The 226,107-nt window shown below is 63.4% G+C and carries 195 protein-coding genes, 7 tRNA genes, 3 rRNA genes, 1 other RNA gene and 1 pseudogene (1 of these 207 cut by a window edge); 122 read left to right on the plus strand and 85 right to left on the minus strand.

From position 1 onward, the window contains the following. Nucleotides 1-606: 606 nt before the first annotated feature. Complete coding sequence (locus tag AC5WNJ_RS00255; protein ID WP_495930310.1) at nucleotides 607-1,902, plus strand: DUF4172 domain-containing protein; 1,296 nt, start codon at nucleotides 607-609, stop codon at nucleotides 1,900-1,902. 194 nt (nucleotides 1,903-2,096) lie between these two features. On the opposite strand, the gene trhA is transcribed toward AC5WNJ_RS00255, so the two are convergent. Together trhA and ribA are read right to left on the minus strand one after the other, a co-directional pair. Continuing rightward, nucleotides 2,097-2,906 carry a PAQR family membrane homeostasis protein TrhA gene (trhA, locus tag AC5WNJ_RS00260; protein ID WP_176675865.1) on the minus strand — a complete coding sequence of 270 codons (810 nt, stop codon included), beginning with the start codon at nucleotides 2,904-2,906 and terminating at the stop codon, nucleotides 2,097-2,099. Between the two features lie 134 nt (nucleotides 2,907-3,040). Then, entirely contained in the window at nucleotides 3,041-3,676 is a 636-nt protein-coding gene (ribA, locus tag AC5WNJ_RS00265) for a GTP cyclohydrolase II (RefSeq protein ID WP_043331593.1), read from the minus strand. Nucleotides 3,677-4,000: 324 nt separating this feature from the next. Between ribA and hemE the strand changes: the two genes are divergently transcribed. The 7 genes from hemE to AC5WNJ_RS00300 all read left to right on the plus strand — a co-directional run bounded on the left by hemE (nucleotide 4,001) and on the right by AC5WNJ_RS00300 (nucleotide 11,573). Further along, a complete protein-coding gene (gene hemE, locus AC5WNJ_RS00270) occupies nucleotides 4,001-5,098 on the plus strand; it encodes a uroporphyrinogen decarboxylase (protein ID WP_043331592.1) in 1,098 nt (365 codons plus the stop codon). Nucleotides 5,099-5,177: 79 nt separating this feature from the next. Beyond that, complete coding sequence (locus tag AC5WNJ_RS00275; protein ID WP_495930311.1) at nucleotides 5,178-5,564, plus strand: VanZ family protein; 387 nt, start codon at nucleotides 5,178-5,180, stop codon at nucleotides 5,562-5,564. 287 nt (nucleotides 5,565-5,851) lie between these two features. Beyond that, a complete protein-coding gene (gene speE / locus AC5WNJ_RS00280; protein WP_495930312.1) occupies nucleotides 5,852-6,715 on the plus strand; it encodes a polyamine aminopropyltransferase in 864 nt (287 codons plus the stop codon). Between the two features lie 430 nt (nucleotides 6,716-7,145). Further along, nucleotides 7,146-8,171 (plus strand): amino acid ABC transporter substrate-binding protein, encoded by a 1,026-nt coding sequence (locus tag AC5WNJ_RS00285; RefSeq protein ID WP_176675869.1) that lies wholly within the window; start codon nucleotides 7,146-7,148, stop codon nucleotides 8,169-8,171. A gap of 254 nt (nucleotides 8,172-8,425) precedes the next feature. Then, a complete protein-coding gene (locus AC5WNJ_RS00290; protein ID WP_253063398.1) occupies nucleotides 8,426-9,616 on the plus strand; it encodes an amino acid ABC transporter permease in 1,191 nt (396 codons plus the stop codon). Nucleotides 9,617-9,626: 10 nt separating this feature from the next. Then, entirely contained in the window at nucleotides 9,627-10,766 is a 1,140-nt protein-coding gene (locus tag AC5WNJ_RS00295; protein ID WP_253063396.1) for an amino acid ABC transporter permease, read from the plus strand. Between the two features lie 78 nt (nucleotides 10,767-10,844). Next, a complete protein-coding gene (locus tag AC5WNJ_RS00300) occupies nucleotides 10,845-11,573 on the plus strand; it encodes an amino acid ABC transporter ATP-binding protein (RefSeq protein WP_176678200.1) in 729 nt (242 codons plus the stop codon). 144 nt (nucleotides 11,574-11,717) lie between these two features. Here AC5WNJ_RS00300 and AC5WNJ_RS00305 read toward each other — a convergent pair whose 3' ends face one another. Further along, on the minus strand, nucleotides 11,718-12,266 hold the full coding sequence (locus AC5WNJ_RS00305) for a hypothetical protein (RefSeq protein ID WP_253063394.1): 549 nt from the start codon (nucleotides 12,264-12,266) through the stop codon (nucleotides 11,718-11,720). Nucleotides 12,267-12,606: 340 nt separating this feature from the next. On the opposite strand from AC5WNJ_RS00305, the gene AC5WNJ_RS00310 reads away from it, so the two are divergent. Then, on the plus strand, nucleotides 12,607-13,035 hold the full coding sequence (locus AC5WNJ_RS00310; protein ID WP_043331587.1) for a host attachment protein: 429 nt from the start codon (nucleotides 12,607-12,609) through the stop codon (nucleotides 13,033-13,035). A 176-nt stretch (nucleotides 13,036-13,211) separates the two neighbouring features. On the opposite strand, the gene AC5WNJ_RS00315 is transcribed toward AC5WNJ_RS00310, so the two are convergent. Continuing rightward, the gene (locus AC5WNJ_RS00315) at nucleotides 13,212-14,159 is read right to left on the minus strand and encodes a LysR family transcriptional regulator (RefSeq protein ID WP_253063393.1); all 948 of its coding nucleotides are present in this window, start codon (nucleotides 14,157-14,159) and stop codon (nucleotides 13,212-13,214) included. 286 nt (nucleotides 14,160-14,445) lie between these two features. Between AC5WNJ_RS00315 and AC5WNJ_RS00320 the strand changes: the two genes are divergently transcribed. Then, entirely contained in the window at nucleotides 14,446-15,222 is a 777-nt protein-coding gene (locus tag AC5WNJ_RS00320; RefSeq protein ID WP_166019073.1) for a ferredoxin--NADP reductase, read from the plus strand. Between the two features lie 129 nt (nucleotides 15,223-15,351). Here AC5WNJ_RS00320 and glnK read toward each other — a convergent pair whose 3' ends face one another. The 3 genes from glnK to AC5WNJ_RS00335 form a co-directional block, all read right to left on the minus strand. Beyond that, complete coding sequence (glnK, locus tag AC5WNJ_RS00325) at nucleotides 15,352-15,690, minus strand: P-II family nitrogen regulator (RefSeq protein WP_024951507.1); 339 nt, start codon at nucleotides 15,688-15,690, stop codon at nucleotides 15,352-15,354. A 149-nt stretch (nucleotides 15,691-15,839) separates the two neighbouring features. Then, the gene (locus tag AC5WNJ_RS00330; protein WP_253063391.1) at nucleotides 15,840-17,087 is read right to left on the minus strand and encodes an ammonium transporter; all 1,248 of its coding nucleotides are present in this window, start codon (nucleotides 17,085-17,087) and stop codon (nucleotides 15,840-15,842) included. 31 nt (nucleotides 17,088-17,118) lie between these two features. Then, complete coding sequence (locus tag AC5WNJ_RS00335) at nucleotides 17,119-17,457, minus strand: P-II family nitrogen regulator (RefSeq protein ID WP_043331582.1); 339 nt, start codon at nucleotides 17,455-17,457, stop codon at nucleotides 17,119-17,121. 435 nt (nucleotides 17,458-17,892) lie between these two features. Between AC5WNJ_RS00335 and AC5WNJ_RS00340 the strand changes: the two genes are divergently transcribed. Continuing rightward, complete coding sequence (locus AC5WNJ_RS00340; RefSeq protein WP_176675875.1) at nucleotides 17,893-18,267, plus strand: accessory factor UbiK family protein; 375 nt, start codon at nucleotides 17,893-17,895, stop codon at nucleotides 18,265-18,267. Nucleotides 18,268-18,362: 95 nt separating this feature from the next. On the opposite strand, the gene AC5WNJ_RS00345 is transcribed toward AC5WNJ_RS00340, so the two are convergent. After that, nucleotides 18,363-18,641, minus strand: coding sequence for a CBU_0592 family membrane protein (locus AC5WNJ_RS00345; RefSeq protein ID WP_253063389.1), 279 nt, complete (start codon nucleotides 18,639-18,641; stop codon nucleotides 18,363-18,365). A gap of 1,165 nt (nucleotides 18,642-19,806) precedes the next feature. Between AC5WNJ_RS00345 and AC5WNJ_RS00350 the strand changes: the two genes are divergently transcribed. Continuing rightward, nucleotides 19,807-21,351: a YifB family Mg chelatase-like AAA ATPase gene (locus AC5WNJ_RS00350; protein ID WP_253063387.1), complete on the plus strand. Its 1,545-nt coding sequence runs from the start codon at nucleotides 19,807-19,809 to the stop codon at nucleotides 21,349-21,351. A gap of 34 nt (nucleotides 21,352-21,385) precedes the next feature. Here the strand turns inward: AC5WNJ_RS00350 and AC5WNJ_RS00355 are convergent, their stop codons facing one another. The 4 genes from AC5WNJ_RS00355 to AC5WNJ_RS00370 all read right to left on the minus strand — a co-directional run bounded on the left by AC5WNJ_RS00355 (nucleotide 21,386) and on the right by AC5WNJ_RS00370 (nucleotide 25,241). After that, the gene (locus AC5WNJ_RS00355) at nucleotides 21,386-22,444 is read right to left on the minus strand and encodes a lipoprotein N-acyltransferase Lnb domain-containing protein (RefSeq protein ID WP_253063385.1); all 1,059 of its coding nucleotides are present in this window, start codon (nucleotides 22,442-22,444) and stop codon (nucleotides 21,386-21,388) included. Between the two features lie 24 nt (nucleotides 22,445-22,468). After that, the gene (locus tag AC5WNJ_RS00360) at nucleotides 22,469-23,620 is read right to left on the minus strand and encodes a pyridoxal phosphate-dependent aminotransferase (protein WP_253063383.1); all 1,152 of its coding nucleotides are present in this window, start codon (nucleotides 23,618-23,620) and stop codon (nucleotides 22,469-22,471) included. 77 nt (nucleotides 23,621-23,697) lie between these two features. Beyond that, on the minus strand, nucleotides 23,698-24,252 hold the full coding sequence (locus AC5WNJ_RS00365) for a hypothetical protein (protein ID WP_253063381.1): 555 nt from the start codon (nucleotides 24,250-24,252) through the stop codon (nucleotides 23,698-23,700). Continuing rightward, complete coding sequence (locus AC5WNJ_RS00370; RefSeq protein WP_373456572.1) at nucleotides 24,249-25,241, minus strand: alpha/beta hydrolase; 993 nt, start codon at nucleotides 25,239-25,241, stop codon at nucleotides 24,249-24,251. Before AC5WNJ_RS00370 ends, AC5WNJ_RS00365 begins: the two co-directional genes overlap by 4 nt. A gap of 384 nt (nucleotides 25,242-25,625) precedes the next feature. Between AC5WNJ_RS00370 and AC5WNJ_RS00375 the strand changes: the two genes are divergently transcribed. Together AC5WNJ_RS00375 and AC5WNJ_RS00380 are read left to right on the plus strand one after the other, a co-directional pair. Continuing rightward, the gene (locus AC5WNJ_RS00375) at nucleotides 25,626-27,806 is read left to right on the plus strand and encodes a malate synthase G (RefSeq protein ID WP_253063379.1); all 2,181 of its coding nucleotides are present in this window, start codon (nucleotides 25,626-25,628) and stop codon (nucleotides 27,804-27,806) included. 197 nt (nucleotides 27,807-28,003) lie between these two features. Continuing rightward, the gene (locus tag AC5WNJ_RS00380; RefSeq protein ID WP_043336979.1) at nucleotides 28,004-28,420 is read left to right on the plus strand and encodes a PaaI family thioesterase; all 417 of its coding nucleotides are present in this window, start codon (nucleotides 28,004-28,006) and stop codon (nucleotides 28,418-28,420) included. 26 nt (nucleotides 28,421-28,446) lie between these two features. On the opposite strand, the gene AC5WNJ_RS00385 is transcribed toward AC5WNJ_RS00380, so the two are convergent. Further along, nucleotides 28,447-28,866, minus strand: coding sequence for a DUF423 domain-containing protein (locus AC5WNJ_RS00385; protein ID WP_043336980.1), 420 nt, complete (start codon nucleotides 28,864-28,866; stop codon nucleotides 28,447-28,449). 99 nt (nucleotides 28,867-28,965) lie between these two features. Here AC5WNJ_RS00385 and thiS point away from each other — a divergent pair, with 99 nt between their 5' ends. From thiS to AC5WNJ_RS00405, 4 genes are all read left to right on the plus strand, one after another. Next, on the plus strand, nucleotides 28,966-29,166 hold the full coding sequence (gene thiS, locus AC5WNJ_RS00390; RefSeq protein ID WP_176675884.1) for a sulfur carrier protein ThiS: 201 nt from the start codon (nucleotides 28,966-28,968) through the stop codon (nucleotides 29,164-29,166). Between the two features lie 79 nt (nucleotides 29,167-29,245). Beyond that, nucleotides 29,246-30,079, plus strand: coding sequence for a thiazole synthase (locus AC5WNJ_RS00395; protein ID WP_175088997.1), 834 nt, complete (start codon nucleotides 29,246-29,248; stop codon nucleotides 30,077-30,079). 60 nt (nucleotides 30,080-30,139) lie between these two features. Beyond that, the gene (gene trmB, locus AC5WNJ_RS00400; protein ID WP_253063377.1) at nucleotides 30,140-30,979 is read left to right on the plus strand and encodes a tRNA (guanosine(46)-N7)-methyltransferase TrmB; all 840 of its coding nucleotides are present in this window, start codon (nucleotides 30,140-30,142) and stop codon (nucleotides 30,977-30,979) included. Between the two features lie 128 nt (nucleotides 30,980-31,107). After that, entirely contained in the window at nucleotides 31,108-32,016 is a 909-nt protein-coding gene (locus tag AC5WNJ_RS00405; protein ID WP_253063375.1) for a putative RNA methyltransferase, read from the plus strand. Nucleotides 32,017-32,279: 263 nt separating this feature from the next. Here the strand turns inward: AC5WNJ_RS00405 and AC5WNJ_RS00410 are convergent, their stop codons facing one another. Beyond that, complete coding sequence (locus AC5WNJ_RS00410; RefSeq protein ID WP_495930316.1) at nucleotides 32,280-33,209, minus strand: AEC family transporter; 930 nt, start codon at nucleotides 33,207-33,209, stop codon at nucleotides 32,280-32,282. A 282-nt stretch (nucleotides 33,210-33,491) separates the two neighbouring features. On the opposite strand from AC5WNJ_RS00410, the gene AC5WNJ_RS00415 reads away from it, so the two are divergent. Together AC5WNJ_RS00415 and AC5WNJ_RS00420 are read left to right on the plus strand one after the other, a co-directional pair. Continuing rightward, complete coding sequence (locus AC5WNJ_RS00415) at nucleotides 33,492-34,085, plus strand: hypothetical protein (RefSeq protein ID WP_253063371.1); 594 nt, start codon at nucleotides 33,492-33,494, stop codon at nucleotides 34,083-34,085. Between the two features lie 64 nt (nucleotides 34,086-34,149). Further along, nucleotides 34,150-34,866: an SCO family protein gene (locus tag AC5WNJ_RS00420; RefSeq protein ID WP_054556420.1), complete on the plus strand. Its 717-nt coding sequence runs from the start codon at nucleotides 34,150-34,152 to the stop codon at nucleotides 34,864-34,866. 460 nt (nucleotides 34,867-35,326) lie between these two features. Here the strand turns inward: AC5WNJ_RS00420 and bamJ are convergent, their stop codons facing one another. After that, the gene (gene bamJ / locus AC5WNJ_RS00425; protein WP_043333314.1) at nucleotides 35,327-36,034 is read right to left on the minus strand and encodes a BamJ family beta-barrel-assembly machinery protein; all 708 of its coding nucleotides are present in this window, start codon (nucleotides 36,032-36,034) and stop codon (nucleotides 35,327-35,329) included. Nucleotides 36,035-36,173: 139 nt separating this feature from the next. Next, complete coding sequence (locus AC5WNJ_RS00430) at nucleotides 36,174-36,779, minus strand: TIGR02444 family protein (protein WP_253063369.1); 606 nt, start codon at nucleotides 36,777-36,779, stop codon at nucleotides 36,174-36,176. Nucleotides 36,780-37,034: 255 nt separating this feature from the next. Between AC5WNJ_RS00430 and AC5WNJ_RS00435 the strand changes: the two genes are divergently transcribed. Together AC5WNJ_RS00435 and AC5WNJ_RS00440 are read left to right on the plus strand one after the other, a co-directional pair. Continuing rightward, entirely contained in the window at nucleotides 37,035-38,969 is a 1,935-nt protein-coding gene (locus AC5WNJ_RS00435; protein WP_253063367.1) for an ABC-F family ATP-binding cassette domain-containing protein, read from the plus strand. A 3-nt stretch (nucleotides 38,970-38,972) separates the two neighbouring features. Then, nucleotides 38,973-39,737 (plus strand): pseudouridine synthase, encoded by a 765-nt coding sequence (locus tag AC5WNJ_RS00440; RefSeq protein ID WP_253063365.1) that lies wholly within the window; start codon nucleotides 38,973-38,975, stop codon nucleotides 39,735-39,737. A 121-nt stretch (nucleotides 39,738-39,858) separates the two neighbouring features. Here the strand turns inward: AC5WNJ_RS00440 and AC5WNJ_RS00445 are convergent, their stop codons facing one another. Continuing rightward, nucleotides 39,859-41,091 carry a patatin-like phospholipase family protein gene (locus AC5WNJ_RS00445; RefSeq protein ID WP_253063363.1) on the minus strand — a complete coding sequence of 411 codons (1,233 nt, stop codon included), beginning with the start codon at nucleotides 41,089-41,091 and terminating at the stop codon, nucleotides 39,859-39,861. A 344-nt stretch (nucleotides 41,092-41,435) separates the two neighbouring features. Then, the gene (locus AC5WNJ_RS00450; protein WP_495930317.1) at nucleotides 41,436-41,897 is read right to left on the minus strand and encodes a YqaA family protein; all 462 of its coding nucleotides are present in this window, start codon (nucleotides 41,895-41,897) and stop codon (nucleotides 41,436-41,438) included. Between the two features lie 110 nt (nucleotides 41,898-42,007). Here AC5WNJ_RS00450 and thiD point away from each other — a divergent pair, with 110 nt between their 5' ends. Then, the gene (thiD, locus tag AC5WNJ_RS00455) at nucleotides 42,008-42,808 is read left to right on the plus strand and encodes a bifunctional hydroxymethylpyrimidine kinase/phosphomethylpyrimidine kinase (RefSeq protein ID WP_175089007.1); all 801 of its coding nucleotides are present in this window, start codon (nucleotides 42,008-42,010) and stop codon (nucleotides 42,806-42,808) included. Between the two features lie 138 nt (nucleotides 42,809-42,946). Next, nucleotides 42,947-43,621, plus strand: a complete 675-nt coding sequence (locus tag AC5WNJ_RS00460) for a chalcone isomerase family protein (RefSeq protein WP_253063361.1) — start codon at nucleotides 42,947-42,949, stop codon at nucleotides 43,619-43,621. A gap of 118 nt (nucleotides 43,622-43,739) precedes the next feature. Here AC5WNJ_RS00460 and AC5WNJ_RS00465 read toward each other — a convergent pair whose 3' ends face one another. Continuing rightward, entirely contained in the window at nucleotides 43,740-44,831 is a 1,092-nt protein-coding gene (locus tag AC5WNJ_RS00465) for a TRAP transporter substrate-binding protein (protein ID WP_253063359.1), read from the minus strand. 442 nt (nucleotides 44,832-45,273) lie between these two features. Between AC5WNJ_RS00465 and AC5WNJ_RS00470 the strand changes: the two genes are divergently transcribed. The 3 genes from AC5WNJ_RS00470 (at nucleotide 45,274) to dtd (ending at nucleotide 47,869) form a co-directional block, all read left to right on the plus strand. Further along, nucleotides 45,274-45,936, plus strand: coding sequence for a TRAP transporter small permease (locus AC5WNJ_RS00470; RefSeq protein ID WP_495930318.1), 663 nt, complete (start codon nucleotides 45,274-45,276; stop codon nucleotides 45,934-45,936). Nucleotides 45,937-46,014: 78 nt separating this feature from the next. Next, complete coding sequence (locus AC5WNJ_RS00475; RefSeq protein ID WP_253063355.1) at nucleotides 46,015-47,289, plus strand: TRAP transporter large permease; 1,275 nt, start codon at nucleotides 46,015-46,017, stop codon at nucleotides 47,287-47,289. Between the two features lie 130 nt (nucleotides 47,290-47,419). Further along, the gene (gene dtd / locus AC5WNJ_RS00480; protein WP_107335714.1) at nucleotides 47,420-47,869 is read left to right on the plus strand and encodes a D-aminoacyl-tRNA deacylase; all 450 of its coding nucleotides are present in this window, start codon (nucleotides 47,420-47,422) and stop codon (nucleotides 47,867-47,869) included. Nucleotides 47,870-47,968: 99 nt separating this feature from the next. Here the strand turns inward: dtd and AC5WNJ_RS00485 are convergent, their stop codons facing one another. The 6 genes from AC5WNJ_RS00485 to AC5WNJ_RS00510 all read right to left on the minus strand — a co-directional run bounded on the left by AC5WNJ_RS00485 (nucleotide 47,969) and on the right by AC5WNJ_RS00510 (nucleotide 54,197). After that, nucleotides 47,969-49,015 carry a TRAP transporter substrate-binding protein gene (locus AC5WNJ_RS00485; RefSeq protein WP_253063601.1) on the minus strand — a complete coding sequence of 349 codons (1,047 nt, stop codon included), beginning with the start codon at nucleotides 49,013-49,015 and terminating at the stop codon, nucleotides 47,969-47,971. 229 nt (nucleotides 49,016-49,244) lie between these two features. After that, nucleotides 49,245-50,651, minus strand: coding sequence for a TRAP transporter large permease (locus AC5WNJ_RS00490; protein ID WP_176675897.1), 1,407 nt, complete (start codon nucleotides 50,649-50,651; stop codon nucleotides 49,245-49,247). Then, nucleotides 50,651-51,220: a TRAP transporter small permease subunit gene (locus AC5WNJ_RS00495; protein WP_253063353.1), complete on the minus strand. Its 570-nt coding sequence runs from the start codon at nucleotides 51,218-51,220 to the stop codon at nucleotides 50,651-50,653. The genes AC5WNJ_RS00490 and AC5WNJ_RS00495 overlap by 1 nt, the downstream gene beginning before the upstream one ends. Before the next feature lie 577 nt (nucleotides 51,221-51,797). Further along, entirely contained in the window at nucleotides 51,798-52,535 is a 738-nt protein-coding gene (locus AC5WNJ_RS00500; protein WP_225996620.1) for an endonuclease/exonuclease/phosphatase family protein, read from the minus strand. Between the two features lie 92 nt (nucleotides 52,536-52,627). Then, nucleotides 52,628-53,272 carry a thiol:disulfide interchange protein DsbA/DsbL gene (locus AC5WNJ_RS00505; protein WP_176675900.1) on the minus strand — a complete coding sequence of 215 codons (645 nt, stop codon included), beginning with the start codon at nucleotides 53,270-53,272 and terminating at the stop codon, nucleotides 52,628-52,630. A gap of 277 nt (nucleotides 53,273-53,549) precedes the next feature. Then, nucleotides 53,550-54,197, minus strand: coding sequence for a c-type cytochrome (locus tag AC5WNJ_RS00510; RefSeq protein ID WP_306424402.1), 648 nt, complete (start codon nucleotides 54,195-54,197; stop codon nucleotides 53,550-53,552). A 409-nt stretch (nucleotides 54,198-54,606) separates the two neighbouring features. Here AC5WNJ_RS00510 and yihA point away from each other — a divergent pair, with 409 nt between their 5' ends. Further along, nucleotides 54,607-55,296 carry a ribosome biogenesis GTP-binding protein YihA/YsxC gene (gene yihA / locus AC5WNJ_RS00515; protein WP_253063351.1) on the plus strand — a complete coding sequence of 230 codons (690 nt, stop codon included), beginning with the start codon at nucleotides 54,607-54,609 and terminating at the stop codon, nucleotides 55,294-55,296. Nucleotides 55,297-55,435: 139 nt separating this feature from the next. Here the strand turns inward: yihA and AC5WNJ_RS00520 are convergent, their stop codons facing one another. From AC5WNJ_RS00520 to argH, 8 genes and pseudogenes are all read right to left on the minus strand, one after another. Next, nucleotides 55,436-55,783, minus strand: a complete 348-nt coding sequence (locus AC5WNJ_RS00520) for a hypothetical protein (protein WP_253063348.1) — start codon at nucleotides 55,781-55,783, stop codon at nucleotides 55,436-55,438. A 205-nt stretch (nucleotides 55,784-55,988) separates the two neighbouring features. Then, a complete protein-coding gene (locus tag AC5WNJ_RS00525; RefSeq protein ID WP_176675903.1) occupies nucleotides 55,989-56,708 on the minus strand; it encodes an HAD family hydrolase in 720 nt (239 codons plus the stop codon). Beyond that, entirely contained in the window at nucleotides 56,705-57,700 is a 996-nt protein-coding gene (locus AC5WNJ_RS00530; protein WP_373456573.1) for a tyrosine recombinase XerC, read from the minus strand. Before AC5WNJ_RS00530 ends, AC5WNJ_RS00525 begins: the two co-directional genes overlap by 4 nt. Before the next feature lie 95 nt (nucleotides 57,701-57,795). Further along, entirely contained in the window at nucleotides 57,796-58,587 is a 792-nt protein-coding gene (locus AC5WNJ_RS00535) for a DUF484 family protein (protein ID WP_253063344.1), read from the minus strand. An 80-nt stretch (nucleotides 58,588-58,667) separates the two neighbouring features. Next, nucleotides 58,668-59,498 (minus strand): diaminopimelate epimerase, encoded by an 831-nt coding sequence (dapF, locus tag AC5WNJ_RS00540; RefSeq protein WP_253063342.1) that lies wholly within the window; start codon nucleotides 59,496-59,498, stop codon nucleotides 58,668-58,670. After that, nucleotides 59,498-60,769, minus strand: a complete 1,272-nt coding sequence (gene lysA / locus AC5WNJ_RS00545; protein WP_253063330.1) for a diaminopimelate decarboxylase — start codon at nucleotides 60,767-60,769, stop codon at nucleotides 59,498-59,500. The genes dapF and lysA overlap by 1 nt, the downstream gene beginning before the upstream one ends. Before the next feature lie 134 nt (nucleotides 60,770-60,903). Next, nucleotides 60,904-61,038: pseudogene (gene lptM, locus AC5WNJ_RS00550) on the minus strand (LPS translocon maturation chaperone LptM); the annotation flags it as partial. 92 nt (nucleotides 61,039-61,130) lie between these two features. Then, nucleotides 61,131-62,525, minus strand: coding sequence for an argininosuccinate lyase (gene argH / locus AC5WNJ_RS00555; RefSeq protein ID WP_253063327.1), 1,395 nt, complete (start codon nucleotides 62,523-62,525; stop codon nucleotides 61,131-61,133). A gap of 275 nt (nucleotides 62,526-62,800) precedes the next feature. Between argH and hemC the strand changes: the two genes are divergently transcribed. The 5 genes from hemC (at nucleotide 62,801) to AC5WNJ_RS00580 (ending at nucleotide 68,504) form a co-directional block, all read left to right on the plus strand. After that, nucleotides 62,801-63,748: a hydroxymethylbilane synthase gene (hemC, locus tag AC5WNJ_RS00560; protein WP_253063325.1), complete on the plus strand. Its 948-nt coding sequence runs from the start codon at nucleotides 62,801-62,803 to the stop codon at nucleotides 63,746-63,748. A gap of 10 nt (nucleotides 63,749-63,758) precedes the next feature. After that, nucleotides 63,759-64,643, plus strand: a complete 885-nt coding sequence (locus tag AC5WNJ_RS00565) for a uroporphyrinogen-III synthase (RefSeq protein ID WP_253063323.1) — start codon at nucleotides 63,759-63,761, stop codon at nucleotides 64,641-64,643. Further along, nucleotides 64,644-66,212, plus strand: a complete 1,569-nt coding sequence (locus AC5WNJ_RS00570; RefSeq protein ID WP_253063312.1) for a uroporphyrinogen-III C-methyltransferase — start codon at nucleotides 64,644-64,646, stop codon at nucleotides 66,210-66,212. After that, nucleotides 66,209-67,432 (plus strand): heme biosynthesis HemY N-terminal domain-containing protein, encoded by a 1,224-nt coding sequence (locus AC5WNJ_RS00575; RefSeq protein ID WP_175089024.1) that lies wholly within the window; start codon nucleotides 66,209-66,211, stop codon nucleotides 67,430-67,432. The genes AC5WNJ_RS00570 and AC5WNJ_RS00575 overlap by 4 nt, the downstream gene beginning before the upstream one ends. A 487-nt stretch (nucleotides 67,433-67,919) precedes the next feature. Continuing rightward, nucleotides 67,920-68,504, plus strand: a complete 585-nt coding sequence (locus AC5WNJ_RS00580) for a DUF2780 domain-containing protein (RefSeq protein WP_253063310.1) — start codon at nucleotides 67,920-67,922, stop codon at nucleotides 68,502-68,504. Between the two features lie 152 nt (nucleotides 68,505-68,656). On the opposite strand, the gene AC5WNJ_RS00585 is transcribed toward AC5WNJ_RS00580, so the two are convergent. Next, on the minus strand, nucleotides 68,657-71,122 hold the full coding sequence (locus AC5WNJ_RS00585) for a mechanosensitive ion channel domain-containing protein (RefSeq protein ID WP_253063308.1): 2,466 nt from the start codon (nucleotides 71,120-71,122) through the stop codon (nucleotides 68,657-68,659). Between the two features lie 511 nt (nucleotides 71,123-71,633). Between AC5WNJ_RS00585 and AC5WNJ_RS00590 the strand changes: the two genes are divergently transcribed. From AC5WNJ_RS00590 to AC5WNJ_RS00605, 4 genes are all read left to right on the plus strand, one after another. Beyond that, on the plus strand, nucleotides 71,634-72,599 hold the full coding sequence (locus tag AC5WNJ_RS00590) for an ABC transporter substrate-binding protein (protein WP_253063306.1): 966 nt from the start codon (nucleotides 71,634-71,636) through the stop codon (nucleotides 72,597-72,599). A 176-nt stretch (nucleotides 72,600-72,775) separates the two neighbouring features. Then, entirely contained in the window at nucleotides 72,776-73,744 is a 969-nt protein-coding gene (locus AC5WNJ_RS00595; RefSeq protein ID WP_253063597.1) for a FecCD family ABC transporter permease, read from the plus strand. Nucleotides 73,745-73,882: 138 nt separating this feature from the next. Next, nucleotides 73,883-74,941, plus strand: coding sequence for a FecCD family ABC transporter permease (locus AC5WNJ_RS00600; protein ID WP_253063304.1), 1,059 nt, complete (start codon nucleotides 73,883-73,885; stop codon nucleotides 74,939-74,941). Nucleotides 74,942-75,094: 153 nt separating this feature from the next. Continuing rightward, on the plus strand, nucleotides 75,095-75,952 hold the full coding sequence (locus AC5WNJ_RS00605) for an ABC transporter ATP-binding protein (RefSeq protein WP_253063595.1): 858 nt from the start codon (nucleotides 75,095-75,097) through the stop codon (nucleotides 75,950-75,952). A gap of 226 nt (nucleotides 75,953-76,178) precedes the next feature. Here the strand turns inward: AC5WNJ_RS00605 and ssrA are convergent. Together ssrA and smpB are read right to left on the minus strand one after the other, a co-directional pair. Continuing rightward, nucleotides 76,179-76,533: a transfer-messenger RNA gene (ssrA, locus tag AC5WNJ_RS00610) on the minus strand. A gap of 135 nt (nucleotides 76,534-76,668) precedes the next feature. Continuing rightward, nucleotides 76,669-77,145, minus strand: coding sequence for an SsrA-binding protein SmpB (gene smpB, locus AC5WNJ_RS00615; protein ID WP_176675915.1), 477 nt, complete (start codon nucleotides 77,143-77,145; stop codon nucleotides 76,669-76,671). A gap of 162 nt (nucleotides 77,146-77,307) precedes the next feature. Between smpB and AC5WNJ_RS00620 the strand changes: the two genes are divergently transcribed. Continuing rightward, the gene (locus AC5WNJ_RS00620) at nucleotides 77,308-77,745 is read left to right on the plus strand and encodes a type II toxin-antitoxin system RatA family toxin (protein WP_043333347.1); all 438 of its coding nucleotides are present in this window, start codon (nucleotides 77,308-77,310) and stop codon (nucleotides 77,743-77,745) included. 88 nt (nucleotides 77,746-77,833) lie between these two features. Then, nucleotides 77,834-78,145: an RnfH family protein gene (locus tag AC5WNJ_RS00625; RefSeq protein WP_166019033.1), complete on the plus strand. Its 312-nt coding sequence runs from the start codon at nucleotides 77,834-77,836 to the stop codon at nucleotides 78,143-78,145. 92 nt (nucleotides 78,146-78,237) lie between these two features. Here AC5WNJ_RS00625 and AC5WNJ_RS00630 read toward each other — a convergent pair whose 3' ends face one another. After that, a complete protein-coding gene (locus AC5WNJ_RS00630; protein WP_166019032.1) occupies nucleotides 78,238-78,666 on the minus strand; it encodes an outer membrane protein assembly factor BamE in 429 nt (142 codons plus the stop codon). A 78-nt stretch (nucleotides 78,667-78,744) separates the two neighbouring features. Here AC5WNJ_RS00630 and fur point away from each other — a divergent pair, with 78 nt between their 5' ends. Continuing rightward, on the plus strand, nucleotides 78,745-79,167 hold the full coding sequence (gene fur, locus AC5WNJ_RS00635; RefSeq protein ID WP_043333352.1) for a ferric iron uptake transcriptional regulator: 423 nt from the start codon (nucleotides 78,745-78,747) through the stop codon (nucleotides 79,165-79,167). Between the two features lie 200 nt (nucleotides 79,168-79,367). On the opposite strand, the gene recN is transcribed toward fur, so the two are convergent. Further along, nucleotides 79,368-81,038 (minus strand): DNA repair protein RecN, encoded by a 1,671-nt coding sequence (gene recN / locus AC5WNJ_RS00640; protein WP_253063302.1) that lies wholly within the window; start codon nucleotides 81,036-81,038, stop codon nucleotides 79,368-79,370. A 376-nt stretch (nucleotides 81,039-81,414) separates the two neighbouring features. Between recN and grpE the strand changes: the two genes are divergently transcribed. The 3 genes from grpE (at nucleotide 81,415) to dnaJ (ending at nucleotide 85,485) form a co-directional block, all read left to right on the plus strand. Beyond that, a complete protein-coding gene (grpE, locus tag AC5WNJ_RS00645) occupies nucleotides 81,415-82,038 on the plus strand; it encodes a nucleotide exchange factor GrpE (RefSeq protein WP_253063291.1) in 624 nt (207 codons plus the stop codon). A 203-nt stretch (nucleotides 82,039-82,241) separates the two neighbouring features. Beyond that, nucleotides 82,242-84,164, plus strand: a complete 1,923-nt coding sequence (dnaK, locus tag AC5WNJ_RS00650) for a molecular chaperone DnaK (RefSeq protein WP_176675919.1) — start codon at nucleotides 82,242-82,244, stop codon at nucleotides 84,162-84,164. Nucleotides 84,165-84,333: 169 nt separating this feature from the next. Then, nucleotides 84,334-85,485: a molecular chaperone DnaJ gene (dnaJ, locus tag AC5WNJ_RS00655; RefSeq protein WP_175089033.1), complete on the plus strand. Its 1,152-nt coding sequence runs from the start codon at nucleotides 84,334-84,336 to the stop codon at nucleotides 85,483-85,485. A 149-nt stretch (nucleotides 85,486-85,634) separates the two neighbouring features. Here dnaJ and AC5WNJ_RS00660 read toward each other — a convergent pair whose 3' ends face one another. Continuing rightward, nucleotides 85,635-86,663 (minus strand): esterase-like activity of phytase family protein, encoded by a 1,029-nt coding sequence (locus AC5WNJ_RS00660; protein ID WP_253063284.1) that lies wholly within the window; start codon nucleotides 86,661-86,663, stop codon nucleotides 85,635-85,637. A 210-nt stretch (nucleotides 86,664-86,873) separates the two neighbouring features. Here AC5WNJ_RS00660 and dapB point away from each other — a divergent pair, with 210 nt between their 5' ends. The 4 genes from dapB to greA all read left to right on the plus strand — a co-directional run bounded on the left by dapB (nucleotide 86,874) and on the right by greA (nucleotide 93,198). Then, entirely contained in the window at nucleotides 86,874-87,680 is an 807-nt protein-coding gene (dapB, locus tag AC5WNJ_RS00665) for a 4-hydroxy-tetrahydrodipicolinate reductase (RefSeq protein WP_253063281.1), read from the plus strand. Nucleotides 87,681-88,281: 601 nt separating this feature from the next. Further along, the gene (gene carA / locus AC5WNJ_RS00670; RefSeq protein ID WP_253063279.1) at nucleotides 88,282-89,427 is read left to right on the plus strand and encodes a glutamine-hydrolyzing carbamoyl-phosphate synthase small subunit; all 1,146 of its coding nucleotides are present in this window, start codon (nucleotides 88,282-88,284) and stop codon (nucleotides 89,425-89,427) included. 67 nt (nucleotides 89,428-89,494) lie between these two features. Further along, complete coding sequence (gene carB, locus AC5WNJ_RS00675; protein ID WP_253063269.1) at nucleotides 89,495-92,725, plus strand: carbamoyl-phosphate synthase large subunit; 3,231 nt, start codon at nucleotides 89,495-89,497, stop codon at nucleotides 92,723-92,725. Continuing rightward, entirely contained in the window at nucleotides 92,722-93,198 is a 477-nt protein-coding gene (greA, locus tag AC5WNJ_RS00680) for a transcription elongation factor GreA (RefSeq protein ID WP_043333374.1), read from the plus strand. The genes carB and greA overlap by 4 nt, the downstream gene beginning before the upstream one ends. A gap of 203 nt (nucleotides 93,199-93,401) precedes the next feature. Here greA and yhbY read toward each other — a convergent pair whose 3' ends face one another. After that, the gene (gene yhbY / locus AC5WNJ_RS00685) at nucleotides 93,402-93,716 is read right to left on the minus strand and encodes a ribosome assembly RNA-binding protein YhbY (RefSeq protein ID WP_176675924.1); all 315 of its coding nucleotides are present in this window, start codon (nucleotides 93,714-93,716) and stop codon (nucleotides 93,402-93,404) included. Nucleotides 93,717-93,995: 279 nt separating this feature from the next. On the opposite strand from yhbY, the gene rlmE reads away from it, so the two are divergent. The 15 genes from rlmE to pnp all read left to right on the plus strand — a co-directional run bounded on the left by rlmE (nucleotide 93,996) and on the right by pnp (nucleotide 110,176). After that, the gene (gene rlmE, locus AC5WNJ_RS00690) at nucleotides 93,996-94,619 is read left to right on the plus strand and encodes a 23S rRNA (uridine(2552)-2'-O)-methyltransferase RlmE (protein WP_225347478.1); all 624 of its coding nucleotides are present in this window, start codon (nucleotides 93,996-93,998) and stop codon (nucleotides 94,617-94,619) included. Nucleotides 94,620-95,102: 483 nt separating this feature from the next. Next, nucleotides 95,103-97,103 (plus strand): ATP-dependent zinc metalloprotease FtsH, encoded by a 2,001-nt coding sequence (gene ftsH / locus AC5WNJ_RS00695; protein WP_176675926.1) that lies wholly within the window; start codon nucleotides 95,103-95,105, stop codon nucleotides 97,101-97,103. A gap of 392 nt (nucleotides 97,104-97,495) precedes the next feature. Next, nucleotides 97,496-98,389: a dihydropteroate synthase gene (gene folP, locus AC5WNJ_RS00700; RefSeq protein ID WP_495930320.1), complete on the plus strand. Its 894-nt coding sequence runs from the start codon at nucleotides 97,496-97,498 to the stop codon at nucleotides 98,387-98,389. Then, complete coding sequence (glmM, locus tag AC5WNJ_RS00705) at nucleotides 98,386-99,735, plus strand: phosphoglucosamine mutase (protein WP_176675927.1); 1,350 nt, start codon at nucleotides 98,386-98,388, stop codon at nucleotides 99,733-99,735. The genes folP and glmM overlap by 4 nt, the downstream gene beginning before the upstream one ends. A 215-nt stretch (nucleotides 99,736-99,950) precedes the next feature. Then, nucleotides 99,951-100,697 carry a triose-phosphate isomerase gene (gene tpiA, locus AC5WNJ_RS00710; protein ID WP_253063267.1) on the plus strand — a complete coding sequence of 249 codons (747 nt, stop codon included), beginning with the start codon at nucleotides 99,951-99,953 and terminating at the stop codon, nucleotides 100,695-100,697. Between the two features lie 5 nt (nucleotides 100,698-100,702). Next, the gene (gene secG, locus AC5WNJ_RS00715; protein ID WP_253063265.1) at nucleotides 100,703-101,089 is read left to right on the plus strand and encodes a preprotein translocase subunit SecG; all 387 of its coding nucleotides are present in this window, start codon (nucleotides 100,703-100,705) and stop codon (nucleotides 101,087-101,089) included. 61 nt (nucleotides 101,090-101,150) lie between these two features. Next, nucleotides 101,151-101,237, plus strand: a tRNA-Leu gene (locus AC5WNJ_RS00720). Nucleotides 101,238-101,340: 103 nt separating this feature from the next. Beyond that, nucleotides 101,341-101,417: transfer RNA gene (locus tag AC5WNJ_RS00725), tRNA-Met, on the plus strand. A 123-nt stretch (nucleotides 101,418-101,540) separates the two neighbouring features. Continuing rightward, complete coding sequence (gene rimP, locus AC5WNJ_RS00730) at nucleotides 101,541-101,999, plus strand: ribosome maturation factor RimP (RefSeq protein WP_175089040.1); 459 nt, start codon at nucleotides 101,541-101,543, stop codon at nucleotides 101,997-101,999. A gap of 76 nt (nucleotides 102,000-102,075) precedes the next feature. Beyond that, nucleotides 102,076-103,569 (plus strand): transcription termination factor NusA, encoded by a 1,494-nt coding sequence (nusA, locus tag AC5WNJ_RS00735; protein ID WP_253063263.1) that lies wholly within the window; start codon nucleotides 102,076-102,078, stop codon nucleotides 103,567-103,569. A gap of 28 nt (nucleotides 103,570-103,597) precedes the next feature. Continuing rightward, complete coding sequence (infB, locus tag AC5WNJ_RS00740; RefSeq protein ID WP_253063261.1) at nucleotides 103,598-106,036, plus strand: translation initiation factor IF-2; 2,439 nt, start codon at nucleotides 103,598-103,600, stop codon at nucleotides 106,034-106,036. Nucleotides 106,037-106,063: 27 nt separating this feature from the next. Beyond that, nucleotides 106,064-106,489 carry a 30S ribosome-binding factor RbfA gene (gene rbfA / locus AC5WNJ_RS00745; RefSeq protein WP_043333400.1) on the plus strand — a complete coding sequence of 142 codons (426 nt, stop codon included), beginning with the start codon at nucleotides 106,064-106,066 and terminating at the stop codon, nucleotides 106,487-106,489. Beyond that, nucleotides 106,489-107,418 (plus strand): tRNA pseudouridine(55) synthase TruB, encoded by a 930-nt coding sequence (truB, locus tag AC5WNJ_RS00750; protein WP_253063259.1) that lies wholly within the window; start codon nucleotides 106,489-106,491, stop codon nucleotides 107,416-107,418. The genes rbfA and truB overlap by 1 nt, the downstream gene beginning before the upstream one ends. A gap of 98 nt (nucleotides 107,419-107,516) precedes the next feature. After that, nucleotides 107,517-107,786, plus strand: a complete 270-nt coding sequence (rpsO, locus tag AC5WNJ_RS00755; RefSeq protein WP_065392421.1) for a 30S ribosomal protein S15 — start codon at nucleotides 107,517-107,519, stop codon at nucleotides 107,784-107,786. Between the two features lie 248 nt (nucleotides 107,787-108,034). Then, complete coding sequence (pnp, locus tag AC5WNJ_RS00760; protein ID WP_253063257.1) at nucleotides 108,035-110,176, plus strand: polyribonucleotide nucleotidyltransferase; 2,142 nt, start codon at nucleotides 108,035-108,037, stop codon at nucleotides 110,174-110,176. Nucleotides 110,177-110,349: 173 nt separating this feature from the next. On the opposite strand, the gene AC5WNJ_RS00765 is transcribed toward pnp, so the two are convergent. From AC5WNJ_RS00765 to dksA, 10 genes are all read right to left on the minus strand, one after another. Further along, on the minus strand, nucleotides 110,350-111,531 hold the full coding sequence (locus tag AC5WNJ_RS00765) for an acetyl-CoA C-acetyltransferase (protein WP_253063255.1): 1,182 nt from the start codon (nucleotides 111,529-111,531) through the stop codon (nucleotides 110,350-110,352). 304 nt (nucleotides 111,532-111,835) lie between these two features. Continuing rightward, nucleotides 111,836-112,216, minus strand: coding sequence for an aspartate 1-decarboxylase (panD, locus tag AC5WNJ_RS00770; protein ID WP_176675934.1), 381 nt, complete (start codon nucleotides 112,214-112,216; stop codon nucleotides 111,836-111,838). Nucleotides 112,217-112,338: 122 nt separating this feature from the next. Further along, on the minus strand, nucleotides 112,339-113,193 hold the full coding sequence (gene panC, locus AC5WNJ_RS00775) for a pantoate--beta-alanine ligase (RefSeq protein WP_253063253.1): 855 nt from the start codon (nucleotides 113,191-113,193) through the stop codon (nucleotides 112,339-112,341). Further along, nucleotides 113,193-113,984, minus strand: coding sequence for a 3-methyl-2-oxobutanoate hydroxymethyltransferase (panB, locus tag AC5WNJ_RS00780; protein ID WP_253063251.1), 792 nt, complete (start codon nucleotides 113,982-113,984; stop codon nucleotides 113,193-113,195). The genes panC and panB overlap by 1 nt, the downstream gene beginning before the upstream one ends. A gap of 169 nt (nucleotides 113,985-114,153) precedes the next feature. Further along, nucleotides 114,154-114,651, minus strand: a complete 498-nt coding sequence (folK, locus tag AC5WNJ_RS00785) for a 2-amino-4-hydroxy-6-hydroxymethyldihydropteridine diphosphokinase (protein WP_253063249.1) — start codon at nucleotides 114,649-114,651, stop codon at nucleotides 114,154-114,156. Nucleotides 114,652-114,697: 46 nt separating this feature from the next. Beyond that, nucleotides 114,698-116,098: a polynucleotide adenylyltransferase PcnB gene (pcnB, locus tag AC5WNJ_RS00790; RefSeq protein WP_175089049.1), complete on the minus strand. Its 1,401-nt coding sequence runs from the start codon at nucleotides 116,096-116,098 to the stop codon at nucleotides 114,698-114,700. Between the two features lie 454 nt (nucleotides 116,099-116,552). Then, complete coding sequence (locus tag AC5WNJ_RS00795; protein WP_253063247.1) at nucleotides 116,553-116,846, minus strand: hypothetical protein; 294 nt, start codon at nucleotides 116,844-116,846, stop codon at nucleotides 116,553-116,555. A 323-nt stretch (nucleotides 116,847-117,169) separates the two neighbouring features. Then, nucleotides 117,170-118,756 (minus strand): sigma-54-dependent transcriptional regulator, encoded by a 1,587-nt coding sequence (locus AC5WNJ_RS00800; RefSeq protein WP_253063245.1) that lies wholly within the window; start codon nucleotides 118,754-118,756, stop codon nucleotides 117,170-117,172. 142 nt (nucleotides 118,757-118,898) lie between these two features. Further along, a complete protein-coding gene (gene gluQRS / locus AC5WNJ_RS00805) occupies nucleotides 118,899-119,834 on the minus strand; it encodes a tRNA glutamyl-Q(34) synthetase GluQRS (protein ID WP_253063243.1) in 936 nt (311 codons plus the stop codon). Between the two features lie 134 nt (nucleotides 119,835-119,968). Continuing rightward, nucleotides 119,969-120,406, minus strand: coding sequence for an RNA polymerase-binding protein DksA (dksA, locus tag AC5WNJ_RS00810; RefSeq protein ID WP_175089052.1), 438 nt, complete (start codon nucleotides 120,404-120,406; stop codon nucleotides 119,969-119,971). A 274-nt stretch (nucleotides 120,407-120,680) separates the two neighbouring features. Between dksA and AC5WNJ_RS00815 the strand changes: the two genes are divergently transcribed. Together AC5WNJ_RS00815 and sfsA are read left to right on the plus strand one after the other, a co-directional pair. After that, complete coding sequence (locus AC5WNJ_RS00815) at nucleotides 120,681-121,865, plus strand: aminotransferase class I/II-fold pyridoxal phosphate-dependent enzyme (protein WP_253063241.1); 1,185 nt, start codon at nucleotides 120,681-120,683, stop codon at nucleotides 121,863-121,865. Further along, the gene (gene sfsA, locus AC5WNJ_RS00820; RefSeq protein ID WP_253063591.1) at nucleotides 121,865-122,707 is read left to right on the plus strand and encodes a DNA/RNA nuclease SfsA; all 843 of its coding nucleotides are present in this window, start codon (nucleotides 121,865-121,867) and stop codon (nucleotides 122,705-122,707) included. The genes AC5WNJ_RS00815 and sfsA overlap by 1 nt, the downstream gene beginning before the upstream one ends. Nucleotides 122,708-122,756: 49 nt before the next feature. Here the strand turns inward: sfsA and AC5WNJ_RS00825 are convergent, their stop codons facing one another. Further along, entirely contained in the window at nucleotides 122,757-123,089 is a 333-nt protein-coding gene (locus AC5WNJ_RS00825; protein ID WP_253063239.1) for a Rieske (2Fe-2S) protein, read from the minus strand. A 185-nt stretch (nucleotides 123,090-123,274) separates the two neighbouring features. Here AC5WNJ_RS00825 and AC5WNJ_RS00830 point away from each other — a divergent pair, with 185 nt between their 5' ends. Continuing rightward, the gene (locus AC5WNJ_RS00830) at nucleotides 123,275-124,357 is read left to right on the plus strand and encodes a ChaN family lipoprotein (protein WP_253063222.1); all 1,083 of its coding nucleotides are present in this window, start codon (nucleotides 123,275-123,277) and stop codon (nucleotides 124,355-124,357) included. A gap of 128 nt (nucleotides 124,358-124,485) precedes the next feature. On the opposite strand, the gene AC5WNJ_RS00835 is transcribed toward AC5WNJ_RS00830, so the two are convergent. The 6 genes from AC5WNJ_RS00835 to AC5WNJ_RS00860 form a co-directional block, all read right to left on the minus strand. Beyond that, nucleotides 124,486-124,989 carry an acyl-CoA thioesterase gene (locus tag AC5WNJ_RS00835; protein WP_176675943.1) on the minus strand — a complete coding sequence of 168 codons (504 nt, stop codon included), beginning with the start codon at nucleotides 124,987-124,989 and terminating at the stop codon, nucleotides 124,486-124,488. 249 nt (nucleotides 124,990-125,238) lie between these two features. Further along, complete coding sequence (gene metW, locus AC5WNJ_RS00840) at nucleotides 125,239-125,853, minus strand: methionine biosynthesis protein MetW (protein WP_153635072.1); 615 nt, start codon at nucleotides 125,851-125,853, stop codon at nucleotides 125,239-125,241. Then, on the minus strand, nucleotides 125,846-127,039 hold the full coding sequence (metX, locus tag AC5WNJ_RS00845; protein ID WP_253063220.1) for a homoserine O-succinyltransferase MetX: 1,194 nt from the start codon (nucleotides 127,037-127,039) through the stop codon (nucleotides 125,846-125,848). The genes metW and metX overlap by 8 nt, the downstream gene beginning before the upstream one ends. A gap of 266 nt (nucleotides 127,040-127,305) precedes the next feature. Continuing rightward, nucleotides 127,306-127,887 (minus strand): YggT family protein, encoded by a 582-nt coding sequence (locus tag AC5WNJ_RS00850; RefSeq protein WP_253063218.1) that lies wholly within the window; start codon nucleotides 127,885-127,887, stop codon nucleotides 127,306-127,308. A 149-nt stretch (nucleotides 127,888-128,036) separates the two neighbouring features. Beyond that, nucleotides 128,037-128,879, minus strand: a complete 843-nt coding sequence (gene proC, locus AC5WNJ_RS00855; RefSeq protein WP_253063216.1) for a pyrroline-5-carboxylate reductase — start codon at nucleotides 128,877-128,879, stop codon at nucleotides 128,037-128,039. Nucleotides 128,880-128,967: 88 nt separating this feature from the next. Continuing rightward, a complete protein-coding gene (locus tag AC5WNJ_RS00860) occupies nucleotides 128,968-129,720 on the minus strand; it encodes a YggS family pyridoxal phosphate-dependent enzyme (RefSeq protein ID WP_253063214.1) in 753 nt (250 codons plus the stop codon). 195 nt (nucleotides 129,721-129,915) lie between these two features. Here AC5WNJ_RS00860 and AC5WNJ_RS00865 point away from each other — a divergent pair, with 195 nt between their 5' ends. Together AC5WNJ_RS00865 and AC5WNJ_RS00870 are read left to right on the plus strand one after the other, a co-directional pair. Further along, a complete protein-coding gene (locus tag AC5WNJ_RS00865) occupies nucleotides 129,916-130,947 on the plus strand; it encodes a type IV pilus twitching motility protein PilT (RefSeq protein WP_176675948.1) in 1,032 nt (343 codons plus the stop codon). A gap of 139 nt (nucleotides 130,948-131,086) precedes the next feature. Then, nucleotides 131,087-132,241: a PilT/PilU family type 4a pilus ATPase gene (locus AC5WNJ_RS00870; RefSeq protein ID WP_253063212.1), complete on the plus strand. Its 1,155-nt coding sequence runs from the start codon at nucleotides 131,087-131,089 to the stop codon at nucleotides 132,239-132,241. Between the two features lie 107 nt (nucleotides 132,242-132,348). Here the strand turns inward: AC5WNJ_RS00870 and AC5WNJ_RS00875 are convergent, their stop codons facing one another. Continuing rightward, the gene (locus AC5WNJ_RS00875) at nucleotides 132,349-133,497 is read right to left on the minus strand and encodes an anhydro-N-acetylmuramic acid kinase (RefSeq protein WP_253063210.1); all 1,149 of its coding nucleotides are present in this window, start codon (nucleotides 133,495-133,497) and stop codon (nucleotides 132,349-132,351) included. A 155-nt stretch (nucleotides 133,498-133,652) separates the two neighbouring features. Here AC5WNJ_RS00875 and tyrS point away from each other — a divergent pair, with 155 nt between their 5' ends. The 4 genes from tyrS to rrf all read left to right on the plus strand — a co-directional run bounded on the left by tyrS (nucleotide 133,653) and on the right by rrf (nucleotide 140,359). Continuing rightward, complete coding sequence (tyrS, locus tag AC5WNJ_RS00880) at nucleotides 133,653-134,861, plus strand: tyrosine--tRNA ligase (RefSeq protein WP_253063208.1); 1,209 nt, start codon at nucleotides 133,653-133,655, stop codon at nucleotides 134,859-134,861. A gap of 573 nt (nucleotides 134,862-135,434) precedes the next feature. Further along, a 16S ribosomal RNA gene (locus AC5WNJ_RS00885) occupies nucleotides 135,435-136,975 on the plus strand. Nucleotides 136,976-137,217: 242 nt separating this feature from the next. Beyond that, a 23S ribosomal RNA gene (locus tag AC5WNJ_RS00890) occupies nucleotides 137,218-140,105 on the plus strand. Nucleotides 140,106-140,243: 138 nt separating this feature from the next. Beyond that, nucleotides 140,244-140,359 (plus strand): 5S ribosomal RNA (gene rrf, locus AC5WNJ_RS00895). The 16S, 23S and 5S rRNA genes sit together here, the layout of an rRNA operon. A 227-nt stretch (nucleotides 140,360-140,586) precedes the next feature. Here rrf and gloA2 read toward each other — a convergent pair. Both gloA2 and hisC read right to left on the minus strand, forming a co-directional pair. Then, on the minus strand, nucleotides 140,587-141,030 hold the full coding sequence (gene gloA2 / locus AC5WNJ_RS00900; protein WP_253065006.1) for an SMU1112c/YaeR family gloxylase I-like metalloprotein: 444 nt from the start codon (nucleotides 141,028-141,030) through the stop codon (nucleotides 140,587-140,589). A 154-nt stretch (nucleotides 141,031-141,184) separates the two neighbouring features. Continuing rightward, the gene (gene hisC, locus AC5WNJ_RS00905; protein WP_253065004.1) at nucleotides 141,185-142,240 is read right to left on the minus strand and encodes a histidinol-phosphate transaminase; all 1,056 of its coding nucleotides are present in this window, start codon (nucleotides 142,238-142,240) and stop codon (nucleotides 141,185-141,187) included. Nucleotides 142,241-142,522: 282 nt separating this feature from the next. Between hisC and AC5WNJ_RS00910 the strand changes: the two genes are divergently transcribed. The 3 genes from AC5WNJ_RS00910 (at nucleotide 142,523) to radA (ending at nucleotide 145,863) form a co-directional block, all read left to right on the plus strand. Continuing rightward, the gene (locus tag AC5WNJ_RS00910) at nucleotides 142,523-143,662 is read left to right on the plus strand and encodes an alkene reductase (RefSeq protein ID WP_176675955.1); all 1,140 of its coding nucleotides are present in this window, start codon (nucleotides 142,523-142,525) and stop codon (nucleotides 143,660-143,662) included. Nucleotides 143,663-143,841: 179 nt separating this feature from the next. Further along, the gene (locus AC5WNJ_RS00915; RefSeq protein WP_043336742.1) at nucleotides 143,842-144,309 is read left to right on the plus strand and encodes a copper resistance protein NlpE N-terminal domain-containing protein; all 468 of its coding nucleotides are present in this window, start codon (nucleotides 143,842-143,844) and stop codon (nucleotides 144,307-144,309) included. Between the two features lie 141 nt (nucleotides 144,310-144,450). Further along, complete coding sequence (gene radA, locus AC5WNJ_RS00920; RefSeq protein WP_166019612.1) at nucleotides 144,451-145,863, plus strand: DNA repair protein RadA; 1,413 nt, start codon at nucleotides 144,451-144,453, stop codon at nucleotides 145,861-145,863. Nucleotides 145,864-146,010: 147 nt separating this feature from the next. Here radA and AC5WNJ_RS00925 read toward each other — a convergent pair whose 3' ends face one another. Continuing rightward, nucleotides 146,011-146,655 carry a DUF1415 domain-containing protein gene (locus AC5WNJ_RS00925; protein WP_253065002.1) on the minus strand — a complete coding sequence of 215 codons (645 nt, stop codon included), beginning with the start codon at nucleotides 146,653-146,655 and terminating at the stop codon, nucleotides 146,011-146,013. Between the two features lie 286 nt (nucleotides 146,656-146,941). On the opposite strand from AC5WNJ_RS00925, the gene AC5WNJ_RS00930 reads away from it, so the two are divergent. Continuing rightward, nucleotides 146,942-148,813, plus strand: coding sequence for a SulP family inorganic anion transporter (locus tag AC5WNJ_RS00930; RefSeq protein ID WP_253065000.1), 1,872 nt, complete (start codon nucleotides 146,942-146,944; stop codon nucleotides 148,811-148,813). A gap of 118 nt (nucleotides 148,814-148,931) precedes the next feature. After that, on the plus strand, nucleotides 148,932-150,038 hold the full coding sequence (gene mnmH / locus AC5WNJ_RS00935) for a tRNA 2-selenouridine(34) synthase MnmH (protein WP_253064998.1): 1,107 nt from the start codon (nucleotides 148,932-148,934) through the stop codon (nucleotides 150,036-150,038). A 25-nt stretch (nucleotides 150,039-150,063) separates the two neighbouring features. Here mnmH and AC5WNJ_RS00940 read toward each other — a convergent pair whose 3' ends face one another. After that, a complete protein-coding gene (locus AC5WNJ_RS00940) occupies nucleotides 150,064-150,813 on the minus strand; it encodes a type 1 glutamine amidotransferase (RefSeq protein WP_253064996.1) in 750 nt (249 codons plus the stop codon). 118 nt (nucleotides 150,814-150,931) lie between these two features. On the opposite strand from AC5WNJ_RS00940, the gene AC5WNJ_RS00945 reads away from it, so the two are divergent. From AC5WNJ_RS00945 to AC5WNJ_RS00955, 3 genes are all read left to right on the plus strand, one after another. Continuing rightward, nucleotides 150,932-151,225, plus strand: coding sequence for an MGMT family protein (locus tag AC5WNJ_RS00945; RefSeq protein ID WP_253064994.1), 294 nt, complete (start codon nucleotides 150,932-150,934; stop codon nucleotides 151,223-151,225). Nucleotides 151,226-151,406: 181 nt separating this feature from the next. Beyond that, on the plus strand, nucleotides 151,407-152,018 hold the full coding sequence (locus AC5WNJ_RS00950; protein WP_054555215.1) for a YjaG family protein: 612 nt from the start codon (nucleotides 151,407-151,409) through the stop codon (nucleotides 152,016-152,018). Nucleotides 152,019-152,080: 62 nt separating this feature from the next. Next, nucleotides 152,081-152,929, plus strand: coding sequence for a CHAD domain-containing protein (locus AC5WNJ_RS00955; protein ID WP_253064992.1), 849 nt, complete (start codon nucleotides 152,081-152,083; stop codon nucleotides 152,927-152,929). A gap of 109 nt (nucleotides 152,930-153,038) precedes the next feature. Here AC5WNJ_RS00955 and hisF read toward each other — a convergent pair whose 3' ends face one another. The 4 genes from hisF to hisB form a co-directional block, all read right to left on the minus strand. Then, nucleotides 153,039-153,812 carry an imidazole glycerol phosphate synthase subunit HisF gene (hisF, locus tag AC5WNJ_RS00960; protein ID WP_176675964.1) on the minus strand — a complete coding sequence of 258 codons (774 nt, stop codon included), beginning with the start codon at nucleotides 153,810-153,812 and terminating at the stop codon, nucleotides 153,039-153,041. Between the two features lie 11 nt (nucleotides 153,813-153,823). Continuing rightward, a complete protein-coding gene (hisA, locus tag AC5WNJ_RS00965) occupies nucleotides 153,824-154,570 on the minus strand; it encodes a 1-(5-phosphoribosyl)-5-[(5-phosphoribosylamino)methylideneamino]imidazole-4-carboxamide isomerase (protein WP_495930327.1) in 747 nt (248 codons plus the stop codon). A gap of 115 nt (nucleotides 154,571-154,685) precedes the next feature. Then, the gene (gene hisH / locus AC5WNJ_RS00970; protein ID WP_054555217.1) at nucleotides 154,686-155,327 is read right to left on the minus strand and encodes an imidazole glycerol phosphate synthase subunit HisH; all 642 of its coding nucleotides are present in this window, start codon (nucleotides 155,325-155,327) and stop codon (nucleotides 154,686-154,688) included. Between the two features lie 86 nt (nucleotides 155,328-155,413). Continuing rightward, on the minus strand, nucleotides 155,414-156,007 hold the full coding sequence (gene hisB / locus AC5WNJ_RS00975; protein ID WP_043336716.1) for an imidazoleglycerol-phosphate dehydratase HisB: 594 nt from the start codon (nucleotides 156,005-156,007) through the stop codon (nucleotides 155,414-155,416). 260 nt (nucleotides 156,008-156,267) lie between these two features. Between hisB and AC5WNJ_RS00980 the strand changes: the two genes are divergently transcribed. The 9 genes from AC5WNJ_RS00980 (at nucleotide 156,268) to AC5WNJ_RS01020 (ending at nucleotide 161,733) form a co-directional block, all read left to right on the plus strand. Further along, nucleotides 156,268-156,753, plus strand: a complete 486-nt coding sequence (locus tag AC5WNJ_RS00980; RefSeq protein ID WP_253064990.1) for an acetyl-CoA sensor PanZ family protein — start codon at nucleotides 156,268-156,270, stop codon at nucleotides 156,751-156,753. A gap of 238 nt (nucleotides 156,754-156,991) precedes the next feature. Further along, entirely contained in the window at nucleotides 156,992-159,385 is a 2,394-nt protein-coding gene (locus AC5WNJ_RS00985; RefSeq protein ID WP_253064989.1) for an AsmA family protein, read from the plus strand. Between the two features lie 110 nt (nucleotides 159,386-159,495). After that, complete coding sequence (gene mutY, locus AC5WNJ_RS00990; RefSeq protein WP_253064988.1) at nucleotides 159,496-160,668, plus strand: A/G-specific adenine glycosylase; 1,173 nt, start codon at nucleotides 159,496-159,498, stop codon at nucleotides 160,666-160,668. Nucleotides 160,669-160,805: 137 nt separating this feature from the next. After that, nucleotides 160,806-161,117: an oxidative damage protection protein gene (locus AC5WNJ_RS00995; protein WP_176675968.1), complete on the plus strand. Its 312-nt coding sequence runs from the start codon at nucleotides 160,806-160,808 to the stop codon at nucleotides 161,115-161,117. 104 nt (nucleotides 161,118-161,221) lie between these two features. Beyond that, a tRNA-Phe gene (locus AC5WNJ_RS01000) sits at nucleotides 161,222-161,297 on the plus strand. A gap of 5 nt (nucleotides 161,298-161,302) precedes the next feature. Continuing rightward, nucleotides 161,303-161,377 (plus strand) — tRNA-Gln (locus tag AC5WNJ_RS01005). A gap of 49 nt (nucleotides 161,378-161,426) precedes the next feature. Then, nucleotides 161,427-161,502, plus strand: a tRNA-Thr gene (locus AC5WNJ_RS01010). Nucleotides 161,503-161,579: 77 nt separating this feature from the next. After that, a tRNA-Phe gene (locus tag AC5WNJ_RS01015) sits at nucleotides 161,580-161,655 on the plus strand. Nucleotides 161,656-161,658: 3 nt separating this feature from the next. Further along, nucleotides 161,659-161,733: transfer RNA gene (locus tag AC5WNJ_RS01020), tRNA-Gln, on the plus strand. 131 nt (nucleotides 161,734-161,864) lie between these two features. On the opposite strand, the gene AC5WNJ_RS01025 is transcribed toward AC5WNJ_RS01020, so the two are convergent. From AC5WNJ_RS01025 to AC5WNJ_RS01040, 4 genes are all read right to left on the minus strand, one after another. Further along, nucleotides 161,865-163,142 carry a sigma-54 interaction domain-containing protein gene (locus AC5WNJ_RS01025; RefSeq protein WP_306424429.1) on the minus strand — a complete coding sequence of 426 codons (1,278 nt, stop codon included), beginning with the start codon at nucleotides 163,140-163,142 and terminating at the stop codon, nucleotides 161,865-161,867. A 155-nt stretch (nucleotides 163,143-163,297) separates the two neighbouring features. Beyond that, complete coding sequence (locus AC5WNJ_RS01030) at nucleotides 163,298-163,681, minus strand: hypothetical protein (protein WP_253064987.1); 384 nt, start codon at nucleotides 163,679-163,681, stop codon at nucleotides 163,298-163,300. 116 nt (nucleotides 163,682-163,797) lie between these two features. Further along, nucleotides 163,798-164,655, minus strand: coding sequence for a hypothetical protein (locus AC5WNJ_RS01035; protein ID WP_253064986.1), 858 nt, complete (start codon nucleotides 164,653-164,655; stop codon nucleotides 163,798-163,800). Nucleotides 164,656-164,680: 25 nt separating this feature from the next. Continuing rightward, nucleotides 164,681-165,604 (minus strand): CsgG/HfaB family protein, encoded by a 924-nt coding sequence (locus AC5WNJ_RS01040; RefSeq protein WP_253064985.1) that lies wholly within the window; start codon nucleotides 165,602-165,604, stop codon nucleotides 164,681-164,683. Between the two features lie 588 nt (nucleotides 165,605-166,192). On the opposite strand from AC5WNJ_RS01040, the gene thpD reads away from it, so the two are divergent. Both thpD and AC5WNJ_RS01050 read left to right on the plus strand, forming a co-directional pair. Then, nucleotides 166,193-167,299: an ectoine hydroxylase gene (thpD, locus tag AC5WNJ_RS01045; protein WP_306424430.1), complete on the plus strand. Its 1,107-nt coding sequence runs from the start codon at nucleotides 166,193-166,195 to the stop codon at nucleotides 167,297-167,299. A gap of 194 nt (nucleotides 167,300-167,493) precedes the next feature. Further along, nucleotides 167,494-168,234, plus strand: coding sequence for a fumarylacetoacetate hydrolase family protein (locus AC5WNJ_RS01050; protein ID WP_495930332.1), 741 nt, complete (start codon nucleotides 167,494-167,496; stop codon nucleotides 168,232-168,234). Nucleotides 168,235-168,419: 185 nt separating this feature from the next. Here AC5WNJ_RS01050 and speA read toward each other — a convergent pair whose 3' ends face one another. From speA to AC5WNJ_RS01065, 3 genes are all read right to left on the minus strand, one after another. Further along, complete coding sequence (gene speA / locus AC5WNJ_RS01055) at nucleotides 168,420-170,318, minus strand: biosynthetic arginine decarboxylase (protein ID WP_253064983.1); 1,899 nt, start codon at nucleotides 170,316-170,318, stop codon at nucleotides 168,420-168,422. Nucleotides 170,319-170,493: 175 nt separating this feature from the next. Beyond that, a complete protein-coding gene (locus AC5WNJ_RS01060) occupies nucleotides 170,494-171,456 on the minus strand; it encodes a homoserine kinase (RefSeq protein WP_495930334.1) in 963 nt (320 codons plus the stop codon). Between the two features lie 195 nt (nucleotides 171,457-171,651). Beyond that, nucleotides 171,652-171,981, minus strand: coding sequence for a DUF2782 domain-containing protein (locus tag AC5WNJ_RS01065; RefSeq protein ID WP_082388170.1), 330 nt, complete (start codon nucleotides 171,979-171,981; stop codon nucleotides 171,652-171,654). Nucleotides 171,982-172,263: 282 nt separating this feature from the next. On the opposite strand from AC5WNJ_RS01065, the gene polA reads away from it, so the two are divergent. After that, nucleotides 172,264-175,152 (plus strand): DNA polymerase I, encoded by a 2,889-nt coding sequence (gene polA, locus AC5WNJ_RS01070; protein ID WP_253064979.1) that lies wholly within the window; start codon nucleotides 172,264-172,266, stop codon nucleotides 175,150-175,152. 181 nt (nucleotides 175,153-175,333) lie between these two features. On the opposite strand, the gene AC5WNJ_RS01075 is transcribed toward polA, so the two are convergent. Beyond that, nucleotides 175,334-176,077, minus strand: a complete 744-nt coding sequence (locus AC5WNJ_RS01075) for a hypothetical protein (protein ID WP_495930336.1) — start codon at nucleotides 176,075-176,077, stop codon at nucleotides 175,334-175,336. Between the two features lie 318 nt (nucleotides 176,078-176,395). On the opposite strand from AC5WNJ_RS01075, the gene AC5WNJ_RS01080 reads away from it, so the two are divergent. The 13 genes from AC5WNJ_RS01080 (at nucleotide 176,396) to AC5WNJ_RS01140 (ending at nucleotide 190,784) form a co-directional block, all read left to right on the plus strand. Continuing rightward, on the plus strand, nucleotides 176,396-177,931 hold the full coding sequence (locus AC5WNJ_RS01080; protein WP_253062768.1) for a sigma-54 interaction domain-containing protein: 1,536 nt from the start codon (nucleotides 176,396-176,398) through the stop codon (nucleotides 177,929-177,931). A 451-nt stretch (nucleotides 177,932-178,382) separates the two neighbouring features. After that, nucleotides 178,383-179,534: a TRAP transporter substrate-binding protein gene (locus AC5WNJ_RS01085; protein ID WP_253062770.1), complete on the plus strand. Its 1,152-nt coding sequence runs from the start codon at nucleotides 178,383-178,385 to the stop codon at nucleotides 179,532-179,534. After that, nucleotides 179,531-180,262 (plus strand): TRAP transporter small permease subunit, encoded by a 732-nt coding sequence (locus AC5WNJ_RS01090; protein WP_253062772.1) that lies wholly within the window; start codon nucleotides 179,531-179,533, stop codon nucleotides 180,260-180,262. The genes AC5WNJ_RS01085 and AC5WNJ_RS01090 overlap by 4 nt, the downstream gene beginning before the upstream one ends. Then, a complete protein-coding gene (locus AC5WNJ_RS01095; protein WP_253062774.1) occupies nucleotides 180,252-181,601 on the plus strand; it encodes a TRAP transporter large permease in 1,350 nt (449 codons plus the stop codon). The genes AC5WNJ_RS01090 and AC5WNJ_RS01095 overlap by 11 nt, the downstream gene beginning before the upstream one ends. Before the next feature lie 112 nt (nucleotides 181,602-181,713). Then, nucleotides 181,714-182,337, plus strand: coding sequence for an SDR family NAD(P)-dependent oxidoreductase (locus tag AC5WNJ_RS01100; RefSeq protein ID WP_253062776.1), 624 nt, complete (start codon nucleotides 181,714-181,716; stop codon nucleotides 182,335-182,337). Nucleotides 182,338-182,569: 232 nt separating this feature from the next. Then, nucleotides 182,570-183,757 (plus strand): M20 metallopeptidase family protein, encoded by a 1,188-nt coding sequence (locus AC5WNJ_RS01105; protein WP_253062777.1) that lies wholly within the window; start codon nucleotides 182,570-182,572, stop codon nucleotides 183,755-183,757. A 236-nt stretch (nucleotides 183,758-183,993) separates the two neighbouring features. Continuing rightward, on the plus strand, nucleotides 183,994-185,160 hold the full coding sequence (gene tmpA, locus AC5WNJ_RS01110) for a 2-trimethylaminoethylphosphonate dioxygenase (protein WP_373456564.1): 1,167 nt from the start codon (nucleotides 183,994-183,996) through the stop codon (nucleotides 185,158-185,160). Beyond that, nucleotides 185,157-185,801 (plus strand): HD domain-containing protein, encoded by a 645-nt coding sequence (locus tag AC5WNJ_RS01115; RefSeq protein WP_253062779.1) that lies wholly within the window; start codon nucleotides 185,157-185,159, stop codon nucleotides 185,799-185,801. The genes tmpA and AC5WNJ_RS01115 overlap by 4 nt, the downstream gene beginning before the upstream one ends. 202 nt (nucleotides 185,802-186,003) lie before the next feature. Further along, the gene (locus tag AC5WNJ_RS01120; RefSeq protein ID WP_253062781.1) at nucleotides 186,004-186,984 is read left to right on the plus strand and encodes an ABC transporter substrate-binding protein; all 981 of its coding nucleotides are present in this window, start codon (nucleotides 186,004-186,006) and stop codon (nucleotides 186,982-186,984) included. A gap of 409 nt (nucleotides 186,985-187,393) precedes the next feature. Beyond that, entirely contained in the window at nucleotides 187,394-188,251 is an 858-nt protein-coding gene (locus AC5WNJ_RS01125; protein ID WP_495930340.1) for an amino acid ABC transporter ATP-binding protein, read from the plus strand. A gap of 78 nt (nucleotides 188,252-188,329) precedes the next feature. Beyond that, nucleotides 188,330-189,217, plus strand: coding sequence for a transporter substrate-binding domain-containing protein (locus AC5WNJ_RS01130; RefSeq protein ID WP_253062785.1), 888 nt, complete (start codon nucleotides 188,330-188,332; stop codon nucleotides 189,215-189,217). Between the two features lie 96 nt (nucleotides 189,218-189,313). Beyond that, the gene (locus AC5WNJ_RS01135) at nucleotides 189,314-190,033 is read left to right on the plus strand and encodes an ABC transporter permease (protein ID WP_253062787.1); all 720 of its coding nucleotides are present in this window, start codon (nucleotides 189,314-189,316) and stop codon (nucleotides 190,031-190,033) included. 1 nt (nucleotide 190,034) lies between these two features. Next, nucleotides 190,035-190,784 carry an ABC transporter permease gene (locus AC5WNJ_RS01140; RefSeq protein WP_253062798.1) on the plus strand — a complete coding sequence of 250 codons (750 nt, stop codon included), beginning with the start codon at nucleotides 190,035-190,037 and terminating at the stop codon, nucleotides 190,782-190,784. A 121-nt stretch (nucleotides 190,785-190,905) separates the two neighbouring features. Here AC5WNJ_RS01140 and AC5WNJ_RS01145 read toward each other — a convergent pair whose 3' ends face one another. Beyond that, nucleotides 190,906-191,583 (minus strand): TetR/AcrR family transcriptional regulator, encoded by a 678-nt coding sequence (locus tag AC5WNJ_RS01145; protein ID WP_253062800.1) that lies wholly within the window; start codon nucleotides 191,581-191,583, stop codon nucleotides 190,906-190,908. Nucleotides 191,584-191,827: 244 nt separating this feature from the next. Between AC5WNJ_RS01145 and AC5WNJ_RS01150 the strand changes: the two genes are divergently transcribed. Together AC5WNJ_RS01150 and AC5WNJ_RS01155 are read left to right on the plus strand one after the other, a co-directional pair. Beyond that, a complete protein-coding gene (locus AC5WNJ_RS01150) occupies nucleotides 191,828-192,955 on the plus strand; it encodes an HlyD family secretion protein (RefSeq protein WP_253062802.1) in 1,128 nt (375 codons plus the stop codon). A 2-nt stretch (nucleotides 192,956-192,957) separates the two neighbouring features. Then, nucleotides 192,958-194,580 (plus strand): DHA2 family efflux MFS transporter permease subunit, encoded by a 1,623-nt coding sequence (locus AC5WNJ_RS01155; protein ID WP_253062813.1) that lies wholly within the window; start codon nucleotides 192,958-192,960, stop codon nucleotides 194,578-194,580. 153 nt (nucleotides 194,581-194,733) lie between these two features. Here the strand turns inward: AC5WNJ_RS01155 and AC5WNJ_RS01160 are convergent, their stop codons facing one another. The 4 genes from AC5WNJ_RS01160 to AC5WNJ_RS01175 form a co-directional block, all read right to left on the minus strand. Further along, complete coding sequence (locus AC5WNJ_RS01160; protein WP_253062824.1) at nucleotides 194,734-196,227, minus strand: 4Fe-4S binding protein; 1,494 nt, start codon at nucleotides 196,225-196,227, stop codon at nucleotides 194,734-194,736. Between the two features lie 41 nt (nucleotides 196,228-196,268). Next, complete coding sequence (locus AC5WNJ_RS01165) at nucleotides 196,269-197,129, minus strand: FTR1 family iron permease (RefSeq protein WP_253062826.1); 861 nt, start codon at nucleotides 197,127-197,129, stop codon at nucleotides 196,269-196,271. A gap of 76 nt (nucleotides 197,130-197,205) precedes the next feature. Continuing rightward, nucleotides 197,206-197,637, minus strand: coding sequence for a cupredoxin domain-containing protein (locus AC5WNJ_RS01170; protein ID WP_253062828.1), 432 nt, complete (start codon nucleotides 197,635-197,637; stop codon nucleotides 197,206-197,208). Nucleotides 197,638-197,814: 177 nt separating this feature from the next. Next, the gene (locus AC5WNJ_RS01175; RefSeq protein ID WP_054555234.1) at nucleotides 197,815-198,375 is read right to left on the minus strand and encodes an iron transporter; all 561 of its coding nucleotides are present in this window, start codon (nucleotides 198,373-198,375) and stop codon (nucleotides 197,815-197,817) included. A gap of 365 nt (nucleotides 198,376-198,740) precedes the next feature. Here AC5WNJ_RS01175 and AC5WNJ_RS01180 point away from each other — a divergent pair, with 365 nt between their 5' ends. Together AC5WNJ_RS01180 and AC5WNJ_RS01185 are read left to right on the plus strand one after the other, a co-directional pair. Further along, on the plus strand, nucleotides 198,741-201,023 hold the full coding sequence (locus AC5WNJ_RS01180) for a tRNA(Met) cytidine acetyltransferase TmcA (protein ID WP_495930341.1): 2,283 nt from the start codon (nucleotides 198,741-198,743) through the stop codon (nucleotides 201,021-201,023). Nucleotides 201,024-201,378: 355 nt separating this feature from the next. Further along, a complete protein-coding gene (locus AC5WNJ_RS01185) occupies nucleotides 201,379-202,845 on the plus strand; it encodes an aminoacyl-histidine dipeptidase (protein WP_253062832.1) in 1,467 nt (488 codons plus the stop codon). Between the two features lie 133 nt (nucleotides 202,846-202,978). On the opposite strand, the gene AC5WNJ_RS01190 is transcribed toward AC5WNJ_RS01185, so the two are convergent. Further along, nucleotides 202,979-203,392 (minus strand): hypothetical protein, encoded by a 414-nt coding sequence (locus AC5WNJ_RS01190; RefSeq protein ID WP_253062834.1) that lies wholly within the window; start codon nucleotides 203,390-203,392, stop codon nucleotides 202,979-202,981. Nucleotides 203,393-203,797: 405 nt separating this feature from the next. Further along, nucleotides 203,798-204,385 carry a type 1 glutamine amidotransferase domain-containing protein gene (locus AC5WNJ_RS01195; protein WP_253062836.1) on the minus strand — a complete coding sequence of 196 codons (588 nt, stop codon included), beginning with the start codon at nucleotides 204,383-204,385 and terminating at the stop codon, nucleotides 203,798-203,800. Between the two features lie 215 nt (nucleotides 204,386-204,600). Between AC5WNJ_RS01195 and AC5WNJ_RS01200 the strand changes: the two genes are divergently transcribed. From AC5WNJ_RS01200 to AC5WNJ_RS01220, 5 genes are all read left to right on the plus strand, one after another. Next, nucleotides 204,601-206,487: a DNA recombination protein RmuC gene (locus AC5WNJ_RS01200; RefSeq protein ID WP_253062838.1), complete on the plus strand. Its 1,887-nt coding sequence runs from the start codon at nucleotides 204,601-204,603 to the stop codon at nucleotides 206,485-206,487. Between the two features lie 324 nt (nucleotides 206,488-206,811). Continuing rightward, nucleotides 206,812-207,108, plus strand: a complete 297-nt coding sequence (locus tag AC5WNJ_RS01205; protein WP_495930342.1) for a BufA1 family periplasmic bufferin-type metallophore — start codon at nucleotides 206,812-206,814, stop codon at nucleotides 207,106-207,108. 109 nt (nucleotides 207,109-207,217) lie between these two features. Next, nucleotides 207,218-208,144 (plus strand): MNIO family bufferin maturase, encoded by a 927-nt coding sequence (gene bufB, locus AC5WNJ_RS01210; RefSeq protein ID WP_253062840.1) that lies wholly within the window; start codon nucleotides 207,218-207,220, stop codon nucleotides 208,142-208,144. Continuing rightward, nucleotides 208,141-208,947: an HvfC/BufC N-terminal domain-containing protein gene (locus AC5WNJ_RS01215; protein WP_253062842.1), complete on the plus strand. Its 807-nt coding sequence runs from the start codon at nucleotides 208,141-208,143 to the stop codon at nucleotides 208,945-208,947. Before bufB ends, AC5WNJ_RS01215 begins: the two co-directional genes overlap by 4 nt. A gap of 93 nt (nucleotides 208,948-209,040) precedes the next feature. Next, on the plus strand, nucleotides 209,041-209,514 hold the full coding sequence (locus AC5WNJ_RS01220) for a DoxX family protein (protein ID WP_253062844.1): 474 nt from the start codon (nucleotides 209,041-209,043) through the stop codon (nucleotides 209,512-209,514). Between the two features lie 145 nt (nucleotides 209,515-209,659). Here AC5WNJ_RS01220 and AC5WNJ_RS01225 read toward each other — a convergent pair whose 3' ends face one another. The 3 genes from AC5WNJ_RS01225 to AC5WNJ_RS01235 all read right to left on the minus strand — a co-directional run bounded on the left by AC5WNJ_RS01225 (nucleotide 209,660) and on the right by AC5WNJ_RS01235 (nucleotide 213,833). Beyond that, entirely contained in the window at nucleotides 209,660-210,772 is a 1,113-nt protein-coding gene (locus AC5WNJ_RS01225) for an App1 family protein phosphatidate phosphatase (RefSeq protein ID WP_253062846.1), read from the minus strand. Nucleotides 210,773-210,990: 218 nt separating this feature from the next. Beyond that, complete coding sequence (locus tag AC5WNJ_RS01230) at nucleotides 210,991-211,470, minus strand: Dps family protein (protein ID WP_166019656.1); 480 nt, start codon at nucleotides 211,468-211,470, stop codon at nucleotides 210,991-210,993. 365 nt (nucleotides 211,471-211,835) lie between these two features. Beyond that, nucleotides 211,836-213,833 carry a BCCT family transporter gene (locus AC5WNJ_RS01235; RefSeq protein ID WP_176675998.1) on the minus strand — a complete coding sequence of 666 codons (1,998 nt, stop codon included), beginning with the start codon at nucleotides 213,831-213,833 and terminating at the stop codon, nucleotides 211,836-211,838. Nucleotides 213,834-214,320: 487 nt separating this feature from the next. Between AC5WNJ_RS01235 and AC5WNJ_RS01240 the strand changes: the two genes are divergently transcribed. The 6 genes from AC5WNJ_RS01240 (at nucleotide 214,321) to AC5WNJ_RS01265 (ending at nucleotide 221,233) form a co-directional block, all read left to right on the plus strand. Further along, nucleotides 214,321-214,869 (plus strand): hypothetical protein, encoded by a 549-nt coding sequence (locus AC5WNJ_RS01240; RefSeq protein ID WP_176675999.1) that lies wholly within the window; start codon nucleotides 214,321-214,323, stop codon nucleotides 214,867-214,869. A 5-nt stretch (nucleotides 214,870-214,874) separates the two neighbouring features. Beyond that, nucleotides 214,875-215,306 (plus strand): hypothetical protein, encoded by a 432-nt coding sequence (locus AC5WNJ_RS01245; RefSeq protein WP_253062848.1) that lies wholly within the window; start codon nucleotides 214,875-214,877, stop codon nucleotides 215,304-215,306. 139 nt (nucleotides 215,307-215,445) lie between these two features. Continuing rightward, nucleotides 215,446-217,557, plus strand: coding sequence for a sensor histidine kinase (locus AC5WNJ_RS01250; protein ID WP_253062849.1), 2,112 nt, complete (start codon nucleotides 215,446-215,448; stop codon nucleotides 217,555-217,557). A gap of 16 nt (nucleotides 217,558-217,573) precedes the next feature. Next, on the plus strand, nucleotides 217,574-219,103 hold the full coding sequence (locus AC5WNJ_RS01255) for a sigma-54-dependent transcriptional regulator (protein ID WP_253062851.1): 1,530 nt from the start codon (nucleotides 217,574-217,576) through the stop codon (nucleotides 219,101-219,103). 122 nt (nucleotides 219,104-219,225) lie between these two features. Further along, nucleotides 219,226-219,987 carry a DUF1007 family protein gene (locus tag AC5WNJ_RS01260; RefSeq protein ID WP_495930343.1) on the plus strand — a complete coding sequence of 254 codons (762 nt, stop codon included), beginning with the start codon at nucleotides 219,226-219,228 and terminating at the stop codon, nucleotides 219,985-219,987. Continuing rightward, nucleotides 219,977-221,233, plus strand: a complete 1,257-nt coding sequence (locus AC5WNJ_RS01265) for a nickel/cobalt transporter (RefSeq protein ID WP_253062855.1) — start codon at nucleotides 219,977-219,979, stop codon at nucleotides 221,231-221,233. The genes AC5WNJ_RS01260 and AC5WNJ_RS01265 overlap by 11 nt, the downstream gene beginning before the upstream one ends. 145 nt (nucleotides 221,234-221,378) lie before the next feature. Here AC5WNJ_RS01265 and AC5WNJ_RS01270 read toward each other — a convergent pair whose 3' ends face one another. Beyond that, on the minus strand, nucleotides 221,379-221,807 hold the full coding sequence (locus AC5WNJ_RS01270) for an HIT domain-containing protein (RefSeq protein WP_253062857.1): 429 nt from the start codon (nucleotides 221,805-221,807) through the stop codon (nucleotides 221,379-221,381). 404 nt (nucleotides 221,808-222,211) lie between these two features. Between AC5WNJ_RS01270 and AC5WNJ_RS01275 the strand changes: the two genes are divergently transcribed. The 3 genes from AC5WNJ_RS01275 to AC5WNJ_RS01285 form a co-directional block, all read left to right on the plus strand. Further along, a complete protein-coding gene (locus AC5WNJ_RS01275) occupies nucleotides 222,212-223,219 on the plus strand; it encodes a TAXI family TRAP transporter solute-binding subunit (RefSeq protein WP_253062859.1) in 1,008 nt (335 codons plus the stop codon). 363 nt (nucleotides 223,220-223,582) lie between these two features. Continuing rightward, nucleotides 223,583-225,655, plus strand: coding sequence for a TRAP transporter permease (locus tag AC5WNJ_RS01280; RefSeq protein WP_253063167.1), 2,073 nt, complete (start codon nucleotides 223,583-223,585; stop codon nucleotides 225,653-225,655). 204 nt (nucleotides 225,656-225,859) lie between these two features. Then, nucleotides 225,860-226,107 carry the start of a sulfite exporter TauE/SafE family protein gene (locus AC5WNJ_RS01285; RefSeq protein ID WP_253062861.1) on the plus strand. Its footprint extends 532 nt past the window's final position, so only the first 248 of its 780 coding nucleotides appear in the window; the start codon lies at nucleotides 225,860-225,862; its stop codon lies off the right edge, out of view.

Raw genomic sequence — 226,107 nt, forward strand, 5'->3', positions numbered from 1 at the left:
TCATGAGAGCGCTCTGAGAGCGCGTACACGCCACGAGGCGCCATCCTGATATCAGGGTGGCGCCTTTTGCATTTTTGAGCCTCAGAGACGCTTGCAGGGCGCCTGACGAGGTTGAGAGGTCGCCTTGCGCGTTCAGCGGCGTCAATCGTCGGGGGCGCGCCCCAAGCCGTTTGGTGACGGCTGGCTCAGGGCGGCTCGAGGCAGTCAGTTCGAGACAGGTCAGTTCGAAACGGTGCGGTGCGCCAGGGCGGCGCGAGGCAGGCCATCGATCGAGGATGGGTTTCAGCCATCAGGCACTGAATGATGCGCTGTTGAGTCTTTTGCATATCTATTGATGATTCGATAATTGGTCTATTTTGTCATGATGGTCAAATGTTGGTCTTCATGAGGGCGTAGGTAGCACTCATGCGATGTGAGCAGCCGACATATCCGATAAAAATCATGGGGTTGAGAGGTTTATTAGATTTTTATGACATGCAATTGATCAATTCGAGAGCGGTGATCGCATAGTGTCTATTTTTCGTATCATTGTTTGATTCTAGATATGGTTTATTGCGGATCTTTTTGATAGGATGTTGATGAAAACCTCTATGGGGATAACAACTTATGTGGATCTGGCAGCAGCCTGACTGGCCACGGGGGCAATTGGAGGTCATGCCCTTGATGGGGCAGTTGGCGGCGACCCAGGCGGTGATGTCGCCGCTGGTCGCTCAGGGGCAGAATCTCTATCCCCGACAACGCCTGCGTCTCGAGGCGACGCTCCTCAGCGAAGAGATGGAAGCCAGTGCCCAGCTGTCCGGTGTGGTGCTCGGGCGGGCGGCGTTGCGTGATGCGCTGTATCAGGCGCTGGGGCTGGAGTCCGGCCATCAGGAGCCACCGCGCGGGCCGGCGCCTGGTGTCGACGTCTTCGTGGATGTGACGCTGGAAGTCGTGCGCACGGCATTCCAGCCGCTGACCCGCCAACAGGTGCTCGAGTGGCATCGGCGTCTGGGGCCTTTCCTGCCGCGCAGCAGTGGTCAGCCACTCGGTGCATGGCGCGAGGCGCGCTACGAAGCGGTCAGCGGTCGTTATGGCCTCAAGCGCTTGCGCTATCGCGCCCCGGCGGAGAACCCCGATGCTTTGGACCGGGAGCTGGATGTCTTCTGGCAGCGTCTGGCGACGGAAGAACCGGATGTGGATAACTCAGGGGTGTTGAATGCCCTGCAGCTGCATGCGCACTGGCAGGCGCTCGCACCGCTGGCCTTGGGCAATGGCTTGATCGGGCGCTTGCTGCTGATGCGCTGGCTGACACGAATCGATGCCCTGGCCGCGTTGCAGCAGCAGGGCGAGTTTGTCGGCAAGGTCGCCGAGCGCTGGGAGCCGGAAGCGCTGGAGCAACTCTGCTGGCGCCGCCAGGCGCTGTTCTCGGTGGTGCTCGAGCATCAGGATGAATTGCGCGAGCTGGAGCAGCGTTATCTCGGCAAGCCTCAGACCTCGGCCAGCGGCCATCAGCTGCCGCCGCAGCTGGACCGCGCGCTCAATGGTGAAGTGGAGGATGCAGCGCCCGGTGACATGAATGTCTGGGCCGAGTGGTGGCTTTTGCGCCTGCGCGACGCCGGTCGCCGGACGGCCTTCCATTACCAGCGCGTCCAGCGCGCCGAGCGTCTGTGGCTGGAGCACGCGCGTACGCCGCTGAATGCCCGCCAGCGCGAGCTGGTACTGACATTGCTGGAGCGAGACGACGAAGAGGGCGTGGGGCGCGCCGAATACCGTGCCCTGGTCGATACCTCCGACCCTACCGCCGCCCGTGATCTCGCCGACCTGACCGCCAAGCAGGTACTGGAAAGCTACGGTGTCGGGCGCGGCACCCGGTATCGCTTGCCGGTCTTCGCCCCGCAGGAAGATAGCTCTTCAAGAAAATAGCCCTGTGAGAGACGAGCCCTGAAGCGTCAAAAAAATCGCGAAAAAAAGCGGGAAGGGTCATGACGACCCTTCCCGCTTTTTTGAGGTGGTTTGCCGGTGTTCTCAGTTCCTTGTTCTCAGTGCCGTGTTCTCAAACCTGTGCTTTCAAGCCGGTGTGCTCAAGAGCGCCGGCCAGCGTGGCTGCTCCGATCACGTCATACGGAATACGGCAGCACTGCGGTGTAGATGGCGAAGAAGTGGCAGGTACTGCCACCAAGCACGAACAGGTGCCAGATGGCGTGGTGATAGCGCAGGCGCGTCATCAGAAAGAAGATCACGCCCAGGGTATAGGTGATGCCGCCGGCGACCAGCAGGATGAGCCCCGTCTCGGAGAGCTTCTCGACCAGCATTGGCGAGGCGAACACGATCAACCAGCCCATCAGCAGATAGACGCTCACGCGCAGGGCGCTGAAGCGTTCCGGCCAGCGCAGCTTGAGGAAGATGCCGCCCAGCGCGAGCGACCAGATGATGGCGAACAGCGTCCAGCCGGTCGGGCCGCGAAGATTGACCAGCAGGAAGGGCGTATAGGTGCCGGCGATCAGTAGATAGATGGCACAGTGATCCAGCAGCTGGAAGGCATATTTCAGGCGTGGGTGACGGATACCGTGATAGAGCGTCGAGGCCGCATACAGCACCACCAGGGTCAGGCCGTAGAGGCTGACGCTGACGATCTTCCAGGGGTCGACTTCGGCGGCGAGGCTGGCCATCACGATCAGCACGATCATGCCGACGAGGCCCATGACGGCGCCGATGCCGTGGCTGGTGCTGTGCAGCCATTCCTCCAGCCGGGTATAGAGATCAGGTGTCGCGGTGGTGTCGCGTGAATCTGCGTCATCGGCGGGCGATGCGCTGGAAGAGGGTGATGCCGGAGGAGGTGTCGAGGCGGGCCGTGTTGACGAAGGCTGTGATGACTGAGGTTGCGATGAAGAAGGCTGTGATGATGCAGCCGTTGAGTCTTTGCGCATGGCGATGTCTCCGGCGCGGGTTCGACTCCAGCCTACTCTCTGGCGGGTGACGTCGTCATGTCACGCTCGCTGTGCCAGCCGGTCAATCTGCCTATAAAGAAAGGGGGAACCCACCAGGCTCCCCCTGCGCGCGGCTACTCGCTGCGTTCGATATCGACGTCGCTTGCCTGGGTGAAATCATCCAGTGCCATCATGTGGCCCAGCTTGCCCGCCTTGGTCGAGAGGTAGTGCTCGTTGTGCGGGTTCAGGCCGGTGGTGATCGGCTGGCGCTCACTGATGGTGACACCATCACGGGTCAGGGCATCGACCTTGCGCGGGTTGTTGGTCATCAGCTTGAGCGTGCTGACGCCGAGATGCTCCAGCATCGGCACACAGATATCGTAGCGGCGCATGTCAGCCCCGAAGCCGAGGCGCTCATTGGCTTCGACGGTATCGGCGCCGCCATCCTGCAGCTCATAGGCGCGAATCTTGTTGAGCAGACCGATACCGCGGCCTTCCTGACGCAGATAGAGCAGCACGCCGCGGCCTTCGGCGGCAATGCGTTTGAGCGCTTCCTGCAGCTGATAGCCGCAGTCACAGCGCATCGAGAATAGGGCGTCGCCGGTCAGGCACTCGGAATGCACGCGGCCCAGCACCGGCGCGCCGTCATCGATGTCGCCCAGGGTCAGGGCGATGTGGTCCTTGCCGGTGGTCTCATCCTCGAAACCGTGCATGGTGAAGGTCGCCCAGGGCGTTGGTAGCCGCGAGGCGGCGATGAATCGAATGGTCACTGTTCACCTCGAACGCCCGGACAATCGCCGGGCTGAAAAAGCGCGGGCATGCGGTGGTCCGGCAATGTCTCGATGAGTCGCTCGAGATACCGGCGGCCAGCATGCAGTCATGTGGCGAGTTTACCAGTCTGTGGCCGATGACTCATCGCTCTGTATGGAAAAGCGTTGTTGCCGCCACCACCACAATGGTCGGATGACGCCAGCAAAGGGACTACAAAGGTGGGGCGATTTGCCAATGCATTTGTTGCATCACCACGATGGGCGGGATTTTTCTCAGGCTCTGATAGAATGCCGAGACATTCCCCGAGCTGATGTGTGATTCCGATGACCTTGAAGAATGATCGCTTCCTGCGCGCGCTGGCCCGTCAGCCGGTCGACCGTACTCCCGTCTGGATGATGCGCCAGGCTGGCCGCTATCTGCCGGAATATCGCGAAGTCCGTGGTCAGGCCGGTGGCTTCATGGACCTGTGCATGGACACCGCGCGTGCCTGCGAGGTGACGCTGCAGCCGCTGGAGCGCTTCCCGCTGGATGCCGCCATCCTGTTCTCCGACATCCTGACCATCCCGGATGCCATGGGGCTGGGCCTTTACTTCGAGACCGGCGAAGGCCCGAAATTCCGCAAGACAGTGCGGACTGCCGAGGAAATCGCGGCGCTGAGCGTGCCGAATGTCGAGCGTGATCTCGATTACGTCATGCGTGCCGTGTCCACCATCCGTCGTGAGCTGAACGGCCGCGTGCCGCTGATCGGTTTCTCCGGCAGCCCGTGGACACTGGCCACCTATATGGTCGAGGGCGGTTCCAGCAAGGACTTCCGTCACGTGAAAGGCCTGATGTATTCCAATCCGGAAGCCATGCATCAGCTGCTCGACACCCTGGCGCAGGCCGTTACCGACTACCTGAATGCCCAGATTGCTGCGGGTGCACAGGCGGTGCAGATCTTCGATACCTGGGGCGGTACCCTGTCCACGCCGGCCTATCTCGAGTTCTCGCTGCGCTACATGGAACAGATCGTCGCCGGCCTCAAGCCGGACAGCGAAGGCAACCGTGTGCCAGTGATCCTGTTCACCAAGAATGGTGGCCAATGGCTCGAGCACATCGCCGCCACCGGCTGTGATGCCGTCGGCCTCGACTGGACCACCGAGATGTCCAATGCGCGTGAGCGTGTCGGCCATCGTGTGGCCCTGCAGGGCAACCTGGACCCGAATGCACTGTTCGGCACGCCAGCCGCCATTCGTGCCGAAGTCGGGCGTATCCTCGACAGCTACGGCCAGGGCCCGGGCCACATCTTCAACCTCGGTCACGGCATCAGCCAGTTCACCGACCCGGGTAACGTCAATGCCCTGATGGATGCGCTGCACGAGCTGAGCCCGGCCTACCATCAGGATGACGCCGCCAATGCGACACCGGTCGCCCGCGGCTGATGGGGGAGTCCTGCATGGTCTTTTCTGCTGTCATCCCTGTGGCTGCCTGTAGAAGGTGGCAAGCAGCAGGGCAGCCAGCATGACGCCGGCCGAGCAGCGTCTCACCCCACGCCGCGGTTGGGCCTTCGTGGCGCTGCTGTGCCTGTTGCTGATCCTTTTCGGCACGCTCTCCCCGGGCGTGCCACATCCGGAGCAGACCTTCCCCTGGGACAAGCTGCAGCATTTCTCCGCCTTCGCGTTGCTTGCGCTGACCACACGGCTGGCGGGCTTGACCAGCTTGATCATCCTGCCGCTCCTGCTGCTGCTGGGCGTCGCCATCGAATGTCTGCAGCTGGCGATTCCCTATCGCGGCGCTGAGGTGCTGGATGCCCTGGCGGACCTCGCCGGCATCCTCATCGGGCTGGGAGTGTTTCAGGGCGTCAGGCTGATTCTCCATCTGGTCCGCCCCAGCCCGGCCTCTCGCTGAGCTTCTCCCCCGGGCCGCGTGTCATCGCTACGCGGCCTGTCTGAAATTGTCATGCATCAACACTTTCCACTCCGCCCGTCTTTGGCTATGGTGCAGCGCCTGCGCCATGTTGGCGCTTGCCCGGCATGTCGTGTATCACGACATCACGCCGCATGGTCGTCATGCGGGCCGTGAACTGCCGGCTTGACGCTGGCGCAGTGCTGATTGGCGCAATTTCCGATGGCCATCGTGCCGTCTCTATCCATACCTTGATATCCCGTCTGTGATATCCAATGCGAGGGTCCCCCATGACCGAACGTCTCGATGGCTCCTGGTTTACCGAAATCTTCGATCGCCACGGCAGCGCCTTCTCGCTCAAGGTCAGCCACAAGCTGCATGACGAGCAGACCCCTTATCAGCACCTCGAAGTCTATGCCACCGAGACCTACGGCAACCTGATGGTGCTGGACGGCTGCGTGATGCTGACTGACCGTGACAACTTCCTCTATCACGAGATGATGTCGCATCCGGCGCTGTTCGCTCATGCAGACCCCAGGCGTGTCGTCATCATCGGCGGTGGCGATTGCGGCACCCTGCGTGAGGTGCTCAAGCACCCGGGCGTGGAGAGGGTCACCCAGATCGATATCGATCCGGCGGTCACGCGTGCCTCCGAGCAATTCTTCCCGGCGCTGGTCGAGTCCAATGACGACCCGCGCGCCGAGCTGCTGTTCGAGGATGGCGTCAAGTGGGTCGACAACTGCCCGGACGAGAGCATCGATGTGCTGATCGTCGACTCCACCGATCCGGTCGGCCCGGCGGAAGGTCTGTTCAAGACAGACTTCCTCAAGCGTTGCCATCGTATCCTCAAGCAGGGCGGCCTGATGGTGCAGCAGAGCGAGTCTCCGCTCTATCACACCGATTCCATCATCAAGGACCTGCGCAATGACATGGGCGAAGCGGGCTTTGATAGCGTCGCGACCCTGCCCTTCCCGCAGCCGGTGTATCCGTCCGGCTGGTGGAGCTGCACCCTGGCGGGCAAGGGCTGTGACGTGAAGTCCTTCCGCGAGGAAGATGCCGCTGCCGCCACCTTCGCGCGTGACTTCTATACCGTCGAAGGCCATCGCGCCGCCCTGGTGCTACCGCCCTTCATGCAGCGCCTGCTGGAGAAGTGATCCGCATGCATCTTGCGGTGGCAAGCAAGCCCCATCAGGCACGAAAACGTGCCTGATGGGATGAACAAGCGTTGAGTCAGTCAGACCGAGACATTGGTCGCAATCTGCCACTCGCGCCACATCGCTGCACCGCCAACGGCCGTTTCGCAATGAAACGGCCGTTTTTATTTTGCACCGATATGAGGCGAACTGGTCTTGTCAGGCGCCTAACTGCGCGGCAATCGCGCGGAATGATCCGCCGCCCCACCTCGAGGCTTTGGCCTATATCACTGGGTTTTAGCACTTTTTTCAGCGTTGAACGCAGCGGATCACGCGATAGGCGGAAATTGGAACGCGGCTTGCTATTGTCGATAGGTGCCATGCAATGCATTGCACCACTTCTGACTCGAGGCTGATCGAGCGGACTCCAGACTTTCGCGAGGGAATCACGATGCATAACAACAAGAAGCCACTGTTGATCGCTAGCGCCGCTGTCCTGGCCGCCTCCATGGCGACAGGCGCCAGTGCCGCGACCCTGGATAGCGTCAAGGAAAAGGGCTTTGTCCAGTGTGGCGTCAGCACCGGCTTGCCGGGCTTCTCGGCACCGGATGACGCCGGCAACTGGCAGGGCATCGACGTTGATGTCTGCCGCGGCGTTGCAGCGGCCGTACTGGGCGATGCCAGCAAGGTGCGCTATGTACCGCTGACGGCCAAGGAGCGTTTCACCGCGCTGCAGTCCGGCGAGATTGATGTCCTGTCCCGTAACACCACCTGGACGGCGACCCGTGACACCTCACTGGGCCTCAATTTCGCTGGCGTGAACTATTACGACGGCCAGGGCTTCATGGTCAGCAAGGACCTGGGCGTCTCCAGTGCCAAGGAGCTGGACGGGGCAGCCGTCTGCATCCAGTCCGGTACCACCACCGAGCTGAACCTGGCGGACTACTTCCGCCTCAATGACATGTCCTTCGAACCGGTCGTCTTCGATACCTCCGATCAGACCGTCAAGGGCTTCGAGGCTGGCCGCTGTGATGTCCTGACCTCCGACCAATCCCAGCTCTACGCGCTGCGTATCAAGCTCTCCGATCCGGCGTCCGCGATGGTGCTGCCGGAAGTCATCTCCAAGGAACCGCTGGGCCCCGTCGTCCGTCAGGGCGATGACCAGTGGTTCAACATCGTCAAATGGACCCTGTTCGCGCAGATCAATGCCGAGGAGATGGGGCTGACCTCCGACAACATCGAAGAGAAGAAGGCAGATACCAACCCGAACGTCGCGCGTCTGGTCGGTGCCGATGGCAACTATGGCGAAGCCATGGGGCTGCCGGCTGATTGGGCCTATCAGGTCATCAAGCAGGTCGGTAACTACGGCCAGATGTTCGAGCGCAATGTGGGTACCGGCTCCGCACTGGGTATCGAGCGTGGCTTGAACGCACTGTGGACCGATGGCGGCGTCCAGTACGCCCCGCCGGTTCGCTGATGCGCGGGCTCGCCCTGTACTGCGGGTGGGCCTTGCCCCTCATGACAGGCTGAGCAAGGACGCTGGCCAGGGGAAGTGAGCGTCTTGCTCCACTTCCTCTGGCCAGCGTCATGTGGGGCCCGGTAGCAAGAATTCTCACATGAGGCCCAGCCTGTTCCTCGTGACCCATTCATCGAGTGCCGAGAGATAACTGATCTGCCGTTCGATAGGACGGCAGGCGGAAGTCGCATAGCTTTCCGGCGGAGATTGCCTGTATGACACAACCTGCTTCTCGCCCGCCGGCCACGGTCAAGCCGCCATTCTGGCGTGACCCGGCCAAGCGGGCACTGATCTTCCAGCTATTGATGCTGGCAGGCGTGTTCGGTGTGTTGGCGATCATCGTCAGCAATACCCTGACCAACCTCGAAAGCCGTGGCATCACCACCGGCTTTGCCTTTCTGGACAACACCGCAGGCTTTGGCATCCTGCAGAGCCTGATCGACTATTCCGAGCAATCCACCTATGGCGATACCTTCATCGTCGGCCTGCTCAATACCTTGTTGATATCCGCACTGGGTGTCATTGCCGCGACCGTGATCGGCTTCATCATGGGGGTCGCGCGTCTGTCCCCCAACTGGCTGATCTCGCGACTGGCGGCGGTCTATATCGAAGTCTTCCGCAACATCCCGCTGCTGCTGCAGATCTTCTTCTGGTATTTCGCCGTTTTGAGAACCCTGCCGAGTCCGCGTGGCTCGCTGTCGCTGGGCGAGGCATTCTTCCTCAACGTGCGCGGTCTGTTCGTGCCGGCCCCCATCACCTCCAGCGGTTTCTCGGTGGTGATTGCGGTGCTCGTGCTGGCCGTCGTCGCCAGCGGCATCTTCAGCTACTGGAACCGCCAGCGTCAGGCACGTACCGGTCAGCGCCTGCCGGCGGTCTGGATTTCGCTCGCTCTGATCATCGTGGCGCCGCTGCTGGCCTACTTCGCGATGGGCATGCCGCTGAGCTGGGAGCTGCCGGAACTCAAGGGCTTCAACTTCCGTGGCGGTATCACGGTCGTCCCCGAGTTCCTCGCCCTGTGGGTCGCGCTGTCGGTCTATACCGCAGCCTTCATCGCCGAGATCGTGCGTTCCGGCATCGAAGCGGTACCGCACGGCCAGACCGAAGCGTCACGGGCGCTGTCGCTGTCCGGTGGCATGACACTGCGTCTGGTGGTGGTGCCACAGGCGCTGCGCGTCATCATCCCGCCGCTGACCAGCCAGTACCTGAACCTGATCAAGAACTCGTCGCTGGCCACGGCCATCGGCTACCCCGATCTGGTCTCGGTCTTCGCGGGTACCACGCTCAACCAGACCGGTCAGGCCATCGAGGTGATCGCCATGACGATGCTGGTCTATCTGACCATCAGTCTGCTGGTCTCCATGTTCATGAACTGGTTCAACGCCCGCATGGCGTTGGTCGAGCGCTGAGGGTCTGCCCATGTCGATTGAAAAGACGTCGATTGAAAAGACCCTGTCACGGGTCACCGAGAAGATGATCGATTCCCGTCCGGCGCCGAGCGACAGCATCGGTGCGATGGCTTGGCTGAGAGCCAATCTGTTCGCCGGACCGATCAATACGCTGTTCACGCTGTTCGCGCTGTATCTGGTCTACCTGCTGGTGGTGCCCAGCCTGCAATGGGCGCTGATCGATGCCAGCTGGAGCGGTACCTCACGAGAGGACTGCACGGGGGAGGGCGCCTGCTGGGTGTTCATCAGTGCGCGTCTCGATCAGTTCATCTACGGCTTCTACCCGAGTGAGGAAACCTGGCGGGTCGATATCGTCTTCGCCGTCTTTGCGGCACTGATCGCCTGGCTGGCGATTCCGAAGCTGCCGGCCAAGGGCTGGGTCGCCATCGTCAGCCTGGTGGTGTTCCCCTTCATTGCCTACTTCCTGCTACATGGTGGCAGCTTCGGCCTCGAGATCGTCGGCACCCACGAGTGGGGCGGTCTGATGCTGACGCTGGTGCTGGCGGTGGTGGGTATCGTGGCGGCACTGCCGCTGGGGATCCTGCTGGCGCTGGGGCGTCGCTCCGAGATGCCGATCGTGAAGAGCATTTGTGTGGTGTTCATCGAGTTCTGGCGCGGCGTGCCGCTCATCACGGTGCTGTTCATGGCCTCGGTGATGCTGCCGCTGTTCGTGCCTGGCGAGGTCAATCTCGACAAGCTGGTGCGCGCGCTGATCGGTATCACCCTGTTCCAGAGTGCCTACATGGCGGAAGTGGTGCGGGGTGGTCTGCAGGCGATCCCGAAGGGACAGACCGAGGCCGGCATGGCGCTGGGGCTGGGCTACTGGCGCAACATGGGGCTGATCGTGCTGCCCCAGGCGCTCAAGCTGATGATTCCCGGCATCGTGAATACCTTCATTGCCCTGTTCAAGGACACCTCGCTGGTACTGATCATCGGGCTCTTCGATCTGCTCGCCATCGTGCAGGCCGGTCTCGCCGACCCCAAATGGCTGGGCTACTCCATCGAGGGCTATGCCTTCGTGGCGCTGGTCTTCTGGGTCTTCTGCTTCAGCATGTCGCGCTACAGCCAGTATCTCGAGCGCCTGCTGCATACCGGTCACAAGAAGCGCTGATCACGGCGCCAAGGAATCTTCATCATGACAACGACAACATCCGTCTCGCAGGGCAACACCGGCGCCGATGAGCGCCCGATGATCGAGCTCAAGGGTCTCAACAAGTGGTACGGCGACTTCCACGTGCTGCGCGACATCAACCTGAGCGTGCGCAAGGGCGAACGTATCGTCATCTGTGGCCCTTCGGGGTCCGGAAAGTCGACGATGATCCGCTGCATCAATCATCTCGAGGAGCATCAGGAAGGCGATATCGTGGTCAACGGCATGCCGCTGACCCAGGACATCAAGCAGATCGAGGCGATCCGTCGCAACGTCGGCATGGTGTTCCAGCACTTCAACCTGTTCCCGCATCTGACGGTGCTCGAGAACTGCTGTCTGGCGCCGATCTGGGTACAGAAGCGGCCGCGCAAGGAGGCGGAAGCCGAGGCCATGAAGTATCTGGAGCGCGTGCGTATCGCCGATCAGGCCCACAAGTTCCCCGGTCAGCTGTCCGGTGGTCAGCAGCAGCGTGTCGCGATCGCGCGCTCGCTGTGTCTGAGTCCGGAGGTGATGCTGTTCGATGAGCCGACCTCGGCGCTGGACCCGGAGATGATCAAGGAAGTGCTGGATGTCATGGTCGAACTGGCCGATGAAGGCATGACCATGCTGTGCGTGACCCACGAGATGGGCTTCGCCAAGACCGTCGCTGATCGCGTCATCTTCATGGATCAGGGCCAGATCATCGAAGAGAACGCGCCGGAGCCATTCTTCAACAATCCGCAGTCCGAGCGGACCCAGCTGTTCCTCAGCCAGATTCTGGGGCATTGAGGCCACGGGCTGATCGGATGCTGTAAGCCGTCAAAAGACAACGCCCCGCGTGATTCCCATCACGCGGGGCGTTGTCGTGTGTGAGTTGCAAGGCAGTCAGTGGGTGCTCACTATCAATTCATTGTGCTGAATGAAGAGGCTTGCCTAGAGGCTGGGCTCGGTGCGGCGTACTTCGCTGCTGCGGGTGACTGACAGCTCTTCATCGCTGCCCAGGCTTGGCTCCTGCGGTTTGGCTGCGGCCTTGGATGATGCATCGGCAGGCTCATCGGCGGGTGTCTTTATCGCCGTTGCGGCAGCGGACACTTCTTCGCCTTCGCGCGGCCAGGTGACGCTGCGTGGCTTGCCGACCCAGCTATCGTCATTGTCGTGCACCGCCGGGCGGCGCGAGATGGAGCGCGTCACCAGCGCCGCGGCATCCAGGGTGTGATTGGTCCCGCGAATGCTCAGCAGGTGATGCGGCGCCATCAGCAACTCGAACAGCAGGCGCGTCATCACGAAGGCCAGCAGGAAGCCACCGACACCCTGCGCCAGTACCGGCCACTGCGCGACCAGCGAATTGTCAGGCCCGATGGGCGTCAAGTGCTGCAGCGTCCAGCCGCAGGCAGCCGCCAACAATCCCAGCTGCAGCATCAGGTGAGCGGTGACCAGCACGCGCCGGGGCAGCGGGCGGCGCATCAGGAGCAGATTGCGCATCGAAACTTCTCCGAGAAAAGACCACAGGATGAAAGGAGCGGTGGCAGACGGGCAGGCGGCGCCCCGCGTTGGGCGGATGTTAGCACGCACTTCGCCATCGACGTCATGTCCGGGAGTCGCGACACCCGTGTCGGGAAGGGCGACATCAATGCCGAGGTGGTCGAGCGTTTCGTCGTCTTGCCTTGCAGGTGTCGTGCAGGTGCCCTGCTGGCGGAGGAATCGGCGCGAAATGAACGGCGAGGGTTGAATTTCGCCACGCCGCCTGCATGTCTTGCGATGTACGCCAAGATGGTCGTCATTCTTGATCAACGACGCCTCACGAGAGACAGGGAGTGTGTAAATGGTTACTTACATCGTTGCTGCCGATGCCGCACGTGCACGTATCTTTGCCCGTGCTGCCGGCAAGGTCACCGAAGTGGAAAGCCTCGTACATCCTGAAAGCCGCCAGCATACCGGTGACCTGAGAACCGGTGGCAAGGGGGAATCCAGCGGCGGGCATGGCAGCCTGCATCAGACTGGCGATGATGGCGCGACCTCCGACAAGCATCAGGACTTCTTCGCCAAGGAAGTCGCGCAATACCTCAAGCAGACGGCCAATGACGGCAAGTTCGATCAGCTGATCATCGCCGCCGCGCCCAAGTTCCTGGGGGCGCTGCGCGACAAGCTCGACAAGCCGGTCGCCAAGCTGGTGACGGAAACCGTCGACAAGGACCTCTCCCACGAGAGCGCTGATGAGATAAAGGCACGTTTCACTGGCCTGACTCACTGACCACCTCCCCGTCATCCAGAGACCAAGACGCCGCCAGCGGAAACGCTGGCGGCGTTTGTGTGTGAGCGGTCACTACCTCCTTGGGGCTCATGTCGTGCCGGCTGGTGTCTCAAGGCTATAGTGCCTTGATGCTCCGTGGCGTCAGGCGCTGTTGCAGAAGTCCGGGTATGGGCGAATCACGGCACCTGCGGCAGGATGATCTCGTCACTGCGTGAGGCGCTGCCGCTCAGGTTGCGGCAACTGGCGACGAATTCGCGCATCGCCTGGGTGATGAAGCGATCACGATGGTGGACGAAGCGATAGGCGCGCGTCAGCTCCAGCCATGGAGTGGGCAGCTCGACGAGACTGCCGCGCCGAAAGGCATCTCTCAGTGCGAGGCGTGAGATGCAGCCGATGCCGAGCCCCGCTTCCACGGCGCGCTTGATGGCTTCGGTGTGTTCCAGCTCCAGCATGATGTCGAGGCGCTGGGAGACGCTGGTCGAAGGCCCGTCCAGATGTGGGCGCAATGCCTGCTCGAAGGTGCCGCGTGTGCCGGAGCCACGCTCGCGCATGATCCAGCGAGCCGCCAGCAGGCGCTCAAGCGTGACCTCACCCTGTGCCAGCGGGTGTGACGGCGCACAGAAGATGCTCAGCCGATCACTGACCCAGTGGGTGGCCTCCAGCAGCGGATGCTCCACCTCGCCTTCCACCAGTCCGATGTCGAGTTCGAAGTGCACCAGCTTGTCGATCAGCTGATGGGTGTTGTGCACGTGCAGCTCGACGCGGCTGGCGGGGTGATGGTGCAGAAAGTCACCGATGATCTGGGGTGCCAGATAGTTGCCGATGGTCAGCGTCGCGCCGATCTCCAGCGAGCCGGTGGCGTCCTGCTGACCGAGCAGCTGTTCCAGCTCTTCGGCCTGGTCCAGCAGCGCGATCGCCTTGGGCAGCAGCTCACGCCCCAGGCCATTGAGCCGCAGGCGCTTGCCATGGCGATCGAACAGCCGGCAATCGAACTGACGCTCCAGCTCGGCCAGTGCGGTGCTGGCCGCTGATTGCGACATGGCCAGGCTGTCGGCGGCCAGCGAGACATTGTCATGCCGCGCGACCGCCACGAAGACGGCCAGCTGGCGAAGGCTGTAGCGCATTCGACCTCCCGGGGCATGCAGTGAAGGGGCAGAGATGAGGAGGCGAAAGTGAACGCAACCCAGGATTCGCCGTCAGAGCGGGCGAACTCTGCAAGATCGGGGTTGAAATGCGATTCATTCGCAACCAATATTGGTAAACTAGATAACCTATATCCAGATAAACCATTTAACGCATAACCCTGCAGTGACTACAATCGCTGCATAGTTCGTTGGGTCATAAGCTATTATTTGTTTATGCCAATAGAGAATATCGAATTCGAGGGGCCACGCCCCGGGAGGCCATCAGGTGAGCAGTCTGACCACAACCGAAGTCATCGACGTCCATCACTGGAACGATTCGCTGTTCAGCTTCCGCACTCAGCGTGAAGACAGCCTGCGCTTCAAGAACGGCCAGTTCGTGATGATCGGCCTGGAAGTCGACGGCAAGCCGCTGATGCGCGCCTACTCGATCGCCAGCCCGAACTACGAGGAGCACCTCGAGTTCTTCTCCATCAAGGTGCAGGACGGCCCGCTGACTTCACGCCTGCAGCATCTGCAGCCGGGCGATCAGATCATGGTATCCCGCAAGCCGACAGGCACGCTGGTACTGGATGACCTGCTGCCGGGCGAGAACCTTTACCTGTTCTCCACCGGCACTGGCCTGGCGCCGTTCCTGAGCGTCATCCAAGACCCGGAAACCTATGAGCGCTATGACAAGATCATCCTGATGCACGGTGTGCGCCATGTCTCCGAGCTGGCCTATGCCGACATGATCGCGGAAGAGCTGCCCAAGCACGAGTATCTGGGCGAAGAGATCGCCGAGAAGCTGATCTACTATCCGACCGTGACGCGCGAGGAGTTCCGTAACCAGGGCCGCATCACGGATCTGGTCGAGAACGGCAAGCTGTTCGAGGACATCGGCCTGCCGCCGCTGGACCCGAAGCGCGACCGCGCCATGATCTGTGGCAGCCCGGCGATGCTCGACGATATCAGCGCCATGCTGGATGCACGCGGCTTCGCCATCTCGCCGAAGATGGGCGTGCCGGGTGACTACGTGATCGAGCGTGCCTTTGTCGAGAAATGATCCGCGCGCATCACGCTTGAACGGCAAGTGCTGAAACGAAAAAACCGCAGGCCGATGGCCTGCGGTTTTTTGTGTGCTCATGTCACCCGTCGGGGCAGCACGACAGTGCCAGGGGCTTGCGCCAGAGGCTCAGACGGCGTCCTTGCCGGTCTCGCCGGTACGGATGCGAATGACCTGCTCCAGCGGTGAAACGAAGATCTTGCCGTCGCCGATCTTGCCGGTATTGGCGACATTGGTGATCGCCTCGATCACGGAATCGATCATGGCGTCATCCACCGCGACTTCCAGCTTCACCTTGGGAAGGAAGTCGACCACGTACTCGGCACCCCGATACAGCTCGGTGTGGCCCTTCTGGCGGCCGAATCCCTTGACCTCGGTCACGGTGATACCCTGCACGCCAATCTCCGACAGGGATTCGCGCACGTCGTCGAGCTTGAATGGCTTGATGATGGCAGTGACCAGTTTCATCGTCTCTCTCCTTGGGTGATGGTGCGGGTAACGAGGCCTGCTCGTCACGCCGGTCTCTGACTCAAGCATACACCGCTTATCCAGTCAGGAAAAAAGACTCCCGCCAGGTGGCGGGAGTCTTGATGCTGCAGGTGCTGTCGCGTCCAGGCTTACTTGCGGCTGGAGGTGAATTCCGGATAGGCCTCCATGCCACATTCGGCCAGATCCACACCTTCGTATTCTTCTTCCTCGCTGACGCGAATCCCCATGATGGCCTTGATGATCAGCCACACCACGAAGCTTGCGATGAACACCCAGGCGAAGATGGAGGCGGCGCCCAGCAGCTGTGCGGAGAAGGTGGCATCGTCATTGGTCAGCGGTACAGCCAGCAGACCCCAGAGACCGACCACACCGTGCACGGAGATGGCGCCGACTGGATCATCGATCTTCAGCTTGTCGAGACCGACGATGGAGAACACGACCAGCAGACCGCCGACGGCGCCGATCAGGGTGGCAGCACCGACGCTCGGTGTCAGCGGACCCGCAGTGATGGCGACCAGGCCAGCCAGCGCGCCGTTGAGGGCCATGGTCAGATCAGCCTTGCGGAACCACAGACGGGCGAGGGTCAGCGCGGCGATGACACCACCACAGGCGGCGGCATTGGTGTTGACGAAGACCTGGGCGACCGCGTTGGCCTCATCGATGTTGGACAGCACCAGCTCGGAGCCGCCGTTGAAGCCCAACCATCCCAGCCACAGGATGAAGGTACCCAGCGTGGCCAGCGGCAGGTTGGCGCCCGGGATGGCATTGATCTCGCCATTCTTGCCGTACTTCCCTTTGCGAGCGCCCAGCAGCAGCACGCCTGCCAGAGCGGCGGATGCGCCGGCCATGTGCACGATGCCGGAGCCGGCGAAGTCACTGAAGCCCGCTGTGCTCAGGAAGCCGCCGCCCCAGGTCCAGTAACCCTGCACCGGATAGATGACGCCGGTCATGACCACGGCGAAGGCCAGGAAGGCCCACAGCTTCATGCGCTCGGCGACCGCACCGGAGACGATGGACATGGCGGTCGCCACGAACACGACCTGGAAGAAGAAGTCGGAACGCGCGCTGTAGTAGATGTCGCCACCGGAAGCGAGCGCCTCCTCAGCGGTATTTTCGGCACCGATCAGGAAGCCCAGGCTCGGCAGGAAGCCGCCTTCGGCGCTCGAGTACATGATGTGGTAACCGACGACCATGTACATGGTGCAGGCGATGGCGAACAGCGCCACGTTCTTGGTCAGGATCTCGGTGGTGTTCTTGGCGCGGACCAGACCGGCCTCGAGCATGGCAAAGCCGGCTGCCATCCATAGCACCAGGGCGCCACACACCAGGAAGTAGAAGGTATCAAGTGCGTACTTGACCTCGATGATCTCGTTCATGCGGGGTTCTCCTTGTTATTGTGCGCGAGGCTCAGACAGCGTCGGCGCCGCGTTCACCGGTGCGGATACGGATGACATCGTCCAGCGGAGTGACGAACAGCTTGCCGTCGCCGATCTTGCCGCTGTTGGCCGCCTGGGTGATGGCGTCCAGTACCGATTCCACACTGCTGTCATCGACAGCCACTTCAATCTTGACCTTGGGAAGGAAGTCGACGACGTACTCGGCACCGCGATACAGCTCGGTGTGCCCCTTCTGACGTCCGAAGCCCTTCACTTCGGTGACGGTAATCCCCTGCACGCCGTTGTCGGCCAGTGCTTCTCGCACGTCGTCCAACTTGAAGGGTTTGATGATGGCGGTGATCAGTTTCATGTGCTGCCCCCGTTCGCTACCGGAATGATCATTCTTGTTAAGCATGGCCAGTCAGATGAGCTGGCGGCCTGTTCCTGACAAGTGCATCGCACGAGATGTGCCATGCGGCTGAAAATCCTTGTAACTCATCTGGTTATCGCAGAATGGCTGACAGTTTTTCGGCCTGTGCAAAGATGGCTGAATCCGAAGGTCACTTGGCATGCACCGTAATGGTGCTGTTTCTGCGCCTTTGGGTGTGGGGGAAAGTGCTAATGTGGTGCAGGGGTGTGCCTGTCGATGAGGATTGTCTGGTGCAGGATGATGCGGGGCATGCACCCGACTCCAGGGTTGCGTATCCTTGCAGCAGGACACGACGGCCCCATGTACAGGGGGCATCATTTTCTGACCGGTAGCCCGTTTGAGGTGGCTGCCGGCCCGCAACGGCTGAGGTGCAGCATGTTCAAGAATGACGTCATCGGGCGTATGGCCCAGCAGATCGGTGAGCGCCTGCAGGATGCCTCGCATGGCCCGGAAGAGCTGCAGAAGTCCGTGCAAGGGGTGATGCGCGGTGCCTTCGACCGCATGGAACTGGTCTCGCGTGAAGACTTCGACATCATGATGGATGTGCTGACGCGTACGCGCAGCCGCGTCGAGTCGCTGGAAAAGCAGGTCATTGCCCTCGAGGCACTGCTGGAGAAGCAGGGGCTGGTAGCGGGCAATGCACCGGCTGCCGAGCCCGCCACGCCAGTGGATGACAAGGGGGAGGCCGCGGTGGCGAAGCGTGAAGCCGCCAGTCATGCCGCGGAAATCGAGCGCCAGCGCGACGCCTGATCCCCTCAGGTGACGGCTGAACCAAAACCGCCACGCCCTTTCGGGGCGTGGCGGTTTTTTTCGTCATGGGCGCCGCTGATTCTCAGGGGGCGGCCTCAGGCAGTCTGGGGCCGAGTGCCCAGCATCCAACGAACCAGACCTACCACTGAGGCGATGATCCAGAAGATCTCGATCACGAAGCTGGCGAGGTTGAAATTGATGCACAGGCTGATCAACAGCAGGATCGCCCCGCTTAGATTCATCAGGTTGTAGATCAGGCTGCGGGCATCGAGTCTGCCGAGCTGCAGCAGGAAGAAGGCGCCGACGACCAGAGTGGTGCCTAGCATGCCGATCACATCCGCCAGGGATGCCAGCGGGGCAAGCATGTCTTGCATGGGTATTGCTCCTGAAACAAGCCGAAGTCGTCCTGAATGGCTGGCCCTTTCCGTGGGTTGGACGATTCTCTGCCGCGCAGCGGCGGCGTTCCGTGAGACAGCTTGGCGGTCCTCCCGGCAAGGCCGGGACAACCGATCAAATATACAGCAGTCGCCGTCCGGCGGCACTCTTGTGGCTCTCTCGAGGACGCTATTGCCCCTGTATGAGCACTTTCTTGGTGCAGCCAGGTCTCGAGTCGGCCTTACACTATGCCCATGTGGCGACTGGTGGCGCTGGAATGCGCCAAAAAAGGCGCTTTTGCGTGGAAACTGCTGCCAAAGCCGCTACTTTTAACTCGCCGTGAGCGTTTGTCGGCAATGCTGGCAGCATAAGCGTCATGCCGGCGAGAGACCCACAGTGTCAGCCCCGGGCGTGTCGCGAGGCGTGAAGCTGAAATGGCAGTCGCAGCCGCAGGGCGCCAGATGCCCTCAATTACCAGGCAGCAATAAGCCGTCACCCAGCGCCAGGTCCTCAGGCGCCAATCCTTGGGTATCAACGACCCGATGCTCGTGCAAATTCCTCGAACGCAGCGCATGCGCTTTCTCTGATTCCTCTCCGCCAGGCGCCTCATGAGCTCCTCTGGCTCAATCTGATCTCTGACATGGCTTTCATCGCTCGACTGAGTCGAGTGTCCAAGCACCCTGCCTGCGCTTATAAAGTTTAATTTCTGTTGGTTGGTGCTTGTGAGTTGAGAGCGGGCTGTGGGTGCCTGGTCTGACGTTGGCTGCTTGATCATCGATGGTGTCGGGTGCCTTGAATGCTGAAGTTTTGAGCGCTCAAAAAATGTCCACATTCGATGATTATGTAATGTTATCCACATCCTGTTTTCGTGTTACGTATCCAGTAATTGCTTGATGATGGGGCGTAATGAAAGTTACGAAATGGCGGCGAATATTATCGCCTGAATACGTACTTCCAGGCGGCGCATGACCGTGTCGTGGTGGTATGCGAAGCATTGCGGCAATCGTCGAGTGACCAAGCGTTGAGGCGCTCGCCTTCTGGAAAGTATGAGGTTTGCCATGCTGGGAGGGTTGGCAGCGGTGTATGCCTTCGTGCTCATGGCAGGCCAGGGCCTGCTCCGATTGCGCCGTGCAACTGAGAGGCGGCATCACGCAGGGAAGACTCATGTCACTGGCAATGTTGCGCACGCGCGCGTCACTTGGTCTCGAAGCCCCGGAAGTTCAGGTGGAGGTACACCTTTCCAACGGCTTGCCGGGGCTGTCCATCGTCGGCTTGCCGGAAGCGGCGGTGAAGGAGAGTCGTGAGCGGGTGCGCAGTGCGCTGCTCAATGCCGGCTTCGAGTTTCCGGCGCGCCGTATCACCCTCAATCTGGCGCCAGCGGACCTCCCCAAGGAAGGTGGACGCTTCGATCTGCCCATTGCGCTGGGGATTCTGGTCGCCTCAGGGCAGATACCGGAAGAAGCCGTGGCTGGGATGGAGTGCCTTGGTGAGCTGGCGCTCGATGGTAGCATCCGCGCCGTGACTGGCGTGCTGCCAGCCGCACTCTGCTGTCGCAAGGCGGGGCGGACGCTGGTGGTGCCGCGCGGCAATGCCGATGAGGCGGCACTCGCCGAGGAGCTGGAGGTACTGGCGGTGGGGCATCTGCTGGAGTTGGTGGCTCACCTGCTGGGGCGCGAGCGCCTCACGCCGCATGTGTGCTCGATCATTCCCCAGGCGCGCCTGCCGGAGCCTGACCTGAGCGAGGTGCGTGGCCAGCATCAGGCACGCAGGGCATTGGAGATCGCCGCGGCCGGCGGCCACAACCTGTTATTCGCTGGTCCGCCGGGCACCGGCAAGACGATGCTGGCCAGTCGCCTGTCCGGCATCTTGCCGCCACTGGGCGAAGGTGAGGCGCTGGAAGTCGCGGCGGTGCGCTCGGTATGTGGTCTGCCGATCATGGAGCGCTGGGGGCAGCGGCCATTCCGCGCCCCGCACCACACGGCCAGTGGGGTCGCGCTGGTGGGCGGTGGCTCCAAGCCGCGCCCGGGCGAGGTGTCGCTGGCGCATCATGGCGTGCTGTTTCTGGATGAGCTGGCGGAGTTCGACCGTGGCGTGCTGGAAGTGATGCGCGAGCCGCTGGAGAGCGGTCGTATCCTGATCTCGCGTGCCAGCCATCAACGCCGCTTCCCGGCGCGCTTCCAGCTGGTCGCGGCGATGAATCCCTGCCCCTGCGGCTACCTCGGTGACAGTCGCCGCAATTGCAGCTGCACCCCGGCGCAGATCCAGCGCTATCAGGCGCGTCTGTCCGGCCCGTTGCTGGACCGCATCGACCTGCAGGTCGAGGTGCCGGGCCTGCCCGCCGAGGAGCTGACGTCCGCCACTCCCGGCGAGGCCTCGGCCGGCGTGCGCGAACGAGTGCTGGCCGCTCGCGCGCGCCAATTGGCACGCGGCGGCCTGAATGCCCATCTGGATTCCCACGCGCTGGAAGCCGCCTGTCAGCTGGAAGACGGCGAGCGCCAGTGGCTGGCCGGCGTACTGTCACGCCTCAATCTCTCGGCGCGAGCCTATCACCGGGTGCTGCGTGTCGCACTGACACTGAGTGATCTGATCGACCAGGACGGTTTGCAGCGGCCGCAGCTGATGGAGGCCATCGGCTATCGCCAGCTGGACCGCATGATGGGCAGGGACCCGGCTCGCCCGGGCGCCGGTGCCCAGCAGCGCAGCGCTTGACGTTGGCGGGTCAGGACCTCAGCCCTGCGCGGGCTCAGTAGGAGGGGCTGTCCGCGCCGGGAATGCCTGCACGAATCAGGCGTGAGAAGTCGCCGTCCGGATGCTCATCGGCGGCGATGGCGGCGGGATTGATCAGGCTGCTGGCCTTGAGTTCCGCGAAGGGCGCAGCGTCACTCAGGGCGCCTTGGTCTGCAACGTATTCCGGCAGATAGCCGGAGAGCAGCAGGCGGTAGTCCAGCGGCAGGCCGTCGGTCAGGCGAGTCATCATCGCGTAGACGAGGGTGGTGCAGTTGCTGGTGGCGGTGTTGTAGAAGCGTGGTTGAGTGCGCAATGTCTCGGCTTCGTCGACGTAGGCCAGCAATAGCTCGCGGATCATCTCGCGCGGCATCTGCACCCGATAGAGGTGTACCTGCTCGCCGCGCACATTGCTGCGCACGCGGATGATATCGCGTTCGTCGGCGGCGATCACCGCCAGTTCGTACTGCTTGAACATGCCGCCGAGGGTCGAGAACTGCTCGGCACGCTCCTTGCGGATCTCCACCGAGAAGGCCAGATAGCGGCCATCGGCAAAGCCGAAGCTGACCAGCGTGTGGGCGATCTGCGGGCCCATCCAGTGACTGGTCAGCAGGTCCACCGAGGTCAGCTCCTCCAGCGGATAGTCGCGGCTTTCCCAGCGTGGCGTGTAATCCTCGGCACTGTGCCACACGAAGTTGCGTACCTGCTCGAGATGCAGCACTTCACCTTGGGTGGCAGCCTCGTCCCGTGCTGGCGTGACTACCTTCCCCTCGACCAGATGCGCCACCTCCGGCGCCCAGTCGCGGTCCGCTCGAGGCGTGATGCTGGCCCACCAGGCAAGGCTCGCGACCAGCAACATCGTGTAGCAGCCCATCAGTCGCCAGCGCAGCGTGCTGGCCTGCGGCCACCACAGGGCAATCACGCATACGAGGCCCAGCACCGCTGCGAGAGCAGCCACGCTGGTGCGCAGCCCTTCCGGCCCCGGCAGGCGGAACCACAGTGCGGGCACCAGCCAGAGGCTCGCACCCATCACGGCGAGGCTACTCAAGGCGCGGGCCGCGAGGCTGACCAGCGTCATCGCGAAGCCCTCACGATAAATCGTTCATGAACGGCGCTCTTCGGCGATGGCCTGCTCGAGACGCGCCAGACGGCCCGGCACCAGACTGTCTTCGAGTGTCGAGATGCGCAGGATATGGCCAAGCGAAGGATGCGGGGAGCGAGTGATCAGCACGCCCTGAGCCATCAATTGCTGCTGCACCTGCGCTGCCAGTTCGGCGCTCTTGAGGCGCACGCAGAGGAAGTTGGTCGCGCTGGGCAGCACTTCCGCGCCCAGCGAGCGCAGATGCTCGGCGAGACGATCGCGACAGTCGATCACGCCGGCGACATGCGCTGCCGCCTCTTCAGGGTGCGCCAGCAGCAGCTCACCTGCGGCCATTGCCGGGGCGCTGACCGCGAAGTGAATTCGCACCTTGGTCAGCATGACGACATCGTCAGGCTCGGCGATCATGAAGCCGAGACGCAGGCCCGCCAGCCCATAGGCCTTGGAGAAGGTGCGCAGGCGGAAGGTGCGTGCCATGGGCGCATGGTCGGCGTGGGCGGCGTCCGGGCGGAAGTCGTGATAGGCCTCGTCCAGCAGCAGGCTGCAGCTCTCCGGCAGGGCGTCGCGCAGGGCGCGCACATCGGCGTCAGAATGCAGGTGGCCGCTGGGGTTATCGGGGTTGGCGAGATAGACGACGCGGGCATCATGCTGCCTTGCCGCGGCGAGCAGTGCCGCGAGGTCCGGTGCCAGTCGCGACGATGAGGCATCATCGGCCGTGGCGAAGCGCTCGCTGTAGGGCACCTCGATGACCTCGGCGCCCAGCCCGCGGGCGAAGTACGCCAGGGTCGGATAGGTGCCGGCGCTGGTGATCACGCGCTCGCCCGCACAGACGGTGGCGCGCATCACCAGTGCCAGCAGGCTGTCGGCACCGGCATCGACCAGCAGATTCTCGTAGGCGACTCCCAGACGCTCAGCCATTTGCTGGCGCAGTTGCCAGGCATCGGCGTCGGCATAGCTGCGGCTCAGGTCGGCCAGGGCAGTACCCAGCGCGCCGCCCAGCGTGTGGTGCGGCATGTCGAGGCCTTCGTTGGAGCCATATTGATACGGCAGCGCGTGTCCCAGTCTGCGTTCCAGCGCCTTGATGCCGGGGAACGGGTTATGCGGCCCATCCTGATAGAGGTGGGCAAGAAAGCGACGGGGACTGGCGGTGGTCATGTTGGCTCCGGAAAAGCAGAAAACGATCAAGGGTGTATCAGAGGTGGCGGGGACCTCGGCGCAGCCGGGCGCAAGACTCAGGGCTCAGGGCTCAAGACCTGGAGATCAGGGCGCGGGGGATTGCGCGCCAGCGACTCGAGGGCCGCCTGGTCGAAGGCACCGCTCAGGGTGAAGGTACGCGTCTCATTGCGCTCGGCACTGGCGCTGCGGACCAGCGTCATCTGCAGCTGGTACGGCTGCAGCGTGCGGTCCGACAGGGTCAGTGCGACGCCACTAGCCTCGAGGGTGGTCTCGAGACGCCACTGACGGCTATCGACGGCGGGGCGGTCAGTGCTCCAGTTGAGCACCTGAGGCCCGTTCTTGAGCGCCAGCAGTGCGCGGGTCAGCGCCTCGTTCAGCGCGCCCGGGTTGGCCTGCAGCGTGGCATCCACCTCGGGCGGCGCGAGCAGCAATACCTGTTGCTCAAGCGGGGGTGTCCAGGGCTGCTCGGCGATCAGGCGCGCCGCGCTCTGGCCGAGACCATAGATGGGGTCGCGTTCGGCACGCGGCACCTGGTCCAGGCTCATGCAGCCCGCCAGCGTGGAGAGTAGCAGGGTCGCGGCCAGCATGGGCAGGCGATGCAGGGCCCTCATGCCGTGCGCCCTTGCTGCGGCAGGTCTGACGGACGTTGCGACAGGGCATCGAGAAAGGCGTCCAGCTCGGCAAACAGCTCCTGGCGAATCGGCTCGGCTTCATTGACCAGATGGTGCTGGGCCTCGGGATGGCGGTAGATGCGCGCATTGGGGAACTTGCTCGCCAGCACGCCGAGATTCCATTGCCAATCGACGGTGGTGTCCTGCTCGCCCTGCAGGATCAGGGTCGGCAGTGAGCAAGGGGGCAGGGCGCGCAGCTGGGGAATCCACTCCCGCATCGCCGTCACCCACTTCACCGCGAGGCGATCGGCCTGCAGCGGATCATTGGTGCTGAGAAACTCGTAGAAGGCCACGTCATTGGTATTCGCGCGGTACTTGCGCGGAATGGAGTCGATGAAGGGGCGCGCCATGCTGTGCAGCCAGCGTGACTGCGACCAGCCCCACGGCCGTACCAGCGGTGCGAGCAGGGCGATACCCTGCCAGCGCGATTCATCGCCACGCATCAGGGCATCGGTGGCCAGCACCGAGCCGCCGGTGCTCTGGCCGATGCCGAACCATGGGTGCGGCGCCAGGCTGTGGTCTTCCAGGTAATCCTGGAAGGCCTGCAGACAGCCGACATAGTCGCCGAAGTCATCGATGGAGGCGGGCTCGCCGGATGACAGGCCATGGCCCGGCAGGTCCCACAAGGCGACCTGCCAGCCGTTGCGCAGCAGGTGCGCCAGCAGATGGCGATAGAGGGCGAGGTGATCGAAGTAGCCGTGGACCACGAAGACGGTGCCGCGCGGCTTGCGCGGTGTCCATAGCTGGGCCCACAGGCGAAAGCCCCCGGCCTCCAGGTGGCCGGCATGCACGGCGATGTCCTCGCTGCGCAGCGCATCGAGACCATAATGGCCCAGGTAGCGCTCCAATGGACTGGACGTCTGGCCCGGCAGCATGTCAGGCAGGCGGATAAAGGGGCCGTGGTCGAGCAGTTCACTGAAATCGGGCATGGTCATCTCCATAATGCTGCCATGCTAGCGGCTGGCGCGGCTGCGAGCTACACAAAGAACAGTGTTTCTTCACTGTTTCCCCGCCTGTCGCCGAGCAACAACAGCGACACGGAATCAACGCTGGGCGGGTAATCGGGCTCCATGAGCTTGTTCATTGGTCCTAGCCATCCTTCCGCCGGCCTCGCCATCGGGTATGGTGTTGGAATCCGTCCCCGTTTGGCAGGTGGCGCCTGCCTCCTGTCCGGCAGTCGATGGCGTCAATCCAAACGTCATCGGCCGCGCCAGCTCAGCAGCGCGCGACGAGAGTCTTCATCAACATGACTGCCTGCAGTCTTGTCAGCCGTTGAGGGTTTCCAGCGATTCGTTTTCAGGGAGAGCAGACGCATGACCGACCGTATTCAACTTCAACGCCTGGCCATCGATGCCAGCCTGCACCGCTTCATCGAGCAGGAAGCGCTGCCGGGCACAGGCATCGCGCCGGAGGCCTTCTGGGCCGGTGTCGATTCACTGCTGCATGAGCTTGCGCCGCGCAACCGCGAACTGCTGGCGACCCGCGAGCAGCTGCAGAGCGAGATCGACGTCTGGCACCGCGAGCATCCGGGCAAGGTAGACCTCGAGGCCTACAAGGCGTTTCTGCACAGGATCGGCTATCTGCTGCCGGAGCCGAACACGGTCGAAGCCAGCACTGCCTTCGTGGATAGCGAGATCTGCCAGCAGGCCGGCCCGCAGCTGGTGGTGCCGGTGATGAATGCCCGCTACGCCCTGAATGCCGCCAATGCGCGCTGGGGCTCCCTCTATGATGCGCTCTACGGCACCGACGCGATCAGCGAGGAAGATGGCGCCGAGCGTGGCAAGGACTACAACCCGGCGCGCGGGGCCAAGGTCGTCGCCTATGCGCGCCAGGTGCTGGATACCATCGCGCCGCTGGCCGGCGGCAGTCACCACGACAGCGAAGGCTACACGATTCGTGATGGTCATCTGCTGGTGCGTGCCGGAGGGCGTGACCTCAGCCTCAAGTCGCCGGAACGCTTCCTCGGCTATCGCGGCGATGAAAGCGCGCCGAGCGCGATCATCTTCGCCCACAACGGCCTGCACGCCGAGCTTGTGATCGATGCCGAGCACCCCATCGGCAAGACCGACCCCGCCAACGTCAGTGACCTGATCATGGAGGCCGCGCTCTCCACCATCATGGACTGCGAGGACTCGGTAGCCGCCGTCGATGCCGAAGACAAGGTGACGGTCTATCGCAACTGGCTGGGCCTGATGAAGGGCGACCTGACCGAGACCCTGGAGAAGAATGGCCGCAGCATGACGCGCAAGCTGAATGCGGACCGCGAATACACCGGCGCCGATGGCACCACGCGCGTGCTGCATGGTCGCTCGCTGATGCTGATTCGCAACGTCGGCCATCTGATGACCAACCCGGCCATCCTGCTCGAGGACGGCAGCGAAGCGCCAGAAGGCATCATGGATGCCATCTTCACCAGCCTGATCGCGCTGCACGACCTCAAGGGCGACAAGCAGGACCGCGGCGGCATCTGCAACTCGCGTACCGGCTCCGTCTACATCGTCAAGCCCAAGATGCACGGCCCCGAGGAAGTCGCCTTCGCCGATGAGCTGTTCGCGCGGGTCGAGCAGCTGCTGGGGCTGCCGGACTCCACGCTCAAGATGGGCATCATGGATGAGGAGCGTCGCACCACCGTCAACCTCAAGGCCTGCATTGCCGCGGCCAGCTCCCGCGTGGCCTTCATCAACACCGGCTTCCTGGACCGCACCGGCGACGAGATGCATACCTCGATGGAAGCCGGCCCGATGCTGCGCAAGGGTGACATGAAGGGCGCCGCCTGGATTCAGGCCTATGAGAAATGGAACGTGGATATCGGTCTCGAGTGCGGCCTGCGCGGCCGTGCCCAGATCGGCAAGGGCATGTGGGCCATGCCCGACCTGATGGCCGCGATGCTCGAGCAGAAGATCGGCCATCCGCGTGCCGGCGCCAACACCGCCTGGGTACCGTCGCCGACCGCCGCCGTGCTGCATGCGCTGCACTATCACCAGGTCTCGGTGAAGGACGTGCAGCATGATCTGCTCAGCCGTCCGCGGGCCAGCCTCGATGATCTGCTGACCATCCCGCTGGCGCTCGATCCCCAGTGGAGTGCCGAGGAGATCCAGGCCGAGCTGGACAACAATGCCCAGGGGATTCTCGGCTATGTGGTGCGCTGGATCGATCACGGCACCGGCTGCTCCAAGGTGCCGGACATCCACGATGTCGGCCTGATGGAAGACCGCGCCACGCTGCGCATCTCCAGCCAGCACATCGCCAACTGGCTGCATCACGGCATCGTCGACAGTGCCCAGGTGCAGGACACGCTGGAGCGCATGGCCGGCGTGGTGGACCGTCAGAATGCCGCGGACCCCAGCTATCAGGCGATGACGGATGACCTCGAGGGCTCCATCGCCTTCCAGGCCGCCTGCGAGCTGGTCTTCCAGGGGCGCGTGCAGCCGAGTGGCTACACCGAGCCGGTCCTGCACCGCCGTCGTCTCGAGAAAAAGCAGCAGGCGCGCTGATCGCAGGGCGGCTGGCTTGAGGAAACACTGAACACGACAACGGCGACCCTGGGTCGCCGTTGTCGTCTGTCGCCGAGCAGGAGTTGCTCGGCGACTATTTTGCCAGGCGCATGTTTCCCGAGACCGCATTTGCCGCTAGCCTTGCCCCAGAAACCGCGTAACCGCGCGATCGGACCCAGTGTGTCGAGGAGAATGTCATGCCCGTGATGAGCGCCGCCGCCATCGAGGATTTCCTCGATGAAGTCTTCCCCCAGCGTCTGGGGACCATCGAGGCCGTCGGCGATCGCTGGGCGACCATGGGGTTGGCCATCGAGGACGAGCACCTGCGTCCCGGCAGCTGCGTGTCCGGGCCGACGATGATGGCGCTGGCGGATGTCTGCCTGTATGTCGCGATTCTCGGCGAGATCGGCCCGGAGCCGATGGCCGTCACCAGTGACCTCAGTATCCACTTCCTGCGCCGTGCGCGCGGCGACCGCGACCTGATGGCCACCGCGCGCATCCGCAAGCTGGGCCGGCGACTGGCTGTCGGCGAGATCGAGCTTTTCAGCCACGGTGACACCGACCCGGTCGCCATCGTGACCGCGACCTATACCTTGCCGGACAGCGATGACTGACCTCGGCAGCGTCACGGGGAAGCGCGCTACAGCTTGTTGATGTCCTTCTCCTCGCTGCCGCGCTGACGCCAGCCGGTGACGGCCAGGCTCAGCCAGCCGGCGATCAGCAGCAGGCCGCCGATGGGCGTGATGATGCCCAGCTGGGTGCGCGCCGTGGTCGCCAGGGCATACAGCGACCCCGAGAACATCAGGATGCCGGCGGCCCACAGCCCCAGCGTCAGCATCTGGCCGCGCAGCGGCTGCACCGAGCGCCAGGCGAGTACCCCGACCGCCGCCAGCACGTGCCACATCTGATAGCGGACGCCGGTCTCGAACACGCGCAGCATGTCCGCGCTCAGGGTGCCGCGCAGGCCATGGCTGGCGAAGGCACCCAGTGCGACGGTGGACATGCCGGCCAGTCCCATGGCCAGCCACCAGTGGCGGGAGTGGGAGTCGTTGTGACGCATAGACATTAATTCCTTGAGGGCAGATGGCGCGGCACGATGTGCCTACGCCTGTCCACGTAAAGCCGCTACAATAGCGGCCTCTTTTCGCGGGAGGACAGCATGCAGATACAGCTCAACGGTGAAGACCACGTGGTGGCGGACGACACGACGATTGCCGCCCTGGTCGAGAGTCTCGGTCTCCAGGGCCGCCGGCTGGCAGTGGAACGCAATGAAGACATCGTGCCACGTAGCGCGCACGCCGACACCCGTCTGCATGCCGGTGACCGCATCGAGATCGTCCATGCCATCGGTGGTGGCTGATCCGTCCTGTTTCCAGGATTGACACTTTTCACTACTCGCTCGCGCTCAGCGCGTTCACGTCCAGCTCGATGAGGTCATCATGACAGACAGTTCTGCCCCGACATTGAACACCCCCGTCACCCAGGTCGCCGGCGACAGCCCGTTGATCGTCGCCGGTCGTGAGTTCTCTTCACGCCTGCTGGTCGGTACCGGCAAGTACAAGGACATGGAGGAGACACGCTCCGCCATCGAGACCTCCGGCGCGGAAGTGGTCACCTTTGCGGTCCGCCGTACCAACCTGGGCCAGAACGCTGACGAGCCGAACCTGCTCGACGTGCTGTCACCGGATCGCTATACCTTCCTGCCCAACACCGCCGGCTGCTACAACGCGCGTGACGCGGTGCGTACCTGCAAGCTGGCCCGTGAACTGCTGGATGGCCACAACTTGGTCAAGCTGGAAGTGCTGGGCGATCAGGACACCCTGTATCCCAATATCGTCGAGACGCTCAAGGCCGCTGAAGCGCTGGTCGCCGATGGCTTCGACGTGATGGTGTATACCTCCGACGACCCCATCGTCGCGCGCCAGCTCGAGGAAATCGGCTGCTGCGCCATCATGCCGCTGGGCTCGCTGATCGGCTCCGGCCTCGGCATTCTCAACCCGCACACCCTATCGCTGATCATCGAGCGCGCCAATGTGCCGGTGCTGGTCGATGCCGGTCTGGGTACGGCGTCAGAAGCCGCCTTCGCCATGGAGCTGGGCTGTGATGGCGTGCTGATGAACAGTGCCATCGCCCACGCGCGCCAGCCGCTGTTGATGGCAGATGCCATGCGTCAGGCCGTGATTTCCGGCCGTGGTGCCTTCCTGGCCGGCCGCATGCCGACTCGCCTGACGGCACGTGCTTCTTCACCGGGCGCTGGCCTGATCACCGGCTGAGCCCTGAAACATTCGAATCCGATGCTCGCGCATCGTTCATGCAAAGACCAAGACGACCCCATGACTGACGAGACTTCCAAGCCGCAGGACGACACGTCCACTTCTGCTCCCGCTGACGATGCGCAGCAAGAAAGTGTGCAGAACGAGAGCGCGCAGCCCGAGGGCGTGCAGACCGAAAGCGCGCCAGCGTCCCCTTCCGTTGCTGATGAAGCCGTCGCCCGCAAGCGTGGCATCAAGAGCTACGTGATTCGTGGTGGCCGCATGACCCAGGCCCAGACCCGCGGGCTCGAAGAGGTCTTCCCGCGCCTTGGCCTGCGTCACGAGCAGGGCGAACTGGATCTCGAAGCGCTGTTCGGGCGTCGGGCGCCGCTGGTGATCGAAGTCGGCTTCGGCATGGGCAAGTCACTGTGTGAACAGGCACAGGCCAACCCTGACACCGACTTCATCGGCATCGAAGTGCACGCGCCGGGCGTCGGCAAGCTGCTGGATGATGTCGACAAGCTGGGCCTGACCAACCTGCGTGTCTATCGTCACGACGCGCTGGAAGTGCTGGCGGATTGCGTGCCGGCCGGTTGCGCCGACACCTTCCAGCTGTTCTTCCCGGACCCGTGGCCGAAGAAGAAGCATCACAAGCGTCGTATCGTTCAGCCGGCCTTCGTCGAGCTGGTGCGTCGTGTGCTCAAGCCGGGCGGCCACTTCCACATGGCCACCGACTGGGCCAACTACGCCGAAGCGATGGCGGAAGAGATGGCCGAAGCGCCGGGCTTTGCCAACACCGCTCCGGCGGAAACCGCACCCTACGTGCCGCGTCCGGACTTCCGTCCGCTGACCAAGTTCGAACAGCGCGGCGAGCGTCTCGGCCACGGCGTGTGGGACCTGATCTTCGTCAAGCAGGACTGATCAGCGCCTCGTGCGCAGTGGCGGCGTCTTCATGACGCTGCATCGCGGCCGCCTTCGGGTGGCCGCTTGCGTGTGAGGCCCGCCGCTTTTTCCCTTCTCTTCCCACTTCGTCCCGAGAGTTGCTGACCATGACGACGCCTACCGCTGACTCGGCTGATCGCCCGACCATGACCCCGCTGACGGCCCTCACCTGTCCGCTGGATGCCCAGCCGCTGGCACGTGATGGCCAGAGCTGGTGCTGTGCCGACGGGCATCGCTTCGATATCGCACGCCAGGGGCACGTCAATCTGCTGCCGGTGCAGCGCAAACGCAGCCTGGACCCCGGCGACAGCAAGGCGATGGTCAGTGCCCGCCAGCGCCTGTTCGCCCTCGGCGGCTATCAGCCGCTGGCGGCGGCCCTGGCCAGCCGTGTGCTGGCATTGGCAGCGTCTCAGGCGCCGCTGGCCGTGCTGGATGCCGGCTGCGGCGAAGGCTTCTATCTGCGTCAGCTGGCGTGCGCTGCCGGTGAGCGGGATTTCTCGCTGACGGCGGCGGGGTTGGATATCTCCAAACATGCGGTGCTGGCCGCGGCGAAGCAGTCACGTGATGCCGCCTGGCTGGTGGGCACCAACGCCGCCCTGCCGCTGGAGGATGCGTGTGTGGATGTCGTCATCTGCGCCTTCGGCTTCCCTGTCTGGCAGGAATTCGCGCGTGTCCTCAAGCCCGGTGGCCACGTCGTGCTGCTGGAGGCGGGGGCCGAGCACCTGCTGGCGTTGCGCAGGATTCTCTACCGCGAGCTGAAGCCCGCGCGTGGCGAGGCCGGACTGAGCGCTGCCGAGTCCGCGGGCTTCGCCATCAGCGGCGAGGTCGAGCATCTGCATGCGGGGCTGTCATTGACCAGCAATGAGCAGATTCGGGACCTGCTGACCATGACCCCGCATCTGTATCGCGCCGAGCGTGATGGCCTGGCACGTGCGGAAGCCATGACGGCGTTGGAGGTCGAATTGCATGCGGAGCTGAGGGTGTTCTCGCTCGAGGATGTACAAGATAAAACTTAAATAGAAATTCTTCGCATTTGCCTTGCAAAAGCAAATGAGAATGATTATCTTGTATGTGCGGTGTCCGGGCAGACATCGCAGGGCGCAAGCCCAGCCGTAGCGGCGGAGTCAGGCCCCCGCTACGGTGTTTCTCCTCATCAAGCTAGTCACGGTCTTGGGCATCCTCATCTGGGGATGCCCTTTTTGTTGTGCGCTGCGCACACGGTGGGGACTCAAGGCGCTTTTCGAATGTGCGGTCGTCAGCTCGACAGCTCGACAGGAGCTCAGGTCGCCAGCCACAGGGGCAGGGTCAGCATCGCCAGCAGCGTCTGGGCGGTGATCAAGGCCGCCATCAGCTCGGCATTGCCGCCCAGCTGGCGGGCCAGAATATAGGCGGAGGTCGCGGTGGGCAGCGCCGCGAACAGAATCGCCACATCACGCGCCACTCCTTCAAGGCCGAACCACCGGCAGAGCACGACCACCAGTGCCGGCATCGCCAGCAGCTTCAGCAGGCTTGCCAGCCACGCTACGCTGCCACTGCTCACCAGCACACGCGGGCGCAGCGCCACGCCTACCGCGACCAGGCCGAGCGGCAAGGCGGCGCGCCCCAGCAGGCTGATGGCGTCGCCACTCCAGCCCGGCAAGCCGATGCCGCTCAGGTTGAGAGCCGTGCCGGCCAGACACGCCAGCACCAGCGGATTGCGGGTCAGCGCCTTGAGCGAGCGCAGCAGACCGCCTTCGCCCAGGGTGCCTGCGCCGATGAAGGCCATCACGCACAGCAGGTTGGCGGCCGGTACCATCAGCGCCAGCGCCACGGCCGCGACGGTCGCCCCGGCGCTGCCATGCAGCGCTGCTGCCCCGGCCACACCGACGTAGCTGTTGAAGCGGATGCTGCCCTGGAAGAGCGAGGTAAAGGAGGCGGCGTCGCCCATATGGCGGCTCAGCCAGTCCGGCGCGTGACGCCAGCTCAGCCATAGCGCGGCGGCGAACAGCAGCATCGCGCCCAGCATCACGCTGGCCAGAGCCACGACCGGCACGCTGGCCATGTCGGCAAGTGCCAACGTGGACACCAGCATGGCGGGGAACAGCACGTAATAGATCAGGCGTTCCAGTTCACTCCAGAAGCCTTCGCCGGGGAAGCGCTTCCACCTGAGTAGTGCCCCCGAGAGGATCAACAGGAAGAGGGGGCCGAGCGCCTGCTGTACACTTGCCATGCTGACTCCTTGTCGGGGCTGAGTGCGAATACCTTGAGTGCGAATGCCTTGAGAGCGATGTGGCGAGCGCGTGACATGATGTCTCGCCTGCTGCCGCGGTGAGGCGGGCTGGTAAGCTTGTCATGACTCGCTCAGCGCTGCACTTGGACTCAGGTCTTGTTCGCCGGTCACGCGCTGGCGTCATGTCGTGGCTGAGCGCAGACCATTCCCGTCACGTCACTTTCTTTCCCATTCGGGGCGCCTTGCCTGTCGATGCGCTGCCGGACCGTTGCCGGAACTGCCATGTATCGCGTAGAAGAAGACAATGCCCGCCCGCGGCTGCTCAATCTGCTGATCATCGTCACGCTGATCACCATCGTGGTCTCGCTGTATTACCTGATCGACTATTACCTGGTACGCGATGGCAGCAACGGCAAGGTGACCTGGTTTGCGCCCAATCAGTCCTGCGAGCTCAATCATGCCCCCTGTACTGCCGAACTGGGCCGCTTCGGGCGTATTACCCTGGCGCTGGACGGTGATATCAGTCCGCTGACACCGCTGGGCATTCGCGTGATGACGGAGGGCGTCTCACCGGAGGGGGTCGAGGTGGATTTCATCGGCCGCCATATGGACATGGGCGTGAAGCGCAGCGTGCTGAGCACCACCGATGCCCAGAGCCTCGAGCGCCAGCATTGGCAGGGGGAAGGGCAGCTGGGGTTCTGCAGCAGCGCGACCATGGCGTGGCGTGCGCAGGTGATCGTGACCACCGAGCGTGGCCGACTGGGCAGCTGGTTCGATTTCGATAGCCATCCCCGGGCCACCACGGCGGAGCAGCTAGAAAGCTCGGTCGATCAATTGTTTCGCCGTGATACCCGCCCGATGCATCAGGGCAGCTAGCCGTTGGCGTTGAGCCCGGCCGGCAGGGACGTCGTTTCAGGCATGAAGGCACCGGGAGGCAGGGATGGGCGCAGAGCGAAAGTCACAGGACGGGCAGGCAGGCACTCGCCGACAAGAGAGCCATCAGCTCGACAAGGGCGTCGCCAGACGTTGGTGGTTGCTGGGTGCCGTCGGCCTGGCGGCCGTGATCGGGGCCGGTGTCGCCTGGCAGCAGGCGCAGCAGGATCTGGCGCCGGTTGCGGGGATGCAGGCCTGGGCCAGTCTAGGCGGTCCCATCCAGCTCGAATCGCAGCAGGGTGATTTCACACTCGCGGAGGTCACGATGGGCGAGGCCGCAGATGCGCAGGCCACGCCGGTCGTCGCGCTCTACTTCGGCTATACCCAGTGCCCGGATGTCTGCCCGATGACGCTGGCGGCGCTGCGTCAGGTGATGTCTGAACTGCCACCCCAGGCGGCGGCGCGCGTGGTGCCGGTGATGGTGTCGCTGGACCCCGAGCGCGACACGCCTGCCCGGCTGGCCGAGTACACCGGGCACTTCGGGCCACGCTTTCAGGGCATCACCGGCAGTCAGGCGGCACTCGCCGATGTGGCGCGGCGTTATGGCGTCAGCTATCGACGTGTCGAGGCACAGGACTCCGCGCTGGGTTACACCATCGATCATGGTGCCGCGCTCTATCTCGTCTCTGCCCAGGGGCGCATCTACGATCGTATTCCGTTCACGCCGGGGCCGGCCGGTGTTCGCGCTGGCGTGACGCGCGTCCTGAGCGCGACCGCTGATTGAGCCCTGCGTGGCACCCGCTGAATGCGCCGCGTCTTGAGGCCGTTCTCAGAGGTGAAATACACATTGTCCACAAGTTGGCAAGCGCTCGAGGAAAATTTTGTGGATAATCATGACGGCTCGAACATGCAACGCAGTGTCGTCAAGTGCTGATTTATAAAGGCTATTAAAAACAAACTGTTACGTGATATCGACTAAAAATATCAAGTCAGTGGTTGCTTTGCGTTCAACCAGCATCACTGCCGCGACAGGCACCGGAAAGGCCGGTTGTCAACCTGTGGTCAATAGCTTCCCCACAGATTTATCCACAGGCTGGCGGCGTCCGTACAGGGATTTCTGGAGTGGAGAACCAGCGGACATCCGCCATTGCCAGAAACGCAAAGAGCCGCCCGATGGGCGGCTCTTTCGTTGCTACCGGCAGCAGTGCTTGCCGGTTACCAGCAGGGGGGGGCTTACGCCGCCATTACTGCTTTGCGTCGGCCTTGGTCACGTCGAGCAGCTCGACCTTGAAGGTCAGCGTCTCGTTCGGGCCGATCGGGCCGCCGGTGCCAGCCTTGCCGTAGGCAAGCTCGGCCGGGACATAGAGCATCCAGGTATCGCCGACGCTCATTTCCTGCAGTGCTTCCTGCCAACCCTTGATGACCTGGTTGACCTTGAAGCTGACCGGCTCGCCACGCTGGTAGGAGCTGTCGAAGACGGTGCCGTCCAGCAGCTTGCCTTCATAGTTCACCTTGACGGTATCTTCAGCGGACGGGGTCGCGCCGTCTCCGGATTCCAGCACCTTGTACTGCAGACCGGAATCCAGTGTCTTCACGCCGTCCTTCTTGGCGTTGTCGGCGAGGAACTTGTCACCCTCTGCCTTGTTGTCGGTCGCTTCCTGCTCGACCATCTTCTTCTGCTCTTCCATCTTCTTCTGCTGGAAGCGGGAAAGCGAATCCGCGATTTCCTGGTCGCTCATCTTCATGTCGCCCTTGGCGTAGACATCACGCACGGCTTGAGTGAAGGCGTCGAGATCCAGATCGGTGATGTCCTGGGAGAGGCTCTTGCCCAGAGTTGCACCGATGCCATAGCTGAGCTGTGCCTGCTCGTCTGCGAGGCTGTCATCGGCGGCAAAGCTGAACGGGGTGACCAGGAGGGCGCCGAGCGCGACGGCACTGACCAGCTGTTTCATGAAAACTCCTTCAGGATGGAATGGGCCTGAGACGGGCCCGAAACACGCAATTGACACCGAGGCGGCATGGCCTGCCTCGGGCACTAGTGTTACTCCGACTCTACCAGCCGCGTACAAGTTCCGCATCTCGCTGGCGTTGTCAGGCGCTGACGGGCACGCGGGCCAGTGCCAGTCTGCGCAGGGCACGTGCCGTCGGGTGATCCCCCACGGCGAGCGTCGTCTTGCCGCTCAGCAGTGCCAGTGATTGTTGAAAGGCCTGCAGCGGGTCCGCGACATGGGCGAAGGGCGCCCTCAGGCCGGCCACACTTTCGGCTGACGACAGCGCAGGGCTCAGCTCTTCCAGCTGGGCGAGGGTCTCCTGCTCGGCGGACAGCTCGCAGGCCTTGAGCTGCTGATAGAGGCGTTCCAGGCGTTGCACCGCGGCCGGGTCCTGGGTCGCGGGCAGTGTCGTCAGCTCCTGTTTCAGCTGGCGGCGGCGCTCGCGCAGCATGGCGGTCATCCAGCCCTGCCAGTCGCGCACGTCTTCCAGCAGGCGAGTGGGCGAGGCGGCCAGGGCGATGCCGTGGGCGGACAGCCAGTGAATCCACAGCAGCTCGCAGACATCGAGTCCCGCCTCGTTCTGCAGCAGCAGGCAGGTACTCATCATGTCCGGCGTCGGCTGAGAGTTGCCCGCAGAGCCGACCTCGCCGGGCAGGGCATACAGAGACAGCGCGTAGTCCCACAATCCGATAGAATATGCGCCCATCAAGTCGGCCTCTTCGTGTGTCACGGATGATGTCTCTTCATGTGTCACGGATGATGTCTCTTCACGTGCCACCGATGATGTCTCTTCATGTGTCACGGATGATATCTCTTTACGTGCCACCGATGATGTCTCTTCATGTGTCACGGATGATGTCTCTTCACGAGTCGCGCCCAGCAGCTTGCTGAGTCGTAGCGCTCGTGTCGGTGGCGGTGAACGGGAGCCCGACGTCCCCCGTATTTTCTGATCGAGGTTGTCATGATTGCACTGCGCCAGCTCGCCCTGCAACGCGGCGGAGCACCGCTGATCGACGAAGCGGACCTGACGCTGCATGCCGGTCACAAGGCCGGTATCGTCGGCCCCAACGGCGCCGGCAAGTCGAGCCTGTTCGGCCTGATCCTCGGCGAGCTGACGCCCGACAGCGGCACGGTATCGCTGGCCGGTGGCGTGCGTGTCGCGCACATGGCGCAGGAAATCGATGCACTGGAGCGTCCGATCGTCGACTACGTCATGGACGGGGACCACGCGCTGCGCGAGACCGAGCGCGCCCTGGCGGCCGCCGAAGAGAGCGGCGAGCACCAGCGTCAGGCCGAGCTGCACGCCCATTTCGATACCCTTGATGGCTACACCGCACGGGCACGTGCCGAGCAGCTGCTGGTCGGCCTTGGCTTCAGCCAGGCGCAGCTCAGTCAGCCGCTGGCGGCCTTCTCGGGTGGCTGGCGCATGCGGGCCAATCTGGCGCGTACCCTGTTCACGCCATCCGACCTGCTGCTGCTGGATGAGCCGACCAACCACCTGGATCTCGATGCGTTGCTGTGGCTGGAGCAATGGCTGGCGCGTTATCCCGGCGCGCTGCTGCTGATCTCCCACGACCGCGACTTCCTCGATGCGGTGTGTGATCACATCATCCACTTCGATCGTCGCAAACTGGTGGTCTACAAGGGCAATTACAGCCGCTTCGAGCGCACGCGTTCCGAGCGTCTGGTGCGTGAGCAGGTCGAGCACGAGAAGACCATGGCGCGGCGTGCCGAGATCGAGGATTTCGTGCGTCGCTTCAAGGCCAAGGCCACCAAGGCACGTCAGGCCCAGAGCCGCATGAAGATGCTGGAGCGCATGGAGGAAACGGCGGCCGTGAAGGCCGATTCCCCGTTCCACTTCACCATCCCGTGCTCCGACAAGATCTCGCATCCGCTGCTGGGGCTGGACCGTGCGGTGATCGGCTATCCCGGTCAGCCGCCGCAGCTCTCCGGGGTACGCTTCTCACTGCTGCCGGGACAGCGCATCGGTCTGCTCGGCCCCAACGGTGCCGGCAAGTCGACGCTGATCAAGGCGCTCACCGGCGAGCTTGCGCTGGTCGAGGGCCAGCGGACCGCCGGCGAGCATCTGGCCATCGGCTACTTCGCCCAGCACCAGGTGGATGGGCTCGACCTGTCCTCGACGCCCTTCAATCATGTGCTGCGCCTGTCACCGTCGGCGGGTGAGCTGGAGATCCGCACCTTCCTTGGCAGCTTCGGCTTCCACGGCGATGAGGTCTACGCCACGGTGGAGTCGTTCTCCGGTGGCGAGAAGGCGCGTCTGGCGCTGTCGCTGATCGCCTGGCAGAAGCCCAATCTGCTGTTGCTGGATGAGCCGACCAACCACCTGGACCTCGACATGCGCGAGGCGCTCACCGATGCACTGGCGACCTTCGAGGGCACCGTGATTCTGGTCTCCCACGACCGCCACCTGCTGCGTGCCTGCGTCGATGAATTCTGGTGCATCGCCGATGGGCGCGTGACGCCCTTCGATGGTGACCTGGATGATTACCGTGCCTGGCTCAAGGCGCGGGTCGAGGGCGAGCGGCGGGAAGCGCGTACCCAGAAGGATGCCGATGCGGAGACTGGCAGCACGCGCACGCCGGACCGCAAGGAGGCGCGCCGTCAGGCGGCCGAACTGCGCGAGAAGCTGCGTCCGCTCAAGAAGGTCAGCGACAAGGCCGAGCAGAAGATGAGCAAGGCGCAGGGCGAGCTGGACAAGATCGAGGAAGCGCTGGGCGATGCCACGCTCTACGAGGCTGACCGCAAGGCGGAGCTGACCGGGCTGCTGGCCAGCCAGGGCGAGATAAAGAGTCGCCTTGATGAGGCCGAAGCCGAGTGGCTCGAGGCTCAGGAAGCGCTGGAAGACATGGAAGCCCAGCTCAAGGCGGCGGACTAGGTCATGCGGCTGGACCGCTGGCTGACACGTCAGCCACAGCTCAATCGTCGTCATGCGCTCTCGGCGCTGGCGGCGGGGCGCGTGCGGGTCAACGGCGCGACGGTCAGCGACCCGCTGCATGAGGTCGGCCCCTTCGATGACATCCATCTGTCAGTGAGTGGCGCTGTCGTCTGCCTGCAGGCCGCGCGGCGTCCGCGTCATATCCTGCTCAACAAGCCCGCCGGGGTCGTGACGGCCTGTCATGACCCCGAACACCCCACCGTGATCGATGTGCTGCGTGACACACTGAATGCACGCGGCGAGGACAGCGGCTGGCTGGCCGACATCCACCATGTCGGGCGTCTTGATCGTGCGACGACCGGCGCCCTGCTGCTGACCAATGACGGCGGTGTCTCGGCGCGCATCAGCGCTGCCGGGCTCGAGGGCCCCGCCAAGCGCTATCGCATGGGGCTGGAGCGTCCCCTGTCGGAGGTCGAACAGGAAAGCGCCATTGCACAGGTTCGCCAAGGGGTGATGCTCGAACATGATCCGCGCCCGACACTGCCGGCACAGCTTGCGTTTCTCAGCGCGGACCAGGCGTGCCTGACGCTGCACGAGGGACGGCATCATCACATCAAGCGGCTGTGGCGCAGCCTGGGCAATCGCGTGGTGTGGCTGCACCGTGAGTCGGTGGCGGGCTTGAGTCTCGAAGGGCTGGCGCCGGGGGAGTGGCGCGAGCTTACCCGCGGGGAGTGTTCACGGCTGGGAGCCGCGCAACCTCGCGGGTGAGGCCACCCGGCGGGTGGCATCTTGTCGACACCGGGTTATCCACACCCACCCGGTGCGCCGCCAGCGCGTGACGGCTGCGATGGGGTGTGGATGGATCGTGCTGAATCGTCGTCAGCGCTGCTCAGCTGCCGGTCGCCTGACCGGGCAGGTCCTCTGCCGAGATGCTCGCCTGGTCATCGTCGGCGGGGCTGGCATCAGGCGTCGACAGGCTGACCAGCTCGCCGTCGGCGTTGCGCGTGAAGTTGCGCACGATGACCCCGATATCCTCCGGCAGCGGCGCAAACTGGCTGCAGCGGCTCAGTACTTCCTGCATGTCCTGATAGCCACTGTCGCGCCGCGAGTCGATGGTCGCGCGCGAGAAGTCGATATCCTTCAGTGAGGTCTCGCCCGGGCGCGCCGCGGCCAGCAGGCGCACCACGTTGATCGAGGGCTGCTGGGTCATGGCGAGGATGCGCTGGATCTTCGGTGACTGGCGCAGCGCCTCCGGCAGATGGTCGGCGAGATTCTCGATTCCCATGCGCAGCGCCTGATTCTCTTCCAGCAGATGGAGATGCTCGCCGGCACGGCTGGAATACTGGATGTCCTTCTCGCGCAGCTGCGCCTCCTGCAATGTCTCCGGCACCTTGCCATCGGCACTCCACAGGTCGATCACGTAGCAGTTGACCACCGTCTCGCCATGCGGCCGCTCCGACAGCACCCAGCTGACGGGCGTATTGGAGTACAGGCCGCCATCCCAATAGGCTTCGCCATCGACCCACACCGGCGGGAAGGCCGGTGGCAGGGCGCCGCTGGCCAGAATATGGCGGTGGTCCAGCGCTTCATGCGAGGAGTCGAAGTAGCGCAGCGCGCCGCTGCCGATATTCACCGCCCCCACCGACAGGCGAACATTCTCCGGGTGGCGGGCATCGAGTCGCTCGAAGTCCACCAGCCGATTGAGCGTGTCGCCCAGCGGCTCGGTGTCGTAGAGGCTGGGCGGCTCGCCGAAGAAGCTCTGCCAGATCGGTACCGTCCACAGCGGGCGCGGGCGGAAGAAGCCCGGAATGCCCCACAGCATGGCGGAGGTACGCGCGACACTGCGCTCCCACGGATGAAAGGCGGGGCCCATGCTGGCAGCGGGTTGGGCGATGCCATACCAGAATGACTCGAGGGCCTTGAGGCGCTCGCCCTCCGGATTGCCGGCGATCAGGGCGCCATTGATGGCGCCGACCGAGGTGCCGACCACCCAGTCGGGCTGGATGCCGGCCTCGGCCAGCGCCTCGAAGATGCCGATCTGGTAGGCGCCGAGCGCACCACCGCCTTGCAACACCAGAATATTGAGCGCATCGGCGCAGAAGTCGCAGGATGTATCACGCATGAAACCTTCTCCTCTCTAGTAGTGCAGCACTCCGCCGGGGAATGCCCGAGGTCAGGGGACCGTCGCGAGCCTGACGCCATGGGATGGGGGAGGCGCGGACTCGTGGAGGCAGCGAAAGGGTGACGAGGTGCATATCAAGGGCAATGAAGCACCTGATCCAGGCAATGAGGCACTGGGTCAACGCAATGGAAGAGCTTTTATTGTGCAGTGCAGCATGGCGCCTGTCAGCATAGCACGCATCCTCGCCTTGCGTATCTGCGATCTCATTCAAGCGATTGACTGAGGCGGCAGGAGCAGTGGTATGGGCAGAGACAAGGAGGAAGACAGCAGCAGCCGTGCGCCGGTCATTGACACCAGGGCGTCAGCCACAGGTCGGCTGCCAGCAGCAATGCATAGCGTCCGCCCTTGGCGATCACGATCAGGACGATGCTTTTCCACCACGCCAGCCGGAAGACCCCCGCCAGCACCGTCAGCGGGTCGCCGATCAGCGGGGCCCAGCTCAGCAGCAGGCTCCAGGCGCCGAAGCGGCGATACCACAGAGTGCCGCGCGCCAATGCGCGCCGCGAGACCGGAAACCAGCGCTGTGTGCGCAGGCGGCGGGCGCCACGCCCCAGGGCGACGTTGATCAGGCTGCCGAGCGTGTTGCCCAGCGTCGCCGCGATCCACAGCGCCCAGGGCGCGTGTCCCTGGCACCACAGTCCCGCGAATGCCGCTTCCGATCCACCGGGCAGCAGGGTGGCGCTGGCCAGTGAGATCACGGCGAGCGAGGTCAATGCCGGCAATGACAGCACGGCTACTTCATCCATATCACTTTCTTCTGTTTTTCACGGTGGCAGGGCGCTGGGGGTGGCTTTCTTCCCTCCTCAGCTCGGGTATGCTGTTGGCACGTCAAAGCCATATTTCGGGAGCTTCCTGCATGCATATTCCGTGCGTCCTGACGATAGCGGGCTCAGACCCCTCCGGGGGAGCCGGCATTCAGGCGGACCTCAAGACATTCTCTGCGCTGGGCGCCTACGGGGCCAGCGTGATCACGGCGCTGACGGCGCAGAATACCTGTGGTGTGCGCAGCGTGGAGGCGGTCTCGCGGGAATTCATCGCCGCACAGCTGGACGCCGTGCTGGATGATCTCGATATCCGCGCCGCCAAGATCGGCATGGTGGCCGATCCGCTGGTGGTGGAAATGCTCGCCGACCGCCTTCAGCAGCGTCGCCCGCGCTGGGTCGTGCTGGACCCGGTGCTGGTCGCCAAGAGTGGTGATGCGCTGGTCAATGATGCTGCCATCCAGTCGGTGGCCGAGCACCTGGTGCCGCTGGCCGACATTATCACGCCCAACCTGCATGAAGCCGCGGTGCTGCTGGGTGAGCGGCGCCTGATCGGGCGCTCCGACATGCCTGAGGTCGCTCGCGAGCTGCGCGCCCGAGGCGCGAAGGCGGTACTGATCAAGGGTGGAGCGCTTGAGGGGCAGGCCTGTGATGACCTGCTGGTCAGTGATGCCGGCGAGCAATGGCTGTGCGCGCCACGTATCGAGACCGACAACCTGCACGGCACCGGCTGCTCGATGTCTTCTGCCATCACGGCGCGACTGGCGAACGGTCTGCCGTTGTCGCAGGCGGTGGTCGAGGCACGCGAATGGCTGTTGGGCGCGCTGCGTGCCTCCGATCAGCTCAATGTCGGCAAGGGTCGGGGGCCGGTGCACCATTTCCACGCCCTGTGGTAAGTCAGCCAGAGCCAGGCCCATGAGAGCAAGCCACTGATAGCCGATTCCACAAGGGCGGTGACCCTGCAGGAGCGATGACCTGCAGGAGAAAGGCCCCGTGAGTTCCCCTGGATCCCTGCCAGCCAACGAGTAGATGCCATGCCTATATCGCTGTACCGCTTGCCCGTATCAGCTATCCGCGGCGCCGTTTGCTGCCTGAACGCCGCCTGGCGTGTCGTCAGTCCGCCGGTGGCGAGTATGCCGCGCTGGCTGGCCGCGGGCGTGATGGGGGCGCTGATTGCCACCACCAGCCCGGCTGCGCTCGCCGTCGAGATCAAGGGGGTGACCTTCGCGGATCAGGTGACCACGCAGTCCGGCCAGCCGCTGACGCTGATCGGCAGTGGGCTCTTCACCTACCTGCTGTGGGACGCCTATGTCGGCGCCTATTATCAGGATGCGCGTCGCCCGCGCCCGGCGCCGCTCAAGGATGTCTCGCGTCGCCTGGTGCTGGAGTACTTCCATGCCATCGATGCCGAGGACTTCGCCAAGGCGACCATCAAGGGCGTGCGCAAGAACCTGTCAGCAGCGGATTTTGCGGCGATCGAGCCTGAATTGACGCGCTTCAATCGTGCCTATCAGGACGTCGTGCCGGGGGATCGCTATGCGCTGCAATGGCTGTCCGCCGGTGGCGGCAGAGGCACCTTGTCGCTGGTACTGAACGAGCAGGTGATCTTCGAGAGCGGCTCGCTGGCGCTGGCCAATGGCCTGTTCGCGATCTGGCTGGGGGATTCGCCGGCTCAGGAGGATTTCCGCACCGAGTTGCTGGGTCAGTAACCCCCGATCCGCAAAAAGCCCCTGCCGGTTTCCCGGCAGGGGCTTTTTCATGCCTTGGTGATGCTCGAAGTTGACTGACAGCCCTGGCGCGAAGCGCGAGCTGTCAGCGCTCAGGAGATCACTTGCCTTCGGCAGCCTTGATGTCGGCCTGCAGGGTGTCGAGGATCTTGCTGCCACGCTCACCGGCCTGCTCACGGTAGACGTCCCAGCCCTTCTCGCCGACCGGGCGGAAGGCTTCGCGCTGCTCATCGGTCAGCGTGATGATCTCGATGTCGCTGTCTTCCTTGATCTTCTCCAGACGGTCAGCGTTGTACTCCTCCTGCTTCTCGAAGATGTACGGACGCATCTCGTTGGTGACCTTGTCGAGCATCTGCTGCTGCTCGTCATCCAGTCCGGAATAGAAGTCACTGGAGGCCACCAGCGTGGTGATGAACTGCGCCTGCTTGGCCTGGATCATGTAGTCCTGAACTTCGTAGAAGCTCATTTCCTGGATGGCGAACACCGGGTTCACCTGGCCGTCGATCTGACCCAGCTGCAGGCCGGAGTAGACCTCGGAATAGGGCATCGGCGTCGGGTTGGCCCCGTAGCCGCGGTAGCTCTCGACCAGAATCGGCGAGGTCATGGTGCGGATCTTGAAGCCTTCCATGTCCTCAGGTGTCTTGATGTCGCGGTTGCCGGTCCACACCATCCAGCCTTCCGGAATCACGCCCAGCAGCTGGAGGTTCTGCTCGGTGTAGGCCTCGGACAGCATGTCGATGGCCTTGGAGCTGCCGAGCACCTCTTCATTGATGGCATTGTCGTCGGAGAACAGGAAGTGCAGCGTGAAGACGCCCGACTCCGGAATCACCGAGGCCAGGTGACCCGGTGAGGCAAAGGTCAGCTGGATGGCATCGCTCTGCACCAGTTCGGTGAGCTGTGAGGAGGTACCCAGTGCACCGTAGGGGTAGATCTCGACATCGATGTCACCGCCGGAGGCCTCTTCGATGCGCTTCTTGAATTCCTGGGCGTAGGCATCCTGCACACTGCCGGAGACTTCCTCCAGCGCGAAACGCCAGGTGTCCGCCTGCACGCCCGCGGAGGCCAGCGCCGCCATGCCCAGGCCGGACGCGAGGGCGCCTCCCTTGATGAGCGCGGCGAGACGAGAAAGGGGAACAGGAGTCCTGGACGTCTCGCGATTCTGCTCGGGTGACGGGTTCCATTGCATCGTCATCTTGTTCTCCTTGTGTGATTTCCATCATCGTCGGGCGGCTCTGGGCATACCCGGCGTGCAACTTGCATCATTCAGATAATATTGCCATTCTTAATATAATAAAAAAATCACCAAATTAGATAGTGTGATTAGAATTTATTATGAATAAGCTGAGCTTGTGCGTATGAGTCTCTGGTACTCGAGGCTCTGCTCATTGCTCACCAGGGCTTCACAATCGGCCCCCGGCGCCAGAGCGACATGCCGTGCGTCGGCTGCATACTGATTTCAAACGCCGCTAATAAAGCTAGAACAAGAGTAGCCAAAGTGAAAATCACGGCGGCGCCGCGGAAAATTTCAATGGATCGTACTGGCAAGTGCTGGCCGTCTGGTGCAAACCACTGCGCGCATGACGCCTGGTAGAAAGCCTATCTGGCAGGATGCCGCATCAACAGGAAACCGCTTCATGAACTCGCCCCCCTCCAAGTCTCCCTCCGCTGATGAGACCCGCCCCAGCCCGGCCGAGACGAATGGCGGTCAGGACCCCCTCGCACATCTGCCTGCGCCGCTGCGCCGTCTGGCCGCCTGGTTCGAACGTGGTGACCAGGGACTGGCGCACGCCGAGCGCTGGTTGATCGCCCTGTGTGTGCTGGGCATGGCGACGGCCAGCATCGCCAACGTCATCGGGCGCAACGTCTTCAACTACAGTCTGCCGTTCACCGAAGAGCTGATGCAGATCCTGCAGCTGTGGCTGACCTTCCTCGGCATCAGCTACGGCGCGCGCGCCGGGCGACATATCCGCGTGACGGCGCTGCTGGACTTCATGCCGCCGTGGTTGCGCAAGGTGCTGCTGATCGTCGGGCAGGTCATCACCTGTGCCTTGCTGGCCTACCTCGCCTGGCTGGCGGTGGATTATCTGCAGAGCCTGGCCAGGTCCGGGCGTGTCACGCCGTCGCTGCGCTGGTCGCTGGCGGCGCTCTATGCCGTGGTCCCGCTGGGACTGGCGCTCGGGGCTCTCCAGTACCTGATGGCGATCCTGCGCAACCTGCTGGCGCAGGGCGCCTGGTTGTCATGGCGTACGGCGGAGATGGACGAGAACGAGGAAGTCGACGGCAGCGGCGCGCTCTAGTCACTGCGTCGGGAATGTCTTCTCGATGCCTCGATAGACGATTGATCACACTTCATTGACCCAGGGACGGAAGCTGCGATGTGGATTCTGCTCGTGATGGTGGGGCTGCTGTTGCTTGGGGTACCCATGATGGTGCCATTGAGCGTCGGCACCTTCTTCTTGTTGTTCAGCGATTTTCCCTTCCTCAAGCCGGAGCTGGTGATCCAGCAGATGATCGGTGGCCTGCAGCCGGTGGTGCTGACGGCGGTGCCGATGTTCATTCTGGCGGCCGATATCATGCTCAAGGGCTCCACTGCCCAGCGCCTGCTGGATCTGGTCGAGCGCTTCGTCGGCCACTGGCGCGGCGGCCTGCCGGTGACCACCGCGCTGGGCTGCACTCTGTTCGGCGCGGTGTCCGGCTCCACCCAGGCCACGGTGGTGGCGATGGGGCGCCCGCTGCGCCCGCGGCTGCTGGAAGCCGGTTACAGTGACAAGTTCACCATCGCATTGATCATCAATGCCTCCGATATCGCGCTGCTGATTCCGCCCTCCATCGGCATGATCATCTACGGCGTCGCGACCGGTACCTCGGTGGGTGACCTGTTCATCGCCGGTATCGGCCCGGGGCTGATGATCCTGGTGCTGTTCTCGCTCTACTGCATGTGGAAGTCGTGGAAGCTGGGCATCGCTCCACAGCCCAAGGCGGACTGGCCCGCACGCCTCAAGGCCTTGAAGCGCGCCAGCCTGCCGGCGGGCTTCCCGGTGATCATCATCGGCGGCATCTACTCGGGCATGTTCTCGCCGACGGAGGCCGCCACGGTCTCGGTGATCTATGCGCTGATTCTCGAGATGCTGATCTATCGCGGCGTGACCCTGAAGGACCTGCCCGGTGTAGCCTTCTCCACGGGGTTGATCACCGCGGTGGTGTTCATCCTGGTGGCGGCGGGCGCGGGATTCTCGTGGATGATCTCCTTCGCCAAGATTCCGGATGCCATCCTCGGCGGCTACATTCCCTACCTGTCGGAGCATGCGCTGGCGCTCTTGGCGGTGATCGCGGCGGCCTACTTCGTCGGCTGCATGTTCGTGGACCCTATCGTGGTGATCCTGATTCTGGCGCCGGTGTTTGCGCCGGCAGTCGATGCCGCCGGGCTGGACCCGGTGCTGGTCGGCACCCTGGTCACCCTGCAGGCGGCGATAGGTTCGGCGACTCCGCCCTTTGGCTGCGACATCTTCACTGCGGTGGCGGTATTTAGAAAACCGTACATGGAGGTCATCCGAGGGACGCCGCCCTTCATTGCCCTGCTGTTGCTGGCGACGGTGCTGCTGATGCTGTTCCCGCAGATCGCGCTGTTCCTGCCCAGCCTCGCCAGCTAGCAGCGCCTCCCATCCTCTCAAGTAACACCTGTCGCGCCCCGCAGGCTCAGTCTGCGGGGCGTTCGCGTCTGGTATGCTCCGAGCACGAAATGTCATGAATCAACATCCATCTCTTGAAGGAGCAAGCGGCATGCGAGCATTGATCCAGCGTGTCACACGGGCAGAAGTCGTGGTCGAGGACGAGAGCGTCGGCGCCATCGAAGGCGGTCTGCTGGTACTGGTAGGCGTCGAGAAGGGCGATGACGAGGCGCGTGCCGACAAGTTGCTGCACAAGCTGCTGCATTATCGGGTCTTCGGTGACGAGAACGACAAGATGAACCTCAACGTCCAGCAGGCTGGCGGCAGTCTGCTGCTGGTCTCGCAGTTCACGCTGGCGGCGGACACCGGCAGCGGCATGCGTCCCAGCTTCTCCTCGGCGGCGCCACCGGCGGAGGGCGAGCGGCTGTTCACCTATCTGGTCGACAAGGCGCGTGAGCGCGGGAGAGAGCTCGGGGTGGGAATCGAGACCGGACGCTTCGGCGCCAACATGCAGGTCTCGTTACTCAATGACGGGCCGGTGACCTTCCTGCTCGAAAGCTGATCGCGCAGACCCAAAAAAGCCGCCCCCGAGGGGGCGGCTGCAAGCATTGGATGACGGGACTGCGCCGCCTCGCGGGAGCGCGGCGCAGGTAACGCGGTCTTACTGCACGCCTTCCGGATTACGTGCGTTCAGGTAGGCCTGTTCAGAGACCTCATGCCACTTCTCGACCTTGCCTTCGAAGGTGGTATAGGACTCGTAGATGCGGCCGGCCAGATCGTTGGACTCGCCGAGTTTCTTGACCACGTCGCCGGACAGTTCACGTGCCTTGTCGAGCACGTCCTGCGGGTAACGGCGCAGCTCGACCTTGTGCTCGTTGAGCAGTGTCTCGAGGGCGTCGTTGTTGCGCGCGGTGTACTCGTCGAGCATGTCCTGGTTCACGTCACGTACCGCGGAACGCAGGATGGCCTGCAGGTCCTTGGGGAGCTCGGCCATGGCGTCGTCGTTGACGATGGCCTCGAAGGTGACGGTCGGCTCGTGCCAGCCCGGATAGTAGTAGTACTTGGCGGCCTGATAGAGACCGAAGGCCAGGTCGTTGTACGGGCCGATCCACTCGGTGGCATCGATGGCACCGGACTGCAGCGAGGTGAAGATCTCGCCGCCCGGCATGCTGACCGTCGCCACGCCCATCTGCTGCATGACATCGCCACCCAGACCCGGGATACGCATCTTCAGGCCATCGAGGTCGGCGACCGAGTTGATCTCCTTGTTGAACCAGCCGCCCATCTGCACGCCCGAGGCGCCACCGGCCATGACTTCGACGCCGAACTTGTCGTAGACCTCGTTCCACAGCTCCAGGCCGCCGCCGTAATGCAGCCAGGCGTTCATTTCCTGCGCGGTCATGCCGAAGGGGACGGCGGCGAAGAACTGGGCTTCCGGCGCCTTGCCTTTCCAGTAGTAGGAAGCCGAGTGACCGATCTGCGCGGTACCGGAAGAGACGGTATCGAGTACCTCGAAGCCCGGCACCAGCTGGCCTGCGCCATAGACCTTGATCTTGAGGCGGCCGTCGGACATCTCGTCGACCAGACGCGCGAGGCGTTCCGGTCCCTGGCCCACCCCCGGGAAGTTCTTCGGCCACGAGGTGACCATCTTCCAGGTGAAGGTATCGGCGGCGTTGGCAACGGCCGGCAGGGTGCCCATGGCGGTCATGGTGCCGACGGCGATACCGAAGGCGAGTTTGTTGAGTTGCATGGCATGCTCCTTGAAGTGCCCGATTGTTGTTGTGCACCGGTCAGTGACCGGTGCTGGGCAAGAGGTGGGCCGCGAACGGCTCCCGTGCATCTGCATGAGCCGACTGGCGGCTCTCCCATCAGCTGGCGGAGCTACCCCCGCCAATTCAGTTGCTACTCTGTCCTTGTACTGTTTCGTCAGTCGTGGCCTAGAACTGGGCCGGCAGCCAGGTCGCCAGGCCCGGGAAGGCGGCCAGCGCACCCAGCATGCACAGCTGGATCAGGATGAACGGAATGACCCCCTTGTAGATCTGCTTGGTGCTGACTTCCTTGGGGGCCACGCCGCGCAGGTAGAACAGCGCGAAACCGAACGGCGGCGTCAGGAAGGAAGTCTGCAGGTTGATGGCGATCATGATGCCCAGCCAGATCGGGTCGAGGCCCATGGCCAGCAGCACCGGGCCGACGATCGGTACCACCACGAAGGTGATCTCGATGAAGTCGAGGATGAAGCCGAGGAGGAAGATCACCAGCATCACCACCAGGGTGGCACCGATGACGCCGCCGGGCATGTTCTCGAAGATCTCGGTGACGACCTCTTCGCCGCCGAAGCCGCGGAATACCAGCGAGAACAGCGCGGCACCGATCAGGATCAGGAACACCATCGAGGTGACGTTGGTGGTGGAGCGCACCACTTCCGTCAGGGTCTTCAGGCTCAGCTTGCGGTTGGCGAGGGCCAGCATCAGTGCACCGAAGGCGCCTACGGCAGAGGCTTCTGTCGGGGTCGCGAGACCGCCGAGAATCGAGCCGAGCACACAGACGATCAACACGATCGGCGGCACCAGCCCCTTCATCATCAGCCAGAAGATGCTGCCGGTATGCCCCAGCTCTTCCATCAGCGAATCACGGTCGACGGCCGGCGCCTTTTCCGGTTTCAGCCAGGCGACCATGGCGATGTAGACGATATAGGCGAGCACCAGGATCAGGCCCGGAATCAGCGCGCCGATGAACAGGTCACCCACCGAGACGGTCTTCGGACTCCAGATGCCCATCGACAGCTGGGCCTGCTGATAGGCGGAAGACAGCACATCGCCCAAAAGGACCAGCGCGATGGACGGCGGGATGATCTGCCCCAAGGTGCCAGTGGCACAGATGGCGCCGGTGGCCAGTGACGGGTCATAACCGCGCTTGAGCATGGTCGGCAGTGACAGCAGGCCCATGGTGACGACGGTCGCGCCGACGATACCGGTGGAGGCGGCCAGCAGCATGCCGACGATGGTCACGGAAATCCCCAGTCCGCCACGCAGCGAGCCGAACATCAGCGCCATGGCGTCGAGCAGCGTTTCGGCGACCTTGGACTTCTCCAGCAGCACGCCCATCAACACGAACAATGGCACGGCCAGCAGGGTCTGGTTGGTCATGGTGCCGTAGAGGCGGTTGGGCATCGCGGACAGGAAGCTGGCATCGAATACGCCCTGGGTAATGCCCAGTGCGTCCAGCCCCATGCCGAGTCCGGCGAAGGCAAGCGCGGTACCGGCCAGTGACAGCGCCACCGGATAGCCCAGCATCAGGACGATACAGATACACACGAACAGCAGCAGTGGCATGATCTCGAGCATTACACCAGCTCCTCATCGTGGTCAGGGGTGTCATCGCTCGCATGCGGGGAGGGCAGGCGGCCCATCAGGAACAGCAGGTGTCGGCCGGCTTCCGCCACGCCTTGCAGCATCATCAGGATGGCGATGGCTGGAATCAGGGTCTTGAGCAGGTAGACGCCCGGCAGGCCGCCGGATTCGGGGGAGGCTTCCTTGATGTCCCAGGAATCGCCCACGTAACCGAGGCTGGAGAGCAGGATGAATGTCATCACCGGGAACAGCAGGAACAGGGTGCCGCCGAGATCGACCCACGACTTTCCGCGGTGCGACATGCGCTGATAGAAGATATCCACTCGCACATGGCCGTCGTGCTTGAGCGTGTAGCTGGCGGCGAGCAGGAAGACGGCCGCGTGCATGTACATCACGGATTCCTGCATGGGGATGCTGTTGATATTGAAGACGTAGCGCAGCATCACGATGGTGAATTCGACCAGCATCATGATGACGACCAGCCAGGATACGCAGCGTCCCAGCCCCTCGGTCATGCGGTCGAGCCCTGTGAGCCAGCCGGGGGTAGAGGCATTGGCAGACATGGAGTCCCCTTGGCCTGCGGGTAGCAGGTGATGATTGTTGGTGTTGTTGTTGCTTTGCCGACAGCGTTTGCTGTGTCTTTGCCAAGCGCTTGTGTTGCAAGCGATTGCTGGCAAGGTCGCCAATTCAGATGTTGCTCATGTTGTGGTCAGTCGCGGTGTGCAGCAAGCCGTGATGGCATTGCTTTGAACAACGCTATTCCACGCTTCATCCCTGTAAGTGACGTCGCTCGGATGCGGCATGTCACCAGTCATCGCTAAGTCAACGATTAATCCACGTCATTGGCAGACAAAGAGTAGCGAGCGGCGGCACAACAACAAATGGATCATTGGTCTGACAGGCGGTTTTTGCCTTTGCTTGCAGTGAGATAGGCGAGGCAATGCCGGCAGTGATGCATGGGAACGCTCGAGGAAGGACGCGGGTGGGTCGCGTTATGCGTATCAAGCCAAAGCTGGCGGAAGCTTGAGTCGGGAGAGCCGGACGGGTGAGCCAGGCGGTAGAGGGGGCGACATTCGTGCGGGGGAGCGATGTCAGAGTGTCAGGCATCAGAGATGCATGACTGAGAGAGGCGCCGGAAAGTCAGGCGAGCCCGATTGCCTTGCGGCATGCGGCTGGCAGATGGACTTCTACCGCAAGCGGCAGATGGTCGGAGAACAGGTGTGACAGCGTGGTCGGGTGGCTCAAGCGCAGCGTCGAGGAGACCAGGATATGGTCGAGCCCACGGCGTGGCTGCCAGGCCGGGTAGCTGTTGATGGCCTTGCTGGGGCGGGAATCGAGTGCCTCGCTGAACGCCTTGTGCTGACGGAGCTGGGCCAGCGTGCAATTGAGGTCACCCATCACGATCACATGCTTGAGGGGCGCGATCAGCTCGCCAAGATACTGCAGCTGACGATGCTGGATACGGGCACCGAGAGCCAGGTGGGTGACGAAGACATGCAGGGCGTGTTCGCCCTCGCCGAAGCGGGCATGGATGGCCCCGCGCCCCGGCAGAGTGCCGGGCAGGCTGTGCTCTTCGAGATGGCTGATCGGCAGGCGCGACAGCAGGCCGTTGCTGTGCTGAGCCAGGCGGCCCAGGTTGCGATTGAGCTGCTGATAGCGATGCGGGAATTCGGCCGTCTCGGCCAGTGAATCGACCTGATTGACGTTGCCGGAGCGGAAACTGCCCCCATCCACCTCCTGCAGTCCGACGATATCGTAGGGCGTGATGGCGGCGGCGATCAGCTCCAGACGCTTGCGGCGCATCGGGTGGGGCAGCACATGCTGCCAACCGCGGGTGACATAGTGATGCCACGCCGCGGTATGGATACCGACCTGCATGTTGAAGGTCAGCAGACGCAGGGGAGGTGCCGTCTCGTCGATTCCGGCACCTTCCGTGGCGCTGGCGGCCACTGAGTCAGCAGCCGCTGCCATCAAGCGGCGTCCTTGCTGCCGGCTTTCTCTTCACGCACCTGCTCGACCAGCTCGTCGGTGATCTTGAGCATGTTCTGCAGTGAACCAGCCGTGCTCGGCGAGATGACATAGCGGCCATCCACGATCAGTGCCGGTACGCCCATGATCTTGTAGGCACGCATCTGGGCGTGGGCCTGATTGACCTGGCTCTTCACGCCGAAGGAGGTCAGCGACTTCTTGGCGTTTTCTTCGCTGACGCCGTAGTCGCTGTAGAACTTGGCGATATCATCCGGATCGGTCAGGCGCTGGTGGTCCTGATGGATGGCATCGAAGAAGGCCTTGTGGGTCTCGTCGAGGATGCCCAGGTCCTTGGCGGCATAGAAGGCATAGGCGTGCTTGACCCAGTCCTGCCCCATGGTGGCCGGCAGGCGGTTGAAGGTCACGTCGCTCGGCAACTCATCGACCCACGGCTCGAGGCTGGATTCCAGCGCGTAGCAATGCGGGCAGCCATACCAGAATGCCTCGACCACTTCGACGTTGCCTGCCGGCGCATCGGTCTTCACCGGCTCGTCGAGCACCTGGTAGTCCTTGCCAGCTTCAGCGGCGAAAACGCTTGCTGACAGGCCAAGGCCCGCCACCAGAGTCAGTAGGGGTTTCCACTTCATGGAACATCTCCATCGGATTGAGGCATGCCCGGTGATGATACCCGGCAACATTAGTGATGCATCGAGTATGCGTGTCAGCCACCACCGCTGTCGAGACTGCCGGGCGGGACACGGCGGATCACTGTCGGGCCAGCCTAGCGCGACAAGGTTGACCGCTGGATGAACGCCGTTCGAGCAAGCCCCGTACAAGGCGTCGCTTGACCACGCCCCTTGAAAGGCGTGCTGGTGCTGGTCGTCATCAAGTCAGTCATACGCGACACCCGGCTGAACGGATGCCTCAGCGCAGGCCGTGGAGATATTCGGCCACCTGCTGCATATCGCTGTCACTCATGCGCGCGGCGATGCTGCTCATGATGGCGTTCGGGTCGTTGTCGCGGCTGCCGTCGCGGAAGGCCTTGAGTGCTGAGACGGTATAGGCGGGGAATTGCCCGGCCAGCGCCGGATAACCTGCCGAGTCGATGCCTTCACCGCGCGGACCATGACAGGCTGTGCAGGCCGCGATGCCACGCTCGAGCGAGCCGGCCCGATACAGCACCTCGCCTGCACGGGCCGCCTCTGGCTCGGCCTGACCACGATTGGCGGGCTGCGCGGCGTAATGGGCCGCGATATCGGCGATGTCCTGATCGCTCAGGTTGTCGGCGATACCGGCCATCTGCGGCACCGAGCGGCGACCATCCCGGATGTCGGCCGTCTGCTTGCGCAGGTAGTGGGCCTGCTGGCCAGCAAGATGGGGGAAGGCCGGCGTCGGCGAGATGCCCTGGGCGCCATGACAGGCAGCACAGACGGCAGCCTTGGCCTTGCCTGCCGCGGCATCGCCGACCAGCGACTCGGCGGCGGCCCCCGTCGGCAAGGTGGCGGCCAGCATCGTGGCAGCAAGTGCCAGCAGCAGGCGCAAGGGGCGCTCGGGGATCTGCCTTGGTCTCATCAGCTCATCCATTTCACTGGTCCCTGTTTCACGAAGAGGCCCGTTCGGGGCTTGTATCATCCGGCGTGGATGATGGCCTCTGTCATTTCCCCGGTGCCCGCGCCGTGCTGCGCGCGGTGAGAAGTGCCCCCCACTCTCGCAGCCCGTGAGAGCAGGGTGGTACACTAGGCCTCATGATCGTCATGCTGACCTTGCAGGCAGTATAGCGAATCCCCTCAGGGCGCGTGAGCGTGCCTGTCGCCAGTCGTGTCATCGCAGTCATCCAGTGCATCTTTCCGCTGATGTCGGAAAGTTGCAGCGCCGATGGCAGGGCAGGCGGCACTCTTTTCGTTACACCGGTCGTTTCTTCTGCTCTCTCGTGATGTCGCGCGGGCGAGACGTCCGCCTTCAACAGGTATTCAGAACTCCCATGGCCGAATCAGCTCCTTCGACCCCCAAGCTCCATTATCGTCAGGCGCGCTTCCTGATCAGTGCCGCGACTCTGGCCCAGTGCCCGACGGACGTGGGTGCCGAAGTGGCCTTCGCGGGTCGCTCCAATGCCGGCAAGTCCAGCGCCATCAATGCGCTGACCTCGCAGAAGGCGTTGGCCCGTACCTCCAAGACTCCCGGCCGCACCCAGCTGATCAACTATTTCACCATCGGTGAAACGGGCCGCCATCTGGTCGACCTGCCCGGCTATGGCTATGCCAAGGTGCCGGACAAGGTGAAGCGCGAGTGGCAGTCACATCTGTCCAACTACCTGCGCAACCGCCAGTCGCTGCGGGGTCTGGTGCTGCTGATGGATGTACGCCATCCGCTGTCCGAATTCGACCAGATGATGCTGGGCTGGGCCGATGAGGCCAGGATGCCGGTGCATATCCTGCTGACCAAGGCGGACAAGCTGAAGCGCGGGCCGGCGGCGGCAAGCCTGCAGAAGGTGCGTCACGCGCTCAAGGAATGGGAAGACCTGGTCACCGTGCAGCTGTTCTCGTCGCTGAAGTATTCAGGTGTGGAGCAGGTGCATGCCAAGCTCGACGAGTGGCTGGCGGACCCGTCGGTGATGGACGGCGTGGAAGAGATGGCGGGCGACGAGGCACCGCAGGACCCCTTCGACGACTGAAGGTGCAAGACGATCTGGGGCGAAGCCTCGAACTATGCCACCTTGCATGACGAAACGGCCACCCCTCGGGGTGGCCGTTTGCGTTACGACAGGCACGCTGTCACTCACATCTGCACTTTTGCGCTTCCCCCGGGGCCCATTACATGAACAGGCTGCGCGGTGCGCTAGGAATGGGGTCAAGGCGGGTCAGAGAGCTCGTCTCCCTGGGCGCCGAGAGAATATGCGGAGCCTTCACCACAGGCTCGATGACTTCCGGCATCGTCACGGCCTCGCTGGGGGCGAGCAGGCTGCGCATGGCCTCCTGTGGTGAGGCTGCCGGCACCTCTTGCGCGCTGGATTGCAACGTCGCGAGGCTGACACGTCCACTGTAGACCGCCACGATGACCAGCAATGCGGATACCAGTACGATGGCCACCCCTTTCAGCAGGGGCGGCTTCTGGGGAGAGAAAGGTGACACACGGTAGCGCGGGAGTGAGTGATTGCTCATGCTGGCCTCTCCTGTTGACGTCGAGGTGGCAGGCATCTCCCAGCGCTGACTCAGGAACCCCAGACAGGGTTCAATATCGACGGCGCTGAGAAACTTGTACATGAAATATGGTTGAGGCGTCATTTTTGTACAAGTTTTAATTCACTCAGTCATTCCGCTACTTGCTCTGCCACTCAGTCATTCCCTCACCCAGTCATTCCCTCACTCAGTCATTCAGGCGCGCAATCAGCGCCGGCAGTTCGCGAACGTGCGAGATGACATGTACACCTGTCGGGACGGGGCCCGGGGCACCCTGACCCTTGACGTCGATCCAGGCAGCCTGCATACCCAGGCGCGCGGCAGGCAATGCATCCTCTTTCCATGAGTCACCGACATGCAGGGTGGTGGAGGGGCGGCTGCCCAGGCGTGCCATGGCGGCGAGGAAGGGGCGTGCATCCGGCTTGGGCGCCAGCCATTCGCCGGCGGCGATGCTGAACTCGAAGTGATGGTCCAGCGCGAGGCGAGCCAGGTCGACATTGCCATTGGTGATGGCGCCAAGGCGGTAATCGCGGGCGAGTGAGTCGAGCAGCTCGCTGGCTTCCGGGAAGGGCGTCAATTCGTGGCGCAGCGCCAGGAAGCGCTCGATGGCGGCGCGTGACCAGTGGCCCGCCTGCTCATCATCATGCCCGGCATCGCGCAGCATGGCGTGCATGGCCTCGCGGCGCAGCCAGGTGAAATCACCGCGGCGTAGCGGGTGCTCCAGACCCAGCGCCATGCGGCGGCGGGTGTATTCCTCGAGGGGGAAGTCGTTGGCATGTCCGATTTCGCCATCCAGCCAGGCGTAATGCTCGGCCTCGGCGCGCTCCATCACCGCGCGATTTGCCCAAAGGGTGTCATCGAGATCGAAGGTCAAGGCCGTCAGGCGAGGTGCGTTGGCAGGCGTCACAGGGTGTCATCCTTCAGCGGGGCATCAGTGGGGAAGGTGGTGGCAGTGTCTGATGTTGCCGTCTCTGATCCGCGCTGGCGGCGGGCGCGAGGGTGGGCCTGATCATAGGCACTGGCCAGTTGCTGCCAGTCGAGGCGGGTGTAGACCTGGGTGGTCGAGAGGTGGGCGTGTCCCAGCAGTTCCTGCACGGCGCGCAGGTCGCCGCTGGATTCGAGCAGATGACTGGCGAAGGAGTGGCGCAGGCGGTGTGGGTGCAGATGCTCGGGCAGGCCGCGTTCTTTCGCCTGCGCCACCAGCCTGAGCTGGACGCCACGCTGGCCAAGACGGCGCCCCTGCTGGCCGACGAACAAGGCCGGCTCGTCCCGGGCGGCGAGCTGGCCACGCACCACCAGCCAGGCATCCAGCGCCTGGCGGGCGCGTGAGCCGATCGGCATCTGGCGGGGCTTGTCGCCCTTGCCGCGTACGCGCAGGCGGCGGGTTTCCAGCATGTCGAGGTCGAGGCTGACCAGCTCCGAGAGACGCAAGCCCGCGCCGTAGAGCAGTTCCAGCATCGCCTGATCGCGGATCGCCAGTGGCGTGTCGTCATGTGGGCAGTCGAGAAAGCGCGCGAGGCTGTCGATATCCACCGGGCGTGGCAGGTGGTCCGGCAGGCGCGGGGTCTGCACCAGCCCCGCCGGGTTGTGTGGCAGCACATCCTGCTCGACCAGCCAGCCACAGAAGCGGCTGATTGCCGCGCGCCGCCGCGCCAATGAGCGTGGCGCGAGGCCACGACTGCGCTCGGCACCCAGAAAACGCCTGAGTGTCGGGACGTCCAGCGCCTGCCAATCCTGCGGCAGGGGCGCCGCGTCCTTTTCACCAGCGGCGCTGCTGTCCGCTGCGGGGCGCAGCATGAAGGCGGTCAACGCCTGCAGATCACGCGCGTAGGCGCTGACGGTCGCGTGGCTGCTGTCGAGGGCAAGCTCTGCCAGAAATTCCCGACAGGTAGCGGACAGCGTCTGCTCGGCGGCAAGGGGATCGGCGTTGCTCGCTGAGGCGCCTTCGGTGGAGGTATCGGCGGCTGAGGCGCCGTGGACCGACTCGAGGCGGCTCATCGGCTGGCCTGGTCGTCACGGCTCGAGGTGCGCAGAGGCGGCTGGCCCGGGGCATCGCGGCCCAGGCAGCGGGCCAGCACGTCGCCGAGGTATTCGGGAAACAGGGTGTCGAGACCGGCACGGAACTGCTCGGCATCGGCACTCGCCACCACCAGATAGCCCAGACACTCACCACGGGTCAGGCGCACGATGACGGCGGAGCCGCGCGTGGCATCGGCCTGGCTTGCATCGACGAGGTCTGCGCAGTCGGCACCGAGTGGCCACTGATGGTCTGGCAGCAGGGCTTCCCAGCGCGTACGTGGCATGGCCAGGCAGCGGCTGGCACGCCCCTCGAGCAGCCGCTCGAACTGCTCGCCGCGCGCATCCTCAAGCGCCCGACGCGGCGGCTGTGCCGAAGCATCGGCATCGCGCTGCCACAGGCAGACGGCCGCGATGTCGAACAGCTCGCTGAGGCGTGTAGACAGTGTTTCGGCCAGCGCATCATCGGATTCGGCATCGAGCAGATCCAGCACCAGCTGACGCAGACGTTGATAGCGACTCTCGTTGTCGCGCGCGGCGGTCAATAGCTCTTCGAGGCGCTCTTCTGCCTGATCGGTCCGCCCGCGCAGGTCATGTACCAGCCGCTCCAGCAACGAGATGCTGCCGCCGCGCGCTTCCGGGTGTGGCACCCGCATGCGTTGCAGCAACCCTTCACGCCCCTCGAAGAAATCGGGATGCGTGGCCAGCCATTCGGCGACCCGATCCGGGTCCAGCGTGCGCGGGCGACGTGACGCGGGTGACTCGGCCATGTGGGACTCCTTGCGGACGGTTGGCAGCGGGACGCTGTCGGCCATGTTTCCGGCAGCGTCACTCGGCTGGGGCTGGCGATCTACAGGATGATGCGGCCTTCGAAGACGGTCTCGGCGGGGCCGGTCATGAATACCGGCTGGCCGTCGCCACCCCATTCGATGCTCAGGGTGCCACCGGGCAGCGTGACATTGACCGGGCTTGCCAGCAGGCCACGGCGAATGCCGGAGGCGACCGCCGCACAGGCGCCGGTGCCACAGGCTAGCGTCTCGCCGACGCCGCGCTCGAAGACACGCAGGCGCGCCTCATGCGGCGTGACGGCCTCGAGGAAACCGGCATTGACGCGCTTGGCGAAGCGCGGATGCGCCTCGATCAGTGGGCCCAGCGTCAGTACCGGGGCCTGTTCGACACTGTCGACCAGTAGTACCGCATGGGGGTTGCCCATGGAGACGACGCCGATTTCCAGCGTCTCACCGTCGACATCCAGGGTGTGCACCGGCAGGTCGGCCTCGGCCTCGAAGGGCAGCGCGGCGGGGGCGAAGCGCGGCGCGCCCATGTCGACGCGCACACGACCATCTTCGGCCACGACCAGGGTCAGTGGGCCGCCGGCCGTCTCGACGCGAATCTCACGCTTGGTGGTCAGGCGCTGTTCACGCACGAAGCGCGCGAAGCAGCGCGCCCCGTTGCCGCAGTTCTCGACTTCACTGCCATCGGCATTGTAGATGCGATAGCGGAAGTCCATGTCCGGGTCGCGGGGCGGCTCGACCACCAGCAGCTGGTCGAAGCCGATGCCGAAGTTGCGATCCGCCAGACGGCGGATATCGGCATCGCGCAGGCGACTGCGCTGCGAGATCAGGTCAATGACCATGAAGTCATTGCCCAGTCCGTGCATCTTGGTGAAGTTCACCAGCATCAGGCATCACCTTCCGGCAGCAGTTGCTCGCCGGTCCACAGTTCTTCGAGGCGCTCACGACGACGCACCAGGTGCATCTCGGGGCCATCGACCATCACCTCGGCAGGGCGACAGCGGCTGTTGTAGTTCGAGGCCATCACGAAGGCGTAGGCACCGGAAGAGCGCACGGCGAGCAGGTCGCCCGGCGCGATGGCCAGTTCGCGGTCCTTGCCGAGGAAGTCACCGGTCTCGCAGACCGGGCCGACCACATCGTAGCTGGCGGTCTTGCGCGGCTCGCGCGTGTCGACGGTGACGATGTTCTGCCACGCCTGATACAGCGACGGGCGGATCAGGTCATTCATGCCGGCATCGATGATCGCGAAGTTCTTCTCTTCTCCGGGCTTGAGGTACTCGACGCGGGTCAGCAGCACGCCGGCGTTGGCGGCGATGGAGCGACCCGGTTCGAACAGCAGGGTCATCTCGCTGCCGTGCTCATAGCGGGCCAGACGCTCCAGCAGGGCGCTGGCGTAGGCGAAGGGCTCCGGCGGGGTCTCGCTCTGGTAGGGCACGCCGAGGCCGCCGCCGAGGTCGAGGTGCTCGATGACGATGCCGCGCTCGCGCAGGCGATCCAGCAGAACCAGCAGGCGTTCGAGGGAATCGAGGAAGGGCGCCAGCTCGGTCAACTGGGAGCCGATATGGCAGTCGGCACCGACTACCTGCACGTGCTCCATGGCGTTGGCGATCTCATAGACCTCCAGCGCCTGCTCGACCGGAATGCCGAACTTGTTGGCCTTGAGGCCAGTGGAGATGTACGGGTGGGTGCCGGCATCGACGTCGGGATTGATGCGCAGTGATACCGGCGCGACGCGTCCGAGACGGCCCGCGACGGCGTTGAGGCGCTCAAGCTCCGGCAGCGATTCGACATTGAAGCACTTGATGTTCAGCTCCAGTGCACGCTCCATCTCGCCTGCCTGCTTGGCAACGCCGGAGAACACCACCTTGGCGGGGTCGCCGCCGGCCTTGATGACGCGCTCCAGCTCTCCGGCGGAGACGATGTCGAAGCCGGCGCCCAGACGTGCCAGCACATTGAGCACCGCCAGGTTGGAATTGGCCTTCACGGCATAGCAGATGAGATGCGGGTGGTCGCCCAGCGCATCCTGATAGGCCTTGAAGTGGCGCTCGAGCGTGGCACGGCTGTAGACGTAGCACGGCGTGCCGAACTGCTCGGCCAGCGTGGCGAGCGAGACGTCTTCGGCGTGCAGCACGCCATCCTGATAAACGAAGTGATTCATGATCCGGCCTGCAAGATGTCGCGCCGGCGGGCATCACCCGCCGGAGGTGAATGAGGGGCTCAGGCGTCGCTGCCGGAAGTCTCGGCGGCTGCGGTGCTCTCTGTCTCGGAGGCGTCAGGTGCCGTGGCGGGGGCCTCGGCACGCTGGCCGCCGGCATCGGCGTCCGCCGGCAGATAGAGCGGGCCTTTCTGGCCGCAGCCGGCCAGCAGGCCAGCACCCAGCAGCAGCGCCGCGAGGGTACGAAGGGTATGACGGGCGGACTGGCTCATCAGATGACGCATCGGGCGGCCTCCTGGCAGCAAGCGATAGAGCGATGCAGGCCTGGTTGCCATGGGTGGCAACCAGGCCCGAAAGAGGTTGATCAGGCGCGCGAGGCCAGGGCGTCACGCGCACGCTGCACGGCAGCGCGGACCTGGTTCGGCGCGGTGCCACCGATGTGGTTGCGCGCCGCGACGGAGCCTTCCAGCGTCAGCACGTCGAAGACGTCCTGCTCGATGGTGTCGGAGAACTGCTGGAGCTCTGCCAGGGTCATCTGGGACAGGTCGCGCTGCTGTTCGATGCCAAAGGCGACGGACTTGCCGACGATCTCGTGGGCATCACGGAAGGCGACGCCCTTGCGCACCAGGTAATCCGCCAGGTCGGTCGCGGTGGCGAAGCCCTTGCTGGCCGAGGCGTACATGTTGTCGGACTTGGCGCGAATCGCCGGAATCATGTCGGCGAAGGCACGCAGGCTGCCGCGCACGGTATCGATGGTATCGAACAGCGGCTCCTTGTCTTCCTGATTGTCCTTGTTGTACGCCAGCGGCTGGGACTTCATCAGGGTCAAAAGGCTCATCAGGTGGCCATAGACACGGCCGGTCTTGCCGCGCACCAGCTCCGGCACGTCCGGGTTCTTCTTCTGCGGCATGATGGAGGATCCGGTGCAGAAGCGGTCCGGCAGGTCGATGAAGTCGAACTGGGCGCTGGTCCACAGCACCAGCTCTTCGCTCATGCGTGACAGGTGCATCATCAGCAGACTGGCGAAGCTGGTGAATTCGATGGCGAAGTCACGGTCGCTGACCGAATCGAGGCTGTTCTCGGTCGGGCGGTCGAAGCCGAGCAGCTCGCTGGTGACATGACGGTCGATGGGGAAGGTGGTGCCGGCCAGCGCCGCGGCGCCCAGCGGCAGCACGTTCATGCGCACGCGGCAGTCACGCAGGCGGTCCTGGTCGCGCGCGACCATTTCCTGCCAAGCCAGCAGGTGATGACCGAAGGTGACCGGCTGGGCGCTCTGCAGGTGAGTGAAGCCCGGCATGATGGTGTCGGCTTCCTGCTCGGCCAGTCCCAGCATGCCTTCGCGCAGACGCGTCAGTTCGGCGTCGATGGCGTCGATCTCGTCACGCAGATAGAGGCGGATATCGGTGGCGACCTGGTCGTTGCGTGAACGGCCGGTGTGCAGCTTCTTGCCGGTGATGCCGATCTTGGCGGTCAGGCGTGCCTCGATGTTCATGTGCACGTCTTCCAGCGCCACGGACCACTCGAATTCGCCCCGCGCGATCTCTTCACTGATTTCCTTCAGTCCCGCGATGATGACGTCGCGTTCTTCTTCGCTCAGCACGCCGACACCGGCCAGCATGGTGGCGTGGGCGATGGAGCCCTGGATGTCGTGCTGTGCCATGCGCTGGTCAAAATCGACGGAGGCGGTGAAACGTGCCACGAAGGCATCGGTCGGCTCGCTGAAGCGGCCGCCCCAGGACTGATTGGTAGATTCGCTCATCGGGATCTCGAATTGTGGTGACGTGTCCAGAGTTCGGCGTCCGGTGCACGGTCGCGCAGCCGGTATCGTTGACCTTGGAGTGTACCAGACTCCTGCGCATGGGCGAGGGGCCGCGGCCAGTCCGGCGGATCGCAGGAAAGCGTGCCATGGATTTTCCCCCTGAGGTGACTGGCTTTATGATAAGTGTCATCAGAGGGCGCCGCTGTCCGTCAGTCAGGTTCGCTCAACCACTTCGCATCAGATGGCGTGGATTTCGCGCCAGCAAGGAGAACGCCGTGCCCCGCCGTGAGATTCTGCGTATCGCGACCCGCAAGAGCCTGCTCGCCCTGTGGCAGGCCGAACACGTCAAGGCGCGACTCGAGGCCCTGCATCCTGGCTTGAGTGTCGAGCTGGTGCCGATGTCGACGCGTGGTGACAAGATTCTCGATACCCCGCTGGCCAAGATCGGCGGCAAGGGCCTGTTCGTGAAGGAGCTGGAAGAGGCGATGCTCGACGGTCGCGCCGATATCGCCGTGCACTCCATGAAGGACGTACCGATGCACTTCCCGGAGTCGCTGGGACTGGCGGTGATTCTCGAGCGTCACGCCCCGACCGACGCCTTCGTGTCCAACACCTGTGCCAACTTCGATGCCCTGCCGCAGGGCGCGCGCCTGGGCACCTCCAGCCTGCGTCGTGGTCTGCAGGCCAAGGCGGCACGCCCGGATCTGGAAGTATTGAGCCTGCGCGGCAATGTCCAGACGCGTCTCGGCAAGCTGGATGCCGGCGAGTTCGACGCCATCATCCTGGCCACTTCCGGCCTGCAGCGCCTCGAGCTGGAGGCGCGCATCACCGCCGAGATGGACGCCGAGACCTGCCTGCCGGCCTGTGGCCAGGGTGCGCTCGGCATCGAGTGCAACCTGCAGGACGAGGAGATTCTTGCGCTGCTCGAGCCGCTGGCCCATGAAGACTCCAGCCGTTGCGTGCTGGCCGAGCGCGCCATGAATACGCATCTGGAAGGTGGCTGTCAGGTGCCGATCGGCGGCTATGCCGTGCTCGAGGAAGGCGGCAGTCAGCTGTGGCTGCGTGCGCTGGTCGGCAACCCCGACGGAACGGTCATCCTGCGCGCTGAAGCGCGTGGTCCGTCCGACGCGCCGGAAGCGCTGGGCGTCGCCGTCGCCGAAGATCTGCTCTCCCAGGGCGCCGGCGAGATTCTGGCGGCGGTCTACGGCGACGCCCGTGGCTGAGGTGTCAGCGATGGCAAAGGCGTCGCGTCTTGAGGTGTTGACGACGCGACCGGGCTCGCGCGGGGCGGTGCTCGATGCGATGCTGAGCGAGGCTGGCTGTGAAGTCGAATGCCTCAAGTTGATGTCACTCGAGCCCTTGCCGCTGGCACATGCCGAACGCCAGGCGATCATCGATATCGATCTGTATCGCGGCGTGGTCGTGATCTCGCCTCAGGCCGCCGGGTATCTGGCCGACTGGCTGGAAGAGTGGTGGCCACAGCTGCCCGAAGGTGTGCGCTTCTATGCCGTTGGCGCAGCCACGGCTGACGTTCTGCACGCGCGTCTGGGCGTGCAGGTACGTGTTCCACCACGCGCCACGCGCGGGCAGCATGCCCAGCAGGACGCGCCGGTCGGCACCACCAGCGAAGCCTTGCTGTCACTGCCGTCTCTTCGAGCGCTTCATGGCCAGCGCTGGCTGCTGGTGGCCGGTGAAGGAGGGCGTCCGCTGCTGGAAGAGACACTGGTGGCGCGCGGCGCCCAGGTCATGCGTCTGGCGCTTTATCGGCGCCTTGCGTTGGACTTGTCGCCGCAACAGGCTGGCCGTCTGGCGGCGGGCGCGTATGATGCAATGGTGGTGACCAGCAATGAACTGCTCGAGACGGTGATGGCGTCGGTGACGCCGCAGGCCTTGCACCAACCGCTAATCGTGTCGAGCCACCGTTTGGCTACACTGGCACACGCTCACGGTTTCGAGCGCGTGACGGTCGCCGAGGACGCTTCACCCGGGGCCCTGACGCAGGCTGTTCTTCGTGCCTGCGCCCCCGTCAGCACGACTCGCCATGCTGTGACCGGCGCCACTGCGCCTGGTCCGCGTGAGGCCATCGATTCCCAAGAATCCGGAAAAGGGCAAGCGTAGATGAGCAACCGAGAACACGATCAGGAAGATAACGGCTCCGCCGGCATGACGCCCGGCAAGTCGGGCGACAAGGATGCTGCCGCTCGCGCATCAGATGCCTCTTCCGCTCCCGGCGTTTCCGCCGATGATACCGCCTCTGGCCGCCCTGGCGCCGAGGCCTCCCGTTCGTCCTCTTCCTCGTCATCCGACACGGCTGATGCCCCGCGCGAGCGTCGCTCGCGTGGTGGGCGCAATCGTCGTGGGCGTGGCAAGGGGCAGGGCGGCTCCTCCTCTTCATCCTCATCCTCCACTGCCAGTGAGTCCACGCCCGTGAGCCAGACTTCAGACGACAACGCATCGACGCCTTCCGGCGCAAAATCGCCGCTTGCGGAGCACGGCGAACCCGCCAGGGAGGCCTCTGCCGCCAAGCCGAGTGCCAGCAAGTCCTCCAGCGGCAAGACGTCCAGCGGCAAGTCCTCTTCCAGCCAGTCCGCCGCCCCGTCCGGCAAGACTGTCGGCGCGGGAGGTGCCGGTGTGGCAGGTACGCCGCCCAGCGAGCCGCAGGGCGGCAAGAGCAAGGCCGGCAGCATCGCGCTGATTCTCGTCATCCTGCTGGCCATCGTGGTCGCGGTACTGGCGTGGTTCGGCTGGCAGCGCATCAACGCACTGCCGGATGCCCAGGGCCTCGACAAGCAGGTCAGCGAGCGCGTGACCCAGCAGGTCGGCCAGGTCGAGAGCCAGGTCGCCAGCCTGTCCGGCAAGCTCGACAAGAGCGCCTCGCAGGTCAGTGATCTCGACAAGCGTCTGTCCAGCGAGAGCCAGGACACCGAGCAGGCCCTCAACAAGGTGCTCGAGGAGCTCAGCAAGTCCCAGCAGACCGATGCGCGCGACTGGCACTATGCGGAAGCCGAGTACCTGCTGCGCCTCGCCAACCAGCGCCTGCAGCTGGAGCGTGACGTGAACGGTGCCGATGCGCTGCTCGAGAACGCCGATGCGCGCATCGCGGCAGCCAACAACCCGGCGCTGCTGCCGGTGCGCAAGGCCATCCAGTCCGAGCTGGCCAGCTTGGACAGCGTGCCGCGCGTCGATCGTAGCGGTATCTATCTGGCGCTGCTCGCCGAGCAGGAACAGCTGGCGCGTCTGCCGCTCAAGCAGGACGTGGCCGAGATCGCTGCCAAGGTCGAGAATGACGCAGCGCCGACAGGCGGTTGGCAGCAGCAGCTGGCCCGTTTCGGCAACGAGCTGAAGGATCTGGTCACGGTGCGTCGTCATGACGAGGCGCTCGAAGCCCTGATCACGCCGGAGCAGGAATCCTACCTGCGTCAGAACGTGCGTCTGGTGCTGGAGCAGGCGCAGCTGGCGCTGCTCAAGGAAGAGCCGAAGCTCTATCAGGCCGCCATCGACAAGGCCATCACGCTGGTCAATGGCTACTACGACACCAAGACCGATGGCGTGCAGAATGCCGTCGCCAAGCTGGAAGAGCTCAAGAGCAAGACCATCCGTCCGGAGCTGCCTGACATCTCCGCCTCTCTGAGCAAGCTGCGTGAGCTGATCGAGCGTCGCGCCCAGCAAGGGGGTGGCAACGCATGAGAGTCCTGATACTGCTGATCATCATCGGGCTGGCCATCGGTGCCCTGTTCGGGCAACTGATGCAGGCCTTCCCGGGCTACTGGCTGATTCGCGTCGGCGATACCTCGGTCCAGACTTCCTTCTGGTTCGGCTTGATCCTGCTGTTCGCGGGCTTCGTGGTGCTGCACTTCGGTCTGCGCCTGCTGTCGCGCTTCGCGCATCCGTTCTCCCGTCTCAAGGTGTGGAACAGCCGTACCCGTCACCGCAATGCCACGCGCAAGACCGTACGGGGGCTGGTGGCGCTGGCCGAAGGCCGTTGGAAGCGGGCCGAGAAGTCGCTGACCCACTCGGCGGAAGATTCCAGCACGCCGTTGGTCAACTACCTGTCCGCCGCCCTGGCCGCGCACTATCAGGGACGTTTCGAGCAGGCGGATACACTGCTCAAGCGGGCGCATGAGTCCACCCAGGGTTCCGAGAGTGCCGTGGGTCTGGTGCAGGCACAGTTGATGCTGGACCGCCAGCAGCATGAACAGGCGCTGGCGACCCTGACGCGTCTCGACAAGCAGCTGGGCGAGCACCCGCAGGTGCTCAAGCTGCTCAAGCAGGCCTATCTGGCGGTCAATGACTGGGATGGTCTGCGTCGCCTGATGCCGCGTCTCGACAAGCAGGACCTCATCTCCCCCGAGGAGAAGAAGGAGCTGGAACAGCGTGCCTATGTGGCGCTGATCCAGCAGGCCGCGCGCAATCCGGAGGACATCGAGCGCGTGCGCAACCTGTGGGCCGACATGCCGGACCACCTGCGCACCGACGTGAATCTGGTCGCGCTCTACGCCGAGGCGCTGATCGCCGGTGGTCAGGAAGGTCTGGCCGAGCGTCTACTGCGTCACTCCCTCAAGGAGTGCTGGGATTCGCGTCTGGTGCTGCGTTACGGCCTGCTGGACGTGGATGCACCGCGTCAGCTGGTGTATGCCGAGAAGTGGCTGCAGGAGCGTCCGAATGATCCGGATCTGCTGCTGTCGCTGGGCCGGCTGGCCCTGCGCAACGCCAGCTGGGGCAAGGCTCAGGAGTACTTCGAGGCTAGCCAGCGCCAGCGTCCGAGCGGTACGGTGTGTGCTGAACTCGCGCGTCTGTTCGCCAACCTGGGTGAGCACAACAAGAGTCAGCTCTACTACCGTCAGAGCGTCGAGCTGCTGGATCGCTCACTGCCGGCCCTGCCGCAGCCGAGCAAGGACAACGTCTGAAGAGCGGCCGTCTGGTGCCAACCAAGGCATGACAGGCGTCATGCAGGCTGGCGGACAAGACACTCGGCGGCTTGCACGATGTTTCCTTGTTTGATGAAAGCTATTGCCCAATTGCACCGGCCGCGCTGTCGGCCGGTGATGCAGGTTTCTCTCCGGGGTATCCTGGTTCACACGCCGTGTGACGGGATGCCCTTCTTTTTGCCCGCATGACGGGCGCTGTGGACATTCTGATCCAGGTTTTCGCCCTTCCAGCACGTCGCTGTAAAGTGTCGGTGGGTGCATGCTCGCGTGGGCATGGACGGCGCCGGATTTCTCGTTGCTGACCCGGCAACGATGCGTCCGGGCCTGCACGGCCAGAGCGTGAGCGTGTGGCGCTGGCTGGAAGCGTTTCCTCCGTGCGATGATTCTGCGTGTCGGATGCGCCCATGCATGTGGCGCATCTACGGGCCGGGTCCGGTCCGTTTCCCCAAGCGATGATGGAGTCTGCATGTTGCATAAGTCCCTGGCCCTGATGGGCGCCTCTGTACTGGCCGTGTCACTGGCCGGTTGTGCCGCTACCGGTAACAGCTCTTCCAGCAACGCTGCCAGCTCTTCCAGCTCGTCCAGCGCCATGATGAGCCTCGCCAGCAGCATGCTGAGCAGCCAGACCGGCCAATCCCTGCCGGCGGCCGACCTGATGTCCAGCCTGACCTCCCAGCTGGGTGTGTCCTCCACTCAGGCGCTGGGTGGCTCTGCTGCCATGCTGGCTCTGGCCCAGTCCCAGCTTGGTACCAGCGCGACCTCCGAGCTGTCCACTGAGGTGCCGCAGCTGTCCAGCTTGACCAGCAGCAGCTCGCTGTCCACGCTCTCCAGCCTGGCGAGCCTGAGCGGCAACGACAATGCCACGGCACTGGCCAGCACCGTCGGCAATGTCGATGACAGCGCGTCTCTGGACAGCGCCTTCTCCGCGCTGGGCATGGACAGCAGCATGGTCTCCCAGTTCGCGCCGGTGCTGCTCAGCTACATGGGCGGCGAAGGCGTCAGCTCGACGCTGCTGAGCTCGCTGTCCAGCATGTGGGGCACCGGCTCCTGAGTCAGCCCCTTGCATGAGGTGTGAGGCAGCGTATAAGCCCGCACATGAAAACGCCCCCGAGCCACTGGCTCGGGGGCGTTGTCGTTTCAGGACGGCTGCCTGCGCAGGCAGCCGTGTCGGGATAGCCGCGTCGGGATAGTGCAGGCGCTTGATCAGTCGCCGTCGGCATCCGGTTGGGTCGTCTGACGGATGCGCTGTTCCTCGGCATCCACGACTTCGCCGTCTTCGGTGGCATGACGCGTCAGCGGATTCTCCTCGCGACGCTTGGCAACCTTGGCGGCTGCCTCGCGCTGCTCGGGGGTCTTGGGTTGGCCGGCGGCCGAGCCATCGATCACGAAAGGCGCCTGCATGGTGCGCACGTTGGCCGGCGGCGCACCACCGTCCTTGTCCTGACCGAAGTACATGGTCATGTGCGGGAACGGGATCTCGATGCCAGCGGCATCGAAGTGCTGCTTCACGAGCTTGTTGTACTCGCGGCCGATGGCCCACTGGTTGCCCGGGCTGGTCTTGATCATCACGCGGATGTTGACCGAGCTGTCGGCGAGGGCCGAGACACCCGCGATGGTGACCGGCTCGAGGATCTCCGGACCATAGCTGCTTGCCTCTAGCTCATCGAAGGCCGCACGCAGGTGCACGATGGCGTGGTCGACATTCTCGCGATAGGAGATGCCGTATTCGCCGACATGGTAGGCGAAGTCACGCATGTAGTTGGAGACGGTATCCACCGACGAGAAGGGCACGATATGGAAGGTGCCGGACAGGTCGCGGATGCCCACCGAGCGGATGGTCAGGCGTTCCGCGGTGCCGGTCACGCCACCGGCGGTGACCACGTCACCGGTATTGATGGCATTCTCGAGCTGGATGAAGACCCCGGTGATGATGTCCTGCACCATCTTCTGGGCGCCGAAGCCGATCGCCAGACCCAGTACCCCGGCACCGGCCAGCAGCGGCGCGATGTCGATGCCGATCTCGGACAGCACGATCATCGCGGTGAAGACGATCATCGCGATGGCGATGGCATTGCGGAACAGCGCCAGCAGGGTCTCCACCCGCGAGGACGGCTTGCCCTTGCCGGTGTCCGGATTGAGCTTGTGCTCGATCAGGCTGGCGATGCCGACCCAGAGGGCGATGGCGAAGACAAGGATGAACAGTACATGGAAGATGCGTGACAGCAACAGGGCGCCGGCATCCGTCGCCAGCCACTCGCCCAGCGCCACGATGTGCCAGGCATTCAGCACCATGCCGACCACCACGATCAGGATGATGGCGCGCATGATGCGCAACGCGGTGGGGATGTAGGAGTTGAGGCGCTTCTCGAGCAGCGGCAGCTGACCACGCAGCTTGTCGGAGACCTGGATGCGCTTGCCGATCAGCTGGGTGAGCACCTGGGACAGCAGATAGCCGCCACCGATGGCGCACAGGGTCTTGAGGGTCGCTCCCATCATGAAGGGCAGCGCGGTTTCCGGCGTGGTCTGCGAGATCACGAACAGCGTGATGAAGTAGGCCAGTGCGAAGAGGTGCCAGGTGCTGGCCAGGATGCGCAGCGCTATCGCGACCAGGCTGTTGCGGGTTTCCTTGGCCTGATTCAGCAGACGGTCACGCAGGATGATGCGGTTGCGCGTGATGACGACGATGGCCCAGACAAGGGAGACGCCCATGACGAGCAGACCGACGAAGCTGCCCACCGCCGGTGCCAGATTGTTGTTGACCATCGGCACCACGACGAGAATGCCATAGCCGATGAATCCGGCCAGCATGGCCAGCGAGCGATTCCAGTAACGGGCGACCTCATCGCGCATCGGGAACAGGCGCAGGCCCTTGAAGCCTGAAGAGAACAGCATGCGCATCAAGGCCTTGAACAGCTCGATCACCAGATAGGCATTGAGGAACATCGATTCGCGCTGGCCGATCACGCCCTGTTCACCGTAGGCGAAGATGGCCAGAAGATAGCCGCCCAGGAAGGCGAGACCGATCACGGCAACGTCGACGACCGCCGCGATGATCACCGCCATCATGGTACGCAGCAGCGGACTGCGATGCTGGCCGTCCAGTGACCATTGGCTGACGCGGCCGAACAGCGGGCGAGCCAGGCGGCGCAGGATCAGGAACAGGCCGATGGTCGAGATGACCACCAGTCCCAGACTGACGGCTTCGGACGTGAAGTGCTCCCAGTCAATCTTGCTGGCATCCTCGTTGCCGATGCCGTTGAGCGTGCCCAGCACCCTGTCCAGCGTGGTGGAAAGGTCCGCGACCAGATCCTGGCTGACCTCGGCAAGCTGGCGGGACAGCGATGGCGAATCCTCGCTCAGGGTGACGTCTTCCCCCGCCACCTCGACGGCCTTCTCGCTTGCCTGGCTGTCCAGCTGGCGCAGGCCTTCGATCAATGCCTCGCGCTGACTGGGGTCTTCCAGCAGCGTGGCCAGGCTCTCATAGGAGGATGTCGCGCCATCGCCGCTGCCGTCTTCGGACGGGGCGGCAAGGGACAGGCTGCTGAATCCGAGGCTCAGCACCATCAACAGCATCATCAGGCCGTACATCAGCCAGGCAGGTCGCCATGAGTCCGGTTGGCGCGAGGCAGCAAGGGCGGGAGGGGAGTGCGGGGGTGTCGGAATCGCCACAGATGGCTTCTCCATGTCGGTGAGTGTGTGAGGCATCGGGGCAAGAGTGAGAGCAGGCTCCGGAGGTGCATCAGAGGCTCGCAAGCATCCCATCGATAACGCGAGGATCTGTCAGATAGATGTTGAAGGGGCGTCTCGCACGTCCTGCGCTTACGCCGAGCGAGAGTCCATCCCTCAGTTATCGGGGCACTTGGTGCTATCCCAACCCCTGTGGGGACTCCGCCAGAGACATTCTTGCGCACAGCCTGCGGCAGGCGCCGCCATCCTTCAAGGTCTTCAGGTACTCCTCGGAGGAGAGGCGTGACCTGCTGCCATGCAGGATATTGCAATGTCGCGTTGCATGAACTGGTGTGGTGAGTCGCAGGGCGAGCCGGTATTGTTGCGATTGATTATTATTCGTCGTTCAAGTGTGATCGTCATGCGCACAGAGGGCCTTGCGGTATCGTCCTGCGCAGGGTCACGTCTGCCTTCGCTTGAGTGCGAGATCCTTTTCTTCATTTCGGAGTACTGCATGACCGTCTCGTCGACTGCTGTTACTGCTCGTGGCATGACCCGGCCTGCATGGTTCAAACAGAGCCTGATGGCGACCTTGGCGGTAGCGCTGATGGGGGCTTCCCTGTCTGCCGAGGCACGCAGTGTCGAGACGGCCTACGGTGAGCTGGATATCGAGGGCACGCCGCAGCGTGTCGTCACCCTGTACGAAGGCGCGCTGGATGTGGCCGTCGCCAGTCAGGTGACGCCGCTGGGCGCCGTGACCACTCGCGGCGGTGATGGCGTGGCGAGCTATATCCAGCCGCAGGTGCCGGACATCAAGATCGTCGGCACGCCGCGTGAATTCAATCTCGAGGCGATCGTGGCGCTCAAGCCGGACCTGATCCTGGCACCGCCGGGCCTCGACAAGACCCAGTACCAGCTGATGTCGCGTCTGGCGCCGACCATCGTGCCGAGCGCTTCGGCGCTGAGCCAGCAGGGCTGGAAGGAGCAGAGTCGCGTCTATGCCGAGGCGCTGGGCGAGACGGCCGAAGCGGAACTCGAGACACGTCTGGCCGCCATCGACGCGCACACCGCGCGTCTGAAGGCCGAGATGGCCACCCCGGAAACCGCCAGTCTGGTGCGTCGCATGCCGGGTGGCCTGATGGCGATGTCCGATCAGCTGTTCGCGACCGGCCTGATGGCGGCCAGCGGCTATGAGCTGGTCGGCGGTGATCTGGTCAAGCCGGGTCGTCCGCATTCCGATCCGCTCAGTGACGAGAACATGGCACGCATCGATGCGCAGACCATCTTCCTCGCCACCCTGGACGACTCCTCTGATGCCGCGGTCGACGCCCTGGCGGCACAACCGGCCTTCCAGCGCCTCGAGACAGCGGACCGCGACAGCCTGGTCGGCGTGAATGGCCAGCTGTGGACCAGCGCCAGCGGCCCGTTGGCCGCGGAAGCGTTGCTGAAGGATATCGACCGGGCGCGCGATGATGGCTAGTCGCAGTCATGTCGGTGCACGACGTTTGACCCCTGCGCAGGCAGGGGACCACCCGCAATCGCGACGCGGGAGGGGGTATGCAGGCTGAAGAGACCTCTCCACAGGCCCGTAGGCCACGCGCACATGCCGCCCGGATGACCTACAAGGTCTCCGGGCGTCTTGCGTTGCGTCAGGTGATGCCGCTGGCCTGCCTGAGTGCCCTGCTGACCTGTCTGGCCAGCCTGCTGTGGGGGGCTGGCGATATCGGCCCCTGGCAGGCGCTGCAGGTGCTGGCCGGACAGGGCAGTGATCAGGCGCGCTTCGTGGTGCTCGAACTGCGCGCGCCGCGTACCCTGATCGGCATGGTGGTCGGCATGATGCTCGCCTGTGGCGGCGCCCTGATGCAGGTGGTAGCACGCAACCCGCTGGCGGAGCCGGGCTTGCTGGGCGTGAGTGCCGGGGCCTCCTTTGCCGTGGCCGTGGCGTTGCTGCTGGGGATGGAAGCGGCCGGCATGCACGTGATGGTGGCGCAGAGTGGTGCGCTGATGGGGTGTCTGTTCGTGATGAGCACCGTGAGAATGAGCGGCGCACGTCAGGACCCGGTACGACTGGTGCTGGCCGGCGCGGCGTTGTCGAGCCTGCTGGTGGCGCTGACGTCTCTGGCCTTGCTGATCGATCAGCGCGCGGCCGATGAGATCCGCTTCTGGGTGATCGGCAGTCTGGCCGGACGCTCGCTGGAGGCGCTTTACAGCAGCCTGCCCAGTATCCTGATCGCGCTGCTGTTGACGCTGTGGCTGGCGCGGCCGCTCTCCGCTATGGTGCTGGGTGAGCAGGTCGCCAGTGGCCTGGGCCATCATCCCAAGCGCGTGCGCAAGGTCGCGATCCTGGTGGTGGCGCTGCTGGTCGGTGCCGCGACGGCACTGGCCGGGCCGGTAGCCTTCGTCGGCCTCGCCGTGCCCTATGTGGCGCGTGCGCTGTGCGGCGCCGATGTCCGGCGTACGCTGTGGCTGTGCCTGCCGCTGGGGGTGACCATGCTGCTGAGCGCCGATGTGGTCTCGCGGCTGGTCGTGCCGCCTTCGGAACTGCCGCTGGGGGTACTGACGACCCTGATGGGCGCCCCCGTGCTGATCGCCGTGGTGCGTGCCCGTCGTCTGCCCACCCTGTAGCGACGGGTGCCTCTGGCGCCTGCGGCGCGAACGATGATGGAGGCCAGGCTGGCGCGCATGCCGGCGCCATCGCCTCATTGCTTGAATCGACCGGCCCTGTCAGGCGTTGTCCTGACAGGGCCTTGTTTGGAATCGATGATGTCTAGACCTTCACCGCTTGATCCCCTTCGCTCGACCCCTACCGGCACGCTCTGGTGGCGCCATGGCAGGCTGTCCCTGCTGCTGTTGCGTGCGCCGTTGCTGGCGGCCGGAATGCTGCTGTTGGCGCTGCTGATGGCCAGTGTTGCCTCGCTGATGCTGGGCAGTGCCGGCCTTGGGCCTTGGGATGCCTTCAAGGCGGTCTTCGGGCACGGCGAGTTCGCTACCGTCTTCGTGGTGCAGGAATTGCGACTGCCGCGCCTGCTGGCCGGTATCGCCACGGGCGCTGCCTTCTCGCTGGCGGGCTGCCTGATGCAGACCCTGGCCGGCAACCGTCTGGCGACGCCGGGCATCATCGGTATCGACAATGGCGCGACCGCCTTCGCGGTGGCCTCCGTGGTCGGGATGGGGATCTCGCTGGCGCCCCCGGTGATGGCGCTGAGCGGTGCCGTGATCGCCACTGCGCTGGCCTTCGGGCTCTCCGGCGGCATCGGCACGCGCGGTTATCGCTTCCTGGTCGCCGGTATCGGGGTCGGGGCGCTGTTCGGTGCCGGGACGCAGCTGATGCTGGCAAGAGTCTCCATCGATGTCGCCAACAACGCCTACCCGTGGACGGTCGGCAGCCTCAATGCACGTGACGCCGATTCGCTCACCTGGCTGGGGCTGGCCCTGCTGATCGGCGTGCCGATCGCGCTCTGGCTGGGGCGCGGGCTGAATACGCTGCGCTTCACCGACCGCGTGGCGATCGGGCTGGGACAGCCGGTGTCGCGTGTTCGCCTGATCACGCTGTGGCTGTCGGTCGTGCTGACGGCGGCGGCCGTCGCGGTGGCCGGGCCGGTAGGCATGGTGGCGCTGGTGGGCCCCGAGATCGCACGCTACCTGTCGCGTCACAAGGGCGTGCCGCTGCTGGCCTCGGCGCTGGCCGGCGCGCTGGTGATGGTGCTGGCCGACCTCGCCGGTCGCACCCTGCTGTCGCCACTGGAAATCCCGGTAGGTATCGTGATGGCCGTGGTCGGCAGTCCTTATCTGCTGTGGATACTGCTGCGCAGCCCGCGCTAGCCGTTGCCCCTATTTTCCTGCTGAGCGGCCCAGGGCCAGTCCTTGCCACTCAGCGTCGCACGACATGTTTCAGCGGCTGATGATGTTCCAGCGGCCGATGATGTTTCAGGAGAGTGCGCCATGAGCGCTGAGACGATGCTTGATCCGCGAGCGATGAATTCCCCGGCCGATCGCCACGCCGCGGCTACCACCGACACCCTGCGAGCGAACGAGCTGTCGCTGGGCTACGGCGCGCGCCAGCGCCATGTCACCGTGATCGATGCGCTGACCCTGGGGCTGCCCGACGGCAAGGTGACGGCGATCGTCGGGCCCAATGGCTGTGGCAAGTCAACACTGCTGGCAGGGCTGGCTCGCCTTCAGTTGCCTGAATCAGGCGCGGTGCTGCTGGAAGGCAAGGACATTCACGCCTACAAGCGGCGCGAAGTGGCCCAGCGCATCGCGCTGCTGCCCCAGGAGACGCATTCGCCCGAGGGGGTGACGGTGCATGAGCTGGTGCGTTTCGGTCGCCAGCCCTATCAGGGTGCGCTGAGTCAGTGGTCAGAGGAGGATCAGCGTCTGGTGGCCGAGGCAATGGCTGCCGCCGATATCGAAAACCTGGCGGACCGTGAGCTGGCCTCGATGTCCGGTGGGCAGCGTCAGCGCGCCTGGATCGCCATGGCACTGGCGCAGCAGACACCCTTGCTGCTGCTGGATGAGCCGACCTCGGCGCTGGATCTCGGTCACCAGATCGAAGTCTTCGAGCTGATCCAGCGTCTGGCCCATGAAGAGGGCAAGACCATCGTGATGGTGGTGCATGATCTGGCCAGCGCCTGCCGTTACGCCGACCACATCGTGGCCATGCACGCAGGCCGCGTGATCGCTGAGGGCGCGCCCGCCGAGGTGGTGACGCCGGAGCTGGTGCGCAAGCTCTATGGGGTCGAGTGTCGCCTGATCCCCGATCCCGACACCGGCACGCCGCTGCTGATTGGCGTACGCCGCACCAGCGAGCGCCTGAGCGGCAGCGCGACCTGAGGTCGGGGCAATGGCCATGACGGGCGCTGTGGCGCCTGTGTAGCCGCTGCCGGGCCTTGCGCGGGCCTGAAAGAGGGGCTTGGGAAAGTCTGGGAGGGTGACTTGAGAGGGGGCTTGATAGGGCGACTTGAGAGAGCGCTCTGCCTCTGACAGGAAAGCCCCAGCCAGAACTGATCGCCCACAAACAGAAAGGCCTCCCCGAAGGGAGGCCTTTCTGTCACGGATATGGTGGAGGCGACGGGAGTCGAACCCGTGTCCGCCGGCACTCCGCCTTCGGCTCTACATGCTTAGTTTCATTTTTTGATTTAACACCCCTGCCGCCAATGAACAGGCTACAGTGATGCGATTCTCTGAGTTTTAATCTCGACCTTAGAGACGTCGGCCAAGACGATCCTGTTTATACGGGCTCGTTCTCCATCCACCTTGAACAGGCGCAACGGTTTCAGGAGCAGCTTATGCAGCTAGAGCGTAGTTGTCGTCGTTTGCGACTATATATTTGCAACGTTTTATTTACGAGATACGTTACGATCTCGGCATGCACCTCAGGGTTTGCCACCAGCGTCGAATGCCAGAACGCCCCCATAACAGTGTTACCACTTTACTGCGTTGCTACGTCTTCATCATAGCAGGTGGGGACTGTGCTACGCCAGTTCAAGCGTTCAGGAAAATTTCTGGCCTGACAGTAGCTTGCTGGCGTGAGCTCCCTCACGCTGCCCTCAGCGGTCGCGCAGGATACGGGCTTTCTGACGGTTCCAGTCGCGGTCCTTCTCGGTGGCGCGCTTGTCGTGCAGCTTCTTGCCTTCCACCAGCGCGATCTCGCACTTCACGATCGCATTCTTCCAGTACAGCTTGATCGGCACACAGGTGTGGCCCTTGTCCTGGGTGCGCGAGAAGATGCGTGCAATCTGCTTCTTGTGCAATAGCAGCTTGCGCGTGCGCTGCGGGTCCGCCACCGCGTGGGTATTGGCGGTTTCCAGCGGATGGATGTGGCAGCCCAGCAGCCAGGCTTCGGCATTCTTGATCACGATATAGGTATCGGTCAGCTGGCCCTTGCCTGCGCGCAGCGCCTTCACTTCCCAGCCTGCCAGTACCAGACCCGCTTCGAAGGTTTCCTCGATGTGGTACTCGTGGCGTGCCTTCTTGTTCTGGGCGATCAGATTGCCGCCCTGTTCGGGTTTCTTTTTCTTGCCCATGTTGCCTCATTTGTCGTGTGCGCCTGCCGTCATCCAGTGTGGATATGGCACATCCTTCTGGATGGGGGGAGGCGTGTTACCATTCAAGGCCAGACGGCACTTCGTGCGCCGGCCCATTGTTCATGATACGCATGCTGCGTATCCAAGTCAGCGGAGAGCTAGATGCCTACGGTCAACCGGTCTGCCCTGGTGCGGCATTCGGCCCGGGCAATGTTCGATCTGGTCAATGATTTCGAGCGTTATCCCGAATTCCTGTCCGGCTGCAGCAACGCGGAATTGCTGGAACGTGATGAGGACCATCTCAAGGGCAGGCTCACCCTGTCCAAGGCAGGCATGCAGCAGAGCTTCGTCACGCGCAATGACCTGTATGCCCCCGAGCGGATAGAGCTGAATCTGGTCGATGGCCCCTTCAAGCGTCTGCAGGGGACCTGGCTGTTCACGCCATTGGGCGAAGATGCCTGCAAGGTCTCGCTCGAGATGGACTTCGAGTTCAGCAATCGTCTGCTGGGCATGGCGTTCGGCAAGCTGTTCAGCCAGGTCGCCGCTCAGATGGTCGAGGCCTTCACGCGCCGCGCTGACCAGATCTACACTCAGCGCTGACCCTTGGCCGTTGGCCAGGGTGAAACGCCGCGCAGGTGATATATCGCACAGGTGGTATATAGAAGGTGGCGAGAGCAAAGGAGCAGACATGACAGACAGAATCACGGTCGAGGTGGCCTACGCGCTTCCCGACAAGCAGAAGATCGTCTCGCTGGCGGTCGCCCCCGGCACCACGGCGCGCGAGGCCGTGCGCATGGCACGTCTGGAGCAGCACTTTCCGACGATTGCCGCCGAAGTGTTTCTCGAGGCGGACCTGGGCATCTTCGGCAAGGCGCTGCGCAAGCCCGATGAGCATGTGCTGGACGCCGGGGATCGGGTCGAGGTCTATCGCGCCTTGATCACCGACCCCAAGCTTGCGCGCAAACGGCGCGCCGACAAGGCCGCTCGCGCCGGCCAGTAAGACGAGCTGCCGGCGAGAATCAAAAACAGCGGGGCACCTTGAGAGGTGCCCCGCTGTTTTTCCGGCTTGTCACTGAGTGAAGAGGACAGTGATCAGCGCTCTTCAGGCAGGTCGGCTGCGCCTGCCTTGGATTCAGCACGGTTAGGCTGTGCCGCGCGAGGGTCGATGTCCAGGTCCGGCACGATGACGGTTTCCTGGTCGATGTCGCCACTCTTGTCGATGTTGGAGAGTGAATCGCCTGCGAAGGTCAACGTCACACGCTTGTTGATGATTTCGCCATCCGCTTTCTTGAGGCGATAGACGTAGTCCCAGCTATCCTCACTGAAGGGGGCGGTCAGCAGCGGTGAGCCCATCACGTAGATGACCTGTTCGCGGCTCATGCCCGGCTTCAATTGCTCGACCATTTCCGGCTTGATCAGGTTGCCCTGAGGAAGGTCGCGCTTGTAGACGCTGAAGTAGCTGCACCCGGTGAGCAGCGACAGGGCGCTGCAAAAGGCGACTGTTTTGATCAAGTTTTGCATTTGCCCTGAAGATTCCCTATCGTTTTGCCTTGGCCGATCATACCTGATACATCAAGCGACTGCGAAGAGTACCCCAGCATGGCCGATCAGAACCATGAACTGCGCAAGGCGGGACTCAAGGTAACCCTACCGCGAGTCAAGATCCTGCAGATCCTCGAGAAATCGACGGATCGACACCTGAGTGCCGAGGACGTGTACAAGGCGTTGCTTGAGGCTGGCGAAGATGTCGGTCTGGCGACGGTTTATCGTGTGCTCACCCAGTTTGAAACAGCGGGACTGGTGATGCGCCACAACTTCGATGGCGGTCACGCTGTCTTCGAACTGTCCCAGGAAGAACACCATGACCACATGGTATGTCTGGACAGCGGCGAGATCATAGAGTTCTGTGATCCCGAGATCGAGCGCCGTCAGCGCGAGATCGTCGAGGAGCACGGCTATGAGCTGGTCGAGCATGCGCTAGTGCTCTACGTGCGTCCCAAGGGCGACAAGAGCGATAGCTGACGCGGGTTGCGTCAGGGATGACGTGGTCGGAGAGCCTTCTCCGGCCAGATACACGAACGGCCGCCCCTGAGGGCGGCCGTTCGTGTATCTGGCGTTCATGTTTCCTAAATCCATGACTTCAGCGTTCGTCTTGCCGAGGAGTGTCATTGGACGAATGGACGTCGACGACAGCGCATGAACGGCGACTTTGGCGACAGTGCTCAATGGCGGCTGTCGGCAGCGCCAAGCATCTCGCGGGCATGGGCGAGGGTCTGTTCGGAGAGATGAATGCCGCCCAGCATGCGTGCCAGCTCGCGCACGCGGCCGCTGTCATCCAGCAGCGCCATGTGGGTGCGGGTCGTGTCCTTCTCGGCCTGCTTCTCTATATGCAGGTGCTGATGCGCCTGTGCGGCGACCTGCGGCAGGTGAGTGACGGTCAGCACCTGGCCCTTGTCGCCCAGTCGACGCAGCAGCTGGCCGACGATCTCGGCGGTAGCGCCGGAGATGCCGACATCGACTTCATCGAAGACCAGGCTGGGAATGGTCGAGCGACTGGCGGCCACGACCTGGATCGCCAGCGATACACGCGAGAGCTCGCCGCCTGAGGCGACCTTGGCCAGCGCGCGTGGCGGCTGGCCCGGGTTGGCGCTGATGCGGAAGTGGATACGCTCCATGCCTTCGGGCTGCGGGCGCTCCCGCGCCTCGATGGCGACCTCGAAGGTGGCCTTGCCCATGCCGAGGAAGGCCAGCTGGTCCTGGATGTCGCTGGCCAGTTGCGGGGCGGCAGTGGCGCGTCTGGCGCTCACCTCACTCGCCAGCCCCTTCCAGGCCTCGCGACGCTGAGCCACTTCTTCGCGCAAGGCTTCGATGGCCTCCTCATCGCCACCCAGGCCATCGAGTTCTTCGCGCAGGCGCTGATGAAGGCCATGCAGCTCGTCCGGCATCACATGATGCTTGCGCGCGATCTGATGGATGCGGCTCAGGCGCTCATCGACGAAGGCGAGGCGCTCGGGGTCGAGTTCGGTGACTTCCACGAAGCGGTGCAGCTCACGCGCGGCTTCCTCTATCTGGATGCGCGCTTCCTCGAGCATGCCCAGCGCACTGGCCAGTGAGCCGTGCTCGTTGCCCGGCAGATGCGCCAGGCGGGCCAGGGCCTGGTTGAGGCGAGACAGTGCACCTTCTTCGTCGTGATCACAGCACTCGGCGGCGGACTGCGCCTCGGCCAGAATCTGCTCGGCATTGGCCAGCGTTTCCTGCTCCTGCTCCAGGGCTTCCAGTTCCCCTTCGCATAGCGCCAGTTCATCGAGTTCCTCGACCTGATAGCGCAGCAGCTGGCGGCGCGCACGTACTTCATCGCCATCATTGCTCATGCGCTTGAGACGACGATGCGCCTCCTGCCAGTGACGGAAGTCCTCGCGCAGCTGGGCGGCCTGAGTCTCCAAGCCCGCATATTCGTCGAGCTGACGCAGGTGCGTCTCTTCCTTGAGCAGGGAGTGGTGGGCGTGCTGGGAGTGGATGTCGATCAGGTGCTCGCCCAGCTCGCGAAGGTCGGCGATGGTGCAGGGCGTACCGTTGATCCAGGCCTTTGAGCGGCCGCTGGCGGTGATGACGCGACGCAGCAGGCAGTCGTCGCTGCCCAGTTCGCGCTCATCCAGCCACTGACGGGCGTCGCCAAGCTCACTGATATCGAAACGCGCGATGAGGTCGGCGCGGTCGGCGCCATGGCGCACGCTGCCGGCATCGGCACGCTCGCCCAGACACAGGCCGAGGGCGCCGAGCAGGATGGACTTGCCGGCACCGGTCTCGCCGGTGATGGCGGTCATGCCGCGGCGGAAATCGAGTTCCAGCGTTTCGACGATGGCAAAATCTTGGATGGCGAGTTGCAGCAGCATGACTACCTCCGAGGGGGCTTTGACGTACGCCGTGCTGGGAAACATCAGCGGACCCGGACTCGATGGGCGGGCTACGGTGTCGCCATACAGTATGTTTATACAGTGAGCATGGCTTTTTATACAGCACGTTCGGGTGGCCTTCAATCCATGCCGGGCTCAGTGGGGAGAAAAGCCTGCGGCAAGGCTTGAGAAGCGATGTGCTGTCCCCATATAGAGGCACTGACACTTTCAGTCGGCAGCAATGGCCTGGCCTTGCTGCCTCTCAAGGCAACTCATGGCCTGTCTGTCAGCCCAGTGCGAGTGATGCTTCGCGACAGGCTCAGCAGGCCACGAATCAGGGCAATGGCGCACAGACGTCGGCCCGCAGGAGATCAGCATGGCTCAGGACCCGCAGACCCCGATGGATGAAGAGCTTCAGCGTGCCGCTCGCGATGCCGAGCCGCAGCCGGAAACGCCGGAAGGTGAAGTGATCGACAACGTACTGGATGCCGACGATACCGGCGGCGAAGGCTCTCTGGTGGACAACCCGGAAGCCGAGATGCTGGCCGCCCAGGTCGAAGAGCTTGAGCAGGCCGTCAAGGAAGCCAAGGACCAGGCGCTGCGCGCGGCTGCCGATGCGCAGAACGCGCGCCGTCGTGCCGAGCAGGACGCCGAGAAGGCGCGCAAGTTCGCGCTGGAGAAGTTCGTCAAGGAAATGCTGCCGGTGGTGGATTCCCTCGAGAAGGCGCTGGAATCCATGTCGGGTGACGAAGCGGCCAAGACCCACGTCGAAGGCATCGAGATGACCTTGAAAATGCAGCTGGATGCCCTGAACAAGTCAGGCGTCGAGCAGCTGGATCCGCACGGCGAGCCCTTCGACCCGGAATACCATCAGGCTGTCGCCATGGTGCCGTCCCCGGACGCGGAGCCGAACAGCGTCATCGACGTGATGCAGAAGGGTTACACCCTCAATGGCCGCCTGGTGCGTCCGGCGATGGTGGCAGTCAGCAAGGCCTCCTGAGGCCTGCGCGCTCTCGACGCCCGATAGGCGTTGGATCGCGCCCTGTGGGGGCTCAGGGCGATCCGGCCCGGGAAAATTTGCCCGGCCGGGTCTTGAAACCCTGACACGCGACCCCATCTAGAGAAACAAGTTCAGGTACCGACACAAGGTGCCGACATCCAGACTTATCTTTCAGGCTAGCAATAGATTCGAGGTATACGATTATGGGACGCATCATCGGTATTGACTTGGGTACTACCAACTCCTGTGTGGCAGTGCTCGACGGCGAGAAAACCAAGGTCATCGAAAACGCTGAAGGCGGTCGCACCACACCGTCCATCATCGCTTACACCGACGACAGCGAGATTCTGGTCGGCCAGTCGGCCAAGCGTCAGGCAGTGACCAACCCGGAGAACACTCTCTTCGCGGTCAAGCGCCTGATCGGTCGCAAGTTCAAGGATGATGTGGTTCAGAAAGACATCAAAATGGTGCCGTACAAGATTGTCGAAGCCGACAACGGCGACGCCTGGGTGCAGGTGAAAGACAAGAAGATGGCGCCGCCGCAGATCAGTGCGGAAATCCTCAAGAAGATGAAGAAGACCGCGGAAGACTACCTCGGTGAAGAAGTCACCGAAGCCGTCATCACCGTGCCGGCCTACTTCAACGATTCCCAGCGTCAGGCGACCAAGGACGCCGGCCGCATCGCGGGTCTCGACGTCAAGCGCATCATCAACGAGCCGACTGCCGCAGCCCTCGCCTACGGCATGGACAAGTCCCGTGGTGACAAGACCATCGCGGTCTACGACCTGGGCGGCGGTACCTTCGATATCTCCATCATCGAAGTCGCCGACGTCGACGGTGAGACCCAGTTCGAAGTGCTCGCCACCAACGGCGACACCTTCCTGGGCGGTGAAGATTTCGACATGCACCTGATCAACTACCTGGTTGACCAGTTCAAGGCTGACAGTGGTATCGACCTGTCCGGCGACAACCTCGCCATGCAGCGTCTGAAGGAAGCCGCCGAGAAGGCCAAGATCGAACTGTCCAGCGCTCAGCAGACCGACGTGAACCTGCCGTACATCACGGCTGACAACACTGGTCCGAAGCACCTGAACGTCAAGGTGACTCGTTCCAAGCTCGAGTCTCTGGTCGACGACCTGGTCGCACGCTCCCTGAAGCCGTGCCAGACCGCGCTGTCCGACGCTGGCCTGTCCGCCTCCGAGATCGATGATGTCATCCTGGTCGGTGGTCAGACCCGCATGCCGCTGGTGCAGTCCAAGGTAGCCGAGTTCTTCGGCAAGGAAGCACGCAAGGACGTCAACCCGGATGAAGCGGTCGCTGTCGGTGCCGGTATCCAGGGCGGCGTGCTGGGCGGCGACGTCAAGGACGTGCTGCTGCTGGACGTGACGCCGCTGACCCTCGGTATCGAGACCATGGGTGGCGTGCTGACGCCGCTGATCGAGAAGAACACCACCATCCCGACCAAGAAGTCTCAGGTGTTCTCCACCGCTGAAGACAACCAGGGCGCGGTGACCATCCACGTCCTGCAGGGTGAGCGCAAGCAGGCCGCGCAGAACAAGTCTCTGGGTCGCTTCGACCTGGCCGACATTCCGCCGGCACCGCGTGGTGTGCCGCAGATCGAAGTTTCCTTCGACCTGGATGCCAACGGTATCCTGAACGTGTCCGCCAAGGACAAGGCGACCGGCAAGGAACAGTCCATCGTCATCAAGTCTTCCGGCGGCCTGTCCGACGACGAGATCGAGCAGATGGTGCGCGACGCGGAAGCCAACGCCGACGAAGACAAGAAGTTCGAGGAAATGGTCCAGCTGCGCAATCAGGCCGACGGTATGATTCACGCGACCAAGAAGACCCTGACCGAAGCCGGTGACAAGGCTGAAGCCAGCGAGAAGGAAGCCATCGAGACGGCGATCTCCGAGCTGGAAGAAGCCCTGAAAGGCGACGACAAGGATGCGATCCAGGCCAAGCTGGATGCACTGACCGAAGCGTCCGGCAACCTGGCGCAGAAGCTCTACGCCGAGCAGGGTGCCCAGGGTGAGCAGGCTGCCGACGGTCAGGCTGGCAAGAAGCAGGACGACGACGTGGTTGACGCCGAGTACGAGGAAGTCAACGACGACAAGAAGTCCTGAGGGATTTCTTGAACGACGTCTGATGACAGCGCGGGAGCCTCGTGAAGGCGTCCCGCGTTGTCGTTTGCATCGGTGGCGCCCTGCGCTAGCCGCGAGCCACCGGTGACAACCGGCATTCCAGAACAGACCGGCAGCCTCAGGCTGCCAGCAATCCAGGCGGACCTGATCCATGTCCAAGCGTGATTATTACGAAGTGCTTGGTGTCGAGCGTGGCGCCGACACCAAGGACATCAAGAAGGCGTACCGACGCCTGGCCCAGAAGCATCACCCGGACCGCAACCCGGATGATGAAACCTCGGCCGAGAAGTTCCGGGAAGTCTCTGAAGCCTACGAAGTGCTGTCCGATGCTGACAAGCGCGCCGCCTATGACCAGTTTGGTCATGCCGGTGTCGATGGTCAGGGCGGCGGCGGCTTCGGTGGCGGCGGCTTTGGCGGTGGTGGTGCCGGCGGCTTCGGCGATGTGTTCGGCGATGTCTTCGGTGACATCTTCGGTGGCGGCGGTGGTCGTCGCAACCCGAACGCTCCGCAGCGCGGCAGCGACCTGCGTTACAACCTGGATCTCGATCTGGAATCGGCGGTTGCCGGTACCACGGTCGACATCCGCGTGCCGCGTCTGGCGGCCTGTGACCACTGCGATGGCGATGGTGCTGAGCCGGGTTCCAGCAAGGAAACCTGCCCGACCTGCAACGGCATGGGTAAGGTGCGCATGCAGCAGGGCTTCTTCGCGGTCGAGCAGGCGTGTCCGACCTGCCACGGTCGTGGCGAGAAGATCAGCGTGCCGTGCCGCAAGTGTCACGGCGAAGGCCGCGTCCAGGAATCCAAGACCCTCTCGGTCAAGATTCCGCCGGGCGTCGACACCGGCGACCGCATCCGCCTGAACGGCGAAGGCGAAGGCGGTGTCAACGGCGGGCCGTCAGGCGATCTATATGTGCAGGTCAACCTGCGCGAGCACGAGATCTTCAAGCGCGATGGTCGTCACCTGCAGTGTGAAGTGCCGATCAGCTTCGTCGATGCGGCGCTGGGTGGTGAGCTTAACGTGCCGACCCTCGACGGACGTGTCGTGCTGAAGATTCCGGCCGAGACCCAGACCGGCAAGCTGTTCCGTCTGCGCGGCAAGGGCGTCAAGCCGGTGCGCGGCGGCCCCGCGGGGGACCTGCTGTGCAAGGTGGTCATCGAGACCCCGGTCAGCCTGAATGAAGAGCAGAAGGAGCTGCTGCGTCAGTTCCAGCAGAGCCTTGGTGATACCGGCAAGAGCCATTCGCCGAAGGAGAACAGCTTCTTCGATGGCGTGAAGAAGTTCTTCGAAGACATGAAGCCCTAGGCATTCGCCTTGCCGTCCGCGGGCCAGCTCCATGGATGGCCTTCATGCCAGAGAGCCCCGCACTCGACTTGTCGAGTGCGGGGCTCTCGCGTTTCAGGCTCGGTGGCTCAGCCAGGCAATTCAGCCCAGTAACACAGCCCGGGGCATGGCTATTGCGGCGCTGATTCAGCCGTGAAGGCTTCTGGTTCGATGACCGCAAAGCAGCTCAGCAGCGTGGTCTGGAAGCTGCTGAAGTTGTCATCCGAGATCATCAGGAAGCGATTGCCTTCCAGATGCGTCAGCCCTTCGAAGTTGTCCAGCGACCAGCCATCGCCGCTCGACAGGCGTGCCAGGGTACGCACCTCGACCTGGGTGCCGGGCTCGCCGAGATGCGCGCGGCGCAGACTGATCACCAGCGGGAAGGGCGGTGAGAAGGCGCGCTCCAGCATCAGCATGTCACCGTCGGGCAGCATCTCCATCGCGGTCAGGCTCGAACCGGTATCGCTGGCCAGCGGGTAGCTCCACTCGTGCTTGTCGTCGAGGCTGAAGATGCGCGTCATGCCCTCGCTCATGCCCTCGGGCGTGGCTTCCAGCCCGGCGAGCATGCCGTATTGCGGGTGCAGGGTCAGGGCCTCCATGCCGTTGTTGGGCGCCGCGCCACGCGCGCCCATCGGAGTGAAGGGCTCGCTGACGGCCAGGCCGCTGGGCAGGAAGTGTTCGACACGTGGCTGCTGCTCGAAGCTGATCACCAGGCGGGAATCGCCGCGGCGGTCATTGTTCGCGCGCAGCAGCTGCAGGCCCTCGGCATCACTGAGGGCGCCGCGCAGCGAGACATCGGTCTCGTCGCGGAGGGTATAGGTATTGAGCGCCTTGGCCCCGACCAGCTCGCCATGGCGGAAGGCGAGCCGCAGGCGATGCAGCCAGCCGCGGTCCGACACGGCATACAGCAGTGACTCGTCCTGGTCCCAGCCGATGTCCGACAGGCCACCGACGGGAGTGTCATCCAGCCATTTGCCCGGCAGTCTGAGCGTGCCGCACCACTGGATTTCCGGAAACTCGCTCTTCTGTTCTGGCGATGCCAGCGTGTAGGGGCGCGGGTGAACGCCGCAGGCGCTCAACAGGCCGGCGAGCGCCGCGGTGACAGTGAGGGTCTGGAACAGGCGCCAGCGGCGCGAGGCGAAGAATTGGCGTGCAGGCATGCTGACTCCGGAGACTGAGCGGTGATGAGAAAATGACGATCAACAGGAGACAACCCGGTACGAGGCTACTCTAGCGCGTAACCGGCACAAATACATGACGTCAGCCAACGCTGCAGGCGGCTGATATACTCGTGGGCACAGCATAGGTGACACGCTCGGGGCATTCTCGTGGTCTGTCACCCTCAAGACCCACAACAGGCAGGAGTCAGCATGACCCGTATCGCAATCATGGGCGTCGCCGGACGCATGGGACGCACGTTGGTCGAGGCCGTCGGTGCAGTGGAAGGTCTGACGCTGGCGGCGGGCATCGTCGAATCCGGCAGCTCCTTGGCGGGCGTCGACATCGGTGAGCTGGCCGGTCAGGGTCGTCTGGGCGTGGTCGCCAGCGACAGTCTGGCTGCCGTGGTGGATGACTTCGATGTGGTGATCGACTTCACCGCACCGCAGGTGACACTGGCCAACCTGGCGCTGTGCGCCGAGCACGGCAAGCGCATGGTGATCGGCACGACCGGTTTCACGCCGGAGCAGCTCGAGCAGCTGGATGGCTACCGTGACAGCGTGCCCTTCGTGTTCGCGGCCAACATGAGTTCCGGCGTCAACCTGACCCTCAAGCTGCTGGAGACCGCCGCGCGTGCCCTGGGCGATGCCGGCTATGACATCGAGATCATCGAGGCGCACCACCGTCACAAGGTCGACGCCCCGTCCGGCACGGCGCTGGCGATGGGCGAGGCCGTGGCACATTCCATCGGGCGTGATCTCGCCACCCATGGTGTCTTCGTGCGTGAAGGCCAGTGTGGCCCGCGTACCGACAAGGAAATCGGCTTCGCTACCGTGCGTGCCGGTGACATCGTCGGCGAGCACACCGTGATGTTCGCCACCGAAGGCGAGCGCATCGAGATCACCCACAAGGCGTCGAGCCGCATGACCTTCGCCAAGGGTGCGGCACGCGCGGCCGAATGGCTGTCAGGGCGTGAAGTCGGCCGCTATGACATGCAGGATGTGCTGGGGCTCAAGTGAGCGAAGTGGGGAGCAAAGGGGTAAGCGGAATGCAGAGCGAAGCGCTGAGATGACAGGCTGGCGACATTCAGGAGCATTTCTTGAAAGCTGTCTCGGTGGGCAGGATGCGGCGCAAGTGTGAGCCATTGGGGCCGCCTTGTGCCGCTGGACTGCCTCGCTTTGCAAGTGGTGTGCAGTGTCCTGGCTCGGCCAAGGGTTTCGTCAAGCTGACCGCAGCGACGAAACGGCCGTATCGTGGGCCTTGTCGCCTGCTGACGGGGCATGCGCGGGGTGGTCAGCACCCGAGGATTCCGGTAATCTCTACCCAATTTGGCCACGTTCTTGGCCGCCCTATTGGTTGCCGTCTTGGCAGCGCTCGGGCCAGCAGCATTCCGAAGAATGATAACAAGCGGGATGAAACCTGATTTTTCGGTTTCGTCCCGCTTTTTTGCAACCTGAATTTGCCGCTTCTGGCGCGCGTCTGTCCAGTGACAGGCGCCTGGCAGAAGTCGGCAGCGGGACACAGGCTTGGCGAATGCCGAGCACGATAATCAAGCAGCATGTCCGGTGTTCGACCGCGGATTCCGGGCAGGAAAGTGGACACTATGGGGAGGACGTTGCGTTGATCAAACCCGCGATACTGGCCTTGGAAGACGGCAGTGTATTTCACGGCAGCGCCATCGGCGCTGATGGGCAGACCAGCGGCGAGGTGGTGTTCAACACTGCCATGACCGGCTACCAGGAAATCCTGACCGATCCCTCCTACACCCGACAGATCGTCACTCTGACGTATCCGCACATCGGCAATACCGGCATCAACGACGAGGACACCGAGTCCGACAGCGTCGCAGCCGCCGGCCTGGTCATCCGCGACCTCCCGCTGCTGGCCAGCAACTTCCGCTCCACTCGCTCCCTCGATCAGTACCTGCGCGACGAGAATGTCGTCGGCATCGCTGATATCGACACGCGTCGCCTGACACGCATCCTGCGCGAGAAGGGCTCCCTGAACGGTGCCATCCTCGCCGGTGAAGATGCCCGGGGTGATGATGCCGTCGAACGCGCGCTGGAAGCGGCACGCGCCTTCCCGGGTCTGAAGGGCATGGACCTGGCCAAGGAAGCCTCCTGCAGCGCGCAGTTCGAGTGGCACGAAGGCGAATGGACACTGGGCGAAGGCTACGCCGATACCCGTGAGTCCGAACGCCCCTTCCACGTGGTCGCCTACGACTACGGCGTCAAGCACAACATCCTGCGCATGCTGGCCTCCCGCGGCTGCCGCCTGACCGTCGTGCCGGCGCAGACGCCTGCCGCTGAGGTGCTGGCGCTCAATCCGGATGGCATCTTCCTGTCCAACGGCCCGGGTGACCCCGAGCCCTGCGACTACGCCATCACGGCGATTCGTGAAGTGCTCGAGACCGACACGCCGGTCTTCGGCATCTGTCTGGGCCACCAGCTGCTGGCACTGGCCTCCGGCGCGACTACGGTCAAGATGGGCCACGGTCACCACGGTGCGAACCACCCGGTGCAGGACCTCGACAGCGGTGTGGTGATGATCACCAGCCAGAACCACGGCTTCGCAGTGGATGAAGCGGGCATGCCCAGCAACCTGCGCGCGACCCACAAGTCGCTGTTTGACGGTAGCCTGCAGGGCATCGAGCGCACCGACCGCCCGGCCTTCAGCTTCCAGGGGCACCCGGAAGCCAGTCCCGGCCCGCAGGACGTCGCCCCGCTGTTCGATCGTTTCATCGAGATGATGCGCGCGCGACGCTGAGCCGAGCGCAGGCCCGAGGGCCTGATCCATCGTTGAGTTCAGTCACCAGATCATTGCGGGAAGAGACATGCCTAAACGTACAGACCTGAAAAGCATCCTGATCATCGGCGCCGGCCCCATCGTCATCGGCCAGGCGTGCGAGTTCGACTATTCCGGCGCACAGGCCTGCAAGGCCCTGCGTGAAGAGGGTTACCGGGTCATCCTGGTCAACTCCAACCCGGCAACCATCATGACCGACCCGGTGATGGCCGATGCGACCTACATCGAGCCGATCACCTGGGAAGCCGTGGCGCGCATCATCGAGAAGGAACGCCCGGATGCTGTCCTGCCGACCATGGGCGGCCAGACCGCGCTGAACTGTGCACTGGCACTGGAGCGCGAAGGCGTGCTCGAGCAGTACGGCGTCGAGATGATCGGTGCCAACGCCGACACCATCGACAAGGCCGAAGACCGTGATCGCTTCGACAAGGCGATGAAGAAGATCGGTCTGGCGTGCCCGAAGGCCAAGGTCGCGCACTCCATGGAAGAAGCCTGGGAAATCCAGGCCGAGCTGGGCTTCCCGTCCATCATCCGCCCCAGCTTCACCATGGGCGGCTCCGGCGGCGGCGTGGCGTACAACCGTGAAGAATTCGAAGAGATCTGCCATCGCGGCTTCGAGCTGTCGCCGACCCACGAGCTGTTGATCGACGAGTCGCTGCTGGGCTGGAAGGAGTACGAGATGGAGGTCGTTCGTGACAAGAACGACAACTGCATCATCGTCTGCGCCATCGAGAACTTCGACCCGATGGGTGTGCACACAGGTGACTCCATCACCGTCGCCCCGGCCCAGACTCTGACCGACAAGGAATACCAGCTGATGCGTGATGCGTCGCTGGCCGTTCTGCGCGAGATCGGCGTCGAGACCGGCGGCTCCAACGTCCAGTTCGGCATCTGCCCGGACACTGGCCGCATGGTCGTGATCGAGATGAACCCGCGCGTGTCGCGTTCCTCGGCACTGGCTTCCAAGGCGACCGGCTTCCCGATCGCCAAGATCGCCGCCAAGCTGGCCGTCGGCTACACCTTGGATGAGCTGCAGAACGACATCACCGGTGGCAAGACACCGGCGTCATTCGAGCCGTCCATCGATTACGTCGTCACCAAGATTCCGCGCTTCACCTTCGAGAAATTCCCGCAGGCCAATGACCGCCTGACCACGCAGATGAAGTCGGTCGGCGAAGTCATGGCCATCGGCCGTACCTTCCAGGAATCCCTGCAGAAGGCGCTGCGTGGCATGGAGACCGGCGTTGACGGTCTCGATCCGATCGTCGAGAACTTCAGCGACGAGAACATGGCGCGCATCAAGGGCGAGCTGCAGGCCGCTGGTGCCGAGCGTATCTTCTACATCGCCGATGCCATGCGTGCCGGCCTCGATATCGAAGAGATCTTCCGTCTCACCAACATCGACCGCTGGTACCTGGTGCAGCTGGCCGACCTGATCGCTCAGGAAGGCGCAGTGGCCGCAAGCTCGCTGGGCGAGATGGACGCCGATCGTCTGTTCCGCCTCAAGCGCAAGGGCTTCAGCGATGCGCGCCTGGCGCGTCTGATGGGCGTGTCCGAGAAGGCCTTCCGCAAGCACCGTCAGAAGCAGGGCATCCGTCCGGTTTACAAGCGTGTCGACACCTGTGCCGCCGAATTCGCGTCCGACACCGCCTACATGTACTCCACCTATGAGGAAGAGTGCGAGGCGGAAGTCAGCGACAAGAAGAAGATCATGGTGCTGGGTGGCGGGCCGAACCGTATCGGTCAGGGTATCGAGTTCGACTACTGCTGTGTCCACGCCTCCCTCGCCATGCGTGCGGACGGCTACGAGACCATCATGGTCAACTGCAATCCGGAAACGGTTTCGACCGACTATGACACTTCCGATCGCCTCTACTTCGAGCCGGTCACCCTGGAAGACGTGCTGGAGATCGCCGACAAGGAGCAGCCGGTCGGTGTCATCGTCCAGTTCGGTGGTCAGACGCCGCTGAAGCTGGCGCGCGAGCTCGAAGCCGCCGGTGTGCCGATCATCGGTACCACGCCGGACGCCATCGACCGCGCCGAAGACCGCGAGCGTTTCCAGCAGATGATCGAGAAGCTCGGTCTGATCCAGCCGGATAACGCCACCGCGCGCAGCTTCGAGGAAGCCTTCGTCAAGGCCGAGGTCATCGGTTATCCGCTGGTGGTGCGCCCGAGCTACGTGCTGGGTGGCCGCGCGATGGAAATCGTCTACTCCGCCGCCGAGCTCGAGAACTACATGACCCACGCGGTCAAGGTCTCCAATGACTCGCCGGTGCTGCTGGACCACTTCCTGAACGCGGCCATCGAAGTCGACATCGATGCGGTGTCCGACGGCAAGCAGGTCGTGATCGGCGCCATCATGCAGCACATCGAGCAGGCCGGTATCCACTCCGGTGACTCCGCGTGCGCCCTGCCGCCGTACTCGCTGCCGGCAGACGTCCAGGAAGAGATGCGCGAGCAGGTCAAGCGCATGGCACTGGAACTCAACGTCGTCGGCCTGATGAACGTGCAGCTGGCCTGGCAGGATGGCGTGATCTACGTCATCGAGGTCAATCCGCGCGCTTCACGTACCGTGCCGTTCGTCTCCAAGTGCATCGGCCAGTCGCTGGCGCAGATCGCCGCACGCTGCATGGCTGGCCAGACCCTGGAAGAGATCGGTTTCACCCAGGAAATCGTGCCGACCTTCTACAGTGTGAAGGAAGCGGTGCTGCCGTTCGCCAAGTTCCCGGGGGTCGACCCGATCCTGTCGCCGGAAATGAAGTCCACCGGCGAAGTGATGGGCTCTGGCGATACCTTCGCGGAAGCCTTCTACAAGGCGCAGCTGGGTGCCGGTGAAGCCATCCCGACCCTGACTGGTGATCGCAAGGCCTTCCTGTCCGTGCGTGAGTTCGACAAGGCGGGCGTTATCGAGGTGGCCCGCTCTCTGGTAGCATTAGGCTTTACGCTTTGTGCTACCCGTGGCACGGCAGAGGTGATCGCCGCTGCCGGCCTCGAGGTTGAACCCGTCAACAAGGTGTTCGAAGGGCGGCCGCATATCGCCGACATGATCAAGAACGGCGAGATCGCCTATATCGTCAACACCACAGAGGGACGTCAGGCCATCAATGACTCGTCCGTGATCCGTCGCACGGCGCTGGCGCACAAGGTGCCCTACGCCACGACGCTGGCGGGTGCCAATGCCGTGTGCATGGCGCTTGCCTACGGCAACGACGTCAAGGTCCGTCGTCTCCAGGATCTGCATGCAGGAGTCATGATATGAGTAGAAGTCCGATGACCGTCGAAGGCGAAGACCGCCTTCGCAAGGAGCTCGAGCACCTAAAGGGCACTGAGCGTCCCCGGGTCATCGCTGACATCGCGGAAGCTCGTGAGCACGGCGATCTCAAGGAGAATGCCGAGTACCACGCCGCGCGTGAACAGCAGGGTTTCATCGAGGGGCGTATCCAGGAGATCGAGTCCAAGCTCTCCATGTCCCAGGTGATCGACGTCACCAAGTTGCCGAAGACCGGCAAGGTGATCTTCGGCACCACGGTCGACCTGATGAACCTCGATGACGATAGCGAAGTGCGCTACCGCATCGTTGGCGAAGATGAAGCCAGCATCAAGGACGGCAAGATTTCCGTCACCTCTCCGATCGCGCGTGCGCTGATCGGCAAGGAAGAAGGGGATGTCGTGGTCGTGCGTACCCCGGGTGGCGATGTGGAGTATGAAATCTCCGAAGTGCATCACATCTGACGCCCTGCGCATCTGAGCTATCAGATGCCGAGGCCCTGATGGCCCTGCCGGTGATGCCGGCAGGGCCATTCTCGTTCTGCAGCTTCTTCTGCAAATCAGGTCGCGTTGGACAAGGCGGGAAACGACAACGCCGCCCTCGATGAGGGCGGCGTTGTCGTGTCGAGACGAGCGCAGAGGCTCGCCTCGTCAGGCCGGGCGGCAGATCACTGCTCGCTGAAGCGCTGTACGTTGGAGAGCTTCGGTTTGGCCTGGGGGTTGCGGCGGTAGAGCAAGGCGATCTTGCCGATGCTCTGGATCAGGGTCGCGCCGGTTTCGCTGCACAGGTGGCGAGCCACTTCGCCGCGCGCTTCGCGATCGTTGATCGCCAGCTTCAGCTTGATCAGTTCGTGATCGTGCAGTGCGCGCTCCAGTTCCGTCACGACGCCTTCGGAAAGGCCGTTTTCCGAGACGGTGACGATCGGGTCAAGATGGTGCCCGATGCTGCGAAATGCTTTCTTTTGTGACTGTGACAAGCTCATGGTATCGTAAAGTTTCCCTGTTGGCGTCCGATGGGAGCGGGGAGCGTAGCGAAAGACAGGGTCGACTCCAGGGCTTGAAATCCAGGGGTGTGAACCCGTCTGTTGCGCAGGCAATGTCTGTGCCCGCGGGCGGAACCGCGCGCAGGACCCGCCATTCTACTCCATGACGACGCTCATGACACGACCCGTGCGTAAGCTTGCCACGCCTTTCGTGTCGTCGTTATTCCCCGCGCTATCTCCCGCCAGTATTCGATTTTCCTCGACATTCCAGGTGACAACGTGGCTCACCCCAGCAAGAGCAGTGCTGGCTGGATGAAGGAACACTTTGATGACGCCTATGTCCAGCGCAGCTGGGCAGATGGTTATCGTTCCCGTGCCAGCTACAAACTGATTGAAATCGATGACAAGGACCGCCTGCTCAAGCCGGGCGCCACCGTCATCGACCTTGGCGCAGCCCCCGGCGGCTGGAGCCAGATCGCCGCGGACCGCGTCGGCATGGAAGGCGTGGTCATCGCCTCCGACATTCTCGAGATGGACGCCCTGGCCGGTGTCGACTTCATTCAGGGCGACTTCACCGAAGAGGCCGTGCTGAACCAGATTCTGGCCACCCTGGGTGACCGCCCGGTGGACCTCGTGATCTCCGACATGGCGCCCAACATGAGCGGCATGAGCGCGATCGATCAGCCTGCCGGCATGTACCTGGTCGAGCTGGCGCTGGATCTGGCGCGCCAGACTCTCAAGCCGGGCGGCAATTTCTTGGTCAAGGTCTTCCAGGGTGAGGGCTTCGATGCCTACCTGAAGGACATGCGCGGCAGCTTCAAGAAGGTCGTGACCCGCAAGCCGGAAGCATCACGTGCACGGTCACGCGAAGTCTATCTGCTGGGGCAGGGCTTCAAGGGTTGACGGTAAGTGTCCTTGCCCGGCGCTGCATGCGGCAGGTATCGGCTCGCGGTGGCGAGATTTCCACGTTGCTGGTCGCATGCTTCATCGCGGGTTAAGGCGAGCCATGCGATGCTCGTCCAGACTGGCGTCAATATGTTCGGACGAATCGCAGGCGCTGGCTGATGCAGGCTGTCTATCGGCGCAATAGTCCATTGTCGGGCTTTAAGCAATGGTTGCCAGCCCCCATCTGGTGTAGTGTCGATATCATTGGGTCTTGAGTACGATGGGCCAGTGACAGTTCGGTGGGTTTCAATGCCTTACCGATGCTGGCAGGCAGGTAGCACAATGCACGGCAAGCTTTGAGTGACTCGGTAGGGCAAAGTGGCGCGTTGCGCTGACTTGATACCCCGCAGGCACGATCAGATAGCATGGCAGGCCACCACAAGACGGCAGTCGGAGTATTCACGGCATGCCAAGACAGATTCATGCAATGAGGGTGTCCCCTTGAACGACATGGCGAAGAACCTGATTCTCTGGTTGATCATCGCAGCAGTGCTGCTGACGGTGTTCAACAACTTCAGCGTCGATACCTCGCCGCAGGCGATGAACTATTCACAGTTCGTCCAGCAGGTGCAGAACGACCGGATCAAGAGTGTGACCATCGATGGTTACACCATTGAGGGGGAGCGGACCGATGGCTCCAGCTTCACCACCATCCGGCCGGCGGCGTCCGATCCCAAGCTGATGGATGACCTGCTTGCCAACAAGGTGGAGGTCATCGGCAAGAAGCCTGAGCAGCAGTCGCTGTGGACACGCCTGTTGATTGCCAGCTTCCCGATTCTGATCATTCTGGCCATCTTCATGTTCTTCATGCGCCAGATGCAGGGGGGCGGTGCCGGCAAGGGTGGTCCGATGAGCTTCGGCAAGTCCAAGGCCAAGCTGCTGAGCCAGGATCAGATCAAGACCACCTTCACTGACGTGGCGGGCTGTGACGAGGCCAAGGAAGAAGTCGAGGAGCTCGTCGACTTCCTCAAGGACCCCAGCAAGTTCCAGCGTCTTGGTGGTCAGATTCCACGTGGTGTCCTGATGGTAGGCCCGCCGGGTACCGGCAAGACTCTGCTAGCCAAGGCGATCGCCGGTGAAGCCAAGGTGCCGTTCTTCAGCATATCCGGTTCTGACTTCGTCGAGATGTTCGTCGGTGTCGGTGCCTCCCGTGTGCGTGATATGTTCGAGCAGGCCAAGAAGCAGGCGCCGTGCATCATCTTCATCGATGAGATTGACGCCGTCGGCCGTCACCGTGGTTCCGGCATGGGCGGTGGTCACGATGAGCGTGAGCAGACGCTGAACCAGCTGCTGGTCGAGATGGATGGCTTCGAGGCGAACGACGGCATCATCGTCATCGCCGCGACCAACCGTCCTGACGTGCTTGACCCCGCGTTGCTGCGTCCGGGCCGCTTCGACCGGCAGGTAACCGTCGCTTTGCCGGACATCCGTGGCCGCGAGCACATCCTCGGTGTTCATCTGCGCAAGGTGCCGATGGGCGATGATGTCGTGCCGGGCAACATTGCACGCGGTACCCCGGGCTTCTCCGGTGCGGATTTGGCCAATCTGGTCAATGAAGCCGCCCTGTTCGCCGCGCGTCGCAACAAGCGTCTGGTCGGCATGGAAGAGCTGGAGCTGGCCAAGGACAAGATCATGATGGGCGCTGAGCGCAAATCGATGGTCATGTCCGAGAAGGAGAAGCGCAACACGGCCTATCACGAGTCTGGCCACGCCATCATCGGCCTGGTGATGCCAGAGCATGATCCGGTCTACAAGGTGTCAATCATCCCGCGCGGCCGTGCGCTGGGTGTGACGATGTTCCTGCCGGAAGAGGATCGCTACAGCTACTCGCGTCAGCAGATCATCAGTCAGATCTGCTCGCTGTTCGGCGGTCGTATCGCCGAAGAGATGACGCTGGGCCCGAACGGTGTCACCACCGGCGCCTCCAATGACATCAAGCGTGCTACTGAACTTGCCCACAACATGGTCGCCAAGTGGGGGCTCTCCAGCGAGATGGGGCCGATCATGTACGATGAGGACGAGTCCCATCAGTTCCTCGGTGGCCCGGGGCAGGGTGGCGGCAAGCTGAAGTCTGGTGACACCACCTCGCGTCTCGACAAGGAAGTGCGTCGTATCATCGATGAGTGCTACGCCAAGGCGCAGCAGATCCTGGAAGAGAATCGCGACAAGCTGGATGCGATGACCGAAGCGCTGATGACCTACGAGACCATCGATGCCGAGCAGCTGGCGGATATCATGGCCGGCCGCACGCCGCGTCCGCCGAAGGACTGGGGGGGCCCGGCGAGCGGCGGTGATGGTGGCCTGGTGGCCCCGGTCGCCGACACTCCGAAGGCGGAAGCGCCGGAAGCTCCCAAGGCGGATGATGACACTGATGGCGGTGAAGATGACGACAGCAATCGCCGTCACCCGTCTGATCCGCTGGGGGGGCCGAGCGGTCATTGATCTAGGCATAAGGGGCTCCCGATATCGCATGTGATGTTTGAGCCTTTGAAAGAAAAACGCCCGACTGGCTTGCCAGTCGGGCGTTTTCTTGTCTGCAGCAGTGGTGGTCTGTGCCGCTGCAGCAATGACGCTGGTGAAGTTAAGGTGCTGCTGATGAGTGGCCTACGCCGTTGCGTGATGACGCCGACTCATGTCTCTGCACGGGCATTGTCAGCGCCATGTTGAGCGCGGGATGAAAGGTCTGGGCCAATGGCGTTGCCATCTTCTGACGCCCCGTGTGGCGGCCGTTCCACGCCTTGCGCGCCATGGGCTAGCTCTTTAAAGTGGTGCGCAATCATTTCTGACTGGGCTGCGAAGCCCCCTTCGCGCCTCTCTCGCCTGCATGGAATGCCATGACGAATTCTGCCTTGAGTGCGCCTCTCGAACCTCGAGTGGGCCATCTGATGTCACTGGAGTGCGCTGGACACCTTCTCGATCTCTCGCGTCCGCGGGTGATGGGGATTCTCAACGTGACGCCGGACTCCTTCTCGGATGGCGGTCGCAGCACGACCCTGGATGCCGCGCTGCGCAATGCCGAGCAGATGCTGGTCGATGGTGCCGCGATGATCGATGTCGGCGGTGAGTCGACGCGACCCGGGGCGACGCCGGTCAGCACCGAGGAAGAGCTTGAGCGAGTCTGCCCGGTGGTGGAGCGGCTGGTGAGCGAGTTGGGCGCCTTGGTGAGCATTGATACCAGCAACCCGCAAGTCATGCGCGAAACCGCACGGCTGGGGGCCGGCATGATCAATGACGTGCGGGCGCTGAATCGAGACGGCGCGCTCGAGGCTGCCGCTGACAGCGGGCTGCCTGTCTGTCTGATGCACATGCGCGGCGAGCCGGGCACCATGCAGCAGGATACGCATTATGCTCAGTCCATCGAGCAGGAAGTTCGTGCGTTTCTGGCGACGCGTATCGCGGCCTGTGAGGCGGCGGGCATCGCGCGTGAGCGACTGCTGCTGGACCCCGGCTTCGGCTTTGGCAAGTCACTGCAAGACAATCTGCGCCTGTATCACCGCATGGCGCAGTTGCATGAATTCAACCTCCCGCTGCTGATCGGCACGTCACGCAAGAGCATGATCGGCAATGCCCTCGGGCGCGCGGTAGAGGATCGCTTGGCTGGTAACCTGGCACTGACGGCATTGGCCGTTCGTGACGGGGCCAGACTGTTTCGCGTTCACGACGTGGCCCCGACTGTCGACGCTGTCGACATGGCATGGGCCGTGCTACAGGAAGGCACGATACGATGAGTCGACGTTATTTTGGTACGGATGGTATTCGCGGCACGGTCGGGGAATTCCCCATCACGCCAGACTTCATGCTCAAGCTGGGCTGGGCGGCAGGCCGCGTATTCGCCCGTCACGGCCGTGGCAAGGTATTGATCGGCAAGGACACGCGCATCTCGGGCTACATGTTCGAATCCGCGCTCGAGTCCGGCCTTTCGGCAGCGGGCGTCGATGTGTCCCTGCTCGGTCCGATGCCGACACCGGGGATCGCCTATCTGACGCGTACCTTCCGCGCCGATGCCGGCATCGTCATCTCGGCCTCCCACAACGCCTATCCGGACAACGGCATCAAGTTCTTCTCCGCGGCCGGCACCAAGCTGGACGATGCGCTGGAAGCCGAGATCGAAGCCGAGCTGGACCGCGACATCGTGATCGTCGGCCCGGATAGCCTGGGCAAGGCGTCACGCATCCAGGATGCGGCCGGCCGCTATATCGAATTCTGCAAATCCACGCTGCCGGGCCGTCTGGGCCTGCACGGCATGAAGGTGGTGCTGGATTGCGCGCATGGTGCGACCTATCACATCGCGCCAAACGTCTTCCGTGAGCTGGGTGCCAAGGTCAGCGTCATCGGCGGTGAGCCGGATGGCCTCAACATCAATCAGGGTGTCGGCTCCACGCAACCGCAGGCGCTGCGTGCGGCCGTCATCGAGCAGGGCGCCGATCTGGGCGTGGCCTTCGATGGAGATGGTGACCGCCTGATCCTGGTCGATGCCGATGGCCGTGTCATCGATGGTGACGACATCCTCTACATGATCGCGCGTGACCGTCACGAGCGCGGTGTGCTGGGCGGTGGTGTCGTCGGCACCCTGATGTCCAACTTCGGTCTGGCGGCTGCGTTGGAAGGCCTGGGAATTCCCTTCGAGCGCGCCAAGGTCGGTGACCGCTACGTCATCGAGCGTCTGGAAGCCAATGGCTGGCAGCTGGGCGGCGAATCCTCCGGTCACATCGTCTGTAGCCATATCCAGAGCACCGGCGATGGCATCGTCTCGGCGCTGCAGGTGCTGGCGATCATGGCGCGTGAAGAGTGCTCGCTCAGCGAATTGCTGGTCGGCTTCGAAAAGGCTCCCCAGGCGCTGATCAATGTGCGTCTGGCGCCGGGTTGCGACAACAAGGCGCTGATGGCGGCGGATGCCGTGCAGGCCGCCGTGGTCGAAGTGGAGCAGACGCTGGGCAACGAAGGGCGCGTGTTGCTGCGCCCCAGCGGCACGGAACCGCTGATTCGTGTCATGGTCGAAGGGCGTCCACACTTCGATGTCGATGCGCTGGCGGGTCAGATCGCCGCGACGGTCGAATCCAGCATGTCGGCGTGATGCGCTGACAGGACAGCTCGCCGGGGTGACGGTTCACGTCGCCGAGTGGTCGGGTTGCACAGGACGACAACAGGCGCCGAGTGCGCCTGTTGTCGTTTCTGGCAGTTGCCCCGAGCCTGATCGTGCCGGATCACGGGGCTTGACAGGGGTCGCGAAGGTTGTCAGTCAAGGGCGGCTCCATTACCATCCTCGCACTGCTCACAAGGGAGAAGCACATGCGTACACCGCTGATTGCCGGAAACTGGAAGATGAATGGTGATCTTGCCCTGGTCGATGAGTTTGCCCAGGGCCTGCAGGCGGCTGAGCTGCCGCAGGGCATTCAGGTGGCGCTGGCAGTGCCTTTCCCTTATCTGAGCGCCGCTCGCGCGAGCATGCCTGTGAGCGTGGCGCTGGCGGGGCAGACGCTGAATCCGGCGAGCGAGGGTGCCTTTACCGGCGAAGTAGCGGGTCAGATGCTCAAGGATGTCGGTGCCGCGATGGTGCTGGTCGGCCACTCGGAGCGTCGAAGCCTGTATGCTGAAGACGATGCGGCGGTACTGGCGCGTGTCGAGGCGGCGCTTGCCGCTGGGCTCATACCGGTGCTGTGTGTCGGTGAGACGCTCGAGGAGCGTGAAGCCGGTGACACGGAGCGTGTCGTGCTGGGGCAGCTGGAGGCGGTGCTCTCCGCGCTCTCCGCCGATGCGCGCACGCGTCTGGTCGTCGCCTATGAGCCCGTCTGGGCCATCGGTACCGGGCGCACCGCCTCGCCCCAGCAGGCGCAGGAGGTCCATGCGGCCATTCGCGCGCGCCTGGCCGAGTGGTCTGCCTCGCTCGCCGAGGCAATGCAATTGTTGTACGGCGGCAGCATGAAGGCTGCCAATGCCGCCGAGCTGCTTGCGCAGCCGGATATCGACGGCGGTCTCGTGGGCGGTGCCTCGCTCCAGATCGACGAATTCCTAGCCATTTGCCAGTCTGCAGGTTGAATCTCATGCAAGTAGCCGTTCTGATGGTCCATGTGGTACTCGCGGTCGCGCTGATCGTGCTCGTCCTTCTCCAGCAGGGCAAGGGTGCCGAAGCTGGCGCTGCCTTTGGTGGCGGTGGTGCTTCCCAGACCGTTTTCGGGTCCAGCGGTAGCGGCAACTTCCTCGCGCGCTTCACGGGTGTTCTGGCCGCGGGCTTCTTCGCGACCTCTCTGACACTGGCCTGGTTCGCATCCAATGCCAACCAGCCGTCAGCCGAAGCGGGCATTCCGAATGCCAGCGTGATCGAGCAGCAGAAAAATTCACTGCCATCACTTGACGACTCCGAGGAAAGTGTGGAGAATACGTCGCCAGTGCTTGAGGAAAGCGGCAACGCAAACCAACCAGCACTCTAAGGAATTCAAGGCGTTAACTTTGAATTCTTCCGGGTAACGTCTCAGGCGATACCCGCCCCGTGCCGAAGTGGTGGAATTGGTAGACACGCTATCTTGAGGGGGTAGTGACCTTACGGTCGTGGGGGTTCAAGTCCCCCCTTCGGCACCATCTTGTTAGATCGATTGGCAGTCTGGACGCAACTCTGCCACCTTGGAAAGACGTCATTCCTTGACCTCCTTTTTCGGTGACATTACCATCGTCCGACTATTGTTGCGGGGTGGAGCAGTCTGGTAGCTCGTCGGGCTCATAACCCGAAGGTCATCGGTTCAAATCCGGTCCCCGCTACCAAGTTTCTTGAAAGGCCCCTTCCTATGAAGGGGCTTTTTGTTAGCACCAGTGCCAATCAGCCACCTAGCTCTCTTCTCTACTCCCGGTCAGGTGCCTGATGCAACTGCTGTAGGAGCCTCGTCTGTGTCAACCAAGGACGCTGCGCTTAACGCGCTCATCGATCCAGTCGTCTCTGCTCTGGGCTTCGAGCTCTGGGGTATCGACTATCTCTCCCAAGGCAAGCAGTCCCGTCTGGTGATCTATATCGACCATCCCGATGGCATTACCGTGGACAACTGCGCAAGCGTCAGTCGTCAGGTGGGTGCCGTACTGGATGTCGAAGACCCCATTACCGGTCAGTTCCAGCTTGAAGTCTCGTCTCCAGGCATGGATCGTCCGTTGTTCACGCTTGACCAGTACGAGCGCTACATCGGTCACGTGGTGGCACTGCGACTTCGCCAGGCCTTCGATGGCCAGCGCAAGTTCCAAGGGCTGGTGACTGGCACCGAAGACGGTGATGTCGTGATCCGGGTCGATGAAGAAGAATACTGCTTTCCCATTGAAAGCATCGACCAGGCACGCATTGTGCCGCAGTTCAAATAACTGACGTTGTCGGCACACCGCTCGCGTTGCGAGCCCGGGTCGATGCGCAAGGACAGGTTTCTGGCGAGGCAAAGTCATGAGCAAAGAGATTCTGCTGGTCGTTGACGCCATCTCCAACGAGAAAGGCGTGCCGCGGGATGTGATTTTCGAAGCCGTCGAAGTGGCATTGGCTTCGGCGTCACGCAAGCGTTTCGATCAGGAAGAGGCGGATATCCGCGTCAAGATCGATCGTGTCACCGGTGATTACGCGACCTACCGTCGCTGGACCGTCGTCGAAGACGACGAGTTCGAGACGCCGGACTACGAGATCAAGGCCAGCATCGCCGAACAGCGCGAAGAGCCGCTGGCGCTGGGTGCCGTGGTCGAGAAGCAGATCGAATCCGAAGCGTTCGGTCGCATCGCTGCACAGACCGCCAAGCAGGTCATCGTGCAGAAGGTGCGCGAGGCCGAGCGTGCGGAAGTGGTGCGCCTTTACGCCGAGCGTGAAGGTGAGCTGGTCGCGGGTATCGTCAAGAAGACGACACGTGATGGCCTCATCATCGATCTGGGCGACAACGCCGAAGGCTTCCTGCCGCGCGGTGAGATGATTCACGGCGAGCGCTACCGCTTGAATGAGCGGGTTCGTGCCCTGCTGTGGAAAGTCGACGCGGATGCTCGTGGTTCTCAGCTGATCCTGTCGCGTACGCGTCCTGAGCTGATCATCGAGCTGTTCAAGATCGAAGTCCCGGAAATCGCCGAGCAGCTGATCGAGATCAAGGGGGCTGCCCGTGACCCGGGTTCGCGCGCCAAGATCGCGGTCAAGAGCAACGACAAGCGCATCGATCCGATCGGTGCCTGTGTCGGCATGCGTGGTTCACGCGTGCAGGCCGTGTCCAATGAACTGCGTAACGAACGCGTGGATATCATCCTGTGGGATGACAATCCTGCCCAGCTCGTCATCAACGCCATGGCACCGGCAGATGTCGGTTCCATTCTGGTCGACGAAGACACCCATTCCATGGATGTCGCTGTCGCTGCGGACAACCTGGCCCAGGCCATCGGTCGCAGCGGTCAGAACGTTCGTCTGGCCAGTGAGCTGACCGGTTGGCAGCTCAATGTCATGACCGAGGCGGAAGCCGAGGGCAAGCGCGAGCAGGAAATCGACAGTTTCGTCGAATATTTCATCACTCATCTCGAGATCGAAGAGGATCTAGCCCGTGTCCTGGTGGACGAGGGCTTCACCTCACTCGAGGAAATCGCCTATGTCCCGCTCGAGGAAATGCTCGAGGTCGAGGGCTTTGACCAGGATCTGGTCGAGGAGCTGCGCGCTCGGGCCAAGGATGAACTGCTGAATCTCGCCATCGCCACTGAAGAGCAACTGGACGGCGCACAGCCGGCCGAAGACCTGCTCAACATGGAAGGCATGGAAAGTCATCTGGCATACATCCTGGCCAGCAAGGGTATCGTCACCATGGAAGACCTTGCTGAGCAGGCCATCGATGATCTGAAAGACATCGAAGGCGTCGACGAAGAGCGAGCAGCGGCGTTGATCATGACCGCCCGCGCGCCCTGGTTCGCAAGCGAACAGTAACTAGGTCACGGGCTCAGGAGGGTCGTACATGTCAGAAATGACAGTCAAAGAATTCGCCAAGAAGGTGGGCCGCGAGTCAGCCCGCCTACTGGAACAGATGCACGAAGCGGGTCTGAAGCACAAGTCAGAGAACGACGCCGTCTCTGAGGTCGACAAGCAGAAGCTGCTGGATCACCTCACCAAGAGCCACGGTGGTGGCGCCGCTCCGGCAGCGCCCAAGAATCGCATTACCCTGACCCGCAAGACCAAGTCTCGTATCAACACGGGCGGCGGTCGCGGCAAGTCCATCGAGGTGCAGGTGCGCAAGAAGCGTACCTACGTCAAAGAGGACGAAGAGCAGGCTGCAGAAGCCCCGGCTGCTGCACCGGCTGCCGCTGCTGAAAAGCCGGCGGCTGCGCCGCAGCGTGAAGAGCGTCGTGGCAACGACAACCGTCGCGAAGAGCGTCCACGTCAGAGTGCACCGGCTGCTGTCGCTGCACCGGTCGCCGACGCTGCGCCGGAAGTCAATGCGCCGCCGAAGGAGCCGCGTGGTGATGCACCGCGTCGCGCCAAGGCTGCGCCGCGTGATGACTCACGCGATCGTCGCGAAGCCCGTGAAGATCGTAGCGAACGCAAGCGTGGCGGGGCCAAGAAGGTCAAGCGCGCCGAGCGTCGCGGTGGTCGTCGTGGTGGCCGTGATGCCAACCGTCAGCCGCCGAAGCCGGTTCAGACCTTCGTCCGTGAAGTCTCCATTCCTGAGTCCATCTCAGTGGCAGACCTCGCCGACAAGATGGCCGTCAAGGCGTCTGAAGTGATCAAGACCATGTTCAACATGGGCGCTGCGGTCACCATCAACCAGACGATCGATCAGGAAACCGCGACCATCGTGGTCGAGGAAATGGGCCACACGCCCAAGCTGATCAAGGATGACGCACTCGAGACAGCCGTTCTCGAAGGCATCTCCTACGAAGGTGAGCAGATCACCCGCGCGCCGGTCGTTACCGTCATGGGTCACGTCGACCACGGCAAGACCTCGCTGCTGGATTACATCCGTCGCACCAAGGTCGCCACAGGTGAGGCAGGTGGTATCACCCAGCACATCGGTGCCTACCACGTCGAACACGACAACGGCGACATCACCTTCCTGGATACCCCGGGCCACGCGGCGTTTACCGCCATGCGTGCTCGTGGTGCCAAGGCGACCGATGTCGTCATCCTGGTGGTGGCTGCCGATGATGGCGTGATGCCGCAGACCATCGAGGCTGTCGAGCACTCCAAGGCCGCGGGTGTCCCGATGGTCGTGGCGGTGAACAAGATCGACAAGCCGGGTGCTGATCCGGACCGCGTCAAGAACGAGTTGTCCCAGCACGGTGTCATCTCCGAGGAATGGGGTGGTGATACCCAGTTCGTCCACGTTTCCGCCAAGACCGGCGAGAACATCGACGCGCTGCTCGAAAGTGTCCTGCTGGTCTCCGAAGTTCTCGAACTTCAGGCCGTGCCGTCCGCGCCGGGTAAAGGCGTCGTGGTCGAGTCCCGTCTCGACAAGGGCCGTGGCCCGGTCGCGACCGTGCTGGTCCAGAACGGTACGCTGAAGAAGGGTGATATCGTCCTCGCCGGCCTGCATTACGGCCGTGTGCGTGCGCTGGTCAATGAGCTCGGCAAGCAGGTCGATTCCGCGGGCCCGGCCATGCCGGTCGAGATCCAGGGGCTGGGTGGCACGCCGGACGCCGGTGAAGAGTTCACCGTGGTTCCGGACGAGAAGAAGGCGCGTGAAGTCGCCAACTTCCGTCAGGGCAAGTACCGCGAAGTGCGTCTGGCACGTCAGCAGAAAGCCAAGCTGGAGAACATGTTCTCCCAGATGGGCCAGGACGAAGTCGCCAAGGTCAACGTCGTCCTCAAGGCCGACGTGCAGGGGTCTCTGGAAGCCATCCGTGGCGCGCTGGAAGAACTCTCCACCGAAGAAGTCAAGGTGGCCGTGGTCTCTTCCGGTGTCGGTGGTATTACCGGTACCGATGCCAACCTGGCACTCGCTTCCGAAGCGATCCTGGTCGGCTTCAACGTCCGTGCTGACGCCTCCGCGCGTGAGATCGTCGAGCGTGAAGGTCTGGATCTGCGCTACTACAGCGTCATCTACCAGCTGATCGACGAGGTCAAGCTGGCCATGTCCGGCATGCTGGCTCCGGAATTCCGCGAGCAGATCGTCGGTGTCGCCGAAGTGCGCGATGTCTTCAAGGCTCCGAAGATCGGTGCGATCGCCGGTTGCATGGTCGTCGAAGGCACCATGTACCGCTCCAAGCGCATCCGCGTGCTGCGTGACAACGTGGTCATCTATGAAGGCGAGCTGGAGTCCCTGCGTCGCTTCAAGGATGACGTCAACGAAGTCCGCAACGGCATGGAATGTGGTATCGGCGTCAAGAACTACAACGACGTGCAGGTTGGCGACAAGATCGAGGTGTTCGACCAGATCCAGGTCGAGCGCTCGCTCTGATAGCGCCCCTGCAAGGAGAGATCACGGATGCGTGAATACAGCCGTACTGACCGCGTGGCGGACCAGATCCAGCAAGAGCTCGCGCTGTTGATTCAGCGCGAGGTCAAGGACCCGCGCCTTGGCATGCTGACGGTCAGCGCCGCCAAGGTCAGCCGCGACCTGTCCTACTCCGATGTCTACGTGACCCTGCTGGGTGACGACAGCCCGGAACGCATCAAGGAGAACCTCGCCGTGCTCAAGCGCGCGGCAGGTTTCCTGCGCTCCCAGCTGGCGCGCACCATTCAGCTGCGTCATGTACCGGAACTGCGCTTCCATTACGATGAGAGCGTCGTTCGTGGCCATCACCTTTCCTCGCTGATCAACGATGCGGTCGCCGACGATCGCAAGCGCAGTGCAGAACGTGGTGATGACGACAGCGAAGACGGTGCCCCGGGCACCACGCCGGACGCCTGATGGGCCGTCGTCGTCGCGGCTTGCCGATCGATGGCGTACTGTTGCTGGACAAGCCCAAGGGCATGTCCAGCAACTATGCGCTTCAGAAGGCTCGTCGCCTCTACCAGGCGCAGAAGGCCGGTCATACCGGAACGCTCGATCCGATGGCGACCGGCTTGTTGCCGATCTGCCTCGGGGAGGCGACCAAGTTCTCCTCGCATCTTCTCGAGGCAGACAAGGTCTATCGGGCACGGATCAAGTTTGGCCAGGTCACCGATACCGGTGATGCGGAAGGCACGGTGATTCGCGAGCGGGAGATTCCCGAGATTGCGCAGGCCGAGTTGGACGCGGTGCTGGACAGGTTCCGTGGCGAGATAGATCAGGTACCGCCGATGTACTCCGCGCTCAAGCACCAGGGACGTCCGCTCTACGAGCTGGCACGCCAGGGGGTTGAAATCGAGCGTGCAGTTCGTCGCGTTACCATCTACAATATGTCGCTTCTTGCGCGGCACTCCGATGGCATCGAGATCGAAGTGGCGGTCAGCAAGGGTACCTACATACGCAGTCTGGCCGAGGATATCGGCGAGGCGCTGGGCTGTGGAGCCCACCTCACGGCACTGCGTCGTCTCAAGACGGGCCCGTTCACGGGTGATGCCATGCTGGATTTCGAGCGCCTCGAGGCGCTGGCTGATCAGCAGGCACGTGAAGGCGTTCTGTTACCTGTCGACATCCTGCTCGATCATCTCCCGCGTCTCGACATCACTGCCGAGATGGCGCGGATGATCTTGCGTGGTCAGCAGGCCGAAACGACGACAGGGTCGCTGGAAGTGGATTCCCTGGCTCGTGTGTATCAGGACCAGCAGTTGCTCGGGCTGGTCCGGATTGCGGCGGAGGGCGTCATCGCTCCTCGCCGACTGCTCAGTTCTGCCGTCGAGGCGGCGGCTGGGTGAGCTGATTGCGGCCTCGCCGCAAGCCGCATGAAGACTGCAAATATGCGTGGTCTTCGACATTTCCAATCTATCAAGCATATTGCTTACTGGAGAGACAGATGGCACTTACCGCTGAGAAGAAGGCTGAGATCGTTTCCGAATTCGGCCGTGGCGAGAACGACACCGGTTCCCCGGAAGTTCAGGTTGCTCTGCTGAGCGCCAACATTGATGGCCTGCAGGGTCACTTCAAGGCCAACAAGCAGGATCACCACTCCCGTCGTGGTCTGATCCGCATGGTCAACCAGCGTCGCAAGCTGCTTGACTACCTCAAGCGCAAGGACTTCGAGCGTTACACCGCTCTGATCCAGCGTCTGGGTCTGCGTCGCTAATCAGCGATGTTGCCGCCATGTACTTCGGTGCATGGCGGGCCCCCGGTGGGCACAGGAAAACCGACACTGCCTGCGGGCGGTGTCGGTTTTTTTGTGCCTGATACCGAGGTGATCCGAGCTTCAGGACTGAGATTCGACCCTCGCCGCAGCCCGCTTGTCGCGTGGGATCCACTCGCTTTTCATTGCCTGTGACGCGCTTTACCATGAGCGCCTGGCATCGATGACCATCAGATTAAAGGACATGCGCCGTGAACCCGGTAACGCACAGCTTCCAGTACGGTAATGACACCATCACCCTAGAGACCGGCCGCATCGCGCGTCAGGCGACCGGTAGCGTGATGGTGACCATGGGCAATACCTCGGTGTTGTGCACCGTGGTGGCCAAGGCGTCGCCGAAACCCGGCCAGTCCTTCTTCCCGTTGTCGGTCCACTATCAGGAGAAGGCCTACGCGGCGGGGCGTATCCCCGGCGGCTTCCTCAAGCGCGAAGGGCGTCCCACCGAGAAGGAAACCCTGACCTCACGCTTGATCGACCGTCCGATGCGCCCGCTATTTCCCGAAGGCTTCATGAATGAGGTGCAGGTGGTCTGCACGGTGATGTCGGCGGAGCGCAATGTCGACCCGGACATCGCGGCACTGCTTGGCACCTCAGCAGCGCTTTGCATCTCCGGTGTGCCCTTCGCTGGCCCCGTGGGCGCGGCGCGCGTCGGCTTCAGCGAGCAGCGCGGCTACTTCCTGAATCCCGGCTACAGCGAACTGGCGCATTCCGAGCTGGATATGGTGGTAGCGGGTACCGAGAAGGCCGTGCTGATGGTCGAGTCCGAGGCCCAGGAGCTGCTGGAAGACGAGATGCTCGGCGCCGTGCTCTATGGTCATCACGAGATGCAGAAAGCCATCACGGGGATCGAGACGTTCGCCGCCAAGGTCAATCGTCCCAAGTGGGCGTGGGTGCCGCAGAATCTCGACCGCGTGCTGGTCGAGGCGCTGGAGCAGAGCTTTGCCACCCAGATCGGTGATGCCTATCGCCTGAGTGACAAGATGGCGCGTCAGGACAGCCTGTCGGCGCTCAAGGCGCAGGCTATCGACCTGCTGGGCGCCGAGGATGATGCGCGCTTCAGTGTCGAGGCCGTCGCCACGGCCTTCGCGGCACTCGAGAAGCGTATCGTGCGTCAGCGAGTGATCGCGGGCGAGCCGCGTATCGATGGTCGTGATACGCGCACCGTGCGCCCGCTGGACCTGGCGGTGGGTGTGTTGCCCAAGGCGCATGGCTCGGCGCTGTTCACCCGTGGCGAGACCCAGGCGATCGCCACTGCCACCCTGGGGACCACGCGCGATTCACAGCTGATCGAAGGGCTGTCCGGCGAGAAGCAGGATCGCTTCATGCTGCACTACAACTTCCCGCCCTACTGCGTCGGCGAGACGGGCTTCATCGGCGCGCCCAAGCGACGTGAGATCGGTCATGGGCGTCTGGCGCGTCGGGGTATCGAATCCATGCTGCCGTCGCTGCAGGCTTTCCCCTACGCGATCCGTGTCGTCTCCGAGATCACCGAATCCAATGGTTCGAGCTCGATGGCATCCGTCTGTGGGGCCTCTCTTGCGCTGATGGATGCCGGTGTGCCGCTCAAGGCACCGGTCGCGGGTATCGCCATGGGGTTGGTCAAGGACGCCAATGGCGTCGCGATATTGACCGATATCCTCGGCGATGAGGACCACCTCGGCGACATGGACTTCAAGGTCGCGGGGACCGCGGAAGGCGTGACCGCGCTGCAGATGGACATCAAGATCGAAGGAATCGACGAGGAGATTCTTGAGCAGGCGCTGGAACAGGCCCTCGAGGCACGCCTGACCATCCTCGCGCAGATGAATGAGGTACTGGCCGCCAGTCGCCAGGAAGTCTCGGACAATGCCCCGGCGATGCTGTCGCTGAAGATCGCTCCCAACAAGGTGCGTGACGTGATCGGCAAGGGCGGCTCCACCATCCGCAAGATCTGTGAAGAGACCGGCGCCAATGTCGATCTCGACGACGATGGCAGCGTGCGCATCTATGCCGAGCACAAGGCGCAGGCACAGGCGGCTGCCAAATATGTCGAGGGCATCATTGCCGAGGCCGAGATCGGCAAGCTCTATGCCGGCAAGGTGGCGCGCATCGCCGACTTCGGTGCCTTCATCACCTTCATGCCGGGCACCGATGGCCTGCTGCACATCTCGCAGATCGTCGAGGAGCGCGTCAATGACGTACGTGACTATCTCAACGAAGGCGATGAGGTGGTGGTCAAGGTGCTCGACATCGACAACCGCAATCGCGTCAAGCTGTCGCTGAAAGAGATCAGCGAAGAAGAGAAGGCGGCCTTTGCCGCTGCTCAGGCTGAAGAGGCCGCCGCTCAGGACTGACAGATCGTCGCGGATCGTCCCCGCCCCGGTCTTGCCTGCTCTGCTTGAGAGGCGCACCTTCCCTTCCGGGCAAGAGAAAGCCCCCGCCGGGTCACTGGCGGGGGCTTTTGCATATCTCCCTGCTCGAGATTGCGCGAGCGGCGGGAGCTCAGGCGGTCGGCAGGTGTGAGCGATCAGCTGCGCTCGATGGCCAGCGCGACACCCTGACCGCCACCGATGCACAGGGTCGCCAGACCCTTCTTGGCATCACGCTCGATCATCTCGTGCACCAGCGAGACCAGCACACGGCAGCCGGAGGCACCGATCGGGTGGCCGAGGGCAATGGCGCCGCCATTGACGTTGACCTTGTCGACATCCCAGCCCAGCTCCTTGTTGACCGACAGAGCCTGGGCCGCGAAGGCCTCATTGGCTTCGACGAGGTCGAGGTCTTCCAGGCTCCAGCCGGCCTTCTTGAGGCACAGGCGAGTCGCCGGCGCCGGGCCGATGCCCATGATCTTCGGATCAACACCCGCGTTGGAGTAGGCCTTGATGGTCGCCAGCGGCGTCAGACCCAGCTCGCGTGCCTTGTCGGCGGAGCACAGCATGACCACGGCAGCGCCGTCGTTGAGCGCCGAGGCATTGCCGGCGGTGACGGTGCCGTCCTTCTTGAAGGCCGGGCGCATGCCAGCGAGTTTCTCGGCCGTGGTGCCGGCGCGCGGGTTCTCGTCGGTATCGAAGACGATCGGGTCGCCCTTGCGCTGCGGAATCTCGACCGGGACGATCTGGCCCTTGAAGCGGCCAGCTTCGATGGCTGCGCAGGCTTTCTGCTGAGAGGCGGCCGCGAAGGCGTCCTGGGCTTCACGGGTGATCTCGTATTTCTCGGCCAGATTCTCGGCGGTGATGCCCATGTGGATGTCATTGAAGGCATCCCACAGACCGTCGTGAACCATGGAATCGATCGCCTTCCAGTCGCCCATGCGCTTGCCGTCTCGCGAGTTGGGCAACACGTGCGGAGACAGGGACATGTTTTCCTGACCGCCGGCCAGAATCAGCTCGGCATCGCCGCAACGGATGGCCTGGGTGGCCAGGTGCAGCGCCTTGAGGCCAGACCCGCAGACCTTGTTGATGGTCATGGCGGGCACGCCTTCCGGCAAGCCTGCCTTGATGACCGCCTGACGTGCCGGGTTCTGACCGCATCCTGCTGTCAGCACCTGGCCCAGAAGCACTTCATCGACCTGATCGCCACTGACGCCCGTGCTGGCGAGGATATCCTTGATGACATGTGCGCCGAGATCCGCGGCGGAAATGCCAGCCAGGCTGCCACCGAAGGCGCCTACGGCGGTACGACGGGCTGCTACGATCACCACATCCTGCATCTGAACGCTCCTGTTCTCTTGCGAGACTGTCTGAGTCAATTGGCTGCGACTATGGCCATGCCATCAAGCGGGCGAGGCGCAGTCCTGCTGAGGTGAGATGCCAGCATAAGGCAGTTTTGTGCGGTGCGGCAATCGTCAAACGGCATCTCCAGTGTCAGCCTTTAGCCATACGTATTGGTTGCCCAGACGGCACGACGCCAGCGCTCTGGCAGGCAGGGCTGGCGTCGTGTTGGAGCGCTCGCGGCAGGCTCGAGGCCTGAATCATCAGCCCTCCGGGCGTAGAGCAGCAGGCAGCAAGGCGTGCTCAGGCCATCTGGACCGGGATGGCATTGGCTGTATGGCTGACCTCGTTGCCTTCCATCAGGTAGACCATGGAGGGCTTGTGCGCGTCCAGTTCGCTCTCGGCATAGTTGGCGAAGGCGCAGATGATCACGCGGTCGCCGACGTCGGCCTGGTGGGCTGCGGCGCCGTTCACCGAAATGATTTTCGAGCCTTCTTCGCCGCGAATGGCGTAGGTGGTGAAGCGCTTGCCGTTGTCCACGTTATAGATCTGGATCTGTTCGTACTCACGAATGCCTGCCATGTCGAGCAGGTCGCCATCGATGGCGCAGGAGCCCTCGTAGTTGAGGACGGCGTGAGTCACGCGGGCCATGTGCAGCTTGGCCTTGAGCATGATGGCTTGCATCAGGATGTCTCCAGTTGAGCGCCGCCGGGCGCAGATCTAGGCCCTGGGGTCAGGGCCATGGCGCGCATGGCGTGGCGGACAGTGCCACGCCAAGGTGCAAGGCGGCGCAGTCTAATCAGGCATCAGGCCACCGGCAAGGCGACCTTCAGGTTATCGAGCAGGCGTGTACGGCCCAGGTGTGCGGCGACCAGAATCACCGCCTCGCGCGTGACATCCTCGACTGGCCCCAGGTCAACCGCGCGGCGCAGTTCGAGGTAGTCCGGCTTGAAGCCGCTCTCGCTGATGGCGGCCAGGGCCTCGCGTAGCGCCACATCGCGTGCCACGCCCTGCTCAAGACGAGCTTTCAGGGCATCGAGGCACTGCTTGAGACGCGGCGCGATGGCGCGCTCCTGCTCACTCAGGTAGCCGTTGCGTGATGACAGCGCCAGACCATCCTCTGCACGCACGATGGGCACACCGATGATCTCGATGCCGAAATGCAGGTCGCGGTTGAGTTTGCGGATCACTGCCAGCTGCTGGAAGTCCTTCTCGCCGAAACAGGCGACTTCAGGGCGTACCAGATTGAACAGGATGCTGACGACGGTGGCGACGCCATCGAAGTGCCCCGGACGGTTGCCGCCGCACAGGCCTTCGGAAACGCCCGGCACCTGCACGTTGCACAGTCCGTCGCGACCCGTGGGGTAGAGTTCCGCCGTCGAGGGGGCAAACAGCAGGTCACATCCTTCGGCGGCCAGCGCATTCTTGTCGGCCTCGAGAGTGCGCGGATAACTGTCGAGGTCTTCGCCGGGGCCGAACTGCAGTGGGTTGACGAAGATGCTCGCGACGACCATGTCGGCGTGGCGGCGCGCTTCACGGACCAGCGACAGGTGGCCGGCATGCAGGTTGCCCATGGTCGGCACCAGGGCGATACGCAGGCCATCGCGGCGTGCCTGGGCGAGTTGCTCGCACAGGGCGTTGATCTGGGAGACGGTTTTCATCAGAAGCCGTGCTCCGGCGCCGGGAAGCTGCGCGTCTTGACCGCCTGGTGGTAGGCGGCGAAGGCCTCCTGCACGCTGCCGGCATCGCTCATGAAATTCTTGACGAAGCGCGGCTTGCGCCCGGGTGTCAGGTCGAGCATGTCGTGCATGACCAGGATCTGGCCATCGACGTCCACGCCGGCACCGATGCCGATCACCGGCACCTCGACGGCATCACGAATGCGCGCGGCCAGCTCGGACGGCACGCATTCGAGCAGGATGATGGCAGCGCCTGCGGCTTCCAGCGTGCGGGCATCGGTGATGATCTGCTCGGCGCGGGCCTCGTCACGACCCTGTACCTTGTAGCCACCGAAGGCATGCACGTGCTGTGGCGTCAGGCCCATGTGCACGCAGACCGGTACACCACGCTGGACGAGCGCAGTGACGGCATCGGCCAGCCAGGCTTCGCCTTCCACCTTGACCATCTCGGCACCGGCACGCATCAGACGCGCCGCATGATCGAGCAGGATGTCGGTGCTGGCATTGCTCATGAAGGGCAGGTCGGCCATCAGCAGGCTGCCTTGCTTGCCACGTGCCACGGCGGCGGTGTGGTAGCAGATGTCATCGATGGTGACGGGCAGGGTGCTGGTATGGCCCTGCAGGACCATGCCGAGAGAGTCGCCGACCAGCAGCACTTCAATGCCGGCATCGCTGGCAAGATGAGCAAAGGTGGCATCGTAGGCGGTGAGGCAACTGAACGTCTCACCATCGGCCTTGAGGCGGCGCAGGGTGCTCAGGGTGACGTTTTTCATCGGGACGCATACTCGTTGCGGCGCGTATGACGCGGCTGCCCGTGGCGTCGAGCAGCCGCGATCGCGGGAAGGCCGCCGAGGGCGGACTGCGAGCGACACGGGCCGGTGTTACCAGAAAGTGTTACCGCACAGGCCAAAGTGGGCACGACGGTAACAAGATGGCGAAACTCTACTCCTGAGGTCCGAGGGGGAGCAAGTCATCGCCCTCAACTCGAGACGCCAGTGTTTCGAGATTCTCCTCGCCTAGCACGCTGAGGCACTGCGGGCCCAGCAGGTCAGCCAACGGACGCATCACGAAACCACGATTGAGCATTTCGCGATGGGGCACGACGAGACGCGGCGTCGAGATCCTGCTGTCATTGTAGAGCAGCAGGTCAAGATCCAGTGTGCGGGGGCCCCAGTGACGCAGTCGCACGCGACGATGCTGCTGTTCAAGGGCTTGCAGCTGATCAAGCAGGGCGAGGGGGGACAGGCGGGTCGATAGCTCGGCGACGGCGTTGACGAAGTCGGGCTGGTCCTGCGGGCCGACCGGCTTGCTGGCATACAGGCGAGAATGTCGCGTGCAGCGGATCAGCGGCAGCCGGTCGAGAGCCTCAAGCGCGCGCTCCAGTTGAGCGCGCGGATCGTCAAGATTGGCACCGAGGCCAATCAAGGCTGTCGAAATCATGCACAGTTCCTGCGTGGAGACGGCAGTGGCTCAGGCGAGCCACTGTTCAGCCCTGGCCGCGACCATTGCGCCGACGTTTGCCGCGACGCTTGGTGCCGGCCGGCTTGCTGCCGGCGGGGCCTTCATCGGAGACACCTTCGATCATCGTGACCTGGGTGCGAGCATCGACTTCCTGGAAGTCGGTCCACCACTTGCCCAGCCCCGGCTTCACTTCGCCGGCGAATTCGCGCAGCAGCAGGAAGTCGTAGGCGGCGCGGAAGCGCGGATGCTCGCGGGTCTGGAAGGCGCGTTTGCCACGGCGACGCGGCAACTTGGCCTGCATATCCCAGATCTCGCGCATCGGAATGCTGAAGCGCTTCGGGATCGAGGTGTGGTTGAGCTGGCGAGCGATCGCCTGCTGGGCCGCCTGGTGGGCTGCCGGAATGTCGGGCATGCCACTGGCGATCAGCTGATCGGTACGCGCCTTGACGCCCGGCCACAGCAGGGCGGCATACAGGAAGGCCGGCGTGACCGGCTTGTCTTCGCGGATGCGGTCGTCCGTGCTGGCCAGTGCCTTCTCGATCAGCGGCATGGACCAGTGATAATGCGCGAAACTCTCTTCCGTCTCGGGGAACAGCATCTGGAACAGCCCAAACTCACGCAGGAGATGGAAGGTTTCCAGTGCATAGCCGGACATGAACAGCTTGAGCACTTCCTCGAACATGCGCGCCGGCGGAATCTGCAGCAGCAGCGGGGCCAGTTCGTACATCGGTTCGGCCGTGGCCTCCTCGATGTCGAAGTCCAGTTTGCCGGCGAAGCGGACGGCACGCAGCATGCGCACCGGGTCTTCGCGATAGCGTGTTTCCGGATCTCCGATCAGGCGAATCATGCGCGCTTCGATATCGCGTACGCCATTGGCCCAGTCGTGGATCGTGAAATCGGACACGTCGTAATAGAGGGCATTGATCGTGAAGTCGCGGCGCAGCGCGTCCTCCTCGATGGAGCCGAAGACGTTGTCGCGCAACAACATGCCGTCTTCCGACTGCTGGGTATGCTGGCTGGGCGTGCTATCGGCCGGCTTGCCGCGGAAGGTGGTGACCTCGATCACCTCACGACCGAAGCGCACGTGCACGATACGGAAACGACGGCCGATGATGCGGGCATTGCGGAACAGCTCGCGGACCTGTTCCGGCGTGGCATTGGTGGCCACGTCGAAGTCCTTGGGGCGTTGTCCGAGCAGGGCATCACGGATACAGCCACCGACCAGATAGGCCTGATATCCACCGCTTTGCAGACGATAGAGTACCTTCAGCGCATTCTCGCTGAGCTGGCGGCGGGACACGGGATGCTCATCCCGCGGTATCACACGCAGGCTGGGCAATGGAGCCGCGGGCGCGTCAGTTGCATTGAAAAGCGTCTTCAAGCGGTCACCGGGGCGTTGTAGAAAGCGGGTAAATCCTTTGAGCATGCAGCGATTCGACTCGTGCGTGGCAGGCCGCCCAGTGTAGCCGAGGGCAGATACCTTGGCAAAGCGCCGGTCTGCCATCCAGGGGCCGACTCTGCACTTCAAGGCGTCTGACGAGGCAAGAATCACCTCTCAGACAAGGAAAAAGGGAGACCGATCACTCGGTCTCCCTTGCAGGTAGGGTACACGCATCCTTGAGCGGATGTTCTTTTTCGTGATGGCGCATCGCCCTGAATACGCACCACAGTCACAAATCAATGCAGACAGATCCTTCGTGTTGCAGATCATGTTGTTGTTGTCTGGCTGTCTGTTCGGTGACCATCTCGTATTCAAAACAATCTTCCATTCACCGACGGCTGAATAGCCTCCCCCCGCGAGTTGTTGTTGTTTCGGGGGTGATCCGGGGTCGAGCCTGTTGTTCTTGTTGGTGCTCGAGGCCGGATTCGTCGCGTCCTGGTCAGTAGATTCCGGACTGCCGATATCTTGTTGTTATTGGATCGGCGGATGATGAACTGCGGCCGTTTGTTCTTGTTTTGGCTCTTGCCTGCCACCACTCATGCAGTGAGGCATGCGGTTCATCATCAATGTCACGCGCTCGACGGGTATTGTTCTTGTTGATGTCGAGGGTTTTCGAAGCGTTGCGCGTTCTTGTTGTTGTTGGGCGCGCTTCGTATTTCCGGTTGTTCTTTTTCTTGACCGTGATGTTGCATCGGATGTGCCACAGCTTAAAAAAAACCAGTAATTCAGTCATTTAGACATAGGTCGCTGAGACATGAGGTGTAGAGAAGCGCGAGGTGTTACCTGACGTGGCCATTGGTGCGCTGGATGGGGTCATGATTTGGGGTCGATGGTAACAATTGGTGCGAAGGTCTAACGAAGTGGCTTGCAAGCTAATGATTGAGCTGGTTTTTTTGCGAGCCTTTCGACACTAAAGTCTAGCGATGCCCTCGATGATGCGGGGATCTATGGCAGGCAAGGCGCCGCCGCAGGCGGGTTGCCTGCCCGGGAGGGCACCTGCATGGTGCAGTGACTTCAGCGCAGTGACTTCAGTGCGCCAGCTTCAGTGCGCCGACGTCAGTTTGCGGGAGAGCTGCGGCGTCCCTTGCGGCGTGGAATGCCCAGGCGCTGACGCCGCTCCCAGAGGTTCTTGCGACTGATGCCGAGGCGGCGCGCGAGCTCGGTTTCGCTCATGTGGTCCTGATGCTCGAGCACGAAGTGCTGGAAGTAGTCCTCCAGCGAGAGGTCTTCCTCCTCACCGGCATCGCCGACCACCGAGAGGCCGCTGCGTGGAGGGGCCGCAGGCGATGGCAGGCCCGTGCCCTGCTGGCCGGCCGCGGGCTGACCTGTGGCAGGCGCGGAAGTCGTTTCGGGACTTGAGCCACTGGCGGCGCCTTTCACTGCACCTTTCGCCGCTCCTTTGCTCGCTGTCTTGGGCACCTGAACACTGGAGGGCACCGAGTCGGCTGTTGCGGCGGCGGGCGCTGCTTGAAGCGGCTGCCCTGAGGGCGTGCGCAGGCCGAGGTCCTCAGGGGCGATGATGCGACGCTCCGCCAGAATGACGCCCCGCTCGAGGGCGTTTTCCAGCTCACGGACATTGCCGGGCCAGGCGTAGTGATGGATTTCCTGGCGCGCCCGCTGGGAGAGTCGCATGCCATCGCGTCCATGCTTGCGGGCGATGCCGGCCAGCAGATGCTCGGCCAGTTCCAGCACGTCATCTCCACGCTCACGCAGGGGCGGCAGGTCGATCTCCATCACGTTCAAGCGGTAATAGAGGTCGAGGCGGAACTCACCGCTGGCCGAGAGCTGATGCAGGTTGCGGTGGGTCGCGGCGATGAGGCGAATGTCCACGTAGCGGGTCTCGATGGCCCCCACGCGGCGAATCTCGCCCTCCTGCAGCACCCGCAGCAGGCGTGCCTGGGCATCCAGCGGCAGTTCACCGATCTCATCCAGAAACAGTGTGCCGCCATCGGCGGCTTCGATCAGGCCTGTGCGCGAGCTGGTGGCGCCGGTGAAGGCACCTTTTTCATGGCCGAACAACTCGGACTCGATCAACGTCTCGGGAATGGCGGCGCAGTTGACGCAGATCAGCGGCGCCTGATGGCGTTCGCTCTGGCGGTGAATGGCGCGCGCGACCAGCTCCTTGCCGGTGCCGGACTCACCCAGTACCAGCACGGTGACATCGGCGGGCGCTACCTTGCGAATGCGGGTATAGACCTGTTGCATGGCGCGACAATGACCAATCATCTCCACCGGCTTGTTGGTCGTGCCAGCATGCGCCTGGGGCGGAGGCGGCGCAGCACTCGGCGCCCCCAGGCGTGGCAGAGACAGCGCATCTCGCACGCTGCGCGCGAAGGCCTGCTGGTCAAACGGCTTGGGAAGATAGTCGGCTGCCCCCGCCTTCAGGCAGCCGATGGCGGCATGCAGGCTGGGGTCGTCGGCCAGCAGCAGCACGGGAGTTGGCCGGCTGGCACGCAGGATCGGGACGGCATGGTCTCCGGCCAGTTCGCTGTCGCAGATCACCAGCGCGAAGTCGGCGGGGTGCTGCAGACGGGCATCCTCCAGGCCGCTGGCCTGCACCACGTCGTGACCCTCGCGCTCCAGCAGATGCTGCAGCGTGTTGCGCGAAGCACCTTCCTTTTCGACGATCAGAATCCGGGCCATGGGGTGATGTCGCTCGCCTGAGGGTGTGCATGAGGGGATGGCTGTCGCTCGAGTCTGTCCTGTTCCCACAGGGGTGGCAATCCGACAATCGTGGCTGTTGTCAGGCGTTCCGACTGTATGGCGTATCTGGTCTCGGCTGCCCTCAGCTGCCTTCATCAGTCCTTGTCATTGGAACAGTGGCTGCACTGAGTGACGGCGCGGTGCCGACCGCCGCAAGTGACCAGCGAGGAGTGGCGTGGGCGAGTTGCTCAGCGGGGCTGGCGGTCGCCAGTTCGGGCGGCGGCGCCTGACCGAGCAGTGTCAGGGTATGGTGCAGCAGCGTTCGAATCGCGCTGGCGTCTTCCGGCAGGGCCGGCGCCAGGTTCTGCTTGGAGAGCTTCTGGCCATTGTCGGCCGTGATCAGCGGCAGGTGCGTCAGGCGTGGCATCGGCAGGTCGAGCGCGGACTGCAGCAGACGTTGCCAGGGGCTGTTGTCGAGCAGATCGAGCCCGCGCACGACATCGGTGATGCCCTGCTCGGCATCATCCACCACCACGGCCAGCTGATAGGCCCACAGGCCATCACGTCGCTTGAGCACCACGTCGCCTAGCGTGACAAGATCCAGCTGGACCGCGCCCTGCAGGCGGTCCTGCCAGCCAGCGATGGCCCGGGAGCCGCCGAAGCGCTCTGCCGCGCGCACGTCCAGCCGCCAGGCATGCTCGCCCTCGGGCGGTTCGGTCCGCTCACGGCACCAACCGGGGTAGATGGTGTGCTCGCGCCACTGCTTGCGCGAGCAGTCACACGGGTAGGCGATGCCACTGGCCTTCAGTTGTTCCAGTGCATCGGCGTAGGCGGCGTGACGCTGGCTCTGATAGCGGAGCTCACCATCCCGCTGAAGACCGAAGGCATCCAGCTGGCGCAGGATGGTATCGGCGCTCCCGGCGGGGCAGCGCGGTGGGTCGATATCCTCGATACGCACCAGCCACTCGCCGCCGTGATGGCGGGCATCGAGATAGCTGGCGACGGCAGCCAGAAGTGAGCCCGCGTGCAGCGGACCGGAAGGGGTGGGGGCAAAGCGGCCACGGTAGGCGGTAGGCATGTGGGCTCCGTCATCCTTCGTGGTAGGGGATTCGCAGGCAGCAGGGCCTGAACGCATACGGGCACCGCTCCGAGGAGGGTGCCCGTATGGGGGATGAGGGCGACGGCCTGACGTCGCTTCATCGACAGCAGGGCTTAGCGGCCCAGCTGCTTTTCTTTCAGCTCGGCCAGTGTCTTGCAGTCGACACACTGGGTAGCGGTCGGACGTGCTTCCAGACGGCGAATACCGATCTCGATGCCACAGGACTCGCAGAAGCCGTAGTCGTCCTCATCGATGTTCTCGATGGTCTCGTTGATCTTCTTCAGCAGCTTGCGTTCGCGATCACGTGTTCTCAGCTCGAGGCTGAAGCCTTCTTCCTGAGTGGCACGGTCTGCAGGGTCCGCGTAATTGTTGGCATCTTCCTGCAGGTGACGCACGGTGCGATCGACCTCTTCCATCAGCTCCTGTTTCCACTCCATCAGGATCTGGCGGAAGTGCGCTAGCTGCTTCTCGTTCATGTACTCTTCACCCGCTGCCGGCTCATACGGGGTGAATTTCTTAAGCGCTTCCGGCTTGGTTTCAGCTAATGGCATGGGACCGCCTCATTCCGCAAGTGACTTGGGCCGTCGACAGTCTGTTGCACTGCCTCCTTGGCCACGGCGAGGGGGCTGTCCTGACTGCTGCCCTCGCGAGAAGATCAGCTTATTTAGCGTAAAAATGACAAGTTTGCAACCGATCTCCGACGATAGTTTGTAGCGGGCAATGGTCAAGTGCGTGCCGGCAAACACCAATTTTCCTGCACGAAGGGGCTGGGAATGGGCCTTGGCAGGCGCCTAGAATGAAGCTCCCACCCTGAGGAGTGTTGTCATGTCGTTTGCCCGCCGTCTTGAATCCGTTGCCGCCTTTCGCGTGATGACGCTGCTGGAAGCCGCCCAGGCGCGCGAGGCCGCGGGCCATGACGTCATCCATCTGGAAGTGGGCGAGCCCGACTTCCCGACCCCCGCTCCGGTGATCGCCGCCGGGCAGGCAGCACTGGCGGCCGGTCAGACGCGCTACACCCCTGCCTGCGGCCTGCCGGCCCTGCGCGAGGCCATCGCAGCAGACTATCAGCGCCGTCACGGCGTCACGGTCTCCCCCTCCCGTATCATCATCACGCCCGGCGCCTCCGGTGCCCTGCTGCTGGCCACACTGTTGTGCGCCGAGCGTGGCGATAGCGTATTGATGGCTGACCCGACCTACCCCTGCAATCGTCACTTCATGGGCCTGGTGGATGCCCAGCTGGACGTGGTGCCCGTCAGTGCCGCGAGTGACTGGCAGCTGACCGCCGAACTTGCTGATGATTTCTGGCGCGAGAACACGCGGGCCGTGATGGTGGCATCGCCCTCCAACCCCACCGGACACGTGCTGTCGCCCGAGGAATTGAAGGCGCTGGGCGAGCTGTGCCAGTCGCGAGATGCCCACCTGCTGGTGGATGAGATCTATCAGGGGCTGACCTATGGCGTGCCTGCGCACACCGCACTGGCGGAATGCCCGGATGCCTTCGTCATCAACAGCTTCTCGAAATACTTCGGCATGACGGGCTGGCGGCTGGGCTGGCTGGTGGCGCCGGAAGCCGCGGTCGAGCCATTGTCACGCCTGGCGCAGAATGTCTTCCTGGCTGCCTCGACACCTGCCCAGCATGCGGCACTGGCGGCCTTCACGCCGGAATGTGAAGCAGAGCTCGAGCGTCGTCGGCAGGTACTCGAAGCCCGTCGTGGCGTGCTGCTGGCCGGGCTAGAGCGCCTGGGGCTGGCGCCGTCGGTACCGCCGCAGGGTGCCTTCTATGTCTGGCTGGATGTCTCGCATCTGACTGATGACAGCGAGGCCTTCTGCCGCGCACTGCTGGAAGAAGAGGATGTCGCCATCACGCCGGGTACGGACTTTGCGCTGGCCGAAGGACGTCGCCATGTGCGTATTGCCTTCACCGCCGATGAGGCGCGTCTGTGCGAGGCCCTGGCCCGCATGGAGCGTTTCCTTGAGCGGCGTGTCACCCGGGCAGGAGTGTCGGCTTGATGGTGCTTGAGGGGCTGTATCGTGGTCGCCTGATCCGCCGCTACAAGCGCTTCTTCGCCGAGGTGGAGATGCTTGAGGGTGAGCGGGCGGGTGAGGTGGTGACGGCGCATTGCCCGAATACCGGCTCAATGCGCGCGGTGTGCGTCGAAGGTTGTGAGGTATGGCTGTCACCGTCCGACAATCCCAGGCGCAAGCTCGCCTGGACCTGGGAGCTGATTCGCCTGCCCATGGCCCCACCCGGCGCTGACGGCCGGCGCGAGGCCTTGGTGGCGGTGCATACCGGACGTGCCAATGCCCATGTCGAGGCCGCACTGCAGCAGGCCAGCGTCAGCGCGCTGCACGACATGAGGCTCGCCGACTTTGCGCGCCTCAAGCGCGAGTCACGTGTCGAGGTCCTGCTGCCGGGAAATGACACGCCGGAGCGCTCACGGCTCGATTTCCAGATGTGGCCAAAGGAGGAGGGCGCGGCCTCGATCTATCTGGAGGTCAAGCAACTGACACTGCGCGAAGCTGACGGTCACGGCTATTTCCCGGACTCGGTGAGTACGCGTGCCCAGCGTCATCTGGCCAGCCTCGCGGCGCTGGTCGCAGCAGGTCACCGTTGCGTGCTGGTGTTCTGCGTCGCCCATGACGGGATCGAGGATGTCGCACCGGCGGCGCATCTCGACCCGGCCTATGCGCAGGCCTTTGCCCGGGCGCAGGCCGCCGGTGTCGAGGTAGTGGCGCTGGGCATGCAGATCACCCTCGAAGAGTATTTCTCGGATGCGAGCCAGCCACTGTGGCGAGCAAGACTGGGCCTTGCGCGCGCGCTGCCACTGCATGACGTGCGCTTTACTGGCTGATCAGGTCGCTGGCGCTCAGCCTGTCAGTCAGCGCTCATGTCTCTTTCCTTCATTTCTCCCTCGTGTCTCCACCGCTGCCTGCGGCCTCCCACAGCAGCAACAGGGCTGGCGAGGCCTCGCTGTGCACCAGCTCAACGTCTAGCGCCGTCAAGCGTTGGCCGAGGCAGGGGCCGCTGATGCAAGTGCCGTGATGCGGTTCGAAACAGGCCTGATGGCGGTGGCAGAGTATCAAGCCGCCGGTCGCGTCCATGTAGGGATCGTCAGTCTCGTCCTCGGTCAGCATTCGGCTGCCCTGGTGTGGGCAGTAGTCGAGGAAGGCGCGCGGGCCATCGGGCTGCATCACCAGCAGGGCCGGGCGGCCATCATCGAGTGTCAATGGCATGCTGCGGCCGACGGACAGTGATGGCAGCGGCAGTCTCAAGCACAGCCTGGATGAAGGCCCTTGGGGGAGTGTTGGTGGCCTTTCGGACATGAGGGGGCTCGCATCGGGTATCATGGCAGCGTTGGCACGCTCTCTTGTGGTCTTTTACCGTGTCTTGCCGCTTCCTTCCATGCCGAGTCATCTTCATGTCGCTATTTCGCCGCTCGATCACTTCCAGCTTCCGCTCCAGCAACGACTCCGGGACACCTGAACACACGGCCGGGGTGAGCCGTCGCCAGTTGCTGGCCGGCATGGCCGTTTCGGCGGGCGGGCTTAGCGTGCTGGGCTCGGCACTGGGCAGCCCGCTCGTACAGGCCGCTCTGCCGGCCAGCGGGCCGTTGCCCCCGCTGCCGGCCTGGCATGATCCCGAGGCGTCCCACCCGTTGCTGGGCAGCATTCTGGTCGCGGAGGGCAATCGTCGTCTATCGCCAGCGGCGCTGGTCGATTGGAGCCAGGCGCACTCGATGGTGCTGCTGGGCGAGCATCACGACAATCCGGATCATCACCAGCTGGAACGCTGGTTGATCGATGCGCTGGCCGTGCGGCGACAGTTGGGTGGTGTGGCGCTGGAGATGCTGGATACGACCCAGGATGCCGCCTTGTCGCTGGCCAATCGCACCTCGCTTGCTGTCGCGGGATTGCCGGATGATGAGCTCCAGCAGTTGCTGGCCTGGAATGCGCGCTGGCCCTTCACCGACTACGCCCCCCTGCTGCGCGGAGCGCTGGACAGTGGTGCGCCACTGGCGTCTGCTAGCCTGTCGGCGGCACAGCTGGAGGCCAGCATGGCACCGGGGCAGTCGCCGTTGGCACTGCCGGAAGCGGTCCTGCGCCTGCAGCGTGAGGCACTGGATGAAGGCCATTGCGGCCTGCTGGGTGCAGAGCGCCTGGACGCGATGCTGCGTGCGCAGTTGGCGCGGGATCAGCAGATGGCAGAACGCCTTGAGGGCCTGTCGGCCGACGGTGCCACCAGCTTGCTGGTGTGTGGCTCCGGCCATGCCCGTCGCGATATCGGCGTGCCGCGCTGGCTGGATGGCAGCACGCTGTCCGTAGCGCTGATGCCGGTCGCCTGGGATGACGCGGGCCAGCCGCTGACGCATCTCACCGATTATCTGCCGGAAAGCGCCGGTGCGGCGCCGGCCTATGATCTGGTGTGGTTCACGCCGGCGACGGCGCCCGTCGTCGACGCCTGTGAAGGACTGAGCGAAACGCTGCAGGCGACCGTCAGCTAGAGGCCAGCCAGGTCTCGGGCCTCTGCAATCCATGAGCCGTCTGAATCCTCGGCATGAAAAAAGGCACCTCTTGGAGGTGCCTTTTTCGTTGGTGCGACGTGGGTGACGCGACCTGAAGAGCGACGCGATCAGGCGTTCTTGAGATCCGGTACGCTGTCAGCACGACGGCGCGCTGCCTTCTGCGGCGTCTCGTCATGCTGGGCGTCGCCACGTGCGTTCTCACCACTGTCATTGCTGCCGGCCTGCTCACGGAAGCGGTCTTCGATATAGGTGATGCGCGTGCGGCCGTGGGGCACGGGCTTGAAGTCGGCATCGACACTGACCAGCACGATGCGGTCGATGGTCAGAATGCGCTCGCGGGTGATCTTGTTGCGGATCTCGACGCACAGCGAGATCGAGGTGCGACCGAAGGCGCTGGCGGTGATGCCCAGTTCGATGATGTCGCCCTGACGCGCGCTGGAGACGAAGTTGATCTCCGACATGAACTTGGTGACCACGCGCGAGGTGCCCAGCTGGACGATGGCGTAGATGGCCGCTTCCTCATCGATCCAGGCCAGCAGACGTCCACCGAACAGGGTGCCGTTGGGGTTGAGGTCTTCGGGCTTGACCCACTTGCGGGTATGGAAGTTCATGCACTCTCTCCTCGGGATGCCGGCGCACCTCACCGGAAGTGCGTGCCGTGATCCTCAGCTGCGTTTACCCCGAAAGTATATAGACTTTAGTTGCGACTGTCTGTGCATGGCTCGGATAGCGCAGCGCTATCGTGGCGCGGAAGAATTGCTGGCGTCATGACGCGAAACGGCCGACAGGAGTGTCCTGTCGGCCGTTTCCTTGCGGGGCCTGGCGCTTGGTCCAAGGAGATTGCTGTAGGGCGCCTGAACTCAGCGCTGGTCGGGCGGGCAGTTGTCGCGGCAGACGCGGAAGATGGCCACTTCCCCGAACAGATTCGGCCACCAGGTCGCCGCCGGGTGCGGCTCGTGATCGCCGTTGCCGACCGCGCGGTCGATGATCTTGAGACCCTGGGCGCGACACAGGCGCTCGAAGTCCGCGAAGGTCGACAGGTGGATGTTCGGCGTGTCGTACCAGGCGTGAGGCAGCGACTTGGAGACCGGCATGCGGCCCTTCATGCCCAGGTGCAGGCGGTGACGCCAGTAGGCGAAGTTGGGGAAGGTGATGATGGCCTCACGCGAGACGCGCATCATCTCCTCCAGCGCACGGTCCGGGCGACGCAGTACCTGCAATGCCTGGGACATCACCACGCGATCGAAGGTGTCATCGGCGAAGTTGGCCAGGCCGTCATCGACATTCTGCTCAATGACGTTCACGCCACGGGCGACACAGGCGCTGATGTTGTCGGGGTCGATCTCCAAGCCATAGCCGAAGACCTGCTTGGTCTCCTTGAGGGAGGCCAGCAGGGTGCCGTCACCGCAGGCGAGGTCCAGCACGCGCGCGCCTTCGGGAATCCAGTCATGAATCTGGGCGAGGTCGTTACGCATGGCTGGTCTCCCTGGTGCTCGGCTTTTGCGTGGCTTTGGCGCCACAGGCGTGGTCGTAAGCGCGAGTCAGGAAGTTGCCCAGCACCGTCTGGTAGCGTTCGCCCGGCAGCAGGAAGGCATCATGGCCGTGCGGCGAGTCGATGTTGGCGTAGCTGACCGACTTGCCGGCATGGATCATGGCGTTGACCAGCTCGCGAGAGCGTGACGGCGCGAAGCGCCAGTCGGTGGTGAAGCTGACCACCAGTACCGGGCAGCTGATCGGCGCCATGGCCGCGGACAGGTCATCGCCTGCCGTGGCGGCAGGGTCGAAGTAGTCGAGCGCCTTGGTCATCAGCAGGTAGGTATTGGCATCGAAGGCGGTGGAGAAGGTATCGCCCTGGTGGCGCAGATAGCTCTCGACCTGGAAGTCGACGTCGTAACCGAAGTTGAGGCGGTCCTGACGCAGGTCACGCCCGAACTTGGTACCCATCGAATGCTCGGAAAGATAGGTGATATGACCGACCATGCGCGCCAGCTTGAGGCCACGCTTGGGCACGGCATCGACACGCGAGTACCAGCCGTCATGGAATTCCGGGTCAGAGCGAATCGCCTGACGCGCGACTTCATTGAAGGCGATGTTCTGCGCCGAGAGTTTCGGCGTGCAGGCGATGATGGCGACATGACCGACGCGATCAGGGTGGTCCATCACCCACTGCAGCGCCTGCATGCCACCCAGCGAGCCACCGACCACTGCCGCGAAGCGGGTGATGCCGAGAGACTCTGCGAGGCGCTTCTGGCTCTCGACCCAGTCCGGCACGGTCACCAATGGGAAGTCAGGCCCCCATTGCTCGCCCGTTTCTGGGTTGATCGAGGTCGGGCCGGTACTGCCGTGGCAGCCGCCGATGTTGTTCAGCGCGATCACGAAGAAGCGCGAGGTATCAATGGGCTTGCCGGGGCCGATGTAGTCGTCCCACCAGCCAGGCTTGCGGTCGCTCATGGCGTGATAGCCAGCCGCATGATGGTGGCCGGTGAGGGCGTGACAGATCAGGATGGCGTTGCTGGCGTCCGCGTTCAGCTCGCCGTAGGTCTCGTAGACCAGCGAGTACTGCTCGAGGCGTCTGCCGCAGGCCAGCTCCAGCGGGGTATCGAAGTGGGCAGTCTGAGGCGTGACGAGACCGACCGAATCCGGGGGCAGGGAATCAGGCATCGTGGTGAAGGTTTCCAGCATCATGTCCAGCAGAGTGTTCGGGGCAGGGCCCGTGTCCAGGGCGCGAAACCGCGGTGATGCGCCTTGTGGGCGTCTCGTGCACCGTGGTTCTGGCTTCGGCCGAGGGCTCACTCTAGCACAGCGTACGCACGCGTGATCCAGTGACATGTGATGCTAAAGCGCCCGCCACGGGAGTCCGTGGCGGGCGCTGATGTCGATGTCGTGCACCCCGGGCGAGTGGTGGCCACCCTGTCCCGGTGGTGCGCTTAGCCGAAGACGCTGCGCAGCATGCCCAATGACGGCAATGTCTGGTTGATCAGGCTGCCGATCAGGTTGAGCGCGATGAACACGAAGATCGGCGACAGGTCGAGCATGCCGATCGACGGGATCACCTTGCGTACCGGCTTCATGATCGGGTCCACCAGCTGGTGGACCAGGATGGCGCCCGGGTGGTTGGCCTGCGGAGCGACCCACGACAGGATGATCATCGCGATCAGGGCGAAGAAGTAGATGTTGATGATGCTGTCGAGAATGGTGCCCAGTGCCGTCAGCGCGATGAAGCCGACCGGCAGCATGCCGCCACCGAACAGGGCGCCGATCGCGACCAGCACCAGGCTGACGACGATGAAGGCGGCGGCCAGGGTGGCGATGTCGAAGCGACCCAGCGGGCGCAGAATGCCCTGCAACGGGGCCACCAGCGGGTTGGTCGCCTTGACCACTGACTGGGTGACCGGGTTGTAGAAGTCCGCTCGGGATAGCTGCAGCAGGAAGCGCAGCATCAGGATGTAGACAAATAGTTGCAGCAGGATGGTGACCAGCTGAAGTCCGATATTACCCATAGCACCCATGGGGCTTTCCTTAAGACGGTGAGAAGTGGGCGCGCGATAGTGCACGCGTCATGCTGCTAGCATGCCAACAACAGATGAACAGCGCATGATGGCCTGTTGTGGCCCGGGCTGCCAGCGGCCTGCAGGAGTTGTCAGTGGAGCAGAGGCTGTCAGCGATCCAGCTCGCGGGCAAGCTCGGCGGCGCGCACGCTGGAGGCCTTGGCGGCGCGCTCGACGATATCGCGCAGCCCATCCTCCTCGAAGCTGTTGATGGCGCGCTCCGTGGTGCCATTCGGCGAGCACACGCGACGGCGTAGCTCGGCGGGCTCATGCTCGCTGGAGAAGGCCATCTCGGCGGCACCGCGAGCGGTCTGGATCGCCAGGCGGCGCGCGGTCTTGGCGTTCAGCCCCAGCTCGATGCCTGCCGCTTCAAGCGACTCGATGAACAGGAAGAAATAGGCCGGGCCGGAGCCGGAAATGCCGGTGACGGCTTCCAGCAGACCTTCTTCCTCGACCCACTCGACGATACCGACTGCGGTCAGCATCTCATCCATCAAGCCGCGTTGCTCCTCCGTCACCTGGGCGGTGGCATAGAGGCCGCTGGCACCGATACCGACCAGCGACGGCGTGTTGGGCATGCAGCGGATGATGGCGAGGTCGCCACCCAGCCAGCGTTCGAGGCTGTCGCAGGTGATGCCGGCCGCGACCGAGACGATCAGCGGCTTGCGGTTCTGCACCGCAGGGGTCAGCGCCTGGCAGACGTCATGCATCATCTGCGGCTTGACGCCCAGCACCACCACATCGGCTTGCGAGACGGCGTAGGCGTTGTCCTGGGTCGTGCTTACGCCGTAGCGCTGCTCGAGGGCATCGAGTGTCTCGCGCGAGCGAGCCGTGGCGATGATACGGTCTGCGGGATAGCCGGAATCGACCATGCCGCCGAAGATGGCGCTGGCCATGTTGCCGGCGCCGATGAACGCGATAGTGCGCGGTGTAGCGGTGCTCTGGTGCGTCATGCGGTGCTCCTGATCATTCAGTGGGAGGGCTGGCGGCAAGCTCGAGAGCCTTGCGTGAGTGTTGGATTTTCCTCAGCGAGCGTTGGGCTCAATGGACCTGGGAATAGTCACGTGCGCCGAAGATGGCAGTGCCGAGGCGTACCAGTGTCGCGCCTTCGGCGACGGCGGCCTCAAGGTCCGCGCTCATGCCCATTGAGAGAGTATCGAGCCGGGCCTGCGGGTAGCTGGCGGCGGGGAAGCGCGTCTGCAGTCGCTCCAGTAGTTCGCGCAGCTGGCGGAAGGGCGCGCGGCGCTCAGCCTCACTGGCACCGGCGGCGCAGGGGGCCGGAATCGCCATCAGGCCGCGCAGGCGCAGCCCGGGCAGTGCGATCACAGTCTCGGCCAGCGCCAGCAGTTCCTGGGGTGCCACTCCAGCCTTGGAGGCTTCGCCGGAGATATTGACCTGCAGGCAGACATCGAGCGCGCCAAGCTCACGGGGGCGCTGCTCGCTCAGGCGGCGTGCGATCTTCTCGCGTTCCACGGTATGCACCCAGGCGAAGTGCTCAGCGATGGCGCGCGTCTTGTTGGACTGGATGGGACCGATGAAATGCCATTCGATATCGGTGAGGTCCGACAGCGCCTGCTGCTTGTCCAGCGCTTCCTGCAGATAGTTCTCGCCGAAGGCCCGCTGGCCGGATTGCCAGGCTGCGCGCATCAGCGTGGCGGGTTTGGTCTTGCTGACGGCCAGCACTTGCGCCGAATCAGCGTTGCGTTTACTTGCCTGCAATGCCTTTTCCAGCCGCGCACGGGCCTCTAGGATACACTGGGTAACACAAGCTTCGTCGTCGGGGACTGCGGTCATGCGGCTCGGCTCCAGAATTTGCGGAACAACCTGGCGATGGCTGGCACGGTGTCAGGCATGTCATCAATGGCATGAGCGTGACAGGCCTGGTGACATGGTGCCCATCGCACTATCTACTGAAGAGCCACTTCACACTTTCACCAGAGTACACAAGACTCGTTGGTACAAGAGCTTCGGTCTTCGCGAGGGAACTGCATGGATATTACCGAACTGCTGGCTTTTTCGGCAAAACAGAACGCGTCGGATCTTCACCTGTCCGCAGGTTTGCCACCGATGATTCGTGTCGACGGTGATGTGCGGCGCATCAATGTGCCGTCAATGGATGACAAGCAGGTGCGCGCGCTGATCTACGAGATCATGAACGACAAGCAGCGCCGTGACTTCGAGGAATTCCTCGAGACCGATTTCTCCTTCGAGGTGCCGGGGGTCTCGCGTTTCCGTGTCAACGCCTTCCATCAGGGGCGCGGCGCGGGGGCCGTCTTCCGTACCATCCCCTCGGAAGTGCTGACGATGGAGGATCTGGGGCTCGGTGAAGCCTTCCGCAAGATGTGCATGCTGCCGCGCGGCCTGATTCTTGTCACTGGGCCGACCGGTTCCGGTAAATCCACCACGCTGGCGGCGATGATCGATTACATCAATGAGAACAAGTACGACCACATTCTCACCATCGAGGACCCGGTGGAATTCGTGCACCAGTCCAAGCGGTGTCTGGTCAACCAGCGTGAAGTGCATCGTGATACCCACGGCTTCGCGCCCGCGCTGCGTTCGGCACTGCGTGAAGACCCGGATGTCATTCTGGTCGGGGAGCTGCGAGATCTCGAGACCATCCGTCTGGCACTGACCGCGGCCGAGACGGGTCACCTGGTATTCGGCACCCTGCACACTACCTCTGCGACCAAGACTGTCGACCGTATCATTGACGTCTTCCCCGGCGAGGAGAAGGCAATGGTGCGCTCGATGCTGTCCGAGTCCCTGCAGGGTGTCATCGCCCAGACACTGCTCAAGAAGATTGGCGGTGGCCGGGTGGCGGCTCACGAGATCATGATCGCGACGCCTGCGATTCGTAACCTGATCCGCGAGGACAAGGTGGCGCAGATGTACTCCTCCATCCAGACCGGTGGTGCCCTGGGCATGCAGACATTGGATGCAGCGCTGACGCGTCTGTTGGCGGAAGGGCTGGTGACCAATGAAGATGCTCAGGCGAAAGCCAAGGGCTTGTTGAGCTGAATTCGCCAGGAGGGCCGACAATCACGTTGCAGGTAGGTGGGGCAGGGGCCGGAACACGTCAACTTTTCAGGTTCATGGGACGGCATTTCAGCGCGAGGCCTTGGGCGCGACTCTCAAGGCGCATATCGGGATACAACTCATGACTCCTCATGAATGGCTGCATGAACTTCTGCAGTTGATGGTCAGCAAGGGCAGCTCGGATCTGTTCATCTCCACCGGCACACCGCCGCAGATGAAGGTCAATGGCCGCATGGTGGCGCTGGGCGACAGGAAACTGAGTGTCGATCAGGTCAGGGAGCTGGTGCTCGCGCCGATGAGTGACATGCAGCGGGAGCGCTTCGAGGAAGAGCGCGAGGCCAACTTCGCATACAGCTTGCCGGGTGTCGGGCGCTTCAGGATCAGCGCCTTCTACCAGCGCAGCCAGATGGGCATGGTGATTCGCCGCATCCAGCTGTCGATTCCCAGCCTGGAAGAGTTGCGGCTGCCGGAAATCATCAAGGGACTCTCGGAGACCAAGCGGGGGCTGGTGATCTTCGTCGGGGGCACCGGCGCCGGCAAGTCGACCTCACTGGCGGCAATGATCCAGCATCGCAATCAGACCTCCAGCGGGCACATCATCTGCATCGAGGACCCGATCGAGTACATCCACCCTCATCAGCGTTCCATCGTGACGCAGCGTGAAGTGGGAATCGATACCGAGTCCTTCGAGGTGGCACTGCGCAATACGCTGCGTCAGGCGCCGGACGTGATCATGATCGGCGAGATCCGCTCGCGTGAGACCATGGAGCACGCGCTGACCTTCGCCGAGACAGGCCACCTGTGTCTTGCGACGTTGCATGCCAACAATGCCAACCAGGCCCTGGACCGCATCATCCACTTCTTCCCGGAGGAGCGTCATGAGCAGGTATGGATGGATCTGTCGCTGAACCTCAAGGGCATCGTGGCCCAGCAGCTGTTGCCTCACAGGAGTGGCAATACCACCCAGCGCGTGCCGGCCATTGAGGTGATGCTGCGTTCGCCGCTGATCGTCGACCTGATCCGCAAGGGCGCGGTGGTCGAGATCAAGGACGTCATGAAGCGCTCGCAGCAGCAGGGCATGATGACCTTCGACCAATCGCTTTACGCCTTGCATCAGCAGGGCTTGATCACCGAGGAAGTGGCATTGGCGCATGCCGATTCCGCCAATGACCTGCGCCTGATGATCAAGTTCGGTGATTCCGATAGTGCCCAGGAAGCCCAGCAGGATGTCATGAGTGCCGCCAGTCGCTTCTCGCTGCAAGGGGATGACGACTGAGGCGTGTCGGTCATGCCAGCTGTCGGTGATGTCAGCATGGTGATTGTCCCAATCAAAAGCCGCCCTCCTCATCACGAGAAGGGCGGCTTTTTCGTATCCGATGAGGGTCAGCGAGCGTAGAGGCCGCCCAGCACTCTCGGGCCGCTCGCGCCGGTCACGCTGGGCAGGTTGCCGGGGCGCTCCAGGACTCTGCGCGCCGCGAGCCAGGCGAATGCGCTGGCTTCGAGCAGGTCTGCGTTCCAGCCCATGTCAGCGCAGGGCACAAGGGGCGTCGCTTGCTCGCCTTGCGCCAGGCGCTGCTCCAGCTGAGTGAGCAGGGCGCCATTGCGTGCCCCGCCACCGCAGGGAGTCAGCGCGGCCAGTGATACGCCGGTCTGCTCCAATGCCCGCACGATGCTTTCGACGGTCAGACTCAGGAGCGTGGCCTGCACGTCGGCCGGTGACTCGTCGCCGGTCAGGTGCTGTGCCAACCAGTCGAGATGGAAATCTTCGCGGCCGGTGCTCTTGGGAAGTGGTCGGCGGAAGTAATCGGCCGACAGCAATCTCTCGAGCAAGTCAGGGATTACCTTGCCGCTGGCGGCCCACTGACCGTCCTGATCCACTGTGGTACCACGATGACGTGAATGCCAGGCATCCAGCAGGCAGTTGGCGGGGCCGGTGTCGAAGCCGATGACGTCAGCTGTGGAGCCCTGAGGGGGGAGTAGTGTTAGATTGGCGATGCCGCCCAGGTTGAGCAGCCCATGCCATTGGTCTGGCTGACTGAAAAGAGCAGCGTGGAAGGCGGGCGCCAGCGGGGCCGCCTGACCGCCGGCGGCCAGATCGCGGCGCCGGAAGTCAGCAACGACAGGGATGCCGCACAGCTCGGCCAGCAGGCTGGGGTTGTCGAGCTGCAGGGTGTAGGGCGTGTGGCATGGCTGATCGCTGAAGCCGTAGGGGCGATGCTCGATGGTTTGGCCATGGCTGCCAATCGCCGCGACATCCTCTGCACTCAGCTGCTGGCGGGTCAGCAAGCGCGTCACCGCGCTGGCGGCCAGTTCAGCCAACGCCTTTTCGGCGGCGGCGAGATCCGCGAAGCATGCCTCATCGCAATGCATCAGCTGCCAGAGGCGAGTTCGCAGTGTCTCGGGCAGCGGCAGGTCGAGCCCATCAATGAAGCGAATCCGTTCGTGGTCTGGCGAGGAGGGTGCGATATCGAGCAAGGCGATATCGAGTCCGTCCAGGCTGGTGCCGGTCATCAGGCCGAGGTAAAGCGCCATTGGGATCTCCCGATCATTGGGGGCGTGCAACAGGGAGTGGGAAGCTCGTGAGCACGCCGCTCTGCGGCAGGGGGTGCATGCCATGCTCGTCATGCTAACATTCTCGGCCAACATGCCCCGTTACGAGGGGAGCAGCAACGGTCAGAGAGGGCAGGATGAGCGACAAGTCAGTAGTGGAAGCGCTGGAGATCATCAAGCGCGGTACCGATGAGGTGCTGGTCGAGGAAGAGCTGATCAAGAAGCTCGAGTCCGGGCGCAAGCTCAAGATCAAGGCAGGCTTTGATCCGACGGCGCCGGACCTGCACCTCGGTCATACGGTGCTGATCAACAAGCTGCGCCAGCTGCAGGACCTCGGTCACGAGATCATCTTCCTGATCGGTGATTTCACCGGCCGCATCGGCGATCCCACCGGCAAGAGCGTGACGCGCAAGCCGCTGACCGAAGAGGATGTGAAGGCCAACGCCCTGACGTATCAGGAGCAGGTCTTCAAGATTCTCGACAAGAAGAAGACGCGCATCGCCTTCAACTCCGAATGGATCAGCAAGCTCTCCGCGGCTGACATGATCGAGCTGGCGGCCTCCAGCACGGTCGCTCGCATGCTCGAGCGTGACGATTTCGACAAGCGCTATAGCGGCAATCAGCCGATCTCCATCCACGAGTTCCTCTACCCGCTGATCCAGGGGTATGACTCCGTGGCGCTGGAAGCGGATATCGAGCTTGGCGGCACCGATCAGAAGTTCAATCTGCTGATGGGACGTGAGCTTCAGCGCCAGCGTGGCCAGGAGCCGCAGGTGGTGATCACCATGCCGATCCTCGAGGGCCTGGATGGCGTGCAGAAGATGTCCAAGTCGCTGGGCAACTACATCGGCATCAACGACCGACCCGGCGAGATGTTCAACAAGATCGTCTCCATGCCGGATTCGCTGATGTGGCGTTACTTCGAGCTGCTGTCGCTGCGTCCCCTCGATGAAGTGAAGGCGCTGATGGCCAGCATCGACGACGGTGCCAACCCGCGTGATATCAAGATGGAGCTGGCGCGCGAGCTGGTGGCACGTTTCCACGATGAAGAAGCGGCGGTGACGGCGCACCTTTCCAGCGGCAATCAGCTGGCCGACGGCGAGTTGCCGGCGGACATGCCGGATGTCACCGTCAGCCTGGAGGGCGCCGAGGTGGCGCCGATCGCGGCGGTCATCAATCGTGCGGGTCTGGCCAACAACAGTGCCCAGGCCAAGGACATGCTCAAGAATGGCCGCGTGAAAGTGGATGGCGAAGTGGTCGAGCCTTCCTATATGGCACCTTTCGATACTGCCATCGTCATCCAGGCGGGCAAGAAGCGCTACGCACGAGTGACCGTGACGCGCTGAGGTACTCAGATGTACTGATACTGAGAAGTCGCTGTCGTAAGTCACCTCCCGCTCGGCCTCACCAGACATGGTGGGGCCGAGCGCGTTCTGAACTCCTGGCATCATCGTGGCGAGATTCTTTCAAGAAAGCCCTTGCCCTCACGACGGTTCGTGCGTAAAGTACGCATCCGCTGCCGGGGACGCATGGCGTTACCAGCGGTGAAAGAGGTTTGCAGGTGATTGTTTTACTTGATGTTTTTGAAGTCTGCTTCGAATTCATCGATTGACAATCGCGGGCGATTCGCTAGAATACGCCGCACTCCTTACGGAGCAGGTGATCGAGCAACGCTCCTCACCGCTTGATGATGATTAGAGGCAGTCGACTGACTCATCATCAAGTGCTTGACTTCTCAAGCGTTCCGGGTAGAATATGCCTCCTCGCTTCACAGCGACGCTCTTTAAAAATTTGATCAGGTAATTCGTGTGAGCGCTTGCCGATGAGTGGTGACAAGGTCACCAGATATCGGAGCAAGCCTCTCACGAGAAGTTTGACTCTGAACCAAGTTTGGTCTGCTTAACAGACTATCAAGCTTTCAACTGAAGAGTTTGATCATGGCTCAGATTGAACGCTGGCGGCAGGCTTAACACATGCAAGTCGAGCGGAAACGATCCTAGCTTGCTAGGAGGCGTCGAGCGGCGGACGGGTGAGTAATGCATGGGAATCTGCCCGATAGTGGGGGACAACCTGGGGAAACTCAGGCTAATACCGCATACGTCCTACGGGAGAAAGCAGGGGATCTTCGGACCTTGCGCTATCGGATGAGCCCATGTCGGATTAGCTTGTTGGTGAGGTAACGGCTCACCAAGGCGACGATCCGTAGCTGGTCTGAGAGGATGATCAGCCACACTGGGACTGAGACACGGCCCAGACTCCTACGGGAGGCAGCAGTGGGGAATATTGGACAATGGGCGAAAGCCTGATCCAGCCATGCCGCGTGTGTGAAGAAGGCCTTCGGGTTGTAAAGCACTTTCAGCGAGGAAGAACGCTTGTGGGTTAATACCCCGCAAGAAAGACATCACTCGCAGAAGAAGCACCGGCTAACTCCGTGCCAGCAGCCGCGGTAATACGGAGGGTGCAAGCGTTAATCGGAATTACTGGGCGTAAAGCGCGCGTAGGTGGCTAAGTCAGCCAGGTGTGAAAGCCCCGGGCTCAACCTGGGAACGGCATCTGGAACTGCTTGGCTAGAGTGCAGGAGAGGAAGGTAGAATTCCCGGTGTAGCGGTGAAATGCGTAGAGATCGGGAGGAATACCAGTGGCGAAGGCGGCCTTCTGGACTGACACTGACACTGAGGTGCGAAAGCGTGGGTAGCAAACAGGATTAGATACCCTGGTAGTCCACGCCGTAAACGATGTCAACTAGCCGTTGGGTCCCTTGAGGACTTAGTGGCGCAGCTAACGCAATAAGTTGACCGCCTGGGGAGTACGGCCGCAAGGTTAAAACTCAAATGAATTGACGGGGGCCCGCACAAGCGGTGGAGCATGTGGTTTAATTCGATGCAACGCGAAGAACCTTACCTACCCTTGACATCCAGAGGACTTTCCAGAGATGGATTGGTGCCTTCGGGAACTCTGAGACAGGTGCTGCATGGCTGTCGTCAGCTCGTGTTGTGAAATGTTGGGTTAAGTCCCGTAACGAGCGCAACCCCTATCCTTATTTGCCAGCGAGTCATGTCGGGAACTCTAAGGAGACTGCCGGTGACAAACCGGAGGAAGGTGGGGACGACGTCAAGTCATCATGGCCCTTACGGGTAGGGCTACACACGTGCTACAATGGCAAGTACAAAGGGTTGCAATACGGCGACGTGGAGCCAATCCCATAAAGCTTGCCTCAGTCCGGATTGGAGTCTGCAACTCGACTCCATGAAGTCGGAATCGCTAGTAATCGTGGATCAGAATGCCACGGTGAATACGTTCCCGGGCCTTGTACACACCGCCCGTCACACCATGGGAGTGGACTGCACCAGAAGTGGTTAGCCTAACCTTCGGGAGGGCGATCACCACGGTGTGGTTCATGACTGGGGTGAAGTCGTAACAAGGTAGCCCTAGGGGAACCTGGGGCTGGATCACCTCCTTATCGACACTGTCTACTGCTCGCGGCAAGTGCTCACAACGAATTACCTGATCTTATTGCTGGCTTAGCCGGCAGTGGCAAGCGTGCTCATCAGAGCGCGCTTCTCACTGTTCTCTGAACAGCCGCTCTTTAACAATGTGAATCATGCTGACGATAGATGTGTGCGCCAAGCGCATGTCTATCAAACGATATGTCGGAGAGGTCCGACAGAGTCGTAATCCTTGACAGACCCCTTGGGGTTATATGGTCAAGCGATTAAGCGCATACGGTGGATGCCTTGGCAGCCAGAGGCGATGAAGGACGTGATAGCCTGCGATAAGCGTTGGCGAGGTGGCAAATACCCTGCGACCCAACGATTTCCGAATGGGGAAACCCACTCACTATCAGGTGAGTATCTATAGGCCAATACATAACCTATAGAGGCAAACCCGGGGAACTGAAACATCTAAGTACCCGGAGGAAAAGAAATCAACCGAGATTCCCCAAGTAGCGGCGAGCGAACGGGGACCAGCCCTTAAGCGTGACAACCGACAGGCGAACAAGCTGGGAAGCTTGACGATACAGGGTGATAGTCCCGTAGTCGAAGTCTAAGTCACGTGAAATCGAGTAGGTCGGGGCACGAGAAACCCTGACTGAACATGGGGGGACCATCCTCCAAGGCTAAATACTCCTGGCTGACCGATAGTGAACCAGTACCGTGAGGGAAAGGCGAAAAGAACCCCGGCGAGGGGAGTGAAATAGATCCTGAAACCGTATGCGTACAAGCAGTGGGAGCACCTTCGTGGTGTGACCGCGTACCTTTTGTATAATGGGTCAGCGACTTATATTCTGTGGCGAGCTTAACCGTATAGGGGAGGCGTAGGGAAACCGAGTCTTAACTGGGCGACCAGTCGCAGGGTATAGACCCGAAACCGGGCGATCTATCCATGGCCAGGGTGAAGATTGAGTAACATCAATTGGAGGCCCGAACCCAAGTATGTTGAAAAATGCTGGGATGAGCTGTGGATCGGAGTGAAAGGCTAATCAAGCCCGGAGATAGCTGGTTCTCCTCGAAAGCTATTTAGGTAGCGCCTCACGTATCACCGCTGGGGGTAGAGCACTGTTTCGGCTAGGGGGTCATCCCGACTTACCAACCCGAGGCAAACTCCGAATACCAGTGAGTGCAGCGTGGGAGACACACAGCGGGTGCTAACGTCCGTTGTGAAAAGGGAAACAACCCAGACCGTCAGCTAAGGTCCCAAAATCCTGATTAAGTGGGAAACGATGTGGGAAGGCTCAGACAGCTAGGAGGTTGGCTTAGAAGCAGCCACCCTTTAAAGAAAGCGTAATAGCTCACTAGTCGAGTCGGCCTGCGCGGAAGATATAACGGGGCTAAATCAGGTACCGAAGCTACGGGTTCATCCTCTGGATGAGCGGTAGAGGAGCGTCGTGTAAGCCAATGAAGGTGGATTGAGAAGTCTGCTGGAGGTATCACGAGTGCGAATGCTGACATGAGTAACGATAAGGGGAGTGAAAAACTCCCCCGCCGGAAGACCAAGGTTTTCTGTTCTACGTTAATCGGAGCAGAGTGAGTCGGCCCCTAAGGCGAGGCGGAAACGCGTAGTCGATGGGAAACGGGTTAATATTCCCGTACCGGATGTGGTTGCGATGGGGGGACGAAGAAGGCTAGGTGAGCCAGGCGTTGGTTGTCCTGGTGAAAGCATGTAGGCCGAGGAATCAGGCAAATCCGGTTCCTCTGAGGTCGAGATGCGAGACGAACTGACCACGGTCAGGAAGTCATCGATGCCACGCTTCCAGGAAAAGCCTCTAAGCTTCAGATCACATGCGACCGTACCCCAAACCGACACAGGTGGTCAGGTAGAGAATACCAAGGCGCTTGAGAGAACTCGGGTGAAGGAACTAGGCAAAATGGCACCGTAACTTCGGGAGAAGGTGCACCGGTTCGAGTGAAGGACTTGCTCCGTAAGCTCCTACCGGTCGAAGATACCAGGTGGCTGCAACTGTTTATTAAAAACACAGCACTCTGCAAACGCGCAAGCGGACGTATAGGGTGTGACGCCTGCCCGGTGCCGGAAGGTTAATTGATGGGGTTAGGATTCGTCCGAAGCTCTTGATCGAAGCCCCGGTAAACGGCGGCCGTAACTATAACGGTCCTAAGGTAGCGAAATTCCTTGTCGGGTAAGTTCCGACCTGCACGAATGGCGTAATGATGGCCACGCTGTCTCCACCCGAGACTCAGTGAAATTGAAATCGCAGTGAAGATGCTGTGTACCCGCGGCTAGACGGAAAGACCCCGTGAACCTTTACTATAGCTTTACACTGGATGCTGATGTTGTCTGTGTAGGATAGCTGGGAGGCTTTGAAACCACATCGCCAGATGCGGTGGAGCCAACCTTGAAATACCAGCCTGACATCATTGGCGTTCTAACTCAGGTCCGTCATCCGGATCGAGGACAGTGTATGGTGGGTAGTTTGACTGGGGCGGTCTCCTCCCAAAGAGTAACGGAGGAGCACGAAGGTACCCTCAGCACGGTTGGAAATCGTGCATTGAGTGCAAGAGCATAAGGGTGCTTGACTGCGAGACAGACACGTCGAGCAGGTACGAAAGTAGGTTCTAGTGATCCGGTGGTTCTGTATGGAAGGGCCATCGCTCAACGGATAAAAGGTACTCCGGGGATAACAGGCTGATACCGCCCAAGAGTTCACATCGACGGCGGTGTTTGGCACCTCGATGTCGGCTCATCACATCCTGGGGCTGAAGTCGGTCCCAAGGGTATGGCTGTTCGCCATTTAAAGTGGTACGCGAGCTGGGTTTAGAACGTCGTGAGACAGTTCGGTCCCTATCTGCCGTGGGCGTCGGAAGTTTGAGAAGAGCTGCTCCTAGTACGAGAGGACCGGAGTGGACGAACCTCTGGTGTTCGGGTTGTCATGCCAATGGCATTGCCCGGTAGCTACGTTCGGACGGGATAACCGCTGAAGGCATCTAAGCGGGAAGCCCCCTTCAAGATGAGACTTCCCTGAGGCCTTGCGCCTCCTGAAGGGCCCTTGAAGACGACAAGGTTGATAGGCTGGATGTGGAAGCACAGCAATGTGTTGAGCTAACCAGTACTAATTGCCCGTGAGGCTTGACCATATAACACCCAAGGGGTTTGCGCAGGCAAACCGCCGGGATTGCGACAGGATCGACGACATATCGGTCAGCATGATTCATATTGCGAGTCGCGAGGCCACAAGCCTCGGGACTCAGGCATCGCAAGATGCCACCGTTTCGCCTGACGACCATAGCGAGCGTGAACCACCCGATCCCATGCCGAACTCGGAAGTGAAACCGCTTAGCGCCGATGGTAGTGTGGAGTTTCTCCATGTGAGAGTAGGTCATCGTCAGGCACTTATCCCGAACCGCCCCTGTAGCCTTGCTGCAGGGGCGGTTCTCTTTGTACACGGAAAAAATGTGCGCAGGAAAAGTTGTGCAGAGAGTCCTGCATGCGAATTAGCTGTGGGCGAGAGAAAAGCTTTGCCCAAGCAACGTGCACATGACACAAGAAGGCCCCTGTCGAGATATCGACAGGGGCCTTTTGTCTTCAGGGCCAGTGAAGTTTCAGTGCACCATCACATCAGGGCGAGATTTCGTAGAGCTCGATGGGCGTACCGTCAGGGTCTGACAGGAAGGTGAAGCGGGCGCCGGTGTATTCATCGACACGTATCGGCTCTGGCGTGGCGCCACGGGCGATCAGCAGCTCGACACAGGTATCGATGTCTTCTGTCGCCAGCGCCAGGTGACGAAGCCCACAGGCTTCCGGATAGCTGGGGCGCTCAGGCGGAGAGGGGAAGGAGAACAGCTCCAGCTGGATACCGCCCGGCAGGAGCAGGTCGAGCTTGTAGCTGTCGCGGGCCTCGCGATAGGCCTCGTTGATCACCTGCGCATCCATGACCTCGAGATAGAAGCGCTTGGCGCGTGGGTAATCAGCGGTGATGAGCGCCACGTGATGCACTTGCGTCAGAGGCAGGCGGGGGGGCGAGGGTGAGTCCGAAGCCATGGTGAGACTGTCCGTTGTCATGTTGTGCTCCTGAAGCGTGTTAGGCGCGATGAATGATGCGGTGAACTGTGCAATGAGCCGGGCGGTGAGCTTGTGAGAGACATTCTGATCAAAGAAGGCGCCCACAGGGCGCCTTCTTTGATTGGTGCAATCACAGGCCGGGCCGTGCGCTATCTCAGCGACACAGGGTTTCCAGGGCTTCGATCAGGCTGTCCATCTCGGCATCGGTACCGATGCTGATACGCAGATAGTCACGTAGTGTGTCGGTGTTGAAGTGGCGCACCAGGATGCCCTGTTCGCGCAGGCCGATGAACAGCTTGCCGGCATCGTGGGTCGGGTGAGTCGCCAGTACGAAGTTGGTCTGCGAGGGCAAAATCTTGAATCCCAGCGCGGCCATGCGATCGCGCGTCTGCTCGCGGGTGGTGATGACTCGCGTGCGGCACTCATCGAAATAAGCGGGATCACTGAGCGCGGCGACGCCGACCTGTTCGGCCAGGCGATCGATGGGGTAGGAGTTGAAGGAGTCCTTCACGCGCTCCAAACCCTCGATCAGCTCACGCGAGGCCACGGCATAGCCAAGACGAATGCCCGCCAGGCTGCGCGATTTCGAGAAAGTGCCCGACACGACCAGGTTCGGATACTGATGAATCAGCGGGATGGCGCTTTCGCCGCCGAAGTCCACGTAGGCCTCGTCGACCAGTACCACGCTCTGCGGATTGCGCTCCAGCAGCGCGGCAATCGCCTTGCGGCCATGGCCATGCCCTGTCGGGGCGTTGGGGTTGGCGAAGATGATGCCGCCATTGTCGTTGCCGAAGGCTTCCAGGTCGACTTCCCAGTTGTCGGTCAGCGCGATGCTGCGCGACTCGATGCCATACATGCGGCAGTAGACCGGGTAGAAGCTGTAGCTGATGGACGGCAGCAGCAGCGGCTTGTCCTGACGGAAGAATGCCTGGAAGGCCAGCGCCAGCACCTCATCGGAGCCATTGCCGACGAAGACTTCCTCGGCGGCCACATGGAAGGTATCAGCCAGGGCGGTGCGCAGTGAGCTGGAGCTCGGGTCCGGGTAGCGGCGCAGATCAGAGGCATTGAACTCGCGCAGCGTCTGCTCCACGGCGGGCGCCGGCGGGTAGGGGTTCTCGTTGGTGTTCAGCTTGATCAGCTGCTCACGCGGTTGTTCGCCGGGGACGTAGGGGGTCAGGTCGTGGACCTGGGGGCTCCAGTACTTGCTCATGATTTCTCGCCGCTGGTGACAGTGCATGACCCGTGTCATGGATGCTTTTCATGTTGCCCGCTGGATCGTCGCGGTACAAGCTCCGGCAGGCTCTCGGCCTGAGCCTGAAGCGTGCCGACTGGTGCAGCTTTGCACATTGTTGCCATGCCAGCATTATTCTCGTGCGATGCGCGTGCTTGAAGCAGCGCGTGGTGTACCGCATGTCATAGGCATGCTTGCCCAGCTTGCGCGACTTAGTGCGATGAGGACGCTGGGCGAAGACCTGCAATTCAAGGAGCCCCGATGACTGCCAACACCAATGCCCCGTACGCCGATACCCTGCTCGATCCGGTCAAGCTCGGTGATCTGACCCTCCCCAACCGCATCCTGATGGCACCGCTGACACGAGCTCGTACCCCCGACAGCGTGCCTGGTGAGCTGCAGCAGGCCTATTACGGTCAGCGTGCCGGTGCCGGCTTGATCATCAGCGAGGCGACCAACATCTCGCCCACCGCACGTGGCTATGTCTACACGCCGGGTATCTGGACCGATGAGCAGGAGGCGGGCTGGAAGGGCGTCGTCCAAGCGGTGCACGCCAAGGGCGGCCGCATGGCGCTGCAACTGTGGCATGTCGGGCGCGTCTCGCATGAGATGGTGCAGCCGGACGGCCAGCAGCCGGTCGCGCCGAGCGCCCTGCGGGGTGAAGGCGCCCAGTGCTTCGTCGAGTTCGAGGACGGCACCAGCGGACGTCATCCCACCAGTACGCCGCGCGCCCTGGAGACGGACGAGATTCCCCAGCTGATCGAGGACTATCGCCAGGCCGCCGTGCGTGCCAAGCGCGCCGGTTTCGACATGATCGAGGTGCATGCCGCCAATGCCTATCTGCTCAACCAGTTCATGGCCACCGGCACCAATCAGCGTACTGACCAGTACGGTGGCTCGGTCGAGAACCGTGCGCGCCTGACGCTGGAAGTCGTCGATGCCGTCGCCGAAGTCTTCGGCCCTGAGCGTACCGGCATCCGCCTGACGCCTTTCATCGAGATCTTCGGTCTGACCGATGACGAGCCGGAAGAGATGGCCTTCTACATGGCCGAGCAGCTCTCCAGACGTGGCATCGCCTATGTGCACGTCAACGAGCCGGACTGGGCCGGTGGCGACATCAAGTTCAGCGATGACTTCCGTCGTGCTCTGCGCGAGCGCGTCACGGGCGCGCTGATCTTCTGCGGCCATTACGACGGTGAGAGCGCGGCTCGCATCATCGATGAGGGTATCGCGGATGCCGTCGCCATCGGGCGCCCGTATATCGCCAACCCGGACCTGGTCGAGCGCATTCGCCTCGGCGCTGAGCTCAACGAGCAGGACCCGGATACCTTCTACGGTGGTGGTGCCAAGGGTTATACCGACTATCCGTTTCTCGACAATGGCCATGATCGCCGCGGCTGAGGCCGACACGATTTAGCGAATGGTGTTCGATAAACGCCATCGGGGCTGGCCTCCCGGGGCGGATACCCGCTATTCTTGAGCGTGGAAGCTTGTGAGCGGTCTGCCTGCCAAAGCGGGCAGACCGCTCGCCGTCGATAGCGCTGACGCTGCTATCGAGTCATCGCCTTAAGGAGGATTCAATGCAGATCAGGACTCTGATGGTGGGAGCCGCGCTGATGGTCGGTCTCGCCGGGTGCGCATCAACGGCCCAGACCAATGACGGTGCCGCTGACAACAGCGCTACCGAGACAGCCAGCGAGCAGGTTGCCGTCTACAAGGGCACCCTGCCGTGTCGTCGTTGCACGGGCATTGACCTCGATGTACGCCTCAAGGGTGCCGAAGAGGCAGCCCAGGATGAGCGTACCTTCAGTCTCGATGCCACCTATCGTGATCATCCGCAGCAGCCGGATCCAGAGCATTACGAAGGCCAGTGGGACGTGCTGTCCGGCACCGTGACGGACCCGAACGCGACCGTCTATGAGCTGACGCCGGACGGCGAAGGCCAGACCTACTACTTCCTGCGTCTGGATGCCCAGACCCTGGAGCTGGTCGACCCGCAGAAGCGTCGCTTCCAGAACGGTGAGACATTGCGCCTCAAGCGCCAGTAAGCGTGCCGTGCGCCACAAGGCGATCGTGAGCACAAGGAAGGCGGCGCAAGCCGCCTTCCTTGTGTCTGGCCGTTGGAAATCCGCGGCTGACGACACTTCATCATGACGCCGAGAATCACTTCTTCCCGACAGGATTGTCTGATGGCGAAAGCAAAGAGCGCCTTCGTATGTACCGAATGCGGTAGCGAATTCTCGAAGTGGCAGGGCCAGTGCAGCGGCTGCCGCGAGTGGAACACCCTGCAGGAAATCCGCGTCGGCGCCACGGTATTGCCCGGCGCCGCCCCCGCTGCGGGGGCCGTCGCCGGTGGTGCCGCGCGTAGCGCCAGCAATGGGCGGGGCGGCTACGCCGGCACGCTCAGCGACAATGTGACCGATCTTTCCAATGTCTCGCTGGCCGAAGTGCCGCGCTTCTCCTCGACCTTCGGCGAGTTCGACCGCGTGCTGGGCGGCGGGCTGGTGCCGGGTTCCGCCGTGCTGCTCGGTGGCCACCCGGGGGCCGGCAAGTCGACGCTGCTGCTGCAGACCGCCTGCAAGCTCGCCCAGCAGAAGCGCTCACTCTACGTCACCGGTGAGGAATCGCTGTCGCAGGTGGCGATGCGCGCCCATCGTCTGCAGCTGCCGACCCAGGGTCTCAAGATGCTGGCCGAGACCAGCGTCGAGACGATTCTGGCCACCGCCGAGCGCGAGAAGCCCGAGGTGCTGATCATCGACTCCATTCAGACCATGCATCTGGAGGATCTGTCATCCGCGCCGGGCGGTGTCTCGCAGGTGCGTGAGTCCGCCGCCGCGCTGACCCGCTTCGCCAAGCGAACCAATACCGTGCTGCTGCTGGTCGGCCACGTGACCAAGGACGGCTCGCTGGCCGGGCCCAAGGTGCTGGAGCACATGATCGACGCCTCCCTGCTGCTGGAGGGCGATGGCGATTCGCGCTTCCGCACGCTGCGTGGCCAGAAGAACCGCTTCGGTGCGGTCAACGAGCTGGGCGTGTTCGCCATGGTCGAGCTGGGCCTGAAGGAGGTGAAGAACCCCAGCGCGATCTTCCTGTCGCGCAGCGAGGAGCAGTCCTCCGGCAGTCTGGTGATGGTGGTGTGGGAGGGCACGCGACCGATCCTGATCGAAGTGCAGGCCTTGCTGGATGACTCGCCGCTGGGCAATCCCCGCCGTGTCGCCGTCGGTCTGGACGGCAATCGTCTGTCGATGCTGCTGGCAGTGCTCAACAAGCATGGTGGCCTGTTCACCGGCGATCAGGATGTCTTCCTGAACGTGGTCGGCGGGGTCAAGGTGCTCGAGACCAGCGCCGACCTCGCGGTGCTGTGTGCGGTGGTCTCCAGCCTGCAGAACCGCCCGCTGCCGCGTGAGCTGGTGGTGTTCGGCGAGGTGGGGCTGTCCGGCGAGATCCGTCCGGTGCCGAGTGGCCAGGAGCGCATTGTCGAGGCCGCCAAACACGGCTTTACGCGCGCCATCGTGCCCAAGGGCAATGCCCCCAGGAACCCGCCCAAGGGCATGACCATCGTGGCGGTCGACAAGCTGTCCCAGGCACTGGAAGCCCTGTGACATCTGCGCCTGGCGCGTGAGTCTGCCGCACGGGGACATCGTGGTGTGATGCTGCATACAACGAACAAGGCCAGCCTCTCGGCTGGCCTTGTTCGTATGGGGTTTTCTCCGAGCACGAAGCTCAGTCCTGCTTGTCAGTCCTGCTTGTCAGTCCTGTTTGTCAGCCTGGCGGGCGGCGTGAGCACAGGCCTTGAGGCGTGAGACCAGAAGCTCGACACCGCGCTCGCGCATCAGCGCCTCATTGCGCCCTGGCACTTCTTCGACATCGCCTGCGTAGGCATTGATGGCGGCTTCGACCGAGCTTTCGCGCAGCAGGTGCAGCATCGGGTAGGGCGAGCGGTTGGTGTAGTTGGCCGCGTCGTCTTCCTCGGTGTCCTCGAACACGTATTCCGGGTGGAAGCTGGCCAGCTGATAGATGCCCTCGTAGCCCTGCATCTCGAGCAGCGCCTCGGCATAGTCGAGCAGCTCGAGGTAGGTATCGAAGTCGCGGAAGCCGTCCTTGAAGATCACCAGCGTCGTCTCGGCATCGCGATTGGCGTCCAGGTTCAGCAGCTCGTCGCCGAGTGCCTGCAGGCTGCGCTCGAGTCCTGCACCGGGCACCACGGCATACTGGATGCTGTTGCGTGCCATCTCGCGCGCGGCAAACGGGCACAGATTGTCGGCGATGATGTGCGTCTCGACCCACTGGCGCGTGGCGTCGATGGCCTCGGCTTCGCTGGCATCCAGCGGCGGGGTATAGCCACCCGCCGTCTCGGGAGTCGTGGTATCGGTCGGCGTAGCGTCGGTGGTCATGGCGTCAGGGTCCGCAGCGGTGTCAGGAGCGGGTATTGTCACTGCTCGGGCGCGGCATGGCCAGCGCCGTGTCTTCTCGCCTCTCTTCGTTTCTCGTTATCGGGCTTCTTCAACCTGAAGTTGTCGCAGGGCCGCAGGTGGTCGCCGAGCATGTGGCGGCCCTGTTTCATCAGTGATTTCAGCGATAGACTTATCACCGCTGGTTTCAAGCCTGCCCCGAGTACGCTCAGGGACATCGCGGCTGCCGGCTGACGATTTCTTTCCTGCCTCGCCACGGAGATACTTCTTGTCCGCTGATACTCCGCCTCCTCCCTCGCCGCCCTCCGAATCTCCCGAATCTACCGAGAGGGCAGAGGGGCCCGAGCACACCAGTGCCGCGGCCTATCGTCTGTCGCGGCTGCTGCCCTTTCTCGGCTGGATGCGTCAGCTGTCGCCCGCGGATGCGCGTTCTGACCTGATCGCGGGCCTCAGCGGCGCGGTGCTGGTGCTGCCCCAGGGGGTGGCCTATGCGTTGATCGCCGGCCTGCCACCGGCGCATGGGCTGTATGCCGCCATCGTGGTGGCGATCATCGCCGGCCTGTTCGGCAGTTCGCGGCATATGGTCAGTGGCCCGGCCGCGGCGATCTCGATGGTGGTGTTCGGCACCGTCTCGACCCTGGCCGCGCCGGGCAGTCCCGAATACCTGCCGCTGGTGCTGGCGCTGACCTGCATGGTCGGCATCATCCAGCTGTCGTTGGGGCTGATGCGCATGGGGGCGCTGGTCAATCTCATCTCGCATACGGTGGTGATCGGCTTTACCGCCGGTGCCGGGGTCTTGATCGCGACCAGTCAGCTCAAGCACCTGTTCGGTATCGCGCTTGGCGATGCCTCGAGCTTTCTCGGCACCTGGTGGGCGCTGCTCAGGCATCTGGACGATACCTCGTGGGCAACACTGATTACGGGACTCAGTACCTTGCTTGCGGCCGTGCTGGTCCGGCGGCTGAATCGCAAGCTGCCATGGATGCTGGTGGCGATGGCCGTCGGCTGCGGTGTCGCGGCATTGCTCGGCGGCAGCGCGGCAGGTATCCCGATGGTCGGCGCTCTGTCCGGCAGTCTGCCGCCGTTTTCCCTGCCGCCGCTGGGCTTTGACACCCTGCGCTCGCTGGGTGGGGCGGCCTTCGCGCTGGCGGTGCTCGGCTTGATCGAGGCGGTTTCCATCGCGCGCGCCATCGGCGTGCGCTCGCATCAGCGTATCGATGGCAACCAGGAGTTCATCGGCCAGGGTCTGTCGAATCTGGCGGGCAGTTTCTTCTCGTGCTTCGCCGGTTCCGGCTCCTTCACGCGCTCCGGCGCCAACTATGATGCCGGTGCCCGCACCCCGCTGTCGGTGGTGGTGGCGGCGCTGATCGTGCTGGCGGTGCTGTTGCTGGTGCCTGACGTGACCGCCTGGCTGCCGTTGCCTGCGATGGCGGGCCTGATCATGGTGATCGCCGCCAACCTGATCGAAGTCGGTCATATCCGCCAGATTCTGGCCGTCAGCCGCGAAGAGGCGGTGGTGCTGGTGATCACCTTCCTCGCCACTCTGCTGTTGCCGCTGGAGTTTGCCATCTTCGCCGGGGTGCTGGTCTCGCTGGTGCTGTATCTGAACCGCACCTCACGGCCACGGCTGGTCGAGATGGCGCCAGACCCGGAACATCCGGAGCTTGGGGTGCGCAATGCCGAGCGTTATCAGCTGGCTCAATGCCGAGAGGTGGTGATTCTGCGCGTGGATGGCTCGCTGTTCTTCGGGGCGGTCGACCACGTCCAGCGCAAGCTGGCGCGCTATACCGGCAAGCACGTCATCCTGCTGGGCACCGGCTGCAACTTCATCGATATCGCGGGTGCCGAGATGCTCGAGATCGAGCAGCGTCGCCTGCGCGATGCTGGCGGCAGTCTCAGCATGTGCGGCTTTCGCATGTACGCGCTGGAAGTGATGGAGCGCGGTGGCTTCCTCGAGCGCATGGGGCGTGAGAACTACTTCCATACCGCCGAGGCGGCGATCGCCTCGCTACGTGACTCGGTCGCCGAAGCGCATCGCGCCCACGGTGATCAACCCGCTGCCTGCCCCGACTGTCAGTTGTTCGGCCCGGCCGGGATCGGGCCGGGGCAGGGGATGCGCCTGACGCCACCGTTGGCGTGAAAGCACAAGGCTGGGGGCGGCTGCACGCTTGCGATAGAATATGGCCCCTTGATGGTGCGGCCAGCCAGCTAGTCGCCGCCCATTGCCTCAATCCTGTTCTGTCTGCCGAGAGATGCCCATGAGTTTGCCCACCGTGGCGGCCAGCTGCGACCTGATTCGCGACGGCCGTCCGTTGATCGATGTGCGCGCGCCGGTCGAGTTCGCCGCTGGTGCCTTGCCGGGTGCCGTCAATCTGCCACTGATGGATGATGAGGAGCGTCATCGCGTCGGGCTGCAGTACAAGCAGGTCGGCCCGGAATCGGCGGTACATCTTGGCCATCAACTGGTCAGCGGCGGGATCAAGCGTGCGCGTATCCGCGCCTGGGTCGAGCACATCGAGCGGCACCCTGACGCGATTCTCTACTGCTTCCGCGGCGGCATGCGCTCCCAGCTCAGTCAGCAGTGGTTGCAGGAAGCAGGGATCGAGCGCCCACGCATCGAGGGCGGTTGGAAGGCCATGCGTCAGCAGCTCTGTCAGCATATCGATGAGCGTGCCGAGCAGGCCCCGATGCTGTTGATCGGCGGGCTGACCGGCTGTGCCAAGACTGAGCTGATCCATGCGCTGGACAATGGCATCGACCTGGAAGGCTGTGCGCGCCACAAGGGTTCGGCCTTCGGCCGTCACCCCTTCCCGGCGCCGAGCCAGATCGACTTCGAGCACCGCATCGCCGCCGAGATGCTCACGCTTGAGGATGAAGCGCCGACCATCATGGAAGACGAGTCGCGCTTCATCGGCAGCGTCAACATTCCGCTCGCCACCTGGCGCGCGATGGAGCAGGCGCCGCTGATCCGCGTCGAGATGCCGCTGGATTGGCGAATCGTGCAGATTCAGAAGGACTATATCGAGGGGCTATGGTCCACCTACAGTCGTCACTATGGTGACTTCCTCGGCTGGACCCTGATGCAGCGCCAGCTGCGTCAGGCACTGCTGCGTCTTCGCAAGCGCCTGGGCAGTGCGCGTCTTGCTCGTCTGGTGCGCATGCAGGACATCGCCTTCCAGGAGCACAAGCGCGGCAATCCAATGGCCCATGAAGGCTGGCTGGCACCGCTGCTCAGCGAGTATTACGACCCGATGTACCGCTATCAGCTCGAGAAGCACGAGCGCACCTTCCTGCACGTCGGCGACTGGGACAACAGCCTCGCCTTCGCGCGTGAGTGGAGCGCCAATCACCGCTGGCAGCGCTGACCTCCCTCATGGGCGCGGTCAGTACTCACGCATTCAGCCAGTCCACCAGCAGGCGGTCCAGCAGGGCCGCCTGACGATCAAAGCGCTTCGGATCCTCCAGCAACGCCTCGCGTGATTGCACGCCAATGCCCTCCATGGGCGCGGGATGGTGGGCCAGGCGGTCCTGCGTGGCCAGGGCTCCCATGTGCGGATGGAAGTTGAGCGCCACCACGCGGCCCTCATCCCAGCTGAAGCCGGCCACTGGCGTGTGCTCGCCGCTGGCCAGCAGCTCGCAGTCTTCCGGCAGGCCGCAGATCTCCTCATGCCACATCAAGGCCGCGAACTCGGCGGGTAGTCCCAGCGGGCACTCGTTGCTGCGCGTCAGCGTGGCCCAGCGACGCTGCGGCACCACGGCGGACGAGACGATCGCCCCCATCTGCTCGGCGATCAGTCGCGCCCCCAGGCCAATCCCCAACAGTGGGCGATTGCTGTTCAGCGTGCGCCGAATCAACTTGCGCTGCAGGCGCAGCGACTGCTGTTCGGCGGGCGAGGCTGTCTTTGCGGCGCTCGACAGGCGTTGCGGACCATCCAGCACCACCAGCGCATGAAAGTCATCGATGCCCGGCAAGGCTTCGCCTGCCAGCGGGAAGCTGGTGTTGAAGCTGTGCCCCATGCCGGAAAGCCAGTCCTTGAGGCGTAGCGGACTCTGCCAGTCATGCGCTAGCGTTGCGGTATCGGCGGCTGAATCTGGTTCAGCGTCAGGGAGTTGCCCCTGATGTATGAAGTAAAGATGCATGGCTTCATCATGCGTGAGTGCCATGTCAGCGTAAAGGCCCCAGTGTCGGCGTCCCAGTACCTGCATCTCAGCACCTGCACAGGGCGAACCAGCCGCGTCACGACAAGGAGAGAACCGCATGCGAGCCGAACTGCTCAAACAGATCTACACCGTGGTGGCGCAGATTCCTGAAGGCCGCATCACCACCTACGGGCGTATCGCCAAGATGACCGATGGCGCCACTGCCCGCATGGTCGGTTCGGCGATGCGTCACCTGCCGGATGGCCATCAGTTGCCGTGGCATCGCGTGATCAATGCCTCGCTCAAGGTCACCGAGCACGGCGGAGCGGTGCGCCAGCGGGAAAAGTTGCGCAGCGAAGGCATCCTGTTCGATGGTGCCGGTCGCGTGCCGACAGAGTGCCTGTGGCCCTAAGGTATGCAACAGCATGGCAGCGCTCGAGCAGGGTCGCGTTCATCCGGCCACGCGCGGGCGCTACCCTTTCGCCTATCCTATCGCATACCCTATAGCGACCTTCGGTGACATCGTGGCTGGCACAGGCAAGACGCCAGCGCGGACGCCGCATATTGAATAGTGAAGTGAGAATAGAGCCGTCATGACTCAGCCTGTATCCGGTTTCCGTGCGCGCCTTGATGCGCTGGCCCCCGTGCGCCGTACTGCCTTCATGGCGGCGCTGACCGAGCGACTCCTGCCCAATGCCGGCTTCTACGCCGAAGCCAACGGCACGGCCAGCGCGCTGGACACCACGCGTGAGCTGCGCAAGCTGCTGGACCTCGTCTGGGAGCAGTTGCGCGTGCGCGATGCCAAGATCGATTTCTCGCTGCAGGCCGAGAAGGTCACCGCCTTCGAGCCCGCCGAGGAAGATGACAGCTTTGGCGCGCGCCGCGCCCTGGAAGCCGTGATGGCGCTGACCGCCTGCATCGATGTGCTGATCAGCGAAGAGCCGGAAGCCGCGCTCAAGATCAGCCGTCTGTCCGCCGATGGCGTGCGCGCGCTGATCGACCTGCAGGCCGGTGAGGGCATCGAGCAGGAAGCGCTGGAAGCCATGATTCGCGAGCATCCGTTGATGATCGATGAGCGTGATTTCCAGGACGCCGTGCTCGAGAGCGTCGAAGCCCCGCAGCTGTCCCGCGATGACTGGCGTGCGCTCAAGCAATTGGGCCGCAATGAAGATGTCAGCAATCTCGGGCTATCCTTGCAGGACTGAGCGGCCCGATTCGGGCCATCCTGGTGCCAGTGATGACTGGCCAGCCGTTATTGGAGAGACAGATGAGCGACACCCGTCAGCAGGATTCTTCTCCGATGAACGCAGCGCTGAATGGCGTGATTCAGGCGCGTCTGGACGCCATGCGTGAGCGTCTCGCGCAGCCGACGCTGGGCGCGGCGGATGTACATGCGCTGCGTGTCGACTGCAAGCAGCTGCGCGGCTGGTGGCAACTGCGGCGTGAGTCACTGGGCAAGTCGGCGGTGAGTGAGCATCAGGCGCGTCCGCGCGCCGTCGCCAAGGCATTGGCCGGGCCGCGCGAGGCGCACATGCTGCGCAAGACCCATGGTCGCGCCTACGCTTGGGTGGATGAGCGCAGTCAGCGCCTGCTGGATGCGCTGCGTCCGGGGCTGACCAGTGCCTCGCTCAGCGAGCCCGAAGGCGAGCTGGATCACGCGCCCCTCGAGACGCTGCTGAGCGAGGAGCGGGCGGCCTGGCAGGCGGTACCGCTGACGGTGGAGGAGCTCGACATCGGGCTGGAGTTCAGTCGTCATCGCATCAGCAAGCTTGCGGCGCAGGTGGTCAGCAAGCGTGAGATCGAGACGTCTCACCGGCTGCGCAAGTGGGTCAAGTACCGCATGTTCCAGTTGGCACTGGCGCACGAGGCGCTGGGTGAGGCAGCCGCGCGGAAGCTCGAGTCACCGAGTCACGGACGGCGCCGCGAGCCGGAACTGCTCGACAAGGCGGCCGCGCGGCTGGGCAATCAGCATGACCTGGCGGAGCTGGCGCTGTGGGTCGGGGAGCGCGTGATGCTGCCCGCCGCCGAGAAGCACCTGGTCGCGGACATCATGACGCTTGCCGACCAGCGACTCGCGCAGGCGCTCAAGCCGCTGAAGAAGCTGGGCTACGTCTGAGCACTGTTCTCGCCTGAGCCGAAGTTGCGTCTCTGCAGACAAGAACGCCGCCATTCCCTGAGGAAATGGCGGCGTTCGCGTTTCTGCCTGAACTACCCTGCGGCTGCGCTTACAGGCGCATCTCGATACCACGTTCGGCCATGTAGGCCTTGGCTTCGGGGATGGTGTACTCGGCGAAGTGGAAGATGCTGGCGGCCAGCACCGCATCCGCACCGCCTTCAAGCACGCCATCCACCAGATGGTCGAGGGTGCCGACACCGCCGGAGGCGATCACCGGCACGCTGACGGCGTCGGAGATGGCGCGTGTCACACCGAGATCGAAACCGGCCTTGGTGCCATCGCGGTCCATGCTGGTCAGCAGCAGTTCACCGGCGCCCAGCTCGACCATCTTCTTCGCCCACTCGACGGCGTCGAGTCCGGTCGGCTTGCGGCCACCGTGGGTGAAGATCTCCCAGCGCGGTGTCTCGCCGTCCTGGCTGACGCGCTTGGCGTCGATGGCGACCACGATGCACTGGCTGCCGAAGCGTTCCGCGGCTTCGCGCACGAAGTCCGGATTGAACACGGCCGCGGTGTTGATCGAGACCTTGTCCGCGCCGGCATTCAGCATGGTGCGAATGTCTTCACAGGTGCGGATGCCGCCACCCACCGTCAGCGGGATGAATACCTCACCGGCGATGCGCGACACCATGTCGACCGTGGTGCCACGGTTGTCGACGCTGGCGGTGATGTCGAGGAAGGTGATCTCGTCGGCGCCTTGCTCGTTGTAGCGCTTGGCGACCTCGACCGGGTCACCGGCATCGCGGATACCGACGAAGTTGACGCCCTTCACGACACGACCGGCGTCGACGTCCAGACACGGGATGATGCGTTTGGCGAGTGCCATGATCGCTCCCCTCAGGCCTTGCGGCCGGTGATGGCGTCGGACAGCGCCTGCGCTTCGGCGATGTCCAGGCTGCCTTCATAGATGGCGCGGCCGGTGATGGCACCGAGGATGCCCTGATCGGCCACTTCGGCCAGGCCACGGATGTCATCCAGGTTGGTCACGCCGCCGGACGCGATCACCGGGATACCGCCCTCGCGGGCCAGTGCCACGGTGGCTTCGATGTTGACGCCCTGCATCATGCCGTCGCGGGCGATGTCGGTATAGACGATGGAGGACACGCCGTCGTTGGCGAAGCGCTTGGCCAGTTCGGTGGCCTTGATGGTGGAGACTTCAGCCCAGCCATCGGTGGCCACGAAGCCGTCACGCGCATCGAGACCGACGATGATGCGGCCCGGGAAGGCGCGGCACATCTCGGCGACGAAGGCCGGTTCCTTCACGGCCTTGGTGCCGATGATGACCTGACCGACACCGGCTTCCAGGTAGTGCTCGATGGTCGCGGCATCACGGATGCCACCACCGATCTGGATCGGCAGCTCCGGGTAGGCGCGGGCGATGCGTGTCACGGCGTCGCCATTGACCGGCTTGCCTTCGAAGGCACCGTTGAGGTCGACCAGATGCAGACGGCGGCCACCGGCCTCGACCCAGCGCGCGGTCATGGCCAGCGGGTCATCGCCGTAGTTGGTGGAGTCTTCCATGCGGCCTTGCTTCAGGCGTACGCACTGACCGTCCTTGAGATCGATCGCGGGGATTACCAGCATGTCGGGTGTCCTCTCGGCGTGTCTTGTCACGCCTGTATTGTCGTCGGTATATCGAAGGCGGATGTATCGGCGTCCGTCACGCGAGACAGACGCCGAGGGTCACGCGGGCGAGCCTTCAGGGCTGCCAGCGGACGAAGTTCTCGAGCAGCTTGAGGCCGGCGGCCGCGCTCTTCTCCGGGTGGAACTGCACCGCGAACAGGCTGCCCTCACCGATGGCGACGTGCGCCTCGGCACCGGCGTAGTGCGTGGCGCCGTAGACCTTGGAGCGCTCGCTGGCCGATACATAGAAGCTGTGCACGAAGTAGAAGCGCGAGTTGTCCTCGATACCTTCCCACAGCGCGTGGCCCTGGGTGTGCGCGACATGGTTCCAGCCCATGTGCGGCACCTTGAGGCGCTGGCCATGTTCGTCCAGCTGCTGGTCATCGAAGCGTTTCACGTCGCCCTTGAAGTAGGCGAGGCAATCGATGCCACCGTTCTCTTCGCTGCGCTCCATCAGCATCTGCTGACCGACGCATACGCCCAGCAGTGGCTTGCTGTGGTTGCTCAACAGCTCGCCGACCAGACCGCGCAGCTCGGCGCGTTCAAGCTCGCCCATGCAGTCACGGATGGCGCCCTGGCCGGGCAGCACCACGCGGGTGGCACCGCGGATGGCACGCGGGTCGCTGGTGATCACGACATTCTCGTCGGCCACGTGCTCAAGCGCCTTGGCGACGGAGTGCAGGTTGCCCATGCCATAGTCGATGACGGCAATCGTCATGTCTTTCTCCCGAAGGCCGGAGGCAGGCTCCGGCGCTGGATGTCAGGCGTCTGGCGCCCGGATCATTCGTTTACAGCGAGCCCTGTTTACAATGAGCCCTTGGTGGAGGCGATACGGCCCCCCATGCGCTCGTCCTCTTCCACCGCCATGCGCACGGCACGACCGAAGGCCTTGAAGATGGTCTCGGCCTGGTGGTGGGCATTGAAACCCTTGAGGTTATCGATATGCAGGGTGGCGCCAGCGTGATTGACGAAGCCCTGGAAGAATTCCCAGAACAGCTGGGTATCGAAGCGACCGATGTTGCCGCGGGTGAACTCGCACTGCATGAACAGCCCCGGACGACCGGAGAAATCGATCACCACGCGCGACAGGGCTTCATCCAGCGGTACGTAGGCATGGCCGTAGCGGCGGATGCCGGCCTTGTTGCCCAGTGCCTGCGCGAAGGCCTGTCCCAGGGTGATGCCGATGTCCTCGACGGTGTGGTGGTCATCGATATGCAGGTCGCCATCGCAGTCGACCTCGATGTCGATCACGCCGTGACGGGCGATCTGGTCCATCATGTGTTCGAGGAAGGGCACGCCAGTGTTGGCGCTCAGCTTGCCTTCACCGTCCAGATTGATGCGGACCCGGATCTTGGTTTCCGAGGTGTTGCGATGAACTTCGGCGATACGCTCTACCATGATGTCTCTCCAGCGGTCGGTGACGCCATCAGCGGCTTCGAGGCCGATGGGGTCTGGGCGCAGTCTGGGGCCTTTGGTATGAGAGGCGTGTGTCCAGTCCGGCCGGGAAGTGCGCATCATGTGGTTATTGTCATGTGATGTCGCAATCGAAATCGTGATCAGGGCATTGACGACGGCAGAGAGCCGTCGGCGGGGCGCCTGATCGGCGGCAGGCGCGGCGTCTGCGTGCCTGCCCGACCCATCATTATAGAGAAAGGACAATGGCATCCGCTACAATGGCGGGCATTCATGTCGCGGGCGAGGAATTCACCATGCCGGTCACTCTTCAGATGATCGACCACGCGCGCTGGCAGACCGATGAGCAAGTCCGCATCGACCTGTCGCGTATCTATCACGAAGCTCCCGGTGAGCGTCTTCCGCTTGCCCCGGACGACTTCATTCAAGCCAATCTCGCCGCGGGACATCGCTTCTGCAGCGCCTTCTTCAACGATCGTCATATCGGCGCGCTGCTCTGCGAGGATGAAGGCGATGCCTGGAAGATCAGCCATTGCTGCGTGCGCAAGAGCACGCGTCGACGCGGTGTCGGTACGCGTCTGATGGCCCTGCTGTCGCTGGAAGCGGCCAGTGCCCAGCGTCTGCTGGTCGTGCCGAGTCAGGGATTGACCCTGGCCGACGAGCTGCTGGTATCACGTCTCGGCTATGTGCGAGACCCCGCCCGCGACGGCTTCGTGCTGGCGCAGGAGTGAACCCGGTCGTTGCCGGATGCGGAACTGACGTCAACGCGACCTGTCCACCGCCTGTGTCATCATCGAGGTCGCATTGAGGCTTTTTGCCGAGCAAGAGGACGATGCACGGCATGCGTGCTCGATGATGAGCGGCAGAAAGGGCATCACCTGATGCCGCAAGCCCACAGCGCCATCTCAAATGCTGCCCTCTGGAATGAGGCGCCGCAGCAATTCTCATCGTGTCAAAGGGAGGACGCAGATGAAAGCACTGTTCAGAGCCTTGCTGGCCATCGTCGGGGTACTGGCGTTGGTGGTCGTGGCGGGGGTGATCTATGTCACCACCTTCCTCGATCCGAATGATCTCAAGCCACGACTGGTCAAGGCGGTCAAGGACCAGGCGGGGCTGGAACTGGCCCTGAACGGCCCGCTGGACTGGTCCTTCTATCCGCGTCTCGGCGTCAGTGTCGAGGATGCCGAAGCCTGGCTGCCGGAGCAGGAGCGTGATCAGTCACCGTTTGCCTCCTTTGACCGCGCGGAAGTCGGCGTGTCCTTCACGCCACTGCTGAGCGGTGAGGTCGAAGTCGAAGGCGTCTTCCTCGACGGCCTCAAGCTGGCGCTCGAGCGTGATGCACAGGGGCGTGGCAACTGGGAAAGCCTGCTTGAGCATGCGGCGACGGCTGCCGACAGTGGCGCGGCGGATGAAGCGCTGCCGCCGGCCAAGAGCGCCGGTGTGGCGCTGGCGGATGACACGACGCCGTCGGTGCAGAATGGCGCCGGCAGCATGGCGGTCAATCTCGATATCGCCTCGGTGCAGGTCACCAATGGTCAGATCGCCTATCAGGACGCGGCCAGCGGGCTCGACATGACGCTCAACGACGTGGCGTTGACCTCCTCCAACGTCAGCCCCGACAAGGCCTTCCCGGTCGAGCTGTCGTTCGTGGCCGATGGGCGTGAGCCGGAACTTCAGAGCACCGTCAGCCTCGATGGCAAGGTGGCGCTGGACCTGCAGGGCGGCCGTCATGTGCTGACCGGCGTGAGCCTGGATACCACCACGCGCATGCCGTCGCTGGGTGACAAGGACCAGAGCGTGGCGCTGGATATCGACACCTTGACGCTGGATACCGACAAGCAGCTGTATCTGGCCGATGGCGCCGAGCTGGACGCGACGCTCCATCAGGCCGCGCTGGGTGACAAGGCCCTGCCGCTGAAAGCCACCTTCGGTGCCGAAGCCGACCTGGCGGCGGGCACGGCAAATCTTGAGAACCTGCTGCTGACCTCCGGCAGTGACCTGCGCCTCAGCGGGGCGCTCAAGGCCAAGGACATCACCGGCGATGCGCTCAGCTATAGCGGCCAGTTCAAGCTGGCACCGCTGTCGCCCAAGGCGTGGATGACGCGTGTCGGCATGGACGCGCCGCAGACCGCCAAGAGCAGCGCGCTGACCTCGCTGGCCTTCTCCAGCCCGTTCAAGGGCGACATGTCGCAGGTGCAGCTGACCAACCTGGTGATGGCGCTGGATGACACCACCCTCAATGGGCGCCTCGGCTCGTCCTTCGATGCCTCGCAGATCACCTTCGATCTGGATGTCGACGCGCTCAATCTCGATGACTACCTGGCACCGGCGGGCGCAGACGAGAAGACGGCAAGCCTGGGAGAAGCGCTCACGGCGGGCGTGATCGCGCCGGTCTATGCGGCCGATGGTGACGCGGAGCTGCTGCCGGTGGCATTGCTCAAGACGCTGGGCCTTCAGGGCCAGCTGGATATCGGCACGCTGATCGCTTCGGGTCTCGAGATGAACAAGGTGAGCGCCAAGCTGTCCGGTCAGCCGGGTGTACAGCAGCTCGATAGCCTGACGGCCAGCCTCTACGGCGGCTCGCTGGCGGCCAATGCGCGCATCGACAGCCGCAAGACACCGCTGAGCATGAGTTTCGGCGAGAAGCTGACCAATCTGGATATCGCGCCATTCCTCAAGGCGCTGGCGCCGGAGCAGAAGGGCATCCTGCGTGGTCGCCTGACGCTCAATGGTGACTACACCACCAGCACCAATCAGATCGACAGCATCAAACGCAATCTGAACGGCAAGGGCAACTTCGAGATTCGCAATGGCGAGGTGCTCGACGTCAATATCTCCAGGGAGATGTGCACTGCCGTGGCGACGCTGAGTGGCAAGACCTCCTCACGTGAATGGAAGGCCAATACGCCGCTGGAGCGCGCGCAGGGCAGCTTCACGGTCACCAATGGCGTGATCAGCAATCAGGATCTCGCCCTGGCGATTCCGGGCATCGCGCTGGACGGCAAGGGCCAGCTCAACCTGCCGACCGAGGCCTTCGACTACAACGTGGCGGCGCGCTTCATCGAGGGCGCGGATGACGCGGCCTGTGCGGTCAATCCGCGTCTGATCAAGCTGCGCTTCCCGGTGCAGTGCCAAGGCAACCTGAGCGGTGAGCCGGGTGAGTGGTGTGGCTTCGATCAGAAAGGCTTCCAGAGTGCCGCAGCGGAACTGGCCAAGGAAGAAGCCAAGCGCAAGGCGGGCGAGAAGGTCAGCGAGAAGCTGGATGAGAAGCTCGACGAAGATACCCGCAAGAAGATCGACGAAAAGCTGGGCGAAGGCGCCAGCGACAAGCTGAAGGGCGCGATTCAGGGGCTGTTCAACTGATCACGCGCTCCCTTCGCAGCAAGACCGGCACGCCAGCTCCTCGGGGCTGGCGTGCTGCCGTTTGAGCCCAGGCCATGGCGTCGACCATGGCACGAGCAGAGGAAGTTTTGATGGCGCGACCTGACACTGCTGCCACGCCAGACGTGACAGCTCCCGAGAGCCACGCCACGCCCGGCTTCGAAGACATCGCCCTCAGTCCCGAGGCGTTTCAGGCGCGCGTGTTCGACTGGTTCGATGAGCATGGCCGCAAGCACCTGCCTTGGCAGGAGAACACCACACCGTATCGCGTCTGGGTCTCGGAGATCATGCTCCAGCAGACCCAGGTCGCGACGGTGCTGCCGTACTACGCCCGCTTCATGGAGCGCTTCCCGGATGTCGCGGTGCTGGCGGCGGCGGATATCGATGACGTGCTGCACCTGTGGACGGGCCTTGGCTACTACGCGCGGGCGCGCAATCTGCACAAGGCCGCTCAGCAGGTCGTGAATGAGCACGACGGTGCCTTCCCGGTCGAGAGTGTCGAGGCATTGTCGGCCTTGCCGGGCATCGGCCGTTCGACCGCCGGGGCGATCATCAGCATCAGCACCGGACAGCGGGCGCCGATTCTCGATGGCAACGTCAAGCGCGTGCTGGCACGTCTGCATGCCGTGGAGGGCTGGCCGGGCCGTCCGGCGGTGGAGCGCAAGCTGTGGACGCTTGCGGAGCGCTACACGCCGCAGGTGCGGCTGGCGGACTGGACCCAGGCGATGATGGATCTCGGGGCCACCCTGTGCACGCGCGGCAGCAAGCCCGATTGCGCGCGTTGCCCCTTCGAGGAAGTCTGCGTGGCGCATGCGCGTGGCGAAGAGAAGCGCTTCCCCGAGAGCAAGCCCAAGAAGACCATACCGACGCGTCAGACACTGATGTTGCTGGTCAGTGACGAGGCGGGGAGGGTCCTGCTGGAACGCCGTCCGCCGACGGGCATCTGGGGCGGCCTATGGGCGCCGCCACTGGTCGAGGACCGCGAGGCCGCGCGGGAATGGGTCGCCCGCGAAGCCCGCGGCGCCCATCTGGAGGCGCCACTGGCGAGTTTCGAGCATGTCTTCAGCCACTTCCGGCTGACCATCACGCCGCAGCCGATACAGCTGGGCGAGGCAGGGCTTGCGCCAGCTCAAGCAGCCGGGAGCGTCAGCGAGTCGGCCGCCGACCGTCGCTTCGTCGACCCCGCCGCGCCAGACGCCGTGGGCCTGCCGGCGCCGGTCAAGGCGCTGCTGGCGCGCTGCACGGATGATCTGTTCGGCCTGTGAGGCCTTGTCGGTGTCGGCATCGGCCGTACGTCTGGGGCAAAGCGGCCCAGGCGTGCGAGAATGAGGAACAGTTAAGGCGTCTGGCGAAGGCTCGGCGCTCATCCGCACTGACATCCAGTCCTCTTACGGAGTTACCCATGCGCACCGTACATTGCCGCAAGTATGACCAGGACCTGCCGGGTCTCGATTTTCCGCCGCTGCCGGGCGAGAAGGGCCAGGACATCTGGTCCAACGTCTCCAGGCAGGCATGGGAAGAGTGGCAGGCGCTGCAGACGCGTCTGATCAACGAGAAGCACCTCAACATGATGGATGCCGACAGCCGTCGCTATCTGATGGAGCAGATGGATCGCTTCTTCAACAACCAGGAGACGGACCAGGCCGAAGGTTTCGTGCCGACGGACGCCGCCGCCAAGGGCGAATCGCAGGGCGGACAGGGCTACGAAGTCTGAGTGGCCGGCGAGGACGGCGGAAGGCGAATTACGACGCCAAATTCTTGATAAGCAAGGGTTGACGTCGGGAAAGGTTTTCTATTTAATACGTCCTCGTTGGCAAGGGCCAGATAGCTCAGTTGGTAGAGCAGGGGATTGAAAATCCCCGTGTCGGCGGTTCGATTCCGTCTCTGGCCACCAAGTGTTGGGGTATAGCCAAGTGGTAAGGCACCGGTTTTTGGTATCGGCATTCCCAGGTTCGAGTCCTGGTACCCCAGCCAGCTGACATGCAGTAACGTAGTAAGAAGACTCATATCATGAGTTCTTTGTGCCGGCTTAGCTCAGTTGGTAGAGCAACTGACTTGTAATCAGTAGGTCGAGGGTTCGACTCCTTTAGCCGGCACCATCTTCAGGCTTCTGTCGATGAGCGAAGAACACACGATATAGAGGTCGCCTTGGCGGCTTTTTTTGTGTCTTCAGGTTGGCCAGATAGCTCAGTTGGTAGAGCAGGGGATTGAAAATCCCCGTGTCGGCGGTTCGATTCCGTCTCTGGCCACCAAATTGGGGTATAGCCAAGTGGTAAGGCACCGGTTTTTGGTATCGGCATTCCCAGGTTCGAGTCCTGGTACCCCAGCCAATTCTGGCTAGCTGATGCAGTCGCAGGATGAATTCGGCAGCCAACAGAAAAGCCACCCTTCGGGGTGGCTTTTCTGCGTCTGGAGCAAAGGTCTGGAAGGCGACAGGGCATGCCGTGGTCCGGCGCTCACCTCAGTGCGAGGTGGGCTCTTCCGGGTGCATTGCCAGCCAGCTCAGGCGCTTGCGATAGATGGTGGAGGGCGCGATCTCCAGTATCGCCGCAGCGCGGGGGATGCTGCCATCACAGGCGCTGATGGCGCTCTCGATCGCCTCGCGTTCGACCATCCATAGCGGGCGCAATGTGGTCTCGTTGCCCTCAGACACATTGTGGCTGACCGGCGTGCGATGCGCCGTGCTGGAGGGCAAATCCAGCATGTCGGCCGTCAACACCTCACCATCATTGAGGATGATGGCGCGCCGCAGCGTGTTTTCCAGCTCCCGCACGTTGCCGGGCCAGTCATGGGCCAGCAGCTGACGCTCGGCACATACACTGAGTCGTGTGAAGCGCTTGCCCTCGTGGCCTGCCATGCGCCCCAGCAGCCCGGTGGCGATCTCCAGGATATCCTGACCGCGCTCGCGCAGTGGCGGCACCTTGAGTGGAATGACGTGCAGACGATAGAAGAGGTCTTCCCGGAAGCGGTGAGTATCGACCAGTACCCGCGGGTTCTGATGCGTGGCGCACACGATGCGGCAATTGACCTCTACCGTGCGCGTGGCGCCCACCGGCATTACCTGCCCCGTCTGCAGGAAGCGCAGCAGCTTGCTCTGCAAGGGCAGCGGCAGCTCCGCGATCTCATCGAGAAACAGCGTCCCCCCATCTGCCGCCACGGCGAGTCCCTGCTGGGTGCTCACGGCCCCCGTGAAAGCCCCGCGCACATGTCCGAACAATTGCGACTCCAGCAGCTCTGCCGGAATGGCGGCACAATTGACGGCGATGAATGGGCCGTCACGTACCGGGCTATGGCGGTGAATGGCAGTGGCACACAATTCCTTGCCGCTGCCGCTTTCGCCGGTGATGAAGATGGGAGCGTCCGAGTGGGCGACCTGGATGAGAGTGCGATAGAGCGTCTGCATGGCCGATGAGTCTCCGATAAACTCCCCAAAACCGCGAGGTCGCTTTACCGGTAGTTCCCTTACCCGCGAGGTAGTGGAGATATCGTCAGCCAGATTCAATGCGGTAGCCGATGATGCAGCCTGATGAGCTTTCAGTGCGGTCATGAGTGTTGTTCCCTTGCTGCTGGTCTTTCTGCATTGCCTGCGCTTTGTGTGAGCGGGCTGCGAAAGAATCATTGTCGGGCTGCTTCTGGTGACAGCCTCACCGGAGAGTCTGGATTCTCCAGCGTTGAGTGTTCGTCTTGGGGGTTTATCGAGTACCCATATAGAGGTTAATGACTTGTGCGAGATGATCATGGCGGCTTTTAGTGCGTTTTTTCCGCTCCCCCTGAGTGGCAGACTTCTCAGTCTCGACGCTCAGCCTGGCTGACCAACTCTCTACTCACGCTGAAAGGGTGAGCCCTGGTATCTGATGGTCTGTCTTGCCGCTGATGACTGTCCCGGGCAGTGCATCACTGGGCGTCTTCCTCTTCATCTCCGTTGTTGTGGGTAATGGTGAAGTCAGTCGATGATGTCTGAGAGCTACCATCCGCGGATTGATCCGCCGTGCCATCGATGGTGCCGGTGGAACCATCACTCAGCGTCTGTTCGATCTGTTGCCAGTTGCCGATCGAGGTGCTGCTGCCGGTATTGAGAGTGTATTCCCCGATATTGGTATCGGACCCTTCCCCCAGGCTGCCGGCCTTCTTGCTCTCGTAGAGGATCAGGGCGGATTCTGCGCTACGAGCCGGAAAGTCGTAAGGGAAGGGCCCCATCAGCGAGTTGGCGCTGGCAGTCGTGGCCAGCAGGCATCCCGCGCTGACGACCCCCAGGCTGAGACGTGTAAAGGCATTCATGTCTTGCTCCTTTCGCTCTGTGAAAGATGCAGTGTCTGATGCGTGAGACTTCTGATGTCGGCAGGTACTGAAACACACGCGGGTCGCCCCGCGTGTGTTGGTTGCCTGTTGAGGATTTACGGAGTAACGGGGCCGACGCTGATGGACATGTTGTTGCCCACAGAGGTGGCCGCGTTGTTGATGACCGGGCCCTCGAAGCTGCCTGCCGGCGGCAGATCCAGTGTGATGTTGCTGACCTTGGCAGTCGAGCTGATGTTGGCGAAGCTCATCTGGGTATTGTCGGCAATCAGGGCGCTATCGATATCTGTGCTATCCAGAGTGACCGACATATTGTTGCCCACGGAGGTCGCGGCATTGTCCACGCTCAGGTTGAGAATGTTGTCGACCTTGGCCAAGGACTCGACTTCAGCAGTGCCCGGGTAGAAGAAATAGCCACCAGAACCCGCCAAGAACTGCTCATTGTGCAGGTTGACCATGGCATCACTATCCACCGAGACATTGTTGCCCACCGAAGTGGCGGCATTCTCCAGGGACTCGAGCTTGGTGATGTCAGGATTGGGGGTCGAACCCTCATAGGTCACGTAGACATCGACGCTGGCCTCTGCCGCTGCTGCTGCCGCGGCGGAAGCGCTGGAGCCATGCTTGCTTGAGTGGGCACCTGAAATCGCGAAGGAGCTGGAGCTCGTACTGTCGAGCAGGTCGATGCTCGGCGTTCCTGCTTCTGCAGCGCCGTAGCTGACATCACTGACGATGGCTTCGGAGCTGACATCACCGATCTGCTTCTGCAGACTTTCGACCATCACCAGGCCACCTGGATCTTTGATTTGCGGGTCAATATAGACGTCAATGTCGACATCGGTATTCACCTGTCCATCCCAATCCCAGTCCACGTTATCGAAGGCCTGCGCCTGGCTTGTCATCATCATGCCGCTTACGAGACCGATGGCGACTGCGAGCTTGTTATAGGTAGTCATTGTCATGTTCCTCATGAATGTTGACTTATTGTGCTGCGCTGGATGCTGCCGGTACTGCTGATGCGGGTGTTGCCTGCAACGGTGTTGCGACTGCTTCATTTACTTCATTGCCACTTGATAGATTGCTGCTGGTATTGGCTGCGGCCACTTGCTGCGTGTTGCTATCGTCGTCTGCAACATGCTGTCCCGGGTGAAGCTCGCATTCCTGTCCCGCAGGTACAGGAAGCCCCAGGCCTTCAGTCAGAAGCTGGTACGCGCCCATCTCCACGACTGATCTCACGCCCAGCTGCAGTGGTTCATTGCGCACTGCGCCGGAATCAAACTCGACCAACTGATTGCCGAAGAAGCGGTAGATACCGGCTTCGACTTCGTAACCCACCACCTGCTTCTGCAGGCTGGTGACATAGACGGTGCGGAAGGTGCGGATATCGACCATGCGCAGGTCCAGGCCGACATTGATGACTGCAGTGCGCAGTCCGGCCCCGATTCCGCTGACAAACAGGCGGGCACCGCCGCTTGAAATGTTGTAATTGAGCTCTGTAAGAGCACCGAGAACCACGAAATGCGAAGGGAGAACTGCCAGTTTGCGCGGCGAGTAGGCCATTGCCTTGTTCTCGAAAAGCTGCTGCTCAGCCAGCGGGACTCGCACATCGAGGCGTTCGGTAAGATGCACCTTGCGAGTCTTGTAGAGGGCACTTATCAGCATCTCGGATACGCCCTGGGTCACGGCAGCACTCTCTGTCACGGTGGAGTAACTGCGTTGACCGGTCTTGTCCGTCACCTGACCCACTGCAATCACAGGCAGGTTGGTGGCTCCCTGAATTCGACTGAGTGATACGAGGCATTCGCTATATGGCGTATTGTTGGAGGTGACTGGTGGCCCTACGACCGGTTCGACATTGTCGAATTTCGGTTCGACAGCGGCGCAGCCCCCCAGCACTGTGGCCATGCAAGCGGCCATGCATATCCGTGGCTTAAACATGCTGGAAGTTCCCCTGGTGTGACGCATGATCCTGCGCCGTTATTTTTCTCTGATATGTCTCTATCAGTTGTTCTGCCGTGCTTTCCTAGGGGCACGAAGCGTGCCAAATAATTTCACAATATTTCACAGACACTTACGCATTAATGCGCGATGTTGCGCGCGATGCATTTTGCAAATGGCGAAGCGAAGTGAGGGGAAATACCACGGGCATGGTGCCAGTGGTGAGCCGTTGATTAAGCCGGTTATCTCACGGAAGATGAGATTCAGTGCCAACAGGATGAGCCAGAACTGGCGAGAGGGGATGACTGAAGGATTTTGTCATTCGCGAGGCACAGACGGCCTCATGTTTTCTTGAGAAGGGTGATGGCGGGAGTGGTGTGAGATTGGATGGTCTTTTAACGATCTTGCGGATCAGATCTCTATGCTTTTTTCATGAATCTTGGGGTTGAAGTCTGTTGTATGGCCCATAGGTGGGACACTGCGGGCAAGCCGCATGCTAGAACGCCAGATTCCACTTTCCTCAATGCAAGACACTGATGCCTTAAGGAGAGCACGATGACAGCTTCACGCCATATGACTTCGTACAACGCCACTTCCGCTCTCTCGTCCAAGCAACGTCAACACGAGCAGATCGATGGTGGCAACGGCAGCGCCGCTGCAGAAACCTCCAAGCAGCAGCTGGACGCCCGGCAGACCAATGCCGACAGTGATCAGGCGCCGGAAGCCTATCTCGACAAGTCGGGCAGCGACCGTGGCTCCGATCACTCACGAGATGCCTATCCGACGCGTCTGAGCCAGCCGCCGCAGCACCTGTGGCAGAAGCGTCGCGAGCCCGTCGTGAACTCGCGTGCCGATGAGGGGCCGCTGGGCGCCGAGCAGCTCAAGCGCTTCGAGCGCGATGGCTTCCTGTTCGAGCCGGAATTCCTGGCACCGGAGGAAGTCGAGGCGCTGAAGGCCGAGCTGGCAGCGCTGCTCGACAACGAAGAGTGGCAGGGACGTGATTTCACCATCACCGAGCCCAAGAGCCGCCAGATTCGCTCCATCTTCGCCGTGCATTTCCTGTCCGAGCGTTTCCGTCAGCTCGCCGAGGACCCGCGCCTGGTCGATCGCGCGCGTCAGATCCTGGGGGGCGATGTCTATGTCCACCAGTCGCGCATCAACTACAAGCCGGGCTTCGAGGGCAAGGGCTTCAACTGGCACTCGGACTTCGAGACCTGGCACGCCGAGGATGGCATGCCGGAGATGCGCGCGGTCAGCGCCTCGATCATCCTGACCGACAATCATCACTTCAATGGTCCGCTGATGCTGATTCCCGGCTCGCATGAAGTCTTCGTGCATTGCCTGGGCGAGACACCGGAAGACAACCACAAGTCGTCCCTGCAGGCGCAGGAAGTCGGGGTTCCCTCGCGCGAAGCGCTGAGCGAGCTGATCGCCGAACGTGGTATCGAAGCACCGACCGGTGCCGCTGGTGGTCTGTTGATGTTCGACTGCAATACGCTGCATGGCTCCAATGCCAACATGTCGCCGGACCCGCGCAGCAACGCCTTCTTCGTCTACAACCGTGTCGACAACGCGATGCAGGCACCCTTTGCCGCCGCGCGTCCGCGCCCGGAATTTCTTGCGCACCGTCTCGATGGTGGCTGGGACGAACTTGAAGACTGAGCTGGAAAACTGAACTTGAAGACCTGGCTTGAAGGCCGAAGTGGACTGAACTGCACAACGCCGGGTTGCGCTCAGGCGGCGAAATCTCGGACGTTGGTGTGGTAGTGGCAGGCTGTCGGGGCGACGTATCATTGCGATATCTCTCATTGATCGTCTTTCATTGACCCTCCATCACGCCCCGACAGGAGTTCTGCATGCCGCTTGCTCAGCGTTTCACCCCGCGTTTCAGCGATGGTCGCGTCTTCGCTCATGACCTCGGCAAGGTGGTCTGTGTCGGCCGCAATTACGCAGCCCACGCCGCGGAGCTCGGCAATGAAGTGCCCAGCGAGCCGCTGTTGTTCATCAAGCCCGCCACCAGCGTGACGCCGATGGACAAGCCATTGGCGATCTCTCGGCGGCGCGGTCAGTACCATTACGAGGCCGAGCTGGCGCTGCTGATCGGCAAACCGCTGTGTGAAGCCAGCGAATCAGAGGCGCTGGAAGCACTGGCCGGCATGGGCCTGGCGCTGGACCTGACCCTGCGTGAGCGCCAGAGCAAGCTCAAGGCCAAGGGCCAGCCGTGGGAGCTGGCCAAGGCCTTTGATGGCAGCTGTCCGCTGTCTTCCTTCGTGGCGTTGGAAGGGCCACGTTGGCGCGATGCCGATGGCGAGCTGCACGACGTGGATTTCCAGGCGCTTCACTATCGTTTCGCCATCGACGGCGAGCAGCGCCAGCAGGCGGATACCAGCCTGATGCTGTTCCCCGTCGCGCGGCTGCTCAGTGAAATCAGCCACAGCTTCACCCTGCTTCCCGGTGATGTGGTGCTGACCGGCACGCCGGAAGGCGTCGGCGAGCTGAATCCGGATCAGGCACTGGCACTGGCACTGGCGCTGGATGCCCCGGATGGCAGCGGCGAGCTGTTGCGCATCGAGACGCGCACTCGCGGCGTGGCATGACGTCTGGGGCTGTTCCAGCCTGCCCCCGAACTTGAGCTGGCTCAGGACAGCCTTCAGCGTGTTGACAGCAGCCCTGAGCGAGTAAGTAGTAGCCCTGAGGGAGTTGAAAGCAGCCCCGAGCGGGTTAAAAAAGAAAAGCCCCTGCCGGGTCACCGGCAGGGGCTTTTGCTGTCTGGGCTTCTGTCTCAGCTCTCCAGGTAGGTGTAGCCGTCGAGACCGGCCTTCAGGTCTTCGAGCAGATCGGCCTGCTCCAGCGCATTCAGGTTGGATGACTTGAGCTGACGCGCGAGGCGTGCGGCCAGCTGCTCCGGGTCGAAGTTCACGTAGCGCAGCACCTGCGCCACGCTATCACCTTGAATCGCATGGGAAAGCTGCCACTGACCATCGTCGTCGAGGCTGGCATCCACGGAATCGGTATCGCCGAACAGGTTGTGCAGATCGCCGAGGATTTCCTGATAGGCGCCGACCATGAAGAAGCCGAGCAGCTTCTCTTCATCGGCATGCCATTCCGGCAGCGGCAGGGTGGCGTCCAGGCCCTGGTCATCCACATAGGTGTCGATGCGGCCATCGCTGTCACAGGTGATGTCCTGAATCACGCCACGTCGTGTCGGCGCGCGGTCGAGACCGGTCAGCGGCAGGATCGGGAAGATCTGCTCGATGCCCCAGATGTCCGGCAGTGACTGGAACAGCGAGAAGTTGACGAACAGCTTGTCGGCCAGCTTCTCGTTGAGCTCATCGAGCACCGCACGGTGCGAGCGCTGGCGCGCATCGAGACGCCCGGCCAGGCTGCGACACACGTTGGTGTAGATGGCCTCGGCCTCGGCGCGGATGGCGATGCTCGCCAGCCCCATCACGAAGCGTTCCTGCACCTGATGCTGGGCATGCACCACGGCGTGGTAGATCTCCACCAGCTCACGCGGCTCCAGCTGACCCTCCAGTCGTGCAGCCTGGGCCCACAGCGCAGCGATCTGGGCATCGTCCTCGCGGCGTGCGGGCAGCGGCAGGTTCACGCGCTCCTCGCCGATCACATCCGTCACCAGCACCGCGTGATGGGCGGTCAGGGCGCGGCCGGATTCGGAAATGATGTGCGGATGCGGCAGGTCATGGGCATCACAGACGGCGTGGAAGGCACCGACCACATAGTCGGCATATTCGCGCATCGAGTAGTTGAGCGAGCAGGCGCTTTCCGAGCGCGTGCCTTCATAGTCCACGCCCAGGCCGCCACCGACATCGACGATCTCCACGCCGGCGCCAGCTTCGTGCAGGCCCTGATAGAAGCGCGCGCACTCGGCCAGACCGCGCTGGATATCGCTGATGTCCGCGATCTGGGAGCCAAGATGGAAGTGGACCAGCTTGAGGCAATCCAGCGCATCCACTTCGCGCAGACGTTCGACCAGCGCGACGATCTGGCTGGCAGTCAGGCCGAACTTGGACTTCTCGCCGCCGGTGTTCTGCCAGTTGCCCTTGCCGATGGTGGCCAGGCGCGCGCGTAGGCCGATGCGCGGGCGCACGCCCAGACGCCTGGCCTCTTCCAGCACCAGTTCCAGCTCACTGGCCTTCTCGACCACCAGATGCACGCGGTGGCCGAGCTTCTCGCCCATCAGCGCCAGACGCACGTATTCGCGGTCCTTGTAGCCATTGCAGACAATCACCGACGGGCCGTTGTCCGACAGCGCCAGCACCGCGAGCAGTTCCGGCTTGCTGCCGGCTTCCAGTCCGACGCGCCCGCGTGAGCGCTCGCTGGTCGCCAGCAGCTCCTCGACCACGCGACGTTGCTGATTGACCTTGATCGGGTAGACGGCGGTGTAGCTGGCACCATAGCCGCGCGCGCTGATGGCGGCATCGAAGGCAGCGCACAGCTGCTCGACGCGGTCATGCAGGATATCGGCGAAGCGAACCAGCAACGGCAGGCGCAGGCCCTGGGCGCGGGCCTTGTCGATCAGCGAGATCAGCGACAGCGCAGGCGTGCCCGGCTCGCCATGCGGGCGCACCAGTGTCAGGCCATCCTGGCCCACGTCGAAATAGCCGCTGCCCCACTGGTCGATGTTGTAGGTGCGGCGGGCTTCGGCGGCAAAGGAAGTCATCGCGGTCTCCGGAGGTGGACGGCGTGAAGACAAGTCCGGTGGCGCGCCGCGAGCCGGGCAGCACCGGAGAAGACAATGACGCCCGCACGGATGCGGGCGCTCAGAGGGCGCATTATGCCTGCTGGGGGCCAGCAGGCAATTGCTTTGACGACTCGGTCAGTACGCAAGGTGCCGATCAGGCCGGTTGCGTGGCCTCGGGCAGCGGCAGAGCGCCTTCCTCGATGCGCCGACCCAGCAGCTGGCGGTATTGCGCCGGGTCCTTCGGCGTCAGGTTGTGGGCGGGCGGGTCCACGTAGACCACCAGCAGGCGTGACAGCCAATAGCGCAGCGCGGTCATGCGCAGCATGCTCGGCCACAGGCGGCGTTCGTCGGCATTCATCGGGCGCTCGGCGAGATAGGCGCTGAGCAGGGCGTCATAACGCGCCGGGTCCAGGCGGCCATCATCATTGGAGCACCAGTCATTGACCAGAATCGACAGATCGAAGATCAGGTCGCCGGTGCAGCCGTTGTAGAAGTCGATGATGCCGCCGAGACGGTCGCCGTCGAACAGGGTGTTGTCGCGGAACAGGTCACCGTGCAGCGCGCCCTGTGGCAGCTCGACACCGCTGAAGACGTCCTCGCAGACATCGATCTCGTCGGCCATCAGCGCCTGGTCTTCGGGGCTCAGATACGCCAGCACCTTGTGGTGCATCGGCTTGATCCAATGCAGGTCACGGGTGTTGGGGCGGTGGCCGGTGAAGTGCTGCGAGACGGCATGCATGCGCCCCAGCGCCGCGCCGATCTCGCGGCACTGGGCCACGTTGGGCGAGACCGGCCAGCTGCCCGGCATACGCGGGAACAGCAGCGCCGGCTTGCCTGCCAGCACCTTGAGCGCCTGGCCGTCGCGGTCGTGCAGCGGGCCCGGCACCGGCAGCTGGTGGCTGGCGAGGAAGTCGAGCAGCTCGACGAAGAAGGGCAGTTCCGCATGCTCGCCCTGCTCGAACAGGGTCAGCACCATCTCGCGGCGATCGGTGGTGACGAAGAAGGTCGAGTTCTCGGTGCCGTGCGCGACATCCTCAAGCGATGTCAGCGTGCCTGCGTCGTACTCTGCCAGAAATTCTGCGACCTGAGCGTCGCTCAGGGGGGTAAAGACTGCCATGGGTGACTCTTCTCGCCGAAATGTGTCCGCCCCATCAGTGGCGCGCCGCCGGAGCGAAGCGGCGGCAATGCGCTGACAGGAGTTGTTGTAGGTATGCAGGAAGGATGCCGTCACGCCCGGGGGCAAGCGATATGCCGCGGGCGTGATGCCTGTCGCTGCTGGCTCAGCTCTCGCGTGAACCCGATGCCGAGCTTATCACTTTTTCAGTGCCCAGCCGGGTACCTTGAGCTGGCTGGCACTGGTGACGCTGGACTTGATGAAGTTGCCGTTGCCGTCACTGTCGAGCAGGAAGAAGGGCGCGCCGCCCTTGGGGATGATCTCGATGGCATACAGATGGCCATTGACGCGGTATTCGCGCAGCTGGCGGTCATCCTGCTGACGGCTGGTGATCTGCGGCTTCGGGGCCTCGCTCTCGGCGACGGCCAGCGGCGCACTCAGGGCGGTGACGGCCAGCAGCAGCCCGGTGGCCAGCAGCGTGGGCAGGCGCAGCAGGGAATGCGGAGCAATGGAAGCAGTCGAGCGCATGAGAAATCTCCTGGACGCAAGGTACGGTGCGCGGAAGTCCTGAAGGCGGGCGATGCGGCGTGATACCCGATGCCTGCCTGATGGGCGCAGTTTACGACTCTTGCCGGCAGTGTGCACGACTTCCCGCCATCAATGCCGGGCGCAGAAGACACACGCGCCGAGGGTGGCGACTGTGCCTCGCCGCAGCCCTTGCGTATCATGACAGCCATAGCTGCCGAGAGGTTTTCGGCCCCGACTCTGCTTGCCCCAAGCTCACCCTTCAGCCTACGGATGCGACTGCTCATGGCCGCCACGCCGATCGTTCTCGTCGATGGATCTTCCTATCTCTATCGTGCCTTTCATGCTCTGCCGCCGCTGACCACCTCCAAGGGCCTGCCCACCGGCGCGGTGAAGGGCGTGATCAACATGCTCAAGAGCCTGATCCGCCAGTATCCGGACAGCCCCATGGCGGTGGTCTTCGATGCCAAGGGCAAGACCTTCCGCGACGACATGTACCCCGAGTACAAGGCCCAGCGTCCGCCGATGCCGGATGACCTGCGCCTGCAGGTCGAGCCGCTGCATGCCTGCGTGCGTGCCCTCGGTCTGCCGCTGCTGTGCGTGGAAGGCGTCGAGGCCGATGACGTCATCGGCACCCTGGCGCGCATGGCGACCGAAGCCGGGCGTGATGCCGTCATCTCTACCGGCGACAAGGACATGGCCCAGCTGGTGAACGAGCACATCACCCTGGTCAACACCATGAAGAACGAGACGCTGGACGTGGACGGCGTCACCGAGAAGTTCGGCATTCCGCCGAACCTGATCATCGACTTCCTCGCGCTGATGGGCGACAAGGTCGACAACATTCCCGGCGTGCCGGGCGTGGGTGAGAAGACCGCGCTGGGCCTGCTGCAGGGCATGGAAGGCGGCCTCGATACCATCTACGGCGATCTCGAGCGCATCAAGACGCTCAGCTTCCGTGGCGCCAAGACGCTGGCCAAGAAGATGGAAGCGCATCGCGAGGACGCCTATCTCTCCTATCGTCTCGCCACCATCAAGCTGGACTGCGAGTTGGAGTATGGCCTGGATGACCTCGCCATCGCCGCGCCGGACACCGCAGCGCTGGTCGAGCTCTACCGCGAGATGGAGTTCAAGGCCTGGCTGAAGGAGCTGCTGGAAGGCGGCGACATGGCGGCCACGCCGCATGCCGACGAGAAGGGCAGCGGGGTCGCCGGCAATGACCTGCTCGGCGACAGCATCGCGCCGGTCGCGGACAAGGCCGCCGGCAAGGGCAAGGCCGCCGCTGCGCCAACCCCTGAGCTGGAAGCGGCGGAAGAGGACGACGAGATGCCCGATGCGCTGCCGCCGCGTGAGGAGCGCAACTATCGCGCCATCACCGAGCAGGCCGAGCTGGATGCGTGGCTCGAGCGCGTGCGCAACGCCACCTCGCTGTGCTTCGATCTCGAGACCACCAGCCTCAACTACATGGAAGCCGAGATCGTCGGTATCGGCATGGCGCTGGAAGTCGGCGAGGCCGTCTACATTCCTGTCGCCCACAGCTATCTGGATGCCCCCGCGCAGCTGGATCGCCAGGCCGTGCTGGAGGCGCTGACGCCGATTCTCGCCGACACCGCCATCACCAAGATCGGCCAGAACCTCAAGTACGACATCGAGGTGCTGGCGCGCTATGACATCGCGGTGGCCGGCCCGCTGGCCGACACCATGCTGATGTCCTACGTGCTCAATTCCACCGCGACCCGTCACGACATGGACTCGCTGGCGCTCAAGTATCTGGGCGAGAGCACCATCAGCTTCACCGACATCGCCGGCAAGGGCGCCAAGCAGCTGACGTTCGATCAGATCGCGCTGGAAGAGGCGATGCCGTATGCCTGTGAGGATGTCGACATCACCCTGCGCCTCGCCGCGCTGCTGATGCCGCGCATCGAGAAGCTGGGCCGTCTGGGCGAGGTGCTGCGTGATTACGAATATCCGCTGATTCCGGTGCTGGCGCGCATCGAGCGCAACGGCGTCGCGATCGACCCTGAGCGCCTGCACGCTCAGACGCGTGAGCTGACCGAGCAGATCCACGACATCGAGAAGCAGGCCTTTGAGCTGGCGGGCCGCGAGTTCAATCTCTCTTCCCCCAAGCAGCTGGGCGAGATCCTCTTCGAGGAGCAGAAGCTGCCGGTCAAGAAGAAGACCCCCAAGGGCGCGCCGTCCACCGCCGAAGCGGTGCTCGAGGAGCTGGCGCTGGACTACCCGCTGCCCAAGCTGATCATGCGCCATCGCGGCATGACCAAGCTCAAGAGCACCTACACCGACAAGCTGCCGCAGCTGGTCAACCCGACCACGCGTCGCCTGCACACCAGCTACCATCAGGCCGTCACCGCTACCGGGCGTCTGTCGTCGTCTGATCCGAACCTGCAGAACATTCCGGTGCGCAGTGACGAGGGGCGTCGCATTCGTCAGGCCTTCATCGCACGCACCGGCTATCGCATCGTCGCGGCGGATTACTCGCAGATCGAGCTACGCATCATGGCGCACCTCTCCGGTGACAAGGGCCTGCTCTCGGCCTTCGCCGAGAATCGCGATGTGCACGCTGCCACCGCCGCGGAAGTCTTCGGCACCGAGGAAGCGAAGGTCAGCAGTGATCAGCGTCGCAGTGCCAAGGCCATCAACTTCGGGCTGATCTACGGCATGTCCGCCTGGGGCCTCTCGCGTCAGCTGGATATCGAACCCGGCCAGGCCAAGACTTACATCGAGCGCTACTTCGAGCGTTATCCGGGCGTCGCCACCTACATGGAAGACACGCGCCACCTCGCCGCCGAGCAGGGCTACGTCGAGACCATCTTCGGTCGTCGTCTTTACCTGCCGGAAATCGGCTCGCGCAATCATGCGCGCCGTGCTGCCGCCGAGCGCACCGCCATCAACGCCCCGATGCAGGGCAGCGCCGCCGACATCATCAAGCGCGCCATGATCGACGTGGACGCCTGGCTGGCGGGCAGCGACGGTGCCGACAGATACGACGCCATGATGGTCATGCAGGTACACGATGAACTCGTCTTCGAAGTCGCCGAAGCGCAGGTCGAAGACTTCATGAAAGACGTCGCGCAGCGCATGCAGAACGCCGCCTCCCTCGACGTCCCGCTGCTCGTCGAAGTCGAGCAAGGCGACAACTGGGAAGAAGCGCATTGACTTGTCAAGATTGCATTTTAGTTGGGGTGCTTTCTTGAAAGACAGTAATTCAGTGTAATGCTTGGAGTCATAATGCCCCATGAGTTTCGTGTGGGGCATTATGAGATCAAGATTTTATTGTTCTGTGGTTTTCTTGAGGTTTCTATTTTATAGCTGTTTGGCTAGATATCAGCTTAACTAGTTATACCGCTAAATTTGTCTTGATAGTTATTATGAAATCTCTATAGGCGATTCTGTAGTCGTTGATTAACTCGCGCATTTTAATTAGGGCGTCTTGGTATTTTACGTCATCCTCTTCGTTTCCAAAAAAACCATCGCGATCACAATTCCAATATGGATGCAGACATAGGTAGTTGTCATTAAGACCATTTCTAAGCTGTTGAAAATTATTTAACAAGAAAGCGTCAAGTTCTTCTGCTTTATTAAGGAGAATATTAGAAGATTGGTTCAGGCTGTCATTCGCAAATAAGTTGCTAGGGCGCCTCAAGGCGTCAATATAACTCTCCATTGGTTTATAGTTGTTAATATAATAAGCATGATTGGTTTCAAGACATTCTAAGTTGATCTCCAAAGCTTCATCACTCATGATTTCGTCAAGATGCTGGAAGATTCTGATATCATGTTCTATCTGTTTGGTATTGTCGATAGCTAATCTTGTTGAAACTTCAATTTTGGTTTTTTCTCGCTGTAATATAATATTGTAAGCTAATCCTAGGATTACAAGAGAAATGCCAATTAATTCATCGCTGTTACTAGAAATATCTATATCTAAGCTGCTCTTGAATATAGCTTCTAGGATTCTCTCAAATAGAGATGTAGATGTTAAGAGAAGGCCTGCTACAATGACAGTCCATGTCACCTTGTTGGAGAACTCAGGTATAAATATTCTTAAGATTTTTTCAGCTTTGTCCCAATGACTTGCCATATCAAACTCCTTTTTAAGTGTTTTTATCCTGATTCCTTGTATTCTTAAATTGTTCTGTTAGCAATTAGCTCTTAGATTATAATATTAATTTAAGCATCTGTGTGAATAAAATGATTCAGTTCCAATGATCACAGAGAGCTCCCTACGACCACTGGCTACGTTGATCCTTGGCGGCGGTAGGCCGATGCTGTGGGTGGTGTCCGGTTTTCCGGACGCTGGCTGCGTGATGGCGCAGCCCATAACAATCAGATCCGGCGGGTGTGGTGGCAGAGGGATACGGCTGCCCACGATGACCGGACACGCCAAGGGAGAGCGGTGATGGCTCAGCAGATGCCTGTGTCAGGCGCGGTGGGTGGGGAGAAGATGACTGCCCCGCTGCGTGATGATCTACCTGCCACCTCGATTCATCTGGAGCGGGCGCGCCGCGAGTTGCTGCGTGCCGCGATGGATGCGGTGGAGGAGTGGGTCGTGGTGGTGGATGCCCAGGGCGGTATCCAGTTTCTGAATGCGCCCTATGCCGAGTTTCTCGGCGTCGAGGCCAGCGAGGTGCTGGGGCGCGATGTCAGCGAGGTGATCGAGAACACCCGCATGCACGAGGTGCTGGAGAGTGGACGCGCGGAGCTTGCCCAGCTGCAGCTGATTCGTGGCCACCACATGATTGCCCACCGTTATCCCATCTACCGCGATGGCGAACTGATCGGCGCCATCGGTTCGGTGCTCTACCACGACACCTGGGAATGGCGGCAGGTGAATGCTCAGGTTCAGGCGCTGGAAGCGGAGGTGGACTACTACCGTCAGGCGCTGGAATCCCCCAACGGCGCCCGCTGGCAGCTGAGTGACATCATCGGCGATTCGCCCGCGATGCGGGAGTTGGCCTGCAAGGTGCGCAAGATCGCCCCCGGCGGCGCCTCGGTGTTGATCCGTGGCGAGTCCGGCACCGGCAAGGAGCTGTATGCCCATGCGCTGCACCGCAGCTCGGCGCGTGCCAAGGGCCCCTTCATCAAGCTCAACTGTGCAGCGATTCCCGAAGCGCTGCTGGAGGCGGAGCTGTTCGGCTATGAAGAAGGCGCCTTCACCGGCGCCAAGCGTGGCGGCAAGCCCGGCAAGTTCCAGCTCGCGGATGGCGGCACGCTGTTTCTCGATGAGGTCGGCGACATGCCGCTGGCGATGCAGGCCAAGTTGCTGCGCGTGCTGCAGGACCGCGAGGTCGAGGCGGTCGGCGCGACCCGTCTGGTCAGCGTCGATGTGCGTGTCATCGCCGCGACTCACCGTCCGCTGGAAGCTCTGGTCGAGAGCGGCGAATTCCGCGAAGACCTCTTCTATCGCATCAATGTGGTGCCCTTGAAGGTGCCGCCGCTGCGCGAGCGCCGCGACGACCTGCCGACCCTGGCCACGCACCTGCTGTCACGCCTGGCGCGCCGCAGTGGCCGCCGCCCGCCGATGCTCTCCGACGCCGCCCTCGAGCGCCTGTGTGCCCATCACTGGCCCGGAAATGTACGCGAGCTGGAAAACGTGCTCGAAGCCGCCTTCTATCTTGGCGGCAGCCATATCCAACCGACCGATCTCCCGGATGCCATCGGTGCCCGGCATGGCGATGCCCGGCATGGCGTTACCCATCAAAGCGACTTGTCCACACCCGCTTCAGCGCCCGAGTCGTCCACAACCACCCGGGAACCACACACCACACCGGCTACACTGCGTGAGGCGATGGCCCAGGCGGAGCGCCAGTTGATCGAGGATGCGCTGCGCGCTGCCGAGGGCAATCGCACCCGTGCCGCCCGTCAGCTCGGCATCGCCAAGTCCTCGCTCTACGAGAAGCTCAACCGGCATGGGCTATTGGCCGAAGCGCCCTGATCGACAGACATTCCACCTTTCCGCCACCAACGAGTGGCCAGAGCGTCCGGAAATTCGGTCGGTGACCGGAATTCCGGACGCTTTACGTTCCCCGTCACCTCATGGCCTGCACACCCGCGTGGGGTCTGCATTCCTCTATCGGCATATTCGACTGGAGTCGTAGACAGAATGCATGACAGCGCGCGACCTTGGTCGCAGCCTTGGCGGCCGGAGGGTCCGGCTTTCCGGACGCTGTCGTGAGCCGATACTGCCGCCCAGCGCGCGGTGGGTCGGTTCTCGCGGGCCTTGTTCTCGTAGCTCTCTGAAATCATTGACGTTGTTGTGGCGTGGTCAGCCGCTTGCGTTGTCTTCGGGCAAGTTGACGTAAGCGTCATCTTGCAACGTGGTTCATGTCCAGCAAGCCACAAGCCGTACGACCAGCGAGCACAACAACAAATCAGGGAGCCGCACCATGTCGCAACACGCCACGCCACATACTTCAGCGTCACACCTGTCGACGCCGACCCGCCGCCTGCGCCTCGCAGCTGCCATTGCGGCGGCCGTGGCCACCACTACCTTGATGGCCGCCGCGCCAGCTCAGGCGGAAGGGCCGAAACAGCTCGACGTCGCCAGTACCTTCTCGACCAAGAACTTCCTCGGTGCCGGTGCCGTGCGCCTGTCAGAGGAACTCAAGAGCGCGACCGGCGGCGAGGTCGGCCTGCGCGTGCACGAACCGGGCGATCTCGTTCCGGCCTTCGAAGTCTTCAACTCCGTCTCCTCCGGTGCGGTACAGGCCGGTTGGGACTGGATGGGCTACTGGGCCGGCACGGTGCCGATCACCAACCTCTACGGCGCACTGCCGTTCGGCCCGAGCCCGGAAGCCTTCATGTCCTGGATGTGGGCCGGTGAGGGTACCGAGCTTGTGCAGGCCGCCTACGACCCCTACGGCGTGAAGGTGCTGCCATGCTTCATCTCGCCGCAGGAAACCGGCGGCTGGTACAACAAGGAAATCAACTCGCCGGAGGACTTCAAGGGCCTGTCGATGCGCATCTCCGGCCTCGGCGCCAAGGTGCTCAACAAGCTGGGCGCTTCCACCCAGCTGGTGCCGGGCAGCGAGATCTATCTTGCGCTGGAGCGTGGCCGTGTCGATGCCACCGAGTTCTCGGTGCCGCAGGTCGATCAGGCGATGGGCTTCAATGAAGTCGCCAAGTACTACTACTTCCCGGGTTGGCACCAGAGCGCCAGCTGGTTCTCGCTGCTGATCAACCAGCAGGTGTGGGACAGCTACAGCGATGAGCGCAAGGCGCAGTTCCAGACTGCCTGCCGCGCGACCCTGCAGTGGGCAATGGCCGAAGCGCCGCCGGCTCAGGTGCGTGCGATCCATGAGCTCGAGGAAAAGGGTGTCGAGGTCAAGCGCTTCCCGGAGCCGGTGATGACCGCGCTGCAGGAAGCCTGGGGTGAAGTGCTGGCCGAAGAGAAGCAGACCAATCCTGACTTCGCCAAGGCCTACGATTCGCTGATGAAGCACGCCGCTCTGATCGACGAATGGTACGAGCTGCAGGCCATGCCGCAGCCGATGGCCATGAAGCAGGCAGACAACGCTGACGAGGGTAGCGCCCAATGACCGACCCCCGCCTTGCGCCCTGGCGGGCACAGGGCGGGGCGGTGTGTGACGCCCTGGGCCGACCGCTGGTCGGCCTGGGGCTGTGGGTGGGTCGCCTGACCAGCTGGTTGGGTCTGGCGATCATCCTGGCCGTGCTCACCACCGTCACGCTCAACGCCCTGGGCATCAATGAAATCGCCAACTGGGGGTCGCCCGACGTGCTGCTGTTCGGCACCGCGATCACCATCAATTCCGTCACCGAGTTGCAGTGGCACCTGTTCGGTCTGCTGACGCTATTTGGTGGCACCTACGCCCTGCACAGCGATACGCATGTGCGGGTCGATCTGCTCTATCAGCGTCTCTCGCCGCGCGGACGCGCCGTGGTCGATATCCTCGGCCACCTCATCATGCTGATTCCCTTCTGCCTGCTGATCGCCTGGCTGTCCAAGCACTTCGTCACCATGTCCTACATGTCCGGCGAGAAGTCCAACTATGGCGGTCTGGTGGACCGTTACCTGATCAAGGCGATGCTGCCGACGGGGCTGGTGTTCCTCGCCCTCGGCGCGCTGGGGCAGATCTTCGAGAATCTGGCCTGCCTGTTGGACCCGGCGCGCACCCCCGAGCGCCTGAAAGACCACGAGATTGCCAGTCTGGCCGGCCTTGCGGATCAGCAGAATGCTGCGCAAGCGACCACCGACGCCACGGCACCCCAGAATCATGCAGACGGGAGCCATGACAATGCTCGCTGAATACGCCTTGCCCATCGCCATGGTGGTGGCACTTCTGATCGGTATCTTCTCCGGCTACCCGGTGGCCTTTCTGCTCGGCGGGCTGGGCATCCTGTTCGCCTTCATCGGCGACATTCCGTTGCCGTTTCTCGGCACCGTCGGCTCGCGCATCTTCGGTGGTGTGATCGAGAACTGGCTGCTGATCGCGATTCCGCTTTTCGTGTTCATGGGGCTGATGCTGGAAAGCTCCGGCGTGGCGCGCAATCTGCTGATGACGCTGCAGCGGCTGTTCGGCCGCGTGCATGGCGGTCTGGCCGTCTCGGTGGCGCTGCTGGGCGTGGTGATGGCCGCCAGTACCGGCATCATCGGTGCCTCGGTGGTCATGCTGGGCCTGCTGGCGCTGCCGGTGATGCTGGGGCAGGGCTACAAGGCCGAGATGGCCTGCGGGGTCATCGCGGCCTCCGGTACCCTAGGCATCCTGATTCCACCCTCGATCATGCTGGTGCTGATGGGCTCCATCCTGCAGATCTCGGTGGGGGCGCTGTTCAAGGCGGCGCTGATTCCGGGGCTGATGCTCGGTGCGCTCTACGTCGCCTATCTGCTGATCACCGCCAAGCTGCGCCCGGACTGGGCTCCGCTGCCGGACCAGTCGCTGCTCGGCAGCGACAAGACGCCGCTGCCGCTGGCACTGCTGCGTGACCTGCTCGGCCCGATGGTGCTGATCGTCGCGGTGCTGGGGTCGATCATGACCGGTATCGCCACGCCCACCGAGGCCGCGGCCATCGGCGCGGGCGGCAGTCTGCTGCTGGCGCTGGTAATGGGCGGGCTGTCCTTCGACACCCTGCGCAATACGCTCAGGGATACCTCGCGGACCAGCGCGATGATCCTGTTCGTCGTCATCGGCGCGACCTGCTTCTCGGTGGTCTTCAAGCGCCTCGGCGGTGACTACCTGATCGAGGATGTCATCACCGGCACCGGCCTTGGCCCCTACGGCCTGCTGTTGCTGCTGATGGGGCTGATCTTCGTGCTCGGCTTCTTCCTCGAGTGGATCGAGATCAGCTTCGTGGTGCTGCCGCTGGTGGCGCCGGTGGTCGAGGCGCTGGACTTCGGGCTCGGGCTTTCCGGCCAGGGACTGCTGGTGTGGTTCGCGATTCTGGTCGCCATCAACCTGCAGACGAGTTTCCTGACGCCACCCTTCGGCTATGCGTTGTTCTATCTCAAGGGCATCACCGCCGGGCAGGTGTCCATCGGCACCATCTATCGCTCGATTCTGCCCTTCGTCGGCCTGCAGCTGGCGGGTCTGATCCTGTGCATGCTGTTCCCGGCGCTGGTGCTGTGGCTGCCGGGGCTGATGCCCTGACCCACGCGACTCCGGGCATCACAGGGAGGTGATGTCTGGGTGAGAAGAGCGGCACAGTACGGCGTGAGGCACGCCGGGGCGACCCGGCGGGAGTTCTATCAGGGAGAATGAGATGCTGCCACGACGCAGGGTATTGATCGCGGGGCAGGGGGAGTGGCTGGAGGCCATGGCGCGCACCTTCCTGGAAGATGGCGCCATCATCGCCCTGATGAGCACCGCGCCGGCGGACCTCGAACGGGTGCTGGATGCTTTGGGCGGCGAACAGTCGGACCGCTTCGGCCAGGTGGTCGGCGAGGGCTGTTTCGAGACACTGGTGGCGCGTCTCGGGCGCCTCGATGTGCTGGTCTGCATGCCACCTCAGACCATGGCCGGGCAGTCGCTGGAGGCGTGCCTGGTTGCGCAGGTCGCCGGCCCCGGCGCCTTGCTCAAGGCGGCCTGTGCGCGCATGTTGCGCCACGGCGGGCGCCTGCTGGCCGTGGCACCACCGCTGCCCTCGCAGCCGTCCTCGTCGCCGTCCTCGCAGCTGTCCTCTCGGGACCATCACGGCACTGCCATGGCACAGGCGGCGCTGAGTGAGCTGATCCAGCGGCTGGCATCACGCGCGCCGGACAGGGTGCGCGCCAATCTGCTGTGCCCCGAGGGCAGCCGACCGGACGCCGTGGCGGAATGCGCGCGCTTTCTGGCCGGGGGCGCCGGGCGCTCCCTCAATGGTCAGGTGCTGCACCTGACGGATTGAGCGCTGCTGATCTCAGCTGTTCTTGCAATATCCGCTGCCTCCGCAGTTTCTGTTGACCCCAGGACGCCCGGTGCCTTGCACGGGCGTCTTGCCTGTCGGAGGTGCTGCCGGACGTGTAGCTCGCTCGTCTATATCGGGTATTCAGATCGGGAAACGCCAGACAGAGCGACTTTGTTGAGGGGCGAGCTTGTTGAGGAGCGAGCGGCATGGGCATGATGACAGGACAACAATCATGACGTTCGAGCAATGGAAGGAAGCCCCGATGAATGAGCAGGATCTGGCGACGCTGACCGCGTTCCGTCATGAGTTGCACCGTCACCCAGAGCTTTCGTGTCAGGAGCAGCAGACCGCCCGGCGGGTGGCCGCCATGCTGCGCGAGGTCGGAGTGGATGAATTGCATGAGGGGATCGGCGGGCATGGTCTGGTCGCCATCATCTACGGCGAGGAGCCCGGCATCGGCGTGGCGCTGCGTGCCGACATGGATGCCTTGCCGCTTCAGGAAAACGCCGGTAATACGCATGGCTCGCAGCATGCCAATGTCATGCATGCCTGTGGTCATGATGGCCATGCCGCGATGCTGGTCGGGGCAGCGATGGAGCTGGTGCAGCAGCGTCCGCCCAGGGGCCATGTGGTGCTGGTGGTGCAGCCGGCGGAAGAGGCGGGCACCGGCGCGCCCGACATGTTGGCCGACGGTTTGTTCGAGCGCTTTCCCGTCAAGGCCATCTTCGGCATGCACAACTGGCCGGGGGTCAAGACGGGCCATTTCGTGGTGCATGACGTACCGCACATGGCGGCCAGCGACGAATTCAGCGTGACGTTTCATTCCCGAGGCGGGCACGGCGCCATGCCGCATCTCACTCGCGATCCGATTCTGGCCACGGGACTGTTCATCACCGGCGTCCACCAGATCGTCGGCCGCAACATCAGCCCGAGCGATACCGCCGTCATCAGCGTCGGCAGTGTGCATGGCGGGGATGCCAGCAACATCATTCCAGCAACGTCCAGGGTGAAGGGCGATGTGCGCAGCTTCACGCCGCAGGTACGCGAGCTGCTGGAGCAGCGGATTCGCGAGGTGGCTCAGGGAGCCGCACTCACGGCGGGCTGCGAGGTCGCGCTCGAATACACCCCTTCCACGCCGGCGGTAGCCAATGACCTGGCTTGCGCGGCGCTGTGTCGTGAGGTCATCACGGCAGAGTGGGGCAGTGAGCGTCTCGTCGAGCACCCCATAAGCCTGAGCTCGGAAGACATGGGCGTCTTCCTGGAGGCGGTGCCGGGAGCGTACTGCTGGATCGGCAACGGTGATCAGCCCGGCAGTCCCAATCTCCACCAGCCTGACTACGACTTCAATGATGCGTCGCTGGCGCCGGGCAGCCACTTTCTGGCGTGCGTGGCTCGCAGGTTCCTCATGACTGACTCGTGAGATCCAGTGGCCCTGTTCAGCTTCCCGTCGGATCAATTGTCAGTGTGATCAATAGCCAATGTGATGATGGCCAGCGTAACGATGGCCAATTTGATCAATTATGCGTCCAATTTCATCAATCTGCTCTGGCTGAAGTGATTAAGGTAAAGGGAGATTCAGCGTCGCACCAGCATCCGCGAGCAGGCACCTGCCCGGTAAGACAACAGTGCCGCTCCCTCAGCCGTGGAGATCATCGAGTGCCCAGCAGCCCGCATTCCGTCAGCCTGAAAGACCCTGGACAACAACTGCATCTGAGCCACGCCGAGGGCGATCTGACCCTCGAGGCGCTCTGGTTGCGAGAGCGGAGTCCCGATGAAACGACGCTCGACTCCCTCACCGGTCAGCGCCTGATCGAGGCGGCGGACCTGCCGCTGGACCTGAGCCTGACCCAGGCGCAGCTGGATGGCGATACGCTGTCGCTGGCCTTCAGTGACGGCCATGCGGCGAGCTTCTCGCTGGCGGCACTGCTGGCGGAGTGTCAGCCGTGTGAGGCCTATCAGGGCATGACCTTCTGGCAGGGGGATCTGGCCCGGCTGCCCGAGGCCGACTTCGCCGCGGCGCTGGAGGATGACGCGGCCTTGCTGGACATGCTCGAGCAGTTGCAGCGCTTCGGCTTCGTGCGGGTCAGTGGCGTGCCGGACACGGAGGACGGCATGCAGGGGCTGATTCACCGTATCGGGCCGCTGCGACGCACCAACTGGGGCGGTATCGCCGATGTGAAATCCGTCGCCAATGCCTATGACCTCACGATGACCCAGCGCGGGCTGGAACCCCACACCGACAATCCCTACCGCGACCCGATTCCGGGTTATATCTGGCTGCACTGCCTGCGCAACGCGGCCCAGGGCGGCGACAGCATGCTGGTGGATGGCTTCAGCGCGGCGGAGCACCTGCGTCGCGTCGACCCCGAGGCCTTCACCTGCCTGACCGAGGTCACCCCCGACTTTCGCTATCACGATGCCACCACGCGGCTGGAAAGTGCCGGCCCGCTGATCGAGCTGGACAGCCGTGGCCAGGTTGCCCGAGTACGTTTCTCCAACCGCACCGAGCGGGTACCGGCGCTGCCCGGCGCGACCCTGCGTCGCTACTATGCTGCCCGCCAGGCGTTCTATCGGCTGATCTCCGGTGACGACTTCACGCTGCACCTCAAGCTGGCACCGGGCCAGATGCTGATCATGGACAACTACCGGCTGTTCCATGGTCGCAGCGCCTTCCAGCTGGAGGGCGGCATCCGCCATATGCGCCAGGGCTACGTGGACCGCGACTCTACCGCCAGCCGCCGTCTGCTGCTGGCCGATCAGCTCGCCGGTCAGCTCGATGGACAGCGCGACGGTCAGTTCGCCAATGAGGAGGCCAGCGCATGAGCGAGCAGGCCCGCTTCCGCAGTTTCGAGGAAAGCACCCATGCCGAGTGGGCGCTGATCGATGCGCGCTTCCGGGAATATCAGTCCGATGCCTGCCGGCGCGTGCTGGAACATCTTGGGCGGCTCAAGGGCGATCACCACGGCTATCCGGTCGATCGCTACGAACATTGCCTGCAGACCGCTACCCGCGCGTTGCGTGATGGTGCCGATGAGGAGATGGTGGTCTGCGCGCTGCTGCATGACATCGGCGATGATCTGGCACCGGCCAATCATGCCGAGATCGCCGCCGGTATCCTCGAGCCCTTCATCGACCCGCTGAACACCTGGATGATTCGTCATCACGAGCTGTTCCAGGGCTATCACTACCGCGAATTCTTCGGTCAGGACCGCCACGCCCGCGAGGCACATGCCGGGCATCCCGCCTATGAGCGCACCGTGCGCTTCTGTGACGAGTGGGACCAGACCAGCTTCGACCCTGAATACGACACCCTGCCGCTGGAGCATTTCGTCCCGATGCTGGAGCGCGTGATGGGACGCGCGCCCTTCGGCGGCTTGCCGGATCTGGTGCCGGAGCCAGCACTTGAGACAGCACTTGAGACAGCACTTGAACCAGCGCCGGGCAGGCGGGCCAGTGCTCGCTGAAGGCGCACTCCGCCGGAGGATAACTCTCTTGAATCAATCTCTTGCGACGCAGCCAGCGGGGCGGCAGGGCGGAGGAGACACAAGCACCCGACCATGACAGCGCCGCGAGCGATGGACACGCACGACGACCGCCATTCACGAAACCTTTCAGCCCCGACAACAACAAGGCCCGGCGCGACCGGAACCGACAAGGACAGACACGATGACCACCACCCCGTACCCCCTGACATGTACGACGAAGCACGGCGCCCGCCGTGGCCTGCTTGCCCTCGCGACCCTGTTGCTCAGTACGGCAAGCCTGGCAGCCCCCGCCCAGGACAAGGATGATGAGCTGACGCTGATCGTGCCGCCGTGGCCCGGCGTCACCGTCAAGAGTGAGATCGTCGCCCGGATTCTCGCTCCGCTGGGTTACGACGTGGAGCGACAGGAGGTCAGCTCCACCGTCGGCTACAACACCCTGACCACCGGCGACAGTGATGCTTTCCTCGCTGGCTGGCTGCCTGCTCAGAAAGACAGTTATGACGCGGCCATGGCCGCCGGCGCGATCACCGATCTCGGCAACAACGTCACCGGCGCCCGCATGGGCTTCGCGGTGCCGGGCTATGTCTACGAGGCCGGCATCCACAGCGCCGCGGACCTTGCCGCCCACGCCGAGCGATTCGACGAGACCGTCTACTCCATCGAAAGCGGCTCCACCGTCAGCGACATGCTCAATGGGGCAATCGACGATGATGTCTATGGCCTGGGCGGCTGGGATGCGATGGAATCCTCGACGCCCGGCATGCTCAGCGAGGTGCGTGCCGCTCAGCGCGAGCAACGCTGGATCGCCTTCTACGGCTGGACACCGCACTGGATGGTGCCGGAATTCGACACCCACATCCTGGAAGATCCGGAGTCGGTGTTCGGCCCCGACAATGGCGCCAGTGACGTCAAGACCGTGGTGCGCACCGCCTACGCCGAAGCCAATCCCAACCTCACTCGCTTCCTCGATCAGCTGGTCTTCAGCTCCGAAGAGCAGAGTGCCTTCATCCTCGACTACAGCCTCAAGGAGCGTGACCTCGATGAGGTGGCGCACGACTGGCTGGCCGCCAATCCAGACCGGCTGGCGGAGTTTCTCGCTGGCGTGACTACACGCGATGGCGAGGATGCCCTGGCTGCCGTGAAGGCCAGCCTGCAAGGCTGACGTAGCCGTGCTGCCGCCTTGACGGCCTGGGCGGGCGCCGAGGGATGGCTCCCGCCCAGGCCTCGTATTGTCTAAGCCTCGTCGCGTCCAAGGCGTGCAATCCGTGAACCACGACCCTGCTTGCCGTGCCCCTGGCGTGGAAAGTCGCAATGTGGAACGTCTCTTGCTATACAAGTGTATCAATAGTCGTTCGCTCGATTGCAGCTCGATCGCCGGTTGCGCAGCCCACCGTGGCCCGTGGCGGCAAGACAGGCGTCACCCGCGCATCATCTGCCAGGCCCGGCAGCATCACTCTGCACCAACAGGGTGCGTCGCGCCGCTATCGGCTGCACGATCGCTCATTTCACGCCAGCCACAGCCACCCACTTGTGAGTCGCTCATGACTATCTCGCCCTCGAACGTATCTCCCATGACCCGCTCGATGAATGCAGACAGTGACGGCATCTCCGAGCCTCAGCAGGCGCGCCCGGACGGCCCGGCAAGACCCGCGCGTGCTGCCTCGAATCGGGTCGTCGTCGAAGCCAGCAACATCGTCAAGCACTACGGTGATCTGGCGGTGCTGCACGACGTGTCATTGCGCGTGAAGGAAGGCACCGTCACCACCATCATCGGCGCCAGTGGCTCCGGCAAGAGCACCTTGCTGCGTTGCATGAACCTGCTCGAGCGCCCCGATCGGGGCGAGCTGTCGATCGCCGGTGAGCATGTGCGCTTCGACCGTGACAGCTGCGGCGGCCTCATCGGGCTGGATCGTCGTCAGATCCAGCGCCTGCGCTCCAAGGTCACCATGGTCTTCCAGCAGTTCAATCTGTGGCCGCACCTGACCGTGCTCGGCAATGTCACCGAGGCGCCGATGCGCGTGAAGGGCATGTCACGCCGCGAGGCGACACACATCGCGGAGCACTATCTGGAGCGTGTCGGCATGCTGGAACGCGCCGACAGCTATCCGGCCTTTCTCTCCGGCGGCCAGCAGCAGCGGGTCGCGATCGCACGTGCGCTGGCGATGGAGCCGCGCGTGCTGCTTTTCGATGAGCCGACCTCGGCACTGGACCCGGAGCGGGTCAGTGAAGTGCTCGGCGTCATCCGCAGCCTCGCCGATGAGGGTCGCACCATGCTGATGGTGACCCACGAGATGGCCTTCGCCAGAGAAGTCTCCGATCAGATCGTGTTTCTCGATGAGGGCAGGGTCGGCGTGGCCGGAAGCCCCGAGGAGGTCTTCGAGCAGACCGAGCACGAGCGCTGCCGCCGCTTCATCGCACCGGCGGCCTGAGCCCGCCTGCAACACCCCGTCATGGACCTCCCCGCCATGACGTAGATGGACCCACAACAACAGCCAGGAGATGGCCTGATGACCTTGATGAACGACGCTGGATTTGCTGCCAATATCCCTTCACTGACCGCACGCGGGACGCGTTCTGACTCTGTTTCCACTTCTGCTTCCACCTCTGCGCTGCGCAAGCTGGCCGGTGCATTGATGATGGGGGGACTGACGCTGGGTGGACTGACGCTGGGCGCCGCTCAGGTGCATGCCGCATACACCCTCAAGATCGGTATCTCCGCGGAGCCTTATCCGCCCTTTACCTACACCTCTGCCAGCGGTGAGTGGACCGGCTTCGAGGTCGAGCTGGCCGAGGCGATCTGTGACGCCATGCAGCGTGAGTGCGAGATCACCCCGACCGGCTGGAGCGGTATCATTCCCTCGCTGAAGGCCGGTCGCATCGACATGATCATGAATTCGATGACCATCACCAAGGCCCGCGAGAAGGTCATCGACTTCAGCATCCCCTATTACAACTCGCCGGGTGCCTACGTGGCCGCCAAGGATCTCGAGCTCGAGATTCCGGATGGCCTCGACGGCAAGATTCTCGGTACCCAGGCGGCGACCACCCATGCCAACTTCGCCCGTAGAGCGCTGCGCAACACCGGCGTCGATGTACGTCTCTATGATCAGCAGGAGCAGGTCAACAGTGACCTGCTGTCCGGGCGCGTGGACGTGATTCTGGCCGACGAGATCGCCATGAGCGCACTGGTCAAGCGTGACGAGGCCGAAAACTTCGAGATCAAGGCGACCACGCCGCAGCACGAGGCCTATGGCATCGGGGCCGGCATCGGGGTGCGCAAGGAAGATGGCGCGCTGAAAGAGGCACTCGATGGCGCCATCCACCAGGTCTACGCGGACGGAACCTGCACGGCGCTCTCGAACAAGTACTTCGATACCGACGTCTGCCTGGGCTGAGCCTGCGCGTGCTGGCCGGGCGGCCGAGGTCGTCCGGTCAGCACGCCTCGCGTATCGCATCCGCCATTTCCTACTGATACGAGAAGGACGCTGATCATGTCCCAGTTCGCCCAGGAAGGGCTCGCCGATTGGACAGCCCCGATACTCGCCGGCGCCGTCACCACTCTGCAGATCGCCTTCGCCGCTTACGCCATCGGCTTGCTGCTCGGGCTGGTGGGGGCGGCATCACGACTCAGCCCGTGGGCGCCGTTGCGCGCGCTTGCCACCAGCTATTCGACGGCCGTGCGCGCGGTGCCGGAACTGCTGTTGATCATTCTGCTGTACTACGGCGGCTCCCAGGCGCTCACTGCGCTGATGAACGCGCTGGGGGTCGAGGGCCAGGTGGAGATCAGCGGCTTCGTCACTGCCGTCGGCGTGCTGGCCTTCGTGCAGGGCGCCTACATGACCGAAGTCTTCCGCGGCGCCATCCTGGCCATCCCCAGGGGCCAGCTGGAAGCGGCCGATGCCTATGGCTTCTCGCCCATGGCGCGCTTTCGCTACATCACGCTGCCGGGCATGTTGCCCAATGCACTGCCGGGCATGTCCAACCTGTGGCTGATCCTGATCAAGGACACCGCCCTGATCAGCGTCATCGGCTTCAGCGAGCTGTTCTTCACCGTGCAGCAGGCGGCCGCCAGCTCGCGCGCCTATTTCCTGTTCTACAGCGTGGCGGGGCTGCTCTATCTGCTGATGACCCTGACCTCGAGCGCCGTGTTCAGTCGTCTGGAACGCTACGTGCGCCGCGGCGAGCCCGATATTTCAGCCCAGGAGGCGTGACATGGATTTCAGCTGGTTATCGGACCCCTACTATCAGGAGTCGCTGTGGACGGGGCTGATCAACACCTTGGTGCTGCTGGTGGTCTCCGCCGTGCTCGGCTTCACGCTGGCGGTCGGCATGGCGATGGCGCGCATCAAGGGCCCCAGGCCGCTCGCCTGGCTGGCCAGCGGCGTCTCCATCGTGATGCGTGGTACGCCGCTGCTGGTGCAGCTGTTCTTCTTCTATTACGGCATCGGCCGGCTGCTGGAAGGCATTCCCGGCATTCGCGAGAGCATGTTCTGGGGCATCCTGCGTGATCCGTTCTTCTACGCCACCCTGACCTTCACGCTTTCGGTGGGCGCCTACACCGGCGAGGTGCTGCGTGGGGCGCTGCTCAGCGTGCCGCCGGGCGAGCGGGAAGCGGGGCGCGCCTTCGGTATGGGGCCGTTCCAGGTCTTCAGTCGCCTGTGGCTGCCGCGCGCCATCCAGCTGTGCCTGCCGACCCTGACCGGCGAGATCATCCTGCTGCTCAAGTCGGTGCCGCTAGTCTCGACGATCGCCATGATGGACCTGCTGCAGGTCGCCAACATCATCCGCGACGAGAACTTCCTCACCTACGAGCCGCTGCTGTTCATCGGCGCCATCTACCTCGTGCTGACCATCCTGCTGACCCTGTGTCTGCGCCAGGTCGAACTCAACTTCCCCGGCGTACGCGCCCAGGCCCGCAACGGAGGGTGGTTGGCGCGCCTGCGCCAGCCCAGACCCGCCTGAGGTCACTCGCCTGGCGGCCATCGCTGGTTTCCTGCAGAAAGCACACAAAGACGCCGAGTCAGTCGACTCGGCGTCTTTGTGTCGGTGGGCTGGTGATCAGGCTCCGAACCCGGCCAGCTTTCTAACTGGCACCGAAACCTGCCAGAAAGACGCGCACGCAGCGTCTGACATGTGGGCGGAGTTGTTCGGGGCTTGCGGTGTCGGGTGGGCAGCCGAGCAGGGCGTCGACATGCAACGGATTGAGCAGCATGCCGGTGAGCAGGTTGGCGGCGGCCAGCGGTTCCTGGCCGAGGCCGGTGGGCGGCAGGTGGCCCTGGGCGACCTGACGCGACAGGTAGCCTGCCAGGCGTTGTCGGGTCAGCTTGGGGCCGTTGTCGAGGAACAGCTTGCCTAGCTGCGGATTGCGGCCGCTCTCGAAGGCGAGGCCACGGAACAGCCGGATCAGCTCGGGCGCGAGGGCCAGCGCCAGCATCGCCATGCCGAAGTCTTCCAGCGCTTCCTCGACACTGCGTGTCTCGTTGGCTTCGTGGTCCATCACCGACCACACCGTCTGCGCCTCCTGCTGCATCACGGCCAGAAACAGGCCGTCCTTGTTGCCGAAATTACGATACAGCGTTGCCAGTGATCCGCCGGCCTGCCGGGCGATCTCATTGATGCTGGTCGCGGCGAAGCCGTGTTCGAGGAAATGTTCGCGGGCGACTTCCAGCTGGCGTTTGCGGCGTGCTTCCCCGCGCGGTGAGGCGCGAGTCGTGGTGCTTACCGAGTCAGGGCCGGTCTCTGATGAGGGCGAATCAGTCATGTGAGTGTCCTGTCTGTGATCCGGAAACCGCCTGAAACAGGCAAGGTTGCGATATTGCGAACGAGAGACGCTGTCTGTCGAAACTGTCTGGAGTGCCTCAATGAAGTGTAGTATTTATTACACTTTGTGGCGATGCAAGATGACAGCCGTGGCCTGAGCGCTCGCAAGCGCCGTGGCCGCCTCATCCGCAGCGTCGGACAGATTACACGCCTGTCACCGACAGGCAGCAAGAGAGAGTCACCGAATGAACAAGGCTGGCAAGGGTGTCGTGGCACTCATCGTGGTGGCGGGCGTGATCGCTGGCGGAGTGATGGGGGGCGAATGGTGGCAGGTCGGGCGCTTCATGCAGGAGACCGACAACGCCTATGTGCGCACCGACAGCGTCGCGGTGCGCTCCGAGATCACCGCGCGGGTGACGCGCATGCTGGTGCATGACAACCAGCCGGTGAAGAAGGGGCAGCTGCTGGTGCAGCTGGATGACGAAGATGCCAGGGCCAATCTGGACCAGGCCAGTGCCGCGCTGGACAACGCCCGCACCGGGGAAGTCCAGGCCGAGCGACAGCTGGACCTGCAGGGCGCGAAGATCGACGAGGCCAAGGCTGCGCTGGCCTCGGCCAAGGCCGAACGCGATCAGGCTGCGTTGCATCTCAAGCGCTCAAGAAGCTTGGAGAGCCGCAGCTACGCCTCGCGTCAGACCTATGAGGATGATCAGGTCACCCTGCGCACCGCCGAGGCCAAGGTGGCGCAGCAGAACGCTGCACTGGCGTCCGCGCGTCAGCAGCTGGAGGTCTACAAGGCGCAGCTGGAGTCGGCGCGTGCCAAGGTGGTGTCGGCGGCGGCGGATCTCGCCTACGCGCGCCACCAGCTGGAGAAGACCTCGATCTACGCGCCGCAGGATGGTGTGGTCGGCAATCGCAGTGTCGAGGTGGGCACCATGGCCAGCGCCTCGCTGACCCTGATGCAGCTGGTGCCGGTGAAGAGCGCCTATGTGGTGGCCAACTACAAGGAAACCCAGACCGAGCGCATGCGCGTCGGTCAGCCGGTCAGTCTCGAGGTGGATGCCTACCCGGATATCGAGTTTGAGGGCGTGGTGGATAGCCTGGCGCCGGCGACCGGCACCGAGTTCAGCCTGCTGCCCACGGACAATGCCACCGGCAACTTCAACAAGATCGTCCAGCGTGTGCCGGTGCGCATTCGCCTGACCGGCCCAGCGGATGCGCTGCCGCGTCTGCGTGCTGGCCTGTCGGTCATCCCCAGTGTCGATACGCGTGAACTGCCGGACACCGGCACCTATGCCGCCGATAGCCTCTCCAGGGACGTCATCGCGCCCGATGCCGCGCAGGTCGCCAGCGCTGATCGCGGAGCGCAGTAAGCATGACCGAGACGACTCAGTCCTCGGCCCAGCCCCCGAGACAGCCCCCGGCGGGCACCGTTAGTGACATGCCGACGCGCCGCCAGCAGATCGGCTTCGTGGCCGCGGTGTTCGGCATGTTCATGGCGATTCTGGATATCCAGATCGTGTCCAGCTCGCTCAACGAGCTGCAGGCGGGCCTGGCCGCCAGTCAGGACCAGATCTCCTGGGTGCAGACCAGCTATCTGATCGCCGAGATCGTGATGATTCCGCTCTCCGGCATGCTGGCGCGCATCTTCTCGACGCGGCTGGTGCTGACCGTCTCGGCGCTGGGTTTCACGCTGGCGAGTCTGGGCTGTGCGCTCTCGACCTCGCTGGAAGCCCTGATCGTGCTGCGCGCGGTCCAGGGCTTCATGGGCGGTGCGATGATTCCGCTGACCCAGGCAGCCAGTTTCTCGATCTTCCCGCGCCGCATGATGGGCAGCATCCAGGCGGTGATCGGCCTGGTGGCGACCATGGCGCCCTCCATCGGGCCGTCCGTCGGCGGCTACATCACCGAATACATGAGCTGGCATTGGCTGTTTCTGGTCAATCTGGTGCCGGGCGTCATCGTGGCGGCGCTGGTGTGGCGCAATCTGGAAATCGACAGCGGTGATCGCAGCCTGCTCAGCCGTCTGGATACGCTGGGGCTGGCGCTGATGGCGGTCTTTCTCGGCAGCCTCGAATTCGTGCTCGAGGAGGGGCCCGGCGATGACTGGTTCGCCAGTTCACTGATCCTGTTCTGGAGTGTGGTGTGCGCGGTGGCGGCGGTCGGCTTCTTCTGGCGCGTGCTGACGACCCGCAATCCCATCGTCGACCTGCGGGTGTTCAGGGACCGCAACTTCGCGCTGGGCGCGATCATCGGCTTCTGGATCGGCGTGGTGCTCTATGGGCTGGTCTATATGGTGCCGCTGTTTCTCGGCTCGATTTCCGGCTTCTCCAGCGTGCAGATCGGGCAGGTGATGTTCGTCAGCGGCGTGGTGATGTTCCTGATGGCGCCGGTGGCGGGCAAGCTTTCCGACCGCATCGACTTGCGCCTGATGCTGTGCATCGGCCTGGTGCTGACCGGCCTCGGCACCGGCATGAACGTGCACCTGACCTCGGACTCGGGCTTCGATGACTTCTTCTGGCCGCAGGTGATCCGCGGCGCGGGCCAGATCATGGTGCTGCTGTCGGTCTCCCGGCTGGCGATGGGGCGTCTGGCGCCCCACGAGATAGGCAACGGCAGTGGCCTGTTCAACGTGATGCGCAACCTGGGCGGCGCGGTGGGGCTGGCGCTGATCGATACCCTCCGCGAGCTGCGTGAGGACTATCACTGGAACCAGATGATCGGGGCCATCGACCAGAGCCGCCAGGTGGTGATCGACCAGCTGGCAAGCTATCAGTCGACCTTCACGGGGCTGGCTGATCCGTGGCAGGCCGGTGTGCAGATGATCGCCCAGCGCATCAGCCTCCAGGCCGAGGTGCTGGCCTTCGACAATATCTTCCTGTGGCTGGGCGCGGTCTATGTAGTCGGCAGCGTGGCGGCCTTCCTGTTCCGTCGTCCGGAAAACCCTGCCAGCAAGGCGGATGCCAGCGAAAGTGGCGAACAGAGCCCAGCGCACTGATGGCGCCTTGAAGGCTCCTTGATCGTAGTTTGAGAAAACGCCGCAAGTCGCTGAAAGACCAAGACCCGCCAATCGGCGGGTCTTGGTCTTTCAAGCCTTGGTGTGTCAGGCCATGAGCCTCTGTCAGTCAGCCAGCATTCAGCCAGCAGGGCGTCACCAGCCCCAGAACATCAGATACCAGATGCCCAGCGCGGGCAGGCAGGCCAGCGCGACACTCGCGGTGCCGATCAGCCGTGCAGTGTTGCCTGCGAGCAGGCCGCCGTTGCGCTGTTCACCATTGCGCTGCTCACCGGTAATGCGCCAGGCCAGCCGCAGGCCCCACAGGCAGGCCAGTGCCAGCAGGGTGGCGCGCAGATCATTGGCCCAGCTGAGGTTGATGCCGTCGCCGCGCAGCAGCGTCATGGTGGTGGCGGAGAGGCCGAGAAACACGCCCAGCCCGCCCAGCGGAATCAGGCTCAGCGAGAGATGCCACAGGCGTGACAGCGTCGCCTTGCCACCCATCAGCCAGTTGCCCAGCAGCAGCGGCAGGCTGGTGAGCGCGCCCAGCAGTCCGCCACCAACCACGATCCACAGCGTGATCAGGCTGCCATCGAGCAGGTTGAAGACATCGTTGTGCTCGGGGTAGTTGGTCAGAATCCAGGTGGGCAGGGTGGTGGTCAGCGGCCACATCAGATCGTGCTCGATCAGCCAGACCGCCAGTTGCTGCTTGAGGGCGACGAACCACGGGCTGGCGCTCCAGCTGAAGGCACCGATGGCGATGCCGAGCAGGCCGAACACCAGCACCGAGTAGTGGGTGAAGCGCACCGGCTGCGGCGGCTCGACCAGCTCTACCCCCGGCGCACGCCACTCCAGCTGCATCGCGTCCTTGTAGCCGCTGCAGCGTCCGCAGACATGGCAGTCACCGGCACTGTCGAGCTGCTTGAGCGGAATCAGCGGCGCGCAGTCAGGGGCGTACATGCGCACGGCGTTGCCCTGACGGACAGCCTGATTGTGAGCGTTCCAGCGCGCCTGGTCGGTGCGGAAGTGGGTCGGCGAGAGGCGCGCCAGCAGATTGAAGACGCCATTCACCGGACACAGCTGCCGACACCAGACGCGGGTGCCCTTGCCGTAGATCAGCCCGACGGTGATCGCGGCCACCGTCGAGCCGCCCAGCACCACCAGTGCGCCCAGCGGGTACTGATAGACGCTGGCCAGCTGGCCATAGAGCGTGGTGCCGAGGAAGGCCACGAAGGGCCAGCCGCCCCAGCGCATCCAGCCGGGAATCGGGCGACCGAGGCCGATGCGGCTGGCGGCTTCGGTCAGGGTGCCTTCGGGGCAGAAGACACCGCACCACACGCGGCCCATCAGCACCATGCTGATCAGCACGAAGGGCCACCACAGCCCCCAGAACACGAACTCGGCGAACACCGTCAGGTTGGTGAGGATATGCGCCTGGTAATCCGGCAGTGGCAACAGGGCCGGCACCACCAGCAGAAAGGCATAGATGCCGACCACCAGCCATTGCACCAGCTGGATCAGGTCACGTCGCTGCTGCATCGCCTGTCCGAAGCGCGCGATACGCGTGGCCTGACGGCCCGGCGAGGTGCCGCCATCACTGGCGATGAGGTTGCTGATGTCACCGTGGGGGCTGGAGCCGCAATTGGCCATGACTATCGTTTCTCCTGACTGGCAGATCGCGTGAACAGGACTCAGCTGCGCGCGCGGGCAGTGAGCTGGCGGCGCTGGTCGACGCGCTCCCTCTTGCGCTGACGCTTCATGAGGCCTATGACGATGACCCAGTAGCCGAGATAGCCGACCACCATCGTCGTGGCAGGCCAGGCGCGATAGCCGGCGAAGGTCGCCAGCAGTCCGCCGAGGCCGCTGCCATCATCGAGCAGCCAGCTGGAATCCCACAGCGGGTCGAGGCCCGCCGGCAGATAGCCGAGGCCGATCAGCTGCTCGAGGCCCGACATCAAAAGTGACGCCGCCAGCAGCAACAGCAGGATTTCGGTCACGCGGAAGAACAGCTTCCACGAGAACAGGCGTGAACCGAGCTGCAGCGCCATGAAGGTGGCTACCGCGAGGGCGAAGCCGAGGCCTGCGGCCAGCGCGAAGCTGGCGATGCCACCGGACTGCAGGCTGGCGGCGCCCATGCCGTAGAGGAAGACGACGGTTTCCGCGCCTTCACGTGCCACGGCGATGGCGACCAGCGTCGCCACGCCCCAGTAGCTGCCGGAGGAGACAGCGCTGGCCAGGCCGCTCTCGAGTTCTGCCTTGAGCGTGCGCCCCTTGGTGCGCATCCACAGCACCATCTGGGTGATCAACAGGCAGGCGGTCAATACCAGTACGGCCTGGAAGACCTCCTGCGCGATGCCGGTCAGCCAGGTGTTGGCGCCCATCAGCGCTGCCCCCATCAGGCCGGCCAGCACCAGGCCGGCGACGACCCCGCCCCACAGGTAGCGCAGGCCCGCGCGGGTACCGGACTGCACCAGCCAGGCGTGCATGATGCCGATGACGAGAATGGCTTCGACGCTTTCACGCCAGACGATAAACAGGATCTGATCAAACATGCGGACTCTCTTCTACTGACGATCGGTGCGCGCCATCGATGACGAAAAAGACGTCATTGGCACAGGGTGGCCGAGCTTATTCGGCGACGACCTTGCCACGCGCGTCCGGCAGGTGGAAATCATCGAAGAAGTCATAGCTGCCCGCGCGCAGCGGATGGATGACGACGAACGACTTCACGCCCGGTGCCAGCACCTTCTCCTTGCGCAAGGAGTTGCTCTCGAATTCGGCCGGCGTATTGCCCGCGTTGTGCAGCTGGATGACGAATTTCTCGCCGGCCTTCACCTCAAGGACCTCAGGAGTGAGCCTGCCGTTGTCGAGGGTCAGGTCGTAGGACGGCATGTCGCTGGCGGCCGCCGGCCTAGGCAGCAGGGCCACGAGCAGCAGGACAGCTACTAGCAACAGGGCGAGCGCGGGCAGCTGGGCGCTTGCTCGACGGGGCAGGCGAGAAGGCAAGTGAGAGGATAGGCGAGAGGGCAAGAGGGAGGGCAGGAAAGCGGTCAGGCGCATGGGACACTCCGGACGATGAGGAAAAGCGCACACTGACACCAGTACAAGGCGCTGGCGGTAGAGCGACCAATGGCCGCGAGTGCAGGTCAGCACAGGCGGCCATCGAAGGAGCAAGCGGCAAAGGCCGCCTCACGGAATGCAGACATTCAGGGGCATGCAGTAAGGGCAGAGCGGCGCTCAGTAGCCGCCTTTCTTGCCGACGCCGGCATAGACGAAGTCATAGTCGGTGGTGATGGTCTGCGGCCACTCGGCGACGCCGGTTTCCTTGTCGATATGACGCGGCATGTCCGGATGCTGGATCTCGAAGGTCAGGTGGTACTTGCCCGGGCCATCCAGCTTGACGTTCTTGCCGTAGTGGGTGCCGTCATTGGCGATCATCGGCACCAGCTCGCCTTCGATCGGCGCCTCGCCACCCTGCCTGGTCAGGGTGTAGTGAATGCCGAGGTAGGGAATCCAGTCGCCCGGCGCGAAGCCATTGTCGTTTTCCATCAGCGCGTGGATATCGGCTTCCAGGTGGATATCGGCCTGATTGGCCGGCAGCTTGCCGGCCGGGGCCATCACCACCGGCTGCAGGTAGACGGCAGCGATTTCCATGCCGCCTTCCTTGACCGGCGTGCCGATCGGGTATTCCAGTGCCGAGGCCTGACCCGCCACGAACGTTGCCGCCAGGCTCAGGGCGAGCAGGCAAGGCTTGAGCGCGCGGGGCAGAGCAGTGGTAAGGGAGTGACGCTGTGGCATCGGGGGGACTCGCAATGATGGGAAGTGGAGCTTCATTATCCCGATAAGCCTAAATATAACTATTCTCATCCCTGCGCCGCTTGCGTTGCTCATCTTGCAACGGGGCGTTGTTTTAATATGAGCTTGTTCTCAAGTAAGCACGAGCTTCTTCTCAAGTAACAGGGGCGAATGACAGGCCGGGCGGCAGCGCCGGGCAGATCGCGGCTTTCTTGCAACGGCCTCACGATTGCTACACGGCTGCCTCGCGACTTTCTCGCGCCATCTGGTCTGGCGCGCTGCCATGCGGCATGCTGCGCGACATGACGACTCCTCCTTCAGATTCTCCTTCTCGCATTGACCTGCCCGCTCTCGAGGCGTGGTGCCGAGTGCTGCATCAACATCTGCTCGCGCGGCGTCAGCGTGCCTGCCTGTGGATCAGTGGCGATGACCCCTCCGGCGCCGCGCAGGCAATCTGCGAGCTATGGCCAGCGCGTGAGACTGCCCCGTTGTGGCTGGGCACAGGTGAAGCCTTGTCGACAGCGGGCGCGAAGCCCATGCGTGCGCTGGCGATGGCCAAGGCCGCCACCCAGCTGGGTGGTGAGCAGTCACTGGTCATCTTCGATGCGGCGCAGCCGGCGACGGGCTTCGACCCCGATGCCTTCGGCGCCGTTACCGGCGCCCTGAAGACGGGTGGCCTGCTGGTACTGATGACGCCTGCTGCCTGGGCCGCGGCAGACCCTGCGCCAGTGCCGGATGGCGATCATGCGCGTCTGGCCCACTGGCCCTTCGCGCGGGAGCAGCTGACGGCGCGCTATCTGGCGCGATTGGCACGCCGCCTCTCAGCGCACGCCAGTGTGCTGCACTGGCCACAGGGCGGACACCTGCCTGCGCTATCGCTGGATAGCGGTAATCAGGCGGCGCGATCAGACGCCATCGCCGACAGCGACTGCCTGACGCCGGACCAGGCCGCCAGCGTGGCTGCGCTGGAGGCATTGGCGCCTGCGCGACCCGTGGTGATCAGCGCCGATCGCGGGCGTGGCAAGAGTGGCGCGCTGGGCATCGCGGCGGCGCGCTGTCTGGCAGCGGGACAGGATGTCTGGCTGACGGCACCGCGCCCTGCGGCGGTCAGCGCGATCTTCGAACGCCTGGCGGCCCTGCTGCCCCGGGGGCAGCGCGAGGGCAATGTCTTTCGCTTGCCGGCTGGGCAGGCGGATGACGACACGGCTTCCGGCGGTGAGCTGCGTTTTCTGGCGCCGGATGCCATCGAGGCGGCTCGCCTTGCCTGTCACGATGAGCTGCTGCCGCGGCTGTTCGTCGATGAAGCCGCCGCCATCCCCACGCCACTGCTGAAAGGCTATCTGGCGCATTTTCCGCGCATCGCCTTCGCCACCACCGTGCATGGCTATGAAGGCACCGGGCGCGGCTTCCAGCTGCGGTTTCGTCATCATCTCGAGCGCCAATGTCCCGGCTGGCAGGCGCTGGAGATGACGACGCCCGTGCGCTGGGCGCCCGGCGACCCTCTGGAAGCATTGACCGATGACCTGCTGCTGCTCTCGGCGCAGCCGCCTGAGCTGCCTGAGCTGCCTGAGCTGCCTGAGTCATGCGCGAAGAATGCTCAGCAGTGGCTGGAGGGCTGCGACATTGTCGTACTGGAGCGTGATGCATTGGCACGTGATGAGGCGGCGTTGCGGCAGCTGTTCGGCCTGCTGGTACAGGCGCATTACCGCACCACACCGGCGGACCTGCGCCAGCTGCTCGACACGCCGGGGCTCACGCTGATGGCGATTCGTCAGCGCGATGACACGACTGGGCGTGATGCCTGGCTGGGGGTGGTGGCCGCCGTCGAGGAGGGCGGCTTCCCGACGCCCTTAGCGCATGACATCTGGTGCGGCAAGCGGCGTCCGCGTGGGCACCTGCTGGCACAGTCGCTGGCGGCGCATGCAGGCCATCAGGGCGCCGCCGAAGCCCGCTGGTGGCGGGTGCTGCGTATCGCGGTGCATCCCGCATTGTGGCGGCGTGGTCAGGGCGCGCGCCTGCTCCAGGCGCTGGAACAGCAGGCACTGGCGGCAGGTGTCACGCGACTCGGCACCAGCTTCGGGGCCGAGGCCGATCTGGTCGCCTTCTGGCAGGCGCAGGGTTTCGTGCCGCTGCGCATGGGCCTCAAGCGCGATGCCGCCAGTGGCGAGCACGCGGTGATGATGGGCAAGGCCATCGGCGAAAGCGGGAGTGGAAAATCTGCACCGCGCGGGCAGTTGGCGCAGGATGCCTTGCTGGGCGCGCTGCAGCAGGACTTCCAGCGCCTGCTGCCCAGCCTGCTGAAGCATGAGCTGCACGGCTTGCCGCCCGCCTTGGCCGACAGACTGTGGCAGCGAGGAAGTGAGAATGACCTGGCCACGCTGACGCCAGCCGCATGCGCGCAGCGACTGGACTGGTATCGGCGTGGTGGCGGGGGGCTGGCGCTGGTGCGGCCGTGGCTCGAGACAGCGCTCGAGGCCTGTGAGCCTTCACGACTCGATGAGGCGTCACGTCACGGCCTGGTGCTGGCGCTGGGCGGACAGGATGCACCTGCCTTCATCAGCTGGGCCCAGGGGCTGGGCATCGTGGGCCGCAAGGCGCGGGATCGCTGGTGCCGAGCGGCCGCCGGGCGCCTGATCGAAAAGCGCGAATGACAGGGCCGTCTGACAAGCTCATCTGACATGAGCATCGGTAAGCCTGTCTGACAAGAGCAAAACGGCCGGGCGTGGCTCAGAGGCCCGGAATGCCGATCGGGCCGGGCATGTCAGGAATCGGCGAGCAGCCACTCAGCATCAGCAGGCCGGCAGTGGCGGAGATGGCGGTCAGCAGCAGTAGTCGACGAGGCATAGAGGCTCCGATGAAGGTGGGGAATGGCATGCAGCTGTCAGCAGGATCGTGATTGTCATCCTTGCATATTCGAAGTCACTGATCGACAGGTGTCGACAACCCCTAGCCACGCCCGTCCGCTGTTCCGTATGCTCATTGATGACAAGAACAGGAATCTTCGCCATGAATGAGCATATCGATACGTTGGACCCCGCCATCCTCTGGCGTCATTTCCGCACTCTGTGCAATATCCCGCGCCCGTCCGGGCATGAAGCCGCGCTGGTGGCCTATCTGATCGACTGGGCCGAAGCGCATGGTCTCGCCCATGATCGCGATGCTTTCGGCAACCTGCGTCTGCGCAAGCCCGCCACGCCCGGCCACGAGAGCGCAGCGGGCATCGTGCTGCAGGGCCATCTCGACATGGTCGCCCAGGCGGCCAGCGACAGTGATCACGACTTCACTCGTGATTCCCTCGATACCTATCTGGAAGACGGCTGGCTCAAGGCGCGCGGCACCACTCTGGGGGCCGACAACGGTCTCGGCGTCGCGGCGGCGCTGGCCGTTCTCGAAGATGACAGCCTCATGCACGGTCCGCTGGAAGCGCTGTTCACCCTTGAGGAGGAAACCTCGATGGGCGGCGCGCTGAATCTGGCCGAGAACTGGCTGGAAGGGCGCTACCTGCTCAACCTGGATTCGGAGGACCGCGGCCAGGTCTATATCGGCTGTGCCGGTGGCGCGGACATCAATGTTGATCACGAGTTTGCCACCTCGTCTCTCAAGGATTCCGAAGCGGAGCTGGAGCTGACCATCGGTGGCCTGGTCGGCGGCCATTCCGGGCTCGATATCCATCGTGGGCGCGGCAATGCCAATCGCCTGATGTCACGCGCGCTGGTCGCGCTGGCCGAGTTCAAGCCGCGTCTGGTCAGCTGGTCTGGCGGTACGCTGCGCAACGCCTTGCCGCGTGAGGCCACGGTCGGCGTGGTGATCTATGACGAGCGCGTCGCCGCCGCGCGCCAGCGCCTCGCGGACTTCGAGGCCCAGATTCGCGACGAGCTGCGCGAGACGGACCCGGATGTCGCGCTCAGCGTGACCCGTGGCAACGCCGAGAATGCTCTGTCCGTCGAGGACACCCAGCGGCTGGTCGCGGCGCTGGATGCCGCGCCCTACGGGGTCGAGCGCATGAGCGCGGCGGTGGAAGGCGTGGTGGAAACCTCCAACAACCTCGGCGTGGTGCAGCTGCGCGAGGGGCGCTTCCATCTCTGCGCGCTGGTGCGCTCGCTGCGTGATGATGCCGTGACCATGATGGAGCAACGCATCCGTGGGCTCTTTGCGCTGATCGGCGCGACCACCGCGGCCGAGAATGCCTATCCGGGCTGGCAGCCGGTGCCGGATGCGCAGCTGCTGGCGCGCTTCTGCAGCCTGCACGAGAGCGTCACTGGCCGTGCGCCGGAGATCAAGGTCATCCATGCCGGGCTCGAGTGCGGCATCCTCGGGGCCAAGTATCCCCAGCTCGAGATGATCTCCTTCGGGCCGCTGATCCGCGGCGCTCACTCGCCCAGCGAGCGGGTCGAGGTCGAGTCGGTCGGTGAATTCTGGCAGGTGCTCAAGGGCCTGATCACGGAACTGGCCGAGCCTGCCAGGGCCGCTTGAGCAACTCACAGGTAAGAGGCGTCATGTAGACGAACGACGCCCCCGCAGGTCAGCCTGCGGGGGCGTCGTCATCTCTGGGCGTCGTCATGTCTGGACATCAGGCGCTGGCCTGGCCTGATGAGAGTGCGCGGCTTCAGTTGATATTGATGCGGATCGCCGGAATGCCGATGCTCACGCCGTTATGGTAGCGGCGGATAGCATGCCGACCGGAGTCATGGTTCCGGTAGTAGTACGGGCGGTAGCGGTCGTGTTCAATACGCCCATGCTGATAGTAGCGGCGCTTGGGGACATGGCGGCGGATGTCATGATGGGAATGCTGGCGCGAGTGATGGCGCTCCACGCGCGGCTCGTCGAACATCCTGAGGTGGCGGCGCTTGATCGCCTCGTGGCGACTCTGCGGCGTGCTGTGGCGCTCGCCGTGCTGGCCCTGTGCGCGATGGCGATCATCCGCGGCGACCAGCGTCGGCGTGGCGAATATCAGCGTCAGTCCCAGCAGCAGGGAGGGCAGCAGAGATGCAAGGGCTGTGGTCAAGGTCGAGATATGCATGGGGCGGTCTCCCGTATGGTCGGTCAGTCACCCAAGAGGATCCTTGTCGTCAGAATATCGTGTCGCAGCGTCTTTTACGAAAGGCGTTCGCTAATGTCTCCGTGCGTCGCTCGGTGTGTAGTCGTGGTACTGAGTTGTCCAGATTGCGTTGCCTGTAGCGTAAGTGGTTGCTCGCAATAGGGTTCTGAGATGCATGGCTACAGAGTGGCCAACGAACCTCGGAGGTGAGTGGTTCAGCCAGTGCTGCGAGGACACTTCACTTCTGCCACCAAGGCACCGGATTGCGTCCTTGAGACAACGAAAACGCCCCTGCCGAAGTGGCAGGGGCGTCTGTCTGTTCAAGCCTAAGAGCATGCGGCTCTCTAGCTTGCGGATCTCTATCTTGCAGATCTCTGGCTTGCGACCTCAGGCGTGCTGATGCTGGTGCTTGCCTTCGGCCAGTTCCTCGAGCAGCTTGGCGTTGAACGCATCGAGATCTGCTGGCTTGCGGCTGGTGACCAGCGCGCTGTCACACACCACTTCGCTGTCCTGCCACTCGGCACCGGCGTTTTTCAGGTCCTGTGCGACGGAGGGGAAGGAGGTCATCTGACGGCCTTCGACGACACCGGCATCGATCAGGATCCACGGCGCGTGACAGATGGCGGCGACCGGCTTGTGGGCCTGGAAGAAGCTGCGCACGAAGCTCAGTGCGCTCTCGTCCTGACGCAGAGTATCTGGATTGAACAGGCCACCCGGCAGCACCAGGCCGTGATAGTCGTGTTCGCTGGCATCGCTGAGCAGGGTGTCGACCTGATATTTCTCGCCCCAGTCGGTTTCGGCCCAGGCGCGAATGCCGTCTTTCTCCGGCGAGACGATGTCTACCTCGACGCCCGCCTCCTGCAGTGCGGCGCGCGGCACCGCGAGCTCGGATTCCTCGAAGCCATGGGTCGCGAGAATGGCCACGCGCTTACCTTGCAGTTGTTGACGTGTCTGCTGATCGGTCTGCTGTGTCATGCGAATCTCCTTTCCGTGCTTCGGCTCTTGCGAGCGTGCTGGGCAGAGAAGGGGAGAATTCTGCTCTTGGCGTGCGCCACTCACCGCAGTGAGCGCCGCTCGATGATGGCAGGCAATCCCCATCCTTCCGTGCCCTGACACTCAAGACATGGATGCGCGATACTGACTTTCAAGGGGGTAACCCCGCTGCGTTTTCACAGGCCATGGAGTGCCCGATGTCGCTGCTTTCTGAATCCTCCGCCGTGATGTGGTTGCTGGTCGGCGTGCTGTTGATGCTGTCGTTGATGCTGGGGCTGGGCTGGCGGCGAACCCGCGAGCAGCTCCTTGCGCTGCAGGAGAGCAGTGAGGAGGAGCAGCAATCGATGCAGCAGACGTGGCAGGCCTCGCTGGACGAGTCGCGTGAGCGTCAGCAACAGGCCGAGCAGCAGGCGGCCCTGGTCGAGCAACGTGCCGCGCTGGATGGGCAGCAGGCGGAGCAGCAGCAACGCTATCTGAGCCAGTCGCTGGAGGAGGCGCGCCAGGCACGCGATGCCCTGACGGAGCAACTCGCCACGCTGCGCGAATCGCTGCAGGGGCGCCTGGATGAACAGTCACGCGCCTTGAGTGAGCAGCAGACGCTGGCACGCAGCCTGACCCGCCAGCAGGAAGTGCTGGAGGCGCAGCTGCTGGAGCGCGAGGAGCGTCTCGAGACACTGACCGAGCGCTACGCCGAGCTGCGCGAGACCCATGCCTCGCTGGTGACGCGTCAGCGTCAGGAGGCCAGCCATCACGAGCAGCAGTTGGCGTTGCTCAACGAGTCGCGCGAGCGCCTGAGTCAGGAGTTCGAGCAGCTGGCGGGCAAGGTGTTCGAGGAGCGCCAGCAGCGCTTCACCGCCGCCAGTGGCGCCCAGCTCGAGCAGTTGCTCAAGCCGTTTCGTGAGCAGGTCGGCGACTTCCGTCAGCGCCTCGAGCAGCTGCATGGCGAGGAGGTGCGCGAGCGCACCAGCCTCAAGAGTCAGCTCGACCAGCTGGCGGGGCTCAACCGCCAGATCACCGAGGAAGCGGCCAACCTGTCGCGGGCGCTCAAGGGCGACAGCAAGATGCAGGGCAACTGGGGCGAGATGATTCTTGAGACCGTGCTGGAGCGCTCCGGTCTGCGTGATGGCATCGAGTTCAAGCGCGAGGTGTCATTCACCGGCGAGGGCGGTCGCCAGCGTCCGGATGCCATCGTCTACCTGCCGGACAACAAGCATCTCATCATCGATGCCAAGGTCTCCTTGACCGCCTATACCGAGTACGTCAACGCCGAGGATGACGTGACGCGAGCACGCGCACTGCGCGCGCATCTGACCTCGGTGCGCGGCCATGTCACCGGGCTTGCGCGGCGCAACTATCCCGCCATCGAGGGGCTGGGCTCGCCGGACTTCGTGTTCCTGTTCCTGCCGATGGAGCCGGCCTTCGCGTTGGCCTTCGAACACGATGACAGCCTGTTCCAGGACGCCTTCACCCAGGGGGTGGTGATGGTGACGCCGACCACCTTGCTGGCCAGCCTGCGCACCGTGGCGAGTCTGTGGAGTCTGGAGCGCCAGAACGACAATGCGCGTGTGATCGGCGAGCGCGCCGGAGCACTGCTCGACAAGTTCCGTGGCCTCGCCGAATCCCTCGAGGAACTCGGCACACAGCTGGGGCGCACGCGTGAGGCGCATGATACCGCCATGAAGCGGCTGGCCAGCGGGCGCGGCAACCTGATCAACCGTGCCGAGGAGCTGCTGGAACTCGGCGCGCGCATGAAGAAGCCGCTGCCGGAGACGCTGGTGCGCCAGTCGCGTGACACCCTGCATCAACCCGAGCAGTCACTGGATCAGCCATCGACATCCGCGCCGCCGGCGCTTGATCGCCAGCCCGCGCCCGAGCCGCTTGCCAGCGAAGAAGCGGCAGCCAGTGAAGGCCGGGGTGTCACCGGAACGCCGGACGCCGGAGCGCCGGACGCCGGACGCAGGGTCGCCGGGTCGCCGGGCGCCGAAGCCTCGGGTGCCGAAGCACTGGATGCCGAGGCAGGCCAGGCGCCTGCGTCGCTCTCGCGCTGGGAGCTCATGGAGCGCAAGTGGCAGGGCGATAGCTGATCGCCTTCATCGGCGACAGCTCGGCAGACAGCCGTTATGTCAGCCCCTCAGACAGCAGATGACAGTCAACGCCAGCGGCCCCTGCATGGGGCCGCTGGCGTTTTTGCATGGCGAGGTCAACGCAAGCGCGGGGTATCGTCTCCACATGCGGTGAGGGGAGTGCGGTCAGCGCGATATTGTCGAGTCGCGGCAATAATTTCGATCTTTTCTGCATCCATCTTCTCAAGCCCCCCGTAAGTTGGATTGAGCCCGCAGCGCAGGGGCGAAAGTGATAGATAAATAACGTTTGGCTCATTAAAGAGCATTTTCTCAGGAGATGTGCCCATGTCTGCCAAGACAAACAAGTCCGCCAAGACCGCTTTTGCCCTGGCTTCCGCGCTCGGAACCGCTGTCGCTCTGTCTACCGCTGTCGTTTCCCTCCCGGCCCACGCGGCGGGCATGGAAAAGTGCTACGGCGTGTCGCTGGCCGGTGAGAATGACTGCGCCGCAGGCCCGGGCACTTCGTGTGCCGGGACCTCGACCGTCGATTATCAGGGCAATGCCTGGAAGCTGGTGCCGGAAGGCACCTGCACCTCCATCGAGACGCCCAACGGCACCGGCAGCCTGGAAGAGATCAAGTAAGCATCACGCGTCGGGGTTGGCTCGGGCTTTCCCGGGCATCCCCCGAACTTGACGTCCGGTGGCCTGGCGCCACGCCGCCACCGGACGTCCGCCGCCTCGAGAGGTCTTCATGCACCAGCCACCCCCTTCCTCCGGCAGTCCGGATTTCGGTACGGCCTATCCGTCCCTCGACGAGATGGCCGTCGGTATCAGCCTCAAGGCGCAGCATGTGCGTGAGCTGATGTCGTCGCGTCCGGCGCTGGGGTTTCTCGAGATTCATGCCGAGAACTACATGGGCGCCGGCGGGGCACCTCATGCCCGGCTGGATGCGCTGCAGGAGTATCCGCTCTCGATTCATGGTGTCGGCCTGTCGCTGGCATCGGAGCGCCCGCTGGATGCCACGCATCTGGCGCGCCTCAGAACGCTCTGCGAGCGTCACCCGCCCACCAGCGTGTCAGAACACCTGGCCTGGGCCGGCCATAGCGGCCACTTCTACAACGACCTGCTGCCGGTACCGCTGACGGACGCGATGCTGGCACGGGTCAGCGATAACCTGATGCAGTTGCAGGACACCCTGGGCCGTCAGGTATTGATCGAGAATCCCGCCCATTATCTGCGTTTCGATGCGCGCGAGCTGGGGGCGGAACTGATTCCCGAGACGCATTTCCTTACTCGCCTGGTCGAGCGCAGTGGCTGCGGTCTGTTGATCGACGTCAACAATGTCTTCGTCTCGGCGCACAACATCGGTATCGATCCCGCGGCCTGGCTGGAGTCCATTCCGGCCCGCGCCGTCGGGGAGATCCATCTGGCGGGGCATGGCGAAGATACGCGTGAGGGTCTGCTGATCGACAATCATGGTGCACCGGTCTGTGATGAGGTCTGGGAGCTATATGCCGACTTCATCAATCGCATCGGGCCGCGTCCGACGCTGATTGAATGGGATACCCAGGTGCCGGCGCTGGAGGTATTGCTGGGGCAGACCACGCGCGCTCAGGCGTTGCTGCACAGCACACGGGCGCAGCAGCTGACGCGCTCCGGCATGGAGGGCGACCGATGACCTCTCTCGAGCGGCATGCCAGCGCTGGTCACCAGCCCGACTGGCAGCGCGCCTTCATCGAGGCTCTCACCCAGCCCGATGCTGCGCTTCTGGGTATCGAGGCAGGCCATCAGCAGCGCCTCGATGTCTATCGCAACAATGTCTGGGCCAGCCTGATCAGTGCGCTGGAAGAGGCCTATCCGGTGACCCGACAGGTGGTGGGCGAGCGCTTCTTTGCGGCCCTGGCCCATGATCATTCCCGCCAACATCTGCCGCGCTCACCGCTGATGATGGAGTACGGGGCCGGGCTTGCCGAGACCCTGCACGTGACCCTGACCACATTGGTCGAGACGCGTCAGGTGTCGGCCGCTCAGCTGCCGTTCTATGCGGTGGACCTGGCACGCTTCGAGGCCGCTCGTCTGGTGGCCTATCACGCGGCGGACGCCGAGGCCCTGGTGCCGACACAGCTGGCGGGATTGCCGCCTGAGGCAGTGATGGAACTCAGGTTCTCGGCGCACCCCGCGGCATGCCTGCTGCGCCTGGAACATGCGGTGCTCGAGATCTGGCAGCGCCATCAGCATGCCGGCGCGACGCTTGAAGGGCTGGATATCGCACGACCGGAGCAGGTGTTGATCACGCGCCCGGCGCTGGAGGTGCAGGTCACGGTGCTGTGCGAGGCCGCTGCCTTGCTGCTCGAACTGCTGCTGGCGGGGCAGACGCTGGCGGATTCGGCAGCGCGGCTCGCGGACGCGCACCCCGAGCAGGAGCTGGGGCCGCTGCTGGCCCCCCTGCTGGCAAGTGGTGCCTTTCGCGCGCCGACCTGATCCTGCTCGGCGGCTTCTTGCTCTGTTCCATCCTGCACGGGTCTTTTCTGCCCGACCCTTCGCGCCCTGGCGCACTCTTGAGGAGTTCTCATCATGAGCCTTGAATCATCAACGACGCCTGCGGTTCGCAACGGTGTGGCGGGGCAGGTCCTGAAAGTGTTCGTCTGGCTGGAAAACCTGCGCATGGATGCGGTACTGATCCTGATGCGTATCGTGGTCGGTGCCGTGTTCTTCATGTCGGCGCAGACCAAGGTCGACGGCTTCTCGATCAAGGACAGCACCTTCTTCCTGTTCGAGCATGAATACGCCTTGCCGCTGGTCTCGCCGATACTGGCCGCCTGGCTTGCGACCATCGCCGAGCACCTCTTCCCGCTGATGCTGTGGCTGGGGCTGGGGACGCGCTTCGCGGCGCTGGGGCTGGCCCTCATGACGCTGACCATCCAGCTGTTCGTCTATCCCCATGCTTGGGTGACCCACGGGCTGTGGCTCTCCAGCCTGCTGGTGCTGGTGCTGCAAGGCCCGGGACGCCTGTCGCTCGATCGGCTGATTCGCTCACGCATCGCCTGAGGCCGTCATTCGGCAGAGTCGTTCGGTGAGGCTCATATCAGTCGCGCACAACGCAAGACGGAGACCCTGGGGTCTCCGTCTTGCGTTGTAGAGCCGCGATAGTACCGCGATAGTGCCGCTATCTATCCGCTGACTAGCGAGGCGCTCAGGCCGGCTCGTCGGCGAGTTGGTGCTCGATCTCGGCACGTACCATCTCGACGCTGGCGGCATCGATGTAGCCGTTGGCATGCGCATGGTGCGCCATGTCGAGGCTATCGGTGCTCAGCAGCATCACGCAGCCGAGAGCGGCCAGCTCCTCACCGAGTTGGTCCAGCTCGGCCTTGCGCGAGTCCGAATCGCCTATCTGGCGAATGTAGATGGCGCAGATGCGACCGGGATAGCGGCGCACGACCTCGGCGTAGACCTCCGGGTCATGCTGGCCGCTGTCGCCGATGAGCAGAAACTGCATCTCGTTATACAGGCCGAGCATCTTCTCGATCAGCGCCTGCTTGTGGTCTTCGGAGCGTCTGGGCAGCGGGCGTTGCAGGGTCAGCCCCCACTCGCGCAGGAACAGGATCGGGCCGACCGGGATGCGATTGTGCTGGAAGAAGACTTCCAGCATCTCGTAGATGCTCCACGGACCACGCGACACATAGAGCAGCGGGCGCTGCTGCTGGCCGTCATCACCCTCATGGAGCGCCTGGTAGAGCGCGGCCACACCGGGGAAGGCGGTACGCCGCTCGGCGGATTCGATGAACAGGCGATAAAGCATCTTGAGCTTGTTGGCGACACCGGTGTACATCACGGTGTCGTCGATATCGCTGATTACCCCGAGGCGTGTGCTGATGGGCGGCAGATAGACCTGCGCCTCGCCCTCCACCGGGGGCTGCTTTGGCGGACATGCCGTGATGCGGGCGGTATGCCATTGGCCCTGGTGCTCCAGCGGCGCATCGAGCGGCAGATGCACGCTGAAGTAGCCATCGCGGTCGGTAATGGCGGTGGTTCGGTTGTCCCCCAGCGCGACCTCTACTTCGACGCCGCTCTTGCCCCAGCGCAGCATGCGACGACCGACATCCATCAGGTCGCGCCCGGCACCGGGGGCCAGCTGGCTGCGTGAGCCTGGCTGGCGGAAGATGCGCCCCATCAGAAAGGCTTCGCTGTGCGAGCCATAGCCGCGGTAGGCGTGAATGACGTAGCCATCCTTGCCCTGGGCGTGGCGCATGGGCTTGGCAGCCACATGCAGCAGCTTGCGTAGCAGATGTGTCAGCGGCAGTGACATGCAACCCTCCTGGTCGGTATCTGGCGGGCCTTCATGGCCACATGACAACGCCGCCTTCCGAGTCCCGCGTGAGCAGGGTCGAAAGGCGGCGTTCACACTGCGCGAATGCCTCGCGGCCCAGTGTCAGTCAAGTACAGTGTCAGTCAAGTACAGCGTCAGGCAGGAGCCGCATCAGAGATCCGCGCTGTCATGTCCTGGCGCTGCATCGACTGGAGCACTTACTCGCCCAGGTAGGCGGACAGCATCCACACGGTCTTTTCCTGCTCGCGGATGTAGTCGCCGACCAGTGAAGCGGTGCCTTCATCATCGGCGTCAGACGCGACGGACATGATCTCGCGCTGCAGTTCGATCAGGGACTTGTAACCGGTCAGCAGGCCCTTGATGCAAGCCGTGCCGTCGCTGACATGGGTGTCTTCCTTGATGGTGGCGACACGTGCGTAGTCACTGTAGGCGTGCAGCGGCTCGTGACCCAGGGTCAGGATACGCTCGGCGATCTCGTCGACCTTGGTCAGCAGGTCGGTGTAGGTTTCCTCGAACTTAACGTGCAGCTCGAAGAACTGGTTGCCCTTCACGTTCCAGTGGTAGCCACGGGCATTCATGTAGAAGGTCTGGTAGTTGGCCAGCAGGATGTTGAGGTGCTCGGCCAGCTGAGTGGCGCTGGCAGTGTGCAGGCCGATGGCATTGGTATCGTTGGACATGAAGACTCTCCTGAAAAATGTGAAGTGAACGGCATTGTGGGGAAAGTGGAGATGCAGGTGGCGAGCCGTGCTGCCAGTATGCCACCAGTGTAGAGGCTGGTCGGGATGCAGGGTAACGAATTCACTGTATCGCCCTCATCGGCCACCCCTATCGCGCGCCGGCGCGCCACCCTCAAGCCGTAGATGAATGCTTGGAAAGACATGTGGTGCGCGCACGCGGTTTTCAAGGTCGCACACGGATATTGCAGTCAATGCCGTCGGCCAGGACATTCTGATTTCGGCCTCATACGCAAAGGCCCCGCACGGGGCGGGGCCTTTGCGACAGCCATGTCATCAGCTGTCATCACCTCTGCAACGCTCAGGCGTCAGTTGCGCGCCATGTGCAGGAAGTGCATGTGCTTCTCGTACTGGTCCAGCACATCGCCGATCACCTGCTCCTTGGTGTAACCCATGACGTCATAGGTCTGGCCACCTTCACGCAGGAAGACTTCGGCGCGGTATTGGCGTTCCACGTCGCTGGTGCCCTTGCGCTTGACGTTGCGCAGCGCGAAGGCCGGTGCTGCGTATTCACGCACCCGCACACCGTAGACGAAGTCGACTTCCTCGCCGTGGCTGACCTGCAGATAGCTGCGGTCTTCCTCGTCATTGACGCGGGTATCCAGGCCCTGGGCCTCGAATTCCTTGGCGACATCCGCCAGCGCCGGTGTCACCACATCCACGACGAACTGTTCCACATTCTTCTGGCGCGGCGTCTCGACCAGGGTCTGGACGCGCTTCTGCCAGCTACGTGCACCGGCGGCGGTGTGGCCCGGCGTGTTGCTCAGATGCTGCATGGAGCGCTGCTTGACGCCCTCCAGACGCAGCGCCTTGAGCAGGCCATAGCAGACGAACATCAGGATGATCGCGAAGGGCAGGGCAGAGGCCAGTGAGGCGGTCTGCAGAGCCCCCAGGCCACCGGCCATCAGCAGAGCTACTGCGACGAAGCCTTCGGAGAAGGCCCAGAACACACGCTGCCAGACCGGTGATTCGTCACCTTCCTTGGAGGTCAGCATGTCGATGACCAGCGAGCCGGAGTCCGAGGAGGTGACGAAGAAGGTCACCACCAGCAGGGTGGCCAGCAGGGAAGTCACGCTACCGAACGGGAACAGCTCCAGGAACTTGAACAGAGCCACTGAGGCATCGGCGGAGACCGCTTCCGCCAGGTTGCCTGCGGTATCGGTCAGCAGCATGTGCAGGGCGCTGTCGCCGAAGAAGGTCAGCCACAGGAAGGTGAAGCCCATCGGCACGAACAACACGCCGTAGACGAACTCGCGGATGGTGCGGCCACGCGAGACACGCGCGATGAACATGCCCACGAACGGGGACCACGCGATCCACCAGCCCCAGTAGAACAGGGTCCAGCCACCCAGCCACTTGGACGGACCCTCTTCCGGGATATAGGCGAACATGTTGAAGGTCTTGTCGACCACTTCACTGAGATAGCCACCGATGTTCTGGATCAGCGTCTGCAGCAGGAAGATGGTCGGGCCCACGCACAGCACGAACAGCATCAGCGCCAGCGCTAGGCCAAGGTTCAGTTCGGAGAGACGACGGATGCCGCCGTCCAGACCCATGACCACGGAGATGGTCGCCAGGCCGGTGATGATGGCGATCAGAATGATCTGGGTCGTCAGGCTGTTGTCGATGTCGAACAGATAATGCAGACCGGAGCTGACCTGCAGCACGCCCAGACCCAGCGAGGTCGCGACCCCGAACATGGTGCCGAAGACGGCGAAGATATCGACGGCATGACCGATCGAGCCATGGATGCGCTTGCCGATCAGCGGATACAGCGCCGAGCTGATGCGCAGCGGCAGGTTGTGGCGGAAGCTGAAGTAGGCCAGCGCCAGCGCCACCACGGCGTAGACGCCCCAGGCATGGATGCCCCAGTGGAAGAAGGTGGTCTTCATGGCCTCACGAGCGGCTTCCACGGTGCCGGCGTCGCCCACGGGCGGTGAAGTGAAGTGGAAGACCGGCTCGGCGACGCCATAGAACATCAGGCCGATGCCCATGCCCGCCGAGAACAGCATCGCGAACCAGGAGCTGTAGCTGAAATCAGGCTCGGAATGGTCCGGCCCCAGTTTGATGTCGCCATAGCGTGAGAAGGCGAGCCCCAGCGTGAAGATCACGAACACGCCCATGGCCAGCAGGTAGAACCAGCCGACGGTGTCGATGATCCAGGACTGGACGTGACCGAAGATGGTCTGGGCGGTCTCCGGCATGGCCACCGTGAAGATCACGAAGGCCAGAATCACCCCGGCGGAGCCGAAGAAGACTGGCGGATTGATCTTCGCGACCGTGGGCTGGTCGGCATTTTCTGACATAAATTTAACTCCCTGATTGCCTGTTCGTCGATAATGGTAACTTATTGAACCTGTAGCGTCGTGAATTGTCCGCGCGATATCGTTTCCATATGTAACCGGTGTTGCACAGGCTGATGGGCGATTCGCGCACCGGGTGAGCCGCCCTGAAAGGACAGACGACTCGCGAGTCTCGGGCAAGTTGGCAATGGCGGTGCGGCCTCATCGCGCCTTGTCGGGTGCTGGATACGGTAGGCGCTGGCATGGCTGGGCGCTAAGATGAGGCTTCCTGCATCCAGGGTATTCAGGTGTCTCGATACCATTATTGTGCAGAAATCCTACAAGACCTATGTGTCAGTCTAGTGCCTGTGGCGCGATTCATGGTGTGAAAATCATGATGATGTGTTCGCTCATGTGGCTGACCGGAGACGTTCGCATGCTCCATCGACTTCCCGATTATCCCGCACGCCCAAGCGTGGCTGACACATCAGCGCGCTCGCGACTGCCGCGCATGACATTGCTCGCAGTGGGGCTGATGCTGCTGAGCGGCTGCTCGGCCCTGTCCGGCAAGGACCCGCTGGCCGCGAATGACAGCGCTGGCCTGCCAGAGGCCTGCATCTTCCCGCGTGAGGGCGATGCCAATCAGTGGTTGCGTGCCGCGGCGCAGGTCGTCGAGGCTCGTGGCTACAAGATTCGCGAGAGCGAGCAGTCGCTGGGCTTGGTGACAGGTGAGCGCAAGGTGGACCAGCCGGGGCTGGGCGCGATCGATGGGCCCTTCGGCTCGCGCATCGGCTTCTCGGTGGGCTATGGCGTCGCGGCGGGCAATGATTTCGGCGTGGGCGTCGGCAATGACACCTTTCGCGATGACCCGATCAGCTTCGAGCGCATCTCGCTGGTCGCGCCGGACGAGCGCGTACGCGTGATTCGCGATGAGCAGGTCATCAATCAGGGCGGCTACGTCATCGATGCCCGCCCTCACAATGACAGCGACAGCTGCCGCCAGATCGAGCGTCAGCTGCAGGCCGCCCTGGCGGGTCGTGATCCACGGGAGGTTCGCTGATGGTCATGTGCAAGGTATCTCCACGCTCGCTGTGGCAACGTCTGGGGCTTGCGACGCTGCTCGCCGGCCTGCTGGTGCTGGGTGGCTGCATGAATCAGCCGACCCATGCACCTGACTCGCGCACCGCGGTGATCGCCCCCAACAGCGGCACCCTGAGCTCCCGGCAGGTCTTCGTCACTTTGCTGACGACGCTGGCGGAGCGTGGCTTCATCATCGAGCGCGCCGACCCGGACCTCGAGCGCCTCGATGCCAGCTACGCTGCCCGGCCGCCGCTGGCGCTGGAAGCCTGGGTGAGCGAGGTCAACGGCCAGATTCGTCTCAGCGTGAGCGGTGACAGCAATGGTGCCGATATCGCGCCGGGCCGCCTCGACAACCTGCTGGTGGAGGTCGCCGTGGCCCTGGATGCGCGCACCGTGCCGGTGATCGGCGCACCGTGACCGCCCCGCGCATGGCAACCCCACGCATGGTAACCCCACGAGGCGGCCCTCGGCGCCGCCTCTCTGGCCTTGTCCACCACTTTGCCGGCGGGCAGTGCCGGAGCCCGGGCGAGCCCGCGCTCGCGCGGTGTGATGGCCCATGACGCTGAGTGCGCTGCGCCGTCGGCGTCTGGCCTGGCTGGCCCTCACGGCCAGCCTGCTGGCCGGTCTGATGGCCTTGTTTGCCCTCTGGCACTGGGAGCTGGCGCGCGGCGAGCGTGATGCCCGCCAGCACGCCGCGACTCGCCTGAATTTCTATGCCAGCACACTGAATGCCGAACTGTCGCGCTTCCAATGGCTGCCGGAATTGCTGGCGCGCCAGGCCCGTGTGCGCATCGCCCTCGGCGAGCCGGGCGCCTCGCCCGCGGCAACTGCGCCTGTTATCCCCTCATATCAGCCCGATGCCGCCAGTGCCGCCGCTCCCCTCGGTTCGAGTAGTGACCTCAATCAGCACCTGCGCCGAGTCGCGCGAGCCTCCGGTGCGGCGGCCATCTTCCTGACTGATCGCGACGGCATGACCGTGGCCGCGAGCAACTTTGATGAGCCAGACAGCTTCGTCGGCTATCGCTACGACTACCGCCCTTATTTCATCGATGCCCTGGCGCGCGGGCGCGGCGAGTTCTTCGCCGTCGGCAATACCACCGGGCGGCCCGGCTATTTCGTCTCGGCGCCGGTACTGGGGGACGAGGGCCAGCCGTTGGGCGTCATGGTGGTCAAGGTCTCGCTGGAAGCGCTGGAGGATACCTGGCGCCAGGCGGGGGAGACGGTGCTGCTCGCCGATGCCAATCGCATCGTGCTGCTGGCCTCGCGGCGCAACTGGAAGTATCGAGCGCTGGAGGCGATCGAGCCGCAGGCGCTGGACAGCATTCGGGCGCAGCAGCAGTTTCGCGGTGCGCCGCTGACACCGCTGTCGCGGGAGTTGGAGGACGGCAGCCTGGTGCTGGGTGACAATCACGAGCTGGCGGCGTCGAAGATCGTGCCGCTGCCGACGGCGGCGATGGGCCAACGCTATCTGGATGAGTCACTGGCCAGCGGGCCGCTGGGCTGGCAGCTGCACTTTCTGATGCCGCTGCGGCCACTCTATATCCAGGCGCGCAATGTGGTGCTGGTCGGGCTCGCCGTGATTCTGGGACTGGCGATGATGGCGCTGTGGATGCGCGAGCGTCAGGCGCGCCTGGGGCTGATTCGGCGTGAAGCGGTGATGATGCGCGAGATCAACGAGCGCCTCGAGGAGCGGGTTGCCCAGCGTTCGCGCGAACTCGAGGCAACGCGTGACGAGCTGGTGCAGGCCGGCAAGCTGGCCGCGCTGGGCACCATGGCGGCCGGTATCGCCCATGAGCTCAATCAGCCGCTGGTCGGCATTCGCACCTACGCCGCCAGCGGCGGCAAACTGCTGGCGCGGGGCATCGCTTCCGCCGCAACGCGCCCCGAGCTGACCGCACGTGCCGCCGAATCCGCCGCCAGAAACTTCACGCGCATCAGTGAGCTGTCCGAGCGCCTGGCGGACATGATTCGCCAGTTGCGGGTCTTCGTGCGTCCGGCCAGTCAGCAGGCACCCGTTGCCCTGGCGCTGGCGCCGCGCATCGACTTCGCACTGGAACTGCTCGTCGAGCGAGTCACCGCCCTCGATCTGACGGTGGAGCGGGAGGCGCTGCCCCGGGACGTCATCGTGATGGGCGAACAGGTGCGTCTCGAGCAGGTGCTGACCAACCTGATCCGCAATGCGCTCGATGCGCTGGAAGGGGAGCAGAAAGCGCAGCAGACCGATCAGCAGAGCGACGAGGCTGACGATGGCCGCGCGGCCCCGAGATTGCGTCTCAGTTGGCAGGCCTGGCCGTCAGTGGCCAGTCTTGAGGGGCAGCCGGGCGGATGTCTGCGTATCGAGGACAATGGCCCCGGCATCGACCCTGCGCTGCGTGCCACGCTGTTCGATCCCTTCACCACCACACGCGAGGTCGGCGAAGGCATGGGGATGGGGCTGTTTCTGAGTTATGGCCTGGCGCGCGACCTCGGTGGCCAGCTGCGTCTGGCCGATGGCGCTTCAGTGTCTGAGCCGACTGAGGGCTCCTCGCTGGCTGAGGGCTCTGCGCTGGGCGGCGCCTGCTTCGAATTGTGGCTACGCACTCCGGCGTCGGAGGCAACGCATGCAGCCGACGGCACGGATCGTGAAAGCACCGAACAACAAGGCAGCGGGCAGCAGTCCGTGACATGACGGGGTATTCGCACGAATGACAGGCTATACGCACGACAGCGCTGGCTTCGAGGGCGCAGAGGAGTTTGCCGCCACGGGCCCGGACCCGGCAGAGCTGCGCCTGCAGCAGGACAGCGATCTGACCCGTGAGGCCCCGGTATGGCTGGTGGATGACGACCCGGCAGTGCGCGAATCTCTTGCCCAGTGGCTGGAGCTTGCCGAGATTCACCTGCGCTGCTTCTCGCGCGCCGAGGCGCTGCTGGAAGCCCTGGCCGCCGCCGAGCCGGTCAGCGTGGTGATCAGCGATATCCGCATGCCGGGCATGGATGGCCTGACACTGTTGGCGCGGCTTGCGCTGCAGGCACCGGAGCTGCCGGTGCTGATGATGACCGGCCACGGCGATGTCGCCACGGCCGTTGCCGCGATGCAGGGCGGTGCGCGCGACTTCATCGAGAAACCGTTTGACCCCGAAGCGCTGGAGCTCAAGCTGCGTCAGGCGCTGGCGGGACGGCGTCTGAGTGATGAAAACCAACGTCTGCGCCGCCGCTTGAGCGTGCGCGGCCTCAGTGGTCTGCTGCGTGGCGAGAGCCGTCAGATTCGCCAGTTGCGTGAGCGATTGCTTGAATTGCGCGGGCACCCGGCGCGTGTCTGGATCAGCGGCGAGGCGGGCAGCGGGCGCAGCACTCTGGCGCTGGCGCTGGCCGAGCATGCGCCGCCTGCTGAGGCGTCGCCCTCATCTAACGCCATGCCGACGGCGGCGACGGCCTTGCTGGCGCGAGTGGAATGCGCCCCCCTGTCGCAAGCGAGGGCAGAGGGCGCGGAGGCACTGGCGAGCGCGATCGAGGATGCACTCGCGGCATGTCCTGCAGCCAATACCTTGCTGCTGCATGAGGTGGACCACCTGAGTGGCGCGCAATGGCAGTGGCTGGACGGCTGGATCGCCACGCGTGAGAACGGCGCCCGTCAAGCGCCGCGGCTGGTGTGCAGCGCGCTGTGCAGCGTGGGTGACGTGATGGCAAGCGGGCCTCTGACTCGCACCCTGGGGCATGCGCTGGCCGAGATCGAACTGACGACACCCGCCCTGCGCGAGCGGCGCGAGGACATCCCGTTGCTGATGGCGCACTTCAGCCGTCAGGCCGCCGAGGTGCACGAGGTGGAGGCGCAACCCTTCGGCCGCGGTGAGCTGGCTGCATTGATGGCGGCAGACTGGCCGGGCAATCTCTGGCAGCTGCGCCAGGCCGCCAGTCGCCGTGTGGTGCTGGGGGAATTGTTCACGACGCGACAGCCATCCGCGCCGGGCAATGCCTCAGCAAAGGAGAATGCAGACGAGGCCGGCAACGGGGCGAGCGACGAGGCGCTGGCGAGCAGTGAGGACCAGGGGTTGGCGGCACAGGTGGCGATGTTCGAGTCGACCTTGATTCGCGCCGCCCTGACTCGCGCACGCGGCAACATCGCTCAGGTGCTGGAGGAGCTGGCACTGCCGCGGCGTACCCTCAATCTCAAGATGCACAAGTACGGACTGCGCCGAGAAGACTTTCGTCATGGTCATGATGATTCGGTGAACTGACCGCCATCAAAGCCTGTCGAAAATGTCCTCGGACTGCGTCGGGATGTCGCCAATTTTGTTATGAAGTAACATCCTGCCAAACCTTTCCTGTCGTCCCCGTGACGTTCTGCCGGAGTTTCTCGATGTCTGTTGCTGTTCATCGCCTGGTGGCGGCGCTGTCGTCCGCGCTGGCGCGTTTCCCGTCTCGTCACGGCCTGCGCCCCGCAGCCTGGCTGACGCCGTTGCTGATGCTGGGCACCCTGGTGGCCAGTCAGCCTGCCGCCGCCCACCCGCACGGCTGGGTCGACCTGCGGGTGACGCTGCGCCTCGATGACCAGGGGCGGGCCGTCGCGATGCGTCAGTATTGGCTTCTCGACCCCTTCTACAGCTTGACGCTGCGTCAGGAACTGGCCGCGCTCGAGGACGATACCAGCATGGAGCAGCGCCTCGATGTGCTGGGCAGCGAGATTCTGGCCAATCTGTCGCAGTTCGATTACTACACCCATGTCACCCTGGACGGCGAGCCCGTGACGCTTGGCAAGGCGACGCGCCAGACCACCTGGCTCAAGGGCGAGCGTGTCGCCTTCCAGATGGAGCTGCCGCTGGCCGAGCCGGTCGCGATGGCTGGCCACACCCTCAGTTATCGCATCTACGACCCCACCTATTACATCGAGATACTGCATGACCCGGACGCCATCGCCGTGCAGCAAGGGCTGGTGGTGAGCAGACTGGAAGGGCAGGACTCGGCGCTCGACTGCACGCCGGGCATCACGCCGGCCGATCCGGACCCATCCAAGGTCGCCGAGGCCTCGATGCTGGATATCAACGCCACCGCACCGATGGATCTCGGCCAGTACTTCGCCGAAGTCGGCAGTGTCAGTTGTGAGGTGACTGATGAGCAGTGAGCCGAAGGACACCAGTGGACTTGGCGATATCAAGAGCCTCAAGGGCATGCGTGATGGCCTGCTGAAGCCGGCCTCGTCGCGGGGGCGCCGCCTGGCTGGTTGGCTGGCGGTCGGCTGCGGGCTGCTCGTGCTGGGCATGGCGTTCTGGCCAGGCCTGGTGCAGGGCTGGGGCGAGGCGCTGGGGTGGGTCTTCGCCGAGCAATCGCGTTTCCAGCGCTCGCTGGGGCGCGCCATGAATGAGCTTGCCGCGCACCCCGGCACGCCCTGGGCGCTGATCGGGCTGTCCTTCGCCTATGGCGTGCTGCATGCCGCGGGTCCCGGCCATGGCAAGGTCGTCATCAGTACGCTGCTGGTCAGTCAGCCCATCGTTCGGCGCCGTGCGCTGTGGTTGTCACTGCTGGCGGCCTTGCTGCAGGGCGTCAGTGCGCTGGTGCTGGTCGGTCTCGGGGCGGGGCTGCTCGACTGGGCGGGGCGCGATGTGCTCGGGCAGGTCGAGAAGGTCACCCTGCTCAGTCATCTCGGGGTGTTGGTGCTGGGGGGGCTGTTGCTGTGGCGCGCCGCGCGTTCCTTGTGGCGCGCGCTCAGCGCCCGGGCTGTCTCAAGCCCGCTTTCAGGCACGACCAAGTCGGAGGCGCCAGCGATGCAGGGGCTGGCGTTCGAGCCGTCGCCTGGCCACGACCACGCACACTCTCATGGCCACGCTCATTCACATGGGCACGTTCATGCACATGGGCATGACTGTGGTTGCGGCCATGCGCATGGCGTGACGGCGGAGCAGGCCAGTGGCGACTGGCGCACCATGGGCATGGCGGTGCTGGCGATCGGCCTGCGGCCGTGTTCCGGCGCGATTCTGGTCTTGCTGGCCGCGCTGGCGCTGAACATGGTCGGCAGCGGGGTGCTGGCGGTGCTGGCAATGTCATTGGGCACCGCGCTGACGGTGGGCAGCGTGGCGATGGCCACCTTGATCATGAAGGCCAGCGGATGCCTGGCGGCGGCCGGTGCGCGCCTGGGTGGGTCGCACTCAAACGGCCGTATGCGTCGTCAGTGGCCGTGGGCGGCGCTGGTCGGTCTGCTCGGCGGCATCATCATCACTGTCTTTGGTGCTCTGCTGGTCGCCAGCAGTCTCAAGGCGCTGGACTCTCCCACCGGTCGCGGTGCTTCGCCGTTCGATCGCTCGGCATCGGGCACCTCCCTGCAGAGCCCTCTGGGCCCGAGATCCTCAGGGCAGACCTCAGGCGGCGAGTGAGACCAGCGTCGCCAAGGCAGGCGTGCCGCTTGCTACCTGCAAGTTACGAAAACGGGGCCCATCGGGCCCCGTTTTCGTAGATGTGAGAGCGTGGATGACAGTGTCTGCAAGAGCGTAGATGTCAGTGAAAACGCAGGTAATGGCGTCAGTAGGAATAGCTCGGCAGCTCGGCGATCTTCATGCGCAGAGTGTCGATCAGCACCGTCAGCGCCTCGCTGTCGTGGGGCTCGGCCGTGCCGACGCCCCACACCGGCCCCGGCCAGGCTGCATCATCGCTGCGACGGGCGATCACGTGCATGTGCAGCTGCGGCACCATGTTGCCCAGTGCGCCGATATTGAGCTTCTCGCCGCCGCTCACCGTCATCAGCAGCTCGCCCAGCTGGGTGGTTTCCTGCCACAGCTGCTGCTGGGCGCTGCTGTCCAGCTCGTAGATCTCGCGGATGGCATCGCGGCGCGGAATCAGTATCAGCCACGGATAGCGCGCATCGTTCATCAGGCGCACGGTGCACAGCGGCAGATCGGCCACGAAGTGAGTGTCGGCATCCAGCTGCGGGTGAAGGCTGAAGGGGGTCATCGTCTCTCCTTGATCGGGTGGAGCAGGGCGGGCGTGTGTCGAGGGCAAAGGGTAACCCGAATCGTGGCGGACGCCCTGGCTTGAACGCCCGCGAATGCCTTCAGTGTGACCAGATCGGCAGAATCCTGCCACTTTGCGGATTGCCCGTGCGCGCTCTGGAGGCTGCGCAATGCCCCCATCGCCAAATACCGCGCCGCGCGGACAGTTGCTAACCTTCTTCCTACGCTGAAGCAGAGGCTCGCAACGAACGCCCCACGCAAAAGAGGGCTACCTTGCGCATTGTCGGTCGCGACATGGCCAGCACCGTCCAGGGCCAGAGCCTGCTCAGCCGCAATGTCCGTCTGCCTACCCACATTACAAGAATGCTCAACCTGCGCCCTGCAGGTTCGCCAAGGAGTCACTCCATGCAAAAGCGCCAGTTCCTCAAGGCCGGTCTCGGTCTCGCCATCGCAGCCTCTCTTGGTCTCAGTGCCGTGGCTCAGGCGGACAGCAAGTACATCATGGGTACCGCCACCACCGGTGGCACCTTCTACCCGGTCGGCGTGGCACTCTCCACGCTGATCAAGGTCAAGCTCGAGCCGACCGCCGGCATCTCCGTGTCCGCGATCTCCTCTGCCGGCTCCGGCGAGAACCTCAAGCTGATGGAAGAGGACCAGGCCCAGTTCGGCATCATCCAGGGCCTCTACGGCGCCTGGGCATGGAATGGCACTCCGCCGGTCAACAAGGCGCACAAGAACCTGCGCAGCGTCTCGATGCTGTGGCAGAACGTCGAGCACTTCGTGGCCCGCAACGATGAGGTCAAGTCCGGCACCATCGAGGACATGACCAACTTCTACGGCAAGAGCTTCTCCATCGGCAAGAAGAATTCCGGTACCGAAGGTTCGGGTCGCTTCATCCTCGAGCAGCTGGGCATCGATGCCGACAAGATGGATCTGGCCTACATGGGCTATGGCCCGAGCGCCGACGCGATGCAGAACGGCAACATCGACGGCATGAACATCCCGGCCGGCGCACCGGCCTCCGCCGTGACCCGCGCCTACGCCAACCTGGGCGGTGAGATCACCACGCTGGACTTCACCGAAGAGCAGCTGGCCAAGGTCAACTCCCAGTTCGAGCTGTGGACCCCGTATGAAATCGCCGCTGGCACCTACCCGGGCCAGGACAAGGCGATCAACACCATCGCTCAGCCGAACATCCTGGTGGTGCGTGACGATGTCTCCGAAGAAGACGTCTATCAGATCACCAAGACCATGTACGAGAACCTGCCGTTCCTGAACAACATTCACCCGGCCACCAAGGCCATGGCCCTCGACAAGGCCATCGCGGGCCTGCCGCTGCCGCTGCACCCGGGGGCTGCACGTTACTTCAAGGAGCAGGGCATCGAGATTCCGGCGCGCCTGATCGTCGAGTGATCCACACCTGATGTTCCCGCTGCCCTCATCGCTCGCCTCTGGCGGCGGTGAGGGCAGCGCAGTTTCCCAGACCAATAAACCACTGCCGGTCCGGCGCCATGTCATTGCCCCGCGCGGACAAAGTGAGGCGCAGGACCAGAGCGGTGCCCACGAATGATTGTTGTAGAAGCCCGTCTTCTCCTCGCAAGCCCGGGCGCATGGTGACGCAAGTCGCCGCTGCGCCATCGCTGTCTGATCCCGTCTTGAGGCAACGCCATGCATGATTCCCGCTCGCCAGAGCCCTCTCGTCCCACTGATAGCGAAGCGCAGGAGCCGGATCTCTCCGGTGTGCGCGACGAATCCGCCGAAGCTGCGCCGTGGCGCATGGAGCTGCCCTGGTTGGGGCGTGCCGTCTTCGTGATTTCCATCGTCATCTGTCTGGCGCACCTGTACTTCAACACCGTCTCGACCCTGTCGGAGTTGTGGGTGAGCGCCTTGCACTACGGCCTGTTCGGTCTGCTGTGCGCGCTGACCATTCCGATGCTGACGCCGGCCAGTGATGGCGCCAAGCGCTGGGTGCTGGGCGTGGATGTCCTGCTGGGGCTGGCGGCACTGGGTTGCGGCCTCTATCTGATCGGCTTCGAGGATGCGCTCTATGACCGCGGCGTGGTGTTCTCCACCGCGGACTGGGTGGTCTCCATCGTCGCGGTTGGCCTGATCCTCGAATTCGCGCGTCGCACCACCGGCTGGTTCATCCCGGTGCTGTGTCTGATCGCGCTGACCTACGTGGCCTGGTGGGGCAAGTATGTGGGCGGCGTGTTCAACTTCCCGGGCCTGACCTGGGAGACGGTGCTGTTCAGAAGCTTCATCGGCGGCGAGGGGATGCTGGGCTCCATCGCGCGCATCTCCTGGTCCTACGTGTTCATGTTCATCCTGTTCGGGGCCTTCCTGGTCAAGTCCGGCGCGGGCGACTTCATCATCGATCTGGCGCGCTGCGCGGCGGGTCGCTTCAAGGGCGGTCCGGGCTTCGTGGCCGTGTTTGCCTCCGGACTGATGGGCTCGGTGTCCGGTTCCAGCGTTGCCAACACCGTCTCCACTGGCGTGATCACGATTCCGCTGATGCGACGGGCCGGCTTCCCGGCACGCTTCGCGGCAGGCGTCGAGGCCGCCGCCTCGACCGGTGGCCAGCTGATGCCGCCGGTGATGGGCGCGGGTGCCTTCATCATGGCGTCCTACACCCAGGTGCCGTACCTGACCATCGTCGGCGTGGCCGCCTTGCCGGCGCTGCTCTACTTCCTGTCCGTCGCCATGTTCGTGCGCATCGAGGCCAAGCGCTCCGACGCCACCGCGCTGGATGATCCGGAAGGTCCGCGTCTCAAGGACGTGCTCAAGGAGGGTTGGCACTATCTGGCACCGCTGTTCGTGCTGGTCGGCGCACTGATCTACGGCTTCACGCCCACCTACGCCGCCGGCATCGCGATCCTGTCCGTCATCGCGGCCTCGTGGCTGTCGAAGAACCCGATGAAGCTCGGTGACATCCTCGAGGCGATGCTGGCCGGGGTGCGCAACATGACCACCACGGCGATCCTGCTGATCACCGTCGGCCTGATCGTCAACGTCGTCTCCACCACCGGTATCGGCAACACCTTCTCGCTGATGATCACCGACTGGGCGGGCGGCAGCCTGCTGATCACCATCATCCTGGTCGCGCTGGCCTCGTTGATTCTGGGCATGGGCCTGCCGGTGACGGCGTCCTATATCGTGCTAGGCACGCTGTCCGCTCCAGCGCTCTACAACCTGATCGCCCATTCCCAGCTGGTGGACCTGCTGGCGGCGGGAAACCTGCCGGAGCAGGCCAAGGCCATCTTCATGCTGGCCGCCCCGGACAAGCTGGACCTGCTGAGCGCGCCGATGAGCATGGACGCCGCGCGCGAACTGCTGGCGCTGGTGCCGGATACCTTCCAGAGCCAGCTGTATGAGCAGGCGCTGTCGCCGCACGTGCTGACCATGGCACTGGTAAGTGCCCACATGATCATCTTCTGGCTGTCCCAGGATTCCAACGTCACGCCGCCGGTCTGTCTGACCGCCTTCGCGGCAGCCGCGATCGCCCGCACACCGCCGATGAAGACCGGCCTGATGGCCTGGAAGGTCGCCAAGGGTCTCTACATCGTGCCCCTGCTGTTCGCCTGGAGCCCGTTGATCTCCGGTGACATCGGCGAGATGCTGACGGTGTTCGTGTTCGCGCTGTTCGGGATCTACGCCATCGTCGCGGGCCTGGAAGGCTATCTGGAGCACGAGTTGCCCTGGTGGCTGCGTCTGGCGATGTTCCCGCTGGGGGCGCTGATGCTGTGGCCGCATGGTCAGCTGACCTACGACCTCGCGGGTCTGGTCATCTTCCTGGGCGTGCTGGCCTACAGCGTGCGCCAGAGTGGCCGCCAGCAAGCGCTGGCGCACTGAGTCAGGCGTGTCGGATGAGCGCCAGACGCGTCAGCTGATGTGGCTGAAGCAGGCGTGACGCGACGCGATATGCTATGAACGATGCCCGGCATCACTTTCCCCCGCTCAGTCACGCGAGGGTGGTGTGTCGGGCATCGCGCGCTCTGGGGCCTGTCCGCCTCAAGCGTCTTCACTCAATGGGATGGCGGGACAAGGAATGTCGGCATGATATCGGATGTTGCAGGGCTGACCAGCGGCCTTGATCTGATCAGCGTAGTGGCGCTGATCGCACTGGGTGGCGTGGCCGGTTTCATCAATGTGCTGTCGGCGGGTGGCTCGATGCTGACGCTGCCACTGCTGATGTTTCTCGGTCTGCCGCCAGCCCAGGCCAATGCCACCAACCGCGTGGCGATCGCGCTGCAGAGTGCGACCGCGACCAGCACCTTCCTCAAGGCGGGCGCGCACAACATGGG

The sequence above is a fragment of the Cobetia sp. PDI-23MA genome (assembly GCF_059507735.1).

Excerpts from the sequence above, each read along its gene's own strand:
- AC5WNJ_RS00255 (WP_495930310.1), top strand. The coding sequence starts at position 607 with ATGTGGATCTGGCAGCAGCCTGACTGGCCACGGGGGCAATTGGAGGTC.
- trhA (WP_176675865.1), bottom strand. The coding sequence starts at position 2,906 with ATGCGCAAAGACTCAACGGCTGCATCATCACAGCCTTCTTCATCGCAA.
- hemE (WP_043331592.1), top strand. The coding sequence starts at position 4,001 with ATGACCTTGAAGAATGATCGCTTCCTGCGCGCGCTGGCCCGTCAGCCG.
- AC5WNJ_RS00275 (WP_495930311.1), top strand. The coding sequence starts at position 5,178 with ATGACGCCGGCCGAGCAGCGTCTCACCCCACGCCGCGGTTGGGCCTTC.
- speE (WP_495930312.1), top strand. The coding sequence starts at position 5,852 with ATGACCGAACGTCTCGATGGCTCCTGGTTTACCGAAATCTTCGATCGC.
- AC5WNJ_RS00285 (WP_176675869.1), top strand. The coding sequence starts at position 7,146 with ATGCATAACAACAAGAAGCCACTGTTGATCGCTAGCGCCGCTGTCCTG.
- AC5WNJ_RS00290 (WP_253063398.1), top strand. The coding sequence starts at position 8,426 with ATGACACAACCTGCTTCTCGCCCGCCGGCCACGGTCAAGCCGCCATTC.
- AC5WNJ_RS00295 (WP_253063396.1), top strand. The coding sequence starts at position 9,627 with ATGTCGATTGAAAAGACGTCGATTGAAAAGACCCTGTCACGGGTCACC.
- AC5WNJ_RS00300 (WP_176678200.1), top strand. The coding sequence starts at position 10,845 with ATGATCGAGCTCAAGGGTCTCAACAAGTGGTACGGCGACTTCCACGTG.
- AC5WNJ_RS00305 (WP_253063394.1), bottom strand. The coding sequence starts at position 12,266 with ATGCGCAATCTGCTCCTGATGCGCCGCCCGCTGCCCCGGCGCGTGCTG.
- AC5WNJ_RS00310 (WP_043331587.1), top strand. The coding sequence starts at position 12,607 with ATGGTTACTTACATCGTTGCTGCCGATGCCGCACGTGCACGTATCTTT.
- AC5WNJ_RS00315 (WP_253063393.1), bottom strand. The coding sequence starts at position 14,159 with ATGCGCTACAGCCTTCGCCAGCTGGCCGTCTTCGTGGCGGTCGCGCGG.
- glnK (WP_024951507.1), bottom strand. The coding sequence starts at position 15,690 with ATGAAACTGGTCACTGCCATCATCAAGCCATTCAAGCTCGACGACGTG.
- AC5WNJ_RS00330 (WP_253063391.1), bottom strand. The coding sequence starts at position 17,087 with ATGAACGAGATCATCGAGGTCAAGTACGCACTTGATACCTTCTACTTC.
- AC5WNJ_RS00335 (WP_043331582.1), bottom strand. The coding sequence starts at position 17,457 with ATGAAACTGATCACCGCCATCATCAAACCCTTCAAGTTGGACGACGTG.
- AC5WNJ_RS00340 (WP_176675875.1), top strand. The coding sequence starts at position 17,893 with ATGTTCAAGAATGACGTCATCGGGCGTATGGCCCAGCAGATCGGTGAG.
- AC5WNJ_RS00345 (WP_253063389.1), bottom strand. The coding sequence starts at position 18,641 with ATGCAAGACATGCTTGCCCCGCTGGCATCCCTGGCGGATGTGATCGGC.
- AC5WNJ_RS00350 (WP_253063387.1), top strand. The coding sequence starts at position 19,807 with ATGTCACTGGCAATGTTGCGCACGCGCGCGTCACTTGGTCTCGAAGCC.
- AC5WNJ_RS00355 (WP_253063385.1), bottom strand. The coding sequence starts at position 22,444 with ATGACGCTGGTCAGCCTCGCGGCCCGCGCCTTGAGTAGCCTCGCCGTG.
- AC5WNJ_RS00360 (WP_253063383.1), bottom strand. The coding sequence starts at position 23,620 with ATGACCACCGCCAGTCCCCGTCGCTTTCTTGCCCACCTCTATCAGGAT.
- AC5WNJ_RS00365 (WP_253063381.1), bottom strand. The coding sequence starts at position 24,252 with ATGAGGGCCCTGCATCGCCTGCCCATGCTGGCCGCGACCCTGCTACTC.
- AC5WNJ_RS00370 (WP_373456572.1), bottom strand. The coding sequence starts at position 25,241 with ATGCCCGATTTCAGTGAACTGCTCGACCACGGCCCCTTTATCCGCCTG.
- AC5WNJ_RS00375 (WP_253063379.1), top strand. The coding sequence starts at position 25,626 with ATGACCGACCGTATTCAACTTCAACGCCTGGCCATCGATGCCAGCCTG.
- AC5WNJ_RS00380 (WP_043336979.1), top strand. The coding sequence starts at position 28,004 with ATGCCCGTGATGAGCGCCGCCGCCATCGAGGATTTCCTCGATGAAGTC.
- AC5WNJ_RS00385 (WP_043336980.1), bottom strand. The coding sequence starts at position 28,866 with ATGCGTCACAACGACTCCCACTCCCGCCACTGGTGGCTGGCCATGGGA.
- thiS (WP_176675884.1), top strand. The coding sequence starts at position 28,966 with ATGCAGATACAGCTCAACGGTGAAGACCACGTGGTGGCGGACGACACG.
- AC5WNJ_RS00395 (WP_175088997.1), top strand. The coding sequence starts at position 29,246 with ATGACAGACAGTTCTGCCCCGACATTGAACACCCCCGTCACCCAGGTC.
- trmB (WP_253063377.1), top strand. The coding sequence starts at position 30,140 with ATGACTGACGAGACTTCCAAGCCGCAGGACGACACGTCCACTTCTGCT.
- AC5WNJ_RS00405 (WP_253063375.1), top strand. The coding sequence starts at position 31,108 with ATGACGACGCCTACCGCTGACTCGGCTGATCGCCCGACCATGACCCCG.
- AC5WNJ_RS00410 (WP_495930316.1), bottom strand. The coding sequence starts at position 33,209 with ATGGCAAGTGTACAGCAGGCGCTCGGCCCCCTCTTCCTGTTGATCCTC.
- AC5WNJ_RS00415 (WP_253063371.1), top strand. The coding sequence starts at position 33,492 with ATGTATCGCGTAGAAGAAGACAATGCCCGCCCGCGGCTGCTCAATCTG.
- AC5WNJ_RS00420 (WP_054556420.1), top strand. The coding sequence starts at position 34,150 with ATGGGCGCAGAGCGAAAGTCACAGGACGGGCAGGCAGGCACTCGCCGA.
- bamJ (WP_043333314.1), bottom strand. The coding sequence starts at position 36,034 with ATGAAACAGCTGGTCAGTGCCGTCGCGCTCGGCGCCCTCCTGGTCACC.
- AC5WNJ_RS00430 (WP_253063369.1), bottom strand. The coding sequence starts at position 36,779 with ATGGGCGCATATTCTATCGGATTGTGGGACTACGCGCTGTCTCTGTAT.
- AC5WNJ_RS00435 (WP_253063367.1), top strand. The coding sequence starts at position 37,035 with ATGATTGCACTGCGCCAGCTCGCCCTGCAACGCGGCGGAGCACCGCTG.
- AC5WNJ_RS00440 (WP_253063365.1), top strand. The coding sequence starts at position 38,973 with ATGCGGCTGGACCGCTGGCTGACACGTCAGCCACAGCTCAATCGTCGT.
- AC5WNJ_RS00445 (WP_253063363.1), bottom strand. The coding sequence starts at position 41,091 with ATGCGTGATACATCCTGCGACTTCTGCGCCGATGCGCTCAATATTCTG.
- AC5WNJ_RS00450 (WP_495930317.1), bottom strand. The coding sequence starts at position 41,897 with ATGGATGAAGTAGCCGTGCTGTCATTGCCGGCATTGACCTCGCTCGCC.
- thiD (WP_175089007.1), top strand. The coding sequence starts at position 42,008 with ATGCATATTCCGTGCGTCCTGACGATAGCGGGCTCAGACCCCTCCGGG.
- AC5WNJ_RS00460 (WP_253063361.1), top strand. The coding sequence starts at position 42,947 with ATGCCTATATCGCTGTACCGCTTGCCCGTATCAGCTATCCGCGGCGCC.
- AC5WNJ_RS00465 (WP_253063359.1), bottom strand. The coding sequence starts at position 44,831 with ATGACGATGCAATGGAACCCGTCACCCGAGCAGAATCGCGAGACGTCC.
- AC5WNJ_RS00470 (WP_495930318.1), top strand. The coding sequence starts at position 45,274 with ATGAACTCGCCCCCCTCCAAGTCTCCCTCCGCTGATGAGACCCGCCCC.
- AC5WNJ_RS00475 (WP_253063355.1), top strand. The coding sequence starts at position 46,015 with ATGTGGATTCTGCTCGTGATGGTGGGGCTGCTGTTGCTTGGGGTACCC.
- dtd (WP_107335714.1), top strand. The coding sequence starts at position 47,420 with ATGCGAGCATTGATCCAGCGTGTCACACGGGCAGAAGTCGTGGTCGAG.
- AC5WNJ_RS00485 (WP_253063601.1), bottom strand. The coding sequence starts at position 49,015 with ATGACCGCCATGGGCACCCTGCCGGCCGTTGCCAACGCCGCCGATACC.
- AC5WNJ_RS00490 (WP_176675897.1), bottom strand. The coding sequence starts at position 50,651 with ATGCTCGAGATCATGCCACTGCTGCTGTTCGTGTGTATCTGTATCGTC.
- AC5WNJ_RS00495 (WP_253063353.1), bottom strand. The coding sequence starts at position 51,220 with ATGTCTGCCAATGCCTCTACCCCCGGCTGGCTCACAGGGCTCGACCGC.
- AC5WNJ_RS00500 (WP_225996620.1), bottom strand. The coding sequence starts at position 52,535 with ATGCAGGTCGGTATCCATACCGCGGCGTGGCATCACTATGTCACCCGC.
- AC5WNJ_RS00505 (WP_176675900.1), bottom strand. The coding sequence starts at position 53,272 with ATGAAGTGGAAACCCCTACTGACTCTGGTGGCGGGCCTTGGCCTGTCA.
- AC5WNJ_RS00510 (WP_306424402.1), bottom strand. The coding sequence starts at position 54,197 with ATGAGACCAAGGCAGATCCCCGAGCGCCCCTTGCGCCTGCTGCTGGCA.
- yihA (WP_253063351.1), top strand. The coding sequence starts at position 54,607 with ATGGCCGAATCAGCTCCTTCGACCCCCAAGCTCCATTATCGTCAGGCG.
- AC5WNJ_RS00520 (WP_253063348.1), bottom strand. The coding sequence starts at position 55,783 with ATGAGCAATCACTCACTCCCGCGCTACCGTGTGTCACCTTTCTCTCCC.
- AC5WNJ_RS00535 (WP_253063344.1), bottom strand. The coding sequence starts at position 58,587 with ATGGCCGAGTCACCCGCGTCACGTCGCCCGCGCACGCTGGACCCGGAT.
- dapF (WP_253063342.1), bottom strand. The coding sequence starts at position 59,498 with ATGCTGGTGAACTTCACCAAGATGCACGGACTGGGCAATGACTTCATG.
- lysA (WP_253063330.1), bottom strand. The coding sequence starts at position 60,769 with ATGAATCACTTCGTTTATCAGGATGGCGTGCTGCACGCCGAAGACGTC.
- argH (WP_253063327.1), bottom strand. The coding sequence starts at position 62,525 with ATGAGCGAATCTACCAATCAGTCCTGGGGCGGCCGCTTCAGCGAGCCG.
- AC5WNJ_RS00565 (WP_253063323.1), top strand. The coding sequence starts at position 63,759 with ATGGCAAAGGCGTCGCGTCTTGAGGTGTTGACGACGCGACCGGGCTCG.
- AC5WNJ_RS00570 (WP_253063312.1), top strand. The coding sequence starts at position 64,644 with ATGAGCAACCGAGAACACGATCAGGAAGATAACGGCTCCGCCGGCATG.
- AC5WNJ_RS00575 (WP_175089024.1), top strand. The coding sequence starts at position 66,209 with ATGAGAGTCCTGATACTGCTGATCATCATCGGGCTGGCCATCGGTGCC.
- AC5WNJ_RS00580 (WP_253063310.1), top strand. The coding sequence starts at position 67,920 with ATGTTGCATAAGTCCCTGGCCCTGATGGGCGCCTCTGTACTGGCCGTG.
- AC5WNJ_RS00590 (WP_253063306.1), top strand. The coding sequence starts at position 71,634 with ATGACCGTCTCGTCGACTGCTGTTACTGCTCGTGGCATGACCCGGCCT.
- AC5WNJ_RS00595 (WP_253063597.1), top strand. The coding sequence starts at position 72,776 with ATGCCGCTGGCCTGCCTGAGTGCCCTGCTGACCTGTCTGGCCAGCCTG.
- AC5WNJ_RS00600 (WP_253063304.1), top strand. The coding sequence starts at position 73,883 with ATGTCTAGACCTTCACCGCTTGATCCCCTTCGCTCGACCCCTACCGGC.
- AC5WNJ_RS00605 (WP_253063595.1), top strand. The coding sequence starts at position 75,095 with ATGAATTCCCCGGCCGATCGCCACGCCGCGGCTACCACCGACACCCTG.
- smpB (WP_176675915.1), bottom strand. The coding sequence starts at position 77,145 with ATGGGCAAGAAAAAGAAACCCGAACAGGGCGGCAATCTGATCGCCCAG.
- AC5WNJ_RS00620 (WP_043333347.1), top strand. The coding sequence starts at position 77,308 with ATGCCTACGGTCAACCGGTCTGCCCTGGTGCGGCATTCGGCCCGGGCA.
- AC5WNJ_RS00625 (WP_166019033.1), top strand. The coding sequence starts at position 77,834 with ATGACAGACAGAATCACGGTCGAGGTGGCCTACGCGCTTCCCGACAAG.
- AC5WNJ_RS00630 (WP_166019032.1), bottom strand. The coding sequence starts at position 78,666 with ATGCAAAACTTGATCAAAACAGTCGCCTTTTGCAGCGCCCTGTCGCTG.
- fur (WP_043333352.1), top strand. The coding sequence starts at position 78,745 with ATGGCCGATCAGAACCATGAACTGCGCAAGGCGGGACTCAAGGTAACC.
- recN (WP_253063302.1), bottom strand. The coding sequence starts at position 81,038 with ATGCTGCTGCAACTCGCCATCCAAGATTTTGCCATCGTCGAAACGCTG.
- grpE (WP_253063291.1), top strand. The coding sequence starts at position 81,415 with ATGGCTCAGGACCCGCAGACCCCGATGGATGAAGAGCTTCAGCGTGCC.
- dnaK (WP_176675919.1), top strand. The coding sequence starts at position 82,242 with ATGGGACGCATCATCGGTATTGACTTGGGTACTACCAACTCCTGTGTG.
- dnaJ (WP_175089033.1), top strand. The coding sequence starts at position 84,334 with ATGTCCAAGCGTGATTATTACGAAGTGCTTGGTGTCGAGCGTGGCGCC.
- AC5WNJ_RS00660 (WP_253063284.1), bottom strand. The coding sequence starts at position 86,663 with ATGCCTGCACGCCAATTCTTCGCCTCGCGCCGCTGGCGCCTGTTCCAG.
- dapB (WP_253063281.1), top strand. The coding sequence starts at position 86,874 with ATGACCCGTATCGCAATCATGGGCGTCGCCGGACGCATGGGACGCACG.
- carB (WP_253063269.1), top strand. The coding sequence starts at position 89,495 with ATGCCTAAACGTACAGACCTGAAAAGCATCCTGATCATCGGCGCCGGC.
- greA (WP_043333374.1), top strand. The coding sequence starts at position 92,722 with ATGAGTAGAAGTCCGATGACCGTCGAAGGCGAAGACCGCCTTCGCAAG.
- yhbY (WP_176675924.1), bottom strand. The coding sequence starts at position 93,716 with ATGAGCTTGTCACAGTCACAAAAGAAAGCATTTCGCAGCATCGGGCAC.
- folP (WP_495930320.1), top strand. The coding sequence starts at position 97,496 with ATGACGAATTCTGCCTTGAGTGCGCCTCTCGAACCTCGAGTGGGCCAT.
- glmM (WP_176675927.1), top strand. The coding sequence starts at position 98,386 with ATGAGTCGACGTTATTTTGGTACGGATGGTATTCGCGGCACGGTCGGG.
- tpiA (WP_253063267.1), top strand. The coding sequence starts at position 99,951 with ATGCGTACACCGCTGATTGCCGGAAACTGGAAGATGAATGGTGATCTT.
- secG (WP_253063265.1), top strand. The coding sequence starts at position 100,703 with ATGCAAGTAGCCGTTCTGATGGTCCATGTGGTACTCGCGGTCGCGCTG.
- nusA (WP_253063263.1), top strand. The coding sequence starts at position 102,076 with ATGAGCAAAGAGATTCTGCTGGTCGTTGACGCCATCTCCAACGAGAAA.
- infB (WP_253063261.1), top strand. The coding sequence starts at position 103,598 with ATGTCAGAAATGACAGTCAAAGAATTCGCCAAGAAGGTGGGCCGCGAG.
- rbfA (WP_043333400.1), top strand. The coding sequence starts at position 106,064 with ATGCGTGAATACAGCCGTACTGACCGCGTGGCGGACCAGATCCAGCAA.
- truB (WP_253063259.1), top strand. The coding sequence starts at position 106,489 with ATGGGCCGTCGTCGTCGCGGCTTGCCGATCGATGGCGTACTGTTGCTG.
- rpsO (WP_065392421.1), top strand. The coding sequence starts at position 107,517 with ATGGCACTTACCGCTGAGAAGAAGGCTGAGATCGTTTCCGAATTCGGC.
- AC5WNJ_RS00765 (WP_253063255.1), bottom strand. The coding sequence starts at position 111,531 with ATGCAGGATGTGGTGATCGTAGCAGCCCGTCGTACCGCCGTAGGCGCC.
- panD (WP_176675934.1), bottom strand. The coding sequence starts at position 112,216 with ATGCAAGCCATCATGCTCAAGGCCAAGCTGCACATGGCCCGCGTGACT.
- panC (WP_253063253.1), bottom strand. The coding sequence starts at position 113,193 with ATGAAAACCGTCTCCCAGATCAACGCCCTGTGCGAGCAACTCGCCCAG.
- panB (WP_253063251.1), bottom strand. The coding sequence starts at position 113,984 with ATGAAAAACGTCACCCTGAGCACCCTGCGCCGCCTCAAGGCCGATGGT.
- folK (WP_253063249.1), bottom strand. The coding sequence starts at position 114,651 with ATGATTTCGACAGCCTTGATTGGCCTCGGTGCCAATCTTGACGATCCG.
- pcnB (WP_175089049.1), bottom strand. The coding sequence starts at position 116,098 with ATGCTCAAAGGATTTACCCGCTTTCTACAACGCCCCGGTGACCGCTTG.
- AC5WNJ_RS00795 (WP_253063247.1), bottom strand. The coding sequence starts at position 116,846 with ATGACTGAATTACTGGTTTTTTTTAAGCTGTGGCACATCCGATGCAAC.
- AC5WNJ_RS00800 (WP_253063245.1), bottom strand. The coding sequence starts at position 118,756 with ATGGCCCGGATTCTGATCGTCGAAAAGGAAGGTGCTTCGCGCAACACG.
- gluQRS (WP_253063243.1), bottom strand. The coding sequence starts at position 119,834 with ATGCCTACCGCCTACCGTGGCCGCTTTGCCCCCACCCCTTCCGGTCCG.
- dksA (WP_175089052.1), bottom strand. The coding sequence starts at position 120,406 with ATGCCATTAGCTGAAACCAAGCCGGAAGCGCTTAAGAAATTCACCCCG.
- AC5WNJ_RS00815 (WP_253063241.1), top strand. The coding sequence starts at position 120,681 with ATGTCGTTTGCCCGCCGTCTTGAATCCGTTGCCGCCTTTCGCGTGATG.
- sfsA (WP_253063591.1), top strand. The coding sequence starts at position 121,865 with ATGGTGCTTGAGGGGCTGTATCGTGGTCGCCTGATCCGCCGCTACAAG.
- AC5WNJ_RS00825 (WP_253063239.1), bottom strand. The coding sequence starts at position 123,089 with ATGCCATTGACACTCGATGATGGCCGCCCGGCCCTGCTGGTGATGCAG.
- AC5WNJ_RS00830 (WP_253063222.1), top strand. The coding sequence starts at position 123,275 with ATGTCGCTATTTCGCCGCTCGATCACTTCCAGCTTCCGCTCCAGCAAC.
- AC5WNJ_RS00835 (WP_176675943.1), bottom strand. The coding sequence starts at position 124,989 with ATGAACTTCCATACCCGCAAGTGGGTCAAGCCCGAAGACCTCAACCCC.
- metW (WP_153635072.1), bottom strand. The coding sequence starts at position 125,853 with ATGCGTAACGACCTCGCCCAGATTCATGACTGGATTCCCGAAGGCGCG.
- metX (WP_253063220.1), bottom strand. The coding sequence starts at position 127,039 with ATGCCTGATTCCCTGCCCCCGGATTCGGTCGGTCTCGTCACGCCTCAG.
- AC5WNJ_RS00850 (WP_253063218.1), bottom strand. The coding sequence starts at position 127,887 with ATGGGTGCTATGGGTAATATCGGACTTCAGCTGGTCACCATCCTGCTG.
- proC (WP_253063216.1), bottom strand. The coding sequence starts at position 128,879 with ATGACGCACCAGAGCACCGCTACACCGCGCACTATCGCGTTCATCGGC.
- AC5WNJ_RS00860 (WP_253063214.1), bottom strand. The coding sequence starts at position 129,720 with ATGACCGCAGTCCCCGACGACGAAGCTTGTGTTACCCAGTGTATCCTA.
- AC5WNJ_RS00865 (WP_176675948.1), top strand. The coding sequence starts at position 129,916 with ATGGATATTACCGAACTGCTGGCTTTTTCGGCAAAACAGAACGCGTCG.
- AC5WNJ_RS00870 (WP_253063212.1), top strand. The coding sequence starts at position 131,087 with ATGACTCCTCATGAATGGCTGCATGAACTTCTGCAGTTGATGGTCAGC.
- AC5WNJ_RS00875 (WP_253063210.1), bottom strand. The coding sequence starts at position 133,497 with ATGGCGCTTTACCTCGGCCTGATGACCGGCACCAGCCTGGACGGACTC.
- tyrS (WP_253063208.1), top strand. The coding sequence starts at position 133,653 with ATGAGCGACAAGTCAGTAGTGGAAGCGCTGGAGATCATCAAGCGCGGT.
- gloA2 (WP_253065006.1), bottom strand. The coding sequence starts at position 141,030 with ATGACAACGGACAGTCTCACCATGGCTTCGGACTCACCCTCGCCCCCC.
- hisC (WP_253065004.1), bottom strand. The coding sequence starts at position 142,240 with ATGAGCAAGTACTGGAGCCCCCAGGTCCACGACCTGACCCCCTACGTC.
- AC5WNJ_RS00910 (WP_176675955.1), top strand. The coding sequence starts at position 142,523 with ATGACTGCCAACACCAATGCCCCGTACGCCGATACCCTGCTCGATCCG.
- AC5WNJ_RS00915 (WP_043336742.1), top strand. The coding sequence starts at position 143,842 with ATGCAGATCAGGACTCTGATGGTGGGAGCCGCGCTGATGGTCGGTCTC.
- radA (WP_166019612.1), top strand. The coding sequence starts at position 144,451 with ATGGCGAAAGCAAAGAGCGCCTTCGTATGTACCGAATGCGGTAGCGAA.
- AC5WNJ_RS00925 (WP_253065002.1), bottom strand. The coding sequence starts at position 146,655 with ATGACCACCGACGCTACGCCGACCGATACCACGACTCCCGAGACGGCG.
- mnmH (WP_253064998.1), top strand. The coding sequence starts at position 148,932 with ATGAGTTTGCCCACCGTGGCGGCCAGCTGCGACCTGATTCGCGACGGC.
- AC5WNJ_RS00940 (WP_253064996.1), bottom strand. The coding sequence starts at position 150,813 with ATGCATCTTTACTTCATACATCAGGGGCAACTCCCTGACGCTGAACCA.
- AC5WNJ_RS00945 (WP_253064994.1), top strand. The coding sequence starts at position 150,932 with ATGCGAGCCGAACTGCTCAAACAGATCTACACCGTGGTGGCGCAGATT.
- AC5WNJ_RS00950 (WP_054555215.1), top strand. The coding sequence starts at position 151,407 with ATGACTCAGCCTGTATCCGGTTTCCGTGCGCGCCTTGATGCGCTGGCC.
- AC5WNJ_RS00955 (WP_253064992.1), top strand. The coding sequence starts at position 152,081 with ATGAGCGACACCCGTCAGCAGGATTCTTCTCCGATGAACGCAGCGCTG.
- hisF (WP_176675964.1), bottom strand. The coding sequence starts at position 153,812 with ATGGCACTCGCCAAACGCATCATCCCGTGTCTGGACGTCGACGCCGGT.
- hisA (WP_495930327.1), bottom strand. The coding sequence starts at position 154,570 with ATGCTGGTAATCCCCGCGATCGATCTCAAGGACGGTCAGTGCGTACGC.
- hisH (WP_054555217.1), bottom strand. The coding sequence starts at position 155,327 with ATGACGATTGCCGTCATCGACTATGGCATGGGCAACCTGCACTCCGTC.
- hisB (WP_043336716.1), bottom strand. The coding sequence starts at position 156,007 with ATGGTAGAGCGTATCGCCGAAGTTCATCGCAACACCTCGGAAACCAAG.
- AC5WNJ_RS00980 (WP_253064990.1), top strand. The coding sequence starts at position 156,268 with ATGGCATCCGCTACAATGGCGGGCATTCATGTCGCGGGCGAGGAATTC.
- AC5WNJ_RS00985 (WP_253064989.1), top strand. The coding sequence starts at position 156,992 with ATGAAAGCACTGTTCAGAGCCTTGCTGGCCATCGTCGGGGTACTGGCG.
- mutY (WP_253064988.1), top strand. The coding sequence starts at position 159,496 with ATGGCGCGACCTGACACTGCTGCCACGCCAGACGTGACAGCTCCCGAG.
- AC5WNJ_RS00995 (WP_176675968.1), top strand. The coding sequence starts at position 160,806 with ATGCGCACCGTACATTGCCGCAAGTATGACCAGGACCTGCCGGGTCTC.
- AC5WNJ_RS01025 (WP_306424429.1), bottom strand. The coding sequence starts at position 163,142 with ATGATCATCTCGCACAAGTCATTAACCTCTATATGGGTACTCGATAAA.
- AC5WNJ_RS01030 (WP_253064987.1), bottom strand. The coding sequence starts at position 163,681 with ATGAATGCCTTTACACGTCTCAGCCTGGGGGTCGTCAGCGCGGGATGC.
- AC5WNJ_RS01035 (WP_253064986.1), bottom strand. The coding sequence starts at position 164,655 with ATGACTACCTATAACAAGCTCGCAGTCGCCATCGGTCTCGTAAGCGGC.
- AC5WNJ_RS01040 (WP_253064985.1), bottom strand. The coding sequence starts at position 165,604 with ATGGCCACAGTGCTGGGGGGCTGCGCCGCTGTCGAACCGAAATTCGAC.
- thpD (WP_306424430.1), top strand. The coding sequence starts at position 166,193 with ATGACAGCTTCACGCCATATGACTTCGTACAACGCCACTTCCGCTCTC.
- AC5WNJ_RS01050 (WP_495930332.1), top strand. The coding sequence starts at position 167,494 with ATGCCGCTTGCTCAGCGTTTCACCCCGCGTTTCAGCGATGGTCGCGTC.
- speA (WP_253064983.1), bottom strand. The coding sequence starts at position 170,318 with ATGACTTCCTTTGCCGCCGAAGCCCGCCGCACCTACAACATCGACCAG.
- AC5WNJ_RS01060 (WP_495930334.1), bottom strand. The coding sequence starts at position 171,456 with ATGGCAGTCTTTACCCCCCTGAGCGACGCTCAGGTCGCAGAATTTCTG.
- AC5WNJ_RS01065 (WP_082388170.1), bottom strand. The coding sequence starts at position 171,981 with ATGCGCTCGACTGCTTCCATTGCTCCGCATTCCCTGCTGCGCCTGCCC.
- polA (WP_253064979.1), top strand. The coding sequence starts at position 172,264 with ATGGCCGCCACGCCGATCGTTCTCGTCGATGGATCTTCCTATCTCTAT.
- AC5WNJ_RS01075 (WP_495930336.1), bottom strand. The coding sequence starts at position 176,077 with ATGGCAAGTCATTGGGACAAAGCTGAAAAAATCTTAAGAATATTTATA.
- AC5WNJ_RS01080 (WP_253062768.1), top strand. The coding sequence starts at position 176,396 with ATGGCTCAGCAGATGCCTGTGTCAGGCGCGGTGGGTGGGGAGAAGATG.
- AC5WNJ_RS01085 (WP_253062770.1), top strand. The coding sequence starts at position 178,383 with ATGTCGCAACACGCCACGCCACATACTTCAGCGTCACACCTGTCGACG.
- AC5WNJ_RS01090 (WP_253062772.1), top strand. The coding sequence starts at position 179,531 with ATGACCGACCCCCGCCTTGCGCCCTGGCGGGCACAGGGCGGGGCGGTG.
- AC5WNJ_RS01095 (WP_253062774.1), top strand. The coding sequence starts at position 180,252 with ATGCTCGCTGAATACGCCTTGCCCATCGCCATGGTGGTGGCACTTCTG.
- AC5WNJ_RS01100 (WP_253062776.1), top strand. The coding sequence starts at position 181,714 with ATGCTGCCACGACGCAGGGTATTGATCGCGGGGCAGGGGGAGTGGCTG.
- AC5WNJ_RS01105 (WP_253062777.1), top strand. The coding sequence starts at position 182,570 with ATGACGTTCGAGCAATGGAAGGAAGCCCCGATGAATGAGCAGGATCTG.
- AC5WNJ_RS01115 (WP_253062779.1), top strand. The coding sequence starts at position 185,157 with ATGAGCGAGCAGGCCCGCTTCCGCAGTTTCGAGGAAAGCACCCATGCC.
- AC5WNJ_RS01120 (WP_253062781.1), top strand. The coding sequence starts at position 186,004 with ATGACCACCACCCCGTACCCCCTGACATGTACGACGAAGCACGGCGCC.
- AC5WNJ_RS01125 (WP_495930340.1), top strand. The coding sequence starts at position 187,394 with ATGACCCGCTCGATGAATGCAGACAGTGACGGCATCTCCGAGCCTCAG.
- AC5WNJ_RS01130 (WP_253062785.1), top strand. The coding sequence starts at position 188,330 with ATGACCTTGATGAACGACGCTGGATTTGCTGCCAATATCCCTTCACTG.
- AC5WNJ_RS01135 (WP_253062787.1), top strand. The coding sequence starts at position 189,314 with ATGTCCCAGTTCGCCCAGGAAGGGCTCGCCGATTGGACAGCCCCGATA.
- AC5WNJ_RS01140 (WP_253062798.1), top strand. The coding sequence starts at position 190,035 with ATGGATTTCAGCTGGTTATCGGACCCCTACTATCAGGAGTCGCTGTGG.
- AC5WNJ_RS01145 (WP_253062800.1), bottom strand. The coding sequence starts at position 191,583 with ATGACTGATTCGCCCTCATCAGAGACCGGCCCTGACTCGGTAAGCACC.
- AC5WNJ_RS01150 (WP_253062802.1), top strand. The coding sequence starts at position 191,828 with ATGAACAAGGCTGGCAAGGGTGTCGTGGCACTCATCGTGGTGGCGGGC.
- AC5WNJ_RS01155 (WP_253062813.1), top strand. The coding sequence starts at position 192,958 with ATGACCGAGACGACTCAGTCCTCGGCCCAGCCCCCGAGACAGCCCCCG.
- AC5WNJ_RS01160 (WP_253062824.1), bottom strand. The coding sequence starts at position 196,227 with ATGGCCAATTGCGGCTCCAGCCCCCACGGTGACATCAGCAACCTCATC.
- AC5WNJ_RS01165 (WP_253062826.1), bottom strand. The coding sequence starts at position 197,129 with ATGTTTGATCAGATCCTGTTTATCGTCTGGCGTGAAAGCGTCGAAGCC.
- AC5WNJ_RS01170 (WP_253062828.1), bottom strand. The coding sequence starts at position 197,637 with ATGCGCCTGACCGCTTTCCTGCCCTCCCTCTTGCCCTCTCGCCTATCC.
- AC5WNJ_RS01175 (WP_054555234.1), bottom strand. The coding sequence starts at position 198,375 with ATGCCACAGCGTCACTCCCTTACCACTGCTCTGCCCCGCGCGCTCAAG.
- AC5WNJ_RS01185 (WP_253062832.1), top strand. The coding sequence starts at position 201,379 with ATGAATGAGCATATCGATACGTTGGACCCCGCCATCCTCTGGCGTCAT.
- AC5WNJ_RS01190 (WP_253062834.1), bottom strand. The coding sequence starts at position 203,392 with ATGCATATCTCGACCTTGACCACAGCCCTTGCATCTCTGCTGCCCTCC.
- AC5WNJ_RS01195 (WP_253062836.1), bottom strand. The coding sequence starts at position 204,385 with ATGACACAGCAGACCGATCAGCAGACACGTCAACAACTGCAAGGTAAG.
- AC5WNJ_RS01200 (WP_253062838.1), top strand. The coding sequence starts at position 204,601 with ATGTCGCTGCTTTCTGAATCCTCCGCCGTGATGTGGTTGCTGGTCGGC.
- AC5WNJ_RS01205 (WP_495930342.1), top strand. The coding sequence starts at position 206,812 with ATGTCTGCCAAGACAAACAAGTCCGCCAAGACCGCTTTTGCCCTGGCT.
- bufB (WP_253062840.1), top strand. The coding sequence starts at position 207,218 with ATGCACCAGCCACCCCCTTCCTCCGGCAGTCCGGATTTCGGTACGGCC.
- AC5WNJ_RS01215 (WP_253062842.1), top strand. The coding sequence starts at position 208,141 with ATGACCTCTCTCGAGCGGCATGCCAGCGCTGGTCACCAGCCCGACTGG.
- AC5WNJ_RS01220 (WP_253062844.1), top strand. The coding sequence starts at position 209,041 with ATGAGCCTTGAATCATCAACGACGCCTGCGGTTCGCAACGGTGTGGCG.
- AC5WNJ_RS01225 (WP_253062846.1), bottom strand. The coding sequence starts at position 210,772 with ATGTCACTGCCGCTGACACATCTGCTACGCAAGCTGCTGCATGTGGCT.
- AC5WNJ_RS01230 (WP_166019656.1), bottom strand. The coding sequence starts at position 211,470 with ATGTCCAACGATACCAATGCCATCGGCCTGCACACTGCCAGCGCCACT.
- AC5WNJ_RS01235 (WP_176675998.1), bottom strand. The coding sequence starts at position 213,833 with ATGTCAGAAAATGCCGACCAGCCCACGGTCGCGAAGATCAATCCGCCA.
- AC5WNJ_RS01240 (WP_176675999.1), top strand. The coding sequence starts at position 214,321 with ATGACATTGCTCGCAGTGGGGCTGATGCTGCTGAGCGGCTGCTCGGCC.
- AC5WNJ_RS01245 (WP_253062848.1), top strand. The coding sequence starts at position 214,875 with ATGTGCAAGGTATCTCCACGCTCGCTGTGGCAACGTCTGGGGCTTGCG.
- AC5WNJ_RS01250 (WP_253062849.1), top strand. The coding sequence starts at position 215,446 with ATGACGCTGAGTGCGCTGCGCCGTCGGCGTCTGGCCTGGCTGGCCCTC.
- AC5WNJ_RS01255 (WP_253062851.1), top strand. The coding sequence starts at position 217,574 with ATGACAGGCTATACGCACGACAGCGCTGGCTTCGAGGGCGCAGAGGAG.
- AC5WNJ_RS01260 (WP_495930343.1), top strand. The coding sequence starts at position 219,226 with ATGTCTGTTGCTGTTCATCGCCTGGTGGCGGCGCTGTCGTCCGCGCTG.
- AC5WNJ_RS01265 (WP_253062855.1), top strand. The coding sequence starts at position 219,977 with ATGAGCAGTGAGCCGAAGGACACCAGTGGACTTGGCGATATCAAGAGC.
- AC5WNJ_RS01270 (WP_253062857.1), bottom strand. The coding sequence starts at position 221,807 with ATGACCCCCTTCAGCCTTCACCCGCAGCTGGATGCCGACACTCACTTC.
- AC5WNJ_RS01275 (WP_253062859.1), top strand. The coding sequence starts at position 222,212 with ATGCAAAAGCGCCAGTTCCTCAAGGCCGGTCTCGGTCTCGCCATCGCA.
- AC5WNJ_RS01280 (WP_253063167.1), top strand. The coding sequence starts at position 223,583 with ATGGAGCTGCCCTGGTTGGGGCGTGCCGTCTTCGTGATTTCCATCGTC.